This window comes from Roseisolibacter agri, from assembly GCF_030159095.1.
Classification (GTDB): Bacteria; Gemmatimonadota; Gemmatimonadetes; order Gemmatimonadales; family Gemmatimonadaceae; genus Roseisolibacter; species Roseisolibacter agri.
On record NZ_BRXS01000002.1, the window covers coordinates 168,110 to 385,899 of the forward strand.

Below are 217,790 nucleotides of genomic sequence, written 5' to 3' on the forward strand. Positions count from 1 at the left end.
TGCTCGAGACCACCGAGCGCGGGATCCGCCTGTCGGGCACGGACCTGGACATCGCGGTCAGCACGGAGGTCGCGGCCGACGTCGAGACCCCGGGCGCGATCACGATCCCGGCGAAGAAGCTCCAGGAGATCGCGCGCGAGCTCCCGCCCTCGCCCGTGAAGATCGCGGCCGCCGGCGAGCAGCGCGTGACGCTCGAGTGCGGCCGCTCGCGCTTCAAGCTCCTCGGCCTGCCGAAGGACGAGTTCCCGGCCTTCCCCGCGGTCCGCTTCGACGAGAGCTGGCGCATCAAGAGCGGCGACCTGCAGAAGCTCATCCAGCACACGTCGTTCGCCGTCAGCACCGAGGAGAGCCGCCCGATCCTCAACGGCGTGCTGTGGGAGCTGCGCCCCGAGCGCATGCGCATGGTGGCGACCAACGGCCACCGCCTGGCGCGCATGGAGCTCCCCATCGCGTCCACGGGCGCGGCGACGGGCGACCTGATCGTGCCGCCGAAGGCGCTCGACCAGATCCGCCGCCTCTTCCCGGCGGAGGAGGAGCTGGAGATCGCGCGCGGCGACAACCACCTCGGCTTCCGCTCGCCGTTCACGGCGGTGTACACGCGCCTGATCGAGGGGCCGTACCCGAACTACGAGCAGGTCATCCCGAAGGACAACGACAAGTACGCGATCGCCGACAAGGGCTCGCTCACGAGCGCGCTGAAGCGCATGTCGGTCATCGCGTCGGACCAGACGCACCGGATCCGCCTGTCGTTCAACGCGGGGATGCTGAAGTTCTCGGTGCAGACGCCCGACCTGGGCGAGGCGGCCGACGAGCTGCCGATCCGCTTCGAGGGCGACCAGCTCGACATCGGCTTCAACGCCAGCTACCTCCTCGAGATCCTGCGCTACATGCCGACCGAGGAGATCCGCCTCACGTTCAAGGCGCCGGAGCGCGCCGCGACGGTGGAGCCCGAGGGGTGGAGCGATCCGGCGAAGTACCTCTGCCTGGTGATGCCGCTGCGGCTGATGGATTGAGCTGGACCGAGCGCACGACGCTCGCGCGAACGACGAAGGGGGCGCTCCACTCGGAGCGCCCCCTTCGTGCATCCCGCATCGAATCGGTCAGGCCGGCAGCGGCGCCGGCCCCGCCAGCGAGGGCGCGAGCAGCTCGCGCGCGATCGCCTCCAGCAGCCGCTCCCGCGCCCGCAGCACGATCGTCTCCATCGACGGCGAGCTCGCGTACTTCTGCCGCGCCGCCTCGCGCAGCTCGTCCAGCGTCGGCACGTGCGGCAGGTGCAGCTCCGCCAGCCGCGCGGTCAGCTTCGCCACCGCCTCGTCGCGCGCGTGCTGCGCCGCGTGTCGTGCGTCGGCGAGCGCATGCTCCAGCACTTCACGCGACTCCTGCAGCCGCGCCGCGATCGCCGGCGCGTGGAAGCTCTCCGCCAGGTGGCGCGACACCTTCTCGATCACCGCGCGGCCCAGCTGCCGCTCGTTGCGCACGACATCGGCCGGCGGCTCACCGAGCTCCCACACGAGGCCGAGCCACGACATCGCCTTGAGGATGTAGAACGTCGGGTCGTACTCGTACCAGCGGAACCCCTGCCGCGTCGAGCGCTGGTACGCGTGGTGGTTGTTGTGCCACCCCTCGCCCAGCGTGATGACGGCGAGCCACCAGTTGTTGCGCGAGTCGTCGCCGGTCACGTAGCGCTGCTTCCCGTGCACGTGCGCCAGCGAGTTGATGAAGAAGGTGCCGTGGTACAGCAGCACCGTGCTCCAGAAGAACCCGACGAACAGCGCCGGCCACCCGCCGAGCGCGAAGCACGCGATCGCGAGCGTCGCCGCCGGCAGGTACGGATGCCGCTCGAGCCACATCAGCTCCGGATACTTCGTCAGGTCCGGGATGCTGTCGAAGTCCGTCGTGTCGTGCTGCGCGGTGAAGATCCAGCCGACGTGCGAGTACCAGAAGCCCATGTGCCGCGGCGAGTGCACGTCGTGCTCGGTGTCGCTGTGGCGATGGTGGTGCCGGTGCTTCGCCGCCCACCAGAGGATCCCGCGCTGCGCGGTGCTCTGCGCGATGAACGCGAGCACGAACTGCATCACGCGCCCCGTCTTGAACGAGCGGTGCGAGAAGTAGCGATGGTAGCCGGCCGTCACGCCGAACATCCGCACCACGTACAGCGCGAGGCAGAGCAGCAGCGCGCTCGCCGGCACGCCGCTCCAGAACGCGCCGATGCACGCCACGTGCACCAGGATGAACGCCAGCGGCGAGGGGTGGATGATGTCGTCGTGCGGCTCGTCGTGCGTGTGCGAAGGGGCGTGCTCGTGTCGAGCGTCGGGCGATGGCGCGTGCTGCATCACGGTGCGTCGGGAAACGTGGAGACGGGAGTCGAGCCGGGCGTGCGGAGGAGCGTGACCAGCGCCGCCATGGCGCGGTCGGCGTCGAAGCCGGAGGGGTCGTGCACGGCGCGCAGCGCGTTCCCCTCGACGAAGCTGGCCGCGACGCTGGCCAGCCCCGCCGCGCCGTCCGGCCCCCAGCGCCACGGCGCCTCCGCCACCACCGCCTCGGCCAGCGGCAGGAACGACGCGCGGTAGCGCGCGAGGGCCGCGCGGATGGTCTGGCGGATCACCGGGTCGTGGGTGCCCAGGACCCAGTAGGCGAAGAACAGCTCGACGCGGGCGCGGGCGCGCCGGAGCGCCAGCAGGTCGCGGCGGACCACGGCGAGCATCCGCTCGGACGCGGTCGCGTCGGCGGGCATGGAGGCCAGCAGCGCGGCCGTCGGCAGCTCGCCGGCGACCAGCGTGCTCGCCAGCAGCCAGTCGAGCAACGCGGCCAGCAGCGCGTCCTTCTCCCCGAAGTGGAAGAAGACGAGCCCACTGCTCACGCCGGCTTCGGCCGCCACGGCACGCGCGGTGACGCCGGCCAGCCCCTCGCGAGCGGCTACCGCGTATGCCGCGCGCAGGATCTCCGCTCGGCGCTCCTCCTCGGGCAGCTTGCGTCCGCCCATCGGCGCTACCCTCGGGCCGGCACGAGCCGGCGAATGATATTGCTCACGTGGTCAATGTAGAGGGTCGCTCACTGATCGGGCAATCAATGACGCGCCGTCCTACCCCCGGCAACCGCATCCACGGCGCCCTGCCGACGCCCATGTGACGTGCGCGCACGGGTTTCGCACTTCGCGCGGACCATGTCGCCGCCGCCCCGCACCTCCCACGCGCCGCACCCGCGCCCCGCCGCCGCCCCGCCGACGGCCGACGGACACGCGGGTGACGCCGGCGTGCCGGGCGGCGAGTATCCGTCGGTCGATCGGCGTGAGCGCCCCGACCGCCGCCGGCAGCGTCGAGACGGGGCCGCGGAGCGCCGGTCGCCCCTGTGGACGGAGCCCATCACTGGCCACGTGCCCGGCCCCACGGGCGGCGACGTGACCGTGGCCCTCGGACGCCCCGAGATCGCCGATGCCCCCGCCCCGGCCGCCGCGCTGGACCGCGACGCCCTCGGGACCCTCGTCGAGCTGGTGACCGACCCGCTCTGGGTCGTCGACCGCGACTGGCGCCTCCGCTTCGTGAACCGGCGCGCCGCGGAGCTCTGGCGCACGACCCCCGCGGCGGTGGTCGGCCGCTCCCTCTGGTCGGTGCTGCCGCAGGCCGCCGGCGGCGCGCTCCACGAGACGCTCGCCCGCGCGATGCGCGACCAGCGCACGGCGCACGTCGAGAGCTTCTCGTCGCCCCACAGCGGTCGCGTCGAGGTGAGCGCCTACCCGGTCGGCGACGGGCTCCTCGTCCTCCAGCGCGACGTCGCCCTGCTCCGCGCGGGCGACGAGGCCGCCCGCGCCATCGCCGCGGAGCGCCGCGCCCGCCAGGAGGCGGAGCGCCTCGCCGGCGAGCTGCGCGCGGCGCGCGAGGCGGCCGACCAGGCGCGCCGCAGCGCGGAGCAGGCGCGCGCCTCCGCCGAGGTGGCCGCCCGCGCCAAGAGCGACTTCCTGGCGACGATGAGCCACGAGCTCCGCACGCCGATCAACGCGGTCACCGGCTACGCGCAGCTGCTGGAGCTGGGCGTCGCCGGACCGGTCACGGACGCCCAGCGCGGCTACCTCGAGCGCGTCCTCACGAGCAGCCGCCACCTCCTCGGCCTCGTCGACGACGTGCTCGACCTCGCGCGCCTGGAGGCGGGCCGGCTGGTGATCGAGCGCGTCCCCGGCACGGTCGGCCCCCTCACGGGTGGCGCGCTGGCGCTGATCGCCTCCCAGGCGGCGGCCCGCGGCGTCCGCGTCGTCGAGCCGCCCCCGGAGGCCGACGCGCGCTTCGTCGGTGACGAGCATCGCGTCCGCCAGATCCTCGTCAACCTCCTCACGAACGCGGTCAAGTTCACGCCGGCCGGCGGGACGATCACGGTCGAGATCGCGAGCGACGTCCCGACCGGCGAGGACGGCCCGCGCGCCGGCACGGGCCCGTGGGTCACGATCCAGGTCCACGACACGGGCGTCGGAATCCCGCCGGCGCTCCATCAGGCGGTCTTCGAGCCCTTCGTCCAGGGCGACGGCAGCCGCACGCGCACCGTCGGCGGCACGGGGCTGGGCCTCGCGGTCAGCCGCGGCCTCGCGCGCCTGATGGGCGGCGACCTCACCCTCCGCAGCGAGGCGGGCCAGGGCGCGCACTTCACGATCTGGCTCCCGACACGCCTTCCCGATCCCCCGGCCCTCGCCTCCGACGAGACCCCCCGGCGCACCCGCGTCCCCCGCTCCCGCTCGGCCAGCGGCCAGCCGAAGGCCCAGCCGCTGGCCGCACGGGCCGTCGCGCGACCGTGGGAGGACGCGGAAGATGCCACGCATGGGCTCGCCACCGTCGGGACACGCCTGCGCCAGCGGCTGGAGCCGCTCCTCGAAGGCTACACGGCGCGCCTCCGCGCCGACCCGACGCTCCCCCAGGCGTCCGCCCTCGCGCGCGCCCAGCTCGAGGACCACGCCCTCAGCTTCGTCGCCGACCTGGCGCAGACGCTGGTCGCCCTGGAGCACAGCGGTGGCATGGACGCCGACCTGCTCCGCGACGGCAGCGCGATCCAGGAGGAGATCGCCTTCCGCCACGGCGAGCAGCGCTACCGGATGGGATGGGCGGAGCTCCACCTGCGCCGCGACTACGCCGTGATGCGCGACGAGATCGAGACGGTCGTACGCCAGACCGCCGCCATCGGCGGGATCGATGTCGCGCTCGCGCTCTCCGTGCTCCATCGCCTGCTGACCCGCGCCCAGGAAGTGAGCCTGCGCGGCTGGCGGCACGCCGCCTCCCGCTGAACGACCGTCACCGACCGCCGACCGCCTTCCCGCTCCCGAGCCACCCGCCCATGTCCGCGACCCTGCTGGCCCAGGCCATGGCGCTCGCCTCCGCCGCGGGCGTCAGCACCTACGCCACGGTCGCCCTCCTGGGCTTCGCGGCGCGCCAACAGTGGATCGACCAGCTGCCGTCCGCCCTCACGGGCCTGTCGAGCTGGTGGGTCATCGGCCTCGCGGCCGCGCTCTACCTCATCGAGTTCCTGGCCACGCTCGTCCCGGGGGTTGCCTCCGCCTGGGAGGCGGTCCACAGCACGCTGCGCCCGCTCGCCGGGACGGCCCTCGCGGTCGCGACCGCCTGGCACGCCGACCCCGCGATCATCGTCGCCGCCGGACTGCTGGGCGGCACGCTCGCACTCGGCACCCAGGCGACCAAGCTGGGCGCCCGCGTCGCGATCGATGCCAGCCCGGAGCCGGTCACGAACGGCGTCGCCAACGTCGCGGAAGCGGGCTTCGTCGCCACCATCGCCCTGCTCGTCTGGCAGCATCCGTGGATCGCGCTCGCCATCGCCCTGGCGACGACGGTCCTGATCGCGCTCCTCGTGCGCGCGGCGTGGCGCACGATCGGCCGCCTGCTCGGGCGCCGCGCCTGAGCCCCTTCATCAGACGCGCCCGAGCGGGGCGAAGCGCCTGAGTCGCGCGGCGTGCGGCGCGACCAACTCGTCGCGGAATCGCGCCAGCATCCGTTCAGCATCGTACTCGCGGCGGAACTGCGCGGCCCCGATGCCCAGCAGCATGCGCACGTGCCGCCCGAAGCTCTGCGCGCTGGAGTACTCCAGCTGGTCGGCCGCCGCGGCCAGCGTCGCGCTCCGGTTCTCGAGCAGGCGCGCCGCCCGCGCGAGCCGCGCGTACGCGAGGTAGCGCTTCGGGCTGGGCAGCCCCGCGCGCGCGAAGCGGCTCATGAGCGTCGTCGGCCGGACGCCCAGCCGGCGCGCCAGCATCTGCACGGTCACCGGCTCGGGCGGCACCTCGAACAGCGCGCCGAAGAAGCGCTGGCACCCCTCGCACGCCCCCTCCAGGTCGGGGGCGAGCCGCGCCAGCGCCTCCCGCCCCACCTGCCGCGCGGGATCGCTCCCGAGCACGTCGCGCAGCGACTGCCAGCCATCCGCCTGGCGCGCGTCGACCAGACAGCGGACGCCTGCCCGCCCCAGCGCCAGCAGCACCTGCGGCACGCCGGGCCCCGCGTCCGCCACCAGCGCGACGACCGGCACGCGCGGAAAGCCGCGCACGACGTCGCCCACCCGCGCGGCAGTCGCGCGCCCGCTTCGCGCCACCTGCGCCGTCGAGACCACCACGGCGGCGCACGAGCGCCCGCGCAGCTCGTGCACGACGTCCTCCATCGCGTCGCGGTGCACCGCCTCGAACGCACCCAGCCCGACGGCCTGCACGCGCAGCCGCTCGTCCGGCGTCAGCAGCGTCACGACCGGCGCGACGCGCGCGGGCTCGCCGCCGGCGGTGGCCGATCGGACCGACTCGCGCGGCCGGTAGGTCAGCGGCGCGCCGACTGGCGACCGGTAGCCGGCGCGCCGCCGCACCGCGACGGGGGCGCCACCCCCACCGCCATCCGTCTCTCCCTCATGGTACCGCATCGTCCGTCACTCGCCTCCCTGCACGCGGGTCCGACGTCGGCGTCGGCGCCGACGCGTGTCGCCAACGTGGGAGGCCGGCGGTGCGCGGACCTCATCCGGAGGAGGCGTCGCGTGCCGCGGCGACGCGGCCGGTGTATGATTCGGACGTGGCGGCCGGCCGGACGGTCGCGAGTGGCGCGGGCGACCGCGTCCACCCGAGGAAAGTCCGGGCTCCGCAGGGCAGACCGCCAGGTAACGCCTGGGCGCGCGCGGCACTCCACCGCGTGCGACGGACAGTGCAACAGAGAGCACACCGCCGATGGCCCCGGGCGCGCGAGCGTCCGCGGCACAGGCAAGGGTGAAAGGGTGCGCGGCAGGATCCGCGGCCGGCGGGGGGCGAGAGCGCCCCGTCAGGCGGGTAAGAGCCCACCGCGCCCCCGGCAACGGGGGCGGCACGGTAAACCCCGGTCGGAGCAAGGCCAAGTAGGCGGCGAGGGACGGCCCGTCCCGTCAAAGCCGCGGGTAGGCTGCTGGAGCGTCCCGGGTGACCGGGCGCCGAGAGAAATGACCGTCCGGGCGGCGTTCACGCCGTCCGACAGAACCCGGCTTACAGGCCGGTCGCCACGTTCCGCCCCGCGCGCTCCGGCTCGCGGGGCGGGACCGTCTCCGCCCCACCCGTCGCCGGAAAGGCTCGCGTGCCCCGTCCTCCGTTCCGCGTCCTGACCGTGATCGCGCTGGGCGCCTGCGCCGGACGCGCGCCCGCGCCGACCGACGCGCCGGCGCCGTCGCCGCGCCCGCCCGCCGGCGCGACGCCCACCCCCGCCCCGTCGGCGACCACCTCGTGGCGCTTCGCCTGGTCGCCGGACGTGCAGGCGTTCGCGGTGCGCACCGAGGCCGACGTCGAGCGCACCGGTGGCGGAAGCGCTTCCGGAGGCGGCGCGGAGCGCGAGCGCGTCGAGAGCTCGGCCCACGTGTCGCTGGCCGTGCAGCCGGCCGGCAGCGGCGGGACGCGCGCGGTGGTGGGCCGCGTGGACTCGCTGCGCGTGCGCGCGTCGGCGCGCGTGTCGGGCGGTGCGGATCCGGCGCCGGCGCCGCCCGTCGGGCTACGGGGGAGCGTGAGTCCACGCGGCGCCGTGCGTCTGGACGTCGACGGCACCGCCGCCGCCGGCGGGTGCGGGACGCCGACCGGCGCGTCGGCGCTCACCGCGCTGGCGGTGGCGCGCGAGGCGCTGCCGCGCGTGCCCGCGGGAACGACGCCGCTCACCGTCGGCGCGCGCTGGCGCGACACCGTGGCCACCACGACCTGCGCCGGTCCGCTGCCGGTGAGCGTGCAGGCGATCGCCGCCTACGAGGTCGAGCGGCAGGAGGGCGCGCTGCTGCGCGTGCGCCGCCGCGCCAACAGCACGCTGCGCGGCCAGGGCTTCGCCGGCGGGCAGTCCGTCCGCGTCACCGGCACCGGCATCGCCGACGCGACGCTGCTGCTCGATCCCGCGCGCGGCGTGCTGCGCGGCGTCACCGGCGAGGGGCGCACGACGATGACGATGACCATCGGCACCGCGACGCACGCGTTCGAGCAGCGGACGCGCGTGACCGTGCAGGCGCGCTAGGCGGGCGACGGAACGGCAACAACAGCAAGGATGAAAGTCCGAGCAGATCGGATGACGACGGATGGCTCCGCGTGGTGGCGAAGAACGTCGCACCACGCGGAGCCATCCGCTCTTATCAGATCCTGTCCGATCGTATCCTTGCCAAATGCAGTTCGGGTCGGGCGCGCCTACGCCGTCGCCACCACGTGCGTCTGCCCCGCCGTGCACAGCTCCTCGGCCGATGCGCGGATCGCCCAGCCCGCGCCGCGCGACGCGATCGCCGGCTCGACGAGGCGGGCACCGACGTAGTAGCCCGCGCGCTCCGGGATGACGTAGCGGTCGTACGTGCGCGCCTCGTCGCTCATGCCGCCCGACAGCCACCGCAGGCGCAGGCCGAGTCCCGACGTGTCCAGCTCCGGCGCCACCGCGCGCGCGAGCATCGGCTCCAGCTCGCGGATGCGCGCGTACTGGCGGCGGCCGTAGCCGAAGTACTCCCACGCCGCGTGGCCCGGCGCGACGAGGCGCGACACCTCGACCGCGAGGCCCTCGTTCACCAGGTGCTCGCGCAGCGCGCCGCGGCGCCCCGTCTCCCAGTAGGAGTAGTAGCCGCCCGCCTCGTGGACGAGCGTGCGCAGCGCGCTGCGGCTGGTGGGCGACGTGTAGCGCACCGCGTGCGCCGCCTCGTGCGCGACCCACAGCGGCACCAGCCCCGGATCGAGGCCGAGTCCCTGCGTGGCGGGGTTCGCGATGCCGGTGAAGTGCTCGAGGCAGACGAACGCCGTGCCGCGGCCGTCGACCACCAGCTCGCCCGCGTTCGCGGCGCCCACGCCCACCATCACGACGACGTCGATCTCGACGTCCGGCTCCAGCACGTCGGCGGCGCGCCGCGCAGCGTCGGCGGCCAGCGCGACGACGTCGATCTGCTCGAGCATCGCGTGCAGGTCGTCACGCGGCGCGGCGACGGTCGCCCGCACGACTTCCTCGAAGTGCGGCCCGTCCGGATCGACGACGTAGTTGTCCCAGTACGCCGCCAGCAGCGCACGATGCGTCTCGAAGTAGCGCTGGTACGCCGCGACGCGGTCGCCGTGCTGCAGGACGGCCAGGAAGTCGGGCAGGAGATTGATCAGCATCGACGAGGCGGGGCGACACCACCGCGCGAACGGCGTCCGCCGCAGGTGGGAGGCGCGAGAAGATACCCCGCCATCAGGGGCACGAACAAGGCCGCGCGGTGCCGACTGCGACGTCCTGTCATCCGCGTGTCATCGACGTGTGATCCGCGTCGCAGGCCGTCGCGGAACCCGCCGACGAACAGGCCCGCTCTCGCGCGCAACGTGGCATGGAATTGGCTTTTCCAGGGGTCACGAACGCCGTCGCAGAGCGGCCAACCTCCGGTCAGACCCACACTTACGCCGCAGAGCCGCGCGAAGGACAGGTCGGCACCGAGTACGAGCGGGAGAAGGACCATGACCACGCTTCAGCAAATCGAATTGACCTGCCCGGTGTGCGAGACGCACTTCCGGTCGCAGGCCGTGGTGTCGACGAACTCCTTCGGCGGAAAGCGCACGGACTTCCACGAGCGCGCCGCCGGCACGCAGCCGCTGCCCTACCTCGTGCACATGTGCGAGCGCTGCGGCTACACCGGCGCCGAGCGCGACTTCACGGAGGAGGCGGACGTCTCGCCGATGCTCCGCGAGCAGGTGTGGACGGAGCTCGCGCCGCAGGTCGCCGCGTCGAGCGCGCTGCAGGGCGCCCTCCCCGGCGCCGCGCCGAGCAAGCCGGGCGTCCTCGGCTCCGAGAAGTACGAAGCCGCCGCGAAGGTGGCCGAGTGGCAGGGGATGGAGCCGCGCCACGTCGCGGACCTGCTGCTGCGCGCCGCGTGGTGCTGCGTCGACGAGGGCGACATCGAGGCCGAGCGCTTCTTCCGGCGCAAGGCGGCGTGGGCGTTCGAGCGCGCGCTGGACGGCTTCGACGGCGTCGCGCCCGAGGAGCGCGCGGTGCTCACCTACCTCGTGGGCGAGCTGTGGCGCCGCGTCGGCGACGGCGACAAGGCGCGGCAGTGGTTCGACCAGGTGCCGCAGGAGGTCGCGGACGTGACCACGCAGCAGTGGGTCATCGATGCGGCGCGGCAGCAGCGGGATTGTCCGCGGGAGTGGTTCGGATAGGCGCGGTACCGCGGAGGACGGAACGGCGGAGGGCGGTACTGCGGAGAGCGGAACGGCGTGAGACGGAACGGCGGACCCTGCGAGCTTGGAGCATCAAGCCTGGAGGGTCCGCCGTTCCGTCTCACGCCCCATCGTCCTCCGCTCCATCATTCTCCGCCGTTCCGTCCTCCGCCCTTACCGAGTCCCGAACAGTCGATCGCCCGCGTCGCCGAGCCCCGGCAGGATGTACCCCTGCGGGTTCAGCTCGCGGTCGAGCGACGCGCAGTAGATGGTGACGTCGGGGTGCGCCTCGGCCAGGCGCCGCACGCCGACCGGCGCGGCGACGAGGCAGAGGAACTTGATGCGCGTCGCGCCCGCGCGCTTGAGCGACGTCACCGCGCTCGCCGCGCTGCCACCGGTGGCGAGCATCGGGTCGAGCACGAAGAAGTCGCGCTCCGCCGCGTCGCCGGGGACCTTGAAGTAGTAGTCCACCGGCTCGAGCGTGTCGTGGTCGCGGTAGAGGCCGATGTGGCCCACGCGCGCCGCCGGCACGAGGCGCAGGATCCCCTCGACCATGCCGAGCCCGGCGCGGAGGATCGGGACGAGCGTGAGCTTCTTGCCGCTCACCTCGTGGCCGACCGTGCGCTCCAGCGGCGTCTCGACGGACACCTCGGCCAGCGCGAGGTCGGCGGTGGCCTCGTAGGCCATCAGCATCGCGATCTCGTCGACCAGCTCCTTGAAGATCTTGGTCGGCGTGCGGCGGTCGCGCAGCAGCGCGAGCTTGTGCTGCACCAGCGGGTGCCGCACGACCACGAGCGAGGCGGGCGTGTCCGCGTTGGTCGGCGCGCTGCCGTGCGCGTGGCCCTGCGCGACCGCGTCGGGCGTCGAGGTGGTGTCCATGCGGCGCAAGCTAGCGAGGCCCGGGACGGCGCAGAATGCCGCGTGACGGACGCGCGACAGGCGGCGCGCGCCTGCTCGCGCCGCTCTGGCGGGGAGATGCGTGCTGCGTATCTTCGCCGCAGTCGGGCCCATCAGCCGTCAGGACGCGCAGGCGTGACGCGTGGGCCGCCCGTTCCGGCATCCTCATCACGGAGACCGCGTGACCCTCCGCTCCACCATGCGCGCCCTCGTGCGCGATCGCCTCAAGCAGCACCCGCGCGTCTGGAAGGCACTCGTCGAAGCCGACACGCATCTGGAGCGGGCGCGCCACTCGGCGGCGACGGTGATCCCGGCGCTCATTCGCCCGGAGCCGCGGCACCTCGAGATCGCCATCACGGCGCACTGCAACCTGCGCTGCATGGGCTGCCGCTACGGACGCGAGTTCATGCCGGGCAGCCAGCTGCCGTGGCCCGTCGTCCGCGACCTGCTGGACGACGCGAAGGCGGCCGGGTTCTGGGACGTGCGCTTCTACGGAGGCGAGCCGCTCCTGCATCCGGATCTGCCGCGCATGATCGCGCACGCGCGCAGCATCGGCCTGGGCGCGTACGTCACGACGAACGGGATCCGCCTCGGCGACCGGATCGACGAGCTGTACGCCGCGGGGCTGCGCACCATCAACATCGGCTTCTACGGGACGGGCGCCACGTACGACGCCTACGTGCAGCGGAAGGACCGCTTCGAGCAGCTCACCAGGAGCCTCACGACGGTTCGCGAGCGCTACGGCTCGGACATCATGCTGCGCATCAACTGGCTGCTCATGCGTCCCTCGTGCAGCATCGAGGCGCTGCACTCCGCGTGGAGCTTCGCCGAGCGGTTCGATGCGCGCTTCCAGGTCGACCTGGTGCACTACTCGCTTCCGTACTTCACCGAGGGCCCCGACCGGATGCTGCAGTTCCGTCCCGAGGACCGCCCCGCCGTGGAGGAGGTGATCGCCGAGGTGTTGCGGCTGCGGGAGGCACATCCGGCGCGCTTCAACCACAGCGTCGAGGGGCTGCGCTCGGTGCCGGACTGGGTCATGAAGCTCGGCGACATGCGCGTGCCGTGCGACAGCCACCAGATGCTCTGGGTGGGCGCCGACGGCACGGTGCAGCAGTGCTATGTCACGTACCGGCTCGGCAACCTGCACGAGCAGCGCCTGCGCGACATGCTCTTCACGCGGGAGCACAACCGGTGCGCGCGCGACAGCTTCGCGCTCGGGTGCCCGAACTGCCACTGCCATTACGACCGGCGCGTACAGAAGCACGCGCCGAGCCGCGCGAAGTACTCGGCCGCCACCGCGCCGGACGTGCGCGTGCCGGCGCCTGCACCCGGACGCGTGCTGCCGACGCTGCCGAGCGCTCCCCCCGCGTGACCGTCGCCGCACCGACGGAGCTGGACCTCACGTTCACGGCGTCGGGTGCGACCCAGCACGTGTTCGTTTCCACCCACGAGCCGAGCGACGGCTGGGTCTACAAGACGCCGGCGATCCTCGATGCACTGCTGCCGTCACCGGTCACGTGGCGTACGGCGGTCGCCACGAGAGGATGGAAGCGCGCGGTGCTCGCGGCGTGCGTCGACGCCCGTCGACGGCTCGAGACCCACGATGGCGAGCGGCCGGTCCGCCTGCGCACGCTCGCCCGCCATGGCCTGCAACGCACCGCGACTCTCGCCGATCGCTGCGTCGATCACGCGTGGGCGGTGCGGCACCGGTCGGCGCGCCTTCGCCAGTTCCAGCGCATGTGCCTCGCGCTGCGCGAGCTGGCGTGCGGGCCGGCGAGCGACGTGGTGCTCCCGTTCCGGATCCTTCACGCGCGCTGCACGCTGCGCGTGGACGGGAGGGCGCACCAGTACGCCGGTCCGGTGCTGCAGCAGCGCCGGGCCGACCACTTCTTCGACTTCTTCACCGGCTTCGCCCTGTTCCGCTGGGCGGACGTCGCCGAGGGGCAGCACCGCCTCTGGCGCTGTGGGGTGGGGTTGGTGGACACGGACGAGATCCTTGGCCCGCGGAACTGGGCGCTGCTCGACGGCCGTCTGCATCTCGCCGACACCGGCTCCCTGACCACCGACCTGGCGCTGGCGCGCCGCGCGGTGGCCGCCGAGCTGCTGGACGCGCGCGAGGCGCAGATTCCCGTGTGGTGGCCGGCGAGTGCGGGGGAGCCGCTCGCCGAGTACTTCGCGTTCGTCCGCCGCGACGTCGGCGAGGCGCGCCTCGGCGCGCTGTGGGGGCTGGACCGGGCACGTCGCGACTGCAGCGAGCGCTCCACGCCTCGGTTGGTGCGCGGATCGGGCACAGGCTAGCGAGGCCCGGGACGGCGCAGAATGCCACCGCGGGACGCACGGGTCCGGTACGTGCAAGCTGATGCAGAACAGATGCGGTGGACGGCAACGCGACGTCGTCACGACTACATGACGACTCAGACAACGCGTGAGCCGCGTGTCACGAGGAACGGACGGCCTCTTGTGAAACGCTCGGCGCGTGTCTAACCATTGCGACGCCAACGTTCAACGCGCCGAGCCGGTCCGACTCACCCTCGCTCCAACGGCATGAAGGAATACCAGGCGGTCGTGCTCCGGTTGACGCGCCACCTTCGCGACGACGAGGACGCGCTGACGGATCTCCTGAACGAGCGGAGCCGCGGCGGGTGGGCGCCAACGATGATGTCGCAGGACGCGCAGCGACTGACGCTCGTCTTCGAGCGCGACGTCATCCCCGAGGGTTGACCCCCGAAGCCTGAGCAGGAACGCGCGGCATCGGCGAGCAGCGGCGCCGAGCCCGCCGCGGTGGCCCCGTGCTTGAACCTGGCGGGGCATGCCCTCGCAGCCCCGCTCCCTCCGCGCCGCCGCGCTCGCCCTCGGCGTCGCGCTGACGACCGCCGCCAACGGCGGCCAGTGCGCCGGCGCGCAGCCGCCCGCCGCCACGCCCGCCGACAGCGCGGCCACCAGTCCCACCGTCACCGCCACGTCGGCGGGCACGCTGCAGCGCCACGCCGAGGCGGCCGCGCTGGTGCGCACCGCCCGCGCGCTCGAGACGCGCGCGACGACGGCCGTCACGCTCGACGCGCCCCTGGCCGATTCGGCACGCACCGCGTATCGCCGTGCGGCGGAGCTGGCGCCCGCGGTCGCCGACTGGCTGCGCCTGCGCGCGCTCGCGCTGGAGCCCGACGCGACGGTGCGCGCCCGCGAGCGGGGCGCGATCACGACGCCCGCGGCGCGCGAGCGGCTGGACGTCGTCGAGGCGACGGCGCGCGCGCGGGGCGGCGACCTCGCGGGGGCGGCGACCGCCTGGGACGCGCTCGGCGCGGAAGCGACCGCGGCCACGCTGCGGCTGGACGACGCGACGCGCCGCGGCGACGCGAACGCCCGCGCGCAGCTGCGCGGCGTGCTCGCCGGCATCGTGCGCGACGGGCTCGCGCGCGCGAGCGCGCTGCCGGCGTCGCGTGTGGTCGGCCTGGATCGCGCCGACCTGCGCGAGGCGGCGACGGCGCTGGACAGCGCGTTCGCGCCGCTGCCGGCGGCCGAGCGACTGCTGGTGGCGCGCGCGCTGACGTCGGCGGGCGGCGCGGCGCCGACGCTCGCGCGCGCGGCGCAGGCGTGGGCCGCCGCGCTCGACGCGGGCGAGGGCGCACCCGAGGACCGCGCGGCGTACGGCGCGCTGCTGGCGCGCATGGGCCGGTGGCGCGACGCCGCCGCGCAGTACGCCCGCGCGCCGGGTGGCGAGGCGGCGTTCCAGGCGGCGCGCGCGCGGCTGCGCGCGGGCGACGGCGGCGGTGCGCGCAGCGGGCTGCAGGGCGTCCTCGCGCGCTACCCGGACGACGCGGCCGCGGCGAGCGCGCGCTACCTGCTCGCCGACCTGGCGGTGGACGACGGCCGCGAGCGCGACGCGCGCACCGCGTTCCGCGAGGTCGCCGCGCGCCACCCGCAGAGCGCGTGGGCGCCGCTGGCGGCGTTCCGGGGCGCGTTGCTCGCGTTCAGCGGCGCGCCCGCGCAGGCCGCGGCGGAGCTGGACTCGCTGGTGGCGCGCTGGCCCACCGCGGACGAGCGCACGGCGGCGACGTACTGGGCGGGGCGCGCGTGGGCGGCCGCCGGCGACGCCTCGCGCGCGCGCGATCGGTGGCGCGACGTCGTGTCGCGCGAGCCGGCGTCGTACTACGCGGGGCTCGCGGCGCGCCGCCTGTCGCAGGCGCCGTGGGTCCCGCCCGACGGCGCGGTGCCGACGGCCACCAGCGACGAGCAGGCGACCGCCGTCGCCGTCGCGCAGCGCGCGCAGCTCCTCGAGCGGCTCGGCATGGGATCGGAGGCGGGGCTGGAGCGCGACTGGCTGACGCGGTGGGCGGAGGAGAGCGTGCCGCGGCAGCTGGGCGCGGCCGCGGCGCTGCAGACGAGCGGGCGGCCCGGCCCGTCGATCCGGCTCGCCGCGCGCGCGGTGGAGGCGGGGGCGCCGCGCACCGTGCCGACGTACCGGCTGCTCAATCCGCTGCTCTACGGCGACGCGCTGCAGCGCGAGGCGACGGCGCGCGGCATCGAGCCCGCGCTCGCGGCGGCGCTCATCAAGCAGGAGTCGAACTTCACCGCCGACGCGGTGTCGCCGGTGGGCGCGCGCGGGCTGATGCAGCTGATGCCCGACGTGGGCCGCTCGCTGTGGACGTCGCGCGACGCGGCGGCGCGCGGTGCGTGGAACGCCGCGCTGCTGTTCGACCCGGAGGTGAACCTCGCCCTCGGGATGCGGCACCTGCGCGCGGCGCTCACCGGCTGGCCGCACCCCGCCTATGCACTCGCGGCGTACAACGCGGGCGCGTCGCGCGTGCGGCGCTGGCGCACGTCGCCCGGCGCGGACGACCCGGAGCTGTTCGTCGAGCGCATCCCGTACGAGGAGACGCGCGACTACGTGCGCATCGTGCTGCGCGGGCGCGACCTGTACCGGGCGCTGTATCCGCAGGCGCTGACGCCGGCGCGCTGAGCGTCGGCGGACGCCCGTTCGTCCCGCGCAGGTCCCGCTGGTCCCGCGAGCATCGCGCAGGGAGACGGGAGGGCGCAGAGTACCGGCGCGCATCGGCGCGCCGGACCTGTTGCCTGTGGGGAGGATGCGGATGCTCCGGATCGGAGCCGATGCCTCGGATCGTCCCACGCGGCGGCGACGCTCCGTGCGCTTCGCGGAGCGATCCGAATGATCCGTTCCATCCGAGGCATCCGCATCCTCACCAGAGGCCGATGGGCCGCATGCCCGCACGTCCGACACGACTCCTGCTGCTGTCGCTCCCCGCCGCGCTGCACGCCCAGCAGCCCGACGGCGACTGGGGCAGCTACGGCCGCGATCCCGGCGGCGCGCGCTCCTCGCCGCTGACGCAGATCACGCGCGAGAACGTCGGCCGGCTGCAGGTCGCGTGGCGCTTCCACACGGGCGAGACGCGCCCCGAGTTCGCGACGGGCAGCCGCCGCGTGTCGCTCGAGGTCACGCCGCTGGTGGTCGACGGCACGATGTACGTCAGCACGCCGCTGGGCCGCGTCTTCGCGCTCGACGCCGCGACGGGGCGCGAGCGGTGGCGCTACAACCCCGGCGTGCCGCGCGCGGCGACGTTCGGCGACTTCACCAGCCGCGGCGTCTCGTACTGGGTGGACGCGCAGGCGCCCGCGACCGCCCGCTGCCGCGCGCGCGTGATCCTGGCGACGATCGACGCGCGGCTGATCGCGATCGACGCGCGCGACGGCGCCTCGTGCCCCACGTTCGGCGACGGCGGACAGGTCGACCTCCGGCAGGGGCTGCGCATCGCGCCCGCCGAGTTCGAGGACTACGAGCAGACGTCGCCGCCCGCGATCGTCGACGGCGTGATCGTCGTGGGATCGGCGATCGCCGACAACGGGCGCACCGACATGGCGAGCGGCGAGGTGCGCGGCTTCGACGCCCGCACGGGCGCGCTGCGGTGGACGTTCCATCCGGTCCCGGTCGACTCGGCGGAGGCGCAGACGCACGGATGGCGCCGACCCGCGGGCGCGGGCGACGCGCGGCGCACCGGCGGCGCGAACGCGTGGAGCGTCATCGCGGCCGACACGGCGCGCGGCCTCGTGTTCGTCCCTACCGGCAGCCCGAGCCCCGACTACTACGGCGGCGCGCGGCTCGGCGAGAACCGCTACGCGAACGCGCTGGTCGCGATCCGCGCGCGCACGGGCGCCGTCGCGTGGCACTTCCAGACGGTGCACCATGACCTGTGGGACTACGACAACGCGTCGCCGCCGGCGCTCGTGACGGTGCGGCGTGGCGGCCGGTCGATCCACGCGGTGCTGCAGGCGACGAAGACCGGCATGCTGTTCGTGCTCGACCGCGCGACGGGCGCGCCGATCGTGCCGGTGGAGGAGCGGCCGGTGCCCGCGAGCGACGTCCCGGGCGAGGAAGCGTGGCCGACGCAGCCGTTCTCGGCGCTCCCGCCACTGAGCCCGCATCGCATCACGCCCGACGACGCGTTCGGCGCCGACAGCGCGGACCGCGCCGCGTGCCGCGCGATGCTCGCCGGCCTGCGCAACGACGGCATCTTCACGCCGCCCAGCCTGCGCGGCACGCTCGCGGTGCCGTCGAACATCGGCGGCGCGCACTGGGGCGGCGTGGCCTTCGATCCCGCGCGGCAGCTGGCCGTCGTGCCCGTGAACACGATCGCGGCGGTGGTGCAGTTGATCCCGCGCGAGCGCATGGGCGATCCGCGCGAGGCGGGGTGGGAGTACGCCGCGATGCGCGGCACGCCGTACGGGATGCGTCGCAGGCTGCTGCTCTCGCCCGCGGGCGTGCCGTGCACGCCGCCGCCGTTCGGCGCGCTGGTGGCCGTGAACGTCGAGACCGGGACGATCGCCTGGCGCGTCCCGCTCGGCACGCCGATCCCGATCGCGCCGTCGCGCGGCGCCGGCGAGGCGACGGTGGCGCGGGCGGCGGTCGCCACCGGCGCCGCGGCGCATGCGGACACGCTGCGCGCGCGCACGCTCGGCTCCCCCAACCTCGGCGGCCCGATCGTCACCGCGGGTGGGCTGGTGTTCGTGGGCGCCACGCTCGACCAGCAGCTGCGCGCGTTCGACGTCGAGACGGGGCGCGAGCTGTGGCGCGCCGCGCTGCCCGCCGGTGCGAAGGCGACGCCGATGACCTACGCGGTGCGCGGACGGCAGTACGTCGCGGTGGCGGCGGGCGGCGACGGCGACGCGTTCGGGAAGTCGGACGAGATCGTGGTGTTCGCGCTGCCGCGATGATCGCAGAACGGCGCGCCCGACCCTGAACTGCGAACTGCATTAGACAGGATTGGACGGATTGGACGGACAAGAGCCGGATTACGCTCCGCGTGGTGCATGGGCCGTCGCCGCCACACAGGAAGTAATCCGATCTTGTCCGTCGAATCCGTTGTAATCTTGTCCAATGCAGTTCGGGCCCCGCGCGCGGAGCTACCCGAGCTCGAACGCCCCCGCCTGCTCCGCGCGGAAGCGGCGGCTCCAGAGCAGCGCCGAGCCGTCGCGCAGCACGATGCGGTAGTCGCCGTGCGACCAGGGCTGCAGCTCGCGGATCGCATCCAGCCGCACCACGTCCGAGCGGTTGACGCGGAGGAAGCGCGCCGGATCCAGGCGCGCCGCCAGCTCGCCGATCGTGCCGCGCACGCGGAACGTTCCCGTCGCCGTGTGCAGCGCGACGTAGTTGCGCTCGGCGCGCGCCAGCTCGACGTCTTCGACGGACAGCAGTCGCGCCCCCTGCGCGTCCTGCACGAGGAGGTGGCGGAGCACCGGCGCCGGCGGCGCATCGAGTGCCTGCAGCCGCGCCGCGCGCTCCGCCTCCGCCGCCGGCGTGCGCGGACGCGACCGCACCCGGTCGATCGCCTCACGCAGCCGCTCCGCCGTCACGGGCTTGAGCAGGTAGTCGAGCGCGCGCACCTCGAAGGCGCGCAGCGCGTGCTCGTCGTGCGCGGTGACGAAGACGACCGGCGGCATCGCCCCCACGCCGACGGCGGCCACGACGCCGAAGCCGTCGAGCACGGGCATCTGCACGTCGAGCAGCACCAGGTCCGGCGTCAGCGCGCCGATGCGCTCCACCGCCTCGGCGCCCGTCTCCGCCTCGCCGGCCAGCGCGACGTCCGGCATCGCCGAGAGGAGCCGCGCGAGCTTGCGGCGCGCGGGCGCCTCGTCGTCGACGACCAGCACGCGCAGCGGCTCGCTCATGCGACGGCCACCGCCTCCATCGGCGCGACGACCGCTGGCGCCTCGCGCGCCGGGATGCGCACCACGACCTCGAAGCCGCCGTCGCGCGCGTCGCCCGCGCGCAGCGTGTGCGCGGCGCCGTAGAGCAGCTGCAGCCGGCGCGCGGTGGCCGCGAGCCCCGTCCCCGACGCCAGCGCGTCGCGTCCCGGCGCGAGCCCCGGTCCGTCGTCGTGCACGCGCAGCTCCAGCTGGTCGTCGATGCGCGTGACATCGATGCGCACCACGCCGCGCCCCGTCGTCGCCACGCCGCCGTGCCGCACCGCGTTCTCCACCAGTGGCTGCAGGAGCATCGACGGGACGAGGCACGCCGATGCGGCGGGCGACGCGTCCACGTGCACCGTCAGCCGGTCGCCGAAGCGCGCGTGCATCAGCCCCAGGTATTGCTCCAGCAGCGCCAGCTCGTCGCGCAGCGGGACCTCGTGCGCGTGCGTCGTGCGCAGCGAGGTGCGCAGCAGCTCCGACAGGCGGCCGAGGAGGGCGTCGGCGGCCGCCGGGTCGTCGTACATCGTGGACGAGATCGTGTTGAGCGCGTTGAAGAGGAAGTGCGGCTGCAGCTGCAGGCGCAGCGCGCGCAGCTCGGCCTCCAGCAGGCTGCGCTCCAGCGCCGCGGCGCGCCGCTCGCGCGCGCGGCCGGCCAGCAGGTGGTCCGCGAGCGCGAGGAAGGCGAGCAGCACCGCGACCGGCAGCACGTCGTTGGCGCCCTCGTACGCGTAGCGCGCGAAGGTGAAGCGCGGCGCGTAGCCGTCGAAGCCGAACGCCGGCGCCAGCGCGCCGCGCACGAGCATCATCCCCGTCGTGTGCAGCGTGCTGATGACGACGAACGCGGTGCCGTGCACCAGCAGCGGGCGCCACCAGCGGCGCTGCACGATGGGCACGCGCTGCGCGAGCCGCACCGCGAGGACGATGAGCGGGATCGCCACCCCGATCCCCGTCAGCTCCTCGAACACGCGCTCCGGGATCTCGCCGGAGTTCCGCTCGGCCAGGTCCTGGAAGATCTGGTACGCGAGCCGCAGCAGGAGCAGCAGCGCCAGTCCGATCCCCACGCCCGCCCACAGCCACGGGCCGCGCAGCTGGCTGCGCGGCGGCGTCTCGGACGACGGTGTGGGCGGCGCGTGCATGCTCCATTCTACCGCGCCGCGGCCGTCGCGCGCGTGCGCCCGGGACGAGCGGGAGCGGGGCGGGACGAACGGGCGGACTAGACGCGCCCGACGAGGATCGACAGCGGGAACCGAATCGTACGTCGGGCGGCCGAGCCCCACGCGGCGGTGAGCGGCGCCTCGATGTCGGCGACCGGATCGCGCCCGTGGTCCGCGCTCCAGCGCCGCACCGCGGACCAGGTGCGCAGGTAGTCGAGCAGCGCCTCGCGCGTCCAGCGCACGGTCATCGGCGGCGCGTCGAACGCGATGCGCGCGAAGGGGAACGGGAGCGTCGCGTAGCCGCTGTCCACCAACGCGCGCTCGGGCGGCCACCACGGGCCGACGGTCGCGTCGAGCGCGTCGACCACCGCCTCGACCGCCGGCGCGGCGCGCAGGCGCGCGTACGTCCACGCGGCGACGACGGCACGCGGGCGCAGCACGCGACGCGCCTCGTCCCAGAAGCGCGGCACGTCGAACCAGTGCAGCGCCTGCGCGACGGTCACGAGGTCGCACGACGCGTCCGCGAGCCCCGACGACTCGGCCAGCGCGACGGCGTACGTCACGCGCGGGTGGCGCACGGCGCTGGCGATCTGCGGCGCGCTGGGATCCGTCGCGACGACGCGGTCGAAGTGCCGCGCCAGCGCGACCGCCGCCTGCCCGCTGCCGGTGCCCGCGTCCCACGCCAGACGGTGCGCGGGCGCCAGCGCCGCCAGCCCCGCGAAGAGCGCGCGCGGGTAGGTGGGGCGGGCGCGGGCGTAGGCGGGGGCGTGCCCGGAAAAGTGGTCCCGGAACGATGGGGCGGAGGACATTGGAACGGAGAACGATGAGGCGGAAGACGATAGGGCGTGAAACGAGAACGCGGAACCTCGAAGCTTGAAGCGTCGAGCCAGAAGGGGCCGCCCGACCGTCTCACGCTTCATCGTCCTCCGCCGTTCCGTTCTCCGCCGTATCGTCCTCCGCTTCAGCGATCCTGCACGCGGTGATCAGCCCTCTGGAAGGCGAGGAACTCCCGCACCGCCCGTCTCGCTTCGGCGTCGGTCGTCGTGATCCGGATCTCCCCGCCGCCCGGCAGGTCGCGGACCGTGTACGCGATCGCGGCGCGGTGCACGGCCATCGTCGCGGTGCCCGGCACGTCGCGGCCGTGGACGAAGCCCGGCGTGGTGAAGTCGCCGCGCCCGAACGCCGCCGCCACGTCGCGCAGGTGCGCGCGGATCGTGCGCGTGCCGGCGGTGTCGGCCGGGTCTCGCTGCAGGACGATGCGGCCGCCGTCGGCGAGGTCGTCGAAGCGATGCGCGGAGGTGTACTGGTCGACGCCCATCGCCTGCTTGCCGCGCGCCTGCACGGCGGCGAAGCTCGTGTCGTGCGCGGCAGGGTGGTGCGATGGGTCGTGCGTGTGCTGGGCGCCGGCGGGCAGCGCGGTGCCCGCGAGCAGCGTGATGATGACGACGAGCGTGGAGCGCGACATGGCGGATCTCCGGGGTGACGGTGGAAGCTGGGCCGGGCGGCCGGGGACACGCTAGGTGCCCCGCGGTCGCCCGGCAGGGACCGAAGTCCCTCGACCCGTCGTGCCGCCCGGCTGGCTGACGTCGCTGCCGCCGCGCGCGCGCGACGCGCTGCTGGCGGGCGCCGTAGAGCGCCGATTCGCCGCGGACCAGGTGCTCTTCCTCGCCGGCGCGCCGGCGCGCGCGATGTACGTCGTGCTCGAGGGGCGCGTGCGCGTGCTGCGCGCGGGGGCCGGCCGCGCGCACGTCCTGCACGTCGAGGGGCCCGGCGGCACGCTCGGCGAGGTGCCGGTGTTCGAGGGGCTGGACGGTGCGGCGCCGGGCTATCCCGCCACCGCCGTCGCGGCCGAGCCGACGCGCTGCCTGCTGCTGACGCGTGCGGCGGTGCGGGCGGCCGTGCGCGCCGATCCCGACGTCGCGCTGGCGCTGCTCGCGCGGCTCGCGGGCCGCGTGCGGCATCTCGTGGAGCGCGCCGACGCGCGCGTGGGCCGCGGCACGCGCGCCCGCCTGGCCGCGCTGCTGCTGGCGCGGCACGCCGCCGCGCGCGGCCGCGCCTTCGCGCTCGCGCGCACGCAGCAGGAGGCGGCCGAGGAGCTGGGAACCGTGCGCGAGCTCGTGGTGCGCGGCTTACGCGCGCTGCGCGCCGCCGGCGCGATCCGCGCGGCCGGCGGCGGGCGCTACGTCGTGGTCGACGAGGCGGCGCTGCGCGAGATCGCCGTCAACGGGTGAAGCGGAGCCCGACGTCGAGCGCGACGTTGTGGCGCGTGTCGCCCCGGAAGGTCATGAGGTCGCGCACGGCGCCCTGCACGGCGATCCCCGGCACCAGCGCCACGCGCAGCCCGGCGGCCGGCGCCAGCGTCTCGGTGGTGTTGCTGCGCTCCGTGAGCGGGGAGCGCAGGCGCGTGGCGCTGGCGCTCGTGCCCGGGCGCGTGCTCGCGCGCGCATCGGACGAGACGGTCGTGCGCAGCATGCCGCCGCCGAGCGAGAGGAAGGGCGTCAGGCGGCCGGCGATCGGCGTCAGCACCGGCTGCAGGTCGACGACGGCGCCCAGGTGCAGCGTCGAGAAGCCGAGCGACTGCTCCGGCGTGTGGGACGCCACCAGGCCGATCGACGCGTGGTCGGCGAGCCACGACGAGCCGGCGTCGTCCGGGCGCGTCGCGCTCCACATCAGGCGCCCGCCGATGCCGTCGGCGGCGATGTGGCCGCCGTTCGCGTCCAGGCGCAGGCGCGTGTAGAAGCCGTCGACGGCGGGCTGGCGCACCTGCCAGGGCATCCGCGTCGTCTGGGCGGCGAGCAGGTCCGGGGTGGCGCCGAGCATCACGCCCAGCGCCCCGACGAGCAGCATGCGGGAACGGCGCATGGTGTCCTCCGTGGTCGCGAGGTGAGATGAGTGCCGGACCTCCGTGCCCGGCGGCCGACGCGAGCGGCAACGCACGTGCCCTCCCACGCCGGTCACCGTGACAGCCGCGCGACGGCGCGCGTGTCGCCGTGACCGACCGCCGTCGGCCAGATTTGCCACGCTGACCGACGGCGATGCAGCCTCAGCCGCCGCGCTCCTGCATGCGCTCCTGCATGCGCTCTTGCATGCGCTCCTGCGCCAGCAGCCGCGCCTTCCGCTCCGCGCCCCAGCGGTAGCCGCCGGTGGCGCCGTCGCCGCGCACCACGCGGTGGCAGGGGAGCACGAGCGCGACGCGGTTCGCCGCGCACGCCGACGCCACGGCGCGCACCGCGTTCGGCGCGCCGATCTCCTGCGCCAGCGCCGCGTACGTGCGCGTCGCGCCGTAGGGGATCGCGCGCAGCGCGCGCCACACGCGCTGCTGGAACTCCGTGCCCGAGAGGTCCACCGGGAGCGCCTGCAGCGCCGCGTCGCCCGCGGCGTCGCCCTCCACCCACCACGCGATCGCCCGCGCGTAGGGCGCGACCTCGGGTGCGCCCTCGGCGGGTGGATCGTCGGTGTCGCGCGTCAGCGTCGCGGCCGGCAGCTCGTCGCGCAGCCACTCCGTGAGCGCCGCGTCGTCGTCGCCGAGCGCCACCGCGCACACGCCGCGCGACGTGGCCGCGACCAGCAGGAGGCCGAGTCGCGTCGGCTCGATCGCGTAGGCCACCCGCTCGCCGCGGCCGCCGCGGCGCCACGCCGAGGGGCTCATGCCGAGCGCGCGGCCGGCGTGCGCGTAGACGCCGCTGCTGGCGGCGAAGCCCGCCTCGAACGTCGCGCGGCTGACCGTGTCGCCGGCGCGCAGCCGCTCCTTGAGTCGCGCGAGGCGCTGCGCGTCGCGGTACGCGCGCGGCGACAGGCCGACGACGCGCGTGAAGGTGCGCTGCAGATGCGCGGCGCTCATGCCCACCGCCGCCGCCAGCTCGGCCAGCGGCAGCGGCGCGTCGCCGTGCGTGGCGAGGTGCGCGTCGATGTGGGCGCGTGCGCGCGTGATCGCGGCCGGCTCGGTCTCGGGCGGCGCGTCGGGGCGGCAGCGCTTGCACGCGCGGAAGCCTGCAGCCACGGCCGACGCCGTGTCGGCGAAGAAGGCGACGTTCTCGCGGCGCGGGCGGCGCGACGCGCACGACGGCCGGCAGTACACGCCGGTGGTGCGCACGCCGTAGACGAAGCGGCCGTCGGCGGCGCGGTCGCGCGCGACGAGCGCGGCCCACGCGCGCTCGTCGTCGAGCGCGGCGCTGGTCGGAGTCGTGTGCGGAGCGACGTGTGGAGCGGGACGGGTGGCGCGCGGTGCGAACACGGTGGGGCGGGCGAGCGCGAGCATGCGATGGCTCCTGCGATCGGATCGAACATGGGCGGTCACGCGGGACACGGGAAGGATCGTGTGACCCGACGCACCGCGCGTCGCGGTTCATGCGCGCTAATTCGAGGGGCGTCGGTCGTCGCCCGCGAGGATGTGTGTCGCCGAGTGACCGTGGTCACGCGAGCTGGCGCCGACCGCGCGCGACTTGCAGGCGCAGCGCGCCGGCCCATCGAGGGCCGCGCAGGCCCGCGCTCCGTGCGCGGGCTCAGGGCGGGTCCGTGCGTGTGCGGCGTGTGTGCATCTGCCGCGCGTGCTCACGACGGACGTCGCCACGTCTCACGATCGTTCCTTTCGGAGGTCGCATGAAGAAGCTCGCCCTCGCCGCCGCACTGATCGCGGCGCCCGCGTTCGCCGGCGCGCAGTCGCCCGCCACGCCCGCTCCCGCGCCCGTTCAGCCGACGACGACCGCACCCGCGGCGAAGCCCGCGGCCACGCCCGCCGACACGCTGAAGGCCGACACGCTGAAGGCCGAGGCGAAGCCCGCGGTCGTGCGCGACTCCGCGTCCGGCACGGTGGAGGTGAAGCCCGCGACCGACAGCGCGGCCGCCGCGAAGCCGGCCGAGTCGAAGCCCGCCGAGGCGAAGGTCGAGGCGAAGCCGGATGCGACCAAGCCGGCCGCGAAGCCGGAGCCGAAGGCCGAGCCGAAGCCCGCGACGCCGCCGACGCGCTAATTCGCGCCAGCGCCCAGCAGCTGCCGCACCGCGCCCACCAGCGCGAGCGGCAGCTGGTCCGGGCGACGCAAGACCGTGTGCCCCGCCGCACCGAAGATCTGCGGCAGGTACTCCGACTCCTCGCGGTCGACCGTGAGGCAGTACGGAAAGACGCCGAGCGCGCGCGCCTCGTGGATCGCCTGCCGCGCGTCCTCGACGGCGTAGCGGCCCTGGTAGCCGTCCGCGTCGTTCGGGCGGCCGTCGGAGAGCAGCAGCAGCAGGCGATGGCCCGCCGGCTGGCGCGCGAGCAGCGCGCTCGCGTGGCGCACCGCGGCGCCGAGCCGCGTGTTGCCCGACGGGCGCATCGCCGACACGCGGCGTCGCACCGCCGCGTCGTGCCGATCGGCGAACGACTTCACGACGTGCATGCGCACCGCGTGCGCGCCGCGGCTGCTGAACGTCAGCACCGCGAACGGATCGCCGAGCGCGTCGAGCGCCTCGCCGGCGAGCAGCACCGCTTCCTTCTCGACGTCGATGATCTGGCGCGTGTCGTCGCGCGCGTCGCTCACGCGCGCGTCCGTGGACCCGCTGACGTCGACGAGCAGCGCGATCGCGAGCGGTCGCCGCGCGGGCGTCACCGCGACGTAGAGCCGGTCGTCGCCGGGCTGTCCCGCCGCGCGGTCGGCCAGTCCCTCGACGCACGCCGCGATATCGAGCTCGTCGCCGTGCCGCTGTCGCGGCGTGCGCACGCGGCGCGCGCGCAGCGGCTCGAAGCGGTGGCGGATGCGGCGCACGAGCGCGGCGTGGCCATGCAGCGCTGCCTCCGCCCACGCGCCGTCGTCCTCGGGCGCGGGCGTGACGAGCACCGTCGCGCCGTGCGGCTGGTGGCGGCCCGCGCGCGCGTCCCATTCGGGATACGCGATCGTCGCCACGGGCTCGCGCGCATCGCCGCGCGTCGGATCGGACGTCATGACGGCCGGCTGCGGCTCGGAGCCGCCCGCCTGCTGCTCGGTGCCGTCGTGCGCGCGCACGAGGATCGCCACCTGCGCGCGGCGGTCGCCCTGCTCGCCGTCGTCGGCCTCGCGCGCGGTGCGGCCGGGGATCGGCAGCGCGAGGCGCGGGAAGAGCGAGACCTCGTCGCGCGGATCGGCGACGACGCGGAGCTTCGCGGGCGCGTCGTCCAGCGGCGCGACGAACGCCGCGCGCGGCGCGCGGCCCCAGTGCGCGACCGTCGGCAGCGCGGCGAGGTGGCGCGCGATGCGCCCGACCGCGTTCGGCACGCCCGCGACCGACTGGCGCAGGCGCGACGACTCGGCCAGCGCCCACGCGCGCGACGCCGCGGGATCGTCCTCGGCCGCGTCGACCGCGAGGCCCGCGTGCAGCGCGCTCTCGTGCAGCGCGTCGCGCACCATCCGCTCGACGTCCGACACCAGCGGCGGCAGCTCGTCGACGGGCGGCCGAGCGGCGAGGGCTTCGGCGCGCAGCGCATGCAGTGCGGGCAGGACGCCGCGCACGCGGCGCGCGACCGCGCGATCGGTGGCCGCGCCCTCGCGCAGCAGGTAGCACGCGCGCGCGAGCGGATCGTCGGCGTCGGGCAGGCATGCGGCCGCGTCGCGCGCCAGCCGTTCCGCCTGCACGAGCGCCAGCACGCGGTAGCGCGTGGTCGCGTCGACCGCCGCGTCGCCGGTGATCGTGCGCGGCAGCCGCACCGTCGCGTCGTCGCACGTCGGCAGCAGCGCGCGCGCCGCGTGGTCGGGCACCTGGCGCGGCACGACCGCGTGCGCGAGCGCCGTGGCCGCGCGCTCGTACCAGCCGCGCTTGCGCGCCGGCGGCAGCACGTCGACGCGGACGGGATGGCCGTGCAGCCCGGTGAGCAGCAGCTCGAGCCGGCGCCGCACGTCGTCGAGCGCGACGACGTCCGCGCGCGGCGTCGCGGGACGCGCGCGCGCGAGCTTGCCCCGCAGGGCGCGCAGGCGCCGCGCGATCCTCACAGGGTCGCGGCGGCGAGGTCCGCGATCGCGGAGAGCAGGTCGGGATCGTCCGTGAGCGGTCCCGCGAGCGCGACGCGGCACGCCTCCTCCGCGTCGATCCCCTCGGCCATCAGGCGCGCCGTGGCGACCAGCAGGCGCGTGCCCGGCACCTCGGCCAGCCCCTGGTCGCGCAGGTGGCGCACGCGGTGCGCGAGCGCGACGAGCGACGAGGCGCGCGCGCGATCGAGCCCGCTCTCGTGCGCCACGATCTCCGCTTCCAGCGCCGCCGGCGGATAGTCGAAGTCGAGCGTCACGAAGCGCTGCCGCGTGCTCGGCTTCAGGTCCTTGATCGCGTGCTGGTAGCCCGGATTGTACGACACGACGAGCTGGAAGCCGGGCGCCGCGTGGACGATCTCGCCCGTCTTGTCGATGGGGAGGATGCGCCGGTCGTCGGCCAGCGGGTGGACGACCGCGATCGTGTCCTGCCGCGCCTCGACCACCTCGTCGAGGTAGCAGATCGCGCCCTGCCGCGCCGCGGCCGTGAGCGGCCCGTCGACCCACACCGTCTCGCCGCCGCGGATGAGCCAGCGTCCCGTGAGGTCGCTGGCCGCGAGGTCGTCGTGACACGCGACGGTCACCAGGGGACGGCCGAGGGTGTGCGCCATGTACTCGACGAATCGCGTCTTGCCGCAGCCGGTGGGGCCCTTGAGCATCACCGGGAGCCCGCGGGCGTGGCAGCGCGCGAAGACGTCGACCTCGCGGCCGGCCGGCCGGTAGTAGGGCGCCTCGCGTGGGGGTGGACGGTGTCCGTCGCGCGAGGCGGGTGCGGGGTCGAGGGTGGCGGTCGGCATGAGCGCGGGGTGGAGGGCGACGGAACGACTTTCGCACCCTACGTGCGGGTTGCGGGGCGCGGGAGATCGTCGCATGTCAGCATCACGTCCGACGGCGATCGTCCGCTCCCATGCGCTGCGCGCCCACCGTGGCCGTCCTCTCATGCCGATCAGCTACCGCATCGACCGTCCCGCGCGCCTCATCCGCTCGACCGTGGAAGGGACCTTCACGGCGGCGGAGATGCTGTCGTGCGTGAGCACGGCGGTGCACGAGGCGAACGAGCCCGGGTTCAACATCATCTCTGACCACCGCCTGATCGGCGAGCCGGCGACCCGCGACCAGGTCGAGCTGCTGGTCGACCACCTGACGGACCTGCGCCGCTTCGTGCGCGATGCGCGGTGGGCGGTGATCGTGGCGAAGCCCGCGTCGTTCGGGATGATGCGGATGTTCTCCGTGCTGGCCGAGCGGGTGCCGCTGACCGTGCGGGTGTTCATGGACGCGGCGGAGGCGGAGGCGTGGGCGCGCACGGGCGAGGAGTGCGCGGCGCACGTGTAGACGAAGCGTTCCCGGGGGACGGCGTGCGTCGGCGCGATGCCGTGGATCGCCGCAGGGTCGCCACCGTGAGCCATGGTCGCGCCCGATGCCGTTCCCGGGCCCGCGTCGTCCGGCGAGCGGCTGCTGCCCACGCTCGCGCGGACGCTGCGCGTCCGGCACTACAGCCGCCGCATGGAGGTCGCCTACTGCGCCTGGGTGCGGCGGTTCGTGCGGTACCACGGGCTGCGCCACCCGCGTGAGCTCGGCGAGCGCGACGTCGAGGCGTTCCTGACGCACCTGGCGGTCGACCGCCGCGTCGCCGCGCCGACGCAGAACCAGGCGCTGGCGGCGCTGCTCTTCCTGTACCGCGACGTGCTGCGGCGCCCGCTGGCGCTCCCCGAGCACGCGGTGCGCGCGAAGCACCTGCCGCGCCTTCCCGTCGTCCTCACGCGCGGCGAGGCGTGGGCGGCGATCGACGCCCTGCGCGGCGCGCCCGCCGGTCGGACGCCGGCCCTCGTCGCGACGCTCCTCTACGGCAGCGGCCTCCGCCTCTCGGAAGCGCTCCACCTGCGGGTGAAGGACGTCGACTTCGCGCGCGGCGAGATCCTGGTTCGTGGCGGGAAGGGGGCGAAGGACCGCCGGACGATGCTGCCCGGCGTGGTGCGCGACGGCCCCGCGGCGCACCTCGGTCGCGTGCGCGCGCTCCACGAGCAGGACCTGACGCGCGGGCTGGGGCGTGCGCCGCTGCCGCACGCCCTGGCGCGGAAGCTCCCCGAGGCGGCGCGCGAGTGGCGCTGGCAGTGGGTCTTTCCGGCGCGGCGTCACCACCGCGACGCCGTGACGGGCGCGCTCGTTCGCTATCCGCTGCACGCGACCGTGCTGCAGCGCGCCGTCGCGGCCGCGGTGCGCGACACGGGGCTGGCGAAGCGGGCGTCGTGCCACACCTTCCGACACTCGTTCGCGACGCACCTTCTGGAGGACGGCTACGACGTGCGGACGGTGCAGGAGCTGTTGGGGCACCGCGACCTGAAGACGACGATGCTGTACCTGCACGTGTTGCAGGAGCAGGGGCGGGGCGGTGGCGGCGTGCGGAGCCCGGCGGACCGGGTGCGGTGATTACGCTGCGCTCCGGCGCAGCCCACCGCGCCGTCGTGCAGCCATCCGCGCAGGCCGCTCCACGACGCAACGGCTGGTGCGGTGGGGAGTTGCGGGTGTGGTCGTGCGGTCGGCGATCTGGCGGTTACACTGCAGAGGAGTGGGGAGGGGCGGGGGGAGTGCAGTAGAATGGGCGTTAGCCCGCGACGGGCGGCGAAAGACTGCATTGGGGAAGGAATCCCTGCGCAAGGATGCAGCATTTCCGCCGGACCCGTGAACTCCGGACGGAGCTGCCGCGCCGGCCCACGCGCGCCGCGAGCCCACGCGCCGGGCTAGGGAACCCGCATCGCGACCGGCATCAGGTCGTGCGCGACGCGGCGCTCCACGCGAACGGGCTGGGCTCCGCGCTGCGCGGGGCCACGCGAGCGGGACCCTGCGCGCGGTCGCGCGGAGCAGCCCGATGTCGAGCCGACGGGCTAACGTTTGTTGCAGCTGACGGGCGCCTCACGCATCAGGCGAACTCCTGGCCGTCCGCGTCCTCCGGCGCCACCTTCCACGTGCGCGGCGGGCGGTCCGCCCGCAGCTGAACGTGGGCGTTAGGCACACGAACCTCCTCTGATGGTCCGCATGCGCTGGAGCCTCCGCCGCACCCTCGCCGTCGTCGTCGTCGTGGCAGGCGGCGCCCTGCTCGCGAGCCGCGCGTGGCGCCCGGCCACACCCGCACCGGCGGAGCCGTACATCGTCCCCGCTACCCTCTCGCCCGTCGCCCACGCGGTCGCCGCGCGGCACGCCGGCCAGGTCGTGCTGCTCGACGTCTGGGCTACCTGGTGCGACAACTGCCTGCCGGGGCTCGCCGACCTCATGGCGCTGCAGCAGACCTACGGCGCGCGCGGGCTGCGCGTGGTGGCGATCAGCGTGGACGAAGGCCTCGATTCGGCCGCCGTGCAGCGCTGGGCGCTGCGCCACGGGCTCACCCTGGAGCTCGCGTACGATCCGTCGGGCGCGAGCACCGCGATGCTCGGCCGGCCGGGCGTGCCGATTGGGCTGCTGCTCGACCGGCAGGGGCGGGTGCGGGAGACGCGGTTCGGGCACGCGCCGCGGGCGAGCGACATGAGCTGGCACGCCCCGTGGATGCAGGCGAAGTTCGAGACGTTGCTCGCCGAGCCGCCATCGACCGGGACGGGCTCGCGCCCCGGTGCCTAACGAACCGTTGCAGCTGACGTACGGACTAGGGAGTTGCCTCGGCTCCGCCTCGGCTTTGATTGCCTCCGTACGCAGCTGAACGTGGGCGTTAGGTGACCCCTGACATGCGCGACACCATCTGGTTGGTCACGTTCCTCGCTGTGCTTACGGCCGCCACCGCATCGCTCTTCGTCACATGGCGTCGTGTGCCGCGGACAGGGCCGCACGCCTGGCTCGTCGCTCCCGTGGCCTTCGTGCATCTGAACACCGCGGGTCTCGCGCTGTTCGCCGCGTCCGCTCCGCTGGGGATCTGGTCTGGCCTCCACTCGCTCGGCGTGCTGTACCACTTCCTCGTGGCGCTGCCGGCCTCCCTCTGGCTCGCCAGCCGCCTCGCGCCCGACCGCGACGCCTCACCCTCCCACCGACTCGCATGGCGCGGCGCCGCGTACTATCCGCCCGCCGCGCTCGCGACGCTCCTTTTCATGCTGCTCACCTCGTCCTCTTGACGGCTGCTCGGGACGCCCCCCACGTGGTCACCTAACGAAGCGTTGCAGCTGACGTACGGTCTAGGGACTCGCCTCGGCTGCGCCTCGGCATTATCAGATCCGTACGCAGCTGAACGCGGGCGTTAGGTCGCGCCCACGCGCCACGCCGAGACAACGGCCACGAGACGATGGGCTACGCGGCTTCGCTTCCTGGGCGCTGGTGGGTGGCTTGGGACGCCGGACCGCACGCCGCCGCCGCGCCGGTCGTCCCAGATCACGACCGGCATCAGGTTGTGCGGCGAGCGTGCCTTTGCGCGAGCGGGCTGGGGGCGAATGCGCGCTGCGCAGGGAGCGCGGGGGGTAGGCTCCGCAGGCAGCGCGGCCTAACGATCCGTTGCAGCAGACGGGCGCGTGGGGAGCATCAGGTTGTGCGCGGGCGCACCGCGTCGCACAATCGAGTTTCGCTCGCGGGCCGCGGCACAGGCCCGCAGCTGAACGTAGGCGTTAGATCGCCACATGCGCATACGTACCCTGAGCCCCCGCGAGATCAGCGCGCTGATCGACGAGTTGCGCGCCATGGCGGACCTGCCCGCCGGCGCGAACGCGGCGGCGCTCCGGCGCCAAGGAGATCCGCCAGCAGCTCGAGGCGCAGCCGCGGCACCTGCCCACGAGCGCCGAGAAGGTCGACGAGGCATATCGGGGTTTGGAACTCCTGCTGCACCCGCGGCGCTGGCGCGAGGAGCCGTCGCTCGACTTCTTACGGCAGCGCATCAAGAGCGCCTGCGCGCGGCTCCGACACTACGAGGGCCTGGATCCGTGAGCGGGCGATCTAACGTGCGTTGCAGCTGACCGAGCCTCAGAGCATCAGGTTTCTTCCGCGCGATGCTCCGTGCCCGGCTCGGCGCCCTCGCGGACGCTCGGCTAGAATCTCGGCAGCTGAACTTGGGCGTTAGGTTGGCACGAGCGCCCTACCCGGCGGCAGGAGTCCGGGCCAGATTCTCTCCATGCGCCTCTCCGTCGATCTGCCTCCGGCTCTGGAGGCCCAGCTGGCCGCCGTCGCTGCTCGCCTGAACGTGCGGGCCGAGGACCTCGCGGCGGCCGCCCTGCGCGACCTGCTCGCCCAGCGGGAGGCCGACTTCCAGAGCGCGGCCGCCCACGTGCTCGCGAAGAACGAGGAGCTCTACCGCCGGCTCGCCTGAGCGCGGAGCCGCCCGCGGTGTCCCGGCGCTACCTCAGCCTCGCCGAGGTGCTGGAGCTCCACCGGCTCGTCGTCGCGCAGGCCGGTGGCGCCGAGGGGCTCCGTGACCTCGGCGGGCTCGAGTCGGCCGTCGCACAGCCGCGGGCCACGTTCGGCGGCGCCGACCTCTACCCCACGCTGGCCGCGAAGGCGGCGGCCCTCGGCCACGCGCTCGCGCTCAACCACGCCTTCGTCGACGGCAACAAGCGCGTGGCGCACGCGGCGCTGGAGACGTTCCTGGTACTCAACGGCCACGAGCTGGTAGCGAGCGTGGACGAGGCGGAGCACACGATGCTGGCGCTGGCGTCGGGCGACCTCTCGCGCGAGCAGCTGATCGCGTGGGTCGAGCGGCACGTGCGTCCGCTCGCGCGCTGACGGGAGACTTCGCAAGGCGCCAACCTAACGAAGCGTTGCAGCTGCCAAGGCGTGCGCAGCATCAGGTTTCCTCCGGCTCGGCCGCGGTGCCCGCCTCGGCCCCTGTGCGCGCGCTCGGCTCGGATCCTTGCAGCTGAACTTGGGCGTTAGGCCGCACCCATTTCCCGTTCCGATACTCGTGAGCCTTCCCGCACCCGCCCCGCCCCGCGGTCAGTACGCGCAGCTCCGCGCCCGCACCCGGGAGCGGCGTCTGGCGGAGCGCGTGGCACGCACGCCCACGGCCGCTCGCGCGGCCCGCGGCGCCGGGATGGGCTTCCTGCTCGCCGCGGCCGACTGGGGCCTCGTGCTCGACCACGGTGTGAGCCGCACCGGCCCGCCGACGCTCCGGGCGGCGCTCCTCGTGGTCGGCGTCGCGCTCGTCTGGGCGGCCGCCGGGGCGGCGGGGGCTGGCGCGTTGCGCGCGCTCCGGCGCCGCGGCTGGCCGTGGTGACGCGCGCTCGCGCGTGCGGCCTAACGAGCCGTTGCAGCTGACGAAGCCCCGGGAGCATCATGGTTCCTCCGGCTCGGCCGCGTCGCGCGGCTCGGCCGCAGCACGCGCGCTCGGCTTCGGGCTTCGCAGCTGAACGCGGGCGTTAGGCCACACCCCACCTACGCGTGTCATCTACCCGAGCTGCCACCGTTGGTCCACGCGACTCCACGCCCTCCGCACTGCACCGCGCCGTGGCGGGGCTCGCCCTCTTCCTCGGCGGCGCATTCCTCCTCGTGGCCCTCGCGTGCCTGTCGTATCTCGTCTACTCGCTCCTGGTCTCGGCTCCCGCTCCCGAGATGCCCGGAGCGCCGGCGCCGGGGGCGGATTCGGCGGCCCTGGGCGTCGCCCTCAGTGCCGTGGCCGCGCTCCTCAGCCTCGGCGTGGGCTACGGGCTGTGGAGCGTCGGCCGCCGACTGCCGGGTGCTCCGACATTCGTCCGGCCGCCGGTCGAGTGACAGGCGGCATCGCGCCGTGTGGCCTAACGAAGCGTTGCAGCTGACGTAGGATCTGCGGATTTGCCTCGGCTGCGCCTCGGCTCTTATGGTGCTCCTACGCAGCTGAACTTGGGCGTTAGGTGACTCCACGCATCCTCCGTCGGCATCATCTGACATGACACGCGCGGACATCGACTACATCGTGCTGGACGCGCTGGCCAACGACCTCGAGTCCGTGGAGGACATCCTCCGCTTGGCGAACCATCCGGAGATCGGCTGGGCTGATCTCGCGGGCGGCGCCGTCGCCGAGTTCAGCGTCCTGCTGGCCTTGCCGCACCTCATGGAGGATGGGCTTGTGCAGGCGTACGTGCTCGACGCCGACGAGGGACATCTGGAGGAGCTGCCGGTCGGCACTCAGCCCTCCGTCTCCTTAGACGAGTGCTACTTCGGGCTGACGCCGCAGGGACGGCTGGTACACGCCAGCTGGGAGCCGCCGACCGACCTGGCGTAGTGCAGTCTTTAACCGTAGTCACCTAACGTGGCGTTGCAGCTGACGTACGGGCTAGGGAGTGCCTCGGCTGCGCCTCGGCTCTCGTTAGATCCGTACGCAGCTGAACTTGGGCGTTATGCCGCGACAGCCGTTGACACCGTATGCACCCACCTCGACTCCGCCGTGGCCCCTGAAGGTGATCGCCGGACACACGCGGTGAAACGCCGTCCTGCTGCCAGGCCTGCGGCGCTGCTGGCGCTCGCCCTCACGCCCTGCGTCACGGCCTGCCCCACGCCCATCTCCCGGACCGAGGTGCGCGCGGTCGCGGTCGTGGGCCGGTTCGTGCGCGAGGACGGTACGCCGGTGCCTGGCACCGCGGTCGCGGTGTCCACGGAGCGGGGCGACTCGACGTGTGCGCGGGGCGGCGCCCGGGCCGTGACCGATGCGAGCGGCGGCTTCGCGCTCTCGACGCTCGAGCGGCGCCACTACAGGGTCACGTGGATCGTACCCGGGCTCGACCTGGCGAGGCCGGGCTACGTCCTCTGCCTCGCGCCGTCAGGCGACACGTTGCCGCGGCGCGCCTACTCCGGAGATGCGGCGTCGCGGGGGCCCGCGAAGCGCGACACCATCGCGTGCGTGGAATGGACGTGGCACGGCCGCAAGCGCGTGACCTGCGCCGGGGAGGCCGTACCCGCCATCATCACGGGCGGCCGCTGGACGTCGGGCGAGGTGGTCGGCTTCTACCGCGTGCTGCTCGCCCTGGAGCAGATGCGCGTTCCGGGTTATCGGGTCCCGGTGCCCCGGATCCATGCCTACGTGCAGTGGGTGGAGCCCGGAGAGACGGGGCGGCCTGCTGTGGTGCGAGCTACCGTTGCGGTGCCGGTGGACCCACGGGTAGACCTGCAGTGGTGGGGCAACGCGCTCATCGAGCGTGACGGCGCGTGGTACTTACGCCTCGACGGCACGCGGAAGCGGTTCTTGAATAGCTTCTCCCCTACCTCGCTCGCGTTCGCGCTCGGTCCACCCGGAGAGGTAGCGGTGGCGCCGCGCCCGTGACGCATCTGCGAGTGCGGTCGGCTTGGCCGCCGGGGAGGGCCATCGGTCTTACGGACGACCGTTGGGCGCCCCGTGGCATAACGTGGCGTTGCAGCTGACGGGGGCGTCACGCATCAGGTGAACTCCTGGCCGCCAGCAGCGTCCGGCGCCACCTTCCGAGCGCGCGACGAGCTTGCCGCCCGCAGCTGAACTTGGGCGTTAGGCGTCAATACGCACTTCGATGGAGAGCAGTCATCCGGACGTTCAGGCACGCGCCGTCGCGCGCGGCATGCTCACCACCCTGGGCCTGCTGTGCGCCCTGCTGGCTGGTACCTGGGTGGCCGGGCTCTGGGGCATGACCCAGTTCGGCACAGCGCTCGGCCGTGCGTTGAGCGGCCAGGCGCGACTCGGTCAGTGCGCCACGTGCACCGACGCACCCGCAGGTGCCGTCGTGCTCCTGGACGGCGCGACCGTCGCGACCATCATGCAGGTGGGGCGGACCGAGGGCCTGGGCGGCGAGCCCCGCGAGCTCTACCTCGCGCGCTGGCACTCAGAGGTGCGGCCCGACAGCGTACCGGTCATCGCGCTGTATGAGGTTGCGGCGGGCGCGCCGCGCCTGCGGCTCGTCCGTCGCCCGGCGCCGAGCGGAGTCCGCGAGGTCGGTGCGCTCCACTTCACCACCGAACGACCACCGATTCCCGTCTTCGCCCAGGTCGTGGGGCGGGCCGCTGCGCCCTGACGCCTAACGTGGCGTTGCAGCTGACGTACGATCTAGGGAGTGCCTCGGCTGCGCCTCGGCTCTTGGTAGGCTCGTACGCAGCTGAACTTGGGCGTTAGGTGCCGCGCACGGTCCTCCGTCGTCACACGAGCATGACACGACACCGGTGGCTACTACTCGCCGTCCTCAGCGCCGGCGCGTGCCAATCGGCGCCGTCCGCGGCGGTCGGCTTGAGCGCTCGGGCCCGCGTTCAGGCGGAGACCGTCACGGTCCGCCTGACGCACGCCGACTTGGAGCGCGCGATGCGCTGGGGGCCAGCGCAGCGCGACAGCGCGCTCGGCGTCCTCGCCCGGCACCGCGCCGTGTGGGCCGCCGCCCGCCCCCGGCAGTACCGCTACTGGGAGCACCGGTGGTGCTTCTGCCTCTCGACGTGGCACGGCCCCCACGTGGTGACGGTCGCGGACGGGCGCGTCGTGAGCGCGACCGACACGACCGGTCGACGCAGCGACTCAGCCTACGTCCGGCGCGCCGCCCGCCGCCCGCTCGGCGGGGTCGACGCGCTCTTCGACGACATCGCCGCCGGGATCCGGGACACGACGTACGCCGAGGTCCGAGTGGCATTCGACCCGGCGCGCGGCCACCCGACGAGCGTCACCTTCGACCGGCACCCGCTCGCAAGCGACGACGAGCGGCACGTCGATGTCAGCCGCCTGGAGCCGCTGTCGTGACGGCGGCGGTTGCGGGCGCCGCCTAACGGAACGTTGCAGCAGACCGGCCGCGGGGAGCGTCAGGTTGTGCGCCAGCCATCTGCCTCCCACAATCGAGTGCATCACGCCCGCCGGCTGAGCGCCGGCAGCTGAACGTGGGCGTTAGGCCTCAACCGGCGGTCTTGTACCCCCCGCGCTCGCGGCGCAGATTCCGACCATGGCCGCCCCTATCCTCGACTTCAGCCACCTGACGCCGGACGAGCGGATCGAACTCGCCGAGCAGCTCTGGGACAGCCTGGACGCCGCTCAGGTCGAGCCCGACGAGGCCCAGGTCGCCGAATTGCGGCGCCGACGGGCGGAGCTCGCCGCGGACGGGGACCCCGGCGAGCCCTGGGAGCCGGTGATACGCGAGATCGGTGAGCGCGGCGCATGACGCCGCGCTTGTTCGTTCGGCGGGCCGCACGCGCGGACATCGCCGAGGCCTTCCAGTGGTACGAGGCGCGAAGCATGGGGCTCGGGCACGAGTTCCTGCGCGCGGTGCGGATGGCGTTCGTCGCGATCACGCGAGCGCCCGAGCAGGCGCCGCTGGTGGTCGAGGACATCCGCAAGCTGCCGCTGCGCCGGTTTCCGTACGTCGTGTATTTCGTCGTGCTCCCGCGCGGGATCTCGGTGCTCGCCGTCATCCACGGCCGGCGTGACCCGCGCCGCTGGCAGTCGCGTCGCTGAGGCCTAACGAAGCGTTGCAGCTGACGTAGGGGCTATGGACGCCTCGGCTCCGCCTCGGCAATTATGGCCTCCCTACGCAGCTGAACGTGGGCGTTAGGTCTCATCCACACTTTCTGTGCAGCGACTACTCGCGCTCGTGTGGGTCATACCCGTACTCCTCGCCTGCGGCACGGAGTCGGGCCGCGCGGCTGTCGGAGTGGAGGCGAGAGCACGGGGGCCGCTCGTACCGTTCCTCTGGCCGAGCACTACGGCCCGACAGTGCCGCTCGACGCCGCGCACGTATAGCCAACCATTCTGGCGTGCACCGTACCAGACGTGCTACGACTCGCTCTATGACCGACGGCAGACCGTCGAGTACGACGCCGACGCCGTGGTGACGGAGCTCGTCCAGCAGCTGGACGTGCCGCCCGACCGCGTGCAGGTGGCCTGGGATAGCGTCGCCGCGCAGCTGACCGCGCGATTTGGCCCTCCAGAGAATGCGCAAGCCGCGCCCACACCGTTCTACCGCGCCGAGCTGACGCTCGCGCACTGGCGCACGCACTGTGCGGCGTGGCAGGGCCCCGATAGCGTGCAAGCCGCGCTCGGGCTCGGGCCCAACAGCGTGGAGTTGCCGGTACCCGGGCCAGCGTGGAGCCTCACCATGAAGGTGCGCAACGGACCGCTGCCGGACAGTCCGGGGTGCGATCTGCGGGGCACGTCCCCGCCATGAGACCTAACGAAGCGTTGCAGCAGACGGACGGGATGCGGTACGCCTCGGCTCCGCCTCGGCATTTATCAGATCCGTCCGCAGCTGAACGCGGGCGTTAGCCGGACGACACGCACAGTATGAACGCACCCAGGGTTCCAAACGCGAGTCGACCGGCGAGGTGGAGGACGTGGCTCCCCGCGGGAGTCGCCGTTGCGGTGGTGCTCGCTCTGGTGCCGGAGGTGCTGACCCTGATCTGGCGCCAGCAGCACCCGGTTCCACTGGGGCGGAGCGGACCAGAGGTCGCGCGAAGCCTCGCGACGTTGCTACCTGCGGGCATTACGGTCGACAGCGCCGTGGCCGTGGTGACCCGAGCTGGGCTCGACTATCGAGTGGCGACCCCCGGGCAGGGGCTTCAGCCGGGGGCGCCGTACGACGACGCGGGTGGGCCCACGCTGGTCGCGATGGCGCGCGACATCGACGCGGACCTCTTCACGACGCGGTCGGCCGAGATCGTGTTAGCCTTCGACGCGCGTGGCCGTCTCGCTCGGCGTCACGTCACCGAGCTCTCGACCGGACTCTGACGCCCGCCGGCTAACGTGGCGTTGCAGCTGACCGAGCCTCAGAGCATCAGGTTTCTCCCGGGCGGCGCTCCATGCCCGGCTCGGCCTCCGCTCCGGCGCTCGGCTAGAATCTCGGCAGCTGAACTTGGGCGTTAGCCCGCTACACGGAGGAGCGTACCGCAGCCATGGAGCCCCGCTGGCCCGACGTCGCACCGGACTTCGCGCCGGACGGTAGCCTGCGTGACGTGTACGTGTTCGGCACGACCGAGGCGGACTGGGACGCTGTGCTGGCGCACGTGCGCGCCCGCTACGCGCCGCTGCGGTTCACGGTCGACGGCGAACCCGCACCGGTGCCAGCACGATTCGCCGACGGGTATGCCGTCCGTGAGCGAGCGGCGCCGTGTCTCACCTTCCACGTCGGCGGCGTGGCGCTCGCCTGCCATTTCTTCGACCCCGGACAGATCGAGTTCGACCTGCTGCCGCAAGAGGTCGATGGACCGGAGCGCCTCGCGGCCGTCACGGCGTTCCTGCGCGAGTTAGCCCACGTAACCGCGCGGCCTGCGGTCCTCACGGCCGCGAGCCAGCCGGACCCCGTCATCCTTCGGGCGGACCCCGTCACCGGCGCGGTGGTGTTCATGCCGCCGCCGGACGTGCCAGCGGGCTAACGTGGCGTTGCAGCTGACGTAGGAGCTAGGGTGCGCCTCGCCTTCGGCTCGGCATTGGTAAGTTCCTACGCAGCTGAACGTGGGCGTTCGGCAGCAGCCGGGCCTCCGCGGTAGATTGAGGGTCGTCCGCCACCGGAGCCCTCCTATGCAGCTCGAACTGACCGCCGTGTTCCGCCCCAGCCCGCAGGGGTTCATCGCCTACGTCGAGGAGCTGCCCGGCGCGAACACGCAGGGGGCGACGCTCGAGGAGGCGCGCGAGAATCTCCGCGAAGCCGTCGCGCTCGTGATCGAGGCGAATCGCGCCCTGGCGGAGGAGGAACTCGCCGGCGCGGAGGCGATCCGCGAGCCCCTGCGCCTCTCGGCGTGAGCGCGGCGGCGCCATGAAGCGGGTCGATCTGATCCGGCACTTGGAAGCCCATGGCTGCCGCCTCCTGCGTGAGGGCGGCAGCCATTCTGTCTACCTGAACATGGCGGCGCGGCGCACGTCGACGGTGCCGCGGCACCGGGAGGTCGACGAGTACCTCGCGCGAAAGATCTGCCGGGACCTCGACATTCCGCAGCCGTAGCCGGGCGCCTGCGTGGTGCTGCCGAACGTGGCGTTGCAGCTGACGTAGGAGCTATGGTGCGCCTCGCTGCGCTCGGCTCTTATGGGATTCCTACGCAGCTGAACGTGGGCGTTAGCCGGCCACTGGCATAAGTGTTCCACCGCCTCACCTTCTCATTCCGCACGGTGACACTGTGAAGCCGCAGGAGATGGTAACGCTGGGCATTGCGGTCGCGGGCTTCCTGCTGAGCGTCCGTAACGCCTGGCGCGACCATCGGCGAGACAAGGTACGGCTGCGGGTCATTCCGAAGGTGTCGTTTCCTATCGGATCGATGCCCCACACACAGCCATGCTTCGCCTTCGAGATCATCAACGACGGGGTCTTTCCCGTGACGGTCGATGATGTCGGGTTCCTGTTCACTGACTCTAAGCGTCGTGGGGCGCTCTCCACGCCAGTAGTCCTCGACGGCGGAGCGTGGCCACGCCGCCTTGAGCCGCACGCGTCGGTTACAGTTTACTCGGCTGGAGCAGACGCTCTTGGCTTCGACTTCCGCCGCGTGAAGTGCGCCTATGTCGCTGCCGCGAGCGGCAGGGTGTTCACAGGGCACTCGAAGGCTCTAAAAGTCGTAGTGGCGCAAGGGGCGATTCCAGCGCCACGGTTCAAGCCATCGCGGGGCGGCATGCCCGGGATGCTCACAGTATCGGACTTCGATGAGTAGGGCACGAGCCTGCGCATCCTCCGAGGACACTCCGGAAGGAATGCCGGCGACCGGCCAGCTAACGTGGCGTTGCAGCTGACGTAGGGGCTACTGACTCGCCTCGGCTGCGCCTCGGCATTATTGAATCCCTACGCAGCTGAACTTGGGCGTTAGGCCGCCACCAACGTCGTTGCCAAGGACACCGCCAATGAACAAGCGCCTCCGAAAGAAGCATCGCCTGGGCGAGTTCCAAGAGCTCGGCTTCGAGCTCCGCTTCTGCACGCCTGCAGGCTGGTCGGAGGCCGAGCACCTTGGCTTCTGGGACGCGTGCATCACGCAGGTGGAAGCGCTCGGCCTCTCCCTGGGCGGTGGCACCGGGACTTGCTGGGACGTCTTCGTCTCTGGGCTGGCAGAGCGCGCTACGGTCACCGCGCCGCAGCGCCAGGTGCTGCTCGACTGGCTCGCTGCCCAACCGGCCGTCTCCGCGATCCAAGGGGGCCCACTGGTCGATGCGTGGCACGCGGACGTGCCGCCCCGCGAAGCGGCGGCCTAACGAGGCGTTGCAGCTGACAAGGCGTGCGCAGCATCAGGTTTCTCCCGGCTCGGCCGCGGTGCTCGCCTCGGCACCGGCGCGCGCGCTCGAATAGGATCCTTGCAGCTGAACTTGGGCGTTAGCTGGCTCCGACTTTCCTCGTCTCGCATGGCTTCGCGGAAGCTCCTCGCTGCGCTGCTCTCCCCGCTCGCCGCCCTGCTGGTGTTCTGGCTAGGCGCGGGCGGGATCGCCAGCTGGGTCGCGGCGCGGCCGATCACCGCGGGGGAAGCCGCGCATTCGCTGGTCTACGCTGCCGTCGTTGGCGCGCCCATTGTGTACCTCGGCGCGTGGGTGCTCGCGGTCCCCGCGTTCGTGCTGCTCGAGCGGCGCGGCCGCCTCACGCGGGCCGCCGTCGTCGCGTGGGCGGCGGCACTCGGAGCGCTCTGGGCTTCCGCCGCGTGGGCCGCGGCGTTCGGCGGCGGCGCCCGACCCGACACCGGCCTCCTCGGGATCGCGGCCCTCGGTGCCCTGGCCGGCGCCGCCGGTGGCGCGTGCTTCTGCGCCCTGCGCGGGCTGCCGCCACAGACTCCGCGCGTAGCCAGCTAACGTGGCGTTGCAGCTGACGTAGGAGCTAGGGACTCGCCTCGGCTGCGCCTCGGCTCCATGGTGTTCCTACGCAGCTGAACGTGGGCGTTAGGTCGCGCCCACGCGCCACGCCGAGACAACGGCCACGAGACGATGGGCTACGCGGCTTCGCTTCCTGGGCGCTGGTGGGTGGCTTGGGACGCCGGACCGCACGCCGCCGCCGCGCCGGTCGTCCCAGATCACGACCGGCATCCGGTTGCGTCGCCGGCGTGCCTCCACGCGAGCGGGCTGGGGGCGAATGCGCGCTGCGCAGGGAGCGCGGGGGGTGGGCTCCGCAGGCAGCGCGGCCTAACGATCCGTTGCAGCAGTCGGGCGCGTGGGGAGCATCAGGTTGTGCGCGGGCGGGCTTCGTCGCACAATCGAGTCTCGCTCGCGCGCCGCGGCGCAGGCCCGCAGCTGAACGCAGGCGTTAGGCGGCCCCGGCCCCCGCAGTGGGCAGCGCTCCGTGGCTCCACGCCGGCCGCCGGTTCCCGGCGTTGCCGTCCCGGCGCCCTCGGTCGATCTTCCGGGCATGCCTACCGTGCTCCGGGTCGGTCCGTACCGGTTCTTCTTCTATGCCGGCGACCGGCCGGAGCCGCCCCACGTGCACGTCGAACGCGACGCCGATCAGGCCAAATTCTGGCTCGACCCGGTACGCCTCGAGACGAGCGGCGGGTTCCGCGGTCCCGAGCTGGCGCGGATCGCGGCCCTGGTGGCCGAGCACCGAGATCACCTGCGGAGAGCCTGGGATGAGTACTTCCTCGACTGAGCGGCACGCGGCCGGAACTCCCGCGGCGCCTGCAGTCGCCACCAGCGTCGTGGTGCGCGACGAGATGCTCGTGGTCGACTTGGCCGACGGACGCACGCTCGCGGTCCCGCTGGTGTGGTATCCCCGGCTGTGGCACGCGACGCCCGAGGAACGGGCGCAATGGCGCTTCATCGGCGGTGGCGAGGGGATCCATTGGCCCGCCGTCGACGAAGACATCAGTGTGGAGGGCCTGCTCGCCGGTCGCGCCTCGGGCGAGAGCCAGCGCTCGCTCGCGCGATGGCTGGCCGGCCGGACGCAGCGTGGTGCCGCCTAACGAAACGTTGCAGCTGACGCAGGGGCTGCGGAGCGTGCGGCTCCGCCGCACTCTTATAGCCTCCCTACGCAGCTGAACTTAGGCGTTATGCCGCCTCCGGGCCTCCATGGTAGATTGAGACCGTTCCCTCCTCCCCGGAGCAGCGCCCCGTGTACCTGACCCTTGAGCTCGAGCGCGAGGCCGACGGCCGGTACCTCGCCGAGGTGCCCGACCTGCCCGGCGTGCTCGCCTACGGCGCGACGCAGGAGCAGGCCATCGCGCGCGTCCAGGCGCTGGCGCTGCGCGTGCTCGCGGACCGCCTGGAGCATGGCGAGCCGGCGCCGAATCTCCTGCCCCTCGACTTTCGTGCGGCCTGAGCGGCCGTGCCGCGCCGGAGCCGCCCTGCATGAGTGAGTGGCCGGCGGCGAAGGCGCGGCGGGTCCCGGCCGCCCTGCAGCGCATCGGCTGGGCGGTCAAGCGGGAGGCGAGCTCGCACAAGGTCCTCGCCCGCGATGGGTGGCCAGATACGGTCTTCGCGTTCCACGACAGCGAGGAGATCGGCCCCCGGATGCTCGCGCGGATCGCCAAGCAGACGGGCCTGCGGCCGGACGACCTGTAGCTCAGATACCGGCCGCTCGTCGCGCCGCGGCATAACGAAGCGTTGCAGCTGACGTACGAGCTAGGGAGTGCCTCGGCTCCGCCTCGGCTCATGGTAGGTTCGTACGCAGCTGAACGCGGGCGTTAGGTAGCTACCATCCTCATCTTCACGCACGCCGTGCCCGATCCCCGCCTCACTGACGAGTCGTACCTGTGGACGACTCCGAACCTCGACGCCGCGGCTTGCGAGGAGCTTGAGGCGCAGAACCTCGCGTCGCTCCGCCGGAAGATCACCTTCTGCGAGTCGCGCCCCGAGGAGCGGGTGCAGTTCCAACGCGTCGAGGGATGGACCACCGGACACATCATCGGCTACATGCGCGGCAGCGGGCTTCCGTTGGCGCGAATCCGGCGCGACCTCGCCGCGGCCGGGCGCTATGCCGATGACTCCGAGGCAGCTACCTAACGTGGCGTTGCAGCTGACCGAGCCTCCGAGCATCAGGTTTCTTCCGCGCGGCGCTCCGGGCCCGGCTCGGCCTCCGCGTGGGCGCTCGGCTCAGCGCTCGGCAGCTGAACTTGGGCGTTGGGCGGACAACCCTCTCCTCTGCCGTACAACCGTGACGTCGACTGACTCGCGCCTCACGCGCGATGCGCTGCACGGGCTCGCCGCCGACGCCTACTTCTGGGCGCTGATGGCGCCGGCGTGGGACGCCCCCGACGGTGGGACCGCCGGGCAGCGGGCGCTCGCCGTGACGACGTACCTCGTGCGCGACGTCGAGAACGGCGGGCTGCACCAAGCGCTCTGGAACCGCACGGCCGAGCAGCTCGCAGAGGCGCTGTCGGCGCTCGACCGCCTCGGCGCCACGGAGCATGCGGCGGCCGTGCGCGCCGCGGTGGCGTTGCTCCTCGGGGACCGCCCGCCGGACGCGCGCGAGGCCCGCCGGGCCGTGCTCGGCGACCGGGCGTCCGAGCAGGCCCGGGAACGCCTCGCCCCGCTGGACGAGCAGCTCTACGACGAGACCCGGCTCTGGCCATACTACCGCCGGTACATCGCCGCACATCCGGCGGAGTTCTTCCGGGAGTGAGCCTCGCGTGGCGCCGCCCAACATGGCGTTGCAGCTGACGTAGGGGCTACGGAGATGCCTCGCTGCGCTCGGCTCTCTTGGATCCCTACGCAGCTGAACGCGGGCGTTGGGCGGACAACCCGTCCCTCGTTCCGATACCACCACGCGCCGCCCTCCCGCGTCGCCGGCACCGTCTTCTGGATGTCGAACTTCCGTCGTGATCTCCGCCTGCCGCTGCTGGTCGCTGGCACCTTCGCCCTCGGCGCCTGCCACAGTGACGAGGTGATGATCCTGCCGGGCGAGGATGTGCGCGTGGCGCCGGCGTCGCTCCGGCTGACCGTCGGCGACTCTGCCGCCATTCGCGCGTCCCGCTACGACCGGAGCGGTCGGCCTGCTCTCGCGCGGTTCACCTTCACCAACGAGCGGCCGGCCGTGAGCGCGGTGCGGGCCGTCAACGACAGCACCGCCATCATCACGGCGCTCGCGGCGGGGGAAGGGTCGGTGCTGGTCTTCTCGCCCCTGGGCAACGGCACCGTGAACGTACCCGTAACAGTCGTCACACGCTGAGGGGGCGCTTGTGACGGGCTACCGCCGATGCGCATGCCGCCCAACGTGGCGTTGCAGCTGACCGGCGGGCTATGGCAGCTCGCTTCGCTCGCCGTGGTTGTATCCGCCGGCAGCTGAACTTCGGCGTTAGCTAGCGACCACCCTATCGTGATCCGCATCCTCCGCGCGCGAATTGTGCTCCTTACCACCGTCGCGGTCCTCAGCGCCGGCCTCTTCTCGTGTGGGCGCGAGTTCCTCGCCGTAGACGCGTGCCTTGACCGCGGCGGCGTGTACGATGACGCGGCCGGGGCCTGCCGGTACGACGTTGAGCGCCTGCCGCGGCGGTCCCTCGCGTGTCTGTTCCGGGCGCCCGACGCGCGCATGCTGCTCGCGGCCAGCTCGGGGACGTCCATTGCGGTGCTCGTCCTCGTCGCCCGACGGCGCGGCAGCCGGCACCGGCAACCCGCTAGCTAACGTAGCGTTGCAGCTGGCCGAGCCTCAGAGCATCAGGTTTCTTCCGGGCGGCGCTCCGGGCCCGGCTCGGCCTCCGCGCGGGCGCTCGGCTCGAGGCTCGGCAGCTGAACTTGGGCGTTAGGTGACATCCATAGCCTTCTCGCAGGCACACCGATGTGGACTCTGATCCGGCGCTACCTGGCGGTTGCTGTTCCGCTCATCGCCTTTGACGCGCTTCTCGGTCTCCTGCTCGCCACGGGGCTGGTCCCGAGCGGTCTGCTCGCCGTCGTTGCCCTCATCTTCTGGACGATCATCCCGCTCGCGTTGCTTGGCCGGACCCTCCTCCTGGCGTACGATGCCCTGGAGTATGTCCGGGGCGGTCGGCCGCAGGCGTCCGAGCGCCATGTCACCTAACGTGGCGTTGCAGCTGACAAGGCCTCCGCAGCATCAGGTTTCTTCCGGCTCGGCTCCGGTGCCCGCCCGGCGCCAGTGCGCGCGCTCGGCTCGGATCCTTGCAGCTGAACTTGGGCGTTCGGCGGACACCCACGTATTCCTCCACCCTCACACGTGACCGAGCAGACCGCCGCGCTCTGCGTGATCGTCCTCGGCGCGGCCGGCGTCGTCGCGCCGGTCCGGGCGCTCCGCCGCGAGCTTCGGAGCCGGGCCTGGCCTCGAGCACCGGGGCGGGTCCTCGCCGCACGCATGGAGTTGTACGTCGACCGGGCCGGGGGGCGCGCCCCGCGGCTCGGGGACGTCGAGCCGATCATCCGCGCCGAATACACGGTGGACGGCGTGCGGTACTCGACCGCCTCGGTGCGGTGGGCCGGGGTGCCCTCGTGGGCGGCGACGCGCACGCTGGCGCGCTACCCGGAGGGCGCCGCCGTCGTCGTGGCCTACGACCCGGCCGAGCCGACAGTCGGACTGCTGGAGCCCGGGCCGACGCTGGTGAGCGGCACGCAGGTGGCGCTCGGCCTCGGTGCGGTCCTCCTCGGCCTGCTCTGGCTCCACGTGGCAAGCGCCGCGCGCTGATGTGCGGGCCGAGCATCCGCGCGCTTGCCGCCGAACGTGGCGTTGCAGCTGACGTGGGGGCTGCGGAGTTGCCTCGGCTGCGCCTCGGCTCTATGTCATCCCCACGCAGCTGAACTCAGGCGTTAGGGCGCAACGGCTTCCGTACCCATGCACGCCAACCGCTTCCGACTCGTCGCCGCCATCCTCTTCGTAGCCGCCTGCGGGGAGCCACGGCCGATCTGGCACGGCGAGGCGACCTTGAGCGCGGCGCCGCTCGCGATCACGCCCGCGCGCCCCCTCGAGGCACCAGGGCCCACTTCGCTCGTCTGCCTGATACCGGCCGTCCAGGGCCTCAGGGGCGTACTGGACACGCTCTTCCTGCCGGACGGCGGCGTCACCCGCGTGCGCGTGGTGCTCATCACGCCGGAGGGCGTACGCGATTCGCTGTGGGGCACAGGCGTGTGGTCCGAGAGGGCCGACTCGGCACGCGGCGTTCCGTCCCGGATCCAGCCGGTCCCGGTGCCGCCGACGTGGGAGCCGCGGGGCGAGCAGCTGTGCCTCTGGCAGAACCGAGCGCCTACGCCGGAGCGCACCATCATCCGCGTCGAACTCCGGAGTGATCGCGCGCTGCCGATTCGTGGGGTGGGCTGGTGGAGCGGCGAGCCGCCCGGCCTCCTCTGAGCTGCGCCCTAACGAAGCGTTGCAGCTGACGTAGGGGCTGCGGAGCGTGCGGCTCCGCCGCACTCTTATGGGAGCCCTACGCAGCTGAACGTGGGCGTTATGCCGCGACATCGTTCATGGCAGGGACAGTGAAGCCTCGCTTCGGCATCATCGCGATCTCCCTGCTGCTGGCCTGTGAGCAGCCGCGCTCCGTGTGGAGCGGAGATGTCACGCTGACGACTCAGCCCACGACGCTCACGCTCCAGGAGTCGATCCGCGCGCCGGGCCCGACGCACGACCTGTGCTTCGTGCCGGCGGTCGAAGGCGTGCGGGCGGACTGGGACTCGCTCGTGCTCCCGGCGGGGCGCGGCACCCGCGTGGAGGCGGTGTTGATCACGCCGGCAGGGCAGCGCGATACGTTGCGCCACCCCCCGTCTCCGATGATCCACAGGGACAGCACGGGGCGCGTGACCGACACGGTGTGGGCCCGGCCCACGCGACCCAGCGCGTGGATGATCGCCGGACTTCCGTGCGTCTGGGCGCACGCCGATACTGCGCGGGGCCGGCGCTACGTGGCCATCGAACTCCGTGCCGACCGGCCGCTGTCGATCCGCGGTCTCCACTGGTGGAGCGGCCAACGCATCGCGATGCCGTAGCCGCGGCATAACGTGGCGTTGCAGCAGACGGGCGGGCTGGGGAATCGCCTCGCCTGCGGCTCGGCTCTATGATATCCGCCCGCAGCTGAACGTGGGCGTTAGCCGGGGAGGGCATCCGCCCGCTGGCACCCGACCCGCCGCCGTGTTCTCGATGGTAGATCTCGCCGCTCTCGCGCCGCTCGCCCGCCGCTTCGCCGACTATGCCTTCGCCCGCCACCCCGAGTGGCGAGCGCTGGCGACGCTGGCACCCGCCGAGTGGGAAGGCCCGGGCGTCCTTGCGGTGACGCTGCGCTCCCCGCGCGGCGACCGCGCGCTGGAGGTGTTCGGCGAGGCCGACCGGGTGACCGTCGGCTTCGGGACCGCGACGGACCACTGGCACGGGCACTATGAGCCCTGGCCCGACGACCCGACGTCGGAGGCCGCCGTGTTCGCGGAGGCGCTCGAGACGGTCGCCGGCCTGCTCGCCGAGACGCGCGTCATCTTCACGCTCTACGAGGCCGACGGGCGCCCGACGACGTTCGGGATCGCCGAGGCCGGGGAGCGGCCCGATTACCCGGGCACGCACCGGATCGAGTTCCGCTCCTGGCTCGGCACTCGGGACGCCAGCATGTTCCCCGGCTAACGAAACGTTGCAGCTGACGAAGCCCCGGGAGCATCATGGTTCCTCCGGCTCGGCCGCGTCGCGCGGCTCGGCCGCAGCACGCGCGCTCGGCTTCGGGCTTCGCAGCTGAACCCGGGCGTTAGACCTCCACACGCATCCCAGATCGTGCGTCCGCCCGATATCCGATTCGCGTTCGTGCTTAGTGCCGCTGTGCTTGGCTGCACATCCGCGGCGCCCGCGGGCGCGCCGCCCAGCGGCATGACCGCATCCCGCCCGGCACCGGCCCTCTCTGACACACTCGGTGCCGCAGGCCGAGTCTACCGCGCCGCCGAAGTGGCGCGCCGGGCGGCGGCGCTGCCCGGGCAAGCACCACGGCCGTGGGGGCAGGGCGTCGACGGCTGCGCGGAGCTGTCGTACGTCGTCGATGCCGCCGGACGCGTGGAGCCGGGCACACTCACCGTGCGCGACGGGAGCACTGAGGCCCTGGTGGAGGTGCTGCGCCGGGTGCTGCCTGCCGAGCGCTATGGCCCGGCCGAGCAGCCTGCTGGCCGTCCGGTGCGCCAGTTGATCGAGATGGTGGTCCTGCGGCGAGGGCGCGGCGTCACGATCTCTCGCGACGCCGACCTGCTCCCGGGCCACTGCCCGCGACCGGAGGTCTAACGAGGCGTTGCAGCTGACGTACGGGTTAGGGAGTGCCTCGGCTCCGCCTCGGCTCTTGTTAGATCCGTACGCAGCTGAACGTGGGCGTTAGGCCGCACCCATGAGTGAGACATCAGTGACGGTGGCCACCGAGGCCGCGACCGTGAGACCATCCTTGATCGTGGTCACCGGACGGCCTGGGGCAGGCAAGTCCACGCTCGCCCTTGCGCTCGCGCGGGCGGTGCGCTGCCCGCTGCTCTCGCGCGACGAGATCAAGGAAGGGCTGATCCACGCGGCCGGCGAACTGGGCGAACCCGGGGGCGAGGCCCAGCGGCGCGCTACCGACGTGTTCTTCGACGCCTTGACCCTCCTGCTCGGCCGCGGCGTCACGGTGGTGGCGGAGGCGGCGTTCCAGCACCACGTCTGGGCGCCGCGGCTGGAGTCCTTCCACGGGAGCGTTCGCGTGCGCATCGTCCTGTGCGAGGTGCCCCCGGAACTCGCCCGCGCCCGGCACGTCGAGCGCGGTCTTGCCGACCCGGGCCGGGAGCGGTTGCATCACGACTACGTGGTGCGAGTGGCCCGTGCGGGCCGGGACTGGCGGGCGCTGCCGATCGGGGCCTACGAGCCGCTGCGCTCGGACCTGCCCACGCTGGCGGTGGATACTACAGCTGGGTATCGCCCCGAGTTCGAGGAGATCGTCGCGTTTGCGCGTGCGTGAGCGCGGCAGCAGAGTGTGCCCTCGCCGTGCGGCCTAACGAAGCGTTGCAGCTGACGTACGGGCGGCGGACTGCCTCGGCTGCGCCTCGGCTTTGATTGCCTCCGTACGCAGCTGAACGTGGGCGTTAGGCCGCCCCAGCCCGTCTCGTAACGCGCGGTCTCGCCAAGCACTATCTTCCGGGCACCCTTCCGCCGCCCGAGGCCGCCGATGAGTGACGCCACCGCCAAGCAGCTCGCCCTGCGCGCCCTGGAGCAGCTGCCCGAGGATGCGACCCTGGAGGACGCGATGGAGCGCCTCTACTTCCTCGAGAAGATCGAGCGCGGGCGTGCCGAGGCCCGCGCGGGCCGCACGGTCACCCACGAGGACGTCGTCGCCCGCTTCGGGCTCCGGTAAGCGTCGGCGATAGGCGACGCTCCGGATGCCGCCGGTCGCTGTCCTGTGGTCGGCGCAAGCCGCCGACGACCTGCAGGAGATCCACGACTACATCGCCCGGCAGTCGCCGCGCTACGCGGCGGTCGTGGCCGGGCGCCTCGTGGCCGCCGTGGACCGGGTACGCGAGTTCCCGGAGTCGGGGCGCATCGTGCCGGAGCTGAATGACCCGGCCGTGCGCGAGGTGATCCACGGGGCGTACCGGATCGTTTACGAGTTGCAGCCCGATGTCGCGGTGGTGCTCACGGTGTTCCGGGCGTCGCGCGCATTCCCGCTGGACTGAGCACGCCCGGCTCTGCACGTGGCGGCCTAACGAAACGTTGCAGCTGACGTAGGAGCTAACGATTGGCCTCGGCTCCGCCTCGGTTCCATTGGGTTCCTACGCAGCTGAACGCGGGCGTCAGGGAGCGCACCCGCATCGTCCGATGATCGAGATTCGCGCGAACGACTCCGCCTTCACCGCCGACGCCTTCCTGGCGCTGGTCCAGCGCGTCTGGCCGCGTGACTACGACACGGCCGCAGTGGCCGCGGCGCTCACGCGGACCATGAACATCGGTGCCTGGGACGGCGACCGGCTGGTGGGCGCGGTGCGGGTCCTCTCGGACGGCTATCTCTTCGCCTGCGTCAGCGAGATCCTCGTAGAGCCGACGTACCAGGGGCAGGGGCTCGGCCGCCGGCTGATGGACGCCGCGCTGGCGCAGGCGCCGCGCGGCAAGCTGTTCCTCGGGGCGCAGCCCCAGGCGGTCGGGTTCTTCGAGCGGCTCGGGTATGCGCGCGGGCCGGTCGGCTTCGTGGCGGCCCGCCTGGACGCGCATGGCGCTCCCGAGCGCGCTTCCTGACCTGGCGTTGCAGCTGACCACGGGGCTATGGTGTGCCTCGCTGCGCTCGGCATTGTGCGGTCCCGTGGCAGCCGAACGTGGGCGTTAGGTGGCCACGAGCCGAGTCGTTCGTCCACCGCTAGATGCGATTCCCTCGACCGACGTGGCGACGGCGCTCGCGCATGCTCCTGCTCCTCCTGCCGTGGCTCGCCAGCTGCTCGGGGCAGCGGTCGCGGTGGGCCGACTGCTCGCCGTCCGCCAGACAACCCCGGAGCACCAGCATGCAAACGTCCGACCTGCCGGCGACCCTCGCCGGCGGGGTCCATGGCGCGCACGATGCGCGACCGGCGCTCCAGCATGTGGCCGTGCGCCTGATCGGAGCGGAGACGGACACGGCGCGGGTGACGTACACGGACAGCGCGGGCACCTTCCGATTCGACGGGCTTGCGGCAGGGCGCTACACGCTCGAGTTCCGCCGCATCGGCTACGAGACGCGCAGGCTCGCCGCGCTCTCGGTCGACCCCACTCGCGGCACGCGGGTGGTGGTGCCGCTGCAGCGCTACCTGCTGTGCGAGCGCTGGGACCTGCAGGCGCCGCGCTCGCCGAGCGCCGGGCGCACCGAACCGGCGCAGCGCGCACCCGCGCGGCCCACCTGACCAACCGTTGCAGCTGACAACCCCGTGGGACCATCATGGTGCTTCCGGCTCGGCCGCCTCACGCTGCTCGGCTTCAAGGCGCACGCTCGGCTGCGAGCGCCGCAGCTGAACGTGGGCGTTCGGCCGCAACCACTCCCGTAGACCTTCACGAGGTGCGCATGCAGATCCAGGCGTCGGTGCAGAGCTCCGCGGCAGGGCACCAGGTGGTCGTGCGCACGGATGGTCGCGCCTCGATGATCGACGTCCCTGGGCGCCCGGGCGGTGGCTCGGCGCTCAACGGCGGCGAGTTGCTGTGCGCGGCGCTGGCGACGTGCTATTGCAACGACGTCTATCGGGAGGCCGCGCGCCGCGGCGTCATCGTCGCCCAGGTCGAGGTGGCGGTCGAGGCGGAGTTCGGCGGGCGTGGGGAGCCGGCGCGGCGGATCACGTACACCGCCCGGGTCACGAGCGACGCCCCCGCGGAGGTGATCGAGGCGCTGCTGCGGGAGACCGACGCCGTCGCGGAGGTGCAGAACACGCTCCGGGCCGGGCTCGCCGTGGAGCTGCGCCTGGCACCCGACGCGTCGGCCGTCGTGTCCTGAGTCCGTCCCGCCGGCGGCCTAGCGAAGCGTTGCAGCTGACAAGGCGTGCGCAGCATCAGGTTGCTCCCGGATCGGCTGCGGTGCTCGCCCCGGCACCCGTGCGCGCGCTCGGCTAGGATCCTTGCAGCTGGACTTGGGCGTGAGACCGCACACATCCTCCGTCGCGATTCCCGTGAGCGTCCCCGCACCCGCCCCGCCCCGCGGTCAGTACGCGCAGCTCCGCGCCCGCACGCGAGAGCGACGTCTGGCGGAGCGCGTGGCACGCACGCCCACGGCCGCCGGTGCGGCCCGCGGCGCGGCGCTGGGCTTCCTGCTCGCTGCGGCCGACTGGGTCCTGGTGCTCGACCCCGGCACGCTCCGCCCCGGCCCACAGGCGCTGCGGGCCGCGCTCCTGGTGGTCGGCGTCGCTCTCGTCTGGGCCGCCGCTGGGGCAGCGGGTGCCGGCGCGCTGCGCGCGCTTCGCCGTCGCGGCTGGCCGTGGTGACGCCGCATCGCGCATGCGGCCTGACGAGACGTTGCCGCTGACGTCCGGGCTTACGGACTTGCCTGGCTGCCCCTCGGCTCTTGTTGCGTCCGTCCGCAGCTGAACGTGGGCGGTCGGCCGCACCCGGATCCCCGGGACCAGGTCTGCCGCACCGCCGACCCTGACGGCGCGCGACACCACGCGGTCCAACGTCGCGTGGCGGTCGCAGGCCGCCACCGGCCGAGGGCGGCGAGGGAGCGGTGGCGGGACCCGACCGCGAGTCGGGCGGCCGCGGCTGGCACGGCGGCGAGTGTCTAGCTTTCCTACGCCCGGGCCCATTCCGCGCCCCAGACTCTCGCTCCACCAGCCTCTGCGTGACTCTCCTCTCGCTGTCCAACGTCGGCGTCTCCTTCGGCGCGACCGAGCTCTTCAAGAACGTCACCTTCACCGTCGGCGACGGCGAGCGGTGGGGCATCATCGGGCGCAATGGCGCCGGCAAGTCGTCGATCTTCAAGCTCATCACCGGGGAGCTCCAGCCGACGGTGGGAAGCGTCGCGCGCCGGCCGGGCCTGCGGCACGCCCTGCTCGACCAGCACCGCGCGTTCGAGGGGGCGACGACCGTGTGGGAGGCGGGGGCGGCGGCGTGGCGCGACGTGATCGCGCTCGAGAAGCGCATCGCCGAGCAGGCCATGGAGCTCGGTGAGCTCGGCGACCGCGTGACGGACGAGGTCCTCGAGCGCTTCGGGCGCGACCAGGAGCGCTTCGAGGCCCTCGGGGGATACGTCTACCACGCGCGCGTCGACGCGGTGCTCCAGGGGCTGGGCTTCGACGCCGAGGAGTCGAGGACGCGGCCCGTGGCGTCGCTGTCGGGCGGAGAGCGCGGGCGCGTCGGCCTCGCGGCGCAGCTCATCGCGCCGGCCGACCTGCTGCTCCTCGACGAGCCCACCAACCACCTCGACCTCGACACGACGACGTGGCTGCAGGAGTGGCTCCAGGACGCCGACGAGACGGTCATCGTCGTGTCGCACGACCGCGCGTTCCTCGACGCGATCTGCACGCACATCCTCCACGTGGAGGGGCGCACGAGCGAGTGGTATCGCGGCAACTACAGCCAGTTCGTGCCGCAACGCGCCGAGCGCCGGTTGACGCGCGATCGCGAGCGCGAGAAGCAGATCGCGTACGTGAAGAAGGAGGAGGAGTACATCCGGCGGAACCTCGCGGGCGTCAACTCCTTCCAGGCGAAGGGCAAGCGCAAGCGGCTCGAGCGCCTGCCGCGGCTCGCGCCGCCGCCCGGTGACCCGGCGGCGATGTCGCTCCACTTCGAGCTGGCGGAGCGCGGCGGCGATCAGGTGATCGCCATCGACGACCTGTCGGTGGAGGTGCCCGGCCGCGTGCTCGTCGAGAAGTTCACCGCCGTGCTGCGACGGAACGACTTCGTCGCGCTCGTCGGGCCGAACGGCGCCGGCAAGTCGTCGTTCATCTCCACGATCATCGGCGATCGCGCGCCGGCGAGCGGCCAGGCGCGCATCGGCGGATCGATCACGCCCGCGTGGTTCCGACAGGACCTCGGCGACCTGCCGCTGCGGAAGTCGCTGTACGACACGATCCAGGACCTGCGGCCGCTCTGGAGCCGGGGCCAGATCCAGAACTGCCTCGGCGCGTTCGGCTTCAGCGGCGACGAGGTGCAGCGCGAGATCGGCACGCTCAGCGGAGGCGAGCGGGCGCGCGTCGCGCTCGCGCGCATGACGCTCGCGCACGCGAACCTGCTGATCCTCGACGAGCCGACCAACCATCTCGACGTCGAGAACATCGAGGCGCTCGAGGACGCGCTCGAGGACTACGAGGGCACGGTCCTCCTCGTGAGTCACGACCGCGCCTTCCTGCGCGAGGTCGCCACGCGCGTCTGGGCGTTCGACGGCACGCGCCTGAGGGACTTCGACGGCCCGTTCGTGGAGTGGGAGCAGGAGCGCGCGCGTCGCGCCGGAAAGCCGTAGCGCGTTCCGCCGGTGTGCGGCACCCATCTCTCCGTCGACCGAACGTGGCTCCGGCGCCCGACTACCCGATTCTTCTCTTCCCTGACCGCACCGCGTTCCGGGCGTGGCTCGCTGCGCATCATGCCTCCCAGCCGGGTCTCTGGCTGCGGATCGCGAAGGCCGGATCGCCGCTGCGATCCGTGACCTATGCGGAAGCGCTCGATCTCGCCCTCTGCTTCGGCTGGATCGACGGGCAGAAGAAGAGCTTCGACGCGGATTCCTTCCTCCAGAAGTTCACCCCGCGGCAGAAGCGCAGTCCCTGGTCGAAGCGGAACCGCGAGCATGTGGAGCGTCTGGTCGCAGCCGGCGAGATGCACGCCGCGGGGCTGGCCGCCGTCGAAGCCGCCAGGGCCGACGGCCGGTGGGACCGCGCCTACGATTCACCGGGCACGATGACCGTGCCGGACGACCTCCGCGCGGCGCTCGCCGAGCATCCGGAGGCGAGCGCCTTCTTCGAGACGTTGAAGGGCGCGAACCGGTACGCGATCCTCTACCGCATCCAGACGGCGGTCAGGCCGGAGACGCGCGCGCGCCGGATCGCCGATTTCGTCGCGATGCTGCAGCGCGGGGAGACGCTGCATCCATAGCGGCCCCACACGCCTCGACTCCGGTGCTCATGCGGAAGCAGTACCACCTGCGGCAGTCCGCGACTGGCCTGCTCGCGTGGGACGTGGATCGGCTCATCGCGCTGACGGCCGGCCTCCCCGCACGCGAGGTGCCCCTCGCCGCCATCCGCGAGCTGGACGAGCCGTTCTGGTTCGGCGGTGGGAGCGAGGCGGCGACGTGCCGCGCCGTCGCCGAGCACGCGCGGCTGATCGCTGCGGCGGACCTGCGCTACCCGATCATCCTGGGCGCGGACGGCCGGGTGATGGACGGCATGCACCGCGTCGCGAAGGCCTACCTCGAGGGCCGCAGCGTCATCGCGGCGGTGCAGCTCACCGTCGATCCCGCGCCGGACTTCGTCGGGGTGGACGAGGCGGCGCTGCCCTACGAGGCGATCGCCTGACGCGCATCCCGGGTTCGCTCGCAGCTGACCTCGGGCGTTGGCAAGACGATCGCACCGCGCGCCCGCCGCCCTGGTGGTGGCCCGTCGTCCCGCGGCCCGCGCTCCTGGCGATCGCCGCCTGTCGCCGCCCACGTCCGGCAGCGCGTGCGGGCGGCCGGCGGCGCGTCGGCGCTGATAGCTTCCTTCCCGGCTGCACGTGGGCATCGCACCGGTACCGACATCCGAACACGCGAGAGGAGCATCGTGAGCAGGGTCTTCGTCAACATCGGGCTGAGCCTCGACGGCTACATGGCGCCGGAAGGCATGCGCATGGACGACCCCGGGTACCTGAACTGGGGCGCCAAGTGGGGCGCGATGATGAGGTGGATCCTCAAGCAGCAGCACTTCCGCGAGAACCTCGGCTTCGGACCCGGCGGCGAGACCGGCCCGGTGAACGACCACGTGCGCCACACCATGGAGCGCATCGGCGCCAACATCATGGGCAAGCGGATGTTCGATCAGGGCGAGGTCGCGTGGCCGGAGGACGCGCCGTTCCACACGCCGGTCTACGTGCTCACGCACGAGCAGCGCGAGCCCTGGGTGCGGCCCGGCGGGACGACCTTCCACTTCGTCAACGACGGGCCGGAGCGCGCGCTGGAGCTGGCGCGCGAAGCCGCCGGTGATCGCGACGTGCGCATCGCGGGCGGCGCGGACGTGATCCAGCAGTACCTCAACCTCGGCGCCGTCGACGAGCTGGAGATCGCCCTCGCACTGGTGCTGTTCGGCGGCGGGCGGCGCCTCTTCGAGAACCTGCGCGATCCCGGCCCGCAGCTCCGCATCGACCGCGTGCTCGATGGGCCCGACGCCACGCACCTGCGCTACGTGCGTCCGTGACGGCGCCCGTCGTGCTGCACGCCCGCGCCCTGCTCTTCGACCTGGATGGCGTCCTCGCGGACTCCACCGCTTCCGTGGAGATGCACTGGCGCCGCTGGGCCGCGCGCCACGCGCTCGATGCCGATGCGCTCCTGCGCGTCGTCCACGGGCGCCGGGCCGTGGACACCATCCGCGCGGTGGCGCCGCAGCTCGACGCCGAGGCGGAGCTGGCCTGGCTCGTGGCGGCCGAGGCGGGGGACACGGCGGGCGTCGTGGCCGCGCCGGGAGCGGCCGCCCTGCTGGCCAGCCTGCCGAGCGACGCATGGGCGATCGCGACGTCGGGCGTGCGCGCCGTGGCCGTGGCCCGGCTGCGGGCGAGCGACCTGCCGGTGCCGCCCGTGCTAATCGCGGCCGACGAGATCGCGCGCGGCAAGCCGGACCCCGAGGGCTACCTCGCGGCGGCGGCCCGACTCGGCTGGCCGCCCGCGGCGTGCGTGGTCCTCGAGGACGCGCCGGCGGGCATCGCCGCGGCGCGCGCCGCGGGCATGGCCTGCGTCGCGCTCACGACGACGCACTCCGCGTCGGAGGTGGCGGGGGCGGACCTGGTGGTGCCCACGCTGGCCGCGCTCCAGGTGACGCGCGCCGCGCATCCGGACGGTGGCGTGCAGTACACGCTCGCCGCGAAGCCCGGGCACGCGTCGGCCGACGTCTGACGCCGCGTTGCAGCTGACGCGCGCGATCAGTCGCCGCCGCCACGCAGCCGCTGCGTCCCGGATTCGCCGAGCGTGCGCTCGATGGCATCGCCGCGACCGCCAGGCAGCTCGCGCCGACTCGCGCGCCTGGCCAGCGCGAGCGAGCCGGCGGCGCACACCGCGCACGCCACCGCGAACGCGGCGTGGATCGCCAGCACCTCGCTCCCGCCGAGCGACGCCCGCCAGACGAAGAAGGCCGAGAGCAGCAGGCCGCCCACGGCGCCCCACGCCGCGAAGCGCGGCAGCGACATCTGCTCGAACCGGCGGCGGCCCTCGGTCAGCGCGAGGAGCGCGGCGAAGACGATCCCGGCGATGAAGCCGAAGACGCCGAAGATCAGCGGGAACGGTGCGTCGGGCGTGAAGCCGAGCACCCAGCGCGGGACGAGACCCACGGCGGACCAGGCGACCGCCCAGGTGACGCCCATCCCGATCGCTCCGCGAACGCGTCGCCGCCACTTCCGCATGCTCGCCTCCGACGCCAGCGTCGTGCATCCTTCCCGACCGACGCCTTCAATCGGGCGCCGCGCCCCGGACCTCGCAAGTGCGCGTCCGGAGCGCGCGCCATGAGCGCCGCGCGCATGCGCACCCTCCTCATCCTCCTCCTCGCCGGCGCCCTGTGCGCGGCCCCCACGACGCTCGACGCGCAGCGACGCACGGCGCCCGTCGCGGCCACGCCGCCGCGCGCGCGACCGGCGCGCGACGCGCACGCGCTTCAACCGATGGCTCGCGCGCGCGACGGCGCGCGCCGGCGACCGTGGATCCGCAACGCGCTCGTGGGCGCCGCGGTCGGCGGCGCGGTGGGCTACGGCATCGGGCACTCGAGCTGCGACGCCTGCGACGACCCCGCGCCGATCTATGCGGCCGCGGTGCTCGGCGCCGGCCTGGGGGCGGCGGTCGGGCTCGCGATCACGCTCGCGCCGCAGGGCGCGCAGGTGCGCTGGCACCCGCGGGCACCCGCGCGGGCACCCGCACGCTGACGAGGCGCTGACCGCGCACCTCGGCTACCACCTGGGCGAGCTGGCGCGATGGCGCGCCGCGGCCCTATGATCGCCTCTCGCCACGCGCGCCGAGCGCGGACACCCCGAGAAGACACGCGATGCACATCCTGTTGTGGGTCCTGCAGGGCCTCGCCGCGCTCGTGTACGGCGCGTCCGGCGTCATGAAGCTCTTCATGTTCGACAGGATCAGCGCAGAGGTGCCCTCCTTCGGCGCGCTGCCGCGCGAGGTCTGGATGGCCCTCGGCGTCCTGGAGCTCGTCTGCGTGGTGGGGCTCATCGTCCCCGCCGCCCTCCACTGGCGTCCCGCGCTCACCGGAGTCGCCGCCGCGCTGCTGGCGCTCGAGAGCCTCGTGTTCATCGGCGTGCACGTGAAGTACGCCGAGGTCCCGTCCATCGTCATGAGCGCCGTGCTGGGGCTCGTGATGGCGTTCATCGCGTACGGCCGGCTGGTCCTGCGGCCGATCGTTTGAGGCACGCCGCAGCCATGGTCGTCCCGCCGCACCGACTCGCACGCACGCTCGTCGTGGCGCTGGCTGGCGTGGCGCTCGTCGCGTTCGCCGCGATCGTGGTCGCCGCGGACCGACGTGCGCTGCCGACCGCGATCCAGCGGCTCTACGCGTGGCCCGGCGGCGACAAGGTCGGCCACGTCGTGCTGCTGGCCGCGCTCGCGTTCGTGTGCGATCTGGCGCTGCAGGGCCGCATCGTCCGGCTCGGGGCGTGGACGCTGTCGCTGGCGGGCGTCCTCGTCGCGGTGGGGATCACGCTCGAGGAGGCGTCGCAGGCGCTCTTCCCGGGCCGCACGCTCTCCGTCGCGGACCTCGCGTGCTCCTACCTCGGCGTGTACCTCGGCGTGCGGGCCGCACGGCGCCTGGCGGGAGCGCTCGCGATGCGCCGCTCCTCCGTGCAGGCCGTGCTCCTGCTCGCGAGCGCGACGCTCGCGCCCACGCCGGCCGATGCGCAGCGTCCGGCGCCGGCGGGCGTCGTCGGCCGATCCGCGACGCTCGCACCGATGACGGACGCGCCGCTGCTGCACGCGCCCACACCGCGCCGCCCGCCAGCCTGGCCCTACGTGCTCGGTGGCGCGGTGCTCGGCGGCGCGGCGATGGCCGGCGGCCTCGCGCTCGCGCTGCGCGACGGCGAGTCGCTCGCGCACCCGATCGCCTACGTGCCGGCCGTCGCCGGGGCCGCGGCGCTGGGCGCGGGCGGCGGCTACCTCGTGTACCGGCTCCGGTTCTGAGCGATGGCCTCGCGTGCGCGGCCCGTGTGGCGTTGCAGCTGACCGACGTCCATGAGCATCCCCGTCCGCCACGCGGAGATCGCCGACGCGCCCGAGATCGCGGCCTGTCTCGCGGTGCTCGGCTACGACACGCCGCCCGCACTGGTGGCCGAGCGGCTCACGGCGTTCGCGGCGAGCGACGTGGACGTGGTGCTCGTCGCGGGTGGGGCGCCGGGCGCGGCGCTGCACGGCGTCGTGAGCGCGCACGCGCTGCCGCTCTTCCACACGACCGGGCGGCTCGTGCGCCTCACCGCGCTCGCGGTGCGTGGGGAGGCGCAGGGCCGCGGCGTCGGGCGGGCGCTGGTGCAGGCGGCGGAGGCGTGGGCCTGGCGCGTCGGCGCGCGGCGGGTGGAGGTGACGAGCGGCGATCACCGTCCCGGCGCCCACGCCTTCTACCAGGCGCTCGGCTACGCGCTGGACGAGCGCCGCTTCATCAAGCACGCGACAGCACGCTGATGGCGACAGACGCCCGCCGATCGCGTCGATCCCGCCCGCGCGGCGCGCGTGGAAGCGCCGCGACCGTTGCCTCCGGGGGCGAGACGCGCGAACATCCTCCGCGTCCCGCGTCACCGGACGAGGGGGTCACCGACGACGGTACCCGAGGGGAGGAACCGACATGAGCACGCAGCACGCGCGCGCCGGCCGTGCCGGCACGGGGGAGGCGAAGGCCCGCCTGGGAGCCGCGCACGGGATGGCGCGCCTGACCGAGCGGCAGGCGTCGGCGATGCGCCGCGCGGCCTGGGCATGGCTGGAGCGGCACGCGGACGCGGAGCGGCTGCCCGCGGCGTTCTTCGAGCGGCAGGCGACACGCTACGGCATCGCGTCCTCGACCGCGCGCGCGGCGGTCCACGGCGACACGTGGTCGTACCTGACCGAGCCGCCGCCCGTGCCGCGCTGACGCACGGGCCGACCAGGCGTTGCAGCTGACGCAGCGCCGCGGCGCTGCGTCGGCGCACCAACTCACGAGCGGGAGGGCCGGATGGATCGTCCGTACACGACCCGGGCGCAGCGCGCGCTCACGCTGGCCGAGGGCACCGCGGCGGCGCGCGGCGACGAGTTCGTCGGCACGGAGCACCTGCTGCTCGGCCTCCTCGCGGAGCGCACGGGCCCCGCCGCGCAGATCCTCGGGCATCTCGGCGTCACGGCCGACCGCGTGGAGCAGCTGCTCGCGGACGCCCGGCCGCGTCCCTGACCGCGGCGCCATGGCGCGCTTCCGGTTCGGGGTCACGCGCTACCCCGGCGTGCTCGATGCGATCGAGCGGCAGCTGGCGCCCGCGGGCGGGCTGACGTGCAGCCTGGGCGCGGGGCGCGTGCATCTCGTCCTGCGCGGCGTGGGCGCCACGCGCTGGAGCGCGGACGCGCAGATCGCCCACGCGCTGGAGATGGCGCGCGCCGCGCGCGCGGTGCTCGCCGCCGATGCCCGCGCGCCCGTGCGCGTGCACGCGCAGCACGCCATCGTGGTGCGCTACGAGGACGTCGCGGTCACGGGCGGCTGCGACGTGCGCGCCCACTGGGAGTGCGTCGTCCCGACCCCGGCCCGCTGACGCGTGGAGCCGTCCATGAGCGATCCGCTCCCGACCTTCCGCTACCATCCCGACCCGCTCGCGACGGGCAGCGTCGCGCGCTCGGACGCGACGTGCCGCTGCTGCCGCCGCCCGCGCGGCTACGTGTACGCGGGACCGGTGTACGCGGACGAGGCGCTCGACGACGCGCTGTGCCCGTGGTGCATCGCCGACGGATCGGCGGCCGCGCGCTTCGACGCCGAGTTCGTGGATCCGGAAGGCGTGGGCGACTACGGCGCGTGGGATCCGGTGCCAGCGTCGGTCGTCGCGGAGGTCTCGCAGCGCACGCCGGGCTTCAGCGGCTGGCAGCAGGAGCGCTGGTGGACGCACTGCGGCGACGCGGCGCAGTATCTCGGACCGGCCGGCGCGGTGGAGCTGCAGGCCGAATGGGCGGCGGCGCTGCCCGCGATCCGCGCGGACGCGGGCTTCGCCGGCGCGGACTGGGACGACTACCTCGCCGCGCTCGATCGCGACCACGCGCCCACGGCGTACGTCTTCCGCTGCCGCCACTGCGGGCAGCTCGGCGGCTACAGCGACGTCGACTGAGGAGGGTTACATGGCCATCGCGCACACCGTCACGGTCGCACGCGGGACGCGCACGCGCGCGCTGCTCCACGAAGTGCTCCTGGGCACGTGGATCGGCCTGCTCGTCCTCGGCGTCGGCGGACGCGCGGTGATGCGCGCGATCGCGCTCGCGACCGATGCGCCGCGCGCGCTGACGCTGGGCGGCACGGTGACCGTGCTCGCCGCCGGCGCGGCCGCGGGCGCCGCCGGCGCCGTGCTCCACGCCGTGAGTCGCGCCGTCGCGGCGCGCGGCGCCGGTGGTCGGACCGTCGTGCGCCTCGTGCTCTTCGCCGCGCTGCTCGCGCTCGTGACGGCGCGCGGGCTCCACGGCTCGCCGGCCGCGCCCGCGCGGGCGTTCTGGCCGCTGGTGGCGCTCTACGGCGTGCTGTTCGCGCGCGCCGTGCGTGCGCGCCGCGCGGGCGACTCACGCGTGGGCTGACCATGCCGACCCCGGACCCGATCGACGACTACATCGCCGGCTTCCCCGCGCCGATCCAGGAGCGGCTCGTCGCGATGCGCCGCACGATCCGCGCGCACGCGCCGCAGGCGACGGAGCGCATCGCCTACCGCATCCCGACCTTCCACCAGGGCGGGAACCTGGTGCACTTCGCCGCGTTCGCGCACCACATCGGGTTCTATCCGGGGCCGAGCGGGATCACGGCGTTCGCGGACGCGCTCGCGTCGTACCGGCAGGCGAAGGGCTCCGTGCAGTTCCCGCACGACGCGCCGCTGCCGCTCGACCTGGTGGCCGCGATCGTCGCGTTCCGCGTGCGGGAGAACGGCGCGAAGCGCGCGCCGAAGCGCGCGTCGAAGCGCGTGCCGAAGTCGTAGCCGCGTGCAGCAGGAGCGCGGGACCGTCGTGCTGGTGCACGGGCTGGGGCGGACGCGCTGGTCGATGGCGCCGCTCGCGTGGGCCGCGCGCCGTCGCGGCTACGCGGTGGTGAACTGGGGCTACCGCTCGCGGCGCGGGACGGTCGCGATGCACGCCGCCGGCCTCGCGGACCGGCTCGCGCAGCTCGCCGCGCAGGGCGTGGGCCCGGTGCATCTCGTCACGCACTCGCTCGGCGGCATCGTCGTGCGGGCGAGCCTGGAGCTGCCGGCGGCGTCCGCGTGGCGGCATCGCCTGGGGCGCATCGTCATGCTCGCGCCGCCGAACCAGGGCTCCGAGCTCGCGGATCGGCTGCGCGCCTGGCGCGTCACGCGGCGCGTGCTCGGTCCCGCGTTCCTGGCGCTCGGCACCGGGCCGGAGTCGGTCGCGCGCCAGCTCGGCGCGCTGCCGGCGGGCATCGAGGTCGGCGTCGTCGCCGGCACGCGCAACTGGAATCCGCTCTTCGGGCGGTGGATGCCGCGGCCGCACGACGGCAAGGTCTCGGTCGCGAGCACGCGGCTCGCGGGGATGACGGACTTCAGCGCGGTCGCGCGCGGGCACACCTTCCTGATGCTCGCGCCCGACGTGCACGCGCGCATCTTCGCCTTCCTCGCGCACGGACGGTTCATGCCGGACCGCCCGCGTCCCGACCCGTCGCCACCGTGAGCACGATCCGCCGCTGCCGCCCCGACGAACACGCCGCGATCCGCGCCATCGTGAACGCGGCCGCCGAACGCTATCGCGGCGTGATCCCCGCGGACTGCTGGCACGAGCCGTACATGTCGGCCGAGCAGCTCGCGCGCGACGTCGCCGCGGGCGTGGCGTTCTGGGGATGCGAGGACGAGGACGGCGCGCTCGCCGGGGTGATGGGCATCCAGCCGGTGCAGGACGTCCATCTGGTGCGGCACGCCTACGTCCGGCCGGACCGGCAGGGGCACGGCATCGGCGGGCGGCTGCTCGCGCACCTCGAAGCGCTCGGGGGGCGGCGGATCCTGATCGGCACGTGGGCGGACGCGACGTGGGCGATCCGCTTCTACGAGCGGCACGGCTACACGCTGGTGCCGGCGCACGAGACGGCGGCGCTGCTGCGGCGGTACTGGACGGTGTCGCCGCGCCAGATCGAGACGTCGGTCGTGCTCGCGAAGCCGCCGCTCGACGATGCATGATGCTCGCGTGACTCCGTCGTCGCCCCCCACCGCACCGATCGTGCGCCCACTCGCCCGACTCCTTCTCGCGGCGCTGCTCGGCGGCTGCGCCAGCGCCGCGACGCGCCGCACGCCCGCCGACGATGCGGCCGACCGCGCGGCGCTGCTGCGGCTGCACGCGGAGCAGCGTACCGCGCACCTGGAGCGCCGCGCGGCGCTGATCGTCGGCAGCCAGGCGGACACGATGCTGAGCGTGTCGAACGGCCGCGTCTCCACCGCCACGCGCGAGCGCACGCGGGCGTCCTTCCAGTCGTACTTCGACGCGTCGACGTTCCAGGCGTGGGACGACGTCGCGCCGCCGCGGATCCGCATCTCGCCCGACGGCCGCATGGCGTACGTGATCGTCGAGAAGCGCGTGCACGTGACGTCGGCGTCGCCGACCGGTGGCGCGCCGGTCGTGGAGCGCCTGCGGTACGCGTGGCTCTCGGTCTACGAGAAGCAGGGCGGCGAGTGGCGGATGACGGCGATCGCGTCGACCGAGCGGCCCGACTCGACGTGATCCGCGGCCTTCGCGCGCTCGTCGCCTGCACGCTGCTCGGCATCGTCCTCGCGCTCGCGTCGAGCGTGGTGCGCGGCACGCGGCTCGAGGTGCAGGATTGGGACTGCCCGCCGGCGCCCGCGTCGTGCGCGCGGCCCGTGCTGGTGCGCGGCTTCCCGCTGCCCTACATCTCCGACCACCACGGCATCTCGCCCGTCGGCAGCGCGGACCTCGTGGGCGCGCTGCTCGGCATGGACCACCTGCACGAGGGTGCGCTCACGGTGGACGCGGCGCTCTACGCGCTGCTGGCCGCCGCGGTGCACGCGGCGACGACGCGCGCCCGGCGCCGCCGCTGATCGGACGATGCGCGAGCCGGCGTTGCCACGAGCACGCCCGCACGCGCATGATGTCGTGGCGCCGGCCGACGTCGGCCACGGCCGCCTCACGTCCCGCACACGCCCCATGTCCGCGACCCGCTCCGCACGTCCCGACGCCTCCCCACTCGCCCTCATCACCGCGATCGCAGGATCGTTCGTGCTCGCCGCCTGCGCGACGGCGCGCCCGGACGGCGCCGCATCGACGCCGTCGGCGTCCGCGGCGATCGCGAGCGCCGCGGGCTGCGGCACGACGCGGCTCGACTCGCTGGAGGTGATCGACGCGTTCCGGCGCATCGCCGCCTCGACGGAGCCGGGGCCGGCGAAGATGCGCGCGGGCGTCGGGATCACGGCGCCGGTGCTGGCCGCCGGCGACAGCGTGCGCTTCAGCGACGATCCCGAGGTCTGCCGGCGCGCCGCCGCGGCGTACGCGCGGTCGTTCGGGGCCGCGCCGGCCGGCCGCGGCGTGCTCGTGACGCGCTTCGGCCCGTACTGGCTCGTCGCGCGGCCCGACGGTCGTCCACGTCCGTACGGGATGCTCCTGGACGACGCGTTCCAGCAGCGCGGGTTGTGGGGGCTCTGACGCACGGGGGACGCGCATGCGAACGGTCCCGGTGCTCGGCGCGCTGCTCGGCGCGCAGCTCGGCCTCGCCGCGGCGTGCGTGGTTCCCACGGACGGCTGCGGCTGCCCGCCGGCGCTGCCGCCGTTCCGGCTGCGCGTCGCGGCCACCGTCGCGACCGCGGACGCGACGCCGGTGTCGGGCGTGATCGTGCAGGCGCGCGCGTTCCCGACGACCTGCCTGCCCACGGACTCCGGCGCCGTCGACGTGACCGGCAGCTTCGGCCCGACGGACGCGCAGGGACGCTTCGCGTTCGAGGTGGTGACGGCGACGCTCGACTCGCTGCGCGTGGACCTCGTCGCGCGCTGACCATGGAGCTCGTCTGCCCGACGTGCCGCCTGCGCCCGCCGCGGCCCGGCGACGCCGCGGCGCTCGCACGCCACGCGAACGACCGCGAGATCTGGCTCAACCTGCGCGACCGCTTCCCGCATCCATACGCGCTCTCCGATGCGGAGGCGTACATCGCGCGCGTGCGCGAAGCGGCGGAGGATCCGCCGACCGCGTTCGCGATCGAGGTCGACGGCGAGGTCGCCGGCGGCATCACGCTCATGCCCGGCCACGACATCGAGCGCGTCAGCGCCGAGTTGGGCTACTGGCTGGGGCGCGCGCACTGGGGGCGCGGCATCGTCACGGACGCGGTGCGCGCGGTGACCGGCCACGCGTTCGCGACGCTCGGCCTGCGGCGCGTGTTCGCCGTGCCGTTCGCGCACAACGCGGCGTCGCGGCGGGTGCTGGAGAAGGCGGGCTACGTGCGCGAGGGGACGATGCGGCGGAGCGCGATCAAGGACGGCGTGCTGCTGGACCAGCACCTCTACGCCGCCTACGACGATCGGTGGCCGGCGTGAGGTCGCGCCGGGCTGCCGGCTGCGCACGGCGGCCCGCGCCCACATCTTGAGGGCGGAGTCCCACGCGGCCGGCCGGAGGTCGGGCGGCCTCCACACTCCGCCTCGAACCCGATGGGCGCCGGCGTCGAGTCCACGAGCTCCTACACGTGCCCCGGCTGTGGCTACCACGTGGACCGCATGGTGAGCGGCTACGCGGCCGGGCCGGAGACGCAGGTCGTCGGGGTCAGCTGCGACGACTGCCGCGCGCTGCGCATCGCGCGCATCCCGGGCCGGCCCACCGAGGCGAGCGCGCACGCGGCCGCCGCCGCGGTGGCCGCGGGCCACATCCCCGCGGGCGTGCGCTGCCCGCACTCGGCGCGGCACCACCTCACGCTGTGGACCGCACCCGGGCCGTGTCCGCGGTGCGGGACGACGCTGCGCCAGGAGAAGGAGCGGCAGCGCCGCGACTGATCACGCGCGCTGCCTGCCCGATCACCGTCGCTACGACTTGCGGTCGCCGCGGTCGCCCTGCCCCTTCCTGGACGCCGTCTTCGCGTGCTGCTTCTGGTCCTGGGCGGCCGAGCGGCCGACGTCGTCCTGCGAATCCGTGAACCGTCCCTGCTCGTCGCGCCGCACGTAGCGCTGGTCCCCCTCGTGCGGCTCGATCCTCTCGCGGTCGCGGGCCATCCGAACCTCCTGTCAGTGAGACGTGCACCGCAGCGGAGCAGGAGGTGTGCCCCTGCCGATGTCACACTTCGACGTGCCGGCCTGATGCAGCCGCGTGCGCGCGCTCGTGCGCTCGGCCGCGCGGGCGCGGCGGTCCTGCTCGTCAGCGCGGCGCTCGCGTGCCGCTCGACGCCCGCAGGGCCCGTCGCGCCGCTGCCCGAGGGCATCGCCGCCGACGTCGCGTTCCTCGCCAGCCCGACGCTCGCCGGCCGCGCGACGGGCACGCCCGGCAGCGAGCGGGCCGCGGCGTACATCGCGCGCCACCACGAGCGCCTCGGCCTCGCCGGCGCGTTCCCGTCGAAGTGCGTCGCGGAGGCGTCGTGCGCGCCGTCCCTCTACCAGCGCTTCCATGTCCAGGGGAAGATCGGACGGAACGTCGGCGTCGTGGTGCCCGGCGCCGATTCCGCGCTGCGCGGCGAGTACGTGGTGGTCGGCGCGCACTACGATCACATCGGGCGCGCCGAGTGGGCGTCGGACGACCCCGAGCTCGGCTCGGCCGTGCGGCCGGGCGCGGACGACAACGCCTCGGGCACCGCCGCGGTCCTCGAGCTCGCGCGCCGCCTCGCGGCGCGTCCACCGCGGCGCTCGGTGCTGCTCCTGCACTTCGACGCCGAGGAGCTGGGGCTGGTCGGATCGCGGGTGTTCGTGGACAATGCGCCGGTCGCGCGGGAGCGCATGGTCCTGATGGTCAACCTCGACATGGTCGGGCGGCTGCGCGACGCGCGGCTCACGGTGCAGGCACCCGTCGCGCCCGCGCACGTGCGCGCCGCGATCGACCAGGCGGCGGCCGGGGCGGGCCTGCGCGTGGAGTACTCGACGACGCTCGACGGACGCTCGGACCACGCGAGCTTCGTGCACGCGCACGTGCCGAGCGTCGCGCTCTTCACCGGCTTCCACGGCGACTACCACCGGGCGACCGACATCGCGGCGCGGCTCGACCTGCGCGGGCTGGCGCGCGTCGTCGACGTCGCGGAGGCGATCGTGCGGACCGCGGGCGACCGCGCGGCGGACCGCTGACCCGCACCGACCGGCGGCGATTCCCGCGCGCGCGGGCATGGCGCTATGGTACGGCCTGAAGGAAGTCCGACCCTCCGACCGATCGCACCTCGCGTGACCCCGACGCCTCCACCCCCGCCCGAGCGCCCGCCCGAATCCGGCGAGACGCGCGACGCGCTGCTGACGTTCGCGCCCGCCATCCTCGTCGCGTTCGTGCTCAACTGGACGCTCACCGCGCAGCGCGGCTGGCCGTCGCGGCGCGCGCTCGTCGTGAGCGTCGTCGTGGGCATCGTCGTCGCGCTCCTGCTGCAGCGCGCGGTCGCGCGCCGGCCGCGCGCGTGAACGCGCGCGTGAGCGCCTGACGTGTCCGGCCCCGCCGCGCCGATGCTCGTCTTCCTCGTCGGGCCGCCCGCGGTCGGCAAGATGACCGTGGGCCACGCGCTCGCCGCGCGCACGGGGCTGCGCCTCTTCCACAACCACCACACGATCGACCTCGCGCTCCGCTTCTTCGCGTACGGCACGCCGCCGTTCCAGCGCCTGGTGAGCGAGTTCCGCCGCCGCGTGTTCGAGGAGGTGGCGGCGAGCGACCTGCCCGGGCTGATCTTCACGTACGTGTGGGCGTTCGACGATCCGCGCGACGCGGCCGCGGTGGCGGCGTGGGCGGCGATCTTCGAGGCGCGCGGCGGCCGCGTGGCGTACGTGGAGCTGCAGGCGACCCAGGCGGAGCGGCTGCGCCGCAACACGACCGAGCTCCGGCTGGCGGAGAAGCCGTTCAAGCGCGACCTCGACGCGTCGCGGCGCCGCCTGCTGGAGGACGACGCGCGCTTCCAGCTCGACTCGCGCGGCGCGTTCGACGGTCGGCCGGACTGGCTGCGCCTCGAGACCACGGCGCTCTCCGCCGACGAGGCAGCGGAGCGGATCGTCGCGCACTTCGGACTGACGCCGCTGGCGTGACGCGCGTGGCCCGCGCATCGTGCAGAGCCACGCACGAACCCACCGTCTTTCAGGAGCCCCGCATGGCCGGAGGAGGCGCCGTCGTCGCCATCATCGCTGCCGCGCACGCGCAGCGCGTCCAGGCCGTGACGGACGCGTTCCGGCTCGCCGGCGCGACCGCGCCCGAGCGCGCGCGCCCGCTCGCCGCGCTCGGCGTCGGCCACGAGTCGGTGGTCGACGAGCTGGCGCGCGCCGGCGTGCTGCTGCGCGGGCCGGGCGGTGACACGTGGTACCTGAGCGAGGCGGCCGTCGTCGCGCGGCGCGACGCGCGCCGCAACGTCCCGCGCGTGGTGCTCGCCATCATCGCGATCCTCGTCGGCGTGGCGGTGTTCCTGGTGGGGACGCTGATGCGGCGCGCGCAGTGAGGCCGTCGTGAGCGCGCCCTGCCCGGAGTACGGCTTCACCTTCGCGTGCCGGCTCGCGCCGGGGCTCGACGCCGATGCAGTGCGCGCGCTGCGCGACGCGTTCGTCGGCGTGCTGGAATCGCGCGGGCTCGCGGCCGCGGGCGGTGGCGATGCGACGTGGCACCACGTCATCTCGCGCGACGGCGGGCAGGCGATCGACGCCGACCGCGAGGCGCTGGAGGCGTGGGCGGACGCGCGCGCCGAGATCGTCGAGGCGACGGTCGGCCCGCTGCAGGACCTCACCGACGTGGAGAGTCGGAATGCCATCGGTTGACCTGACGCGCACTGCCGCGCTGCTCGCGTCCCTGCTGCTCGCCGCGTCGCCGGGGCGCGCCCAGACGTCGGCGCCGGTGCCCGTGCGCAAGTCCGTGCCCGACACGATCGCGGGCGTCGCGCCGCTGGCGATCGGGGAGACGTTCACGATCGCGTCCACCGTGCTGGGCGAGACGCGGCGCATCAACGTGTACGTGCCGCCGGGCTACGACCGCGGCCCCGACGTGCGGCTGCCCGTGCTCTACATGCCGGACGGCGGGATGGCCGAGGACTTCCTGCACGTCGCGGGGCTGGTGCAGGTGCTGACCGGCAACGGCGGGATGCGGCCCTTCATACTGGTCGGCATCGAGAACACCGAGCGGCGGCGTGACATGACCGGTCCCACCGACGTCGCCAGTGACCGGAAGATCGCGCCGCGCGTGGGTGGGTCGGCGGCGTTCCGCACGTTCATCCGCGCGGAGCTGATGCCGCGCGTGCGCGCGCGCTACCGCACGACCGGCGAGACCGCGATCGTGGGCGAGTCGCTCGCCGGCCTGTTCGTCGTCGAGACCTTCCTCCGCGAGCCCGACCTGTTCGACACGTACGTCGCGCTCGACCCGAGCCTGTGGTGGAACGGCGCGCAGCTGCTCGCGCAGGCCGGCCCGACGCTGCGCAGCCGCGACGTCGGGCCGAAGACGCTGTTCCTCGCCAACAGCGACGAGCCGCAGATCGCGACGCACACGCGGCAGCTGGCGGACGTGCTCCGCGACGGGGCGTTCCGCGACCTGCGCTGGCACTACCTTCCGATGCCTGAGGAGACGCACGCGACCATCTACCATCCGGCCGCGCTGCGCGCGTTCCGCACGCTGTTCCCGCCCGCGGCGCCGAAGTAGCCGCGCGATCGTCCGCCCTGCCGTCATGCCCGCTCCTCGTCCCGCGCTCGCTTCGCTGCTCACCGCGCTGCTCACCGCGCTGCTCGTCGGCCATGCCGCCGCGTGCGGCGACCCGTGCACCAACACCGAGCGCGCGCGCGTGCGCTCGCCCGACGGCCGCCGGGAGGCCGTCGTGTTCGGCCGCGCGTGCGGCGCGAAGACCGGCGTGAGCGCGCAGGTGGCGCTGGTCGCGCCCGGCGAGCGGGCGGTGGGCGTCGGCAACGTCTTCGCGGCCGAGCGGGACGTGCCGGTCGCGGTGCGGTGGGAGGGGGCGACGACGCTGGTCGTGCGCTACCGCGGCGCGGGCGAGGTCGGCACGCGCCCGCAGATCGACGACGTGCGGCTGCGCTACGATTCGCTGGACGTGCCCTGACCCCTCGCCGCCTCGTGATCTCGACCGTCGTCTCCCGCCTCAGCGCCGCGCTGCTTCTCCTTGCCGGCGTCGCGCTCCTCTTCGCCGCCGACGCGGTGCTGCCGATGCTGTCGCCCGGTCTCCCCGCCTCCGCGGCATGGCTCGGCCAGCTGCTCGGCGCCGCGTGGCTCGGCGTCGCGGCGCTCAACTGGCTGCAGCGCAACCAGCTGCTCGGCGGCATCTATGGCCGGCCGGTCGTGTTCGCGAACCTCGTGCTCTACTTCGTGGGCGCGCTGTCGCTGCTCGGCGCGCTGCGCGACCCGGCGGCGCCGCGCGGGCTGTGGTGGATCGCGGGGCCCGCGACGCTGCTCGCGGCGGTCTACGGCGCGCTGCTGCTGCGCGGCCCGTTCGATCCGCTCCAGCCCGCGGCGCGCTGACGGCGCGCTGACGCGATGCCGCACCGCTACGTCGCCAGCGGCCCGACGCTGCCCGCCGCGCCGTCGCCCATCAGCCAGGCGGTGGTCGCGGGCACGCACTGCTACGTCAGCGGCCAGCTCGCCGTCGACGCGGACGGCGTGTTCCGCCCCGGCACCGCGCGCGAGGAGGCCGAGCGGGCGTTCTGCAACGTGTTCGCGGCGGTGGAGGCGGCGGGGTTCGGGCGCCACGAGATCGTCTACGTCGACGTCGCGTTCGTCGACCTCGGGGACGTGCCCGCGGTGAACGCGCTGTGGGCGGAGCTGTTCGCCGAGGACCGCCGGCCCGCGCGCACGATCTACCAGGCCGCGGCGCTGCCGTACGGCGGGCGCGTGAAGGTGCAGGCGATCGCGGTGAGAGAGGCCTGATGGAGATCCTGGTCGCCACGTCGAACGACTTCGCCATGCTGCGCGACGGCCGCCCGGTCGCGAGCGGCGTGTGGGACGACGTCGTGCAGGCGCACGCCGACACGCGGGCCGGCACGGTGTGCCTGACGCTGCGGCTGCGCGACGGCGCGGCGTTCGTCGCCCGCGACGACATGCCCGGCTGGGACGACCTGCTGGACGCGGCCGAGTCGGCGCTCGACCTGCCGCGGCGCCATCGGTGGTGGGCCGACGCGCTGGCGGCGGACGCCGCGCACCCGCTCGCGCTGTTCGCGCGCGGCGGCGCGCGCTAACGTGTAGAGGTCATCGTCGCACACCGGAGGCGTGCCATGAGCTCGCGACCGCATCACGTGCGTCACCTCTCGCTGGGGCTGCGCATGGCCCTGCTGCCCGCGCTGCTCGCCGTCGTCGCGCGCCTGCTGGTCGTGGGCGTCGGCGTGCACGGGCAGGGGCTCGCCTCCGCGCTGGCCCTCGGGCTCGCGGTGCTGCTCGGCATCGCGCTGCCGGTGGACTGGCTCAGGCGGCGGCGCGCGCCGGCGACGCACGCGCGGCCCGGTGCGGCGCGCGGCGGGCGCGCGCGGTCCGCCCGTCATCGATCGCGCTGACGCCACCGCACCGGGCGCCGGCACACGTCCTCTCCATCGCCCGATGCCGGACCACGCGCCCGACCCGACCTCCCACGACGACCTCGCGGCGCTCCACGCGCTGCTGGCCGTGCACGGCGACGCGGAGTTCCCCGAGGCGCTCGCGGGTGGCGCGCCGGTCGCGGACGTGTCGCCCATCATGCTGGAGGCGGACGTGACGGCGCTCGCGACGGCGTTCGCGCGGTCGGGCGGCACGCTGCGCCGCGACCAGTGGTGGACGCTGCGCGAGTGCGCGGCCGATGCACGCACGCTCGTCCCGAAGCTCACCGGCGAGTCCTGGGTGTACTTCGCGCGCGTCTACGCGATCGCGCAGGCGGTGCTCCGCCACGCGCCGGCATCGTCGACGCCGTGACGCGCCGCGCGCTGCGGATCGCGGTGCTCGCGGGGCTGCTCGCGCCTGTGCTCGTCGGCGGGTGCCGGACGTGGAAGTCGCGCGCCGGCGCGCCGCGCGACGCGGTGGCCAGCGCCTACGGCCGTACGCTGCGCGTGACCTTCGTGCGCCGCGACGACCCGGGCGCGCTCGACACCCTCGTGCTGCGCGACGCGCGGGTGGACGGCGACAGCATCGTCGGATCGTCCGGCTGGACCGGGGACGCCGCACAGCGGCGCCGCGCGATCGCGCTCGCGGACGTGCGGGAGGTGGCGTCGCCGCGGGTGCATCCGATGCGCACGGCGGCGCTCGTCGTCGGGCCGCTGGCGCTCGTCGCGAGCGCCGTCGCGGCCTTCGTGGTGTGGACGCCGATCTCGTACTGATGGCGACGCGCACCGCGCGACTGGGCCACGCGGCCGCCGCGGTCGCCACGATCGTGCTCGGCCTCGCGCTGCGCGCCAACCGCCGCGCGCTTCCCGCGGCGCTCGCCGACGTGCTGGGCGACGCGCTGTGGGCCGCGATGATGTTCTGGTGGATCGGCGCGCTCGCGCCGCGCGCGTCGCTGCGGGCGCGCGCCGGCGCGGCGCTGGCCGTCGCGTGGGCGGTGGAGCTGAGCCAGCGCTGGCGCGCGCCGTGGCTGGTCGCGCTGCGCGCCACGCGGCTCGGGCACCTCGTGCTCGGCGCCGACTTCGACGCGCGCGACCTGGCGGCCTACGCGGTCGGGGTGGCAGGCGCCGCCGCGTGTGCCGCGGCATTCGCCGCCGTGCTCGCGTGGCGCCCGTCGCGCGCCCGGCCAGGGTGAGCGGCCGCGCGCGCGCGCGACGGCGCGCCACGTGCGCAGCCTGGTGCACATGCGGCACATCGTCCTGCTCGGCGACTCCATCCTCGACAACGCGGCCTACGTGCGCGGTGGGCCCGACGTGGTCGCCCAGCTGCGCGACCGGCTCCCACCCGGCGACCGCGCCACGCTGCTGGCGGTCGACGGCGCCGTGACCGCCGACGTCGCGCGCCAGCTCGCGCGGCTGCCGGCCGACGCGACGGACCTCGTGCTGAGCGTCGGCGGCAACGACGCGCTCGGCCACGTCGGGCTGCTGCAGCGGCGCGCGCAGCACGGCGCGGAGGTGCTCGAGTGGTTCGACGCGGCGGTCGCGGCGTTCGCGGACGACTACCGCCGCCTCGTGGACGCGCTGGCGCGGCGGGGGCCGTCGGCGACGGTGTGCACGATCTACGAGGGGCAGCTGGAGCCCGCGATGCGCCGGCCCGCGCGCGCGGCGCTGGCGATCTTCAACGACGCGATCCAGCGCGCCGCGCGCGCCGCCGCCCTGCCGGTGATCGAGCTGCGCGACGTCTGCACCGAGCCCGCCGACTACGCGAACCCGATCGAGCCGTCGGTGCAGGGCGGGGCGAAGATCGCCGCAGCGATCGTCCGCCAGGTGCTCGCGTGACCGCGACGATGCCCGCCACCTCGCCCGATCCCGAGCGCACGCTCCGCACGACGGCGGGCGACTTCCCGCTGCGCGAGTACCGCCTGCACGTCGCGGAGCGCGAGTGGGCGGTGCTGCACACCGACGCGGTGCTCAGCGCCGCGGACGAGTCGCACTTCCTGGGTGGGGGGCAGCAGCAGCGCCCATACGGCGTGGTGCTCTGGCCCGCGGCCATCGCGCTCGCGCACGACGTGGGCGCGCGCGCCGACGCCTTCCGCGGCGCGCGCGTGCTGGAGCTGGGCGCGGGCACCGGGCTGCCGGGCATCGTCGCCGCGTCGCTCGGCGCGCGCGTGACGCAGACCGACCGCAACGAGCTGGCGATGTCGGTCTGTCGGCGCAACGTCGCGCGCAACGGGCTCGCGGACGCCATCGAGCACCGGCTCGCCGACTGGACCGCGTGGGACGACGCGACGCGCTACGACTGGATCCTCGGCTCCGACATCCTGTACGCGCCGCGGATGCACGAGCACGTGCGCCGCATCCTCGACACGAACCTCGCGCCGGGCGGGCGCGTCCTGCTCTCGGATCCCTTCCGCAGGGCGAGCCTGCCGCTGCTGGAGGCGATGGAGGCGGACGGCTGGGCGATCTCGCTCGGCAAGTGGCGCGTGGGCGAGGACGCGGCGGCGCGCCCCATCGGCGTGTACGAGCTGACGCGAGGCGGCTGACAGACGCGCCGGACCCGAACGGCAACGGCATTAGCAAGGATGAAGATCGGATAAGGTCTGATAACCGCCGATGCTCCACGATGGGCGACGTTCGTCGCCGCCACACGGAGCATCGGCGGTTATCAGATCTTCTCGGACTTTCATCCTTGCCAATGCCGTTCGTCGTTCGGTTCCGCCACGCCAGCGTGCCTCGCCGCATCTCATCCTTGCGTGCGGCACGAAAGCGGCGGTGGCCCCGGCCATGGACCTCCATCGGCTGATCCCGGCCGCCGCCCGCATGGTGGAGCTGGTCGGCGTGGCCATCCTCCTGCTCGGCGCGCTGCTCGCGCTCGGCGCGTTCGTCGTGCGGCTGGGGCGCGGGGGCCCGTTCGCCGCGGTCTACGACGACCTGCGCGCGAACCTCGGCCGCGCGATCCTGCTCGGCCTCGAGTTCCTCGTCATCGCCGACATCATCGGCACCGTCGCGGTCGAGCCCACGCTCGCCAACCTCGCGGTGCTGGCGGTGATCGTCGCGATCCGTACCTTCCTCTCGTTCGCGCTCGAGCTGGAGGTCACCGGCCGCTGGCCCTGGCAGCCGCGGAGCGAGCGCGCCGACGCGACCGAGCCGCGGGAGGTGTCCCGATGATGATGATGGTCCTCGCGCCCCACGCCTCCCACGCGCCCGCGCAGGCGCCGCGGGCCACGGTCTACACGGTGCTCGCCGACGCCGCGCGCACGCGCTCCACGCGCTGGCTCGCCACCGAGGGCGCCGTCACGGTGGCGGTCGTCGCGGGCGTGCTCCTGCTCGCGCCGCGCTGGTGGCCGCTGGCCGCGCTGCTGGCGAGCGTCGCCGCCTACGCCGCGTGGGGGCTGCTCGACCGCGCGCCGGCGGGGCACGCGCGCGCCTGGCGCGCCGTGCAGCGGCTGCTCGTGGTGGCCGCGACCGCGAGCGTCGTGGCGGCGCTGGCGGGCACCGCGGTGCGGCTGTTCTGGGGCGACGCGCCCGGCCCGTACGGCGCCTGCTACCGCGACGACGGCCGCGCCATCCCGTGCAGGGCGAGGGACGGCCTGCCGCCGGCGCGCGGCCCGGTCATCTGACCGATACCGGGATCGGCCGTCCTGCCGCACATTGCGCAGGGCCGGTGATCCCGCCGGCGCCCGCCACCACCACCCGCCGGCCATGTACGTCCCCGCCTCGAACGCCGAGCATCGCCCCGAGGTCCTGTTCGACTTCATCGAGGCGCACTCGCTGGGTGCGCTCGTCACCGCGTCGGCGGACGGGCTGTTCGCCACGCACCTGCCGTTCGTGCTCGATCGCGCGCGCGGCCCGCACGGCACGCTGGAGGGCCACCTCGCGCGCGCCAACCCGCACCACCGCCACGCGCCGACGACCGACGAGGCGCTGGTGATCTTCACGGGCCCCGATGCCTACGTCACGCCGTCGTGGTACCCGAGCAAGGCGGAGCACGGGAAGGTGGTGCCGACGTGGAACTACGTCGCCGTGCACGCCTACGGCACGCTGCGCTTCCGCGAGGACGCCGACTACCTGCGCCGCCACCTCGACCAGCTCACCGACCGTCACGAGGCGGGACGCGAGCATCCCTGGACGACCGCCGACGCGCCGGCCGAGTACATCGCGCAGCTGCAGCGCGCGATCGTGGGCGTGGAGCTGGAGATCACGCGGCTGGAAGGGAAGTGGAAGATGAGCCAGAACCGCCCCGCCGCCGACATCGACGGCGTGGTGCGCGGGCTGGCCGCGTCGAGCGCCGCGGAGGAGCGCGCGGTGGCGGCGATCGTGGACGCGCGCCGGCCGACGGACCGCTCGTGATGCGGCGCGCACGGACGACGATCGTCGCCGGCGCGCTGGCCGTCGCGTCGTGCAGCCTCTCGCTGGAGCCGAAGGAGCCGCTCGTCCCCGACGCGCAGATGTCGAGCGTCGCGCGCCGCCACGTCGACGAGTTCCTCGGCATCCTGCAGCAGCACTCGATCAACCGCCTCACCATCGACTGGCCGGAGGTGCGCCGGAAGGCCGAGGCGCTGGCACCGCTGGCGCAGACCATCGAGGAGACGGCCCCGATCATCCAGGACGCGATGATCGCGCTGCGCGACGGGCACAGCACGTATCGCGCGGCGAACGGCCGCTTCTTCTACTACCCGCTGCGCACCTGCGTGCGCTCGGGCGCGGTGCCGCCCACGTCGCTGCCATCCGACGTCGGCTACGTGCGCGTGGGGACGTTCAGCGGCGGTGGGCCGGGCGGCGTCGCGTTCGCGGACAGCATCCAGGCGATCATCCGCGCGGGCGACCGCGAGGGGATGAGCGGCTGGATCGTCGACCTGCGCGGCAACGGCGGCGGCAACATGTGGCCGATGCTGGCGGCGCTCTCGCCCGTCCTCGGCGACGGCGTGGTGGGGCACTTCATCGATCCCGTGGGCGTCGTCACCGTGTGGGAGATGCGCGACGGCGCGGCGCGCCTGAACGGCGCGCTGCAGCAGGTGGCGACGGCGCCCTACCGCCTGAAGCGCGAGCGGCCGCGCGTCGCGGTGCTCCTCGACAACGGCGTCGCCAGCTCGGGCGAGGCGGTGGCGATCGCGTTCCGCGAGCGGCCCGACACGCGCTCCTTCGGCCTCGCGACGTGCGGGCAGTCCACCGCCAACGCCGCCTTCGTTCTGCAGGACGGCTCGCTGCTCAACCTCACCGTCGCGACGATGGCCGACCGCACGCGCCGCGCGTACGGCGCGCAGGTCGCGCCCGACGAGACGGTGCAGGACCCCGACGAGATGGTGCGCCGCGCGATCGCGTGGCTGCAGCGGCCCTGAGGAGGTGCACATGCAGCTCGACGTCGTCCTGAAGCGCTTCGAGTCGCCCGACGAGGTGCGCGAGATGGTGAAGGGCCGCTTCGAGCTCGTGCACGTGGGCGGCCTCACGATCGGCCGCGCGACGTACGAGCCGGGGTGGCGCTGGTCCGAGCACGTCGGCCCGACGGTCGGCGCCACGCGCTGCACGGTGGAGCACGTGGGGCTCGTGCTGGCCGGCGCGGCGACGGCGGCGTTCGCGGACGGGCGCGTGGTCCCGCTGCGCGCCGGAGACCTCTTCCACATCCCCGCCGAGCCGCACGACAGCTGGGTGCTGGGCGACGAGCCGTACGTGTCGCTGCACTTCCTGGGCGCCGACCACTACGCCCGCAAGGCGTGACGGAGCTCGTCCCACCGGAGCTCGTCGCCGCGGAGCTGCGCACGGAGCGCCTGCTGCTGCGCCGCTGGCGGCCGGAGGACGCCTCGCCGCTGCACGACGCGCTGGCGCCGAGCGTGGCGCACCTGAAGCCGTGGATCCCGTGGACGGTGGCCGAGCCGGCGCCGGTCCCGCAGCTGGAGGCGCGGCTGGCGCGCTTCGCGGAGGCGATCGCCGAGCGTCGCGCGTGGCAGTGGGGCATCTTCGCCGCCGACACGGGCGCGCTGCTGGGCGGCATCAGCCTGCATCCGCGCGACGCGCACACGCGCGTGCCGTTCGACGCCGCGGACCGCGTGGAGATCGGCTACTGGCTCCGCGTCGACGCGACGGGGCAGGGGTACGCGACGGAGGCCGTGCGCGCGGTGCTCGCGGTGGCGCGCGCGCTGCCGCACGTCTCGCACGTCGAGATCCGCTGCGACGCGCGCAACGCGCCCAGCGCCGCGATCCCGCGCCGGCTCGGCTTCCGCCACGCGCGCACGCTCGACCAGCTGATGGTGTGGGAGCATCCGGCATGAGCGCATCGGGCGAGGACACGGTCGCGCTGCGGCTGATCGTCGAGCGGCCGCCGGCGGGCGCGACGTGGCGCCTGCAGCGCGGGCGCGACGCGCTGGTGGCGCCGGTGCACGCGACGCCCGAGGCGATCGCGTTCGCGCTGTCGCTGCGCGTGGCCGACGGTCCCGACGGCGCGCCGACGCTGCGCGGTCCCGAGGCGCAGGGGGCGCCGGCCTCGCGCTTCGTCTACCTGAACTCCGGCACGTACGCGGGGCAGGCCGACACGCCGTGGTCGCGGCGCGCGAAGGTGCCGCTCACCGGCATCCCGCCCGCGCTGCTGGCGCGTGCGCGGGCGACGCCCGGCGCAGTGCTGGAGGCGCGGATCGCCGGCACCGCCCGCGACGGCGGGCCCGCCTGCGCGACGGTGCAGCTGCTGGGCGAGGGGTGGCGGCTGGTGACGGACGAGGGTGCCTGACGCGGGTGGCCGCGCGCCCGAGCCCGGCGAGTCGGCGCCGCGGCTGCGGCCGCGCACGGCGCGTGCGATGATCCGGATCGACCCGACCGCCTCCCCGACCATCTGCACGAGGACCGCTGTGGCGCACCGCGACGATCCGCCGGACCTGCTCGTCGAACGGGGCGAGTTCGTGATCGCGCCGGACGGCAGCCGCATCCAGGGCTGGCTGGAGCTGAGCGAGTCGTGCGACGGCTGCGGCGCGCCGCGCGTGTACGCGGTCGCGTTCGACGCCTACCTGTGCATGCGCTGCAACGAGTGGGTGGAGCCGGCGTGCGACGATCCGGACTGCGAGTACTGCCGCCGCCGCCCCGAGAAGCCGCTCACCGCCGGCGGCGGCTGCGCGCCCGACGTCGAGTGCTGACGACGTGCTGACGCCGTGCTGAGCGCGCGCGATCCCGGCTTCGAGGCGCGCGTGCGTGCCAGCTTCGCGCGCCAGCAGTTCATGACGCTGCTCGGTGCGCGGCTGGAGCGCGTGGTGGCGGGCGAGGTGTGCATCCGGCTGCCGTTCCAGCCCGCGCTCACGCAGCAGCACGGCTTCCTGCACGCCGGCGTGGTCACCAGCGTCGTCGACAGCGCGTGCGGCTACGCCGCGCTGACGCTGATGGAGCCCGGCGCCGCGGTGCTGAGCGTCGAGTTCAAGGTCAACCTGCTGGCGCCGGCGCGCGGGCGCGAGTTCGTCGCGGTGGGCCGGGTCGTCCGCGCGGGCCGCACGCTGACCGTGTGCACCGGCGAGGTGCGCGCGCTGCCGGAAGGCGAGGGTGGCGACGAGGTGCCGGTCGCGATCATGCAGGCGACGATCATGGCGGTGCGCGAGCGCGGAGGGCTCAGCGACTGACGGCCCCGCATCCATGACGCGAATGTCAGCGATGCGGCGCGCACGCGAGGTCACTACTCGACGCCGAGCCGATTAGGTTGCGGCTCCCCTTTCAATCTGGAGTACGCTGGTGATGCGCAGGATCAGTCGCACGGATCCCGAGTACGAAGCCGCGATGCGTGAGGCGAAGGCGCTCTTCGACGCGGCGATGGCGAAGAGCGCGATCAAGGGCCGCGGCCGTCCGCCGGCCGCCGCCGCGGCCGCGGCGACGGCCGTGGTGGACGATCCCGCCGAGGCCGAGATCGAAGAGGCGATGGAGGAGGTGGGGCCGGAGGTGGAGGCGCCGCAGGAGCGCGCCGCGAAGCCGGCCAAGCCGACCAAGACGGCGGCCAAGTCCGCGACCAAGACCGCGGCGAAGCCGGCCGAGAAGTCGGCCGAGAAGTCGGCCGAGAAGCCGGCGGCGAAGCCCGCCGCGAAGACGGCCGCCAAGACCGCGACCAAGACCGCCGCCAAGTCGGCGACGAAGACGGCCGCCAAGGCGGCGCCCGCGGCCGAGCCGCCGGCCGCGCCGCGCGTGCGCCGGCGTCCGGCCGCGACGACCTAGCCGACCGCGGGGCTCGGATCGCATCATCGGCAGGGCCGGCCCGCGTTCGCGGGCCGGCCCTGTCCCCTTTTGCGTGAGGCCGTCCGATGGTCCCGATGCGACGCTCCATCCCCGTCCGCGCGCTCCTGCCGCTGCTGCTGCCGTCCGTCCTGACGCTGCTCGCCGCCGGCTGCGGTGGCGGCGCGGCGAACACGGGCGACACGGCGGCCGACACGACGGCGGTGGTCGCGCCTGCTGCCGCGTCGAGCGAGGAGGCGGCGTACGCGTTCACCGAGGCGGACCTGGACGCGTGGGAGCGCGGGCTGGCGAAGGAGATCGAGCTGGTGCGCGCGGCGCAGGCCCGCGCGAGCGCGGCCGCCACGCCGCAGGCGCGCGGCGAGGCGACCCAGGCGCAGTGGGCCGAGACGACCGTCCCGCAGGCCGCGCAGTCGCTGGGGGCGGCGGGCGTCAGCTACGCGGCCACGCGCCGCACCGTGCACCGCGTGCTCGAGACGCTCGACTTCCAGGGGAAGATCGACGGCCCGATGTCGCTCGACACGACGAACGTCGCGCCCGAGCTGCGCGCGCGGATGACGATGGATCCGTACGCGGAGCTCGCGCCCGCGTCGGCGGCGGCGCTGAGGGCGCGGCTGGACCGCGTGGTGCCGCGGTGGATCGAGTACGTGAAGCTGACGGCGGTCGCGGGCTGAGCGCGCGATGCGCGCCCCGACCGTGCTCGCGTGTGGAGCGCTGCTGGCCGGTGCCGCGTCGACGGCGCGCGCGCAGGGGTGCTCGTACCCGGCACCGCCGGAGGATGCGCGCGGCGCGGCACGGGCCGGCCTGCCGGCGGACGTCTCCTGGCCGCCCTGGTTCTATGCGCGGGCCGACCGCGTCGCACGCCTCGCGCGCCTGACGCCGCTCGATCGCCGCGTGCTGCCCGACGGCGTGCGCGAGGTGCGCATCTGGCTGGTCGGCCCGGGGATCACCTCGCACATGATCCGCTTCACGGAGCAGGGCGGACGCACGCGCGGCGAGGTCGTGATCCACTGGGAGGTGACGCCCGTCGACAGCGCGTGCGGCGAGCCCGCCGGCGAGTCGATGCACGATCTCATGCTCTACACCCTGCCGGGGCAGTGCGGGCCCATCGCGTCGGGCGTCGACGTGGCGGCGTGCCGGGCGCGCTTCGCGCGCGCACCGGACTGGCGCGCGACGCTGCAGGCGCTCGCCGCCGACGGACTGTGGGAGCTGCCGGACCAGTCCACGCTGCCGCCGCGGAACTTCGTCGTGTTCGACGGCTGGGGCATGGTCGTCGAGCTGCGCGACGGCGCGCGCTACCGCGCCTACGAGTTCAACAATCCCGGCATGGGCCAATCGCTCCCCGAGCAGCGCGCGGCGCGCATGGGCGAGCGCTTTCGCGCGCTGCTCGCCCTCCTCCGCGAGCCGGACGTCGTGCGCGACTACCGTGGCATCTACACCGGTCCGGTCGGGCCGCGCGCCCGCCTGGACCTCGACAGCACGGCGAGCTTCCGCGCCTGCGGCGGCGCCGAGACGTGGGGCGTGAGCGGGTGGGTGCCCTCGCTCACCGCGCTCCACGACGTGCCCGTCACCGATTCCGGCGTGCCCGTTCGACGCCTGTACGTCGAGGGGCGTGGCGAGCTGACGCCAGCCTGGCTCGCCCGGCGATGGGAGTCGCGCTTCGCGCGCGTGCTGCAGCTGCGGGAGATGCGCGTCGCGCGCCCGTGGACCGCTGCTGGGTGCCCACCGCGATGACCGCACCCGGCGATCCCCTCGCGCTCTTCCACGCGGAGGAGCAGGCGCTGACGCGCGACCCGCCGACCCTTCTGTCGCGCGCGTCCCGCGCGCACCTTTGCGCGATGCCCGACATGACGCCCCGCATGCAGATCCGCGCCTACCGCGCCACCGACCACGGCGAGTGGCAGCGCCTCCGCCGCGCGCTCTGGCCCGGCGAGACGCCCGAGGCGGAGCTGGCCGACATGGCCGCGTGGCTCGCGCGCCCCAACACCGAGGTGCTGGTGGCGGAGCGGCCCGACGGCGCGGGCCTCGCCGGCTTCGCGGAGGTCGGCATGCGCGCCTACGCCGACGGCTGCGAGACGAGCCCCGTCGCCTACCTGGAGGGCTGGTACGTCGACGCCGACGTGCGGCGCCAGGGCGTGGGCGCGGCGCTCGTGCGCGGGGCCGAGGCGTGGGCGCGCGGGCAGGGGTTCCGCGAGCTGGCGTCCGACACGCACCTCGACAACACGGTCTCGCAGCAGGCGCACCGCGCGCTCGGCTTCGAGGAGGTGGACCGCGTGGTCGAGTACCGGAAGATGCTGTGAGCCGCCGTTAACGCGATGACGACTGCGACCACGATCCCGACGATGCGCACCGCCGCCGGCGCGCCCACGGCCTTCGGCTACGCGCCGCCGCCGCCCACCGATCCCGAGACCGCGACCCGGAACCTCGAGGCCGCGCGCCGCTACCTGGCGGCGATCGAGGGCGGCGCGACCGGCGCGGCGCTGGCCGCGTTCTACACGCCCGACGTCGAGCAGGTGGAGTATCCCAACCGCCTGCTGCCCATGGGCGCGACGCGCGACCTCGCGGCGCTGCTCGACGGCGCGGTGCGCGGCCAGCAGGTGGTGCGCGCGCAGCGCTACGAGGTGCGCGCCGCGCACGCCTCGGGCGACCACGTCGTCCTCGAGCTGCTGTGGGTCGCGACGCTCGCGCGCTCCATCGGCATGCTGCTGCCGGGGCACGAGATGCGCGCGCACTTCGCGGTGGTGCTGGAGTACCGCGACGGCCGCATCGCCCGCCAGCGCAACTACGACTGCTTCGAGCCGTTCTGAAGGCGCGATGCAGCCCGCCTGCCCGCCGCTGCCGCGCGACACGGCGCCGGTGTACGTCGCCTGTCAGCTGGACGCGTTGCCGGTCCCCGTCGCCGACGGCGCGGGACCGCGCTATCCGGAGATCCTGCGCAGCGTCGGCGTGCCCGGCGTCGTGCAGGCCACGGTCGTCGTCGACCGCGGTGGGCGCGTGCGCGACGTGCGCGTGCGATCGACGACGCACGAGCTCTTCACGCAGGCGACGCGCGCCGGCGCGCGTGCGATGCGCTTCGAGCCGGCGCGTCGCGGCGGTCGTGCGGTCGCCGCCGCGGTGCCGATGGAGGTGCGCTTCCTGCTGGCGCCGCGCGGCGAGCCGGCGCGCGCGGTCGCCCGCACGCACGCCGGCACGCTCGGCGTGCGCATCGCGGTCGGCCACGAGCCCGTCGCGCGCGTGACGCCCGTGCCGCCGCTCGCCGCGGACGAGCGGCGCGCGGTGCAGCGCGCGGTGTTCGAGGCGATGCTCCCCGTGCCGGAGCCCGGCGCGACCGACCCGGGACGCGTGACCTGCCTCGCCGTGGGCCGCGACGAGCCGCGCGATCCCGAGCCCGCGCTGGTCGCCGCGCTCGCCGCGCGCGTGCCGGGCCTCGTGGCGAGGTCCGCGTGTCCGCGCACGTACGCGTCGATGATCTACCGGGTGGACTCGCTGGGCCGCGTGAACGGCCGTCCGCCGGGCGCGCTCGATCCCACGATCGTGGAGCTCGGGCCGCTGGACGTGTGGGCGCCCGGGATCGTCGTCGCGCGCGTGCGCACGCGGCAGGGCACCGGCGGCACGCACTACGTCTGTCAGGCCGCGCGCGCGCCGGACGGTACGTGGGCCGCGGCGTGCGAGATGGGCGCGCGCTGGGTCTCGTAGAGGCCCGCGGGCAGGCGCCAGCCGCGGCCGTGCACGCCAGGGGGGCGCCAGCGGTCGCGGCGCCCGGCGCCCCGGCTATCTTGCGTCAGCCGCCGCGTGCGGCGGGCGTGCCGACCGGGCGCGTCACCCGACCCCAACGGCACGACAGGAGCGGAGACTCCCCCATTGGCGAGAAAGCCCAACTACGATTTCGAGAAGCGCCAGAAGGAGATGCAGCGCAAGGCGAAGAAGGACGCCAAGCGCGAGGAGCGGGAGCGCCGCCGCCGCGAGGGTGGGTCCGACGAGTCGGCGGAGCCCGGCGAGGGCGGTGAGGGCGGCGAGGACGCCGCCGACGCAGAGGACGGCACGACGACCCGGGAGTGACGCCGGCAGCGGGCAGTCGCGCGCGGGCGGAGGAGCCCATGGAAGACCCCATGTCGGAGCCACCGTACGCCGCGCGCCTGCGCGCCGTGATCGACGCCGCCGAGCCGCGGCTCCTCGCCCTGGACGCCGCCGCCACCGCGCGCCGGCCCGCGCCCGGCGCCTGGTCGCCGCGTGAGATCGTCGGCCACCTGATCGACTCGGCCAGCCACAACCACCAGCGCTTCGTGCGCGCGCGCTGGCAGGACGACCTCGTGTTCGACGGCTACGCGCAGGACGCGTGGGTCGACGCGCAGCGCTACGTCGACGCCGACTGGCGCGAGCTGGTCGCGCTGTGGGCGCTCTACAACCGCCACGTCGCGCGCGTCATGTCCGCGACGCCCGACGCGGTGCGCACGCGCGAGCACGCGCGCCACGCGCTCGACCGCATCGCGTGGCGCACGGTGCCCGCGGACCGGCCGGCGACGCTCGACTACTTCATGGCCGATTACGTCGGCCACCTCGAGCATCACCTGCGCCAGGTCCTCGGCGACGACTGGGCGCTCAGGACGCCTTGAGCACCACCTTCTCGCAGCCGTCCAGCTTCTCGTTGAAGATCTTGTAGCCGTGCGCCGCCTGATCGAGCGGCAGCCGGTGCGAGATCACGAACGTGGGGTCGATGTCGCCCCGCTGGATGCGCTCCAGCAGCGGCTGCATGTAGCGGTGCACGTGGCACTGCCCGGTCTTGATCGTGAGCGAGCGGTTCATCACGGCGTTCATCGGGAACTTGTCGATCAGCCCCGTATAGACGCCGATCACCGACACGGTCCCGCCGTTGCGGCACGACATGATCGCCTCGCGCAGCGCGATCGGCCGGTCGGTCTGCATGCGCAGCGCCTGCTTCGCGCGGTCGTGCACGTACTGCAGGCCGTGCGTGTGCCCCTCCACGCCCACCGCGTCGATGCAGTGGTCCGGCCCGCGCCCCGCGGTGAGGTCCTTGAGCACGTCCGGGATGTTGTCGACCTCCGTGTAGTTGATCGTGATCGCGCCCGCCTGCTCGCGCGCGCGCTTCAGCCGGTAGTCGAAGCGGTCGATCGCGATCACCTTCTCGGCGCCCAGCATGTACGCGCTCGCGATCGCGAACAGCCCCACCGGGCCGCAGCCCCACACCGCGATCGTGTCGCCGGGCTGGATGCCGCACATCTCCGCGCCCATGTAGCCGGTGGGCAGGATGTCCGACAGGAAGAGCACCTGCTCGTCGGTGAGCTCCTCGGGCACCTTGAGCGGCCCCACGTCCGCGAACGGCACGCGCGCGTACTCCGCCTGCCCGCCCGCGAAGCCGCCCGTGAGGTGCGAGTAGCCGAAGATCCCCGACGGCGAGTGGCCGAGCATCTTCTCGGCGACGTACGCGTTGGGGTTGGAGTTCTCGCACAGCGAGGTCGCGCCCGCCTCGCACGCGCCGCAGTTGCCGCACGCGATCGGGAACGGCACCACGACGCGGTCGCCGATCTTGAGGTTGCTGACGCGATTGCCCACCTCCACGACCTCGCCCATGAACTCGTGGCCGAGGATGTCGCCGGGCTCCATCATCGGCAGGAAGCCGTTGTAGAGGTGGAGGTCCGACCCGCAGATCGCGGTGCTCGTGATCTTCACGATGCAGTCCCGCTGGTTCAGGATCTTCGGGTCCGGCACCTCGCGCACCTGCATGCGGTTCGGCCCCATCCAGCACGTCGCCTTCATCACGTCACCTCAGAGCTGCACGGGTTTGTCGTCGGGCTGCGCCGGATGCGGGCCCCGCTGCTTGGTCGCGTCGGAGAGCACGATCTCCCCGGTCTCCATCACCTGCTTGAAGTGCCGCAGGTCGTCCTGCACCTGCTGGCCGGGCTCCTCGCGGAAGAGCATCGCGACCTTGGAGCCGAGCTTGCCGAGCGGCGGATCGTACTCCAGCGTCACGCGCACCTCGGTGCCGCGGCCGCCCGGCGCGGGCGCGAACTCGACGACGCCCCGGTTCTGGACGTCGGCGCCCGGCAGCGAGCGCCACGCGATGCACTGGTTCGGCACGTCGTCGGTCGTCTCGGCGTCCCACTCCACGGTGCGGCCCGCGGGCGCGAGCGCCTTCCAGTGCGAGCGGCCATCGCCGGTGACCTGCACCGACTCGAGGTGCCGCATGAAGCGCGGCAGGTTCTCGAAGTCGTGCCAGAACGCGTAGACCTCCTCCACCGGACGGCGCACGGTGATGCTGCGCTTGGTCCGCACGACCCCCTGCTCCATGCGCGCGGCGGTCGCGGTGCGCGGCTGCTTCGAGAGCTGGCGCGCGGTCATGACGTCGAGCGCCGTCACGGCGAGCACGTTCGCGATCGCGAAGGTGGTGCGCCCGCGGTCGTTCTCCGGGTTCGCCATCGTGCGGCCGAGCAGCGCGAGGTCGAGCATGTCGCCCGCGACGCGCGACCAGACCGCCTTCTCCGGGTGCTGGTTGCTGAGGATGGCGAGCCCGTGCCCGATCTCGCGCAGCCCCATCGCGCGCATCGTGGCGATGTTCGTGTCGTCGGGCTCCTTCACGCCGATCACGCGCGTCATGACCTTCGGCGCCAGCGCCTCCGCGAGGCCGAGCCCGATGCTGAAGTAGCCGAGGAAGTCGGCGGAGCTCTCGCCGCCGGTGCCGCGGTCGTCGTTCGCGATGCGCTGGTACGGCATCGTCCGCGCGGCGTCCGGCCGCGCCTCGGCGCCCAGCGCCGTGCCGAGCCGTCCTCCCATTGGTCCGTTCGTGCTCCCTGCGTCGCGCTCCAGCGCGGTGTCCATGACGCGCTCCCGTGTGCTCGTTGGTGGTCGCCTGAGATGTGGGGACGCGGCGTGCGCGCAGGCAGCGTGCCTCGGACGACCGCGACGCGCGGGTGGACGCGCGGGTGGACGCGCGGGTGGGCGCGCGGGTGGACGCCCGCCCTGGCGCACTGCCGTCGGGGGCGTCATGCTGACGACCGCGTCCACGCGTGCACGCCACCCTCCCGTCCGCTGCCCTGTGCCCACGCTCGCCCACGCGCCCACGCGCGCCGCCATGCTCGCGCGCCTCGCGCGCCTCACGCCCGACGCCACGCCCGCGTGGGGCCGCATGACCGCGCCGCAGGTGCTCGCGCACCTCACCGACGCGTTCCGCATGGCGTTCGGCGAGCTGCCGTGCGCGCCGCGGCACGTCGCGGCACGTCGCGGCCGCGCGGCGGTTCCCGGTGAAGCACCTCCTGCTGTACGTGCTGCCGATGCCGAAGGGCGTGCCCACCGCGCCCGAGCTGCTCGGGCGCACGGCCGAGGACTGGGACGCCGAGCAGGCGCGCTGCGCGGCGCTGATCGGGCGCTTCGACGCGCCGCCGACGTCGTGGCCCGAGCATCCGTTCTTCGGGCCGCTCACCGCGGCGCAGTGGGGGCGGCTGGGCTACAAGCACCTGGACCACCACCTGCGGCAGTTCGGCGTCTGACGCGTCACGCCGGCGACCTCGGGCGCAGTGTGGCCCGCGTCACGCTGATCACGGGGGGCTGGCGTCGCCCTCGCTTTGGGGAGGGGCATGACCGACGCCCCGAGCGATCCACCCAGCCATTCGCAGCTCTCCGATCCCCCGGAGATCGCGGCGCTCGTCGCGGAGCTCGTGCGACGCCTGCGCCCGGTGACCGACGGGATGCCGGAGAGCGAGTTCCTGGACCTCGTGCGCGCCATCGCGCGCCGCCGCCATCGGTGGGAGCAGCAGGCGCGCGTGCGCGGGCCCTGACGCGCGACGACCCGCGTGCGACACGTCATCGTGTCGTGCGCGCAGCGCGATCGACTCGGGCGCGCTCACCAACTCCGTCGCCGTCACGGGAGCGATGACGATCACTCGGTGGCTCTGCGTCGCGCTCGGCGCGGTTCTCGTGGTGGGCGGACTGACGCACACCGAGTGGAAGCCTGGCCACGGGTGGGGCCGCGAACCGGGGCGTCCAGCGACCATCTGGAGCCGGCTCTGGTTCGTCGGTGGTGGGCTGTTCTGGATGTGGCTCGCGGTGACCGGTCGGGTGTGAAGCTCGGCGCGTCGGCCGACGCAGTGTTGCAGCTGAGGCGTCTCGCGAGTCGTCACGTCTGATGACCGACCGTCTGCGTCACCCCACCCTTCTCGTGGCCCTGCTGGCGCTGGGTCCGGCGCTGGCCTCCGCCGGCGCGCAGGCAGCGCCGAGCGCCGCGCCGCCGCTGGCACCGCTTCCACCCGGCTGCTCGGTCGCGGAGCTCCGCGGCAGCCGCACCGCGGCCGAGTGGCACGCCCGGGCCGCGAACGTCGAGGGACTCTGCGCCGGTCTCCCGTCGCTGCGCGACGGCGCGCTGGCGCCGGCCGATCTCGAGGCGCGGATCTGGCGCTTCGCGATGGGCTGCGAGGCCGTCGTGCTGCGTCGCACCGCCGGGCAGTGGTCGGCGTTCCGGGTGCGCGATGAGCGCACGCCGACGGGCCGCGGCCACGTCGTGCGCGCGCTGCCCGCCGACTCCGTCGCGTCGACGTGGGCCGCGCTGCAGCGCGCGGGCGTGGAAACGCTCGTCGACGACGCCGGCCGCGTCCCGCCGGACGCCGCCATGTTCGACGGTCTGAGCGTGGTCGTGGAGGTGCGCCGCGGGACGCGCTACCGGGTGGCGGCGTTCCCGTTCGTGGACGGCCATCCGGGCCGGGTGACGGAGCCCGCGCTCGCGCTGTGGGACATCGCGGCGCGGCTCATTCCTGCGACCACGCGGTGACCGCGCGTCGCGATCGCCGATCACCGATCCACACGCCTCGCGCATGGGCCTGGACATCGTCGAGACCTTCATCGCCGTCGAGCAGGCGCTCGACATCGAGGTGCCGAACGCGGAGGCCGCGCGCATGGCGACCGTCGGCTCGCTGTTCGACTACGTGCGCGCGCACGTGCCGCTGAGCGACGCCGACGCCACGCCCTACGCCGGGCCGCTCTGGGAGCGCTACCTCGACGTCCTCCAGCGCGAGATCGGCGTGCGGCGCGACGCGCTCCGGCCCGAGGCCAGCTGGACCCACGACCTCCGGATGGACTAGCGGCTCACGCCGCGCGCTCGGCGCGCCGCCACGCCTCCTCGTCCACGCCCTTCACCAGCAGCCAGGCGATGAGCGGGATGATCGCGAGCGGCGCCGTCGCCAGCAGCAGCACCGACGCGTACCTCGGCGCGAGGATCAGTAGGAACGTGCGCAGCGCGAACGCGACGCCGGTGATCACCATCGCGACGCCGAACGCGCGCGGCACGAGGCGCGAGCGGTAGAGCAGCCCGCCGAAGAGGACGTTCGCGACGCCGTAGAACGTGCTGAAGAGCGCGCCCCCGAAGCCGCCGATGCGCAGCAGCAGGTACGCGAGCGCCTCCGCCTGGCCCGGTGGCAGCGCCGCGAGCGACGGCGCGGTGCGCAGCGTCGTCAGCGCGCCGAAGTGGAACACCTGGGCCGCCGCGAAGCCGCACGTCGAGATGATCCGGAGCACCACCATCAGCATGGCGAGGTTCCGGTGCACCGGGCGCACGAGCACCCAGAACGCCATCGTGAGCGTCGCGTCGCACAGCGACTCCACGAGGAAGCCCGCGAAGCCCCAGCGGAACAGCGACTCCTGGCCGAGGATGCGCTGCGCGGTGGCGGCGGCGTCTCCGGCGACGAGCATCACGGTGGGCACGTAGCCCTCGCCGAAGCCGCCCGCGACGACGCTGATCAGGCCGAGGATGCCGGCGAGCCGCGCGTACGACTGGACGGACCGCGGCTCGTGGTCGCTGCGTGCGGAGATGGCGGCGCCGTGCGTCATGCGGGCCCCGGGGTCGCGAGAGGGCGTGACCTGCTCGTATCCTGTACGGGTCGCTCCGGCGCGGGTTTCGTGCGGCGGACCTTCACGCTTCGACGGCTGACATCGTGGACGATTCCGGGACGGGACCCGTGGACCTCGCGACGTTCCTCACCGCGCACGGCTTCGCGGCCGTGCCGCTGCAGGTGAACGCGGTCGGCCACTTCGAGTGCGAGGCGCACGTGAACGGCCAGCCGGCGCGGCTGCTGCTCGACACGGGCGCGTCGCACACGGTGCTGGCGACGCCGAGCGCGGAGCGACTCGGCCTGCGCACGACGCCGTCGGCGGAGCGGGCGCACGGCGTCGGGGCATCACACCACGCGACGGAGACGGCGGTGCTGGACGAGCTGCGCCTCGGCGCCGTGCGGCTGCGCGACGTGGCGGTGTGGACCTTCGACCTCTCGCACGTCAATCACGCGCTCGCGGCCCGCGGCGGCGCGCCCGTGGATGGCGCCCTGGGTGGCGACGTGCTGCGGCCGGCCGAGGCGGTGATCGACTACGCGCGGGCGACGCTGTACCTGCGGCCGGCGCGCGCATGAGCGTCTCCTACGGCGGGGAGTTCACCGCGAAGCTGCGTCGGTATCCCGGCAAGGGTGGGTGGACGTTCGCGCCCGTGCCCGAGGAGTACGCGCCGCGCGTGACGCACGGCTGGGGGCGGACGCCGGTGCACGCCACCGTCGACGGCGTGACGTGGGAGACGAGCGTCTGGCGCGGCAAGAACGGCGAGACGCTGCTCGCGATCCCGAAGCACGTGCGCCGCGGCAAGGGCGACGGCGACGCGGTCCGCGTGGCGATCCGGTTCACCGCGCTCTGACCATGGCATCGCCACTCGATCCGATTCGTCGCGAGGTCGCCGCCTTCCTCGCGGGCGGCGCCTACGCACCGCTGCGCGCGGTGGTCGTGGACGCGGCCGCGAGCGTCGACGAGGACGCGCGCCTGACCGAGGCGGAGCGCGACTGGTTCGACGAGCTGTACGACGCGGTCTACATGGGCGGCGAGGACCCGGTGAGCCCCTCGGACGCGCGGGCCGGCATCCTCGGCGCGGCGGCGCTGCGCGTGCACCTGCGCGAGCTGGGGCTGGACCGCTTTCGCGCGCCGCCCGCCTGACCCGGTGTTGCGCCCGACGCGGTCGCCCGCGCATCCTCGTGGCATCCCGTCGCGCCCGGACGACCGACTCGAAGTGGGAGGTCATCGCATGCATCCATCGGAGCAGCTGCGTTCGCGTGTCGCTGTCGTCGTCACCCTGACCGCCGTCGTGGCGGCCGGCTGCTCGCGCCCACCGCAGCGCGCGACGCCGGCCGCGGGCGAGGCGCGCGCCACGCGCTTCGACTCCGCCACCGTGGCGCGCCTGTGCGCGACGCCCGACAGCGCGACGCTCGTCGTGGGTGGATGCCAGCTGCGCGACCAGGCGCCGCCGCCCGAGCTGCGTCGCCGGCCGCGCCCCTGACGCGATCCTACACGAGTGACCACGGAAACTCATGAGGCGACGCTCGCGCGCGACGGCTACGCGATCGTGCCCGACGCGCTCGAGGCAGCGTCCGTCGACGCGCTGCTGACGGCGGTCGCTCCGCTCGCCGACCTCGCCGCGGGCACGCGCGGCGGCGTGCGCCACCTGCTGCGCGACGTGCCGGCCGTGCGCGCGCTCGCGCGCCATCCGGCGATGCGCGACGTGGCCGAGTCGGCGCTCGGGCCGGGCGCGTTCGCGGTGCGCGGACTGCTGTTCGACAAGACGCCGGGCGCGAACTGGAAGGTCATCTGGCACCAGGACCTCACCATCGCCGTGCGCGAGCGGCGTGAGGTCGCAGGCTTCGGGCCGTGGACGGAGAAGGACGGCGTGCCGCACGTGCAGCCGCCGGCCGCGCTGCTCGCGCGCATGGTCGCCGTGCGGCTGCATCTCGACGACTGCACCGCGACCAACGGCCCGGTGCGCGTCATTCCCGGCTCGCATCGCGACGGGCGCCTGTCGGCCGCGGACGTGGAGCGCTGGCGCGCCGCGGTGCCCGAGGTGACGTGCACGGTGCCGCGCGGCGGCATCCTCGCGTTCCACTCGCTGCTGCTGCACGCGTCGTCGCCGGCGCAGGACGCGTCGCACCGCCGCGTGGTGCACGTCGAGTACGCGGCGGCGGAATGGAGCGAGCTGCCGGGCGGGCTCGCGTGGCACGAGCGGCACTGCGCGGCACTGCGCGGCACTGAGCGGCACTGAGCGGCAGCAAGCTCGCCCCGGCCCTTGTTCGTGACCGCGCTCCTCTCGCGCGCTTAGCGGATACGTAGCATGCGTGAGTTCGCCCGCACCTATCGGTTCGACTTGGGTGCCGGAACGGAGTTGCGGAAGAGCCATCAGCCAAGGATCGCCAATCCTCGCACCGCATTCCGGAGCTTTTCCCTCGGAATACCTGCCTGGTAGGGTGCTCGCCGCGACGTGCCTTCTGCCGGCTTACGCGCCGGTCTGGAAACAGACGTCTTGCGGCTCGCTCGCGTTGCTCCCAATATCGCTACGGCGGCCGACGCTGGTCCCACCTCTACTTTCCCTCCGTAGACCCTACCATGAGCCTGCGTCGCGTCATTCCGCTTCTCACAACACTTGCTTGCCTCGGCTGTGCCACCGCACCGATGTCGTTCACGTCGCCTACACCGAGACTCGCAGAAGATGCCTATTCGTGCTCACTTCGAAAAGTGAACGAGCTTGGCTATACGCTCACCAATACCAGCAAGGAAGCAGGATTCATCACTGCTACTAAGCAGACGTCCGGTATGGGGACCAAGCTGCTGACGGGGAGCGAGTACCACGATCAGCTGACGATCTCGATCTTCGGTGACTCTGCAAGCGGAAGGAAGATCCGCGCAACGGCTGGACGTACCGACCGGAAGTCGAACCTGTTTGGTACCTCGTCGCAAGCAATGAAGCCCAGTGAAGCCGGAAAGGCGGATGCTAACGCGCTCCTGCAATCGTGTGCTGACGGCTCCATGCCTACTCAGGGTCTCAACTGAACTGTTTGTACTGCCAGGGAACCGAGTCAACGATTCACTCGCAGAGCCAGCTGAAACCAGCATCAGTCTTTCGGCCCCCTTAGGTGCCCTCGCTGGCACTTAGGGGGGCCGTAGACTGCGCGGCAAGCAGGGGATAGGTCGATTGGAATTCGCATCCAACTCTCATGCGTACGTACCTCGACACGTACTGCCTCTCTGCGCTTGAGCAGGCGCTCAAGAAACAACCGCAGGAAGCAGTCCGATTCCTAGATACGTGGCGTGACGCTGGTTGTGTCTTGACGCTTACTCAAGCACACCTGCTTGAGATCGGACAACTTGCAAACGAACAGCTGATCGCCGAGCGCCTCAGCGCCGTTGCACTTCTCGGACCGGCTCTTCTCTCTACCACGGACCCTCGGCCACGGGAAGCGCTCGTGCAGCTTCTGGTCGCCAATGAGGTAGAACATCCGGAACTGACCAACTTCGACGCCTGCTTTCCGTCGTACGAGTACCTGCGCAGCTGGCTCTTTGTGCCGGCATCGCACGACCAAATCCAGACCTTAGTTCTTCGGCTCCGCGATAAGGCTCTTGCTGCGAGACAACTCAGGGTGCGCGCAGCAGCGCAGAACACACGCACGCGAATAGAGCGGCAGCAGATCAAGAAGAGCGATCCTGCTTTCGAACTTCGTTTCCGTAAATGGTACGAAAGTGGACTGGTCCGCGAGTATGCGTTCGTACATCGGACGGAGAAACGACCGGATGTTCACGACTATGAAATGATTGGTCGTGAGTTCTTCTACCCGCTCGGTTTCCCGCCATTCTTTGATCGCATCGCGGTTTGGGCGGAGACGCTGCCAAGCGACCGCATGAGTGCCATCGTTCATGCATTGGACCCCTATCACGCACCAGCGATGAGTTACACTCTCATGGCGAATCGCGTGCACGAACGGAGCACTCGTCGCGCAAAGCCCAGCGATCTGCCAGACTGGGGGCATCTCGCGTATGCACCCTATGTCGATCTCGCGTTCGCCGACAAAGCGACCGTTAACGCGGTGGAAAGCGAGATCCGCGATAGACCCCAGCTAGTGTCGCCTTGGGGCAATCGCCGCATCACCAGGGCTGCGAGCATCGGAGCGATGCGCGAAGCCATCGTGGCCGCGAGGGAAAGTCTTTCTCGAGAATGACCGGTACTGACTTAGGCATAGAAGCAATTGCTCCGCCCACAAGGCGTGATGCCTGCTCTCGCGCGATGCCGACACCAGTCAAGCGTTGAGCCATGTCTGGCAACGCCTCGTAGCGCAGCGCTACGGTACCTCGTGCTGCCCGGCAGGTCGCCGATTCTCTTGGTGAGCCCACTACCCAAGCATGGCTGCCACTAGCGCGGCGCCATCTCACGATACCGGAAGCAGCAGGTGAGGTGGTCGTTCACCACGCCCACGGCCTGCAGGTACGCGTAGCAGATCGTCGAGCCCACGAAGCTGAACCCACGCTTCTTGAGCTCCCTGCTCACCGCGTCCGAGAGCGGCGTGCGCGCCGGGATCTCGGCGTGCTCGCGCCACGCGTTGACCACCGGCACGCCGTCGACGAAGCGCCAGAGAAACGCGTCGAACGACCCGAACTCCCGCTGCACCGCGAGGAACGCGCGCGCGCCCGTCACCGCGCCCGCCACCTTCTGCCGGTGGCGCACGATCCCCGGATCCTGCAGCAGCCGCGCGACGTCCGCGTCGGTGAAGCGCGCGACGATTTCCGGATCGAACTCCGCGAACAGCCGGCGGTAGTGCTCGCGCTTCGCGAGCACGGTGCTCCAGCTTAGCCCCGCCTGCGCCGCCTCGAGGATCAGGAACTCGAACAGCACGCGGTCGTCGTGCACCGGCACGCCCCACTCCGCGTCGTGGTACGCGACGTCCAGCGGGAGGCGCGGCCACGTGCAGCGCACGCGCGCGTCGGAGAGGTCGCTCATGCGGGCTTGTACTCCGTCACCATCCCCATCGCGCGGAAGCCGAGCCGCGCATAGACGCCCGCGCCGTCGGCCGAGGCCTCCAGCACGCCGCGCCGCGCACCGGCCACGTGCGCGTCGCGCAGCGCGTGCGCCGTCACCGCGCCGCCGATCCCGCGCCGCCGGAACGCCGTGCGCGTCGCGACGTTGAACACGCCCGCGCTCCCACCCGCGAGCGTCACCTCCGCCGTCGCCACGGGCACGCCGTCCAGGTAGGCGACGTGGAAGCGCTGCGGGCTGCCGTCGGCCAGCAGCGCGCTGGCCGCGCGCTCGTAGAAGCGCACGACATGCGCGTCCGGCGGCGACCAGTTCTCCGCGTTCACCGTCGCGAAGTCGGCGAGCGTCCGCGCGTCGCGCGCGCGCACGATCGTCAGGCCGCCTGGCACCGCAACCTCCGCCAGCGCCGCGAGGTCGTCGCACGCCATCACCACCTCCGACTCGGCCGCCGCCAGCCCCTCCGCCTCCAGCAGCGCGCCCAGCGCCTGCGGCCGGTCCTCGGGCCGCACCCACCACGAGAACGGCCGGCCCGCGTCGCGGAAGTGCGCGACGGCGGCGCGCACGCGCGTCACCGCGTCCGTCCCGTCCAGCCGCGCGCGGCAGACGTGGTTGAACGTGTCGCACGCGAGCCCCGAGTCCACGAGCACCAGCGCGTCGTCGGCCAGCACGCGCATCCCGGGCGTGCGCGCGGGCGCCCACGCGGAATGCGTCACGTACGGATCGTCGGCGTCGGGAGGGCGCGTGCGGGTGCGTGTCATCGCGCCAATGATGCCCGCACGTGCGCGCCGCGACAAGCGCGAAGGGGGCGAGTCGTGTCTCGCTCAGCGCGGCTCGCGGAACGCGCGCAGGCACTCCTCCACCGCGCGCGCGAGCAGCGTGTCCACGATGCCGAGCGCGCGCGCGACGTCGGGGGCGGCGGGCGTGAGCCGGCGCACGGTGTCGTGCACCGTCTCGCGCAGCACCTCGTAGTCGCGGCGCACCTCGGCCTCGCTCCAGCCCAGGCGCGCACGCTGCGCGCCGTGGCGCGCGGCGATCAGCTGCTGGATGGTCGAGCCGTCGCGCAGCATCTGCGCGGCGTCCGGGCCGTCCTCGCCGATGACCGTCAGCGACTGCGCCAGGTCGGCCAGGAAGGTCGCCGTGTGGTCCAGCAGCTGCGCGTCGCCCAGCCCGTGCGCGCTCGGCGTCGCCGGCTCGGTGCGCAGCGCGGCCGCGTACCGCGTGAGCATGCGCTCCGTCTCGCCCAGCAGCGCGTCCGCGACCGCGTGCAGCCCGGCCGCGTCGCGCGCGGCGCCCGGGACGCGCACGGGCGCCGCCGTCGCGGCGTCGGCCGCGCCGCGCGCCGCGTCGCGGGCGCGCGCCACCGCCTCCTCGTCCGCCGCGGGGAGCCAGAGCATGAACGAGGAGCCGAGGCCGGGCTGGCTGCGCACCGTGATGTCGCCGCCCATCAGGCGGGCGAGGTGGCGGCTGATGGTGAGCCCGAGCCCCGATCCGCCCACGCGCCGGGTGCGGCCCTGGTCCGCCTGCACGAACGCCTCCCAGATGCGCTCGAGCTGCTCCGGCGGGATGCCGACGCCCGTGTCCTCGACGCGCACGAACGACCACGCGCGCGTCGCGCCCGGCGCGCCCGGCGCGCCCGGCGCGCCCGCATGCGCCACCGCGGCCTCGGGCGCCGCGGCGTCGGCCTCGCCGCACGTCACCGTCACGCGGCCGCCCGCCTCGGTGAACCGCACCGCGTTCGACAGCAGGTTCGCGAGCACCTGCCGCACGCGCGCCGCGTCGCCGCAGTAGGCGGTCGTCGTCTGCTCGGTGCAGCCGTTCACGAGCGCGATGCGCCGCGCGCGCGCCTGCGGCTCCACGAGCTGCAGCGCCGCCGACACGGCATCGCGCACCAGCGCGGGCTCGCGCGCCGCGTGCATCTGCCCGGCCTCGATCTTCGCCAGGTCCAGCACGTCGTTCACGAGCGCCAGCAGGTGGCGGCTCGTCGCCTGGATGCGCGCGACGTACGCGCGCTGCGACTCCGTGAGCGTGCCGCCCAGCCCCATGTCGAGCAGCTCCGCGTAGCCGATGATCGCGTTCAGCGGCGTGCGGATCTCGTGGCTGGTGGTGGCGAGGAACTGCGACTTCGCGGTGCTCGCCGTCTCGGCGGCCGCGATCGCGCGCTCCAGCGTGGCCTCGCGCTCGCGCTCCGCGGTGAGGTCCTGCATGATCATCGAGAAGCCCACCAGCCGCCCGCCCTCGCGCAGCGCGGTCAGCACCACGCGCGCGACGAACGCGGTGGCGTCGCGCCGCCGGCGCGCGCCCTCGCCGGTGTACTCGCCGTGCAGCGCGGCGTGGCGCAGGTGGTCCTCCGCGCCGCCGTCCTCGGCGCCGCCGGCGGGATAGAGCCGGTGCACCGGCTGGCCGGTCATCGCCTCCGCGCGCCAGCCCGTCATGCGCTCCGCGCCCGGGCCCCAGTGCGTGACGACGCCGTGGGGATCCATGAGGAAGATCGCGTAGTCGCGCACGCGGTCCACGAGCAGGCGGAACTGCGCCTCGGCGGCCATCGCCTTGTCGTGCGCCGCCGCCAGCGCGCGCGCCTGCCGCGCGCGCTCCTCCTCCAGCCGCTTGCGCGCGGTGACGTCGCGGTAGAACACCGCGAGCCCGCCCTCCTCGGCCGGATACGCCCGGATCTCGTGCCAGACGTCCGCCGCGGGGTAGTGGTGCTCGAACGTCACCGGCACGCCCTCGGCGATCGCGCGCCGGTACTGCCGCTCGACCTCGGTCCCGGCGGTCTCGGGCCAGACGGTCCAGTGGTCGCGCCCCACCAGCGCGGCGGGCGAGGTGCCGTTGAGGCGCGCGGCCTCGCGGTTCGCGTAGGTCACGCGCCAGTCGCGGTCGAGCGAGAGGAAGGCGTCGGACATCCCCTCGACGACGGCCATCACGCTGCGGTCGCGCGCGCGGCGCTCCTCGGCGGCGGCGCGGCGCTCGGCCGCGCCCTCGCCGGAAGCCGACTCGGATCCCGCGGCCCCCTGTTCGAGCGATGACATGCCGGCCGGCCCACCAAGAACCGCGCCGCCGCTGCACGCCCGATCCACGAACTTCCGTGGTGCCGTTCACCCTGCCGGCGGACGGCTCGGCACGCCGGCGGCGCGGCTCGTCGCGGGCGCGTGGCGGCGGACCCGGCCACGGCCCATCATCGCCCCATGCGACCGCCCTCCGAGAGCCCGCGCAGGCTCGCCGCACCGCTGGCGCTCGCCGCCCTGCTGGCGCTCGCGTCGGCGGGCGCGGCGCTCGTCGCGACCGCGCAGCAGGTCGCGCAGCAGGTCGCGCAGCAGGCCGCGCGACAGCCGGACGGGCCGCCGGTCTGGCACCAGACGCTCGACCAGCCCACGAGCAGCGCGATCCTCGCCACGCTCCCGGACGGCGAGGCGAAGCGCCGCTTCGTGCTCGACTGCACGGGCTGCCACCAGCTCAACGTGCGCACCGCGTACCCCACCGGCACCGCGCGCACGGCCGACGACTGGGAGGCGACGGTCACGCGCATGCTGCGCTACGGCAGCGCACGCGGCAGCTTCCCGGTGATCCACGACGGCCGCGAGGCGAAGGCGACCGCGGCCTGGCTCGCGACGCACCTGCCGGCGGCGCCGCCGAAGGCCGTGCGGGAGGCGGACGCGCCGTGGCGCGCGCTGGTCGCGCCGCGCGAGCGGTGGACGCTCACCGAGTACGCCCTCTCGCCCGCCTGGGAGCTGCCGCACGACGTCGCGGTGGACGGCGCGGGGCGCGTGGTCATCACGGGGATGATGACGCACCGCATGTACGTGCTCGATCCGCGCACGGGCGCGCTGGACACGGTCGCGGTGCCGGTGCCGCGCGCCAACCCGCGCGCCGTCGAGGTGGACGCCGCCGGCCGCTGGTGGATCGCCCTCGGCGCGCCGCACCGCGTCGCCGTGCACGATCCCGCGAAGGGCGCGGGCGCCGACGCGTGGCGCACCTTCGCGACGGGGATGTACCCGCACAGCGTCGCGCTGGGTGCCGACGGCACGGGGTGGTTCAACGGGCACTTCACGCGCGCGCCGGAGCTGATCGGGCGCGTGACCCTGGAAGGGGCGGGGCGCGTGGACTCGGTCGCCGTCACGCCGCACCCGACGCTCGCCGACGTGCCGGGCGGGCCGATCCCGTACGAGATCCGCGTGGCCCCGGACGGCGTCGTGTGGACGTCGGAGCTGTCGGGGAACCGCCTGGTGGCGCACGACCCGCGCACGCGGCGCACGTGGGCGGTGCCGATGCCCGGGCCGCACGACGGCCCGCGCCGCTTCGACGTGGACGCGCAGGGCGTGCTCTGGATCCCGGCGTACGCCGCGAACGCGCTGGTGCGCTACGACCCGAGGACGGAGCGCTTCACGCGCGTCGCGCTGCCGATCCCGGACGCGGTCCCGTACGTCGCCCGCGTGGACCGTGCGAGCGGCGACGTCTGGCTCGGCACCTCGGCCGCCGACGCGGTGCTGCGCTACACGCCGCGCACGGGGCGCTTCGCGGTGTACCCGCTCCCCACGCGCGGCGCGCTGGTGCGGCACCTGGCGGTCGATCCGCGGACGCGCGACCTCTGGATCGCGTACGGCGCCGCGCCGGGCCCGGCGGCGAGGGTGGCGCGGCTGTCGGTGAAGTGACGTGAGCGCGCGACGGCGGGTTATGCGGGCAGGACCCGTCCGCCCTCGAGCACCGCATGCGACGCCCACCTCTCCTCGCCCTCCTGCCCGCCGTCGCCGCGCTCGGCTGCGGGAACGGCCGCGACCTCCTCGCGATCACCGATCCGTGCGCGGTGCCGCCGGAGGTGTCGGCCGTGCCGATCGCCGTCGGTGGCGACTGGTGGACCGAGGGCGCGATGCCGCCGACGCTGCACGTCGAGCAGGACGGGAGCGCGCTGCGCGCGGAGCTCGCGTTCTCGGGCGTGATCCGGCAGGGCGGCACGGGCCGCGTGCGCGGCAGCTGCGTGGAGCTGTCGTTCCCGGGCCGCGCGGGCACGTCGGAGCCGGCGATGCCCGTGCACGGGCAGCTGCAGCTGACGACCGGCAAGCTGCGCATCGCGCTCCCCAATGGTACGGCGTTCACGCTCGTGCGCCGTCCGGCGGGGCAGTAGTTGCAGCGATCGTCGCAGCGCTGCGGAACTGCAAAGAGCAGCAAGGATGCAAATCTGACAAGATCTGACAAGTGCGGATGGCTCCGCGTGGCGCGACGTACCTCGCACCCGGACGGAGCCATCCGTCGTTCTCAGACTTTCTCCGATCTTCATCCTCGCAAATGCCGTTCGGGGCCGGCGCGCCAGGGCCCGAAAAGCGTTGGACGGGATTCACAGGATCTACAGGATTCACGGCTCCGCGTGGTGCGACGCGCCGTACCGCCATGCGGAGCGTGATCCTGTCAATCCTGTGAATCCTGTCTGAAGCAGTTCGCCGTTCCGATCCCCGCGCTCGCCTCTCGATGTCCGCCCCACTCTCCCTCCGCGCCCTCAACCGAGCCACGCTCGCGCGCCAGCATCTGCTCGCGCGCACGACCGCCGACGCGGTGACCGTGGTGCACGACGTCGCCGGGCTGCAGGCGCAGCTCGCGCGGCCGCCGTTCGTGGGGCTCTGGACGCGCATCGCGGGCTTCACGCGCGAGGGGCTCACCGCGCCCGTGCACGGGCGGCGGCTCGTGCGCGCGACGGCGATGCGCGGCACGCTGCACGTCATGACCGCCGCCGACTACCTCGCGCTGCGCGCCCCGCTCGCGACGATGCTCGCCGCCGGCGCGGCGGGCGTGCTCGGCGCGCGGAGCGATGGCTTCGACGCCGATCGGCTCCTCGCCGAGGCGCGCGAGATCCTGCACGCGCGCGGCCCGCTCCCGTTCGACGCGCTGCGCGACGCGCTCGCCGCGCGGTGGCCCGACGCCGACGTGCGCGCGATGGGCTACACGGTCCGCATGCACCTCCCGCTCGTGCAGGTCCCCACCGACGGCGCGCCGTGGGCGTGGGACGGCAAGGCGCCGTTCACGCCCGCCGACACGTGGCTCGGTGCCTCGTGCGCGACGGACGCCGGGCCCGCGGCGCTCGTGCGGCGCTACCTCGCGGCGTTCGGGCCCGCCACGCCCGCCGACGCGCAGGCGTGGTCGGGCCTCAAGGGGCTGCGCGCGACGTTCGACGCGATGCGCGACGCGCTGGTGACGCTGCGCGACGACCGCGGGCGCGAGCTGTTCGACCTCCCCGACGCGCCGCGTCCCGGCGAGGACGCCGACGCGCCCGTGCGGCTCCTCCCCGAGTTCGACAACCTCGTGCTCGCGCACCACGACCGCACGCGCATCGTCGCCGACGCGCAGCGCCCGCGCATCGTCTCGAAGAACCTGCAGGTCGCGGCGACGTTCCTCGTGGATGGCATGGTCGCGGGGACGTGGACGGTCGCGACGGCGCGCGGCACCGCGACGCTGACGCTCCACCCCTTCGCGGCGCTGGCCCCGCGGGCGCGCCGCGCGCTGGAGGCCGAGGGGGAGGCGCTCGTGCGGTTCGTCGAGCCGGAGGCCCGCGCGCACGCCGTGGTCGTGGCGACAGGAGACTGACGCCGTCACGGCGTGCCCCTTGCGCGGGGGCGTGACCGGACGGTTCTTCAGGCGCGTCGTGGCCGCACGCCCGCGATCCCCGCCCGGTCCTCACGCTCGCCCACCATGCTCCGCGCCCTCCGCGACGAACACGGCGCCACCCTGACGGAGTACGCGCTCCTCGTCGCCTGCATCGCCGTCGTGGTCATCGGCGCCGTGCAGCTGCTGGGGACCGGCTCGTCGAACGGGCTGACGTCCGCCGGCACGACCATCTCGAGCGGCCGCCACGTCCCCGGCAGCGGCAACGGCGGCGGGAACGGCAACGGGGGCGGGAACAGCGGCTGCGGCACCCAGTGCTGACGGCGTGACGCTCGCGAGCGCCCGCCGCCGTCAGCGGCCGCCGCGCCCCGCGTACTGCTTCGTCCAGGCGTAGACCGCGCCGCACTCCGTGAAGCCCGGATTCAGCTCGTACGGGATGGCCGCGGGGCGCGTGTAGACCTCGAGCGCGGCCAGCTCCTGGGGCGGCGGCAGCTGATCGAGGTTGCCCGGCGTGCCCCCGGACCGCGCCGAGACGCTGCCCAGCGAGCCGCCGTTGCCCGACCCCCGCTCGACGCGCGAGCCGTCGATGTAGACGTCCGGCTGGCACGACGAGAGCCCCTGCCGGAACGCGACGGAGCGGCTGCCGCGGTTGTAGCCCACGCTCACGCGCGGGACCGTGCGGAGCGCCGCGCCGACGTCGGGCAGCGCGTCCAGCTGCTCGCGCGTGAGGACGGTCCCGAAGCCGCGCAGCCGCCGCGTCTCGAGCCCCTGGTGGAAGCGCGCGACCGCGGCCGCCGTCACGCTCACCGTCGCCAGCAGCCGCGCGCGGCGCAGCGTCACCGTCACCTCCGCCGGCCGCGCGGCGGTGAGGTCCACCGGCCGCCGCTCGGGGGAGAAGCCGATGGCCATCACGTCCACCATCTGCGTCCCCTCGGGCAGGCCGGCGAGCGCGAAGCGGCCCGCCGCGTCGGTGCGCGCGGTGGGTGCCGCGTCGTCCTCCGCGTCGCCGCCGCCGAACGCGATGCGCGCGCCCACCACCGGCGCGCCGGCCGAGTCGCGCACGACGCCCTGCAGCACCGCGGGGCCCGTGAGGCCCGTGGCCGCGCCGACCATCAGGTCCTGCCGCAGCAGCCGCGTCGCGGGGAGCAGCACGTCGAGCAGCCCGCTGCGTCCCCGGTCGGTGGCGGCGACGAGGGTGAGCCCCTGGTCGACGACGACGCCGCACATCGCGTACATCCCGCGCCCGTCGGACGTCGCGACGCGCCGCTCGCTGCTCCCGAACCGCGGATCGCGCGGATCGACCAGCCGCGTCCACTCGGCGCTCACCTGCGCGCCCTCGAACAGCGTGCCGCGCGTGTCGGAGACGCTCCCGAAGACGATGCCCGCGTCAGGGGGCACCGCGCCGCCGCACAGCCGCCCCGCGAACGTCGCGAACGAGGGTCCCGCGAGCGTCAGCGTGCGCGTCTCGCCGGCGGCCAGCGTCGCCTCCGCGCGCAGGTCGGTCAGCCCCAGCGAGTCGAGCGCGGGGTGCGCGTACGTGAGCGTGACGCGCCCCGCGGGCACGTTGCCCAGCGTCCAGCGGCCCAGCGAGTCGGTGACCGCGCTGCGGTCGCTCCCCGCGAGCCACACGAGCGCGCCCGGCAGCGGCCGCGCGCCGACGCTGTCGTGGACGATGCCGTCGAGCCGCGCGTGCTGCGCGTGCGCGAGCGTCGGCGTGGCGAGGAGGGAGAGCACGACGACCGCGCGTCCCGCGAGGCGGAGGAGCATGGCGCCGAAATGGCGGCGCAGATGCGGGACTGTCAAGCCGAGCGTCGGTGCGCCAGACCCGAACGGCCCTTGCAAGGATGAAGATCGGACAAGATCTGATGACGACGGATGCTCCGCGTCGGGCGACGATCGTCGCCGCCACACGGAGCATCGGCGGTCATCCGATCTTCTCGGACTTTCATCCTTGCTGCCTTTGCAGTTCGGGGCCGGCGCTCACTTCGGCGTTCCGATGTACTGCGCCGGGATCGGGTTGTCCGGGCGCTCGCCCTCCCAGAACACCGTCACCACCCACCAGCGCGTCCCGTCGTTCCACAGCTGGATGCTGTTGATCCCGCGCGCGAACGGCTGCGGATCCGCGGCGGTGCGGCGGCTGTCGTAGGCGCTGAAGGCGTGCACGATGTTGCCGTACGTCTCCGTGCGCCGCCCGATCTCGCGCTCGAAGAACCCGTTCGTCTCGAGGCCCACGCCGGCGTTCGCGATGTACTCCTCGACGGTCCACGTGCGCTGGCGGAAGCTGCCGTCCGCCGTGCGGCCCGTGGGGATGAGCCGCGCGCCCGGCGCGAACAGCGATCGCATGCGGTCCCAGTCGCGCTTCTGCCCCGCGGGACCAGAGATCACGTCGTAGAGCGCCGCGAGGATCGCGTCCACCGACGCGACGTCGGCGGCGCGCGCGGCGGGCGTGGACGTCGCGGCGGCCGATGCGGCGGCGGCAGCGGCGCCCGGGCAGGGCACGCGGCGCATCGGATAGTCGACGGTGCGCGTCTGCCCGCCGCGCGGCCCCTCGATCTGCGCCAGCAGCGAGTCGCGGCCCACGGCGCGGTAGCGGATGACCTGCGGGAAGTCGTGCGCGCGGTTCTCGAACGCGAGCGCGCTCCACGTCGCGGGCGTCGCGGTCGCGGGGCGCGCCATGCGGAACTCGGTCGGCGTCTGCCCCGACGGGTTGGCGGCGTACACCAGCGCGCCGTCGGGCGCGTCGTAGAGGCGCGTCGTCTCCCACTCGCGCAGCGTGTCGCCGCGCGTCGTGCGCGCGGTGCCGAGCATCGTGCCGCCGCGCGGCGCGCTCCACTGCTCCTCGACGAGCGTGGCGCCATCGCGCCGCTCCCAGCATCCCGCGAGCCAGCCGAGGGCCGCGGTGCCGGACGGTGGCGCGCTCGCCTGGGCGGCGGCGGGCGACGGGAGCAGCGCCAGCGCGACGACTACGGGCGCGGCGCGGCGGAGGCGAGGAAGCGTGCGCATGAGCGGGGCGGGTGAGGGGGCGCCGCCACGTTAGCGCGCCGCCACACGCGCGTCGAGCGCCTCGGGCCCACCCATCTGTGAGATGTCGCTCAACTTCGCGCGTCGACGTGCCGAGACTCCCGGGGGCAACTCAGCAACGAGGGACCCATGATTCGAGGAGTATCGAGCGCGCTCGGTGCGCTCACCGCCAGCTCGGCGCGTTTCGAGCGGGCGGCGACCAGCGTGGCCGCCAGCACCACCGCCGATCCGACGGCGATGGCGGCCGGCGGCGTGGCGACGGGCGAGGCGATGGTGAGCATGGCCGCGGCGCAGTTCGCGCTGATGGCGTCCGTGCGCGCCGCGGAAGCGTCGACGGAGATGGTGGCGCAGGTGGTGGCGACGTACCGGTAGGGCGCCGCGTGCTGCGGGCTGCGGATCCTGAATCCGGGACGCGCCGGCGCGCCGGACCAGAACGGCAAACGGCATTGCAAGGATCGAAGATCTGAACAGATCGGATAACGACGGATGGCTCCGTGTGGTGCGAAGATCGTCGCACTCCACCGGAGCCATCCGTCGTTATCAGATGTTCTCAGACTTTCATCCTTGCTGCCGTTAGCGGTTCAAGGATCCGCAGCCCGCAGTCCGCAGCATCACAGGCTCCTGAGGTACCGGTAGATCGCCCGCAGGTCCTCCTCCGGCATCTTCTGGAACGCCTCCCACTCCATCGGCGAGTGCGGATGCGCGCGGCCGGCGCGGATGCGCGCCACGAACTGCGCCTCCGTCCACGTGGCCATCGGCCCCGTACCCGGCGCGAGGCGCGGCGACACGATCGGCCGGCCCTGCGCGTCCCGCTCGCGGAACACCGTGCCGCCGCCGTACGGCGGGCCGACGTACTTCCCGGTGCGCAGGTCGCGCTTCGTGTGGCAGCCGTCGCAGCCCGCGACCACGTTGGCCAGGTACGCGCCGGCCGCCGCGTCCGAGCCGCGCGGCGCGGTGCGCGGCGGCGGTGCTGCCGGTGACCGCGGCGCGAAGCCGAACGCCAGCATCGCGCGCCCGATCACGTTCACGCGGCGCGGCGGCACCGCGTGCCGCACCGGCGGCTGCGCGCGCAGGAACGACAGCAGCGCGACGATGTCGTCGTCCGCCAGCTCCTGGTACTCCATCGCCGGGAAGAGCACGCGGCCGTCGTGGCGCACGCCGCCGCGCAGCACGCGCGCGATCTGCCCGTCGCTCCAGCGGCCGATCCCCGTCGCGCTGTCGGGCGTGAGGTTGGCCGCGTACCAGCGGCCCACCGGCGGCCTGAACTCCGTGCCGCCCACCAGCGGCGGCTGCCCGCCCGCGCGCAGGCGCGCCCGGTCCGACGGCGCGACGTGGCAGCTCGCGCAGTGCGCGGGGCCGTACGCGAGGTAGCGCCCGCGCGCGATCGTCGCGGAGTCCGTGCGCGCGTGCAGCGCGGGGAGCGGCACGTCGAAGGTGCGCTGCCAGCGCAGCTGCACGACCACGAGCAGCGCGGCCAGCACGAGGGCGAGCGCGGCGGCGGCGCGTGCGATGCCGCGGACGAGCGCGCGGCGGGAGGGGAAGCGGGGCATGGGCGGCGTCGGTGATGGAGTCGCCCACAGTCTGCCCCGCCCCGACGGCCCGCGGATGGGACGTTCGTCCCGGTGCCGCCGATCCCTACATCGGCTCCAGCAGCAGCGGCGCGACGGCCGAGCGGTTCGAGACGCGCAGCTTCGCCATCATCTGCTCGGCGTGGTTGCGCACGGTGAAGAAGCTGAGCCCCAGCCGGCTCGCGATCTCCGCGTTCGTGCACCCCTCGGCCACCAGGCGCGCGACCGTGATCTGCCGCCCCGTGAGGCCGAAGCGTGCGCGCAGCTCGTCGTCGGCCAGCGTGCGCATCGCGCCCTGCGGCACCGCGGCCGTCGCGCGCCGCGTGCGGCGCAGCAGCGCGGAGATGCGCGCCAGCAGCTCCAGCGCGCCGAACGGCTTCGTCACGTAGTCGTCGGCGCCGAGCCGGAAGCCCTCGACCTTGTCGGACTCCAGCGACCGCGCGCTGAGGATCAGCACCGGACACTCCTCGCCGCGGCCGCGCAGCTCGCGCAGCACGTGGTAGCCGTCGCGGTCGGGGAGGCCGAGGTCGAGCACCACGAGGTCGGGCGGCTCGTGCGTCGCGCGTGCGAGCGCCTCCTGCGCGCGCGTCGCCAGCAGCACGTGGTGTCCCTCCAGCGCCAGCGTCCGCTCCAGCGCCTCGGCCAGCGGCGTCGAGTCCTCGACGATGAGGATGCGGTGCATGCGGTGACCCTCCGTGTGTGCGCTCCGTGAGCGCTCAGTCCTCCCGGCGCCGCGCGGGCCGCGCGACGAGGGGGACCGCGAGGTGGAACGTCGTCCCGTGTCCCGGCCGCGACGCGACGCGCAGCGTGCCGTCGTGCGCCTCGGCGACCGCGCGCGCGATCCAGAGCCCCAGCCCCGCGCCCTGCGGATCGCGGCGGTCGCGGCGCCAGAACGCGGTGAACAGGTGCGGCAGGTCGTCGGCGTCGATGCCCGCGCCGGTGTCCGCGACCGATGCCGTCAGCGCGTCGTCCGTGACCGCGTAGCGCACCGTCACCGCGCCGCCCGGCGGCGTGAACTTCACCGCGTTGCCGACGAGGTTCGAGAGCAGCTGCACGACGCGCGGCCCGTCCACCGCCACCACGCGCTCGGCGGCGCCGTCGTCCGCCGCGACGGTGAGCGCGAGCCCGCGCGCCTCCGCCATCGGGCGCAGCATCCGCTCCGCCTCGTCGAACACCGCGCCGGCGCGCACGTCGGCGCGCACGATGCGCAGTGCATCGCCGCGCAGCGTGCTGGCGTCCAGCAGGTCCTCCACCAGCCGCTGCATCCCGACGGTGCTGGAATGAATGGTCGCCAGCGCGCCGCGCACGTACGCGTCGCCGACGTCGGGCTGCAGGCTGCCGAGCATCTCCGCGTACAGCGCGACGGCGCCGAGTGGGTTGCGGAGGTCGTGGGCGACCACGGCGAGGAGGCGCTCGCGCTCGCGCGTCGCCAGCTCCGCGGCCGCCAGCAGCCGCGCATGCTCGGCCGCCAGCCCCGCGCGCGCCGCCAGCTCGTCGACCAGCGCGCCGTCCACCGCGTCGTGCGCGACGATCGTCGCCACCACGCGCTCCGCGTCGGCGACCGGCGCGCTGTGCGCGTCGTCGGGCGGCGGCACGTCGGGCGCGAGAACCTCGCAGGCGCGCGCCCAGCGCGGCACCAGCAGGTGCGGCAGCTGCGCCAGCGCCGTCGCCGGGTCCATCGACGCGGCCAGCAGCCCGCTCCACGCCGCCAGCAGCGACACGCGCTCGCGCCCCGCGCGCTCGGCGGCGTGCAGCGTGCGCGCCTCCAGCAGGTTCTCGACGCGCAGCAGCACCTCCGTGGCCTCGAACGGCTTGGTCACGAAGTCGCGCGCGCCGCACGCCAGCGCGCGCTCGCGCGCCTCCCACGTCGCGTCGGCGGTGAGCACCAGCACCGGACGGTAGTCCCACGGCGGTGTCGCGGCCTGGAGGTCGGCCAGCACGTCCAGCCCGTGCCGGTGCGGCATGTGGAGGTCGAGCAGCACGAGGTCGGGCGCGTGCGCCGCGACGAGCGCGGGCACCGTGCGCGGGTCCTGCGTGCGCACGAGATGCACGTAGCCCTCGTCGTTCAGCAGCGCCTCCAGCAGGTCGAGGTTCGCCTCCTCGTCGTCGACCAGCAGGATCGTGCACGCGCGCAGCCGCGCGCGCCGCGCGTCGTCCGTCGCGCGCATCGCGACCGCGCCGCTCATGGCTCGCCCGCCGGCAGGAAGCGCTCGACGACGCGCAGGAACTCGTCGACGTCGAGCGGCTTCGTGAGGTACGCGTCCGCGCCCGCTGCGCGCAGCCGCTCCAGCGACGCCGACGTCGCGTCCGCGCTGACGACGATCACCGGGATCGGGGCGGTGCGCGGATCGGCGCGCAGCCGGCGCAGCACCTCGTCGCCCGGCAGGTCGGGGAGGTGCAGGTCGAGCAGCACGACGTCGGGCAGGTGCTCGCGCGCCAGCTCCACGCCCAGGCCGCCCTGCAGCGCGGGGAGCGTGCGCCAGCGCGGCCGCGCGAGCAGGATCGTGTCGACGAGGCTGAGGTTCGCGAGGTTGTCCTCGACGTAGAGGATGGTCGCGTCGCGGTGCGCGACGGGCGCTTCCGGCCCCGGCGCCGCCGCCAGCAGCTCGCGCCGCGGATCCTCGGCGCCGCTCAACTCCACGCGGAAGACGCTGCCCGCCTCACCGCTCGTCTCCAGCGTCAGCGCGCCGCCCATCGCCTCGCACAGCCGCTGCGACAGCGCGAGCCCGAGCCCCGTGCCCTCGACCTCCGTCTGCTCCGCGCCCAGCCGCGCGAACGGCGTGAAGAGCTGGTCGATGCGGTCCGCCGGGATGCCGCGCCCCGCGTCCTCCACGCGCACGACCCAGCCGTCGCTGCCGGCACTACCCTCACCACCCTCGCGCGGCGCGCACGCGAGGCGCACCCACCCGCCCGCGCGGTTGTACTTGATCGCGTTCGAGAGGAGGTTGAGCAGCACCTGCACCAGCCGGTGGCGGTCCGCGCGCACGAACGCCTCGCGCGGCCACGCGCCCTCGCGCAGCTCCACGCCGCCCTGCTGCGCGAGCGGCCGCACCAGCCCGATCACCTCCTGCAGCGCCGGCGCGAGCGCCACCGGCTCCAGCGAGAAGTGCTCGCGCCCCGCCTCGATGCGCGAGATCTCGAGCACCTCGTTGATGAGGTGCAGCAGGTGGCGCCCCGCCTTCAGGATGTGCTGCACCGACCGCCCCTGCGCCGCCGGCAGCTCGGCGCGCGCCAGCAGCTGCGCGAAGCCGAGGATGCTGTTCATGGGCGTGCGGAGCTCGTGGCTCATGCGGCTGAGGAACTCGCTCTTCGCGCGGTTGGCGCGCTCGGCGTCCTCCTTGGCGCGCGCCAGCTCGGCGGTGCGCACCTCGACGCGCCGCTCCAGCTCCTCGTTCGCCTGCCGCAGCGCCGCCTCGGCCGCCTTGCGGTCGTTGATGTCGCGCCCGGTGGCGAGGATGCGGTCGACACCGTCGATCGTGACGCGCCGCAGCCGCATCTCCAGCCAGACGTCGCGCCCGTCCCTGTGGGGGCCGAGCCACTCGAAGCGCTGCGGCTCGCCCGCGGCGGCGGCCGTGATGTAGCGGAACGCGTCGTCGAGGCTGAACGGCGGATAGCCCGCGCTCAGCCCGCCCACGCCGATCGCACGCGTCTCGTCGGCCGTGCGGCCGAACACCTCGCACGCCGCGTCGTTCACCTCGATGAAGGCGCCCGTGTCGACGTCGTGCAGCCACATCGCGTCGGACGCGTGGCGGAAGATCGTGCGGTAGCTCTCCTCGCGTGCCTGCAGCGCGCGCTCGGCGCGCTTGCGCTCGCGGATGTCGCGCACCAGCGCCAGCACGCGGTCCGTGCCGCCGATCGCCACGCGCTGCAGGCTCACCTCCACCCACAGCTCCTCGCCCGTGTCGTGGAGCAGCGACATCCACTCGAAGCGCACCGGCTCGCCCGCCGCGGCCTGCTGCATGAGCGCCGCCGCGCGGTCGGGCGTGAACGGTGGCGGGCCGTTGGCGATGATCCGCAGCCCGTCGCGCCGCAGCTCGTCGAGCGTCACCTGGCTGAACTCGCACGCCGCGCGGTTGGCGTCGACGATCGCGCCCGTCTCGACGTCGTGCACGAACACCGCGTCGATGGACGCGTCGAAGATCGCGCGGTAGCTCGCCTCGGAGACGCGCAGCGCCAGCTCGGTCTCGCGCCGGTCGGTGATGTCGAGCGCCGCGCCGACGACGCGCGGGCGCCCGTCCTCGCCCGCGTGCACCAGCTGCCCGCGCGTCTGGATCAGCCGCACGGCGCCGTCGGGGCGCACCACGCGGTACTCGGCGCTCACGGGCGCGTCGTCCTCGCGCAGCCGCGCGAAGCGCGCGAGCACGCCCGGCAGGTCGTCGGGGTGGATGAGCGCGTGCTGCTCGGCCTGCGTGCGCGGGGCGCGCGACGGGTCGATGCCGTGGATGCGGCACTGCTCGTCGGACCAGTGCACGCGGTCGTGCAGCACGTCCACCGACCAGCTGCCCATGCCCATGATGCGCTCGACGTCGCGCACCAGCGCCTCGCGCTCCGCGAGCGTCCGCTCGGCGCCGGCGCGCGACGTCACCAGGACCTCGGGCGCGAGCCGGTCGGCGACGCCGGCGAGGAAGGCGCGCTCCTCGTCGGTGAAGGGCGCCGACGCGCGCGACGTGCGCAGCGCGCCCGCGAGTGCGCCGCGCACGCGGATCGCGACGTCGAGCGCGCCGTCACCGATCGCGACGCTGTCGTGCGCGTCGAGCGTCGCGTGGTCGGGCGGCGGCGCGTCGGCGAAGGCGGCCGCCTGCTCGGGCGTCCTCATGCAGGGCGCCGGGCGCGGCGGGTGGTGCAGCAGCGCATGGGCACCGGCCGCGTCGCCGAACAGCCAGAGCGCGCAGGCGTCCGCGCGCACGGCGTCGGCCGCCAGCTCCAGCAGCGCGCGCGCGGCGGCGACCGGGTCGTCCCACCCCTGCCGGCGCAGCGTGGCCAGCAGCTCGCCCAGGCGCGCGGACGGAGGTGCCGCGGGCGGAGTGGCGAGGGGGCGGTCGGCGGGCGCGGTGTGCGGCATCGGACGACGGGACTGCGGAGGGAGGACGGCGGCCGGACCAAGATACGGGTGGCGGCGCGGTGGGCCAGCGAGTCAGCCGGTAGGGACGATGGCGCCCCGACGGGCGCGGGACATGGGACGAACGTCCCGGGTGCCGCACCGGCAAGGGCGCCGCGGGCGGCGGGCCGCGGGCTGCGTGGGGGCCGTTGAGGTGTCATCCCGAGCGCAGCGAGGGATCCGCTCTCCACGGCGGGGAGCATCCCACGTGTGACGCACGCCAGGTCCCTCTCCTTCGCTGCGCTCAGGATCGGGACGACATGCCGGTGTCACGCAGCCCGCAGTCCGCTGCCCCTACTCGTCGCTCCCCGGCGCCAGCCCCGCGTACCACGCCGCGTACGGCGTGTTGCGCGCCAGGCGGCGGTTGTGGTCCGGCGCGCCGTCGGTCCACCACACCGGGCCACGTTCGCCCAGGGCGTGCTTCGCCGCATCCACCGCGTCGCGCGCGGCGCGCAGGGCGTCAGCGTCGTTGCTCCGGCGCGCGGCCGCGACGGCGCGGCGCGCGTCCATCAACGCGTGCACGTGGCGTGCGCGCTCGGCGTCCGGGAGCGCGGGGTTCGCGCAGCGCCACAGCCGGCCGCGGACGACGAAGTAGCGGCCGTCCGGCGTGACGGGAAAGCGCACGCGGCGCGCGCGCCCCGCTACTCGACCGCGATGCGCGGGTAGGTGCCGTGCTCCAGCCGCTCCGCGTAGTACGCGTCGAACGCGTCGAGCGAGTCGCTGCGCATCAGGTCCCAGTACACCCCCGCGCGGACGCCCTGGTACTGCACGACGACGCCGTGCTTGTACTCCACCTCGAGCAGCGCGCCGACGACGTCGTAGCCGACGGCGGCGAGGGTCTCGGACTCGACGGGGATGCGCTTCATCGGACGACGTCTCGGAGGCCGCGTGGCGGGACGCGGCGCGTCGGATCACGCGCCGCGCGGGAGCGGCGCTCTCGCCTGCACCAGACGATCCACCCGCCGAGACGGAACCGCCAGTGGGTGATCGTGAAGATTCCGGCATGCAGCCGCGCCGGCCGCGGCAGCGCCGGTCTGCTCAGCAGCCGGCGCTGCCGCCGCCGGCATTGCCGCAGCGCGCGCGGACCAGCAGGTCGAGCAGCTCGCGGTACTGCGCATGCGAGACCGACCGGCCCTCGCCGGGGCGCGTCTTGTGGGCGACCACCAGGTCGAGCGCCGGGAGCACCGAGATGTGCTGCCCGACGGCGCCCAGCCCCGTGTAGGCGCCGCGGTAGGCGCCGGTGGCGTGCGGCCCGTCCCACACCCACCAGAGGTAGCCGTAGCCGAACGGGCCCGCGCGGTGCGAGGCGGGGTTCATGCGGGACACGGGCGTGGTGGCGCGCGTGCTCTCGCGCACCCAGTCGCGCGGCACGAGCTGGCGTCCCGCCCAGCTGCCCTCGCGCAGCATCAGGTACCCGAGGCGCGCCATGTCGCGCGTCGAGAGGTTGATGTGGTAGGCGAGGTGCACCGAGCGCGTGGTGTCGCCGGACTTCCGCTGCGCCGCGCGATCCCAGTCCTGCATGCCGATCGGTCGCGCGAGGTCGGTGTCGAGCGCGTCGTAGATGTCGCGCCCGGTCATCTTCTCGAACGCGGTGCCGAGCGCGTTGAAGTCCCAGTTGCTGTAGAGGAAGTACGTGCCGGGCGCCTGCGACCCGCGCGGCGGCGCGCTGGCGAGGTCGTCGCCGGCGTTCGACGCGGCGTGGTACACGCCGGAGCGCGCCGTCAGCAGGTCGCGCACGGTCGCGCGGCGCTCCTGCGGCGTGAGCCCGCCCACGTCGTCGATCCCGAGGTCGGCGAGCGTGCGGTCGAGGCGCACGGTGCCGTCGGCGACGTAGCGGCCGAACAGCATCGAGAGCACGCTCTTGCGCACCGACGCCAGGTAGCTGACGGCCTGCACGTCGCCGTACTCCATCAGCACGCGCCCGCCGACGACGGCGACGAACCCGGTGGACGGCATCGTCGCCAGCCGCGCGCGCACGCTGTCGAGCCCCGCGCGCGACCAGCCGAGCGACTCGGGCGCCGCGATCCGCTCCCACGACGCACCGGGATAGACCGCGCGCGCCGCGACCGATGCAGGCGCCGGCGCGACGACGCTCGCGCGCGACGCGCAGCCGAGGCTCGTGCCGAGCGCGCCCGCGAGGAGGAGGCGCGCGACGACGACGCGGAGGCGCGCGGGGCGGGGACGGCGCAGGCGGATCGGCATGTCCGGGGTGATGGAGGGTGGGGTGGTTCCGTCAGGGCTCCGGACGCGGGGCGGGCTGCAGGTCCACGCTCGTGTGCCGGTCGCGCGAGCGCACGGTCACCAGCACCAGCTGCCGGACCCGCGTCCCGCCGCGCCGCTCGGCCGGGCGGAAGCGCCACTGCGGGAGCACCGCCAGCAGCCGCTCGGCCAGCTCGGCGTCGGAGCCGGGGAGGATCTCGACCAGCCCGGGCTCCACGCGCCCGCGGGCGCTGACCACCACGTGCGCGCGCACCTCGCCGTCGACGCGCGACACGACGGCCCGCGCGCGGTCGGCCAGGATGGCCGTGCGCGCGACCTCGCCGGCGACGTGGACGCGGCGTGTGGCGACGGTATCGCGGAGCGCGGCCCGCAGCGCGGGCACGGGTGCTTCGAAGGCGGCGCGTGGGCGGTGCGCGCAGCCACCAACGAGAACGGCGAGCACGATGAGGCGGAGGACCATGACGCGGAGAACGATAGGGCGTGAGACGATGAAGCGGAGGCTACGAGCTCGCAGCTTCAAGCGCAGTGCCGCCCGTCCGTCTCACGCTGCATCGTCCTCCGCCGTTCCGTTCTCCGCCTCATCGTCCTCCGCGTCAGATGGTGAAGTCGAACTCCGCGCCTTCCCCGACCGACGACTGCACGCTGATCCTTCCACCGTGCGCCTGCACGATCCCCTGCGCGATCGCGAGGCCGAGACCCGCGCCGGCGCGCCGCGTCTCGCGCGCCTGCCAGAAGCGGTCGAACAGGTGCGGCAGGTGCTCGGGCGCGATGCCCGGGCCGCTGTCGCGCACCGCGAAGCGCACGCCGCGCGGCGCCTCGGTGGCCGTCAGCCACACCGTCCCGCCGCGCGGCGTGAACTTGAGCGCGTTCCCCAGCAGGTTGCCCAGCGCCTGCAGCAGCCGCTCGCCGTCGGCGTTCAGAGACGGGAGGTCGGGTGCCGCGTCGGCGACGAGCGTCAGCCCGCGCTCCGCGGCCAGCGGTGCGAACTGCTCGCGCGCGCGCGCGATCACCGCCGCCGGGTCGAGTGGCGCGCGGTCGATCGTCAGCCGCCCCGCCTCGATCGCGGTCACGTCCAGCAGGTCGCGGATGATGCGCTCCATCCAGTCGGCGGCGTTGCGCACGACGCCCGAGAGCTCGGCCGCCTGCGCGGGCTCGGGCGCCGCGCCCAGCGCGGCCGCGCACATCTTGATCGTCGACAGCGGGTTGCGCAGGTCGTGCGCGACGACGCCGAGCACCACGTCGCGCGCGGCGGTGGCGCGCTGCGCGGCGTCGACGAGGCGCTGGCGCTCGACCGCGTGGCGCACCGCGCGGCGCAGCCCCGGTGCGGTCACGGTGCCCTTCACGAGGTAGTCCTGCGCGCCCGCGCGCATCGCGCGCACGGCCAGCGCCTCGTCGTCGAGGCCCGTGAGCACGACGATCGGCAGCGTCGGCGCGGCGGCGCGCATCTGCGCGACCGTGCTCAGGCCGCGCGCATCGGGGAGCGAGAGGTCGAGCAGCACGACGTCCGCCGGCGCATCGGCGAGCGCGGCCCGCGCGTCGCGCAGCCGCTCCACCCAGCGCACCGCGATCTGCAGCGGCGGCGGGGCGTCGCCGTCCTCCTCGTCGTCGTCGCCGGTGGCCGTGGGCTCCTCCGCCTCGTCCAGCAGCACGCGCAGCAGCTCGGCGTCGCCGGGATTGTCCTCGACGATCAGCACCGACAGCGGCGCGCCGTCACGTGAGGTCCCGCGCAGCGGCATCGTCGTCAGCCCTCGCGCGCGCGCAGCGCCACCGTGCCCCAGAACTCGACCACCGCGCGCACGGCCGCGAGATGCTGGTCCAGGTCCACCGGCTTGGCGACGTACGCGTTGGCGTGCAGCGCGTAGGCGCGCCGCACGTCCGACGCCGCCTGCGAGCTGGTGAGCACGACGATGGGGATGTCGCGCAGCTCGGCGTCGCCCTTCGCCTCGGCCAGCACGCCGCGGCCGTCGAGCTTCGGCACGTTGAGGTCGAGCAGCACGAGGTCGGGGCGCGGCGCGTCGGCGTGCGCGCCCGTGCGCCGCAGGAACGCCAGCGCCTCCACGCCGTCGTGCACCACCGACAGGTGATGCGGCACCGTGACGTCGCGCAGCGCCTCGCGCGCCAGCTCCACGTCGCCGGGGTTGTCCTCCACCAGCAGCAGCTCGAGCGCGCGCGGCGCGTCGGCGGGCATGCTCACGGGGCGTCCGGCAGGGTGAAGTGGAACGCCGCGCCCTCGCCCGGCGTCCCCTCCGCGCGGATGGTGCCGCCGTGCCGCTCCACGATCTTGCGGCAGATCGCCAGTCCGACGCCCGTGCCCGGATACTCGGTGCGCGTGTGCAGCCGCTGGAACACGGTGAAGATCTGCTCCGCGAACTGCGGCTCGAAGCCGATGCCGTTGTCGCGCACCGTGAACTCCCACATCGCGCCGCCCGCGGCGCGCGCCGCGCGGATCACCACGCGCGGCGGCACGCCCGCCTTCCGGAACTTGAGCGCGTTCGCGACGAGGTTCTGGAAGAGCTGCTCCAGCTGCCCCGCGTCGCCGAGCACCGTCGGCAGCGCGCCCTCGACCTCCACGGTGCCGCCGCTCTCCTCGAGCGCGCTCCCGAGCCAGCGCAGCACGCCCGTGAGGACCTTCGCGGTGTCCACCGGGCGATGCGGGCGCTCCTGCGTGCCCACGCGCGACAGCGCGAGCAGGTCGTGGATGAGCACCTGCATGCGCTGCGCGCCGTCGACCGCGAAGCGGATGTACGTGTCGGCCTGCGCGTCGAGCTTCCCCTGGTAGCGGCGCGCCAGCAGCTGCGTGTAGCTGGCCACCATGCGCAGCGGCTCCTGCAGGTCGTGGCTGGCGACGTACGCGAACTGCTCCAGCTCCGCGTTGCTGCGCGCCAGCGCCTCGCCGCGCGCGCGCAGCGCGGCCTCGGTGCGGCGGCGCTCGGTGACGTCGCGCACGACGGCGTTGTACATGCGCCGCCCGTCCACGTCCACCTTGGAGATCGACACCTCGGCCGGGAACTCCTCGCCGCTCTTGCGCCGCCCGTACACCTCGCGCCGCTCGCCCATGCGCCGCGACGTCTCGTGCGCGCCGGCGAAGTGCGGCAGGTGCTCGGCGTGGTGCCGGCCGCGGTAGCGCTCGGGGATCAGCAGCTCCAGCGGCCGGCCCAGCACCTCGTCCGCGCGGTAGCCGAAGATCTCCTCGGCGCCGCGGTTGAAGAGGTGGATGCGCTCCTCGGCGTCGACCGACAGGATGCCCTCGCTCGCCAGCTGCACGATGCCCTCGAGCAGGGCGGCGGACCTCGCAAGGGTGGGATCGAAAGGCGCCGTCATGGCTGGAAGCTAAACAGCGGAGGACGGAAAGGCGGAGAACGGAACGGCGGAGAACGGAACGGCGGAGAACGATGGAGCGTGAGACGGTGGGGCGGACCTTTCGAGCGCGAAGCTTCAAGCCGGGAGGTCCGCCCCACCGTATCGCGCCCCTCCGTCCTCCGCACTATCGTCCTCCGCACCATCGTCCTCCGCCGTTCACTTCCCGTGCCCATTCTGCTTCAGCTGCGCTGCACGCTGCCGGCCAGCGCGGACGCGTATCCGTTCACGGTGCCCGCCGTCCGCGCCCTGGCCGACTTGAACGACGGCCTCGCGCTCGACGCGCCGGTGACCTGCTTCGTGGGCGAGAACGGCTCCGGGAAGTCGACGCTGCTGGAGGGGCTGGCCGTAGCCGCGGCGCTGCCCACGGTCGGGAGCGACGAGACGGCGCTCGACCCGACGCTGGCGCCGGCGCGCGCGCTCGCGAAGCGGCTCAAGCTCGCGTGGCGCGTGCGCACGACGCGCGGCTTCTTCCTGCGCGCCGAGGACTTCTTCGGCTTCGCCAAGCGCATCGCGCGCACGCGCGCCGAGCTGCAGGCGCGCATCGCCGAGGTGAAGGAGGAGTACGCCGCGCAGGACCGGTCGGCGTGGGCCACCGGCCTCGCGCTCGGCCCGCTGCAGGGATCGATCGCCGACATGGAGCGCCGCTACGGCGCCGATCCCGACGCGCGCTCGCACGGCGAGAGCTTCCTCGCGCTCTTCCAGTCGCGGCTCGTGCCGAAGGGGCTCTACCTGCTGGACGAGCCCGAGGCCGCGCTGTCGCCGCAGCGGCAGCTGGCGCTGCTGTCGCTGCTGCGCGAGGCGGTGGAGCAGGGCTCGCAGTTCGTGATCGCCACGCACTCGCCGCTGCTGCTGGCGTATCCCGGTGCGCGCCTGTACAGCTTCGACGACGGCCCGCCGGCCGCCGTGGCGTGGGACGCGCTGGAGCACGTGCGGCTGACGCGCGACTTCCTCGCCGCGCCCGAGCGGTTCCTGCGGCATCTGTGAACGTCAACCACTGAAAGGCAGGCAAGGATGAAGATCTGAGAAGATCGGATAACCGCCGATGCTCCGCGTGGCGGCGAGGCACGTCGCCCGACGCGGAGCCATCCGTCGTTATCAGACTCTGTCAGATCTTCATCCTTGCTCGCCGTTTCGCTCTCGAAGGGTCCGATGCCTGACAACTCCCTCCGCCGCGTCCTGCCGTTCGTCGTCCTCGGCGTCGCCGTCGTCGCGGTCGTGTACGTGGTGCGCATGTGGACCGACGTCCGCGCGGGCGCGCACGCCGTCGGCCGCGCGGCCTCGTGCTACTACGACGGCGCGCCGCAGTCCGGCTGCCCGACGCCGCGCACCGGCCCCGCCGCCGACACCGCGTGGCTGTGGGCCGCGGCGATCGACACGCTCTACACGCGCGCGCCGGGCACCGTCGGGCCGGCGACGCTGATCGCGCTCGACGAGCGGCTGGCGACGCTCGCGCCCGCGTCGCGCGCGGCCACCGACTCGCTGGCGGGCGCGCTGGTGACCGTGGCGCCCGCGCTGCCGCGCGCCACCGCCGACACGCTGGCGGCCGGCCTGCGCCGCGCCGCCACCGCCGGCACGCTGGCCACGCCCATCTGGACCGTGGGCGCGAAGCAGCGCCGCTACGACGCGCCCACCGCCGCCCGCGCCGTCGCCGGCAAGGCGAAGGGCCGCGACGAGGCGATCCCGCCGCGCGGCCTGCTCGCCCTCTCGCGCCCGGCCATCGTGGGCCAGTGGGCCGTCCTGTACGCCGAGCGCACCATCGTCCCCGAGCGCGCCGACCAGACCGCGGCCGTCGAGCGCCGCCTGGTGCTTCTGTCGCAGCTGCCGGACGGCCGGTGGCGGGCGGTGCGGATCGTCGACGCCTGAAAGGCATCGCAGGATGCGTCGGCGCGCCGGAATCCTGTGCTCTTGGGGAGGATACGGATGCTTCGGATGAGAACGGATTCCTCGGATCGCTCCATGTAGCACGCGGGGCGTCGCCGCCACACGGGACGATCCGAAGCATCCGTCGTGATCCGGAGCATCCGCATCCTCCCCAAAGGACAAAGGACCCGCCGCGCCGACGCCTCCCGGGCAGCCGGTCACACGGCACCGAGCACGCAGCACGCAGCCGTCGATCCGCGTAGTCCATCCAACCCCTCTCCGGAGTTCCCGCATGCGTCGCCCCCTGGCCGCCGCGCTGCTCGCCGCGGCCGCGCTCGCCCATCCCCGCGCCGCCGCGGCGCAGGCCGCACTCCCCACGCCCGCCGCGTTCCTCGGCTTCGAGCCGGGGGACGACCGCAAGCTGCCGCAGTGGAAGCAGGTCGTCGACTACTTCCAGGCGCTCGACAAGGCCTCGCCGCGCGTCACCGTGCGCACCCTCGGCAAGACGACGCTCGGCCGCCCGTTCCTGGCCGCGTTCTTCGCCGACTCGGCCACGCTCGCGAACCTGCCGCGCTACGAGGAGATCCAGCGCAAGCTCGCCGATCCGCGCCTCCTTTCGGGCGACGCCGAGCGGCGGCAGCTGATCGCCGACGGCAAGGTCGTCGTGCTCGTGACGTCGAGCATCCACTCGACCGAGGTCGGCGGCTTCCTGTCGCCGCTGCGCCTGGCCGAGCGGCTCGCGGGCGGCGAGGACGAGGAGGCGCAGGCGATCCGCAAGAACGCCATCGTCATCATGGTGCCGTCGCTCAACCCCGACGGCATGGACATCGTGACCGACTGGTACAAGTCGTCGCTCGGCACGCCGTGGGAGGGGAGCGGGCCGCCGACGCTGTACCACCACTACACGGGCCACGACAACAACCGCGACTGGTACGCGTTCACGCAGGTCGAGACCCAGATGGTCGTCGACTCGCTGTACGGGAAGTGGCACCCGCAGGTCGCCAACGACATCCACCAGCAGGGCGGCGGCGGGTCGCGCATCTTCATCCCGCCGTACATGGATCCCATCGAGCCGAACATCGACCCGGTGCTGATGGCCGGCGTGGCGCAGATGGGCAAGGCGATGACGTGGCGCATGCTCGCCGACGGCTTCACCGGCATCGCCAACAACACGTCGTACGACGCGTGGACGCCGGCGCGCGCCTACCAGCACTACCACGGCGCGATCCGCATCCTCACCGAGACGGCGAGCGCGCAGCTGGCGACGCCCGTGCGCATCCCGTTCGACTCGCTGCGCGGCGGCTACAACGTCGACGCCAAGGTCGCCAACGTCGACTTCCTCGCGCCGTGGGGCGGGGGCGCGTGGGGGATCGGCGACATCGTGAAGTACCAGACCGCGGCCAGCTGGGCGCTGCTGGCGCAGGCGGCCGACGACCGCGCGCAGTGGCTGCAGAGCTTCGCGCGCGTGCAGGCGAACGCGGTGGCGGGGAAGCGCGCGCCCGGCCGCGCGAGCTGGCCGTCGACGATCGTGATCCCCGCGCAGCCCGCGCGCGACACCGCCGTCAACGCCGTCGTGCGCATCCTGCAGCGCGGCCAGGTGGAGCTGCGCCGCGCGACCGCCGCGTTCACCGCGAACAGGAAGAGCTATCCCGCGGGCTCGCTGCTGATCCACACGGCGCAGCCGTACGGCGCGTTCGCGAAGGCGCTGCTGGAGCCGCAGCAGTACCCGAACCTGCGCGAGTATCCGGGCGGCCCGCCGAAGCGCCCGTACGACGTCACCGCGCACACGCTGCCGCTGCTCTACGGGCTCGACGTCGCGTTCGTGCAGGACTCGGTGACCGCCGCCAGCACCCCGCTCGCGCCGCAGGCGCAGACGCGCTGGGTCGCGCGCGGGCTCTCGGACAGCAAGGCGCGCCGCGTCGGCATCTTCCGCAACGCCTCCGCGTCGATGGACGAGGGGTGGACGCGCTGGCTGCTCGACCAGCACCGCATCCCGTACACGATGGCGACCGCGCGCGACCTGCGCGCCGGCAACCTCGCGTCGCGCTTCGACGTGATCCTCCTCCCCGAGCAGGCGGCGCGGCAGATCGCGCGCGGTCCCGCCGGCGCGTATCCCGACTCGCTCAAGGGCGGCGTCGGCGAGGAAGGGGCCGCGGCGCTGAAGCAGTTCGTCGAGGCGGGCGGCACGCTGGTCGCGCTCAACGACGCCAGCGAGTACGCGATCGAGGCGCTGCAGCTGCCCGTGAAGAACGTGCTCGCCGAGCTGCGGCCGACGCAGTTCTACGCGCCGGGCTCGATCTTCCGGGTGGAGCTGGACCGCGCGCACCCGCTGGCCGCCGGCTACACCGCGCCGCAGCAGATGGTGTGGTTCGAGGCGAGCCCCGCGTTCGAGATCACCGATCCGTCGCGCGCCAGCGTCGTCGCGCGCTACCCGGCGCAGGGCGATCCGCTGCTCTCCGGCTGGCTGCTGGGCGCGGAGAAGATCGCGGGCAGGGCCGCGATGGTGGACGTGGCGATGGGGAAGGGCCACGTCGTGCTGTTCGGCTTCCGCCCGCAGTATCGCGCGCAGAGCATGGCCACCTATCCGCTGCTCTGGAACGCGCTGCGCCCGATCCCGTCGGGCGGGATGCGCGTCACCAAGGCGGTGGAGACGCGCTGACCTCACTCCACTCCATGCATCCGCTCATGCGACTCCGACCCGCCCTCCTCGCCGCGTCGCTGCTCGTCGCCGCGCCGGCGGCCGCGCAGGCGCAGCGCCTGTCGCTCACCAGCACCGACCTGTCGCGCGAGACGAAGATCGGCAACCGGCACGTCTTCAACGGCTTCGGCTGCTCGGGGCAGAACGTCTCGCCGCAGCTGGCGTGGAAGAACGCGCCCGCCGGCACGAAGAGCTTCGCGATCACCGCCTACGACCCCGACGCGCCGACGGGGAGCGGCTGGTGGCACTGGGTCGTCTACGACATCCCGGCGACGACGACCGCGCTCCCGTCCGGTGCCGGCAGCACCACGCCGGCCGCGCTGCCGGCGGGCGCGGTGCAGGGGACCACCGACTTCGGCGCGAAGGGCTACGGCGGCCCGTGTCCGCCGCCGGGCGACAAGCCGCACCGCTACATCTTCACGGTGCACGCGCTCAAGGTGGCGAAGCTCGACGTGCCCGCAACCGCAACCGCGGCGATGATCGGCTTCAACATCAACGCCAACCGGCTCGCCAGCGCGACGCTCACCGCCCGCTACGGCCGCTGACTGGGCGCTGAGTCGCCAGAGTTCGCCGGTCCCGCCGCCGCGTCCCCCTCCGGGACGCGGCGGCGCGGCGTTTCGGGCCCCGACTGCGGCCCGATTCCGGCCCCGGCCGCCACGGCACGGTCCACGCATGGGATGGCGAGGTCCGTACGCCACCGTACCGCGCCCCTCGGAGGAGGCCGTGCACGAGCTCTTCCGCACTTTCTCGCAACGCACCTCCGGCCTGACCGGCAGCCCGCTGGGCTTCGGGATCGCCGTCGCCGTCGTGGTCGTGTGGGCCCTCACCGGCCCGGTCTTCGGCTACTCCGACAGCTGGCAGCTCGTCATCAACACCGGGACGACCATCGTCACCTTCCTGATGGTCTTCCTGATCCAGAACACGCAGAACCGCGACACGCGCGCGGTGCACCTCAAGCTCGACGAGCTCCTGCGCGCCGTGCGCGACGCGCGCAACTCGATGCTCGACCTCGAGAACCTCACCGACGACGAGCTCGATCGCCTGCAGGCGGAGTTCTCCGCGCTCCGCGAGCACGCCCAGGAAGAGGCCAAGCGGCGCGCCCTCGGCGACGACCGCCGCGCGGGCGGCCGCCGCATCGTCGACAAGGTCCAGGAGTGAGCGCCGTGGCGTGAGACGCCGAATCGCGGCATGATGGGGCGCGGTCCCGATCGCCGCCCCGTCTCCCTCACCGCCGCTCCCATGCGCCCCGCCATCTCCCTCGTCTCGCTGCTCGCGGCGTCCGCGACCGGCCTCGCCGCGCAGACACCCGCCGCGCACCCCGCCGGCCACCACGCCGCGCCGCCCGCGGCCGAGCAGATCGCCGCCGCCGTGCTGCCGCTGCCGGCCGAGATGCGCGCGACCGCGACCGTGCTGGGCTACGACGCCGCCGGCAAGCTCGTGACGCTGCGCGAGGGCAGCGGCGCGATGCGCTGCCTCGCCGACGATCCCGCGCAGGAGAACTTCCACGTCGCGTGCTACCACCGCGCGCTGGAGCCGTTCATGGCGCGCGGCCGCTCCCTGCGCGCCGAGGGCGTGAAGGGCACGGAGGTCGACACGGTGCGCTTCCGCGAGATCGCGGCGGGCAAGCTCACGATGCCGCGCGCGGGCGGCGCGCTCTACACGCTCACCGGGCCCGCGGGCAGCTGGAACGCCGCGACGGGCAAGGCGACCGGCGTGCGGCCGCTGTTCGTGTACTACATGCCGGGCGCCACGGGCGCGACGTCGGGCATCACCGAGACGCCGTCGCGCACCGAGCCGTGGCTGATGTTCCCCGGCACGCCGAAGGCGCACGTGATGCTCGTCGGCACGATGACGCCCTGACGACGCGACGTCACGCGTCGGCGCGCACGCGGCGCATGATCAGCGCGACCGCGCGGTCCGCGTCGCGCGCCGACTCGGGCGGCAGCGCCAGCAGCGTGCGCAGCGCGGCGCGCAGCACCGCGTGCGACGGCAGGCACCAGCCGCGAGGCGAGCTGCGGCGCGCGCGCGCGGGACGCCGCAGCGATGGCGGGAGCGCGAGCGTGCGGAGGCGGGGACGGGGGGCCGGCTGGCGCATGATGGAGGGAGCATGACCCGGACGGCGCGACGTTCTGTCGACGCCACGGGCACACTCACGTAACGAGCGAGGCGGGCCGGCCGTTGGCGGCGGGTGATCCAGGTCACCCGTGCCAGCGGCCGGCCCGCCTCACGTACGTCGCGCGCGAGGCTCTCAGCCCACGGTCGACGGCACACGCGCGCCCGGCGGCAGGTTGGCCGGCGCGCCGTCCAGCTGGCTGGTGCAGTGCGGGCAGCGCGACGCCTTCGGATCGAGGTCGCCCATGAAGCAGAACGGGCACGCCTTCACCGTCTTCGGCGGCTCGGCCGGCGTCTCCTTGATGAACGCCTTCGTGAGCCGCCACGCGACGAAGCCGACGATCAGGAAGTTGATGATCGCGTTGATGAGGAGGCCCGGCTTCAGCACGAGGCGCCCGAGCGTCCACGTCATGTTCTGATACGTCGCCGGATCGGGCGTCGCGACCGCGACGATCGGCATGATCAGCCCGTCCACGATGCCCTGCACGACGTTGTTGAGCGCCGCGCCGATCACCACCGCGATCGCCAGGGCGAGCGCGTTCTGCTTGATCAGGAACGCCTTGAACTCCTGCCACATGGAGGCCTCCGCGGTGTGAGGGAAGGAGCCGCGCGCCGGCCGGCGTGCGCATGCCGCCAATCTTCCGCTGTGGCGACCGTCGCCGCCAGGGCATGACGATCCCGCGAGGATGTGACCAGGATCACCGCCCTCCGCGCCCGCCGGGCGGCCCCGACCCTCGCGCGCGGGGGACCGATCCACTACTGATCCACCGTTCCGCGCGTACCGCCCCGGTGGGACGCGTCCATCGCTGCTGCCCATCGTGCCGCCTCGCCGGGGCATCCCGTCCTCGCGCGCGCCCGCGTGCCGACCACCCGACTCCGCCCCCTGCTCGTCGCCGCCGCGCCGGCGCTGCTGATCCTCGCGATCGGCGGGGCCAGCGGGCTCGCGCTGCGGCGTGCCGCGCGCACCGCGGGCGAGGTGCGCCACACGGAGCAGGCGCTGCGCGTCGTCGAGCGCGTGCACGCGCGCGTGGCCGACGCGGTGATCGACGCGCGCGGCTTCGCGCTCACGGGCGACTCGTCGCTGCTCGTGACCACGACGGGCTGGCAGGCGGACGTCATCCGCGACGTCGACGCGATCGACACGCTCGTGCGGGCCGAGCCGGGCATCGCGCCGCGCGTGCGCGCCTTCCGCGCCGCGACGCTGCAGCGCATCGCGCTCACCGACTCGCTGCTGGAGGCGGTGCGCACGCGGCGCGGCCGCTTCCCCAACGCCGCGCTCACCGCACAGGTGCGCCGCGGCTCGCTCGCGATGGACTCGCTGCGCGCCGAGCTGGAGGCGCTGGAGGCGCACGTCGAGCGCACGCTCGCCGAGCGCGAGCGCGACGACGCCAGCGTGCGCGACCTGACGCTGATGCTGCTGGTGGGCGGCGTCCTGCTGGCCGCGGTGGTCGCGGTGGCGGTGCACTTCGCGCTCACGCGCCTGCTCGCCAGCGCGCGCACGCAGGCCGAGGATCTCGCGCGCACCAACGCGCGGCTGCGCGAGCAGGCGGGCGAGCTGGCCAGCCGCCGCGAGCGGCTGGAGGACCAGGCGCTCGCGCTGGAGCTGGCCAACGAGCAGCTGCGCGAGCAGGCCACGGAGCTGGAGCTGCAGACGGCGCAGCTGCAGGACCAGACGGTGGAGCTGGAGGCGGCCAACGACGCGCTGCGCGAGAGCGGGCTGCGCGACCAGCTGCTGTTCGAGCGCGCGCCGCTGCCGATGTGGATGTTCGACGCGGAGACGCTGGCGTTCCTCGCGGTGAACGACGCGGCGGTGGAGCGCTACGGCTGGTCGCGCGAGGAGTTCCTGCGCATGACCATCCGCGACATCCGCCCGCAGCACGACGTGCTGCAGGTCGAGCGGCTCGCGGCCGACCACGCGGACGGCACGACGACGCGGCGCGCGGTGCGGCACATGACGAAGGACGGCCGCCAGCTGGACGTCGTCGTCGTCTCGCACGACGCGATCCTCGGCGGGCGGCAGGTGCGCATCGTGACCGCGGAGGACGAGACCGCGCGCACCGAGGCCGAGCGCGCGCGCGCCGCGCTGGAGCGGCAGCTGCACCAGGCGCAGAAGATGGAGGCCATCGGCCGCGTGGCGAGCGGCGTCGCGCACGACTTCAACAACCTGTTGACGATCGTGCGCGTGAACCTCGACGCGACGCTCGAGGAGCTGCCCGCGGACCATCCGCTGCGCGTCGAGCTCACCGAGGCGGGCGACGCGGTGACGCGCGCGACGTCGCTGACGCGGCAGCTGCTCACCATCGGCCGGCAGCAGCGCGTCGACCGGCGCGCGGTGGACCTCAACCAGGTGGTGCGCGACGCCGAGCGGCTGCTGCGCCGGCTGGCGGGCGACCGCGTGCGCCTGGAGACGCGGCTGAGCGAGACGCCGCTGGTGGTCGACGCCGACGTCGGGCAGCTGGAGCAGGTGATGATGAACCTCGCCGTCAACGCGCGCGACGCGATGCCGACGGGCGGCACGCTCAGCATCGCGACCGAGCGGCGGCGCGCCAGCGCGCCTGGCGTCGAGGAGGCGGAGCCGCGCAGCTGGGCGGTGCTGACGGTGCGCGACACGGGCGTCGGCATGGACACCGCCACGCGCGAGCGCATCTTCGAGCCGTTCTTCACCACCAAGACGCCCGTGCACGGCGCGTCCGCGGCGTCCGGCACGGGGCTCGGCCTCGCGACGGCGTTCAGCATCGTCGACGAGGGCGGCGGCTTCATCGCCGTCGACAGCGCGCCGGGCGCGGGCGCGCGCTTCGAGGTGCACCTGCGCCTCGTCGAGGACGAGGTGGCGCCGTCGCCGGTGACGCGCGCGGACCTGCCGGACGTCGAGCCGGTCGTGGCGCCGGTCGTGGCGCCGGTCGTGGCGCCGGTCGTGGCGCCGGTCGCCACCAACGGCGGGCCGCCCGCGCCGTACGCCGGCCCGCGCGCCGACGCGCCGCGGCGTGCGCCCGCGCGCACCGGTCCCGTCGCGCCCGTGGCACCACCGGCGCCGCGTCCGCCCGCCGTTTCCGGGGATCTGGCCGCGCAATAGAATTGCGGACATGAGCCGCCCGCGCCGCGTCCGTCGCACTCTCCTCGCGGTCGTCGCCGCGCTCGCGCTGCTGCCCGCCGCGCCGGCGCGCGCGTGGGACGACGTCGGCCACATGACCGTGGCGTCGATCGCGTGGCGGCGGCTGTCGCCCGCGGCGCGCGCCCGCGCGGTGGCGCTCCTGCGCGCGGCGCCCAGCGATGCGGGGCTGGCGCAGCTCCGCCCGAACAGCGGCGGGCCCGAGGCGCGCGACCGCGCGCTCTTCGTGCGCGCGGCGACGTGGCCCGACGTCGTGAAGAACCGCCGCGACATGGCGCGCGTGCGCCGCTACAGCCGCTCGCACTGGCACTACGACGACCACTACTGGCGCACCGACGCGGCGGGCCGTCCGGTCGCGGTCCCCGAGCTGCAGGCGCAGCCCGAGAACGCGGCCGAGCGGATCGTGGCGCTCACCGCGGCGCTGCGCGACGCGCGCCGGTCGGATGCCGAGCGCGCGATCGACCTCGCGTGGGTGCTCCATCTCGTGGGCGACATCCACCAGCCGCTGCACGCGAGCTCGCGCGTCACGGACCGCTCGCCCGAGGGCGACCGCGGCGGCAACGACGTGCGCATCGGGAGCACGAACCTGCACGCGCTGTGGGACAACGCGCTCGACCGCTCGCCGGGCCGGCAGCCGGGGCGCCGCGGCGGCCGCCCGCAGGGCGAGGACGCGAAGCTCGCGCGCGCCGACGAGTGGGCCTCGCGCCTGCCCGGCTCGTATCCGGACGCGCGCTGGGCGGCGTGGATCGCCGACACGGTGCCGGAGCGCTGGGCCGTCGAGAGCCTGATCCTCGCGCAGCGCGACGTGTATCCGGGCGTCGTGGACAGCATGCCGCTCACGCCGGACTACCAGGCGCAGGTGCGCCGCGTGTCGGACCCGCAGGTGACGCTCGCAGGCTACCGGCTGGCGGCGCTGCTGGAGCGTGTGCTGGTCTCCAGGTGAGCACCAGGTGAGCATCAGGTGACGCGCCGCGCCGCGCGCGGGTAGCACGGGCATGCGACACACCCTCACCTCCGTCCTGGGCGCGCTCGCGCTGGGCGCGCTCGCCGCCTGCGGCGACGGCGACGCGCTGACGCCCACCGACAGCGCCGGCGCCGACGTGGACCGCGGCGGCGGCATCTGGGCCGGCAACGTCGCCGTGGAGTCCGCCCCCGGTGCGGTCGTCCTCGGCAACAACACGACGCGGCCCGTGGGCTACGCGGTCTATGGCCGCGAGTGGGTCGCGGCCGCGCTCTGGGGACCGTGCGTGCAGCGCACCGGCTGCCCCACGCTCGCGGTGGCGGAGCGGAAGACGGTCCGCGCGTCGGAGATCCCGGGCATCGACGCGACCCGCCGCGAGGTCGTCGTGTACTGGTGGCACCTCGTCGACGACCGCAACGGGGGCCTCAAGCCGGACAGCATCCGGAGCGTCGTCGCGCGCGTCGGGAACTGAGTCGGCGGCGTGCTCGCGCCGGACCCGAACTGCATTGGACAGGATTACAACGGATTCGACGGACAAGAGCCGGATTACGCTCCCCGTGGCGCAAGGGACGTCGCACCACACGGGAGGTAATCCGGCTCTGGTCCGTTCAATCCGTCTAATCCTGTCTAATGCAGTTCGCCGTTTGGGTCCGGCGCAGCGTCAGCCCTTCCGCGCCGCCGCGACGAGCGCCTCCAGCCGCTGGATCGGCACCGCGCCCACCTCGCGCCCCGCCTCGCGCCCGCCCACGAACACGGCGAGCGTCGGGATGCTGCGGATGCCGAAGCGCTGGCTGACGTTCGGCGCGCGGTCCGTGTCGACCTTCGCCACCAGCACGCTCCCCGCGCTGCGCTTCGCGTACGCGTCCAGCTGCGGCGCCATCGCGCGGCAGGGGCCGCACCAGTCGGCGTAGAAGTCCACCAGCACCGGCACCGGGCTGTCCGCCATCACCCGATCGAAGTCCGCGTCGCCCACCGGCACCGGATGGTCGAGCGCCAGCGGCGCCTGGCACTTCGCGCAGCGCGGGCCGTCCGCGATCCGCGACAGGTCCACGCGGTTGAGGGTGCGGCACTGCGCGCAGGGAATGGTGGCCTTGGTGGCGCTCGAGGCGGCGGTCGGGGCGGTCATGACGGGCTCCGGTGGAGACGGGCGACGGTGGAGCGATCACCGTACCACGACGTGCGCCGCGGCGCGACCGGCGTTAGCGTGGGGCCCATGCGCCCCGCCCCCGCCCGCCCGCTCGCGCTCGCCGCGACGTGCGCTCTGCTCGCCGCCTGCGAGCGCCCCGACGCGCGGGCCGACGCGCCGCCGGCCGCCGCGGCTGCTGCCCCGGTCACCGCCACCGCGGCCTTCGACCCCGCGGCCTGGCGGCCCCCCACGGACGCCGAGATCCCCGCGGACTCGCTCGGGGCCAGCATCCGGCGCGGATGGGCGCTCGTGCGCGACACGCCCGACAGCCTCCCGCACTACGCCCCGGGCCGCATCGCCTGCACCAACTGCCACCTCGACGGCGGACGCGCGCCCGGCACCGCGCCCATGGCCGGCGCGTTCGCGCGCTACCCCAAGTACCTCGCACGCAGCGGCACCGTGATCGGCCTCGCCGACCGCGTGAACTACTGCTTCACCCGCTCGCTCGCCGGGCGCCGCCTGCCGCACGAGAGCCGCGAGATGGAGGACATCGTCGCCTACCTCGCCTTCCTCTCGCGCGGCGTCCCCGTGGGCGCCGGCCATCTCCTTCCGGGCGCCGACGGCCAGCCGAAGATCCCCGGCGGCGACGCGCTCGCCCGGTCACTCCCCGGCGACTCGGCCCGCGGCGCGGCCGTGTACGCCGAGCGGTGCGTGGCCTGCCACGGCGCCGACGGCGCGGGGCGCGTCTACGAGAACGGCGGCCGCGTCCCGGCGCTCTGGGGCCCGCGGTCGTACGCGGTCGGCGCGTCGATGGCCCGCCAGGAGCGCGCCGCCGCCTTCATCTGGCACAACATGCCGCTCGGCCAGCCGCGCTCGCTGACCCCCGAGCAGGCGTACGACGTCGCCGCCTACGTCAACGCGCACCCGCGCCCCGACTCGCCCGGCAAGGCCGACGACTGGTCGAACGGCGGCGCGCCCGCCGACGTCCCGTACGCGCTGCGCTCGGGGCACGCGGGCTTCCGCCCGCCGCCGCTCCTCCCGCGCACGGGCGCCGACGCCATCGTGCCCGTGCCACCGCGCGCACCCGCCGCGCGGCGCTGACCGTCCGATGGCGTGGGCGCCTAGTGCGTGTGCGCAAACGTCACGGCATGAGGGAGACCCGTCATCGCTCCGCGGTGCTCCGGGCGCGGCGAGAGGCCGCGCGGCGCCGGCGACGGGTCGCGACGCCAGCGACGGCCGCCAGACCCGTAGCCAGGAGCGCCCAGGTGCCGGGCTCGGGCACGACGGCCGAGGCCACGAGCACGAGTGAGGCGTTGTCCACGACGATCCCGCTCTGGCCGAACCGGTCCGCACCCGCGGGGGTGAAGTCTTCGACGCCGAAACGCACCACCGTGCTCGGACCCGTCGCCGTGAACGCGCGCGTCACGACGCAGGGCGTGAGCACGAGACAGTCGAAGGTGGTGCGCTGCTCGCCGGCCTCGAGGAAGAAGACGAACGGCGCCCCCGGCGCCTTCGTCCCGGTGGTGATCGAGGCGAGGTAGCTCGCGCCGGGCAGGGTTGCGGCCGTCTGCGACAGCGACGCCACACCAGGCCCCGTACCCGGCGTGCCGAACAGGGCACATGTCACACCGAGCGGGCAGCCGGTCGTGGCCGCGACGATATAGCCCGGCGATGCGAAGACCGTGTACCCGGCGAGGCCGCTGTCGAAGCCGCCGTTGACCAGCAGGTTGGGCCCAGTCTGCCCGACGACGGGACGCGGAAGGAGGGCGACGGCGAGGGCGGCGGCTGCTGCGAGGTGGCGGACACGCACGAGTACCTCCGGATGCGGAGTGAGCCTGCCAAAGGCCGAGGCGATGCCCGCCGCAAGAACTACGCGTGCGAAGCGCGGGGAGCGTTGGGGGCGCCGAGCGCTCTCCCGGGAGCGGCGCGGGATCGACCGAGGTCCGAGCGCCGGGCGCAGCACCGAGCACCGAGCAGGCGCCACCTGGCGCACACGCCCTAGCCGCCGGCGGCCAGCGCGCGCGAGGCGGGGAAGCCGACCGACTGGCGCACCCGCCACGCCTGCGCGAGGTGCCGCTGCTGGTGCGCGAGCAGCATCTCGAAGGCCTCGCCCAGCCGCAGCGTCAGCACCCGCGACAGCGGCGACTCGATGCGCAGCGCGCGCAGGTCGGTGCCGTGCGCATCCTCGATCAGCGCGCGCAGCTCGCGTTGCTGCGCCAGCAGCCGCGGGCACGCGTCCAGCCGGCCCGGCGGCGGCACGAACGGCCCGCGCGCCCGCACCGCACGCCCGTGCGGCCCCGCCGCCCGCACGAACAGCCGCCCGAACCAGGTCGGCGCCCAGCGCGCGTCGTCCAGCGCAGCGTCGCGCGTCGCGGTCGCCAGCACGGCGCGGATCCGCGGATGATAGACGACGCCCGTCGCGATCAGGTGCTCCAGGCAGTCGGCCACGCTCCACCGCTCCGGGCTCGGGCGCCATAGCAGCCGCGCCGCGTCGAGGTCGGCCACCACGCGCACCGCCTCGGCCGCGTTGGCGTCGGCCAGCGCGGCCAGTCGGGCCAGGTGCTCGCGGTTGGTGGACGGCGGGGACACGGGCGCACGATCGACGGTCGCACCGCCGCGCGCCAGGGGCCGCCGGCGTCCGCCGGTGCGGCGCGCGTCAGAACGCGACCATCACGAACTCCGGCGCCACGTCCAGGTAGACCTGCCCCACGGTCTCCAGGCGCGCCTCGCCGAGGAAGCCGTGGTGCCGCACCGTCTGCGCGTCGCGCAGGCAGCGCTCCAGCCGGCTCCCCGCGTAGATCCCGGCCGTGCCGCCCATGCGGTGCATGAGGTCCGTCACCCGCGCCGCGGTCTGCACGGCGTGCGTGCCGGCGAGCATCAGGTCGGCCCTGTGGCGGAGCGTGGCGGGCTCGCCGGCGAGCGCGCGCCGCCACGCGGTCGCCAGCGCGTCGTGGAAGAGTAGCCGCGCCGCGCGCCACTGCGCCTCGCCGTCGGCCAGCGCGGCCTGCACGGTGGCGCGATGCCGCAGCGTCCGCGACGCGCCGAGCGGCGTCTTGCGGTGCGCGAGCTCGGCCAGCGCGTCGAGGGCGCCGCGCGCGATCGCGAGCGCGACGGGCACGATGAACACGCTCACCGACGTCGGCGCCGGCAGGCGGTACAGCGGCCCGTCGAACGGCGCGCGGAGGGCGACCTCCGGCGACAGCACGTAGCTGCGCGCCGTGGGCACGAAGACGTCCTCGGCCGACACGTGGGCGCTGTCCGTCCCGCGCATGCCGAGCGAGTGCCAGGTGTCGGGGATCTGGACCTCGCGCGTGCGCATCACGAGCGCGACGACCTGCGGCCCGTCGGCGGTCATGCGCGGCTGCTCGCCGTCGAACACGACGCCGGTCATCATCACCCACGGCGCGTCGTGGATGCCGCTCGCGAGCGGGCCGCGCCCCGTGAGCCGGTAGCCGCCGGGCACCGCGACGGCGCGGTGCGGCGGGCTGAACGACGCCGCCAGCACGAGGTCGGGCCCGTCCGCGAACAGCTCGGTCACGCCGGCGTCGGAGAAGCGCGACGTCCACCACGCGCCGGTGTTGCCGGCCTGCAGCGCCCACGCGGCCGCGCTGTCGTAGCCGGCGAGGATCTCCGCGGCGTGCGCGACGCTCACGGGGTCCGCCTCGAGCCCGCCGAGCGCGCGCGGCGTGAACAGGCGGAAGAGCCCCGCGTCGCGCAGCGCGTCGAGCACGGGGCGCGCGAGGCGCCGGTCGCGCTCCGCGTCGTCGGCGTGCGCGCGCACGATCTCCTCGATGGAGCGCGCGCGCGCGAGCAGCGACTCGTCGACCGCGGGGGGCGCGTCGAGGGCGGCGGTGTAGGCGGACGGCGCGCCCGCCGCCGTCGGCTGCTGGGAGGTCGTCATGGCGGATCCTCCGTGCGGGATGTCGGCATGTCACGCGCGAAGCCCCCACGTTCGGGCGCGCCGTGCGGCGAGACAAGCTGAGCGTCCGCGCACCGGACCCCTCCCGCTGTTGGGGGGATGCGGATGCTCCGGATCGGAACGGATCATTTGGATCGCTCCGCGTGGCGGCGACGTCCGATGCGCCAGTGCGGAGCGATCCGAATGATCCGTCGTGATCCGAAGCATCCGCATTCCTCCAAAGAGAAAAGAGGTCCGGCGCGCCGCCGCTTGACGCGGGCCGCCGGAAGCGGATATGCTCCGACCACAATCGAAACCGTGGTGATTTGCCGCCTATTGCCGCCACGTTAAACAAGGAGCTAAAACGCGAGCGCCCGGCGGCCACTCTGTGATCGCCGGGCTCTGTCGTTGCGGGACCAGCCACGGGACTCTCCCGGGTCCCGTGCGTCTCGCCCGGCGGCGTCTCGCGGGCCGTGCGCCCGCCGCACCGACAGACGCCATGACGACCCCCGCCCGCCGCACCCTCCCGCGCGATCCCGCCGCGCTCCCGCCGCGCGTGCGCGCCACGCACCTCCACGAGACCTTCGCGCTCGAGTGCGGCGCCGTCCTCGAGGACGTGCGGCAGGCCTTCGTGCTCGACGGCACCGTCAACGCCGCGCGCGACAACGTCATCCTCGTCCTCCACGCCCTCACGGGGTCGGCCGAGGCGGCGCACCCGGAGCACGGGTGGTGGCGGGAGGTGATCGGGCCGGGCCGCGCCATCGACACGACGCGGTTCGCCGTCCTCGCCCCGAACCTCCTCGGCTCCTGCTACGGCACGACGGGCCCCGCCACGGACTGGCGCGTCGTGCCGGGCACCTGGGACGGCGACGGCTTCCCGCCCGTGACGACGCGCGACATGGCGCGCCTCGCGGGCCGCCTGCTCGACGCGCTGCACGTCCGCGAGCTGGCCGCCGTCGTCGGCGGGTCGCTGGGCGGGATGGTCGCGCAGGAATGGCTGCTGCTGCACCCCGGCCGCGCGCGCGCCGCGGTCGTGCTGGCCGCCCCCGACGCCCACACGGCCCAGGCCATCGCCTGGAACCACACCCAGCGCGAGGCGCTCCGGCTGGGCGCCACGGCCGGCGATCCGGACGCGGGGATCGCCCTCGCCCGCGCGATCGCCATGCTCAGCTTCCGCACCGAGGCCTCCCTCGGCGACCGCTTCGGCCGCGCCCCGGCGGAGGATGGCGACGGGTCGCCCTTCGCGGTGCAGCGCTGGCTGGAGCACCACGGCGCGGCGCTCGCCGCCCGCTTCGACGCGGCGACCTACCGCACGCTGCTGGACGCGATGGACGCGCACGACGTGGCCCGCGGCCGTGGCGACCGCGACGCCGTCCTCGCGCGGCTGGGGGCCGCCACCGACCGCCTGTTCGCCGTCGGCGTGCCGGGGGACCTGCTCTACTCCGACGCCGTGGTCGAGGCGTGGGGGCGCGCGGCCGGCGCCGCCCTGCGCACCATCCGCTCCCCGCACGGCCACGACGCCTTCCTCCTGGAGCCCGCGCAGGTGGGCGCGGTGCTGCGCGACGCGCTGGACCAGCCGGCGCGGGTTGTGTCGTTCCACCCATGCCCGCCGGCGCCCGCGGCCGTATCCTCCATCCCGATCGCCCGTCGCCGCCCGTCGCTGCGCGCCGTCGTCTAGGAGCGTGTCGCGCGCGCCGGCGGCCCGCCCCGTCGCCCCGCCACCGCTCAGGACCGCTCCGGCCATGAAGCGCATACTCGTCGTCGAGGACAACGCCGATCTCGCCGGCGGCCTGCAACGCAACCTGGAGCACGAGGGGCACCGCGTCTCCGTCGCCGGCACCGCCGACGCCGCGCTCGCGCTCGCGCTGCGCGACGCGCCCGACCTCGTGGTGCTCGATCTGGGCCTCCCCGACCGCGACGGCTACCACGTGCTGGAGCAGCTGCGCGAGCGCGGCTGCCAAAGCCCCGTGCTGATCCTCAGCGCGCGCGGGCTCGAGTCCGACAAGGTGCGCGGCTTCCGCCTGGGCGCCGACGACTACGTCACCAAGCCGTTCGGCGTCGTCGAGCTGATGGCGCGCATCGGCGCGCACCTGCGCCGCGCGTCGGCGGCGGAGAAGCCGGCCGGCGACGGCACGCTGAGCGACGACGCGCTGCGCGACCGCTTCGCGCTCACCGACCGCGAGATCCAGGTCGCGCGCCTGCTCGCCCTCGGCGCCTCCAACGCGGAGATCGGCGAGGCGCTCGGCATCGCGGCGATGACGGCCCGCAACCACACCGAGCGCGTGCTGCTGAAGCTCGGCGCCTCGACGCGCGCGCGCGTGGGCGCGATGCTGCGCGGCCAGGTGCCCTGGTCTGCCGTATGAGGGCCGCGTGACCGCCTGGTGGCGCGCGCTGCGCGCGCGCGGCTGGCGCTCGCTCGTCGTCACGGGCGCGCTGTTCGGCACGATGCTCATCTCCGTGGCCGGCGCGTGGGCCGTGCGCGAGGCGTGGATCGAGCACCAGCACTCCGTCGAGACGGCGCTCGACGAGTACGCGCGCTACGCGGCGCGCGCGTTCGCGGAGCAGGTGACCGAGTCCGGGATCCTGCTGCGCTCGCAGGTCAACGCGGTGACGAGCCTCCCCGCCGACGTCCACCCGCTGACGCTCGCCGAGTACGCGGCGGCGGCGGGCGCGGTGCTCGACGGGCGGCTGGGGAAGGAGCGCGATCCGGGGCGCGGCTACTTCCGCCTCGACCTGCGCACCGGCCGGTACGAGGCCCTGGGCGCGGCCGCGGACATCCCGCGCATGCGCGACACGCTGCCGCACCTCGCGCGCGACCACGCGAAGCGGCACGACACGTACTACGCCGTCGTCTTCTCGAACGTGCGCGCGCCGGGGAACGTCATCACGGTGACGACCGCGTCGCAGCGCAACCGCGACGGGTCGCAGGTGGCGGTGTTCGGCTACCTGACGTCGCGCAGCGTGCTCGTACGCACGCTGCCCGGCACCGTGCCGCGCCGCGCGTCGATGCTGCTGCCGCCGTCGCAGGTCGGCACGCGCTGGGTCTACGGCGCCGACACGATCCCCGACACGCTGGTCGCGCTGCAGCGCATCGACGAGGACGGCACGGAGGTGTTCCACACGCCGCAGCGCTACACGTCGGACGCGCGCGGCGAGTTCGTGTTCCGCGGGCTCACGAGCACCAAGACGGTCGCGACGCTGCACCCCGACCTGGTGCGCGAGCTGCGCGCGGAGTACCTGCACCCCGAGCGCCAGCGGCTGCAGCTGGTGCTGCCCGTGCTCGCGCTGCTGCTCGCCGGCGCGGGCACGCTGCACCTGAGACGCGAGCGCGAGCTGCAGCAGGCGCGGCGCGACTTCGTGGCCAGCGTGTCGCACGAGCTGCGCACGCCGCTGGCGCAGATCCGCATGTTCAGCGAGACGCTGCAGCTGCGCCGCGAGCGCGACGACGAGGAGCGCATGCGCTGGCTCGGCGTCATCGGCCGCGAGGCGCGCCGCCTGGGCGACCTGGTCGAGAACATCCTCCTCTTCTCGCACATCGACGCCGCGCGCGTGCGCCTGGAGCCCGAGCGCACCGACATCGGCGAGCTGGTGGAGGAGGTGGTCGAGGCCTACGTGCCGGTGGCCGAGCAGCGGCAGATGCGCCTCGTGGCGGACGCGCCGTCGCGCATCTACGCGCTCGTGGACCCGCGCGCGCTGCGGCAGGTGGTCGTGAACCTGCTCGACAACGCGCTCAAGTACGGGCCGTCGGGCCAGACGGTGTCGCTCGAGGTCGAGCGGTGCACGCTCCCCGAGGGGCCGTGCGTGCGGCTGTTCGTGAGCGACCAGGGGCCGGGCGTGCCGCGCGCCGACCGCGCGCGGCTCTGGCAGCCGTTCGTGCGGCTGGGCGGCGCGGGCCACAACGCGGGCGGCAGCGGCATCGGGTTGAGCGTGGTGCGCAGCCTGGTCGAGCAGCACGGCGGCACGGTGGCCGTCGAGGACGCGCCCGGCGGCGGCGCGCGCTTCGTCGTCGTGATCCCGCTCGGCGCCGGCATGCCCACGCCCGCGACGACGGCCGAGATGCGCGCGGCCGTGGCGCCGAACCGCGCAGCGGAGCAGACGCACGTCCCGTCGTGACGGCGCGCGTCACGCCGGCGGCGGGTTCATGTCGTACACCAGCTGCTTGTCGAGCACCGTCGACTCGGTGCCGCCCGACAGCAGCACGCCCGGGCGGTCGTGGTGGCCGCGGAAGCCGCTCTGCGCGTCGCGGAGGTAGTGCGCGACCTCGTGCGCGAGCGTGACGGCGAACCGGTCCGCGCCGTCCGTCACCGGGATCTGCGAGTCGTCCACGACGACCGCCGCGCCCTCCTCGTAGAACATCGTACCCGCGACCTCGCTCTTCTGGCTCTTCCAGCCGTTGCCGAGGAAGAAGACCGTGAGGTCCGCCGACGGATGCTTCTTCCCGACGATGTGGCGCAGGAAGGCCTCGTCGTCGATCGGATGACCCAGATGCTGGTCCACGCGCGCCCAGTCGGCGTCGACCACGTCGAAGGTGACGTTGAGCTGCGGGCCGTAGACCCAGTTCAGCATGTTCGACAGCCGCCGGCGGTCGTACGGCGTCCAGCGCGACAGCGTGATCATCGCGCCCGATGCGTCGCGGTGCTGCACGAAGCGGAACGCGACGGTGACCATCTTCTGCGGCACCACTGCCACGTGCAGCTCGGCCGTCACGCCGCGGCGCGTGGCCCGGATGCGCGACTGCGAGCGCACCTTCCCGCGCACGGACAGCAGGTGCGCCAGTCCGCCGTAGGTCGCCGCCGCGTGCATCGCCCCCGCGAAGCCGCGCGCGGACTCCTCGGCCACGAGCCCCCAGGCCATGAACTGGTCCTGCAGCACGTGCGCGTAGCGCGAGTAGTCCGTGCGCGTCACCGCGCGCACGTCCAGCTTCGTGGCGTCGAACTTCAGGTTCTCGACGCGCGCGTCGTGCAGCAGGAGGAAGCTCGACCGCCCCTCCCCGACGACGAGGAAGTTGCGGAGCGGATCGAAGCCGGTGGCGCTCTGCAGGGCGGTGAACCGGGGCATGACGGACCTCCAGGTCGGCGCGGTCCCCACTATGGGAGGTTCCGGCGTCGCCGTCCAGAGTCGCCGCTGCCTACGTCGTGGTGTCGCGCAGCAGCGCCGCGACGTCGTCCATCCCGCGCTCCGTCGCCAGCTCCGCGGCGGTGAGCCCGCGCTCGTCGCGGACGGAGAGGTCGGCGCCGTGCCGCACGAGCAGCGTCGCGATCTCGCGCGCGACCGCCTCGTCGTCGGGGAGGTACATGAGCGGCGTCTCGTGCTCGCCCGCGCTGCGCGCGAGCGACGGGTCCTCCTCCAGCACCGCGCGCAGCCGCGCGACCTGCCCGAGCGCGACGAGGCTCCACACGTCGCGGCTCACGGGCGCGAGGCGCGCCGCGGCGGCCGAGTAGCCGCCCCACACCGCGAACCAGAGCGGCGTCGCGCCCCACTGGCGCTCGCGCGGGTCCACCTCCGCGCCGTGCGCCAGCAGCACGTCGATGGCGCGCACGGCGTCGTTGCCGGCGGCGGCGTGCAGCGCGCGTTCGCCGCTGCGCGGATGCTCGACCTCCGGCGACGTGCCCATCGCCAGCAGCGCCTCGACGACGTCGGCGCGATCGCGGCGCGCCGCCGCGTGCAGCGCGCGTGGATGCAGCGCCCATTCGGGGTTCTGCGCCAGCATCGTCCGCATCGCGCCGCGGTCCAGGCGGAAGCACGCCTCGACCCACGCGTCCTCGCCGGTCGGCGGCGCGGTGGCGGCCGTGTCGCCGGGCGTCGCGCCGTGGCGGCGCAGCAGGTTGGTCATCTCCGACAGCCCGCGTCGCTCGGCCTCCAGCAGCAGCGGGCGCCACTTCAGGCGCGGATGCACGGGCGTGGTCGCGTTCGGGCTCGCGCCGTGCGCCAGCATCCACGTCGCGAGGCCGGGGAGGTTCGCGGTGACGGCGGCGTGCAGCAGGTAGTACGCGCCGTGCCCGTAGCCGCCCATGTCGAGCATGCGCCACTCGGGATTGTCCCAGTCGGCGCCGCGCCCCTGCCGCACGGAGATCTCGTGCATCAGGTCGAGCAGCCACACGTCGTCGTCCGACAGCGGGCGGCGCGAGTCGTGGTTGCCGAAGACGTTGTAGAGCACCTGCACGTCGTACGGCGACGCGCCGCGCTCCATCAGCAGCCGCGCCAGCTCGCGCGCGCGCGGGTGCGGCGCCGCGCGCTCCTCGCCGCGGCCGAGCGTGAGCGTGAGCGCGGTGTAGTGGATGGACGCGTTGCCGCCTTCCGCGTACGCGTTCGGATCGGCGCCGTGGTCGAGCAGCAGGCGCGCGATCTCGATGGCGTGATCGGCGGACGGCGCGTGCGGCAGCCGGGCGGCGCACAGGTAGAGCAGCGGCGGCCAGTGGCGCACGCCCGCGCGCCGGTTGGCGAGCGCGGGATCGGCGTCGAGGCGTCGCGCGACCTCGGCGACCTCGCCGCAGACGACGGCCGTCAGCAGGTCGTGCCGCGCGATCCCCGGATGGCGGCGCAGGAGGCGATCGGCCGCGTGGTACGCCATCGCGCGCCGCGGGCCGCCGACGCGCCAGTCGGGCGTCGCGGCGCGCAGGAAGGCGGCGACGTGCGTCGCGCTGTCCACGGGTGTCCGCGGGTATCCGCCGCTCAGCGCCCCGGCCCGAACACCGCGCCGTGCGGCAGCGCGCGCACGACGCCGAGTCCGGGCACGGAGACGCGCGAGAGGTCGATGACGGGGAGCGACGCGTCGGCGGCGAGCGCGCCGGTGCCGCGGTCGAGCGTCACCAGGTGCAGGCGCGCGTCGGTGGGCGTGGCGCCGCCGTCCATCACCAGCCGCGTGCCCGAGGCGTCGGCGGCCAGCCAGTGCGGGTACGTCGCGCCGTCGAACGCGAGGCGCGCGACCTCGCGCGGGTGCGCCGGGTCCTGCACGTCGAGCGTCACCAGCGCGCGCTGCACGGGGACCGTCTGCACCCACCAGCGGCCGACGCGCGCGGGCACGGCGCAGTCGGCGCCCGGGAACGCGTGCACGAACTCCAGCCGCGGCACACGCGCGTCGAGGCCCGTGAGCCGGTACATGCCGCACGTGAAGGTGCCCAGCATGACGGTGCGTCCGTCGTCGAGCAGGCGCGGCTCGCCGGGGTAGCGGTGGTGCACGCTGTCGTGCGCGATCGACGCGCCCGTGTTCGGCGTCTCGCCGTCGCCGGGCGTGTGGCCCGCGTGCGCGGGCGCCGGCGGCAGCGCGAGCGTGTGCAGCAGCGCGAGGTCCGACAGGCGCCACACCTGCACGTGCACGCCGACGTCGGACGTCATGCTGGTGCTGGTGGTGACGACGCGGTCGAGCGCGGGCACGACCTCGAGGCTGTACGGCAGCAGCGCCGTGGAGTCGACGCCCGGCGCGGCGGCGCTGGCCCAGCGCAGGGGCGTGCCGTTGCGGCGCAGCTCCGCGATCCCGCCGGGCGCGCCGCCGGCGACGCGCGTCTGGAAGGTCGCCAGCACGCGGTCGTCGGCGAGCCGCACGAACGAGTGCGGGTCGGCGAGCGGGCCGGCCGTCGTGAAGCTCCCGAGGAGTCGCGGCATGCCGGGCGTGCGCAGGTCGAAGCGGTGCGTGCGTCCGGTGCCGAAGTCGTTGGCGAAGAGGAGGCCGTCGCTCGCCAGCGCGTGCTCGGTGTGGTGCGCGTGGCGGCCGCCGGTGTCGGCGAGGATCGCGTCGGTCACCTGGCCACGCGTGGGCGAGGCGGGGCGCAGGTCGACCGTGAGGAGGACGACGCCGCGCCGACGTGGCGGCGTGGTGTCGCGCCGGGCCGCGCGCGTCGCGCGCACGGTGCGCGCGGTGTCGGTCGCCGTCGCCCACACGTACAGCCACTCCGTCCGGCGCGCGGCCGGCGCCTGGGCGGCGGCGGATGGCGCGAGCGTCGCGAGCGTCACGAGCGCGAGCAGCGTGCGGACGGTGGGGCGTCGCATCGGCGGGCGGACGGATGGTGGCTCGGCGCCGGCGCGCCGCCCCCGACGATGTGGCCGCCGGCCGTCCTCGGCAAGCGTGCGGGTCGATGCCGGCGGGCCGGACCCGAACAGCGAACGGCCTTGACAGGATTCGACGGATTCAACGGACAACAGCCGGATTACGCTCCGCGTGGTGCATGGGCCGTCGCCGCCACACGAGACGTAATCCGGCTGTTGTCCGTTCAATCCGTTGTAATCCTGTCCAATGCAGTCCGGGCCCGGTGCGCCGACGCGTCCGGACGCACTACCGCGTGCCACCCGCAGTGCGCGCCGCCTCCACGAGGAAGGGCACGAGCCCGCGCGGATACGGCGCGGTGACGTTCACCTGGATCGCCGCGGCGACCTTCAGGTCCGGGAAGTAGAGCAGCTCCGTCGCGTAGCCCGGGAAGAAGCCCGAGTGGCCCCACGCCGGACCGAGCGCGGTGGGCCGCGTCATGACGCCGAGGCCGTACTTCACGTCGCGCCCGAGCTTCGACGGCACGCCGTCGAGCATGCGCGGGAGCAGCGACGCGTCGAACGCCTTCCCCTCGTAGAGCAGCTTCCCCCAGCGCGCGAGATCGGCGGTGGTGCTGGCGATGCCGCCGCCCGTCCACTCGAACTGCGGGTTCACGCGGAGGCGCCCGCTCGCGTCGAGCGACGCGTCGTAGCCACCGAGGTCGTTCTTCGGGCCCGCGTAGCCGTTGGCGAGACCGGGGAGGTCGGGGCGGTCGGACGGGATCGTGTTCGTGAGCCGCAGCGGCTCGAGGATGCGGCGCCGCAGCTCGTCGTAGTACGGGCGCCCGGTGATCCGCTCGAGGATCATCGCCAGCACGATGTAGTTCGTGTCGGAGTAGTCCCACCCCTGGCCGGCCGCGAAGGGCGCGCTGGTGTCGAGCAGGTAGGAGAGCCGCTCCTCGGGCGTCCACGCCTTCATCGGCTGCTCGCGCAGCACGGCGGTGGCGCGCGGATCGAACTCGTAGCGCACGAGGCCACTGGTGTGGTTCATCAGCTGCCGCACCGTGATGGCGCGCGCGTTGGGCAGCCGCGCGAACCACGGCGCGGTGCCGAGCCAGCGCGAGATCGGCGCCTCGAGGTCGAGCGTCCCCTCGTGCACGAGCTGCATCGCCACCGCGGACACGTACGTCTTGCCGACGCTGCCCGAGAGCAGCCTGTCCGTCGTGCGGAGCGGAATCCCGCGCGCCGTGTCGGCGAGCCCGCTCGCGACGGCGACGACGCGGCCGTCCGGAAGCGCGACGGCGAGCGTGGCGCCGGGGAAGTGGAGGACGCCGCGCAGCGAGTCGAGCTTCGTCCGCAGCGCGCGCGCGAGCGCGGTGTCGCGGACGTCGAGCGCGGGCGCTGCGGCGGTGGTGGCCGCGCGCGGGGCGCAGGCGGCGAGCGAGACGCCGACGGCGACGGCAGTGATCGTGGCGAGGGTGGGGAAGCGCATGCGCGAATGCTGGGGCGGGTCACGGGCGCTCGCAATGCGCGGCGGGCGGTGGCCGGATCGCGGCATGGCGGGTATCTCTGCGCATGACCACACCCGTGACCACACCCGTGACCACACCCGTGACCACGACCGCATCCTCCCGCACGCTGCTGGGCGCCGCGGCGCTCATTGGGCTCGGCCTCGCGCTGGCGGGGCTGCTGGCCGGTGCCGGCGTGGCGCGCGTGCGCACCGCCGACCGCACCGTGAGCGTGAAGGGCGTCGCGGAGCGCGAGGCGCGGGCGGACCTGGCGATCTGGCCGCTGCGGCTGGTGGCGGCGGACAACGACCTGGGCGCGGCGAACGCGTCGCTCCAGCGGTCGCTCGCGACGGTGCGCGGCTTCCTGCGCGCGCAGGGGCTCGACTCGACGAGCGGCACCGAGGTCGCGCTGCAGGACTTCGGCGTCAACGACGCGGCGACGAACCAGTACGGCGGCGGCGGGCCGGTGACGACGCGCTACGTGATCCGGCAGACGCTGATCGTGCGCAGCACGTCGCCCGAGCGCGTGCTGGCGGCGAGCCAGCGGGTGGGGGAGCTGGTGAGCGCGGGCGTGGTGCTGTCGTCGGGCGGCGAGTACGGGACCGGCGGGCCGACGTTCGTGTTCACGAAGCTGAACGCGCTGAAGCCGGCGATGATCGCGGAGGCGACGGCGCGGGCGCGCGAGGGGGCGGAGCAGTTCGCACGCGACTCGCGCGCCTCGCTCGGTGGGATCCGCCGTGCGAGTCAGGGCGTGTTCGAGATCCTGCCGCGCGACCAGGCGCAGGGGATCACGCAGGAGGGGCAGCTGGTGAAGACGGTGCGCGTGGTGACGACGGTGGAGTACGGGCTGAAGGACTGACCGCGGGCTGAGCGCAGGGGCAGGGCGGGGCCCGTCCGCTGTGGCCGTACGTGCGTTGCACGTGGCGGCACGGCGGCCGGGTGACGCGGCGGGCTAGCATGGGGCCCGACCCGCCGGATCCTGCCGGTGGGCGAAGGTCCCCACCGCGAAGGAGTGCCCGCGATGTCCCCCGACGATCCGACCGTTCCTCCGGACGCGGAGCAGCCGCCCGACACGACGTCGCCTGATGCGGCGAGCGCGCCGATCCCGCCGACCGCCGACCTGCGGCCGGCCCCTGGCGAGGGTGTGGCCCCGCCGCCCGATTCGAGCGCGCGCGTGGAGCCGCCCACGCGTCCCGCTCATCCGTCACGCGGGACGCGCGCGTGGCGCGTCGTGCGCTGCCCCCGTTGGCACGCACGCGCGGACGCGCATGCGCCGCAGCGTGACGTCTACGTCTGGCTGTCCACCCGTCGCGCGACCTCGGTCGCGTCGCGCCCGTCCCCCTCCGACCCCCACCCCCGATGATGCCGCATGCCCCGCTCCTCTCCGACGTCGACGAACGCGAGGCGGTTCGACGGCTCCAGCTGCTCGATCCGTGCAGCGCGTGGCGCGCCGACCTGGCCGACGCCGGCCTTCCGGAGCCGATGGACGAGGCGCTCGCCGACCAGTGGCTGCTCTGGCTGCAGATCGCGACGGTGTTCGACCGGCTGCGCGCCCTGCCCGTCCGGGCGCGCGCGGCCTACGCGCGCAGCACGGGGGCGCTGTGGGAGACCGCGGAGCGCGTCACCGGCGCGTCGCGCTTCGCGAAGGTCGGCGAGGTGATGGCGACGTGGCGCGGGGCGGCGCCGGAGCTGGCGGGATTTCGGGAGCTGCTGTGGGCGGTGGAGCAGGGAGAGGCGGAGGGGGCGTTGCGGGTCTCGTACAACTGTTTGATGTCACTGACCAGCAACCTCCGCGAGCGAGACATCAGGCGCGGCTACGCGGACGCTCATCAAGGGCGAGTTCTACGTACGGCCGGATTGAATAATCACGCGCAACATGCTTTTGAGCATGCGGAACGTATCGCATCGCATGCCGGAGACGACTGGCTTCGAGTCCGCGTGCGTCTCGGACTGGGTGCGCTACAACATACGCGTGGCAACTATCCGCTCGCTCGCGAGATTTTTGGCGATGCGCTCCGGTTCGCACACCCGCATACAGATCTCGTCTGCGGCGCGCATCTCGGCTTGGTCACCGTCGCGCGCGCCGCGAAGGACTACTCGATGGCGTTAGAGCATGGTTGGCATGCGCTGCAGTGCTCGCGTGGGATACCAGCTGCGGAAGTCGAGGCTCTCACTATCCTCGCGGGACTAAGCTTGGAGGTCGGAGAGTTCGCGGCCACACTCAGCTCCTGCCAGCTCGCAATGTCGAAGTCACCGGGTTCTAGGATGCGTGCAGAACTCGTGCGCTACATCGTGCACGCTTCGCTCGGCATTGGGGACGAGAGCGCAATCCACGCCCATCTCCCTGCGCTGGTCTCCTCGGTGGAGCGTACCCCGAATCCGTGGCAGGAGGCTCAAGGACGTCGAGTCCTCGCAGAGGTTTTTGCTCGCTTGGGTGACCGCGACACAGCGATCCGTTATCTGCAGCAGACACGAGAGATCGCGTCCGTACACGGCTACAACGAGTTGCTCTATATCGCCGATGAGGCACTGAGTCACGATTCACAGACCGTTGCGTCTCGCTTCGCAGCCAATGAGGGCAGGGTTCGAGCGGAGCACGCGGTGGTCCTCAACGAGGAGTCGCAGACGGTCCTCGACCGACTCGCCTGTCTGGCGGCTGGTTGACAGAGTGGGGCTCTCGATGGCTCCGATGAACCAACGTGGTGGGCACTTCTGATTTTGGCACGCGACCGTCTGTCAACACTGGCTCCGGGAATCATGCGAGCGAACGAACAGGCTATCGTGAGTTTGATCGGCGACGCGGTCTCTCGTGCGCGCGTCGCATCGCTGCTCCGTGAGATCACGGGCTCGTCCTGTGTGTGTCTGACGATCTCGGAGGTGCGAGCTCGCCTGCAGGCGGGCAGTGTGCACTCAGTCGTGATCGGGTCGTACGATCGCGATGACTGTCCGACAGCGCCCTTCGTCGCGGAGGTTCGGCGAAGCTTCCCGAACGTGAGCATCATCGCGTACTGGGAGGCCGGTAGGACCCCTTCGTCCTCCATGGTGTCACTCCTGAGAGCCGGAGCTCACCAGGTGATCGTGCACCCGCACGACGATGCCCAGTGCGCATTTCGGACTGCGCTGCAGGACGCTCAACGAGCCAATGTCGCCGAGCACGTGGTGGCCGCCATCGCCGACTCGGTGCCGGCCATCGGTCGCCCGTTGATGGAGCTCTACCTGCGCGGCGCCGACGGTGCGATGCCCGTCACCGAAGCCGCCCGGCAGCTGGGCGTGCACCGCAAGACGCTGCGCAACCGCATGGAAGCCGCCGGCCTCCCTGCGCCCGCCGATCTGCGCGCGTGGTGCCGGCTGTTCATGGCGGGGCGCCTGCTCGAGGAGGCCGGCCGCACCGTGGAGAGCGTCGCCCACCAGCTGGAGTTCAGCACCGGCAGCGCGCTCCGCAACCTGATCAAGCGCCGCACCGGCCTCGCGCCGTACATGCTGCGCGAGGCCGGCGGGCTCCCGTACCTCATCGCGTGCTTCAACGCCGACTGTGACAGGCGCCGGCTGGCGCACGGGAACGGCCACGCGCCCACGCCCGAGCGCCCGGTGCCGCTCGCGCTCGTGCCCACCGCGCGCGTGGCCGAGTCGGCGCCCAAGGGGCGCTCGCGCAGCAGTCGGACCGCCGCGCGCACGAAGGCCGCCGGTCGCCCGAAGACGACCACGCGTCCGAACCGCCCGCGCTGATCACGGGCGCCGACCACTCAGCGCGGATCGCGCAGCGGCGGCAGCCCCGCCTCGATCTCACCCCGCCGCTCCTCCAGCCACGGCGGCAGCACCAGCGACGCGCCCAGCGCGTCCTCCGCCTCGTCGACGCCGAAGCCCGGGCCATCGGTCGCGATCTCGAACAGCGCGCCGCCCGGCTCCATGAAGTAGACCGACTTGAACCAGAAGCGGTCGATCACCGGCGTCGGATGGCGACCCGCGCGCTCCGCGGCCTCGCGCACGGCCACCTCGGTCGCGTCGTCCGGAACGCGCCACGCGACGTGGTGCACCGCGCCCACGCCCCACTTCCCGCGCGGCCCGTCGGGCATGCCGCACAGGTCGAGCGTGCGTCCCGAGCCGCCGTCGCCGAGCGTGAAGCGGTGCCACCCGTCCTCCACGCCGCCGCGAGCGAAGCCGAGGACGTCGACGAGGAAGCGCGCGGTCAGCTCGAGGTCGCGCGCGACGAGGCGCACCGCGTGCAGCCCGCGGATCTGGCGCGCGACCGGCACCGGACCGTCGGCCCACGGCGTGAAGCTCCACGCGTCGCCGCGCGCGGCGTCGCTCGCGAGCTCCGCGAGCACCAGCGCGACGCCGTGCGGATCGGTGAAGGGGAGCACGCGCTCACCGAAGCGCGTGACGACGTCACCGACGGCCACGTCCGCGTCGCGCAGCCGCGCGTGCCACCACTCGAGCGTGCCCGCGGGCACGGCGAGGGTCGTCTCGCTCGTGAGGCCGTGCCCCTGCTGCTGCGCGGGCTGGTCGGGCCACGGGAAGAAGGTGAGGTCGGTGCCCGCGTGGCCGACGGCGTCGGCGTAGAACAGGTGGTACGTGCCGACGCGGTCCTGGTTGACGGTGCGCTTCACGAGGCGCATGCCCAGCACCTGCGTGTAGAACGCGAGGTTCTCGCGCGGGTCGCCGGCGATGACGGTGACGTGGTGCAGTCCGGTGATCACGGAACCTCCTCGCGCGTGGCATGGGTGGTCAGGAACTTCCGATACGGGTGCTGGGTGCGGCGTGTACGGCCGCTCGGGACGCGTTCGGCGTTCCGGACCCCTATCGGCCTTTGAAGGGATGCGGATGCTCCGGATGAAGCGGATCTGACGGATCGCTCCGCGTGGCGGCGACGCCCCATGCGCGACGCGGAGCGATCCGAAGAATCCGTTCCGATCCGGAGCATCCGCATGCCCCCACCAGGCAGAGGGTCCGGCGCACGAGCCCCGGAACGGCATGGGCAGGATGGCAGGATGGCGAAGAGGCTCCGCACCGGCGCTCGGAACCATGCGCCACGCGGAGCCTCCTGGTCATCCGATCATCCTGTCTGCCTTCAGGGCACGATCGCCGGCGCGCCCAGCGGATACTCCTTCGGCGGCTCCGCGCCCTGCAGGTGGCGGAGGAAGTAGTCCCAGCGGCGGCGCATGACGTACGGGCTGTCGGCGCCGTAGCCGTGGCGCGCGTGCGGCAGCATCAGCAGGTCGAAGTCCTTCCCCGCCTTCACCAGCGCGTCGACGACGAGCTGCGTGTTGTACGGCGGCACGTTGTCGTCCATCTCGCCGTGGATCAGGAACAGCTTGCCCTGCAGCTTCGCGGCGTGCGTCTGGTTCGCCTCGTTCGCGTAGTTGTCGGTGTTGCCGTTCTTCGTCAGCAGGCCCTGGTAGCGCTCGCCCCAGTCGTCCTCGTAGTTGCGGTTGTCGTGGTTGCCCGACTCCGAGATGCCGACCTTGAAGAACTCCGGGTGCGTGAACATCGCCGCCGCGGTCGCGAAGCCGCCGCCCGAGTGGCCCCAGATCCCCGCCTTCTCGATGTCGATGAAGCGGTAGCGCTGCGCCAGCTCCTTCATCCCCGCCACCTGGTCGGGCAGCGTGTTGTCGATCATGCGGCCGTAGTACGCGTCGTGGAACGCCTTCGAGCGCCCCGGCGTGCCCATGCCGTCGATCTCGACGACGACGAAGCCGAGCTCCGCGACCGCCTGGTTGTCGCCGCGCGACGCGACGAAGCTCCGCGTGCCCACGCTCCCCGACTGCGGGCCGGGATAGATGTGGTTGATGATCGGGTACTTCTTCGTGCTGTCGAGCGTCGTCGGCGTGTACATCAGGCCGTAGATGTCCGTCTTGCCGTCGCGCGCCTTCATGCGGATCGGCGTCGGCGCCTTCCACCCGGCGGCCGCGAGGCGCGAGACGTCGGCCTTCTCGAGCGTCTGCACGAGCTTCCCCGTCGCGTCGCGCAGCACCGTCACCGGCGGCGTGGTCGGGGTCGAGTACGTGTCCACGAAGTGCGCGCCATCGGGCGACATCGACACGACGTGGTTCGCGTCCTCGGGCGTCAGCAGCCGCTGGTTCCTCCCGTCGAAGCCGATGCGGTAGAGGTGCTGGAAGTACGGATCGCGTCCGGCCTCCTTCCCCTGCCCCATGAAGTAGACGACGCGCGCCTTCTCGTCGACGCGGACGATCGTCGCGACGTTGCCGTCGCCGGTCGTGACGCGGTTCTTCAGCTTCCCGGTCGCGAGGTCGTAGAGGTAGAGGTGCACCCAGTTGTCGCGCTGCGACCACCAGAGCAGCTCGTTCGTGGCGGGGAGCACGCGCCACAGCTCCTCGTCGAGCGACGCGTCGCCGACCTGCGTCTGCGACCGCTCCTCGAACAGCGTGCGCACCGCGCCCGTGCGTGCGTCGGCAACGCGGAAGGTCGCGGTCTTGTGGTCGCGCGCGCTCGACACGAACGCCAGCTGCGATCCGTCGGGGAACCACTGCAGGTCGCAGATCGTCCCGCCGCTGCACGCCACGTGGTCCGACACCGTCGAGCGGTGCGGGTCGGGCGCCATCTGCAGGCGCACCATCTTCGGCTCGCCCTCGACGTTCAGCACGACGCGCGAGATGCGGAAGATCACGCTGTCGCCCGGCAGCGGGTACTTCCACGACTCCAGCCGCGGCGCGCCGACGTTCGTCGAGACGAGGTGCATGTCGCGCACGCCGCGCCCGTCGTGCTGGAAGGTCGCGATCTTCTTGCTGTCCGGCGACCAGGTGAGGATCGCGCGGTCGCTGTGCGTCCAGCCGGCGTTGTCGGTCGCGTACCCGAACTCCTTCGTGCCGTCGGTCGTCAGCTGCGTCTCCGTGCCCGAGGCGACGTCGCGCACCCAGACGTTGTAGTCGCGGATGAACGCGGCCTTCTTCCCGTCGGGCGAGCGCGACTCGGGCGCGCTCCCGCGGCGGCCGCCCTGCGGCATCGGGGTCGGGGTCGGCGTCGGCGCGCCCACGCCCGGCACGCCCGCGCAGCGCGCCGCGTCGGTCGCGCAGTTCACCTTCGCGCCCGTGCGCGGGTCGACCACGATCACGGCCGGCGCGCCGGTCGCGGGACGCACGCGGTAGGAGAGGCGCCCGTCGGGGAGCCAGGACGGGGCGATCGCGACGCCCGACACGAGCGACGCCGTGCGCGCGGCGAGGAAGCGCTCCGCCTTCTGGTAGTCGGCGGCGGTGACGGTGCGGGTCGGCTGCTGCGCAGGCTGCTGCGCCAGGCCGGCGCTGGCCGGCACGGCGAGGAGCAGCGCCGCGAGGCGGAGGGACGGATGGTGGGTCCGGAGCATCGATCGGGTGCGGGAGAGGATGCAGCCGCCGCTACCTCGCCTTCGCGAGCAGCAGCGTGATGGGCAGGGTGTCGGCCGGCGAGATGGCCACCGGCAGCTCACGCGTACGATAGCCGGCGCGCACGAGGCGCACGGTGCCACCGCCGTCGGGGAGCAGGGCGAGCGTGGCGGTGCCGGTCTCGGTGGTGGTGGTGCGGGCGCCGCTCTTCACGTCGACGACGTCCACGCCCGCCACCGGCGCCCCGCTCTCCTCGTCGTACACCCCGATCAGCCGAAGGCGGTACGCGGGGAGCCGCTCGACCGCCGGCGCGGCCGGCGCGGCCGGCGCGGCCGGCGCGGCCGGCGTGATGGGCGTGACGGGCGTGACGGCGACGGACATGGGCGGCCGCGCGCCCGGCGGCGGGGCCACGATCTCGTCGTCGGGCACGGCCTCCTCGGTCCCGGCGAGCGCGATGCGCGCGAGGGCCGAGTCGGCGTCGACGACGAAGGAGCCGATGCCGGCGCGGAAGGCGACGCCGGGCTTCAGCACGACGAAGATCGCGCTCTCGCTGCGCGCGCGCTGCATCGCCAGGTCGGCGCAGTCGTTGGCGGTCATCTGCGCGACGTGCTCGGGCTTGATGCTCCGCAGCATCGTCTGCAGGTCGAGCGGGATCGCGCGGCGCCCGGTCGGGCGGAGGTGCGGCGTGGCGCGCTGCGCGCGGCGTCCCATGCGCGCCTCGACGAGCAGCGCCGGGTCGACGGCGACCATCCGCTGCCGCACGCCGTTGACCCAGAGGTTCTGCGCGGGCGGGCACGAGTTGCCGAGCCCGAAGATCATGTCGGGGCGCAGCGCGGTAACGATGTCGAGCGCGTCGATCACGCCGCGCCGGCTGCTCGTGATCGCGTCGGCGTCAATGGTCATCTTCCGCCGGCGGATGCTCTCGCGCTCCGTGACGGTGACCGCGGACAGCGTCTGCGCCAGCGGGTGCAGCGTGACGGCGACGGTGAGCGTGTCGCGCCCGGTCCAGGCGACGAAGCGGTCGGCGCGCTGGTGCCCGATCTTCCGCACGACGAGCTGCACGGGCCCCGCGGGGAGGCGGGCGGTGAGCGTGCGGCGCCCGGCGGGGTCGGTGGTCCCGGCGACGACGACCTCGTTCACGCCGCGGACGAGCGACACGCTGGCGTCGGGGATGGGCGCCCCTGCGCTGTCGACGACCTGGATGCGCACCACGCCCGCCGTCGGCGGCTGCGCGGGCAGGGCCGTCGCCGCGCAGGCCAGCGCCACGGCGGCGGCGGACGGGAGAGCTCGGAGGGGGAGGCGCATGGCGCCAAGGTACGGCCGTGCGGGGCGTTCCGCCTCAGGAGATCCGTTCTGGCTGCGGGCTGCGTGGGCCAATCCCTTCGCGCCGGACCCGTTTCCTGTTGGAGAGGATGCGGATGCTTCGGATCCGAACGGATCACACGGATCGCTCCGTGTGGCGCATGGGACGTCGCCGCCACGCGGGACGATCCGCAGCATCCGCCATGATCCGGAGCATCCGCATCCCTCCCAAAGGCCAGAGGGCTCGGGCGCGCCGGACCCTGAACGGCGAACGGCATTAGACAGGATTGGACGGATTGAACGGACAAGAGCGGATTACGCTCCGCGTGGCGGTGCGGTGCCGTGCGCCGCGAGGAGCGTAATCCGCTCTTGTCCGTCTAATCCGTCTGAATCCTGTCCATGCTGTTCGGGTCCGGCGTGGTAATGCGTCCCGGGTTCGAGATCCGCCGCCCGCAGTCCGCAGCCGTCAGCTCGCTGCCGCTCGCCCCGCCACGCGCCCCGAGTACAGGCACCCGCCCAGGAAGGTGCCTTCGAGGGCGCGGTAGCCGTGCATGCCGCCGCCGCCGAAGCCGGCCGCCTCGCCCGCCGCGTAGAGGCCGGGAATCGGTTGTCCGTCCGCGCTCAGCGCGCGCCCCGACAGGTCGGTCGCGATGCCGCCGAGCGACTTGCGGGTGAGGATCGAGAGCCGGACGGCGATGAGCGGGCCCGCCTTCGGGTCGAGGAGGCGGTGCGGCTTGGCGGTGCGGATCAGGCGGTCGCCGCGGTAGGTGCGGGCGCGGTGGATCGCGTGGAGCTGGGCGTCCTTGCCGAACGGGTTGTCGTACTCGCGGTCGCGGGCGAGCACCTCGCGCTCCACCCGTGCCGGGTCGAGGAGCGGGGGGCCGCCGACGAGCGCGTTCATCCCGCGGACCAGGTCGGGGAGCGTCCGCTCGACGACGAAGTCGGCGCCCCGCTGCTTGAACGCCTCGACCGGGGGCGGGGCGCCGGGGAGGACGCGCTGCAGGACCTTCCGCACGCTGCGCCCCGTGAGGTCGGGGTTCTGCTCGGAGCCCGAGAGCGCGAACTCCTTCTCGATGATGCGCTGCGTGAGGATGAACCAGCTGTGGTCGTGCCCGGTCGTCCGCAGGTGCGCGAGCGTCCCCAGCGTGTCGAAGCCGGGGAAGAGCGGCGCCGGGAGCCGCCTGCCGAGCGCGTCCAGCCAGAGCGAGGAGGGCCCGGGGAGGATGCGGATCCCGTGGAGCGGCCAGATCGGGGCCCAGTTGTCGAGGCCCTCGGTGTAGTGCCACATCCGGTCGCCGTTGATCAGGTGCGCGCCGGCGCGCTCGCTGATCGCGAGCATGCGGCCGTCGACGTGGGCGGGGACACCCGAGAGCATCCGGGCCGGCGGGGTGCCCAGGCGCGACGGCCAGGCGGCGCGCACGAGGTCGTGGTTCCCGCCGATCCCGCCGGAGGTGACGATCACCGCGGGCGCGCGGAGCGCGAAGTCGCCCACGACCTCGCGGGAGCTGGAGACGCCACGCGCGGCGTCGCTGGGCGCCAGCACCGCGCCAGACACGCCGTCGACCGCGCCATTGGTCGTCGAGAGCGCGTCGACGCGGTGCCGGAAGCGGAAGGTCAGCCGCCCCGCGCGCTCCGCCTCGCGGGCCCGCCGGAGGAACGGCTCGAGCACGCCCGGCCCCGTCCCCCAGACCACGTGGAAGCGCGGCACCGAGTTGCCGGGGCCCGTGGCGAGGTAGCCGCCGCGCTCCGCCCACCCGACGATCGGGAAGAAACGCACACCCATGGTGTGAAGCCAGGCGCGCTTCTCCCCGGCCGCGAAGTCGACGTAGGCCTCCGCCCACCGCCGCGGCCAGGAGTCCTCCGGCCGGTCGAAGCCGGCGGTCCCCATCCAGTCCTGCAGGGCGAGCTCGCGCGAGTCGCGGACGCCCATCCGCCGCTGCTCGGGCGAGTCGACGAGGAAGAGGCCCCCGAACGACCAGAAGGCCTGCCCGCCCAGCGATGCCTCGGGCTCCTGGTCGAGGACGATCACGCGTCGCCCCCGGTCGGCCAGCTCGGTGGCGGCGACGAGGCCCGCGAGCCCCGCGCCGACGACGATCGCGTCCGCGTCGTGCGTCATCGATCCGTGGAAGGGAGAAGGTGCGGCGCCAGCACCGCGTCGACGGCGGCGCGGATGAAGACGTCGGCGGGCTCCCGCTGGTCGAAGGCCCAGGTGAGGAGGGCGCCGTTCAGGGTGATCTCGACCGTGCGGGCGAGCGTCGCGAGGTCGGTCGCGGGGGCGAGCTCCCCGTCCGCGACCGCGTCGGCCAGGAGGTCGGCGATCGCGGCGCGCGTCGCCCCCGCCTGCGCGGTGAGGTGCGTCCGGAAGTCCGGGTCCGCCAGGTCGATCTGGAGGTAGGCGAGGTTCCGGGCGAGGGCGGCGGGCGACCGGGCGAGGTGCGCCATGCATGCCGCGTAGGCGCGCACCGTGGCGAGCGGCGATCCGTGCTCCGCGCGCAGCCCCCGGATGAAGTCGCCGGTACCGTCCGCGGCGCGCCGGGCCAGCGCGAGGAGCAGGTCCCGCTTCGACCCGAACCGCTGCGCCAGCGCCCCCGCGGTGACTCCCGCTTCCTGGGCGATCCGCGCCAGCGTCAGCTCGCCGGGACCGAGCCGAGTCATGGCGCGGTGGGCGGCGGCGAAGACGTCGTCGTCGGTGACCTTGCGGGGGCGGGGGGACACGCGCGAACTCGGAGGTGGGGGGCTTGACGGTTTCTAAATGGCGTCGCAGTTTCGTGGCCCGGTTTCTAAACGCCACGCCAGCTTGGCCAACCTACGTGGCGTGCCCCCGCTCGGCGAGCATCTCCCAGATGGAGGAAGTCCCCGTGCGCACCGTGACGTATGGCGCCGCCTGCAGCCTGGACGGCTACATCACCGCCGCCGATGGCGGGATCGACTGGCTCCACTTCAGCAAGGAAGCGCAGGCCGCGATGGGCGCGTACTGGAAGACCGTCGACACCATCCTGATGGGCCGGCGGACGTGGGAGTTCGCGGCGTCGCAGGGGGCGGGCGGTGGCATGAAGGAGGCGGGCGGGATGACGACCTACGTCTTCTCACGCACGCTCCCGTCGATCGACTGGCCGGGAGTGCGCCTCGTCTCGTCGGATGCTGGCGCCTTCGTGCGCGAGCTCAAGGCGCAGCCCGGCCGCGGGATCTGCGTCATGGGCGGCGGGGAGCTGGGCACCGCGCTGCTCGCGGCCGGCGTCGTCGACGAGGTCGGGCTGAACATCCACCCGGTGCTGCTGGGATCGGGGACGCCGCTCTTCCGCGACCCGGGGCACCGCGTCGCCCTCGAGCTGCGCGAGAACCGGACGATCGACGGGGGGTGCGTGCTGGCGACCTACCGCGTGCGGAACGCAGGAGCCTGAGGGCTGCGTGCTGCGTGTACGGCCGCCCGAGACGCCTCGATGCGCCGGACCTGTCGGCCATTGGGGAGGATACGGATGCTCCGGATCTGAACGGATCATGCGGATCGCTCCGCGTGGCGGCGACGTCCCATGCGCCACACGGAGCGATCCGCAGCATCCGTCTTCATCCGGAGGATCCGTATCCCCCCAAATGGCACCGGAGACCGGCGCGACGGTGCCGGCCACGCATCCCGCAGCACGCAGCGTAGTTTCGAGTGATGTGCGGCCGCTTCGGTCTGACCGCCCCGCGCCACCTCGCGGAGGGGGGCCTCCTCGACGCCCTGCGCCTCGACGAGGTGGGGCCCGCGGTGCCCGCGACGCTCGCGCCCCGCTACAACGTCGCCCCGTCGACCGACGTGCTGGTGGCGCTCGCCCACCGGCGTGACGGGATGGTGCGTCGGCGGCTCGACCTGGCGCGCTGGGGGCTGATCCCCGGTGACGCCCCCGACGCTCGGATCGGCGCTCGGCTGTGCAACGCGCGCGGCGAGCGTGTCGCGCGGACGCCCGCCTTCGCGAGCGCCTGGCGACGCGGACGGCGCTGCCTGATCCTCGCGGACCTGTTCTACGAGTGGCAGCACACCAGCGACGGACGCGCGCCAGCATCGGCGTCGAAGGGTGGACGGAGCGCGCGCGTCCCCTGGGCGTTCGCGATGGCCGACGACGCGCCCTTCGCGCTGGGCGGACTGTGGGAGAGCTGGCGCGATCCCGCCGATCCGACGGCGCCGCCGCTCGTCAGCTGCACGGTGCTCACGACCGCGCCCAATCCGCTGGTCGCGGAGGTGCACGACCGGATGCCCGTGATCATCCCCGCGTCGGCGTACGACGCGTGGCTGTCGCGCGAGACGCCGCTGGCCGACGCGCAGGCGCTGGTGGCGCCTTACCCCGCGATGCTGATGCGGCGCTGGCGCGTCTCGTCGCGCGTGAACGACCCGCGCCACGACGACCCCGGCGTCGTCGCTCCGCTCCTGGAAGACCGTCCCGCCTGATTCCCCGCGCGGCACGAGGGGTGCCCATAGCGGCAGCGTCGAGCGGCGAGCGCCGAGCGTCGAGCCGGCTCCACGGGGCGAGCCGGGCGCGGGGCGCCTCAGAGGCGAGGGACCCATGGGCGATCGAGGAGCGTCGAGCATCGGGAGAGCGTCGAGCGGCGAGCGGCGAGCGTCGAGTCGATCCCTCACGCGGCCCGAGTCCCCCACCCTGAAAGCAGCTGCTCGACCCTCGATGCTCGACGCTCGACGCTCGGGTCGTGCGCTCACCAGCGTACTCGGCCTCCTCGTCGCGCTGGCGGCGCTCGTCGTCCTGGTGGTCGTCGTCGGCACGCGGAGCGGGTGGATCGAGGTAGAGCGCGGCAGCGGGGTGGTCGCCAGTGCCGCCGGCGAGGTGGGCGCCGCGACCCACGCCGACTCGCTGAACGCTGGCGCGCCGGTCACCCCGCCGCTCGGCGCCCCCGCGATGGTGCCCGCGCCCGGGACGTCGGGCGACAGCGTCGGGCTCCCGTCCGTCGATCCGGCGCTCCGCGGGATGGACTCGACCGTGACCACCAGCGGCGGCTCCGCCCCGCTCGACTCCACGTCCGGGCTCGGGCTGCCCCCCGGCGCCAGCGCCGCGAGCGCCCCGCCGCCCGCCGCCACCGCGTCCGACCTCGCGACGCTGCGCGGCCGGATGATCGTCCCCGTCCGCGGCGTCGCGGCCAGCGCGCTGCACGACGACTTTGACCAGGCGCGCGGCGAGGGCACCCGCCGCCATGAGGCGCTCGACATCCTCGCCCCGCGCGGCACGCCGGTGGTCGCGGCCACCGACGGGAAGGTCATCAAGCTGTTCAACAGCGTGGCGGGGGGCCTGACGCTCTACCAGTCCGACGCCGCCAACCGGTTCGTGCTCCTCTACGGGCACCTCGACCGCTACGAGGCCGGGCTGCGCGAGGGCGCGCCGCTGAAGCAGGGGCAGGTCATCGGCTACGTCGGCAGCACGGGGAACGCGTCGGCCGAGACGCCGCACCTGCACTTCGCGGTCGCCCGGAGCGCCGATCCGGGGCGCTGGTGGGGGAGCGGGACGCCGGTGAACCCGTACCCGCTGCTCAAGCCCTGACGGGAGCGGCACACGCGGCGGGCTGCGGACGGCGGGTTTCCTTCCCACTATGGAGGGACCCGCGGCCCGCAGCCCGCCGGCCGTTGGTCCTGGCATCGGAGGAGGTCCCATGCCTGCTCCCGTCACTCGCTCCGTTCCCCGCTCGGCCACTCGCTCGATCGGCGCGCTCCTCCTGATCGCCGCCTGCGCGCCGCCCCCGCCGCCGGTCGTCGCGCCGCCCGCCGCCGCCCACCCGCCGAGCCCCGGGGCCGCGCTCGTCGCCCTCACGGCCGCCGCCGACTCGGCCTCCCCGTGCCCGCCGGAGATGCAGGTGGCCGAGGTGCACAACCCGCTGCCGGAGCGGGCGTTCGTGAGCATCACGACGAACGTCTGGCAGGTGTTCTACCTCGACACCCCGTTCGCGCCCGACGAGGTGCGACGGGTCCGGCTGCCCGGGCGGATGCGCGCCATGCGGGCGGACGCGGCCTCAGAACCCTGGCGTGTCGCGCCGAGCGTGCGGCTGACGGCCGCGCAGCAGGTGCGCCAGGAGGCGACGACGATCCCGCGGAGCCAGCCGTCGCGGAGGATCTACGTGCGGATGGCGTGTGCGATGTGAGGCCGCCTACGCGTTGGGGACACGCAGTGCGGAACGCCGCTCCGCTGGGAGCGGCGCCGCGAGCCGCCACCACACCGTAATCGGGTTGTCTCCGTCCCATCGCTCGAACGTGAGCGGCCCACAGTAGATGAAGGGCTCCGTCTTGCCCCCCTGGCCCTTCGCGCGCGCACGGACGAACAGGTGCACGGTCTCTGGCGGCGTCCCTTGCTGCGCGATCATGCGCCCGATGCGGCTCGCGCGGCTGTTGCGGTTCTGACTCTGCCAGCGGAACTCGGTCGGGCTCAGAAACGCATCCTCGTAGCGATGCGCTTCCGGCTTCCCCGATTTGTCCAGGGTGACGAAGAGCAGAAGCATTCCCGGACGATCGACGACGCCGGACTGCGCCTCGAAGCCCTTCAAGTCCACGCCGAGCGCTTCGGCCGCTTTGGCGCGCGGGTAGGCCGTCCACAGACGCGGTCCGGTGAGGACCGGCTCGTCAGCTTTGACGGGTGACAACCGATAGCCGTCGCGCGCCCGCTCGAACACTGCCATCTGCGACGTTCCCGGCTGCCCGGCATGCTCGCCATACCAGCTGCGCAGCACGTCGGGCAACACGTTGAGCTCTTCGCCCGGCGCGTGGAGGACGTTCACCGCGACCTTCGCGAACTTCGCCTGGTGCGTGACGCCATCGACTTCGACGTCCACCCACCCTTGGGGAATCCCCGGTGTCCGCTCACGCGGCGGCAGGAAAAGGATCGGCCGCCCGCCAGCGTGGGATACCTTGCACGCGATTCGATCCGCCCTCTGGTCCGTGCGCCGCGCCAAGTACTGCGCGAGTCGCCACTCAGCGAGCTCGCTCACCAGATCATTCGCCGCATCTCGGAGACGGTTGGCCACCGGAATGGTGGTAGAGAACTGCCGCCCCTCGTACGCGAAGTACCGCCGGCCGCCAGTTCCCTGTCCTTCCGTCCACGCGGCGATCGGATTCTGTTCTAGGAGATCGATCAGCTGCGCATCATCGTCGGACGCATCGCCAAGCTCTGAACGCAGCGCCGCCGACCGACGTGCGATCGTCCGAACGCGTGCTGCGAGCCGATCCACCGACACGCGGCCGGGGAATCCGCCTTCTGCGATGACCGCCAGCAACACCAGCATCTTGAAGCTCCGCGTCATCGGCGTCACTTCGAGCGCCTGGAGCAGCTCGCGGAGTTCAACCTCAGCTGCGTCATGCGGGGCGTCGAAGTCGCCCATGCGCCGTACGAACTGGAACCACGAGCCGTAGCCAGCACGGGCGCCCTTCGGGTCGAAGCCGTCGTGGAAGGCTTCGCTCGCCGACGGCCGGGTCCCGATTCGCTCGCGAAAATCGCGATAGTACGCGTCCAGACGATCCGCAGCACCCATGTGGCGCTCGGCGAGTTCGCGCAGCAGCGCCTTCGCCTCCAGCTCGTAGGTAACGGAGCACCCGGGCGGCAAAAAGCGGCGCGCGATCTCGTCGTCGGCCATCTGCAGCGCGGCAGCCAGCTCGGCCTCGCCCGCAGCTTCGATCTGGAAGAGCGTGCGCGGCTTGATCAGGAACGAGCGGTGGTTCCCGATATAATCGACGACCTTCAGTCGTTTCCCTTCGCGGCGCCGAAGCCCACGACCGAACTGCTGCAACCAGAGCACGGGTGACTCCGTCGGGCGGAGCATCAGCACGGTGTCCACGTCGGGGAGGTCCACCCCTTCGTTGAACATGTCCACGGCGAACAGCACATCGAGCTCACCCGCCTGAAGCTGCGCGAGCGAGTCGGCACGTGGTGCGCTGGTGGGACCGCTATGCACTGCCGCCACGCGCAGCCCAGCCGCGGCGAAGTGGTGCCGCATGTAGTCCGCGTGTCGCTGCGAGACGCAAAACGCCAGTGTCCGAAGTCCGCCACGTCGACGGAGCTGGTCGAGCGCGTTGTCAGCCCGCGACGCGATGGTCAGCCGATTGGTGAGCTCGTTCTCGTCGAAGCGACCGTTTCGCCACGGGATGTTGGTGTAGTCCACCTCATCCGGCACGCCGTAGTAGTCGAATGGCGAGAGTAAGCCTCGTCGGATTCCTTCGACGAGGTCACACCGATAGACGAGGTTCTCGCCGCACAGGGCCAGCAGATCAGCGCCATCGGTTCGCTCCGGCGTCGCCGTAAGCCCGAGCAGGAAGTTCGGCGTGAAGTGCTCGAGGAGGCGTCGATATGTCGCTGCCGACGCGTGGTGGAACTCGTCGACCACCATGTAGTCGAACGCATCCGGAGCGAAGCGGTCCAGGTGCGCGCGGCGACTGAGCGTCTGCACGGAGGCAAACAGGACGTCAGCATCCGTCGTCCGCTCCTGGCCGGTGTACTTCCCGAGGACGGCGTCTGGCCGGATCGCTCGGAATGTCCGGAGCGCCTGATCGAGGATCTCGTCTCTGTGGGCGACGAACAGTACGCGCCGCGCCCCCGCCTGGACGGAGTCGAACGCGGAGAGCCACGTCTTCCCGAGTCCGGTCGCCAGCACGACGAGCCCCGCCGAGTTCCCGGCGTCGCGGGTGTGCGCGAGCACCCGGAGTGCCTCGTCCTGCACCGGATGCGGCTGTGCAGCCGCCATCGGCTGCTCGAAGGGCACGACCGTATCCACGGCCGTGCGGCCTTCGCCACGCCGGCGCCGATATTGCGCGATCCACTCTGCATCGATTGCCACGCTTCGCGGGTCTGCGAACAGCTGGTCGAACGCGGAGCGGACCGTTTCGAAGCCAGTGGCATCACGTGACGTAACGACACGCCAGTTCCACTCGACCCCCGTACGCAGCGCTGTGCGGCTCAGATTAGAGCTGCCGACGAAGGCGGTCCCATGCCCGCTGGCATCGACACAGACGTACGTCTTGAGGTGGAAGCTCGTACCACCGCTCTCGAACACCCGTAGTTCGAGGCCGTCACCAAGATCGAGCAGTCGGAGCAGCGCATCTGGCTCGGTCACCGCGAGGTAGTCGCCAGTGAGCAGCCGCACGCGCCCGCCGCGCGCGAGCACGTCGCGGAGATGCTCCTCGATCTCGCGCACGCCACTAGCCAGCGTGAACGCGACCGCGACGTCCACCTCGCGCGCGGTTGAGAGATGGGCCAGAAGGTGTGGCAGGAGGGGGTCGTCGTTGCCGCCCTGCACTCGTCCGCTCCCGCGCACCAGCGGCTCAGCGTGCGGAGCACGGTCAGTCAGCGGCCCAGTGAGGTAGTTCCCCCGTCCCGGAATGACATGCCGTACCCCACCGCGCGGGTCCGGCACGTCCCCGTCATAACGCGGAATGACGTGCAAGTGCAGGTGCGGCACCGTCTGCCCACCAGCAGCTCCCACGTTCACGCCGAGATTCCAACCGTCCGGGGTGCACTCGCGCTCGACAACCGCACGCACCTGGTCGACGGCGGCCAACATCGCAGACCGCTCGGCCTCTGTCGCGTCGAACCAGCCCACTACGTGTCGTCGGGGCACGACAAGCGTGTGCCCCGGCGTAACCGGATACCTATCCCGGAAGGCGCGTACGAGTGCGTCGACGTGCAGGCACTCGTGGTCCGGAATCTTGCAGAACGGGCACGCCTCGGAGTCGTTGCAGCCGGACGTCACGCGCCTTGCGCCTCCGCTTGCTCGCCGAGCAGCACACCGACGAACCGTCGATCCGTGGGGGCCAGCGGTAACACCGCCAACTCTTCAGGCGTCCCCCAGAACAGCGCCATGTGCTCATGGCAGACCGGCTCGCCCTCGATCTCGACCGGCACGAACGCGATCAGGAACGGCGACCCCGGATCGTGGAACGCGGCGAGCTCCGCCCCCGTCGACACGACCGAAATCCCCAATTCCTCGCGCAACTCACGATCGGCGGCGTCGGCGTCGCTCTCCCCAGGCTCACACTTCCCGCCCGGAAATTCCCACAGCCCGCCGTGCCGCTTGTGCGGCGGGCGTTGGCAGACGAGGAGACGATCGCCATTGGCGATCACGGCGGCGATGACGCGGATCGTGTCGGTAGGCACGCGCGCAATGTGTGCAGCGGTACCGACACTCGCCACGGCGAACTAGGCCAGCGGCCCGCAGTCCGCAGCTGCCCTCGCGAGGAACCCTCCTAGCGAAGGAGCTCCTGCAACCGGGTCCCATGCGTCCGACTGGACGTGATCCGCGCCCCATCCTCCATCGTGATCACGTACTCGCCGTGCGCCCACGGCTCCAGCCGCTTCACCCGGTCCACGTTGACGATGGCCGAGCGATGCACGCGCACGAAGCGCGCGGGATCGAGCTTCGCCTCGATCCCCTTCATCGTCTCGCGCAGCAGGTGCCGCCGCCCGCGCGCCCACAGCCCGACGTAGTTCCCGTCGGCGTCGACGTGGTCGATCTCGTCCGCGCGCACGAAGTACAGGCCCTTGGAATCGCGCACCACGAAGCGGGCGGGGTACGTGGAGGCGGGCCGCAGCTCCGCCAGCACCGCACGCAGCGCCGCATCGGCGGCCGGCGCATCGCCTGAGCCAACAGCAGCGCGCCGCGCCGCGATCCGCTCGCCCGCCCGCGCCAGCGCCCGATCGAACCGCTCGACGTCGATCGGCTTGAGCACGTAGTCGACCGCGTTCAGGTCGAACGCCCGCACCGCGTGCGCGTCGTACGCCGTCACGAACACCAGCACCGGCACCGCGCCGCCGCGCTCCGCCTCCGCCGCGAGCGCCTCGGCCACCGCCACGCCGTCCAGCTCCGGCATGTGGATGTCGAGGAAGACGAGGTCGGGCCGCAGCGCGAGGATCCGCTCCACCGCCTCCACCCCGTCCTCGCACTCGGCCACCACGTCGTAGTCAGCGTGCCGCGCGAGCAGCGCGCGCAGCCGGCGGCGCGCCAGCGGCTCGTCGTCCGCCAGCAGGACGGTGAGTGCCGTCATGCCGCGACCGGCGCGAGCGGTGCCACCGGCGTCTCCACGCGCGTGCGCGCCGGCGCCTCGCGCCACGGCAGCTCCAGCCGCGCGCACGCGCCGCCCTCGGGCAGCGCCTCCAGCGTCAGCGACGCGCGATCGCCGTAGAGCTGCGCCAGGCGCCGGCGCGTGTTCTCCAGCCCGATCCCCGTGCCGCGCCGCCCGCCCGCGGTCGCGCCCGGCCCGGGGCCGTCGTCGCACACCTGCAGCGTCAGCACGTCCGCGTCTCCCACCTGAGAGCGCGTCGCCAGCACGCGCACCCGCACGCCGCCGCGCCGGCGCGCCGCGCCGTGCTCCAGCGCGTTCTCCACCAGCGGCTGCAGCACGAGCCACGGCACGCGCGCGTTGCGCACGTCGGGCGCGACGGCGATCTCCACACTCAGCCTGGGGCCGAATCTCAACCCCATGATTTCGAGGTAGCGCTCCAGCACCGTCAGCTCGTCGGCGAGCGCGTGCTCGTCGCCCGGCGGCGGCTCCAGCACCGCGCGCAGCAGGTCGGCGAGCCGCGTCAGCATGCGGTCCGCGACGTCCGGCTCGTCGCGCATCAGCGCGGAGATCGCGTTCAGCGTGTTGAAGAGGAAGTGCGGCTGCAGCTGCGCGCGCAGCGCGGCGAGCTGCGTCTCCGCCAGCCGCTGCGCGAGCCGAGCACCTTCGACTTCCTGCGCGCGCAGCCGGCGGTAGTACAGGCGCGCGTGCAGCGCGAGCACCACCGCGAGGTAGATCGTCGCGTTCGCGAAGACGCTCGCCAGCCCGCGCGGCGGCGCCCCGCGCGTGCCGACCACCGGCAGCAGCACCGGCGCGAGCAGCCAGTCGCGCACCAGCGCCGCGAGGAAGACACCGAGGAGGAGCAGCGCGCCGTTGCGCAGCCAGCGCCCTTCCTGCAGCGGCGCGCGCCGCACCATCCACCCGAGCAGCGGCAGCATCGGGAGGCAGACCAGGAACTGGTCGAGCGTGTTGACGAACACGCGCCCCCACGGCACCGCGCGCCCCGCCTCGTGCGTCGCCATCGCGGTCTGCATCGCGAACAGTGGGACGAGGGCGAGCCACACCGCGGCGCCCGCGGTGGCGCCGCGCAGCCACGGCGCGACGCGCGAGCGCAGCAGCTCGAGCCGCGGGTGCGCGGCCGGTCCGGCGTCGGAAGAGACGTTGGCGGCGGCGAGGGGGATCGTCATGCGGCGCGGAGGGACGGTGGTCTCCCCGCAAGGTGGGCACGGGGCGCCCACCCGTCCACTGCTCGACCGGACCTTCGACGTGACGTGCGACCTGACCTTCGGCGTGGCGTGCATGCCGCACGATGCGGCCCGCCGCGTCCCGGGCCAACGCGCGCGGGACGGCCCGGCCGGCTCGTGGGACGGCCGCTCACCGCACGTCCATCCCACCGGGCAGCCCGTTCGTCCCGCCGGCGTTGGCGCGCGCGACGCCGGCACGCACCGTGGGGGCGGCTCCCCTCCTCATCCCATCGATCCCATGCGCCCCCGCCCCCGTCCCCTCGTCGTGCTGGTCGAGCGCACGCTGCTCGCCGCGCTCGTCCTCTCCGCCGGCTCGGCCTCCGCCACCACGCTGCGCCGCGCGGCCACGCCCGTCGTCCGCGCCGTCGCGCAGGCGAACGGCTGCGCCGCCGCCACGCTCCGCGTCGCCGCCACCGAGCGCGCCTTCGCCGCCGCCGCGAAGGCCACGAACGTCCGCGACGCCTTCGTCGCCTTCATCGCCGACTCGGGTGCGGTGCTCGGCGGACCGCGCCCGGCGCGCAAGGCGGACCTCGCCGCGTCGCCCGTGCGCCCCGGCGCGCTCCTCTGGGGCCCCGAGGTCGTCTTCACCTCGGCCGCCGGAGACCTCGGCTTCTCGACGGGGCCGTCCGAGTCGTACCCGAGCGCCGCGCCCGACGCGCGGCCGAACCACGGCCACTTCAGTACAATCTGGGCTCAGCAGGCGGATGGGACCTATCGCTTCCTCGCCGACATCGGGATCTCGCACGCCGCGCCCGCGGACGGGATGATCGGCGTCGCCACGCTCCCCGCGCCGCCCGCGACGCCCGCGGCCGACGCGCGCTGCAGCGACGCGCCCGCGGTCGCGTCCGCATCCGCCATCGCCGCCGCGCAGGCCGCGGACTCCGCCTACGCGGCCACCGCCGCACGCTCGTGGCGCGCGGCCGCGAGCGCACATGCGGCCGACGTGCGCGTGCACCGCGGCGGGCGCCACCCGCTCGTCGGACGCGCCGCGCACGATTCCGTCGCCGCGTGGGACGCGCCGCTCGGCGCACCGGCGGCGCAGATCGGCGTCGCGCGCTCGGGCGACTTCGCGTGGAGCCGCGGCACGTACGTGATCGGCTCCACCGTGACGCCCACCGAGACCGGCAACTTCCTGCGCGTGTGGCGCCACGACGGACGCGCGTGGAAGCTCGCCGTGGAGGTGCTCAGCCCCGCGCGCCCGCCGCGGCCCGCGCCGCGCGACAGCACCCGCGGCTGACGGTCACGGCGAACTGCATTTGCAAGGATGAACGTCTGAGAAGATCCGATAAGGACGGATGGCTCCGGTGTGGCGCGACCGAGATCGCACCCACGCGGAGCCATCCGTCGTTATCAGACTTTATCCGATCTTCATCCTTGCAAATGCAGTTCGTCCGGTCAGCTCGCCGTGCTCTCCTCGACCAGGAAGAACTCGTTCCCGTCGGGATCGGAGAACCACGTCGCCTTCGAGCCCCACGGCATCATCTCCACCGGCCCCTTGAAGCGGACGCCCTTCGCCGTCAGCGCGGCGTACTCCGCGTCGATGTCGGGCGTCACGAGCGAGATGCCCGTCGGCCCGCCGTACGCGCGTCCCGAGAACCACTGCGGCGTCCCGAGCGCGAGCTCGACGTTCGCGCCGGCGGGGCGCACGGTCACCCAGCGCATCTCCGCGCTCATGGGGACGTCGGCCATCTTCACGAAGCCGAGCGTGTTCACGAAGAAGTCGAGCGCGCGGTCCTGGTCGGTGACGATGACCGTCGTGCTGTGGATCCGAGAGATCATGCATTCCCCCACGGTTCGATGAATCCCACCTCGCGCATGCGATCCAGCGCGGGACTGTCGCCGAAGTCCTCCAGCTCGTAGAGCGGGCGCAGCTCCAGCTGCACGTTCCCGCCGCCGTCGAGCGGCGGCCAGCGCCGCACCCACTCCAGCGCCTCGTCCTTCGTCCCGCACTGGATGATCGACACGCCCGCGATCAGCTCCTTCGCCTCCGCGAACGGCCCGTCCGTCACCGTCGGCGTGCCGTTCTTGAAGCTCACGCGCGCGCCCTGCGCGCTCGGCTTGAGCCCCGCGCCCGACAGCAGCACGCCGGCCTGCACCATCTCCTCGTTGTAGCGCTGCATCGCGTCGAGCAGCGCCTCGCTCGGCAGCATCCCGGCCTCGGTGTCGGGATCCGACTTGCGGATGACCATGAACCGCATCGTCGCGTCCCCGCGGCTCAGCTCACGCCGCCCAGACGCTGCGCCTGCTCGGCGCGCATGCGCCGCTCCGCCTCGAACACCTCGGGCACCTGCTCCTGCAGCTCGCCGAAGTCCTCGGCGTCGAACACCTGGCGGATCTCGATCTCCGCCACCGTGCCGGGCATCGGGTTCGGCGCGCGCTTCACCCACTCGATCGCCTCCTCCTTCGACCGCACCTGGAAGAGCCAGAACCCCGCGACCAGCTCCTTCGTCTCGGCGAACGGCCCGTCGATCACGGTCCGCGAGTCGCCGTCGAAGCGCACGCGCGCGCCCTTCGAGCTCGGGTGCAGCCCCTCGCCCGCGAGCAGCACGCCCGCCTTCACCAGCTCCTCGTTGTACTTCCCCATCGCCTGCAGCAGCGCGGGGCTCGGCATCACGCCGGCCTCGGAATCGGCGCTCGCCTTGACCATGACCATGAAGCGCATCGTCGGATCTCCTGTTCGAGTGGGTGCGGAAACCTGCTTCTACAGGGGCGTCGAATGAGGGGCGCGGGAATCGACACCGGCGCGAAAGAATTTTTCGAGAAGCTGCGGCTGCGTCCTGCGTGCTGCGTAACTGCCTCCCCAACTTGCAGTTCAGCGTGCGCGGGAGCAGGGCCATCCGGATGGCGACCGGGACAGCCTGCGCCGAACCCGCCCGGCGCGCCAGGGACGCTCGGCGGGAGCGTGCGCGGGGCCTCTCGCCGCGCTGCGCGCGCACGGAGGCTTGGCGGCGGGGGCGGCGAGGCGGGCGCAGGCGACCTCTGATCGCAGCAAGGAGACCCGATGCGCAGCCATCGGGGGCTCCGCAGCGGCCGCGATCAGTGGGAGCCGAAGCCCGCTTCGCCGTCCCCGACGCGGCGCACGCGAGATCCCTCGCTGCGCTCGGGATGACCGGCCCCGCGCACCACTCACCGAACGGACCTACCCCTCGCGCGACCGGGCCACCGCAGCGAAGGCCGAATCGAGCGCCGTCCGCGTGGCCGCGAGCGTGCGCTCGTCGTGCGCCAAGGACACGAAGCACGCCTCGTACGCCGACGGCGCCACGTACACGCCCGCCGCCAGCAGCGCGTGGAACAGCCGCGCGAACGCCGCCGTGTCGCTCGTGCGCGCGCCGGCGTAGTCCGTCACCGGCGCGTCCGCGAGGAAGAAGCCCCACATCCCGCCGATCGCATTCGTCTGCACCGCGACGCCGTGCCGCGCGGCCATCTCGCGCGTCGCGTCGGCCAGTGCCGTCGACATGCCGCCGAGCCGCAGGTACGCGTCGGGCGCCTGCAGCTGCTTCAGCGTCGCGATGCCCGCGACCATGCCGAGCGGGTTACCGCTGAGCGTGCCGGCCTGGTAGACCGGACCCGCGGGCGCGACGAGGCGCATCAGCTCCGCGCGGCCGCCGTACGCCGCCACGGGCAGCCCGCCGCCCACGATCTTGCCGAGGCAGGTCAGGTCGGGCGTGACGCCGAAGCGCTGCTGCGCGCCGCCGTACGCGACGCGGAAGCCCGTCATCACCTCGTCGAAGATCAGCACCGCGCCGTGCACGCTCGCCAGCCGGCGCAGCCCCTCGAGGTAGCCCGCGACCGGCGGCACGAGGCCCATGTTCCCCGCCACCGGCTCGACGATGATCGCCGCGACCTGATTGCGGTTCGCGTCGAGCACCGCCTCCGCGGCCGCGAGGTCGTTGAACGGCGCGACCAGCGTGTCCGCCGTGGCGCCCGCGGTCACGCCCGGGCTGTCGGGGAGGCCGAGCGTCGCGACGCCGGAACCCGCCTTCACCAGCAGCGCGTCGGCGTGGCCGTGGTAGCAGCCGTCGAACTTGAGGATCTTGTCGCGCCCCGTGGCCGCGCGCGCCACGCGCAGCGCGCTCATCGTCGCCTCGGAGCCGCTGTTGACGAAGCGCACGAGCTCCACGCTCGGCACCGCGTCCACCAGCATCTGCGCCAGCTCCGCCTCCGCCTCGATGGGCGCGCCGAAGCTCGTGCCGCGCGCCGCCTGCGCGGTGATCGCGGCGACGACGTCCGGGTGCGCGTGGCCGAGCGCGAGCGCGCCCCACGAGAGCACGTAGTCGACGTAGGTCGTGCCGTCGGCGTCGGTGACGTGCGCGCCGCGGCCCGAGGCCATGACGCGCGGCGTGCCGCCCACGCCGCGGAACGCGCGCACCGGGCTGCTCACGCCACCGGGGATCACGCGGCGCGCGGCGGCGAGGATCGCGGCGCTGCGCGTCGTGTCGGTGAGGTCGATGGTGGGATCCTGCGTCGGCGCGCTCACTTCGTGGCTCCTGCGGCGGACTCGCGGAGCCAGCGCGCCGCGTCCTTGGCGTAGTAGGTGATGATCAGGTCCGCGCCCGCGCGCCGGATCGCGACCAGCGTCTCGAGCGCGGCGGCGCGGCGGTCCAGCCACCCGCGCTGCGCGGCGGCTTCCAGCATCGCGTACTCGCCGCTCACCTGGTAGGCGGCCAGCGGCAGCTGGCTGCGGCGGTGCACGCGGTGGATGATGTCCAGGTACGCGCCCGCGGGCTTCACCATCAGCATGTCGGCGCCCTCGGCCTCGTCGCGCAGCGCCTCGCGCACGGCCTCGCGGGCGTTCGCGGCGGGAAGCTGGTGGCCCTGCCGGTCCCCGAACGCCGGCGCCGACGCCACCGCCTCGCGGAACGGCCCGTACATCGCCGACGCGTACTTCGTCGAGTACGAGAGGATGGCGACGTCCTGGTGGCCCGCCGCGTCGAGCGCGCTGCGGATCGCGCTCACCATCCCGTCGAGCATCGCGCTCGGCGCCACGACGTCGCAGCCGGCGTCGGCGTAGGCGACCGCGGTGCGCGCGAGCAGCGGCAGCGTCGCGTCGAGGTCCACGCCGCCCCTCGCGTCGAGCGTGCCGCAGTGGCCGTGCGCCGTGTACTCGCACAGGCAGACGTCGGCGATCACGAGCAGCTGCGGCGCGCGCTCCTTGATGCGCGCGATCGCGCGCGGCACCGGTCCGTGCTCGCTCCACGCGCCGCTGCCGCCGTCGTCCTTGTGGTCGGGGATGCCGAACAGGAGGACCGCGGGGATGCCCAGCGCGACCGCCTCGTCGATCTCACTGTCGAGCCGATCGACCGTCCACTGCGCGTGGCCCGGCAGCGACGCGATCGGCTTCACCTCGTCGGCGCCGTCCTTCACGAACAGCGGCAGGATCAGGTGCTCGGGGCGCAGCAGCGTCTCGACGAGCATGCGGCGCGCGGCGGCGTTGCGGCGCAGGCGGCCGACGCGCGCGGCGGGCGGCAGCGACGTCTGCGACGGCGTCGTCTCGGTCGTGAAGGGAGCGGACATCTCAGTGTGGAACGGGATGACGGTCGACGACGCGCGTCTCGACGCACGCGCACAGCGCGCGCACCAGCTCGTCGTCGCTCGGCTGCGCGGCGACGGCGGCCACGCGCAGGCCCAGCCCCTCGCACGCGCGCGCGGTCGCGGGGCCGATGCACACCACCAGCGGCGCGCCGTCGCCGCGCAGCGCGTCGCCGCACGCGCGCGCCACCGCGCTCACGGCCGACGGGCTCGCGAGGAGCACCGCGTCGAGCGTGCCGGCGCGCGCGTGCGCGGCGGGTGCGGCCAGCGCGTCGGGCGGCGCGGGGAGCGTGCGGTACGCGATCACGCGCTCCACCGTCGCGCCGCGCGCGCGCAGCACCGCGGGGAGCGCGTCGCGCGCGCGGTCGGCGGCGGGGAAGAGCACGCGCGTGCCGCGCGGGCGCGGGAGCGCGTCGCCCAGCCCGTCGGCGGTGTGCAGCGCGGGCACGCAGTCCACGCGCCCCAGCCGCGCCTGCGCCGCGCGCGCGGTCGCCGCGCCCACCACCGCGACGTGCGGCAGCGCGGGTGCCTCCGTCAGGAGCGCGAGCCGCTCCGCGACCGCGTCGACGGCCGAGACGCTGGTGAGCGCCAGCCAGTCGAAGTCGAGCAGGCGCGCGAGCGCGTCGTCGAGCGCGTCCCAGCTCGCGGGCGGCGCGACCGTGATCGCGGGCGCCGCGAGCACCTCCGCGCCCATCGCCTCCAGCGCGGCCACCAGCGCGGCCATGCGCTCGCGCGGGCGCGTGACGGCGATGCGCCGCCCGTGCAGCGGCGCGTGCAGCGGCGACGCGGTGGTCACCCCACGGCTCCCACGCGCAGCCCCGACTCGCGCAGCAGCGCGTCGCCGCCGTCGGCGAGCAGCGTCTCCGCGACCGCGGCGCCGAGCGTGGCGGCGTGCTCCACGGGGCCGGTGGCGCCGACGCGCAGCGTGCGCCCGTCCGCGTGGCCGATGAGCCCCTCCACCGTCAGCGTGCCGTCGGCGTGCAGCGTCGCGTGCGCGCCGGTCGGCGCCGCGCACCCCGCGCCCAGCCGCGCCAGGAAGGCGCGCTCGGCGACGACGGCCGCGCGGGTGCGGGCGTGGTCCAGCGCGGCGACGAGGGCGTGGGTGCGCGCGTCGTCGGCGCGCACCTCGACCGCGATCGCGCCCTGGCCCACCTGCGGCAGCATGTCCGCTGGCGCGAGGTGTTCGGTCGCGCGCGCGATGAGGCCGAGTCGGTTGAGCCCCGCCGCCGCGAGCACGATCGCGTCGTACTCGCCCGCGTCCAGCTTGCGGAGCCGCGTGTCGACGTTGCCGCGGATGTCGAGCAGCGTGAGGTCGGGGCGCAGCGCGCGCAGCTGGCAGGCGCGCCGCGGGCTGCTCGTGCCGACGCGCGCGCCGTGCGGCAGCTCGCGCAGCGTGCCGGCGCGCGACACGAGCACGTCGCGCGGATCCTCGCGCTCCAGGAACGCCGCCAGCGCCATGTCCGCCGCCAGCGTCGACGGCAGGTCCTTCGCGCTGTGCACCGCGAGGTCGATCTCGCCGGCGCGGAGCGCGTTCTCCAGCTCCGTCGCGAACAGCCCGCTCCCGCCGATCGCGGCGAGCGGCACGTCGGTGCGCACGTCGCCCTTCGTCGTGATGGTCACGATCTCGATCGCGACGTCGGGATGCGTCTCGCGCAGCGCCGCCGCGACCAGGCGCGCCTGCGTCATGGCGAGCGCGCTGCCGCGCGTGCCGAGCCTCAACGAGTGCGTCACGTGATCAGTGCGCGGCGGACGCGGGGCGTCCACCCTCTGCATGAATGGGCGAGGCGCCCTCCGCCAGCTCGTCGCGGCGGCGCGTCGTCGGCGGCGGCGTGTCCACGCGCGCGACGTTCTCGCCGCGGATCGCGCGCTCGCAGATCGCCGTGAACGCGTCCACGAAGTCGGGGCGCGCGTTCGGCAGGCGCGTGCGGCGGTAGGTGATCCCCAGCTCCTCCGCCTTCTGCTGCGCCTCGACGTCCAGGTCGTACAGGATCTCGAGGTGGTCGCACACGAAGCCGATCGGCATCTGCAGCACGTCGCGCACGCCTTCCGCCTGCAGCTCGGGCAGGAAGTCGAGGATGTCCGGCCCGATCCACGGCTCGCCGGTGTTCCCCGCGCTCTGCCACGCGCGGCGGTAGCCGGTCAGCCCCGCGCGCTCGCTCACCAGGCGCGCGCTCTCCTCCAGCTGCGCCTCGTACGGGTCGCCCCACGTGCGGATGCGCTCCGGCAGCGAGTGCGCGCTGAAGATCACCGTCACGTCGTCGCGACGATCTGCCGGCCAGTGCGCCAGCTCCTCGCGCACGAGCGCCGCGGCGACGTCCACGAAGCCCGGGTCGTCGTGCCACTGCTCCACGAAGTCGACGTCGAAGTGCACGTCGTGCGTGTGCATCCCCTCGAACAGGTAGCGCTGGTAGCCGCCGACGCTGAAGCGCGAGTAGTGCGGCGCCAGCACGACGCAGACGACACGCGTGATGCCGTCGGCCTTCATGCGCGCGACGACGTCCGCGATCCACGGCGTCCAGTGCTTCATGCCGACGTACACCGGCACGTCGTGCCCGCGCGCCCGCAGCCGCTCCGCGACGCCCGCGCGCACCGCCTCGGTGAGCGCCGTCAGCGGCGTGCGCCCGCCCACCGCCTCGTAGCGGTGGCGCAGGTGCGCGACCGACTCGGGCGACGGCGGCCGTCCGCCGCGGATGTGCGTGAAGTACGGCTCGACCTGGTCGGGCGTCTCGGGCGTGCCGTACGCCAGCAGCAGGATGCCGGTGCGGCCGGCGGGAGTCGTGTCGCTCATGACGGGAAACGGTGGATCGGTCAGGCGGCGGGCGCCATGGCGTCCGTCACGACGGTCGACGGCCGGTACGTCTGCACGACCTCGACGACGCGCTCGATGTTCGCCAGCGGCGTGTGCGGCAGCATCCCGTGGCCGAGGTTGAAGACGTGGCCGGGGCGACCCGCGGCGCGGTCGAGCACCTCGCGCGCGGCCGCGGCCACGACGTCCGCCGGCGCCGACAGCGCCGCGGGATCGAGGTTGCCCTGCACGCCCTTGTCGTGGCCGACGCGCGCCCACGCCTCGTCCAGCGGCGTGCGCCAGTCGAGGCCGATGATGTGCGCGCCGTCGTCCTTCATCTGGTCGAGCAGGTGCGAGCACCCGGTCCCGAAATGCACGAGCGGCACGTCGAGATCCCGCAGCCCCGCGAACACCTGCTGCGTCCACGGCCGCACGTGCCGATCGTAGTCGGTCACGCTCAGCGCGCCGACCCAGCTGTCGAACAGCTGCAGCGCGCTGACGCCGGCCTGCGCGTTGGCGCGCATGAAGCGGACGACGATCGCCACCAGCCGCTCCATCAGCGCCGCCCACACGTCCGGGGCGCCCAGCATGAGCGCCTTGGTCTTCGCGAAGTCGCGCGTCGGCCGGCCCTCGACGAGGTACGCCGCCAGCGTGAACGGCGCGCCCGCGAAGCCCAGCACCGCGCGCTCGGGCTCGAGCGCCGCACGCACGAGTCGCACGGCCTCGATCGCCGCCGGCACGTCGGCCTCGGGCTCGAGGTCGCGCAGCGCGGCCACGCCCGCGAGGTCGCGGATGGGGTGCGCGATCACGGGCCCGACGCCCTCGACGATGTCGAGGTCGACCCCGATGCCCACCAGCGGCAGCATGATGTCGCCGAACATCACCGCCGCGTCGAGCGGCATCCGGCGCATGGGCTGCAGCGTCACCTCGGCGCACAGCGCGGGATCCGCGCACATCTGCAGCAGCGTCCACCGCTCGCGCAGCTTCCGGTACTCGGGCAGCGTGCGGCCGGCCTGGCGCATGAACCAGACGGGCGTGCGCTCGACGGGGAGGCGGCGCGTGGCGCGCTCGAAGAGCCCCGTGGGCTCGGGCTTGGGAGGGACGGTCACGATCGGAGATGGGTGGGGCTTCAGACTGCGAACTGCATTTGCAAGGATGAAGATCGGATAAAGTCCGATAACGACGGATGGCTCCGCGTGGTGCGACGTCCCTCGCCGCCGCGCGGAGCATCGGCGGGTATCGGATCTTGTCCGATCTTATCCTTGCTGCCCTTGTCGTTCGGGACCGGCGCACGGACGCCGAGCGGCGCCACCGCAGCGACTCGCGCTAGGCCGATTGCGAAGGCGAGTCGGGCGCGAAGCCGAAGAGCCGGTGCGCCGACGCCGCCAGCTCGTGCGCGTCCGGATCGGCCGCGAGCGCGGCCATCGGCGGGTGGAGGAGCTTGTTGACCAGACGGGTCGCCAACTCGCGCACCACGGCCTGCTCGCGCTCATCGAGGCCATCCAGTCGCGCCAGCGCGCGCGCCAGCTCGCGCTCCCGGACCCGCTCGGCGCCCTCCTTCAGGCGGGCGATCATCGGCACGACGGGGCGGTTCGCCAGCCACCGCTCGTACCGGTCGGCCCAGCGCTGCGCCTCGGCCTCCGCCTCCACGGCGTCGCGGGCGGCGCCGGGGTTCCCGGCCAGCGCGTCCACGTCCCACAGCGCGACGCCGGGGAGCGCGGCGACCTCGGGGTCGACGTTGCGGGGGACGCCCAGGTCCACCACCAGCCGCGGCCCGCGCGGCGCCCCGCCGACGTCCGCGGCCAGGTGCGCCGGCGTCACGACGGGCGACGCGGCCCCGGTGCAGGCGAAGATCACGTCGGCCGACGCCAGTGCCACGGCCCGCGCCTCCCACGCTTCGCTGTCGGCACCATGGCGCCAGGCGAGCGCCTGGCCACGCGCAGCGGTCCGGTTCAGCACCACCATTCGCGCCGCGCCCCCGTGCTCGATCAGCCGCAGCACCTCGGCCGCCGTCTCGCCGGCGCCCAGCACGACGACGGTGCGGCCGGCCAGCGCGGGCGCGCCGCCGATCGCGCGCACCGCGGCCTGCGCCACCGACGTGGGGCCCGACGCCGGGGCGAGCCGCGCCCGCGCCCGGCGGCCGGCGGCCAGCGCGGTGCACACGAGCCGCTGCAGCGTCCCGCCCATCGTCCCCGCCGCCCGCGACTCCTCGGCCGCCCGCTTCAGCTGACCGACGATCTGGGTCTCGCCCAGCATCACCGAGTCGAGCCCCGCCGCCACGCGACAGAGGTGGCGCGCGGTCGCGGGCCCCGCCTGCACGTGCGCGTAGGCGCGCAGCCGCTCGGGGGCGACGTCCGCCCGCGCGGCGAGGAAGGCGAGCAGCCGGTCGGCCGCGCCGTCGAGCGCCGCCCGCGGCCCGGCCGCGTACACCTCGACCCGGTTGCAGGTCGAGAGCACCATCGCCTCGGGCACCCCGACCGCGGCGGCCACGGCCCGCGACGCGTCCTCGCCCGGCACGAACGCCACGCGCTCGCGCAGCGCGAGCGGCGCGAGCCGAGCATGGAGACCGACGACGAGGACGTGCACGGGCGGACGAGCGGACGGGTCGTGGACGACCGGCGGCGCCTCCGTCCGATCGGCCGCATCAAATGAAGAGGCGACGGGACAAGCGTATTGCGCCCCGATGCGGGGTGGCATCCGGAGCACTACCGAGCCGCCCGGCCCGCCTTCGACGACGCGGTCGACGATGGTCATGCGGCCCCCGACACCGGCGCGTCAACGCCGCGCGCGAGCCAGCCCAGCACCCGCGCCGCCGCGCCCTCGCCCGACCGGATGCAGTCGGGGACGCCCACGCCGTGGTAGGCGTTGCCGGCGAGCGCGAGCCACGGGAGACCGGCCGCCCGCGCCTCGATCGCCGCCACCCGCCCGGCATGTCCGAGCTCGTACTGCGGCATCGCGTCCAGCCACCGCGTCACCCGCACGAGCCGCGGCGCCGCGGTCACCCCCAGCACCTCGCGCAGCTCGGTGCGCGCCAGCGCCTGGAGCCCGTCGTCGTCGAGCACCGCCAGCGCGGGGCGCCGCGCCCCGCCGAAGAACAGACGGAAGAGCGCCATCCCCGCGGGCGCGCGGCCGGCCAGCTTGCTCGACGCCCACGTGCACGCGAGCGCGTCCCGCTCCTCGATGCGCGGCACGACGTAGCCGGTCGCGTCGAGCGCCCGCGGGACGTCGGCGGCGGCATAGGCGAGCGTCACGGTGGCCGTCGAGCCATGCGGGATCGCGCGCAGGTCGCGGGCGACGGCAGAGTCGAGCGGCGCCAGCAACGCGGCACTCGCGCGCGCCGGTAGCGCCAGCACCACGGCGTCGCCCGTGATCGACGTCCCGTCGGCCAGCGTCAGCGCGGGGCCGGCGACGCCGGGCGCCCGCAGCGCGCGCGCGGGCACGCCGGTCCGGATCGCGACGCGCCCCGTCCTTTCCAGTGCGCGGGTCAGCCCCTCGACCAGCTCCTGCATCCCCGTCGGGAAGGAGAGGAAAGGGGACGCCGGCGCGGGCGCGCCCGTCGCCGCCCGCGCGCGCAGCCCGCGCAGCAGGCTCCCGTGCTCGCGCTCCAGCGACTGCAGTTGGGGGAAGGTCGCGGACAGCGAGAGGCGCGCGCCGTCGCCGGCGTATATCCCGGTGAGGAGCGGCTCGACCAGCCGGTCGTACGCCTCGCGCCCCATGCGCCGCACGACGAACCCTTCCAGCGACTCGTCCTCGCCGGCGGCCCCCGGCGCGGCGGCGGCGCGCCACGGCTCCGACGCGAACCGCAGCAGCCCGCGCAGCGACAGCAGCCGCGACGTCGCGAGGGGCCCGAGCCGCGTGGGCATCATCCCCGAGAGGCCGGCCGGGAGGCGGCGCAGCGCCCCCGCGCGGTAGACGTAGGCGCCGCGCACCTGCGTCCCCTGCAGCCGGTCGGCGATCCCGAGCCGCTCGCAGAGCAGGCGCGTCGCGGGCTTGGCCGCGACGACGACGTCGGGCCCGCGCTCCATCACGAAGCCGTCGCTCCGGTCGGTCCCGACGATCCCGCCCAGCCGGCTCGTCGCCTCGACCACGGTCACGCGCACGCGCGCGTCGGCCCGGACGAGCGACTCGGCCGCCGCCAGCCCGCTGATCCCCCCACCCACCACGAGGACGTGCGGCGGTCCCGCGTCCGGGCCCGCGCCGTCGCTGCTGCTGCGCATGCTGCAACGTACGCCGGGCCCGCCGCGCGCCCCATTCGGAGTGCTGCGGACTCCGCCCCCGGACCGCTCCGTACGTCTACGGGGACGGACGCGTCAGCGCGTGCTCAACGAGCGCTCAACGAGTGCTCAGCGAGCGCTCAGCGCCGGCGCCGGCGCTGCAGCAGCCCGTCCACGCTCGCCGCACCCGGGCCCGCGGCGGAGATCAGCAGGAAGACGAAGCAGTAGAGCGCGGGCAGCTCGCCGCGGTTCATGATGGGCCAGAAGCCGTTCGGGGCGTGCACCAGGAAGTACGCGAACGCCATCAGCCCCGAGAGCACGAAGGCGACCGGGCGCGTGAACAGCCCGATCGCGAGCAGGAACCCGCCGACCAGCTCCAGCACCCCCGCGACGCCCGAGCGCGACATCAGCTCCGCCGTCGCCCCCGGCGTCCCCCTGTAGCCGCCGAACTCGCCGAGGAGCTTCTGCACGCCGTGCTGCATCAGCATCAGCGCGGACATGACGCGCAGCGCCGCCAGCGCCGCCGGCTGCGTCCAGGACGGCACGGCCATCCCCCGTGGCCGCGCGTCCGCCGCCGCCCATGCCGCGCGCCGCTCCGACAACCGTCGCTCGGGCAGCGCGCCCACGTGCGGGGTGTCCGTGATGTACGAGCCCATCGCCTGCTCTCCGTGAGGGGTCCGCGTCCCCGACTGGCAACCCGCGCGCCGCGGGCGACCGGATCAGCGCGCCGGACCCGAACGACGAACGGCATCAGACAGGATTAGACGGATTCGACGGACAACAGCCGGATTGCTTCCGGTGTGGCGGCGACGTCCCATCCACCACGCGGAGCGTAATCCGGCTCTTGTCCGCTCAATCCGTTGTAATCCTGTCTAGTGCCGTTCGCTCTTCAGGGTCCAACGCGCCATGCACGGGTCGGCGAACTGGGGTTCCGGATTTTCCGGATCGACGACGGATCGTGCGGATCGCTCCGTGTGGCGCACGGGACGTCGCCACCACGAGGGACGATCCGTCGGATCCGTTGCATCCGGAGCATCCGTATCCTCCCCAATGGCACCATCTCCGCTGCGCGCCGGCGCGTCCCGAGCAGCCGGACACGCAGCAGGCAGCCACCGCCGTCAGGGTTCGAGCACCAGGATCCGGTCGTCGTCCGCCGCCGGCGAGCCGCGGCCGTCGCGGTTGCTCGTGCCGACGTACACGCGCCCGTCCGGCGCCGCGAGGATCGCGCGCAGCCGGCCGTACTGCCCGCGATAGAGCGGCGTGCGCGCCGTGATGCGCGCCCCGTCCGTGCTCAGCGTCAGCCGCCAGAGCGTCGCATCCTTCAGCGACGCGAGCAGCAGGCTGCCGCGCCACTGCGGGATGCGCGCGGCGTCGTAGACCGCGAGCCCCGCGGGCGCGATCGTCGGCGTCCACGTCGTCAGCGGCTCGGCGACCGCGTTCGCCTGGCAGAAGGCCGTCTCCGCCGCGCCCGCGTCTCCGTCGCACAGGCCGCGCACCGTCGGCCAGCCGTAGTTCGCGCCCGCGCGCAGCAGGTTGATCTCGTCGTTGTCGGCGGCGCCGTGCTCCGACACGTACGCCGCGCCCGTGCGCGGATGGAACGCGAGCCCCTGCGGGTTGCGATGCCCCAGCGTCCACACCGCGGTGTTGAACGCGTTGCCTGGCGCGGGCGCGCCGTCCAGCGTCAGCCGCAGCACCTTGCCCGCCAGCGACGCACGATTCTGCGCGAGGTCGCCGTCGCCCGCGTCGCCCGTCGTCAGGTACAGCAGACGATCCGGCCCCACCACCACGCGCGCGCCGTCGTGCACCACGCCGCCCGGGATGTCCTGCAGCAGCGGCTCCGGCGCGCCGAGCGTGCCGTTCGTGACGCGCAGCCGCACGAGGCGGTTGCGGATGCCGCCGCCCGCCGCGTACGAGTGCATCGCGTACAGGAACGGCTGCGTCGTCGCGGCGTCGGGATGGAACGCGATCCCCATCAACCCGCTCTCGCCGCTCTCGGTGACGGCGATCGTCCCGGCCGTCGTGCGCGCGCCCGTCGCGGGATCGACGCGCGAGACGCGTCCGCCGCGCTCCGCGACCCACAGCATCCCGTCGGGGCCGAGGACGAGGTCCCACGGCGTGTCGAGCCCGGAGGCGAGCGTGCGCACGCGCACCGCGACCGAGTCGCCGCCGCTCGTGGGCGGTGGCGTCGTCGTGCCGCCGGTCGTGTCGACCACGGGGCCCGAGGCCCCGCCGTCGCACGCGGCCAGCAGGACGAGCGTGCGGACGATGGGCAGGCGCATCAGTCGCGGATCATGGGCGCATCAAGGGCGAGGGGACGTCGCTCCCGCTGGGACCCGCGCCAGCGCGGCGAGTTCCCGCGCCGTCTCGAGCGTCAGCGGATGCGTCAGCCCGAGCGCCGTGCGGCGCACCGCGAGCGCCTGCCGCAGCAGCGCCTCCGCCGCGCGCGCGTCGCCGCGCCGCTGCTGCAGCATGCCCAGCTGGTGCAGCGTCATCGCGACCGACGGATGGTCGTCGCCGAGCACGCGCCGCCGCATCGCGAGCACCACGCGCTGCACCGAGTCCGCCTCCGCGAGCCGGCCCTGGTCGCGCAGCGTCAGCGCGAGGCCGTTCGTCATGTGGCCCACGTCCGGATGGTCGTCGCCGAGCGTGCGCCGCAGGATCGCGAGACCCGCGCGGTAGGTGGACTCCGCGGTCACCAGTCGTCCCTGCCGCCGCTGCAGCGCGCCGATGAGCCCCATCGTCTGCGCGACCTCGGGATGCTCGGGGCCCTGCAGCCGCGTGCGCATCGCGAGCGCCGCCGTCTGCAGCGACTCCGCCTCCGTCAGTCGCCCCTCGCGCGTGCGCAGCAGCCCGAGCGCCGTCATCGCGGACGCGACGTCCGCGTGCGACGCGCCGAACAGCCGCCGCCGCATGGCCAGCGCCTCGACGATCGGCCGCTCGGCCGCCGCCAGCCGTCCCTGCAGCTGCAGCTGCGACGCCAGGTGCTGCAGCGACGTCGCGACGTCGGGGTGCACGGGGCCGTAGTGCGCGCGGCGCGCCGCGAGCGCCTCGCGCGTCAGCCGCTCCGCGCCCGCGTAGTCGCCGCGGTCCTGGAGCAGCATGCCGAGTCCGTCCAGCGTGCGCGCGACGCGCGGGTGGCCGTCGCCGTGCAGCGCGCGCTGCACCTCCAGCGCCTCGCGGTACAGCGACTCCGACGATGCGTAGCGCCCGCGCGCGGCCTGCAGCACCGCGAGGTGGTACATGCTCTCCGCCGTCGCCTCGTGCTGCCGCCCGAACGTGCGCCGCCGCAGCGACAGCGCGCGCTCCAGATACGGCGCCGCCGCCGCGTAGTCGCCGAGTCGCTGATGCACGCGGCCCACGACGTCCAGCATCTGCGACTGTGCCGCCGGCTGCGCGTCCAGCCGCTCGGCGCGCGCGGCGCCGCGCGCGAGCAGCTCGCGCACCGTGAGCCCGCCGCGCGCCGCCGCGTCGCCGTCCACCGCCTCGAACAGCGCCAGGGTGAAGTCCGTCACCTGCTCGGCCTTCTCCGCTTCGAGGAGCGCCTGGCCCAGCGCGCGGCGCACGCGGCTCGCCTGCACGGTGACCGTGGCCGCGTACACCGACAGCAGCACGACGAACGCCGCCGCCGCCGCCACCGACCAGCGGTGCCGCGACACGAACTTCCGCATGCGGTACGCGACCGAGTCGCTCCGCGCGGCGACGGGACGCCCTTCGAGGTGGCGCTCGATGTCCAGCGCCACGCCCTCGGCCGACGGATAGCGGCGGTCCGGCGACTTGTGCAGCGCGCGCGCCACCATGCGATCGAGGTCGCCGCGCAGCGCACGCGCGAGGCGCGACGGCGTGGTGTGGCGCTGCACCGCGAGCGCGGCCGGCGGCGGCGTGCCCGCGTCGCGCGCGTCGCGCAGCACGGCCGCGCTGGGACGCAGCGGATCCGTCTCGCACACCGCGCGCTCGATCTCGCGCAGCGAGCGGTCGCGCGGCCGCTGCGGCCGGTGGCCCGTGAGCAGCTCGTACATGACGAGGCCCAGGCCGTAGACGTCGGTCGCCGTCGTCACCGGATCGCCGCGCACCTGCTCGGGCGCGGCGTACTCCGGCGTCATCACGCGCAGCCCCGTGCGCGTCAGCGGCTCCGGCTCGGCATGCGGATCGAGCAGCTTGGCGATGCCGAAGTCCATCAGCTTCACCTCGCCCGCGGCCGTCACCATGATGTTCGACGGCTTGAGGTCGCGGTGCACCACCAGCGCGCGGTGGGCGGCGTGCACCGCGCGCGCGACGTCGCGGATCAGGCGCAGCCGCTCGCGCACCGGCAGGCGGCGCGCGTCGCACCACCGGTCGATCGGCTCGCCGTCCACGTACTCCATCACGAAGTACGGCCGCCCGTCGTCGGCGACGCCGCCGTCCAGCAGCCGCGCGATGTTCGGATGCTGCAGCGTCGCCAGGATCTGCCGCTCGGCCAGGAAGCGCCGCACCACGTCCTCGGCGTCGAGGCCGCGGCGCAGCACCTTCACCGCGACCGTGCGCGCGAAGTGGCCGTCGTCGCGCTCCGCGAGATAGACGGTGCCCATGCCGCCGCGCCCCAGCTCGCGCACGATGCGGTATGCGCCGACCGTCGTGAGCCGGTCGTCGGGCTCGCGCGTCCAGGCGCCGAGCGGCGCGCCGTCCAGCATGCCGTCGGCGCGCTCGTGCGCCTGCATCAGCGCCGCGACCTCGGCACGCACCGCGGGATCGTCGCAGGCGCTGGTGAGCCAGTCGCGCCAGCCGTCGCCGCGGTCCAGCGCTTCGTCGAACAGCGCGTCCACGCGGTCGCGGTCGAGCGGCGCGGGCGGACGGTACGCCGCGTCGCGCGTGTCAGGTCGGCGCGTCGCCACCGGGAGAGCCGTCGGTCGCGTAGAGCGCGCGGTAGAGCCACGCGCGCGCCCGCGTCCACTCGCGCTGCACGGTGCGCGTGGAGGTGCCCAGCAGGTCGGCGATCTCCTGCTCCGACGCGCCGGCGAAGAAGCGCAGCTCCACGATCTGCCGCTGCCGCGGCGCGAGCTGCTCCAGCACCGCGTCGAGCGCCAGCACGTCCTCCAGCGCGACGTCGGCCGGGAGCTGCTTGCCGGTGAGCGTCGTCGGGTGCCAGTCGCCGCCGCCGCGCTTCGCCGCCTGCTGACGGCGCGCGAGGTCGACGAGGATCTGCCGCATCGCGCGCGCGGCCACGCCGTAGAAGTGCGCGCGGCCCGCCCACTCGCCGCGCAGCTGGTCGCGCAGCTTGAGATAGAGCTCGCTCACCAGCTCCGACGGGTCGATCGCGCGCCGCGCGTCCACGCGGCGCAGCTGGCGCGCGGCGACGCCCTGCAGCTCGTCGTAGGCGAGCGCGAACAGCCGGTCGTAGGCGGCGCGGTCGCCGGCGCTCGCGTGGTGGAGCTGCTGCGTGACGTCGCCCGCGGGCGTCGGCGGGGCCGATGGGGTCGTGCCGTGCGGCGCGGTCATGGCGAGGCGCTCGGGAAGGGGTCGGCTGCCGCCAATGTACAGCCGGCGGCGCGCACGCACAGCAGCGAATGCGCGAGCGGATCGCGGGTGTGATCGCCTGTCGGGTCGCGGCGCGATCGCGCGCATCAGGGGACATGGGGCCTCGCACCACGGCGTGCCCCACGTTCCCTGCTGCGGCGCGCTCCCGAGCGAGCGCGAGGAGGTCTCATGTTGCTGCTCCAGACCGGCGCGCTGATCGCCGCGCTCGCCGGCGCGCCATCCGCCCCCGTCGCGGCCGAGCGTGCGCCCGCGGACGGGCCGCGCTTCGCCGACGTCCGGCTGGCGACCGGCGTCCGGCTGCGGTACGCCGAGTCGGGCGACTCGGCCGCGCCCGCACTGATCCTGCTGCACGGCTACAGCGACTCCTGGTTCTCGTGGAGCCGCGTGATCGCGCCGCTCGCCACGCGCCATCGCGTGTTCGCGCTCGACCAGCGTGGGCACGGCGACTCCGACCGGCCGGCGCGCGGCTACGCGATGCACGACCTCGCCGCCGACGTCGTCGCCTTCATGGACGCGCAGGGCATCCCGCGCGCGGCGGTCGTCGGCCACTCGATGGGCTCGATCGTGGCGCGCGAGGTCGTGCGGCTGGCGCCGGCGCGCGTGTCGCAGCTCGTGCTCGTCGGCGCCGCGTCGGGCGCGCCGAACGACGCGGTGCGGGCGCTGAAGAAGGACATCGACGCGCTCACCGATCCGGTGCCGTCGGCGTTCGCGCGCGAGTTCCAGCTCGGCACGGCGCACCGGCCGGTGCCGCCGGAGTTCATGGACCGCGCGGTCGCGGAGAGCCTCAAGCTGCCCGCCTCGGTGTGGCGGCAGCTGATGACCGGGATCGTCGCCGCGCCGCCCGCGCGCCCCGGCGGGCCGCGCATCCCGACGCTCGTCGTGTGGGGGGACCGCGACCAGGTCTTCCCGCGCGCCGAGCAGGAGCAGCTGGTGCGCGCCTACCAGCCGGCGACGCTCGCGGTGTACGCGGGGACGGGCCACGCGCTGCACTGGGAGGAGCCCGAGCGCTTCGCGCGCGACGTGCTGGCGTTCCTGGCGACGCGCCCGGCGCGCGCGGCGAACGCCGCCGCACGCGCCGACTCGGTGCCGCTGTACGCCGACCTCGGCGACCATCGCTACGTCGTGAGCACGCGCGTGCCGCTGGCGCAGCGCTACTTCGACCAGGGGCTGCGCCTCTACTACGCGTTCAACCATGCCGAGGCGATCCGCGCGTTCAACGAGGCCGCGCGCCTCGATCCGCGGTGCGCCATGTGCCACTGGGGGACGGCGCTCGCGTACGGCCCGAACATCAACCTCCCGATGGACTCCGCGGCGGGCGTGGCCGCGCATGGCGCGCTGCAGCGGGCGCGCGCCGCGGCCGTGCACGCGACGCCGCGCGAGCGGGCGCTGATCGACGCGCTGGCGAAGCGCTACACGCCCGTCCCGCGCGCCGATCGGGCGGCGCTCGACTCCGCGTACGCGGGCGCGATGGGGGAGGTGGTGCAGCGCTTCCCCACGGACCTCGAGGCGCGCACGCTGCACGCGGAGGCGCTGATGGACCTGAGCCCGTGGCGCTACTGGAACGCGGACGGCTCGCCGCGTCCCGACACGCCGGTGCTGCTGGCGCAGCTCGAGCGCGTCGTGCGCGCCGCGCCGCGGCATCCGGGCGCGAACCACTTCTACATCCACGCGGTGGAGGCGGTGGATCCCGCGCGCGCGCTGCCGATGGCGGAGCGGCTCGCCGGGCTGATGCCGGGCGCCGGGCACCTGGTGCACATGCCGGGGCACATCTACGTGCGCGTCGGGCGCTACGCCGACGCGATCCGCGCCAACGAGCACGCGGTGCACGCCGACGAGTCCTACATCCGCGACCAGAAGCCCGCGCTGGGTGCGTACACGGCCGGGTACTACCCGCACAACTACGACTTCCTGGCGTTCGCGGCGAGCATGGTGGGGCGACGCGAGCAGGCGCTGGCCGCCGCGGAGCGGATGCGGTCGCTCGTGCCGGCGGAGGTGCTGCGCGCGCCGGGGATGACGTTCGTGCAGCACCACCAGACGCGCCACCTGCAGCTGAAGGTGCGGTTCGCGGACTGGGCGGCGATCCTGGACGCGCCCGCACCGGCGGAGGACCTGCCGCACGCGCGCGCGATGTGGCACTACGCGCGCGGCCGTGCGCTCGCGGCGCGCGGCGGCCTGCCGGCGGCGGACAGTGCGCTCGCCAGCGTGCGCGCCACTGCCACGGACCCGCGCATCGCGTCGCAGCGGCTGGAGTTCAACACGTCGGGCGAGGTGCTGGGCATCGCGGCCGAGGTGCTCGCGGGACACGTCGCGGCGGCGCGCGGCGATCACGATGCGGCGATCCGCCACCTGCGCGAGGCGGCGCGCCGCGAGGACGCCCTCGCCTACGGCGAGCCGCCCGAGTGGACGGTGCCGGTGCGGCAGGAGCTGGGCGTGATCCTCCTGGGCGCGGGACGCGCGACCGACGCCGAGCAGGCGTTCCGCGAGGACCTGAAGCGCTTCCCGGAGAACGGCTGGTCGCTGCGCGGGCTGCAGCGCGCGCTGGCGATGCAGGGGAAGGACGGCGAGGCGCGGGCGGTCGCGGTGCGGCTGCAGGCGGCGCAGGGATCCAACGGAGGGACGCATCACTGACTGCTGCGTGCTGCGTGCTGCGTGTGGGCTCCGGCCCTCGGCCGCCGACGTCACGCCAGGCATGCCCGAACTACGCGTGTGGATGCGGATGATGGGATGAGAAGGATCAAATGGATCTGCTCCTCCTGGCGGCGACGTTCCGAGCGCCGGTGCGGAGCGGATCCATTTGATCCTGCTCATCCTTCTCATCCCAATTCAAGAACACCCGAGCCGGCCCGGCACGCGGGACGTCGACGCCACGAGGAGCGGTCCGCACGATCCGCCGCATCCGGAGCATCCGCATCCCTCCAAGAGGCCAACAGGTCCGGCGCGCCGAGGCATCCCGAGCGGGCGTACACGCAGCACGCAGCCCGCCGTCGTCTCCCCCTTCCCCCGCGGGTAGCTTCTCCCGCATGACCGACGGCCTCCTCGCCATCCTCGCGCACCCCGACGACGAGAGCTTCATGCTCGCGGCGACGGCCGCGCGCACCGCCGCCAGCGGGCGGCACGTCGCGCTGGTGTGCGCCACGCGCGGGCAGGCCGGCTCCGCGGGCGACCCGCCGCTGGTGTCGCGCGACGAGCTGCCGGCGCTCCGCGAGCGGGAGCTGCGCGACGCCTGCGCCATCCTCGGCGTCGAGCTGCTGGCGCTGCTGGACCACGAGGACAAGCAGCTCGGGAGCGCGGACACGGACGCGATGCGCGAGGTGCTCGTGCGGCACGTGCGCGCGGCGCGGCCGGCGGTCGTGGTGACGTTCGATCCGAAGGGCGTCTCGAACCACGCCGACCACCAGGCGATCCACCGCTTCACGATCGACGCCGTCACCGCCGCCGCGGACGCGCGCTACGCGCCGGCGCTGGGCGCGCCGCACCGCGTGCGCCGCGTCGTGTGGCCGGCGCCGATCCTCACCACGCACGAGTGGCGCCCCGAGGTCCTCGCCGCGCACTGGGGCGTGGACTACCTGATCGACGGCCGCGCGCACCGCGACACGAAGCTCGCCGCGCTGCACGCGCACCGCACGCAGCACCGCGCCGTCGAGCGCGAGTGGCTGTCGGACGTGTACCGCGCGAGCGGCGGCGCGAACCTCGACTGGGAGGTGTTCCGCCACGCGTGGGGCGAGCCGCCGCCCGGCGTGCCCGCGCCCGACCTGTTCGCGGGCCTCGACTGACGCGCCGATGACGCGCACCGACGCGCCGGATCACGCGCCCGAGGACGCGGCAACGTCGTCGTGGGGCGGCACGCTCGCGATCGTGCTCTGCACCACCGCGACGGCCTTCCTCGGCGGCCTCGCGTCAGCTCGGGCGGGCGACTTCTACCTGTCGCTGCACCGGCCCGCGTGGGCGCCGCCCGCGTGGACCTTCGGCGTCGTGTGGACGACGCTGTACGTGCTGATGGCGCTCGCCGCGTGGCTGGTGTGGCGCGTGCGCGCGCGCCGCGGCGCACGCCACGCGCTCATCCTGTACGGGCTGCAGCTGGCGCTCAACGCGCTCTGGCCGTGGCTGTTCTTCGCCTGGCGGCGCGGCGGCCTGGCGTTCGCCGAGGTGGTGCTGCTGCTGGGCGTCGTGGGCGCGACGGTCTTCGCCGTCGGGCGCGTGCGTCGCCGCGCGGCGGTGCTGCTGCTGCCCTACCTGCTGTGGGTGGCGTTCGCGAGCGCGCTCACGCTGGCGGTGTGGAAGCTGAATCCGGATCGGCTGTCGTGATCCGTCCATCCTTCGTTCGGCACGCCGGACCTGTTCGCCCATTGGTGAGGGTGCGGATGCTCCGGATCTGAACGGATCATGCGGATCACTCCGTGTAGCGCATGGGATGTCGCCGCCGCGCGGAACGATCCGAAGCATCCGCACCATCCGGAGCAGCCGTATCCTCACCAAAGGCCACAGGGGTCCGGCGCGCCGATCAGGCCACCGCGAGCGTCGCGCGGCGCAGGCCGGTCCACTCGATCCACGCGAACGCCGCCACGATCAGCCCCTGCGCGACGACGAACGCGGCGCCGAGGGCGGTCGGGTCGATCCAGCCGGTGAGCGGCAGCACCACGCTGTCGATCGCCCACAGGACGTTGAGGAGCACGAGCGTCCACGCGAGGCGGGCGGGAATGCGCGGGCGGCGCGCCACCCACGCGAGCAGCGCCGCGAACGGCAGCAGCGCGAGGCCGGCGCCGCGCAGCAGCGCGACCGGGAGGCCGAGCAGCGTCTCCAGCAATCCCGGCGCGCCGGCGAGGAGCGCGCCCATCCCCGCCGTCGCGGCGGCGTCGACGAGCAGCGCGCGGCGGAGCAGGCCCTGGGGATCGCGGTCGGTGGTCGTGGCGTCACGCATCGTCGTGGTCTCCGTGTGGGTGGGGCGGCGCCGCGGTCGTGCCGCGCGCCGTGCCCACACGTAAATTCCGCGCATGGCCAGGGTCGATTACGTCGCAGGTAATGCCGGCGACGCGCGCCGCGCACCGACCGTCGGCGCGCTGCTGCGCGACTGGCGCGTGCGGCGACGCCACAGCCAGCTCTCCCTCGCGCTGCACGCGGACGTCTCGGCCCGCCACCTCAGCTTCCTCGAGACCGGGCGCGCGATGCCCAGCCGCGAGATGGTGCAGCAGCTGGCGGAGGCGCTGGAGATCCCGCCGCGCGAGCGCGACGCGCTGCTGCTGGCCGCGGGCTACGCGCCGGCGAGCGCGCCGCGGACGCCGGACGACGCGGCGCTGCGGGGCGTGCGCGACGCGGTCGATCTCATCCTCGCCGCGCTGATGCCGAGCCCCGCGCTGGCGGTGGACCGGCACTGGAACGTCGTCGCGTACAATCCCGCGCTCGGGCTCTTCCTGCGCGACGTCGATCCGGCGCTCGCCACGCCGCCGGTGAACGCGCTGCGCGCGAGCCTGCACCCGCGGGGGCTCGCGCCGCGCATCGCCAACCTCGCGCAGTGGCGCGCGCACGTGCTCGCACGCCTGCGCCGCGACGTCGAGCTGACCGCCGATCCCGCGCTCGCGTCGCTGCGCGACGAGCTGCGCGCCTTTCCGCCGCCGCCGGGCGCGGCGCGCGACGACGGGGAGGCCGCGCCGGGCGTCGTCGTGCCGCTGCGCGTGCGCTCGCCGCACGGGATGCTGAGCTTCCTCAGCACGACGACCATCTTCGGCACCGCGATCGACGCCAGCGCGGCCGAGCTGACGATCGAGGCGTTCCTGCCGGCGGACGCGCACACCGCGGCCGTGCTGCGCGCGGCCACCGACGGCTGACCGCACCGGGCGCGCGCTACCCGCCCGTCCTCGGATCGAAGCGCGCGAGCTGGCGGCGGAAGCGGGCGTGGTACTCCGCCGTCGTCTGCCGGGGGTTGCCGGGATTCTCGAAGCTCTCGACCGGACGGCCGAGCCGCGCGAGCAGGAACTTCCAGCTCTCGGCGCGCGTGAAGTGCTCCGGCACCACGCCGTCCGCGGCCATGCGCTCCAGCGCGGGGAGCGCCGCGGCCGCATCGCGGCCGAGCACCAGCAGCGCCTCGCGCGCGGCCTCGGCGGCCGTGCGCGCGACGTCGTGGCGCCGGTCGCGCCGCTCGGCGAGGATCGCGTACGCCTGCGCGACCACGTCCACCAGCAGCGGCACCGCGTCGGCGCCGCGGTCCGACTGCCGCTCGATCAGCCCGCGCGCCCACAGGCGGCGCTCATGGTCGGCGAGCAGCTGCGCTTCCCACGGCGTCGGCGTCGCGAAGGTCCCGGGCGGCAGGTGCCGCAGCGCCTCGCCGAACGCGCCGAGGTGGAACTCGTCGGGAAAGCGGCCGGCGAGCACGCGGCGCACCAGCACGTCGCGCAGCAGCGCGCCGTCGGCGCCGAGCTTCCGGATCGCGCCCGTCAGCCCGTCGTGGTCGCGCGGGCGCGGGTCGGCCACGAGCGTCGCCAGCAGCGCGGCGTCGCCCGCGACGGGACCGTGCTCCTCGACGTCGCGCAGCACCGGGCGCACGAGCGCGAACGCCGGGTCCTCGACGGGGCGCGTGCGATCGGCGAGCAGCCGCGCCAGCTCGACGCGTGCCTCGAGCGCGGCCTGCCGCGGGTCCGCGTCGAGGTGCAGCGTCGTCCACTCGCGCAGCACCGCCACCGCGTGCAGCCCGTCGGTGCGCGCCTGGCCGCGCGGCGTCCGCGCGATCCCCCAGTGGAGGCGGAAGCTCTCGGGCGGCCCACTGCCGTCGATGCGCAGCGTCCGGCTGCGCAGCGGCGCGTTGGCGACGGTGCGGCGGAGCAGCACGGCGCCGGCGCGGTCGCGCACCTCGATGCGCCGCGCGTGGAGCGGGCCGGCCGTGAGCGTCCACTTCCGCCGACGCGGGACGACGTCCTCGCGCCACTCCTGCACCGCGACGGTGAAGTCCCCGGGCCCGCCGTCGCCGTCCTCGCGCACGATCGTCTCGCCGCGCGCGATGCGCAGCCGCCACGCGTCGCCGAGCGCGCTCGCGGCGTGCGTCCATCCGGCGTACCACGCGCCGTGCTTCGTGAGGTCGGCGGGCATCACCGACGGCGCGCCCGCGGGACGCCGCACGACGCGGTACGTCTCCGGCGCGGACACCGGCCCGGTGCGCGGATCGCGGTCGGGCGCGTCGAGGTGCACGCGGACGACGGCGTCGATGCCGGGCGTGAAGAGCGCCGCCACGCACAGCGGATCGCACGCGCGCTCCTGCTGGCCGTTCCGCGTCCGATCGCTGCTCGGCTGCTCGTACGGATGCGTGAGCGCGAACGTCACCGTGCCATGGAGGGCGATGCGCTCCGCGGGCATCACGTCCTCACCGCGCAGCGCGGCGAGGCGCGCCCGCATGGGCCGGTTGGCGCGCGTGGGCAGCGTGCGCAGCACCGCGTACGCGGCGACCACCGCGACCACCGCCGCCGGCCGGTCGCCGATGGCGCCGTGCGCCGGCCACCAGACGACCGCGAACAGCGCGCCCCAGAGGAAGGCGGTCGGCGCGAAGCCCAGCACGAGCCCCGGCAGGATGCCGAAGAAGAGGCCCATGACGACCAGCGAGGGCGCGGCCAGCGCGACGAGCGCCAGCAGGCCGGTGATCGTCAGGTAGCGGACGAGCAGCGCTTCCATGCCCGGGAGTATCGGGCGCGCACCGCCGTTCCGGAACCGCGGGCGCTACGCGGCGCTACTCGGGGACCGCCTGCTCCTTCGTGTCGCCCGCGGCGAAGAAGAGCGAGGTGCGCCGCTCGGACGGCATGCGCACGACGACCGCGAGGTTCTGCTGGTCGCGGAAGTGCTCGAAGAGCAGCGCGTCGCGCAGCGCGAGCCTGCGCACGGGGCGCGCGGCCGTCAGCTCGACGGTGTAGACGCGCATCGGGATGCCGCCGGCGTCGCGCTCGTCGCGGGCCTGCAGCAGCCGCGGCACCAGCCGCACGCCGTCGGCCGTGACGCCGACGCCCTGCGCGAAGTAGCGCGCGAAGGCCGAGTCGCCGGCGGCCGACGAGAGCACGAGCTGCGGCGCCCTCGCATGCGCGCGCACCGCGTCCTGCAGGTCGTCGTGGAAGAGCCGCACCTGCGCGGCGACGGTGCGGCCCTCGACGACGAGGCGCATGTGCGAAACATGAACGTCATGCACTGCGGAGGACGGAACGGCGGAGGACGATGCTGCGGAAGACGATACGGCGTGAGACGGTACGGCGGGGACCAGCAGTCCCAGCACCCACATCCGCTTCAAGCCACGCACCATCGTCTCACGCATCATCGTCCTCCGATTCATCGTTCTCCGCCGTTCCGTCTTCCGCCGTTCAGCTGATCGGCTTCCGCGTCGCCGGCTTCCCCCACGTGTTGTTCGACCGGTCCACGTCCGCGAAGCCCTCGTCCGGGTCGACCACCACGCCCGTCACCTCCTGGTCGGCGAAGAAGCCGTAGACGAAGCGCTTCTCGTTGCGGCGCCAGACGTCGACCGGGAGCTTCACGCGCTTCACCGAGCCGTCCGCGAACGTGACGTCCATCTCGACCGGGAGCACGAGGCCCGCGCGGTTCTCGAGCGTCACGCGCACGTAGCGCTTGCCGCGCGCCGTCGTGCCGACGAGCGAGTCCGCCGCCTGCGACTGCACGTCGGCGACCGCCTGGTCGTTGGCGTGCGTGCTGTAGAACCAGCCGCGCCAGAAGTAGCTCAGGTTCTCGCCGGCGCCGTCGTCGAGCGAGCGGAAGAAGTCGCCCGGCTGCGGGTGCTTGAACATCCAGCGCTGCGCGTACTCCTGGAACGCGGCGTCGAACAGCGAGTCGCCGAGGACCTTCTCGCGCAGCATCACGAGGCCGGCGGCGGGCTTGGAGTAGCCGTTGTTGCCGAAGTTCGCCTGGATGTCGTTCGACTCGGTCATGATGGGCACCTGCGCGGTGTCCTTCATGTAGCCGACGATGTTCTTCGCGGGGCCGCGGCGGCTCGGGTAGCCGCGCTGCCAGTCCTGCTCCGCGTAGTACTGCAGGAACGAGTTGATGCCCTCGTCCATCCAGGTCCACTTGCGCTCGTCGCTGGCGACGACCATCGGGAACCAGTTGTGCCCGACCTCGTGGATCGTGACCGAGATGAGCGCCTTCTCCGTCGCGTCGCTGTAGGTGCCGTCCGGGCTCGGGCGGGCGCCGCAGAACGCGATCATCGGGTACTCCATGCCGAACACCGGGCCGTGCACGTTGACGGCCTTCGGGTACGGGTACTCGAACGCCATCCGGCCGTACGTCTTCATCGTCTGGATGGTCGCGCGCGTGCTCACCTTGTCCCACAGCGGCATCGCGTCGCGCGGGTAGAGCGAGTGGATCTCGACCACGCGCCCGTTCGTGGCGCCGCCCCTGGCGTAGCGGAAGCCCGCCGCGTCCCAGACGTACGTCTTGCTGGAGACCCACGCGAAGTCGCGCACGTTCTCCGCGGTGAAGCGCCACGTCAGCGGGCCCGTGCCCGCGGGGCGCGAGGCGGCCGTCATCACCTCGTTGGGCGCGACGATGAAGGTCGGCACCGTGTCGGTGAGCGCCTTCGCGAGGCGCGCGCGCTGCGTCGCCGTCATCACCGCCTCGGGATTGCGCAGCGTGCCCGTCGCGTTGACGATGTGGTCGCGCGGCACGGTGAGGCTGACGTCGTAGTTCCCGAAGTTCAGGTAGAACTCGCCCTGCCCGAGGAACTGGTCCGTCTGCCACCCGTTGACGTCGTCGTACACCGACGCGCGCGGGAACCACTGCGCGATCTCGTAGAGCCAGCCGTCCTTCACCTTCTCCTTGGCGCCGCGGCCGTTCTGGCCGCCCTCGGGGACGAGGAAGCGCCAGTCCATCTCGACGACGGCGGTCTTCCCCGGCGCGAGCGGTGTCGGCAGGTCGACGCGCAGCACGGTGTTGTTGAGGACGCGCTTCGCGTCGCGCTTCACGCCCGCGGCGCTCACGGTCTGCACGCGCGACAGCGTGTAGCCGCCCTGGAACGGCTCCGCCGCGAGGGCGCGCTGGGCGGCCGGGCTGAGTCGCGTGCCGAACGCGGGCGTCGACAGGTTCGCGCGGCTCTGCGGGTCGTCGATGTTCTGGTCCAGCTGGAACCAGAGGAAGCGCAGCGTGTCGGGCGAGTTGTTGTGGTACGTGACGCGCTCGCTGCCCGTGATGGCCTGCTGCACGGTGTCGAGCGTCGCGCGGATCACGTAGTCCACGCGCTGCTGCCAGTAGCGCGGCCCGGGCGCGCCCGAGGCCGAGCGGGCCTGGTTGGCCGGGGGAAGCTCCTCGAGCGCGCGGAAGACCGAGCGGTTGGTGCGCTCGGCCTTGGCGGTCGAGTCCAGCCACTGCTGCGCGCCGAGGGATGTGGCAGGCGCGACGGCGAGCAGGCCGGCGACGGCGAGCGCCGCGCGGAGACGGAGATCGGACATCGGGGATGGAGAGGGAAAGGAAAGCGCCCGCGAGGCGGGCGACGCACGGCACGCGTGAGCGGGCCGGAGGCTACGCGCGCGGGCCGCGACGCGCCGGTCGGCCGGGACGAGCCGCGCGGGGCGCGGGGCGAGCCGAGCGGGAGGGGGCTGGCAGGGGGTACCCCTGCTCAACCGTTCAGTGCCGCGACGCGCTGGATGAGCAGCAGCGTCGCGAGGCCGCCGGTGATGCCGGCGAGCAGGAGCACCCAGTCGCGGCGGGCGCCGAGGAGGCGCGACGCGGCGGCGCCGATCATCAGGGTGACGGCGACGATGAGGAGCTGGCCGGCCTCGAGCCCGAGGTTGAAGGCCAGCAGCGGCATCGCGATGGAGGATTCGGCCCCGAGCAGCGCGCGCAGGTAGGTCGAGAAGCCCAGTCCATGGATGAGGCCGAAGCCGAGGGCGAGCAGGTAGAGGAGCGGGCCGCCGCGGGGGCCGCCGTCGGCGCCGCGCCAGCCCGAGCGACGCCAGGGGCGGCTCTCGTCGGGGCGCCGGGCGAGGACGATGGAGGCGAGGCTGGTGACGAGGATCGTCGCCGGGATCAGCACCTCGATCAGCGGGGCGTCGACGGTCACGAGGCGCAGCGTCGCCAGCGCCAGCGTGACGGAGTGCCCGACGGTGAACGCCGTCACGAGCACGAGGAGCCGGCGCCACGCGCCCAGCGTGTAGCCGCCGGTGAGCGCGGCCACGAAGAGGATGTGGTCGTAGCCGGCGAGGTCGGCGATGTGGGCGACGCCCAGCCGGAGGTAGGCGAGGAACTCGGATCCCATGCGTCGGGGTGGAGGACGGGCGAAGCCTAGCGGTCCGGCAGAGGGTGCGCGACTTGCCCCCGCGCCGTCGCATGTCCGACACGACCCGACCGCCCCGGTGGCGGCCGCTCGCCATCCTGCTGGGGGTGGTCCTCGCCGTGACCGCGCTGAAGGTGGGGCGGCCGGTGCTGGCGCCGCTGGCGGCGGGGATCTTCCTCGCGATGCTCGCGCACCCGCTGCGCGTGCGGCTGGCGCGCGTGGTGCCCGACTGGCTGGCGCTGACGCTCACCGGGCTGGCGCTGCTGGCGGGAGTGGCGGCGTTCCTGGCGGCGCTCGGGTGGAGCGTGGCCGCGGTCGCGGAGGAGTTGGCGGACCGGCGCGAGGCGCTGTCGGCGGCGGCGGAGCGGGCGCGCGGGTGGGCGTCGGCGCGCGGGATCCCCGTCCCGGCCGGATCCTCCGCGTCGGAGGGCGGTGGGGCGCCGAACGGGCTGGCGGGGGCTGTGACGCGGGCGCTCGGGCTGCTGGGGAGCGCGCTGGGCGAGCTGCTGCTGGCGCTGGCCGTGGCCGTGCTGGGGCTGGCCGAGGAGCGGGAGCTGCGCCGGCGGATCCGGCGGGCGGTGGGGGGCCGCGGGGCGGACGAGACGCTGGCGGTCGTGGACGAGTCGGCGGCGGCGTTCCGGCGCTACGTGTGGGTGAAGACGCTCACGAGCGCGATCACGGGGACGGCGAGCGCGCTGCTGGCGCTCGCGTTCGGGCTGCCGCTGGCGTGGGTGTGGGGCTTCCTCGCCTTCCTGCTGGAGTACGTGCCGAGCGTGGGGTCGCTGCTGGCGGTGGTGCCGCCGACACTGATGGCGCTCGCCGAATCGGCGGCCGGCGACGGCGGCGGGCTCGGGCGCGCGGCCGGGGTGCTGGCGGCGTTCGCGGCCATGCAGATCGTGCTCGGGAACGTCGTCGACCCGAAGCTGGAGGGGCGGCTGATGCGCCTGTCGCCGCTGGGGGTGCTGCTGGCGATCGTGTTCTGGGGGTGGCTGTGGGGGGCGCTGGGCGCGCTGCTGGCGGTGCCGCTGACGGTGGCGCTGGCGATCGCGAGCCGGCACGTGCCGGGGTGGCGGGGGGTCGCGACCGTGCTGGCGGGCGACGGGGTGGACGAGGAGCGGAAGTGACCTGGAAGTGAGACGGGCGGCGAGCCGAGGAGGCCCGCCGCCCGCTTCGTGTCGTGCTGGAGCGCGCGATCAGATGCGGTCGCGGCGGCGGGCGGCGTCGATGTCCTCGACGTCCTGCTGCGCCTTCCCGAGCTTCTGCTGCGCCTTGCCCTCGAGCTTGTCGAGCTTGCCCTCGACGTCGTGGCGGGGGTTGCCCGTGAGGTCGCCGAGCGCGTCCTTGACGCGGCCGCCGAGCTCCTTCGCCTTGCCCTCGAGCTCGATCTGCTCGCCGCTCTTGCGGGTGATATCGCTCATGTGAGGCTCCTGCGTCTGGGGTGGATGCGCGGACGAACTGGCGTCGCGCGGGGCGGATTGCAGGGCATCGGGCGTGCCGTGGGGCGTGAAACGGCGGAGGACGGTGGGGCGTGATACGGAAGAGCGGACGCCTCGAGCTTCAGGCTGGTAGCATCCGCCGTCTCGTTTCACGCCGTATCGTCCTCCGCTTCCTCGTCCTCCGCCGTTCCGTCCTCCGTCGTTCATGCGCGCCAGCGCCATTCAGGTTCACTCCGCCGCCGTCGCCGGCGCGATGCCCGCACCGCTGCTCCAGCGACTGCTGGCGCGCGTGGGTGTGGATGGTCTCGCACCGCGCCCGCTGGCGGCGTACGCGCGGGTGACCGTCGTCGGCGCGGGAAAGGCGGCGTTGGCGATGGCGGCGGCGGTCGAGCCGGTGCTGGCGGCGGCCGGCGTGCGCGCGATGCGCGGCGAGGTCGTGGTGCCGCACGGCTATGCGACGCAGCTGCCGGAAGGGGTGCGCGCGCCCGTGGGCATCGCGGTGCGCGAGGCGGCGCATCCGCTCCCCGACGCGGCGGGCGAGGCGGCGGCGCGTGCGGCGCTGGCGACGGCGCGCGCGTGCGGGGAGGACGAGCTGCTGCTGGTGCTGCTGTCGGGCGGCGCGTCGGCGCTGTGGGCGGCGTGCGTGGACGGCGTGCCGGCGGCGGATGCGCGCGAGATCGTGGCGCGGTTGCAGCGCGCGGGCGCGGACATCGCCGCGCTCAACACCGTGCGACGGCAGCTCTCGCTGCTGGGCGGCGGGCGGCTGGCGGCGGCGACGCGCGCGGACGTCGCGACGCTCGTGCTCTCGGACGTCGTCGGCGACGACCCGACGGTGATCGGCAGCGGGCCGACGGTGCCCGATCGCACGACGGCGGCCGACGCGGTGCGCGTGCTGCGCGCGTTCGGCGCGTGGGAGACGGCCTCCGACGCGGTGCGGGCGCGGCTCGCGACGCCAGCCGACGCGCCCACGCACGCGCGCGCAGCGGACGCGACGCGGCTGCACCTCCTGGGCGGCATCGGCGACGCGCTGGCGGCCGCGCGCGTGGCGGCGACGCGCCTGGGCTACACGACGACCGTGCGCGGGGCCGCGCTGCGCGGCGAGGCGCGCGACGCGGGCCGGGCGGTCGCGCGCGCGGCGATCGCGGCCGCGCTGCAGCGCGGCGCACCGGCGTGCCTGCTGTGGGGCGGCGAGACGACGGTGACGGTGCGCGGCGCGGGCCGTGGGGGGCGCAACCAGGAGCTGGCGCTGGCCGCGGCGGTGGCGCTGGACGACGCGGTGCGCGCGGGCGTGATCGACGACGACGCGCCCATCATGGCATTGAGCGCAGGCACGGACGGCATCGACGGGCCCACCGACGCCGCAGGGGCGTGGGCGACGCCGCGCACGGTGCGCGACGCGGCGGCGCGCGGGATCGACGCGCGGCGCGCGCTGGCCGACAACGACGCGCACGGCTTCTTCGCGGCCGCGGGCGGGGGGGGGCTGCTGCGGACGGGCCCCACGCACACGAACGTGATGGACGTGCAGGTGGCGCTGGTGGGCGTGTCGCCCGACCTGCCCGACCGGGTCACCTGAACATGGCGCGCGTGCGTGACCGGACGTTAACGTGGCGCGTGCGTCGCCGGTCGCGACGCCACTCCCCTCACACCCGCCGATCCCATGCTCTCACGTCTGCGCCCGCTCGCCCTGCTGCTCGCCGTCGCCTGCTCCAACAAGGATGCCGCGCCCGCGGCCGAGGGCGGCACCACGCCGGCGGCGTCCGCGCCCGCGGCCGCCGCGCAGGCGGACGGCGACCTCGCCGACGTGCAGAGCTACAAGCTGACGATGGACAAGATCGACCGCCTCTACGCGGCGCAGCGCGCGATGGCGGTGCGCGCGAAGGCGATGTCGCCGGCCGAGCGGGCGGCGCTGGACTCCGCGGATGGGGGCGACGACGACAACGACGACCAGAGCCTGGACGGCATCGCGGCGAAGATCGAGCGCGTGCCGGCGATGGCGGCGGCGGTGCGCGAGGCGGGGCTGTCGCCGCGCGAGTTCGCGACGATCTCGATGGCGATGCTGCAGTCGGCGATGGCGGGCAGCGTGCTGCAGATGCGCCCGAAGGACAACGCGGACTCGCTGGTGCGCGAGATGAAGGCGAACATGGACAACGTGCGCTTCATGCGCGAGCACGAGGCGGAGATCAAGCAGAAGCAGGAAGCGATGGCGGCGGAGATGAAGAAGCTGGGGGTCGACAGCTGAGACGCTGCGGACTGCGGGCTGCGGGCTGCGGATCCTGATCCTGGATCCTCGCGCCGGACCCGAACGGCGAACGGCATAGCAAGGATGAAGGTCTGAGAAGATTGGATAACCGCCGATGCTCCGTGTGGCGGCGACGCACGTCGCCTCACGCGGAGCATCCGTCGTTATCAGATCTTATCCGATCTTCATCCTTGCAAATGCAGTTGGCAGTTCACGTCCGCACGCCGCAGTCCGCCGCGCTTCACAGATCCAGCGCCCGCACCAGCGCCTCCCGCTCGCGCGCGTCGGGCAGGCGGCCCGTGCCGGCGGCTGCGTCGTCGGTCATGTGCCGCGGGTTGGAGGTGCCGGGGATCACGCACGTCACCGCCGGGTGCGCGAGCACGAACTTCAGCAGCGCCTGCGGCCAGCTGCCGGCCCACTCGCGCACCGCGCCCGGCAGCGGCTCGCCCGCCAGGCGGCGCAGCAGCCCGCCGCCGCCGAAGGGGAGATTCACCAGCACCGCCACGCCCGCGTCGCGCGCCGCCGGGAGCAGCCGCTGCTCCGCGTCGCGCACCGCCACCGAGTAGGGGAGCTGCACGACGTCCACGCGCTCGTGCGCGACGATGCGCTCCAGCTCCGCGAACGCGCTCGTCTGGTAGTGCGTCACGCCCACGTAACGGACGCGGTCCTCGGCCTGCCAGCGCCGCAGCGTGGCCAGGTGCGTGCGCCAGTCCACGAGGTTGTGCACCTGCATCAGGTCGATGCGCCGCCGGCGCAGCAGCCGCGCGGACTGCTCCATCTGCCGGACGCCGTCGGCCTCGCCGCGCGTCCACACCTTCGTGGCCCAGAACAGCGCGTCGCCCAGCCCGGCCCGCTCCGCCAGCTCGCCGGCGATCGACTCCGAGGCGCCGTACATGGGGCTCGAGTCGAGCACGCGACCGCCCGCCGCGTGCAGCGCGCGGAGCGTCGCCTCCAGCGGCGCCAGCGACTCGGCCGTGCGGCGCGGCGGGTCGAACGTCTGCCAGGTGCCGAGTCCGACGACGGGGAGCTCCTCCCCGGTGCGCGGGATCGGGCGCGTCGCCATCGCGACGGCGGGCGGCGGAGTGACGGCGGGGACGGCGGCGTGCGCGGCGAGCGTCGCCGCCGTCCCGGCGACGAAGGTGCGGCGGTCCATGCGCGCCCGGCGAGCACGCGGCGCGCCACGACGTCCGCGTGGACCCAATCCTGCGGCCCTGGAGTGGCGCAGCGGGCTGCTTCCACCCGAGCTCGAGGGGAGGCCCCATGAGCGACTTCACGACTGACCGCGCACGCACCGTGGTCGCCCCGGTGGACGGCACGGCCGAGGGCGAGCGCGCGCTCGAGCTCGCGGCGGTGGCCGCGCGCCGGCTGGACGCGGCGCTGGAGCTGTTCCACGTCGTGCGGCCGATGCCGCCGCTGACGGTCGATCCACCGCTCGTCGCGCCCACCGCGGACGCCGAGTCGCTGATGCAGGCGCGCGCGGACGCGCTGGCGCACGCTCGGGAGTATCTCGCCACGCTCGCGCGGCGCATCGGCGGGCGCATGACGATCCACACGCGGCTGGAGGAGGGCGAGCCCGCGCCGGCGATCGTCGCCCGCGCGCGCGAGCACGACGCGGAGCTGCTGGTGCTGCCGACGCACGCGCGCGGCACGCTCGCGCGCGCGCTGCTGGGGAGCGTGGCGCTGCCGGTGGCGCGCGAGGCGCCGGTGCCGGTGCTGCTGGTGCCGCCCGGCGCGCCCGCGCACGCGACGGAGTCGTGGCCGGCGTACGTCGTGCTCGCGACCGAGGGCGACGCGTCGGCGGAGCGCGCGCTGGCGCAGGTCGCGGCGCTGTGCGCGCCGGGCGCGCAGGCGGCCATCCTCACCATCCTCGATCCGATGGTGGCACTGACGGAGCGGCTGCCGCGCGAGGTGGTGGACGAGCCGGACGGGCTGGCGCCGCGACTGCGCGCGGCGGGCCTCGCGGTGGTGGCCGAGGAGGCGGCGCACGGCCGGCCGGCGCACGCGATCACGGAGGTCGCGACCGAGGAGGGCGCGGAGCTGCTGGCGCTGGCGACGCATCCGCGGCACGGCGCGGGCGACCGGCTGATCGAGGGGAGCGTGGCGGCGGCGGTGGTGCACCGCGCGCCGTGCCCGGTGTGGCTGACGCACGCGGGATGACGCGCAGTAACGCAGCGCGTCGTCATCGTTCCTTCATCCGCGGTTCACGCACGTCTCATCGAGCGCTCATCGACGCGTCACGCGACCGCCATCGGCGGCTCATGCGCGGTGCGCAACGTGGCGACAGCCGGTCGCGGGATCCGCCCGCGCGCCGGCGTTCCTCACGTTGCGGAGCGTCGCACATGCTGCACGAACTGCCGGAGTCCCGCCGTCGCCGCCGTCGCTCGACGCGCGGGCTGGTGACGAGCGTCGTCCTGCACGGTGGGCTGATCGTCCTCGTGGTCGTCGGCACCGCACGCGGCGATACCGCGCCGCCCACGCCGCCCGACGAGACCATCGTCTATCAGGCGCCGCCGCCAGTGCCCGACGCGCCGCGGGCGCCTGAACAGCCGCGCGAGTCCACGACGCCCGCGCGTCCGGATCAGCCGACCGCGCCCGCGCTTCCTCAGCTGCCGGCGCCGATCGAGGTGCCGACGGAGATCCCGGTGCCCGGTCCGCCGACGCTCCCGCCCGACTTCTTCGAGCGGCGCGCGCTCGGCGCGCCTTCCGAGGCGGTATCCGGTGGAGCGCGCGCGGGCGGCGGCGATGCGCCGGCCGATGGCGTGTGGGCGTCGCACCTGGTGGAGCGCGCGGTGGAGCCGCTGCGCGGGGTGGCGCCGCGCTATCCCGAGACGCTGCGTGGCGCGGGCGTCGAGGGGACGGCGGTGGCCGAGTTCGTGGTGGACACCACGGGCCGCGTGGAGGCGGCGTCGGTGCGGTTCGCGGAGCGCGCGCATCCGCTGTTCGAGGAGGCGGTGCGTCAGGCGCTGCGCGGGATGCGGTTCCGGCCCGCGGAGGCGGGAGGGCGGGCGGTGCGGCAGCTGGTGCGGCAGCCGTTCGTGTTCGCGCTGACGCGGTGAGCGTGTTGCTACCGCTGCCCCGCCACCCGCGCGATCCGCCACGCGAACGGGCTCGCCGGCACCACGCCGTCGCCGAGCAGCCCCTGGCCCCAGCACCACAGCACACCGTCGACGCCGAGCCCGCACGCGGCGCCGACGTCCACCGAGAGTGCGCGCAGCGGGAAGTCCGGCGCCGCGCGCTCGGCGCGCTCGCGCAGATCGCCGACCGTCCCATCGCGCCGGAAGAACGACGAGCCCCAGCACCACGTCTCGCCGCTCGCGGTGAGCCCGCACGCCGCGCTGCCGCCGCTCGCGAGCGACACGAACGGCGGCGCGTCGGGAATCGGTGCCGGCAGCGGCGAGTTCTCGCGCCGCCCGTTCGTCAGCGCCTGGCCCCAGCAGCGCGCGACGCCCGCGAGGTCGAGCGCGCACGTCGACGCGAACGCGACCGGCCGCACCAGCCGCGCGGGTGGAACCCCTTCCACCCGCCGCGGGCTCGGCTCGCACGCGGTGAAGCAGCCCGGCGCCTGCGGCGAGTCCGCGACGCCGATCTGGCCCGCGTAGTTCGAGCCCCAGCAGTACACCGCGCCGTCCGCCGTCACGCCGCACAGGTGGCTCGGCCCCACGCCGATCTGGCGGAACGCGACGGGGCTCGGCACGGGTCGCGGCAGGTCGGCCGTGCGCGACTCGTCGCCGAAGATCGGCGCCGACCATCCGCCCCAGCAGTGCACCGCGCCCGCGGTCGTCAGCAGGCAGGTGCCGTCGACGGCGGCGACGCGCAGCCCCGGCGCGATCGGCACGGGAACGGTCGACGTGCGCGCCGCCGTCGGCACGTAGCCCCAGCACTCCACCGTCGCGGCGTCGGTGAGTCCGCACACGCCCGAGCCGTTGCCGCTGCCAGCGACGAAGCGCGACGCGCTCTGCACGCGCACGGGGAGCGCGCTGCAGCGATACGCCGAACGCACCCACCACATGCGCCCCGCGCCGCTGAACGGCTGGAAGCTCTCGCAGCGGTCCACGATCTCGTCGGTGCCGAGCTGGCCGTACGAGCCGCTCCCCCAGCAGTAGATGCCGCCGTCGCGCGCGACCGCGCACGGCGCGCGCGGCACGACGTCCACAAACTCGATCGGCGCGGCGGGCGGCTTCACGACCACCAGCGCGCGCAGCGTGTCGGGACCGACGATCGCGGAGATCGTCGCGCGTCCGGGCGCGATCGCGGTGACCTCGCCGCTCGCGCTCACCGTCGCGACGCCGGGCGCCGACGTGCGCCAGCCGTCCGCGGTGATCACGCGCGCCTGCTGGTCCATCGGCAGCTCCTGCGCGCGCAGCGCGCGCGCGAGCCCCGGCAGCAGCACCGACGTGTCGGGGAAGACGTAGCGCGGCGGCGCCCACACGCGCACCGCCGCGCTCGCGCGCAGCGTGCCGAGCGTCGCGATCACCTCGGTGCGGCCGGGCGCGAGCGCGTGCAGGCGCGGCCCGGCGCTCGAGAAGCGGATCTCCGCGATCGTCGGATCGGCGGTCGTGAGGAGCGGCTGCCGGTCGCTCACCGTGCGTCCCAGGCTGTCGAACACCGTCACGAAGACGAGCGGCGCGCCACCGACGACGAGGCTGTCCCCCGTCGACACGACCACGCGCATCGCGCTCGGCTCCGGGAAGCGCACCGTCAGCTGCAGCGCGCCGCTGGCCGAACCCGAGTGCGCGAACACCTGCAGCGTGGCCGGACGCAGCGCGCGCAGACGCAGCGTCGCACCGTCGGCGACTCCGGCGATCGCCAGCGAGTCGGACCACGTCCACGTGACCGCGGCGCCCGGGACGGGCTGCCCGCTCGCGTCCACCGGGGCGGCGACGACCACCAGCGAGTCGCCCGGCGCGATGGTCGGCGTGGCGCTGCTGAGGCCCACCGTCGCGACGGCGGGCGGACCCACGGGCGCGGGATCGCCCTCGCCGCACCCGGCGAGTCCGAGCGCGAACACGAGCGCGAGCGCGACCGTCCGCGCGATGTGAAGCAGTTGCTGCCGATGCCGCATCCTGCACCCTACGGCGTGAACCTGCGTCGGGACAAGAGTGTGGACGGAGCGTGAACAGCGAGCGTCGAGCGGCGAGCGGCGAGCGGCGAGCGGCGAGCGGCGAGCGGCGAGCGGCGAGCGGCGAGCGGCGAGCGTGACGACGATGCAGGTGGCGGGGACGGCGCGACACGGGCGGAGGCGACCTCGATCGCAGCAAGGAGACTCACGCGCAGCCGTGAGGCTCCGCAGCGGCCGCGATCGTTGGGAGCCGCAGCCCGCGTCGCGCCGTCCCCGCCGGCGCGCTGACATCAGGATGCACGAAGGGCCGGCCCCGAGACGGAGCCGGCCCCACGAAGCTGCAAACGCGCGCGCTCCCTCAGCGCGGATCCTTCGTCACGCGCGGCGCGCCTGACGGCGACTGCTTCAGCATCGCCTCGCGGGCGGCGCGGAACTCCGTGCCGGGCTTCCAGGTCGGCCACGTCCCCCCGTTCGCCACGCCGTACCCCACCTGGAACAGCGCGCGCAGGTCCTCGATCGCGCCGCTGAGGTCCCAGTCGGGCTTGATCTCGTCCGACGGCTTGTGGTAGTCCTCGGCCTCGTACTGCTCGCGCTTCTTCATGCCGTAGTCCGGCGCGCGACCGATGAAGTCCACGCCCGATTCCACGTACAGCGCGGGCACGCCCTTCTTCGCGAACTCGAAGTGGTCCGAGCGGTAGAAGAAGCCCTTCTCCGGCTGCGGGTCGGGACGGACCACGCGGTTGGCCGGCCGCAGCACCGCCGTCAGCGCGTCATCGAGCGTCGAGTTGCCGAGTCCGATGACCGTGAGGTCGCGCGTGCGGCCCCACTGGTTCACGCCGTCCATGTTGATGTCGGCCAGCGTCGTCGCCAGCGGCCAGAGCGGGTTCTCGGCGTAGAACTTCGCGCCCAGGAGGCCGCGCTCCTCGCCCGTCACCGCGAGGAAGAGCAGCGAGCGGCGCGGCCGCTGCGGCAGCTTCGTGAACGCCTCCGCCATCTGCACGAGCGCCGCGGTGCCGCTCGCGTTGTCGAGCGCGCCGTTGAAGATCTGGTCGCCCTGGCGCGTCGTGTCGCGGCCGAAGTGGTCCCAGTGCGCCGTGTAGACGACGTGCTGCGCCTTCAGCTGCGGATCGCTCCCCTCAAGGCGCGCGACGACGTTGCGCGAGCGCACCTCGCGCACCGTGTTCCGCACGCTGAGGTCGGCCGTCGTGTTCGCGAGCGGCACCGCGCGGAAGCCCTTCGTGCGCGCGGCGACCTTCAGCGCGTCGAAGCTCTGCCCGGCGGCCGACAGCAGCTCGCGCGCCTTCTCGTTCGTCATCCACGCCTCGACCGTCACGCGCGCGGGCTCGCCCGTGGGGGAGCGGATGTCGAAGTTCTCCTGGCCCCAGCTGCCGCTCACGACCTCCCACGGATAGCCCGCGGGGCCCGTCTCGTGGACGATGATCGCCGCCGCCGCGCCCTGCCGCGTGGCCTCCTCGTACTTGTAGGTCCAGCGGCCGTAGTACGTCATCGCGCGGCCGCGGAACATGGCGGGATCGAGCGCGCGCTCGCTCGTGTCGTTCGCGGCCGCACCGGTGCGGCGCACCGGCGGGTCGTTGACGAGGATGACGACCGTCTTCCCCTTCACGTCGACGCCCGCGTAGTCGTTCCAGCCGTACTCCGGCGCGACGACGCCGTAGCCGACGAACACGACGTCGCTGCCGCGCACGACGTTCTCGGGCGCGGCGTGGCGCGCGACGGCGACGATGTCCTTCAGCGGCTCGAGCGCGATCGTGCGCCCGCCGGCGGTGAACGACGCCGTGCCGCGCCCCGTGTAGCCGACGAGCGTCACGTCCTGCACGTACGTGCCGTCGGGATTGCCGGGCGCGAGGCCCAGCCGCTGGAACTCGCGCGTCAGGTACGCGACGGTGCTGTCCTCGCCGCGCGTGCCGGGGCCGCGCCCCTCGAACGCGTCGCTCGACAGCACGCGGATGCGCGACAGCAGGCCGTCGGCGGTGATGCTCTCCAGTGCCTGGCGCGGCGCGGCCGGCGCCTGCGTGCGCGCCTGCGCGCGTGCGGTGGCAGGGAGGGCGAGGGTGACGGCCGCGCACGCGAGCGCGGCGCTGCGGACGATCGACGGATGGCGCATCAGGCGACGAGGTTCGGTAGGACGTCGGCCCGGGCGGCGACGACGCATCTCTGAGTCTCGTGCCGGGCACCGCGCCCGGCAACCGCCTCACCCCTTCCAGGCCGTCCCCGACGCGACGAAGCCCTTCGGGTCGATCTTCCGTCGGTCCACGCGCCCGTCGCCGCCGCAGGCGCGGCACGGCTCGAACGCGCACACGTTCGGCGGCGCGGTCGTCGACATCACGGCGCCCGTGCCGCCACAGGGGCCGCAGTCCTGGACGCTCAGCTGCATGCTGGGCCGCGTCGACGCGAGGTTGCTGTGGAACACGTAGCCGACGCGCCCGCCGTGCCGGATCCGGTGCCACCGCCGATCCGCCGGGACGGCGCCGAGCCAGGTGACCAGCGTCGGCGGCTGGATGATGGCGAGGACGTCGGCGGTCGGCGCGATGTCCGCCATCAGGCGCGTGTTCTTCGACTTGATGTAGAGCGAGCCGCCGACCTTCACGGCGTGGCGCGGATCGTACGGGCTGGGCATGGGCGTGGGGAGCGGGTGGCGAATGCCGTCACGCTACCGGCCACCCCGACGCCGCGCGTGGGACAGCTGACCCACCGCGTGACGCGCCGGCGGACGCGCGCGTGACGCACGTCGCGGCGCGCGCGGCGCGCGGCGTGACGCCCGCGGCGAGCCGGCGCGGTTGCGACGGGGGGGGCGGGCGATACCTTCCCGGCATACCCGTGGCCGCGGACGCCCAGGCGCTCCGCGGCCGCGACGCTGCGCAGCAATCACTCGCGATGTCCAGCGGCACCATCGATCCCGACCCGGCGAGCGACGCGCAGCGACGGCTGCTGGCGACGCTGCGCGATCCGGCGCGGCTGGCGGCGATCCGCGCCACCGGGCTGCTCGCGGACGAGCGCGTGGAGGCGCTGGAGCGCGTCGCGCGGCTGGCCGCGGTGGGGCTGCGCGCACCACTCGCGCAGGTGAACCTCGTCACCGACGCGGCGCAGGTGCCGGTGGCCGCGCACGTCGTGCCGCCGCACATCCCCGACGACTGGCGCACGCCCGTCGAGCTCTCGCGCTCGTACTGCCAGCACGTCGTCGGCGACGGCGCGCCGCTGCTGATCGACGATGCGCCGACGCATCCGCGCGTCCGCGACAACGCCGCCACGCGCGACGCGGGCATCGGCGCCTACCTCGGCGTACCCCTCCGCACGCCCGACGCGCAGCTGCTCGGCAGCCTGTGCGTGGTGGACTTCGAGCCGCGCGCGTGGAGCGCCGCCGACCTGCTGGTGCTCGACGACCTGGCCGCCGTCGCGTCGCTGGAGATCGCGCTGCGCGCCGCCGGCCGCGCCGCCAGCGACGAGGCGAGCCACGCCGTCGACCGCACCGAGCGGCTGCAGCGCCTGAGCGACGACCTCGCGCGCCCGCTCACGCGCGCGGAGGCCGCGCGCCTGATCCTCGCGCACGTCGCCGACGCGATGGGCGCCTCGGGCGGCGGCGTGTTCGAGCGGCAGCCGGACGACGGCGCGCTCGTGCTGCTGGAGGCGATCGGCTATCGCGACGTGGTGCGGCGCGAGCACGCGCGCCTCGACGCCGACTCGCGCACGCCGGCGGCCGAGGCGGCGAGGCACGCGCGTCCGGTGCTGGTCGGCTCGCGCGCGGCGTGGGACGCGGCCGGCTACCAGGCGCCGATGGAGGGACCGATCGGCGTCGGCGACGCGCCGGGCGGCGCGGCGGCCGCGTGGGCCGCGCTGCCGCTGATGGTCGACGACCGCGTGCTCGGCGTGCTCGCCCTGACGTTCGTGACGCCGCGCGCGTTCGACGCGGCGGAGCGTGCCTTCATGCTGGCGTACGCGCGCCAGTGCGCGCTGGCGCTGGAGCGCGCGCGCCTGCTGGACGCCGAGCGCGCCGCGCGCGCCGATGCCGAGGCCGCGCGTGCGGAGGCCGAGCGCGCCGTGAGCCGCGCCGAGCGGCTGCAGGCGGTGACCGCGGCGCTGTCGGGCGCGCTGACGCCGCGCGACGTCGTCGTGGCGGTGGTGCGCGAGGGGCTGATGACCGCCGGCGCGCGCGCGGGCGCGGTGCTGGAGCTGGTGGACGGGGGACGCACGTGGCGGCCGGTGCACACGGTCGGCTTTCCGGCGCACACCGCGCAGGCGCACACCGACTTCCCGGTGGACGTGCCGGTGCCGGTGCGCGACGTCGCGCGTACGGGGGAGCCGGTGTTCCTGGGCACGCGCGACGCCTGGGCCGCGGCCGGCTACGACACGCGTCCCCTCCTCCCCGACAGCGGCGCGTGGGCGGCGCTGCCGCTGCGCCGCGACGGCGCGGTGGTGGGCGCGCTGACGGCGAGCTTCGCGGGGCCGCACGCGTTCGCGCCTGACGAGCGCGCGTTCCTGCTCGCGCTCGCGAGCCTGTGCGCGCAGGCGATGGAGCGCGCGCGCCTGTTCGAGGCGGAGCGCGCGGCGCGCGCGCACGCCGAGGAGGCGAGCCGCGCGAAGTCGGACTTCCTGAACGTGCTCTCGCACGAGCTGCGCAGCCCCGCCAACGCGATCATCGGCCACGCGCAGCTGCTGGAGCTGGGCATTCACGGGCCGGTGACGCCGGAGCAGCACGACGCGCTGGCCCGCATCGCGCGCAGCGCGCACCTGATGGCGGCGCTGGTGAACGACCTGCTGAACCTCGCGCGCATCGAGCAGGGGCGGCTGTCCTACGAGCTGCAGGACGTGTCGGTGGCGGAGGCGCTGGACACGGTGGCCGGCGTGATGCGCCCGCAGGTGGAGGCGAAGGCGCTGACGCTCGACGTGCAGCCCGGACCGCCGGGGCTCGTGGTGCGCGCGGACTCGGAGCGGCTGCAGCAGATCCTCATCAACCTGCTGACGAACGCGATCAAGTTCACGGAGCGCGGCGCGCTGTCGCTGAGCGCGCGTGTGGAGGGGGCACGGGTGTGCATCGCGGTGCGCGACACGGGCATCGGCATCCCGGCGGAGAAGCTGCCGACGGTGTTCGACCGCTTCGTGCAGGTGGACCCGTCGCTGACGCGCCGCGCGGGCGGCATGGGATTGGGCCTCGCGATCGCGCGCGACCTCGCGCGCGCGATGGACGGCGACCTGACCGCGAGCAGCGTGGTGGGCGAGGGATCGACGTTCACGCTGCTGCTGCCGCTGGTGCGCTGAGGCGCGTCGCGCCCGAACGGCGAACGGCATTTGCATCCTTGCCGTTGCCTTTGGGGGGATGCGGATGCTCCGGATGATGCGGATGCTCCGGATCGCCTCCGCACCGGTGCATGGGACGTCGCCATCACGCGGAGCGATCCGAACGATCCGCTCAGGTCCGGAGCATCCGCATCCTCTCCAATAGGCAAACGGGTCCGGCGCGCCGGAGCTAGGCCTCGCCGAGCGCGTCGTAGAGCCGCGCGACGCCCGCCGCCACCGCGGCGCCGAGGGCGAAGCCGCCGACGGCGTCGGTGGCCCAGTGGCGCTCGATCCAGACGCGCTGCGCACCGCTGACGAGGGCGACCGCGGCGGCGATCGGCAGCCCGACGGCGAGCGGCACGAGTCCCTCGCGCGAGGCGACGTGCGCGAGGACGCCCGCCGCCGCGGCGCCGCGCGCGGCGTGGCCGCTCGGGAAGCTCGGCGTGTGCTTGCCGGTGAGGTGCGCGACGATCGGCCGCGGCTCGCGCAGCGAGTACTTCACCGCGCCGTGCGCGAGGTTGGTCGCGGGCACGGCGACGGCCACCGGCAGCGCGCGCGCGAGGCCGTGCCGGCGCGCGACCGCGAGCCCCGCCGCGATGCCCGCGATCGTCGTCGCCCAGTCGCTGGAGAGCGTGCCGATCGCGTCGAACGCGAGGCGCGCGCGCGAGCGGCGGCGGCCGCGGAGCCAGGCACGCGGCGCGGCGCCGAAGCGCGTGCGGCCGATGCGCTGTACCCGGCGGTCGATCGCCAGCTCGTCGTCGTGCATCACCCGCACGAGCGCGAGGGCGACGAGCGCTCCGCTCGCGGCGGCGGCAGTGGCGAGCTGCGCGGCACGCGCGGACGCGCGGCGCGACGTGGGGCGGGCGATGGGGGCGGCAGGGGCGGGCATGCGCACCCATCGGGCAGGGAGTGGGCCAGCGCGGCGGCGGGCGGGGCGGTGGATCGCTCGACGGGAATCGCTGGAGGCGCCGGACCCGAAGAGCGAACGGCTCGGACAGGATTTTCAGGATTTGCAGGATTCACAGGATTCACAGGATTCACAGCGCTTCCTGGCGGCGCGGAGCGTCGCACGACGCGGAGCGTTCCTGTGAATCCTGCAAGTCCTGTCATCCTGTCCCATGCCGTTCGGATCCCATGCCCGCGAGATTGCGCCTGGCCGATCGACCGCGCGGCCGCCGAACATCCAATCGTCCGTACATGCTCCCGCTGATCCCGTTCACGCTCCTCGTCGGTGCGCTCCTCGTCGTGCAGGCCGGCGTCAACACGCAGCTCCGCGCGGGGCTCGGCGACGCGGGGCTGGCCGCGCTCGTGTCGTTCGGCGTCGGGACGCTGGCGCTCGCGCTGTTCGTGCTCGTGCAGCGTCCCACGCTGCCCGACGTCGCGACGCTCGCGCGGCTGCCGTGGTGGTACTGGGTCGGCGGCGCGCTCGGCGCCGTCTACGTCGCGACGGTGACGATCATCGCACCGCGACTCGGCGCCACGACGCTGACGATGCTCGTCGTCGCGGGCCAGCTGGCGATGGCGCTGGTCGCCGACCACTTCGGGCTGATCGGCTTCGCGCGGCGGTCGATGGACGTCGGGCGCGTGACCGGCGTCGCGCTGGTGCTCGCGGGCGCGCTGCTGACGCTGCGGCGCTGAAAGAGTGCCTCGGGCGTGACGACGGGGGCCTCCCTCGCGAGAAGCCCCCATCGACCGCACGCTCGACGGGTCGTCGACTACGGGCTCGCCACCCGGTTCGCGAAGGTGATCTCGCTGGTGAGGTTCGCGCCGATCGTCACGGTCGCCGAGCGGCCCGCGAGGCTGACGGTGCAGCTGCCCGCGTCGGCGCTCGGCACGCAGGTGATGCTGGGGAGCGTCGTCCCGACGGGAACGAGCTCTGACACGGTGACGACCGTCCCCGTCACCACCGGCGTGCCGCTCGCCTTGCACACCCTTCAGAAGCCCTGGGCCTGGGTGTTGTTGAACGTGACGGTGTTCGTCCCCGTCACGATGGTCAGGCGGCACTGGCCCGGCGTGCCGGTCGCCGTGCAGCCGGTGAACGTCGGCGCGTTGTAGCCCGCGGGGATCGTCTCGGTGATCGTCACCACGGTGCCGGCGGGGTACGTGCCGTCCAGCACGCAGTTGCCCGCCGGCCCGGTGCCGGCGCTGACGGTGTACGTCGCACCCCCGGGACTCACGCCGAATGAGAAGTTCGTCCCGACGGTCACGCCCGTGCCCGCGACCTTGCACACCTGCAGCTGACCGGTCGGCGCGAGCGTGTTGTTGAACGTGACGGTGTTCGTCCCCGCGACGATCGTCACGCGGCACTGGCCGGACGTGCCGGTCGGCGTGCAGCCGGTGAAGGTCGGGGCGCTGAACCCGCCCGGGATGGTCTCCGTGATCGTCACGACGGTGCCGACCGGGTACACGCTGCTCACGACGCACGCGCCCACCGGCACGGTGAGGCTCTGTGGTGCGCCGCCGTCGCCGACCGCGAAGGCGAAGGCTCCGCTGACTCCGACGCCGCCCGTCTTGCACACCTGCAGCTGGCCGACCGCGCGGTTCGTGAAGGTGATCTCGCTCGTGAGACCCGCGCCGATCGTCACGGTCGCCGCCAGGCCGCTCGACGTGCAGCTCCCCGGGCCCGAGGTCGGCACGCACGTGATGCTGGCGATCTGCGTGTTCGGGCTCAGGATCTCGGTGACGGTGACGACCGTTCCGGCCGTGATCCCCGTGGTGCTCGGCACGAACACGCACTGCCCCACGGGCACCGTGACCGAGGTCGTGCCCGGAATGCCCGAGACGTTGAACGCGAAGCTCCCCGTCACGGGCGCGGCGCCGCTGCTGGCCTTGCAGACCTTCAGAAAGCCGACGTTCACCCGGTTCGCGAACGTCACCTCGCTCGTGATGTTCGCGGCGATCGTCACGGTCGCCGTCTGGCCGCTCGTCGCACAGCTTCCGGACCCCGACGTCGGCACGCAGGTGATGCTGCCCACCTGCGTGCTCGGGTTCGCAACCTCGGTGACGGTGACCACCGTTCCGGCGGCGATCCCCGATACGGGGTTGGTGTTCGGGACGAAGACGCACTGGCCCACCGGCACGCTCACGGACGTCGTGCCCGGCACGCCCGTCAGGTTGAACGTGAAGCTTCCCGTCACGGCCGGGGTGCCGCTGCTGGCCTTGCACACCTTCAGGAAGCCGACGTTGAGGCGGTTCGTGAAGGTGAGCGTGGCGACGTCGGTGCCGGCGACGACGGTCGCGGTGCCCGCCGCGAGGTCCGTCGTGCCGGCGGCGGCGGGCGCGAGCGTGAGCCCCATCAGCACCATGTTCGCCGGCACCGTCTCCGCGACGTTCACGGTCGTGCCCACGCGGAACGGCAGCGACGTGCAGGCGCCGGCCGACACCGTGACGTCCTCGCCGTTCACCACGAAGCTGAACGGCGTCCCGGCGGGGATGCCGGCCGCGCCGACCTTGCAGATGCGGACCTCGCCCGGCTCGTCCGGCGGCGGGCAGGGCGTGCGCTCGGTGACGAGGTAGTCCTGCTCGTGCCCGGCCATCGGCGTGCCCTGCTCGCCGAGGTGCTCGTCGACGGCGTTCGCCGGCAGCCGGAGCTCGACGAACCGCGGGTCCTCCGCGCGGCCCGCGGCGTGGCAGATGGCGGTCAACCCGGCCGCTCCCCGCGCGAGCCGCACGGCCGGCGGGTCGCTGAGGGCGGGGCGGATGGGCCCCGCGGCGTCGCGACAGCTCGCGACGGCGGCGGCGGCGAGAGCCGCGGTGAGGGCAGCGAGCGCGAGACGGCGCATGGCTTACCTCCAGGCGAGCACCCAGGGGATCTACCACCGCAAGGCGCCAGCGGGAGCTCGGATCCGGCGCCTGCCGTGAGGACTGCCCGGTCGATGTCGTCTCGCCACAGTAGGTGCCCCGGGCCGGAACGCAAGCGGGCGCCGCGTTCACGCCGCCGCCGGCACTCCAGGCCGTACGCGCCATCCGGCGGCGCTAGCGGTGCGGCTCTCCGTCCAGCGCCAGCCGGTACGCCTCCACCAGCTCGGCCCCCTCGGGCGTGAAGTCGTGCGCCGGGTCGCGCACGAAGCCGCGGCGCGTGTACATGCCGATCGCCGTGCGCATGCTGCGCGAGCTGTGGAGTCCCAGCACCGTCGCGCCCGCGCGCCGCGCGCGGCGCACGCACTCCTCCAGCAGCGTCGCGCCCACGCCCAGCCCGCGCGCCTCGGGCGCGACGGCCAGCAGCCGCAGCTCGGGCCACGGCGCGCCCGCGGTCAGGCCGCCGTACGCGTCCGTGGACGGCGCGAACAGCATCACGCTGCCCACCACGCGCCCGTCGTGCTCCGCCACCAGCCGCTCGGCCGGCGCGTCGGAGTCGAGCGCCGCGCGCACCGCGGCGTCCAGCCCCGCCCACGCGGTCGGCGTCATCACGCTCGCGTACTCCGCGTAGGCGGCGAGCGTGAGCGCGCGCACCACCTCGCGCTCGTCGTCGCGCGCCTCGCGCACCTGCACGGCGCCGGCGTCGGGTCGCATCATCCTGCCCTCCATGCTCAGGGCGCGACCACCCGCGCCCAGTCCCATCCCTCCAGCCCGCGCGCGTTCACCGCGCGCACCGAGACGACGTGGCCCGCGGGGATGCGCAGCCGCGCCTCGGGGCCCGACACCGTCGTCACCGTGCGCAGCGGATCCTCCGCCGGCCCGTGCGCCACCCGGTAGCTGCGCACGTTGCGCTCGGGGCTCGGCGTCCAGCGCAGCGTCACCACGTCGCCCGCGCGCGCGGCGGTGAGGTTCGTGAGGCGCGAGGGGCTCGACGCCAGCAGCATGACCGTCGCGACGTTGGCGCGCGTCGTCTCGGTCACCAGCTCCTGGTTGATCGTCTCCAGCACGTCGTGCGGCTGGTGGTAGTGCGGGTTGCCGAGCACGGGATACGAGCCGAAGCCGCCGACGACGTCGCCCCAAGCGTCGTAGAGCGCGTGCGCGTCCGTGTTCTTGTAGTAGACGGCGTCGTACGTCACCAGCCGCGAGAAGCCGAGCGCGGCGCCGTGCTGCACGTCGCGGATGCCGGGGTTCGAGTAGCGGATCGTGTTGTCCAGCCGCTGGTCGTTCGACCAGCCCATCATGTCGTTGTTCATCGCGCCGACGACCTTCCAGCTCGCGGCCTTCGCCACGCGCGCGAACTCGCGGCTGCCCAGCAGGCCAGCCTCCTCGCCCGTGAAGGCGACGAAGACGACCGTCGCCGGCAGCGGGTGCTTCGCCAGGACGCGCGCCGTCTCCAGCAGCATCGACGTCCCGCTCGTGTTGTCGTCCGCGCCCGGCCCCTCGGCCCGCGAGTCGAAGTGGCTGCCCACGACGTAGACCAGCTCCGGATGCTCGGTGCCGCGCAGCGTCGCGACGACGTTGGCGGTGGGCGGCGCGTTGCGCGGCGTGAACTCCTGGAACGCCGGCTCGTAGCCCCACGCGCGGAACGCGTCGGCGATCCACTGGCGCGCCGGCGCGTTGCCCGGCCGCGTGACGTGCTTCGACCCGAAGTCGAACAGCGCCTTCTGGTAGCCGTACAGCCGCTCGATCGAGACGCTGTCGGTCGCGCGCCGCACGGCGTCGCGGATGGGCGCGAACTGCCGCGCCGTGCGCTCGCGCAGCGCCTCCTCGGCGGCGAGCTGCCGCTCCACGCGCGCCAGCACGTCGGCCGTCGTCACCTCGCGCCGGCGGTCCAGCAGGTAGACGCTCCGCTCGGGCGACACGGTGTCGCCGTCGCGCTCGGCCACGATCAGCAGGCGCGCGCCGTCGGGCGTCGGCGCCCACTCGTACTCCGGCGCGATGGTGCGCACGGTGTTGTTGTGGAACAGCTTCGTCGCGGTGCCCGTGCGCACGTCGTACGCGTACGAGCGGCGGTGGCGCGGCTCGCCCTTCACGGCCAGCACGGTGGCGCTGTCGAGCCAGCGCGGCACGCGGTCGTGCTGCAGCTCGCGCGTCAGGCGGCGCTCGGTCGTGCTGTCGCCGCTCGCGTCCAGCACGAACAGCTCCCAGTCCTGCGCCGGCATCGCCGCGAACGCGAGGCGCCGCCCGTCGGGCGAGAGCACGGGCGTCTCGAGGCTGTCGGTCGTCCGCTTCACCGTCGCCGGCTCACCCGCGCGGTCCAGCGCGCGATCGAGACGCAGCAGGCGCACGCCGAACTCGCGCCCGTCGCGCACCAGCCAGGTGAGGGCCGAGCCGTTGCCGGCGACGTGCGGCTGCAGGCCGGGGAAGGCGCGCACGTCGCCGCTGCCCGCGTCGACGACCGCGAACGACGGCGTGCGGCCGCCGGCGCCGGTCACCAGCAGGTGCCGTCCGCCCGGCGCCAGCGCGAGCTCGCTGCCCGACACCTTCGCACGCGTGAACGGCGCGAGCGCGCCACCGTCGCGGCTCACGAACACGCTCGTGTCGGCGCCGTTCGCCGCGCGCCCGAGCACGAACAGCGTCGCGCCGTCGGCGCCGAACGCGAGCGCGCGCTTCGCGATCCCCTCGCCGGCCACCACGCGCTCGGCGCCGCCGGCGAGGTCGCGCACGACGAGCGTCGCGAGGCGTCCCTCCAGCTCCTGGGCGCGCAGCTGCGCGCCGCGCGCGCCCTCGCGGTCGCCGGCCGCCAGCAGCCGCGAGGCCTCGGCGCGCGCCTCGCGCAGCTCGGGTGCGTCGGGCACGCGCAGGAACGCCGCGCGCGCGCCGTCGGGCGAGAGCGCCACGCCGCCCGCCGCGATCGTGGCCACCGGCGGCGTGCCCCCTTCCAGCCGCACGATCTGCGTCCGCGTGGCCGCGCCGGTGCCGGTCTCCCACAGCGCCAGCCGGCCGTCGGCGCTCACGCGCGCGGCGCGCCCGTCGGCCGCCAGCGAGTCCACGCGATAGCGCTCGCCAGTGAGCGTGGCGATCGCGGCGCGCTGGCGGTCGGCGCTCGGGCCGCGCAGCACGTCGCGCAGCAGCCGCAGCGCGCGCGGGTACTCGCCGCGCTCCCACGCCACGGTGGCGTCGTCGAGGGCGGGCTGCGCGTGCGCCGCGCTCCCGACCGACGCGAGGGCGGACACGACGACGAGCGCGAGGGCGGCGCGGGACGGACGGGGCATGAGGGCGGCGTGGGCGGGAAGGGAGGCGCGGCCTCCTAACATGCGCCGCGTCGCGCGGCGTTCCAAGCCGCTGCGGCGCGCGCCGCGCGGCGCGTGTATCATGGCGCGTCCCCCACTCGCCGCATGACGACCCTCTACCGACCGGACGGCACCCTGGTGGTGCGCGCGCACGACGTCGCCTGGCTCTGGATCGCGGGTGCGCTGCTCGTCGGCGCCGTGCTGCTGCTGTCGCTGCCGCTCGCGCCGCCGATGAAGGGCTCGCCCATCCTGGGCGCGGGCGCGATGACGCTCGTCGCCGTCGCCGCGCTGGCCGCCTACGAGGACCGGGTGGCGGAGTTCCGGACGGCGGAGCAGCGCGTGCACTGGTCGCGGCGCACGCTCTTCCGTCGGGAGCAGGGCACGCTGCGGTACGAGGGGATCACGGCGGTGGAGCTGGTCGAGCGCCGCGGCCGCACGGCGACCTACGGGCTGGTGCTGCACACCGGCGGGCGGCGGTTCGCGCTCCACGGCAGCACCACGAGCCGGCGTGCGCGCTACGAGGCGGCGGGCGGCGCGGTGGCCGCGGCGCTGAGCGACGACGCGCGGGAGGTGCCGTTCCTCGGCTGAGCGCGTGCCGGACGGCGCGTCAGCGCACCCAGCGCACCAGCGGCCCCGCGTCGCCCGAGAGCACGAGTGTGTCGCCGCTGACGGCATGGCGGCGCGTGGCCTCCAGCGCGCGCAGCACGGCGGACTCCTGCCGCGTCGCCGCGTCGTCGATGCAGGCGCGCCGGGTGGAGACGAGCGGCCCGATGCGCAGCGACGCGCCGTCGCGCACGTACGGGCCGCCGAAGCGGTTGCAGCCGCCGTCGCCGACCGCGCGCCCGCTGTCGGACTGGAAGCGGAGGCGCACCGCGGCCGGCCCCACGAGCGCGGGCCGCCCCGCGACGTCGAGCAGCCGCCAGTCGACGTCCTCGATCGGAGCGGCCGAGCTGCCGGTGGCGGCGGTGACGCAGGCGGCGAGGGCGAGCGGGAGGACGGCCGTCGCGACGCGGGTCGACATGCGAGCGCCGGTGGAGGAGCGAGTCACGCGTGGCCCGCCGCGACGCGGTCCAGCAGCCACGTCGTGCGCGCGCGGCCACGTACGCGGGCCACGGGCAGCGTCTCGCGCGCATCGGCGTCGCCGCGGAGCGCGTGCGCGACCGCGTCGCGCTTCTCGGCCCCGCCGGCGAGCACCAGCACCGTGCGCGCGCGCGAGAGTGCCGGGAGGGTGAGCGTCAGCCGGTCGCGCGGCGCGTACGTCGCGGGCGCGCAGACGTCGAGCACCCAGCGCGTCGTCTCGTCGAGCGCCGCATCGCCGGGGAAGAGCGACGCCGTGTGCCCGTCGGCGCCCATGCCCAGCAGGACGACGTCGAACAGCGCGTCTTCCTCGGCGACGCCGAGCCGCGTCGCGAGCGCGCGGAGCGTGGCCTCGTAGCGCTCGGCGCCGTCGGCGGGCGGGCGCTCGCCCTCCATGCGCAGCACCTGTGCGTCGGGCACCGGCACGTGCGCCAGCAGCGTCTCGCGCGCCATGCCGAAGTTGCTGGCGGAGTCGTCGGGCGGGACGCACCGCTCGTCGCCGAAGACGATGTACGTCTGCGCCCACGGCAGCGCTTCGGCGCCCATCGCCACCAGCCGCGCGTGCAGCCTGCGCGGCGTGCTGCCGCCCGAGAGCGCGAGCACGCACTGTCCGCGCGCCGCGACCGCCTCGCGCATCGCCGCGGCCACGCGCGTCGCCGCCTCGTCGGCTACGGCGTCGGCGTCGGCGAGGACGACGAGTTCCGGTCGAATGCGTTGGTCGTGGGGGGCGGACATTCGCGTCAGGGTGGGTTGGCCGATCGGAGAGCAGCAAGGATGAAATCTGAGAAGATCGGATGACCGCCGATGTTCCGTGCGGCGGCTCGGGACGTCGTCCGATACGGAGCCATCCGTCGTTATCAGATCTTGTCCGATCTCATCCTTGCTGCCGTTGCTCTCTTAAAGGGATCGGTCATCGCGACGAGATGCGCGCCGCCTCGAGCGGGCCCCACGTCCCGGCGGGATAGGGATAGACCGCGCGCCGCCCGTCCAGCAGCGGCGCGTACAGCGCCCAGCTGGTCTCCACCTCGTCGGCGTGCACGAACAGCGTCTGGTCGCCCTGCAGCACGTCCAGCAGGAGCGTCTGGTACGCCTCGGGCAGCACCGTGAACACTTCCTTGTAGTTGAAGTGCAGCGGCAGCCGGTGGATGCGGAACGGCTCGCCCGGCGCCTTCACGTCGATGTAGAGGCTGAACCCCTCGTCCGGCTGGAGCGTCAGCAGCAGCGTGTTGCGGTGCAGCGTCCCCATCCCCGCGCCCTGCTCGGCCGCGTCGGCCTGCCCCGAGCGGAACATCCACACCGGCGCGCGGCGGAACTTGATCTCGATCTCCGTCAGCCGGCGCAGCATCCGCTTGCCCGTGCGCAGGTGGAACGGCACGCCCTGCCAGCGCCAGTTCTCGACGTGCAGCGTCAGCGCCGCGAACGTCTCCGTGCGCGAGCTCGGCGCCACGCCCGGCTCCTCGCGGTAGCCCGGCACGTCCTGCGGCCCGTCCTTCCCGTCGATGCGCCCCGGCTCGTACTGCCCGAACACCGCGTCGTCCGGCACCAGCGACCGCACCGCGCGCAGCACCTTCAGCTTCTCGGCGCGCACCGCGTCGGCGTCCAGCCGCGACGGCACCTCCATCGCCACCAGCGCGAAGAGCTGCGACAGGTGGCTCTGCACCATGTCGCGCAGCTGTCCCGCCCCTTCGTAGTACCCCGCGCGCCCCTCGATGCCGAGCGTCTCCGCGACCGTGATCATCACGCTCTCGATGTGGTCGCGGTTCCACAGCGACTCGAACAGCGCGTTGGCGAAGCGGAAGACGAGCAGGTTCTGCACCGTCTCCTTGCCCAGGTAGTGGTCGATGCGGTAGACCTGCCGCTCGTCGAAGGCGCGGTGGATCAGCGCGTTCAGCGCGCGCGCGCTCGCGAGGTCGTGCCCGAACGGCTTCTCGATCACCAGCCGCGACCAGCCGCCGTCCGGGCCGTCGTCGTGGCCCGACTCCGCGCGCGAGAGCCCCGTGCGCCCCAGCGCCTCGATCATCGCCGGGAACACCGTCGGCGGCAGCGAGAGGTAGAACACGCGGCGCGGCGGGATGCCGGCCGCCGCCTCCACCGCCTCGACGCGCGCCTTGAGCGCGGTGAGATCCTCCGCGGTGCCCGTGACGCCGCCGACGTACTTCTTCACCCACGCCTCGACCGCGGCCGGCTCGCCGCCGGCGGCCAGCGCGGCCTCGCGCGCGATCTCCTGCACCGCCGCGTCGTCGAGCGCCGCGTCGCGGCTCGTGCCGACGATCCAGCAGCCCGCCGGCGTGCGCCCGTCGCGATGGTTGGCCCACAGCGCGGGGAGGATCTTCCGCTTCGACAGGTCGCCCGTGACGCCGAAGATCACGAA

246 protein-coding genes, 1 other RNA gene and 1 riboswitch (2 of these 248 running past the window's edge) are annotated in these 217,790 nt (G+C 74.2%); of the genes, 161 read left to right on the forward strand and 86 right to left on the reverse strand.

Annotated elements, in window-relative coordinates:
• On the forward strand, positions 1 to 1,013 hold the 3' portion of the coding sequence (dnaN, locus tag rosag_RS05375) for a DNA polymerase III subunit beta (protein ID WP_284349022.1). 100 nt of this gene lie to the left of the window's left edge; the window shows 1,013 of its 1,113 coding nt (coding positions 101-1,113); its start codon lies beyond the left edge, outside the window; it ends in the stop codon at positions 1,011 to 1,013.
• 87 nt (positions 1,014 to 1,100) lie between these two features.
• Here dnaN and rosag_RS05380 read toward each other — a convergent pair whose 3' ends face one another.
• Positions 1,101 to 2,333 (reverse strand): acyl-CoA desaturase, encoded by a 1,233-nt coding sequence (locus tag rosag_RS05380; protein WP_284349023.1) that lies wholly within the window; start codon positions 2,331 to 2,333, stop codon positions 1,101 to 1,103.
• Entirely contained in the window at positions 2,333 to 2,983 is a 651-nt protein-coding gene (locus tag rosag_RS05385) for a TetR/AcrR family transcriptional regulator (RefSeq protein WP_284349024.1), read from the reverse strand. Before rosag_RS05385 ends, rosag_RS05380 begins: the two co-directional genes overlap by 1 nt.
• Before the next feature lie 180 nt (positions 2,984 to 3,163).
• On the opposite strand from rosag_RS05385, the gene rosag_RS05390 reads away from it, so the two are divergent.
• Positions 3,164 to 5,263 (forward strand): sensor histidine kinase, encoded by a 2,100-nt coding sequence (locus tag rosag_RS05390; protein WP_284349025.1) that lies wholly within the window; start codon positions 3,164 to 3,166, stop codon positions 5,261 to 5,263.
• 50 nt (positions 5,264 to 5,313) lie between these two features.
• Positions 5,314 to 5,892 carry a DUF4126 domain-containing protein gene (locus rosag_RS05395; RefSeq protein WP_284349026.1) on the forward strand — a complete coding sequence of 193 codons (579 nt, stop codon included), beginning with the start codon at positions 5,314 to 5,316 and terminating at the stop codon, positions 5,890 to 5,892.
• A gap of 9 nt (positions 5,893 to 5,901) precedes the next feature.
• Here rosag_RS05395 and rosag_RS05400 read toward each other — a convergent pair whose 3' ends face one another.
• A complete protein-coding gene (locus tag rosag_RS05400; RefSeq protein WP_284349027.1) occupies positions 5,902 to 6,834 on the reverse strand; it encodes a helix-turn-helix domain-containing protein in 933 nt (310 codons plus the stop codon).
• Positions 6,835 to 7,037: 203 nt separating this feature from the next.
• Between rosag_RS05400 and rnpB the strand changes: the two genes are divergently transcribed.
• An RNA gene (gene rnpB, locus rosag_RS05405) (RNase P RNA component class A) lies at positions 7,038 to 7,493 on the forward strand.
• A 69-nt stretch (positions 7,494 to 7,562) separates the two neighbouring features.
• A complete protein-coding gene (locus rosag_RS05410; RefSeq protein ID WP_284349028.1) occupies positions 7,563 to 8,474 on the forward strand; it encodes a hypothetical protein in 912 nt (303 codons plus the stop codon).
• A gap of 167 nt (positions 8,475 to 8,641) precedes the next feature.
• Here the strand turns inward: rosag_RS05410 and rosag_RS05415 are convergent, their stop codons facing one another.
• Positions 8,642 to 9,583 carry a DUF2268 domain-containing putative Zn-dependent protease gene (locus tag rosag_RS05415; protein ID WP_284349029.1) on the reverse strand — a complete coding sequence of 314 codons (942 nt, stop codon included), beginning with the start codon at positions 9,581 to 9,583 and terminating at the stop codon, positions 8,642 to 8,644.
• A 333-nt stretch (positions 9,584 to 9,916) separates the two neighbouring features.
• Between rosag_RS05415 and rosag_RS05420 the strand changes: the two genes are divergently transcribed.
• On the forward strand, positions 9,917 to 10,615 hold the full coding sequence (locus rosag_RS05420; protein WP_284349030.1) for a DUF2225 domain-containing protein: 699 nt from the start codon (positions 9,917 to 9,919) through the stop codon (positions 10,613 to 10,615).
• A gap of 174 nt (positions 10,616 to 10,789) precedes the next feature.
• Here rosag_RS05420 and upp read toward each other — a convergent pair whose 3' ends face one another.
• Complete coding sequence (gene upp / locus rosag_RS05425) at positions 10,790 to 11,494, reverse strand: uracil phosphoribosyltransferase (RefSeq protein WP_284349031.1); 705 nt, start codon at positions 11,492 to 11,494, stop codon at positions 10,790 to 10,792.
• A 199-nt stretch (positions 11,495 to 11,693) separates the two neighbouring features.
• Here upp and rosag_RS05430 point away from each other — a divergent pair, with 199 nt between their 5' ends.
• The 5 genes from rosag_RS05430 (at position 11,694) to rosag_RS05450 (ending at position 18,736) form a co-directional block, all read left to right on the forward strand.
• Positions 11,694 to 12,884: a radical SAM protein gene (locus rosag_RS05430; RefSeq protein WP_284349032.1), complete on the forward strand. Its 1,191-nt coding sequence runs from the start codon at positions 11,694 to 11,696 to the stop codon at positions 12,882 to 12,884.
• On the forward strand, positions 12,881 to 13,810 hold the full coding sequence (locus tag rosag_RS05435) for a hypothetical protein (protein WP_284349033.1): 930 nt from the start codon (positions 12,881 to 12,883) through the stop codon (positions 13,808 to 13,810). The genes rosag_RS05430 and rosag_RS05435 overlap by 4 nt, the downstream gene beginning before the upstream one ends.
• Before the next feature lie 246 nt (positions 13,811 to 14,056).
• The gene (locus tag rosag_RS05440; RefSeq protein ID WP_284349034.1) at positions 14,057 to 14,233 is read left to right on the forward strand and encodes a hypothetical protein; all 177 of its coding nucleotides are present in this window, start codon (positions 14,057 to 14,059) and stop codon (positions 14,231 to 14,233) included.
• Positions 14,234 to 14,321: 88 nt separating this feature from the next.
• Positions 14,322 to 16,469, forward strand: coding sequence for a transglycosylase SLT domain-containing protein (locus rosag_RS05445; RefSeq protein ID WP_284349035.1), 2,148 nt, complete (start codon positions 14,322 to 14,324; stop codon positions 16,467 to 16,469).
• 260 nt (positions 16,470 to 16,729) lie between these two features.
• The gene (locus rosag_RS05450; RefSeq protein WP_284349036.1) at positions 16,730 to 18,736 is read left to right on the forward strand and encodes a pyrroloquinoline quinone-dependent dehydrogenase; all 2,007 of its coding nucleotides are present in this window, start codon (positions 16,730 to 16,732) and stop codon (positions 18,734 to 18,736) included.
• A gap of 189 nt (positions 18,737 to 18,925) precedes the next feature.
• Here rosag_RS05450 and rosag_RS05455 read toward each other — a convergent pair whose 3' ends face one another.
• The 4 genes from rosag_RS05455 to rosag_RS05470 all read right to left on the reverse strand — a co-directional run bounded on the left by rosag_RS05455 (position 18,926) and on the right by rosag_RS05470 (position 22,330).
• On the reverse strand, positions 18,926 to 19,690 hold the full coding sequence (locus rosag_RS05455) for a LytR/AlgR family response regulator transcription factor (RefSeq protein ID WP_284349037.1): 765 nt from the start codon (positions 19,688 to 19,690) through the stop codon (positions 18,926 to 18,928).
• Positions 19,687 to 20,847: a sensor histidine kinase gene (locus tag rosag_RS05460; RefSeq protein WP_284349038.1), complete on the reverse strand. Its 1,161-nt coding sequence runs from the start codon at positions 20,845 to 20,847 to the stop codon at positions 19,687 to 19,689. The genes rosag_RS05455 and rosag_RS05460 overlap by 4 nt, the downstream gene beginning before the upstream one ends.
• Before the next feature lie 77 nt (positions 20,848 to 20,924).
• Positions 20,925 to 21,674 (reverse strand): class I SAM-dependent methyltransferase, encoded by a 750-nt coding sequence (locus rosag_RS05465; RefSeq protein WP_284349039.1) that lies wholly within the window; start codon positions 21,672 to 21,674, stop codon positions 20,925 to 20,927.
• Positions 21,675 to 21,826: 152 nt separating this feature from the next.
• A complete protein-coding gene (locus rosag_RS05470; protein ID WP_284349040.1) occupies positions 21,827 to 22,330 on the reverse strand; it encodes a hypothetical protein in 504 nt (167 codons plus the stop codon).
• 100 nt (positions 22,331 to 22,430) lie between these two features.
• Between rosag_RS05470 and rosag_RS05475 the strand changes: the two genes are divergently transcribed.
• The gene (locus tag rosag_RS05475) at positions 22,431 to 23,096 is read left to right on the forward strand and encodes a Crp/Fnr family transcriptional regulator (RefSeq protein WP_284349041.1); all 666 of its coding nucleotides are present in this window, start codon (positions 22,431 to 22,433) and stop codon (positions 23,094 to 23,096) included.
• Here rosag_RS05475 and rosag_RS05480 read toward each other — a convergent pair.
• A complete protein-coding gene (locus tag rosag_RS05480; protein ID WP_284349042.1) occupies positions 23,086 to 23,727 on the reverse strand; it encodes a hypothetical protein in 642 nt (213 codons plus the stop codon). The genes rosag_RS05475 and rosag_RS05480 overlap by 11 nt on opposite strands.
• Before the next feature lie 181 nt (positions 23,728 to 23,908).
• On the reverse strand, positions 23,909 to 25,123 hold the full coding sequence (gene ada / locus rosag_RS05485; RefSeq protein ID WP_284349043.1) for a bifunctional DNA-binding transcriptional regulator/O6-methylguanine-DNA methyltransferase Ada: 1,215 nt from the start codon (positions 25,121 to 25,123) through the stop codon (positions 23,909 to 23,911).
• Between the two features lie 341 nt (positions 25,124 to 25,464).
• Between ada and rosag_RS05490 the strand changes: the two genes are divergently transcribed.
• Complete coding sequence (locus rosag_RS05490; RefSeq protein WP_284349044.1) at positions 25,465 to 25,833, forward strand: hypothetical protein; 369 nt, start codon at positions 25,465 to 25,467, stop codon at positions 25,831 to 25,833.
• Here rosag_RS05490 and rosag_RS05495 read toward each other — a convergent pair.
• Together rosag_RS05495 and rosag_RS05500 are read right to left on the reverse strand one after the other, a co-directional pair.
• The gene (locus rosag_RS05495; RefSeq protein ID WP_284349045.1) at positions 25,830 to 27,803 is read right to left on the reverse strand and encodes a nitric oxide reductase activation protein NorD; all 1,974 of its coding nucleotides are present in this window, start codon (positions 27,801 to 27,803) and stop codon (positions 25,830 to 25,832) included. The two genes, rosag_RS05490 and rosag_RS05495, sit on opposite strands and share 4 nt — an antisense overlap.
• Positions 27,800 to 28,633 carry a CbbQ/NirQ/NorQ/GpvN family protein gene (locus tag rosag_RS05500; protein WP_284349046.1) on the reverse strand — a complete coding sequence of 278 codons (834 nt, stop codon included), beginning with the start codon at positions 28,631 to 28,633 and terminating at the stop codon, positions 27,800 to 27,802. Before rosag_RS05500 ends, rosag_RS05495 begins: the two co-directional genes overlap by 4 nt.
• 142 nt (positions 28,634 to 28,775) lie before the next feature.
• Between rosag_RS05500 and rosag_RS05505 the strand changes: the two genes are divergently transcribed.
• The 47 genes from rosag_RS05505 to rosag_RS05735 all read left to right on the forward strand — a co-directional run bounded on the left by rosag_RS05505 (position 28,776) and on the right by rosag_RS05735 (position 58,022).
• Entirely contained in the window at positions 28,776 to 29,168 is a 393-nt protein-coding gene (locus rosag_RS05505; RefSeq protein WP_284349047.1) for a hypothetical protein, read from the forward strand.
• Positions 29,169 to 29,240: 72 nt separating this feature from the next.
• Positions 29,241 to 30,263 (forward strand): integron integrase, encoded by a 1,023-nt coding sequence (locus rosag_RS05510; protein WP_284349048.1) that lies wholly within the window; start codon positions 29,241 to 29,243, stop codon positions 30,261 to 30,263.
• Positions 30,264 to 30,869: 606 nt separating this feature from the next.
• The gene (locus rosag_RS05515) at positions 30,870 to 31,445 is read left to right on the forward strand and encodes a TlpA disulfide reductase family protein (RefSeq protein WP_284349049.1); all 576 of its coding nucleotides are present in this window, start codon (positions 30,870 to 30,872) and stop codon (positions 31,443 to 31,445) included.
• A gap of 104 nt (positions 31,446 to 31,549) precedes the next feature.
• Positions 31,550 to 31,930, forward strand: a complete 381-nt coding sequence (locus tag rosag_RS05520; protein WP_284349050.1) for a hypothetical protein — start codon at positions 31,550 to 31,552, stop codon at positions 31,928 to 31,930.
• Positions 31,931 to 32,913: 983 nt separating this feature from the next.
• Entirely contained in the window at positions 32,914 to 33,108 is a 195-nt protein-coding gene (locus tag rosag_RS05525; RefSeq protein ID WP_284349051.1) for a hypothetical protein, read from the forward strand.
• 17 nt (positions 33,109 to 33,125) lie between these two features.
• A complete protein-coding gene (locus rosag_RS05530; RefSeq protein ID WP_284349052.1) occupies positions 33,126 to 33,521 on the forward strand; it encodes a type II toxin-antitoxin system death-on-curing family toxin in 396 nt (131 codons plus the stop codon).
• 262 nt (positions 33,522 to 33,783) lie between these two features.
• Positions 33,784 to 34,011, forward strand: coding sequence for a hypothetical protein (locus rosag_RS05535; protein ID WP_284349053.1), 228 nt, complete (start codon positions 33,784 to 33,786; stop codon positions 34,009 to 34,011).
• A 230-nt stretch (positions 34,012 to 34,241) separates the two neighbouring features.
• A complete protein-coding gene (locus rosag_RS05540) occupies positions 34,242 to 34,505 on the forward strand; it encodes a hypothetical protein (protein ID WP_284349054.1) in 264 nt (87 codons plus the stop codon).
• A 154-nt stretch (positions 34,506 to 34,659) separates the two neighbouring features.
• Positions 34,660 to 34,995: a hypothetical protein gene (locus tag rosag_RS05545; RefSeq protein WP_284349055.1), complete on the forward strand. Its 336-nt coding sequence runs from the start codon at positions 34,660 to 34,662 to the stop codon at positions 34,993 to 34,995.
• A 162-nt stretch (positions 34,996 to 35,157) separates the two neighbouring features.
• Positions 35,158 to 36,030, forward strand: coding sequence for a peptidase associated/transthyretin-like domain-containing protein (locus tag rosag_RS05550; RefSeq protein WP_284349056.1), 873 nt, complete (start codon positions 35,158 to 35,160; stop codon positions 36,028 to 36,030).
• Between the two features lie 268 nt (positions 36,031 to 36,298).
• The gene (locus rosag_RS05555) at positions 36,299 to 36,748 is read left to right on the forward strand and encodes a hypothetical protein (protein WP_284349057.1); all 450 of its coding nucleotides are present in this window, start codon (positions 36,299 to 36,301) and stop codon (positions 36,746 to 36,748) included.
• A 281-nt stretch (positions 36,749 to 37,029) separates the two neighbouring features.
• A complete protein-coding gene (locus rosag_RS05560; RefSeq protein ID WP_284349058.1) occupies positions 37,030 to 37,455 on the forward strand; it encodes a DUF6174 domain-containing protein in 426 nt (141 codons plus the stop codon).
• Between the two features lie 196 nt (positions 37,456 to 37,651).
• Entirely contained in the window at positions 37,652 to 37,867 is a 216-nt protein-coding gene (locus rosag_RS05565) for an addiction module protein (RefSeq protein ID WP_284349059.1), read from the forward strand.
• Positions 37,864 to 38,160, forward strand: a complete 297-nt coding sequence (locus rosag_RS05570; RefSeq protein WP_284349060.1) for a type II toxin-antitoxin system RelE/ParE family toxin — start codon at positions 37,864 to 37,866, stop codon at positions 38,158 to 38,160. Before rosag_RS05565 ends, rosag_RS05570 begins: the two co-directional genes overlap by 4 nt.
• Positions 38,161 to 38,533: 373 nt before the next feature.
• Complete coding sequence (locus rosag_RS05575; protein WP_284349061.1) at positions 38,534 to 38,869, forward strand: hypothetical protein; 336 nt, start codon at positions 38,534 to 38,536, stop codon at positions 38,867 to 38,869.
• Between the two features lie 197 nt (positions 38,870 to 39,066).
• Complete coding sequence (locus rosag_RS05580) at positions 39,067 to 39,429, forward strand: hypothetical protein (RefSeq protein ID WP_284349062.1); 363 nt, start codon at positions 39,067 to 39,069, stop codon at positions 39,427 to 39,429.
• Positions 39,430 to 39,593: 164 nt separating this feature from the next.
• Positions 39,594 to 40,073, forward strand: coding sequence for a hypothetical protein (locus rosag_RS05585; RefSeq protein ID WP_284349064.1), 480 nt, complete (start codon positions 39,594 to 39,596; stop codon positions 40,071 to 40,073).
• 145 nt (positions 40,074 to 40,218) lie between these two features.
• Positions 40,219 to 40,440 carry a type II toxin-antitoxin system HicB family antitoxin gene (locus rosag_RS05590; RefSeq protein WP_284349066.1) on the forward strand — a complete coding sequence of 74 codons (222 nt, stop codon included), beginning with the start codon at positions 40,219 to 40,221 and terminating at the stop codon, positions 40,438 to 40,440.
• 13 nt (positions 40,441 to 40,453) lie between these two features.
• The gene (locus rosag_RS05595) at positions 40,454 to 40,639 is read left to right on the forward strand and encodes a type II toxin-antitoxin system HicA family toxin (RefSeq protein WP_284349067.1); all 186 of its coding nucleotides are present in this window, start codon (positions 40,454 to 40,456) and stop codon (positions 40,637 to 40,639) included.
• Positions 40,640 to 40,811: 172 nt separating this feature from the next.
• A complete protein-coding gene (locus tag rosag_RS05600; RefSeq protein ID WP_284349068.1) occupies positions 40,812 to 41,336 on the forward strand; it encodes a hypothetical protein in 525 nt (174 codons plus the stop codon).
• Between the two features lie 187 nt (positions 41,337 to 41,523).
• Complete coding sequence (locus rosag_RS05605; protein WP_284349069.1) at positions 41,524 to 41,868, forward strand: 50S ribosome-binding protein YggL; 345 nt, start codon at positions 41,524 to 41,526, stop codon at positions 41,866 to 41,868.
• A gap of 147 nt (positions 41,869 to 42,015) precedes the next feature.
• A complete protein-coding gene (locus tag rosag_RS05610; protein WP_284349070.1) occupies positions 42,016 to 42,453 on the forward strand; it encodes a hypothetical protein in 438 nt (145 codons plus the stop codon).
• 550 nt (positions 42,454 to 43,003) lie between these two features.
• Complete coding sequence (locus rosag_RS05615) at positions 43,004 to 43,240, forward strand: DUF4160 domain-containing protein (protein WP_284349071.1); 237 nt, start codon at positions 43,004 to 43,006, stop codon at positions 43,238 to 43,240.
• Positions 43,221 to 43,553: a DUF2442 domain-containing protein gene (locus tag rosag_RS05620; RefSeq protein ID WP_284349072.1), complete on the forward strand. Its 333-nt coding sequence runs from the start codon at positions 43,221 to 43,223 to the stop codon at positions 43,551 to 43,553. The genes rosag_RS05615 and rosag_RS05620 overlap by 20 nt, the downstream gene beginning before the upstream one ends.
• A 149-nt stretch (positions 43,554 to 43,702) precedes the next feature.
• Positions 43,703 to 43,909, forward strand: a complete 207-nt coding sequence (locus rosag_RS05625; protein ID WP_284349073.1) for a type II toxin-antitoxin system HicB family antitoxin — start codon at positions 43,703 to 43,705, stop codon at positions 43,907 to 43,909.
• A gap of 29 nt (positions 43,910 to 43,938) precedes the next feature.
• Positions 43,939 to 44,151: a type II toxin-antitoxin system HicA family toxin gene (locus tag rosag_RS05630; protein ID WP_284349074.1), complete on the forward strand. Its 213-nt coding sequence runs from the start codon at positions 43,939 to 43,941 to the stop codon at positions 44,149 to 44,151.
• A 156-nt stretch (positions 44,152 to 44,307) separates the two neighbouring features.
• On the forward strand, positions 44,308 to 44,592 hold the full coding sequence (locus rosag_RS05635) for a hypothetical protein (RefSeq protein ID WP_284349075.1): 285 nt from the start codon (positions 44,308 to 44,310) through the stop codon (positions 44,590 to 44,592).
• Between the two features lie 151 nt (positions 44,593 to 44,743).
• Positions 44,744 to 45,211 carry a DMP19 family protein gene (locus tag rosag_RS05640; protein ID WP_284349076.1) on the forward strand — a complete coding sequence of 156 codons (468 nt, stop codon included), beginning with the start codon at positions 44,744 to 44,746 and terminating at the stop codon, positions 45,209 to 45,211.
• 180 nt (positions 45,212 to 45,391) lie between these two features.
• A complete protein-coding gene (locus tag rosag_RS05645) occupies positions 45,392 to 45,757 on the forward strand; it encodes a hypothetical protein (RefSeq protein ID WP_284349077.1) in 366 nt (121 codons plus the stop codon).
• Positions 45,758 to 46,363: 606 nt separating this feature from the next.
• Positions 46,364 to 46,603: a hypothetical protein gene (locus rosag_RS05650; RefSeq protein WP_284349078.1), complete on the forward strand. Its 240-nt coding sequence runs from the start codon at positions 46,364 to 46,366 to the stop codon at positions 46,601 to 46,603.
• Between the two features lie 153 nt (positions 46,604 to 46,756).
• Complete coding sequence (locus rosag_RS05655; protein ID WP_284349079.1) at positions 46,757 to 47,218, forward strand: DUF3592 domain-containing protein; 462 nt, start codon at positions 46,757 to 46,759, stop codon at positions 47,216 to 47,218.
• Between the two features lie 147 nt (positions 47,219 to 47,365).
• A complete protein-coding gene (locus tag rosag_RS05660; protein ID WP_284349080.1) occupies positions 47,366 to 47,878 on the forward strand; it encodes a hypothetical protein in 513 nt (170 codons plus the stop codon).
• A 128-nt stretch (positions 47,879 to 48,006) separates the two neighbouring features.
• Positions 48,007 to 48,513, forward strand: a complete 507-nt coding sequence (locus rosag_RS05665) for a hypothetical protein (RefSeq protein ID WP_284349081.1) — start codon at positions 48,007 to 48,009, stop codon at positions 48,511 to 48,513.
• A gap of 142 nt (positions 48,514 to 48,655) precedes the next feature.
• A complete protein-coding gene (locus rosag_RS05670) occupies positions 48,656 to 49,135 on the forward strand; it encodes a hypothetical protein (protein ID WP_284349082.1) in 480 nt (159 codons plus the stop codon).
• Positions 49,136 to 49,372: 237 nt separating this feature from the next.
• Positions 49,373 to 49,774 (forward strand): hypothetical protein, encoded by a 402-nt coding sequence (locus tag rosag_RS05675; RefSeq protein ID WP_284349083.1) that lies wholly within the window; start codon positions 49,373 to 49,375, stop codon positions 49,772 to 49,774.
• A gap of 115 nt (positions 49,775 to 49,889) precedes the next feature.
• Complete coding sequence (locus rosag_RS05680) at positions 49,890 to 50,471, forward strand: P-loop nucleotide/nucleoside kinase family protein (RefSeq protein ID WP_284349084.1); 582 nt, start codon at positions 49,890 to 49,892, stop codon at positions 50,469 to 50,471.
• Between the two features lie 207 nt (positions 50,472 to 50,678).
• Positions 50,679 to 50,864 carry a hypothetical protein gene (locus rosag_RS05685; RefSeq protein ID WP_284349085.1) on the forward strand — a complete coding sequence of 62 codons (186 nt, stop codon included), beginning with the start codon at positions 50,679 to 50,681 and terminating at the stop codon, positions 50,862 to 50,864.
• Between the two features lie 25 nt (positions 50,865 to 50,889).
• Positions 50,890 to 51,183: a type II toxin-antitoxin system RelE/ParE family toxin gene (locus rosag_RS05690; protein ID WP_284349086.1), complete on the forward strand. Its 294-nt coding sequence runs from the start codon at positions 50,890 to 50,892 to the stop codon at positions 51,181 to 51,183.
• Positions 51,184 to 51,325: 142 nt separating this feature from the next.
• Positions 51,326 to 51,739 (forward strand): GNAT family N-acetyltransferase, encoded by a 414-nt coding sequence (locus tag rosag_RS05695; protein ID WP_284349087.1) that lies wholly within the window; start codon positions 51,326 to 51,328, stop codon positions 51,737 to 51,739.
• A gap of 260 nt (positions 51,740 to 51,999) precedes the next feature.
• Complete coding sequence (locus rosag_RS05700; protein ID WP_284349088.1) at positions 52,000 to 52,374, forward strand: carboxypeptidase-like regulatory domain-containing protein; 375 nt, start codon at positions 52,000 to 52,002, stop codon at positions 52,372 to 52,374.
• 158 nt (positions 52,375 to 52,532) lie between these two features.
• A complete protein-coding gene (locus tag rosag_RS05705; RefSeq protein ID WP_284349089.1) occupies positions 52,533 to 52,955 on the forward strand; it encodes an OsmC family protein in 423 nt (140 codons plus the stop codon).
• Between the two features lie 256 nt (positions 52,956 to 53,211).
• Positions 53,212 to 53,439 (forward strand): hypothetical protein, encoded by a 228-nt coding sequence (locus tag rosag_RS05710; protein ID WP_284349090.1) that lies wholly within the window; start codon positions 53,212 to 53,214, stop codon positions 53,437 to 53,439.
• Positions 53,440 to 53,792: 353 nt separating this feature from the next.
• A complete protein-coding gene (locus tag rosag_RS05715) occupies positions 53,793 to 55,412 on the forward strand; it encodes an ABC-F family ATP-binding cassette domain-containing protein (RefSeq protein WP_284349091.1) in 1,620 nt (539 codons plus the stop codon).
• Positions 55,413 to 55,456: 44 nt separating this feature from the next.
• Positions 55,457 to 56,038, forward strand: a complete 582-nt coding sequence (locus tag rosag_RS05720) for a YdeI/OmpD-associated family protein (protein WP_284349092.1) — start codon at positions 55,457 to 55,459, stop codon at positions 56,036 to 56,038.
• Positions 56,039 to 56,067: 29 nt separating this feature from the next.
• Positions 56,068 to 56,457, forward strand: a complete 390-nt coding sequence (locus tag rosag_RS05725; protein ID WP_345784822.1) for a hypothetical protein — start codon at positions 56,068 to 56,070, stop codon at positions 56,455 to 56,457.
• Between the two features lie 243 nt (positions 56,458 to 56,700).
• Positions 56,701 to 57,330: a dihydrofolate reductase family protein gene (locus rosag_RS05730; protein WP_284349094.1), complete on the forward strand. Its 630-nt coding sequence runs from the start codon at positions 56,701 to 56,703 to the stop codon at positions 57,328 to 57,330.
• Positions 57,327 to 58,022: an HAD-IA family hydrolase gene (locus rosag_RS05735; RefSeq protein ID WP_284349095.1), complete on the forward strand. Its 696-nt coding sequence runs from the start codon at positions 57,327 to 57,329 to the stop codon at positions 58,020 to 58,022. The genes rosag_RS05730 and rosag_RS05735 overlap by 4 nt, the downstream gene beginning before the upstream one ends.
• A gap of 26 nt (positions 58,023 to 58,048) precedes the next feature.
• On the opposite strand, the gene rosag_RS05740 is transcribed toward rosag_RS05735, so the two are convergent.
• The gene (locus tag rosag_RS05740) at positions 58,049 to 58,486 is read right to left on the reverse strand and encodes a hypothetical protein (protein WP_284349096.1); all 438 of its coding nucleotides are present in this window, start codon (positions 58,484 to 58,486) and stop codon (positions 58,049 to 58,051) included.
• 153 nt (positions 58,487 to 58,639) lie between these two features.
• Between rosag_RS05740 and rosag_RS05745 the strand changes: the two genes are divergently transcribed.
• From rosag_RS05745 to rosag_RS05830, 18 genes are all read left to right on the forward strand, one after another.
• The gene (locus tag rosag_RS05745) at positions 58,640 to 59,038 is read left to right on the forward strand and encodes a hypothetical protein (RefSeq protein ID WP_284349097.1); all 399 of its coding nucleotides are present in this window, start codon (positions 58,640 to 58,642) and stop codon (positions 59,036 to 59,038) included.
• A gap of 119 nt (positions 59,039 to 59,157) precedes the next feature.
• Positions 59,158 to 59,529, forward strand: a complete 372-nt coding sequence (locus rosag_RS05750) for a DoxX family protein (protein ID WP_284349098.1) — start codon at positions 59,158 to 59,160, stop codon at positions 59,527 to 59,529.
• Positions 59,530 to 59,543: 14 nt separating this feature from the next.
• Positions 59,544 to 60,296: a VanZ family protein gene (locus tag rosag_RS05755; protein ID WP_284349099.1), complete on the forward strand. Its 753-nt coding sequence runs from the start codon at positions 59,544 to 59,546 to the stop codon at positions 60,294 to 60,296.
• 51 nt (positions 60,297 to 60,347) lie between these two features.
• Complete coding sequence (locus tag rosag_RS05760; RefSeq protein ID WP_284349100.1) at positions 60,348 to 60,791, forward strand: GNAT family N-acetyltransferase; 444 nt, start codon at positions 60,348 to 60,350, stop codon at positions 60,789 to 60,791.
• A gap of 160 nt (positions 60,792 to 60,951) precedes the next feature.
• A complete protein-coding gene (locus rosag_RS05765) occupies positions 60,952 to 61,233 on the forward strand; it encodes a hypothetical protein (protein ID WP_284349101.1) in 282 nt (93 codons plus the stop codon).
• A gap of 81 nt (positions 61,234 to 61,314) precedes the next feature.
• Positions 61,315 to 61,527 carry a Clp protease N-terminal domain-containing protein gene (locus rosag_RS05770; RefSeq protein WP_284349102.1) on the forward strand — a complete coding sequence of 71 codons (213 nt, stop codon included), beginning with the start codon at positions 61,315 to 61,317 and terminating at the stop codon, positions 61,525 to 61,527.
• A gap of 10 nt (positions 61,528 to 61,537) precedes the next feature.
• Positions 61,538 to 61,879 carry a hypothetical protein gene (locus tag rosag_RS05775; protein WP_284349103.1) on the forward strand — a complete coding sequence of 114 codons (342 nt, stop codon included), beginning with the start codon at positions 61,538 to 61,540 and terminating at the stop codon, positions 61,877 to 61,879.
• Between the two features lie 15 nt (positions 61,880 to 61,894).
• Complete coding sequence (locus rosag_RS05780) at positions 61,895 to 62,443, forward strand: CbrC family protein (RefSeq protein ID WP_284349104.1); 549 nt, start codon at positions 61,895 to 61,897, stop codon at positions 62,441 to 62,443.
• A 10-nt stretch (positions 62,444 to 62,453) separates the two neighbouring features.
• Positions 62,454 to 62,900, forward strand: coding sequence for a hypothetical protein (locus tag rosag_RS05785; RefSeq protein ID WP_284349105.1), 447 nt, complete (start codon positions 62,454 to 62,456; stop codon positions 62,898 to 62,900).
• A 2-nt stretch (positions 62,901 to 62,902) separates the two neighbouring features.
• A complete protein-coding gene (locus rosag_RS05790; RefSeq protein ID WP_284349106.1) occupies positions 62,903 to 63,292 on the forward strand; it encodes an iron chaperone in 390 nt (129 codons plus the stop codon).
• Positions 63,293 to 63,296: 4 nt separating this feature from the next.
• Positions 63,297 to 63,995, forward strand: a complete 699-nt coding sequence (locus tag rosag_RS05795) for an esterase/lipase family protein (RefSeq protein WP_284349107.1) — start codon at positions 63,297 to 63,299, stop codon at positions 63,993 to 63,995.
• Positions 63,992 to 64,495 carry a GNAT family N-acetyltransferase gene (locus rosag_RS05800; RefSeq protein ID WP_284349108.1) on the forward strand — a complete coding sequence of 168 codons (504 nt, stop codon included), beginning with the start codon at positions 63,992 to 63,994 and terminating at the stop codon, positions 64,493 to 64,495. The genes rosag_RS05795 and rosag_RS05800 overlap by 4 nt, the downstream gene beginning before the upstream one ends.
• Before the next feature lie 40 nt (positions 64,496 to 64,535).
• Positions 64,536 to 65,033 (forward strand): nuclear transport factor 2 family protein, encoded by a 498-nt coding sequence (locus rosag_RS05805; protein WP_284349109.1) that lies wholly within the window; start codon positions 64,536 to 64,538, stop codon positions 65,031 to 65,033.
• Positions 65,030 to 65,368 (forward strand): hypothetical protein, encoded by a 339-nt coding sequence (locus rosag_RS05810; RefSeq protein ID WP_284349110.1) that lies wholly within the window; start codon positions 65,030 to 65,032, stop codon positions 65,366 to 65,368. Before rosag_RS05805 ends, rosag_RS05810 begins: the two co-directional genes overlap by 4 nt.
• Positions 65,369 to 65,474: 106 nt before the next feature.
• Complete coding sequence (locus tag rosag_RS05815; protein WP_284349111.1) at positions 65,475 to 65,969, forward strand: hypothetical protein; 495 nt, start codon at positions 65,475 to 65,477, stop codon at positions 65,967 to 65,969.
• 16 nt (positions 65,970 to 65,985) lie between these two features.
• The gene (locus tag rosag_RS05820) at positions 65,986 to 66,315 is read left to right on the forward strand and encodes a hypothetical protein (protein WP_284349112.1); all 330 of its coding nucleotides are present in this window, start codon (positions 65,986 to 65,988) and stop codon (positions 66,313 to 66,315) included.
• 2 nt (positions 66,316 to 66,317) lie between these two features.
• Positions 66,318 to 66,851, forward strand: a complete 534-nt coding sequence (locus rosag_RS05825; RefSeq protein ID WP_284349113.1) for a GNAT family N-acetyltransferase — start codon at positions 66,318 to 66,320, stop codon at positions 66,849 to 66,851.
• A gap of 111 nt (positions 66,852 to 66,962) precedes the next feature.
• Positions 66,963 to 67,301 carry a hypothetical protein gene (locus tag rosag_RS05830; RefSeq protein ID WP_284349114.1) on the forward strand — a complete coding sequence of 113 codons (339 nt, stop codon included), beginning with the start codon at positions 66,963 to 66,965 and terminating at the stop codon, positions 67,299 to 67,301.
• 30 nt (positions 67,302 to 67,331) lie between these two features.
• Here rosag_RS05830 and rosag_RS05835 read toward each other — a convergent pair whose 3' ends face one another.
• The gene (locus rosag_RS05835) at positions 67,332 to 67,517 is read right to left on the reverse strand and encodes a hypothetical protein (RefSeq protein WP_284349115.1); all 186 of its coding nucleotides are present in this window, start codon (positions 67,515 to 67,517) and stop codon (positions 67,332 to 67,334) included.
• Between the two features lie 84 nt (positions 67,518 to 67,601).
• On the opposite strand from rosag_RS05835, the gene rosag_RS05840 reads away from it, so the two are divergent.
• The 33 genes from rosag_RS05840 to rosag_RS06000 all read left to right on the forward strand — a co-directional run bounded on the left by rosag_RS05840 (position 67,602) and on the right by rosag_RS06000 (position 85,765).
• Positions 67,602 to 68,573, forward strand: a complete 972-nt coding sequence (locus tag rosag_RS05840) for a M20/M25/M40 family metallo-hydrolase (protein ID WP_284349116.1) — start codon at positions 67,602 to 67,604, stop codon at positions 68,571 to 68,573.
• Between the two features lie 93 nt (positions 68,574 to 68,666).
• Positions 68,667 to 68,894 (forward strand): hypothetical protein, encoded by a 228-nt coding sequence (locus rosag_RS05845; RefSeq protein ID WP_284349117.1) that lies wholly within the window; start codon positions 68,667 to 68,669, stop codon positions 68,892 to 68,894.
• Positions 68,895 to 68,915: 21 nt separating this feature from the next.
• On the forward strand, positions 68,916 to 69,506 hold the full coding sequence (locus rosag_RS05850; protein ID WP_284349118.1) for an ATP-binding protein: 591 nt from the start codon (positions 68,916 to 68,918) through the stop codon (positions 69,504 to 69,506).
• Between the two features lie 62 nt (positions 69,507 to 69,568).
• The gene (locus tag rosag_RS05855) at positions 69,569 to 69,910 is read left to right on the forward strand and encodes a hypothetical protein (protein ID WP_284349119.1); all 342 of its coding nucleotides are present in this window, start codon (positions 69,569 to 69,571) and stop codon (positions 69,908 to 69,910) included.
• Between the two features lie 7 nt (positions 69,911 to 69,917).
• Positions 69,918 to 70,223 (forward strand): 50S ribosome-binding protein YggL, encoded by a 306-nt coding sequence (locus rosag_RS05860; RefSeq protein WP_284349120.1) that lies wholly within the window; start codon positions 69,918 to 69,920, stop codon positions 70,221 to 70,223.
• Positions 70,210 to 71,094, forward strand: coding sequence for an alpha/beta hydrolase (locus rosag_RS05865; RefSeq protein ID WP_284349121.1), 885 nt, complete (start codon positions 70,210 to 70,212; stop codon positions 71,092 to 71,094). Before rosag_RS05860 ends, rosag_RS05865 begins: the two co-directional genes overlap by 14 nt.
• 25 nt (positions 71,095 to 71,119) lie before the next feature.
• The gene (locus rosag_RS05870) at positions 71,120 to 71,506 is read left to right on the forward strand and encodes a hypothetical protein (protein WP_284349122.1); all 387 of its coding nucleotides are present in this window, start codon (positions 71,120 to 71,122) and stop codon (positions 71,504 to 71,506) included.
• Positions 71,507 to 71,520: 14 nt separating this feature from the next.
• Positions 71,521 to 71,922, forward strand: a complete 402-nt coding sequence (locus tag rosag_RS05875) for a hypothetical protein (RefSeq protein ID WP_284349123.1) — start codon at positions 71,521 to 71,523, stop codon at positions 71,920 to 71,922.
• Between the two features lie 15 nt (positions 71,923 to 71,937).
• On the forward strand, positions 71,938 to 72,327 hold the full coding sequence (locus tag rosag_RS05880) for a RidA family protein (protein WP_284349124.1): 390 nt from the start codon (positions 71,938 to 71,940) through the stop codon (positions 72,325 to 72,327).
• Positions 72,327 to 72,635 (forward strand): hypothetical protein, encoded by a 309-nt coding sequence (locus rosag_RS05885; protein ID WP_284349125.1) that lies wholly within the window; start codon positions 72,327 to 72,329, stop codon positions 72,633 to 72,635. The genes rosag_RS05880 and rosag_RS05885 overlap by 1 nt, the downstream gene beginning before the upstream one ends.
• Before the next feature lie 36 nt (positions 72,636 to 72,671).
• Positions 72,672 to 72,947 (forward strand): hypothetical protein, encoded by a 276-nt coding sequence (locus tag rosag_RS05890; RefSeq protein ID WP_284349126.1) that lies wholly within the window; start codon positions 72,672 to 72,674, stop codon positions 72,945 to 72,947.
• A gap of 43 nt (positions 72,948 to 72,990) precedes the next feature.
• Entirely contained in the window at positions 72,991 to 73,338 is a 348-nt protein-coding gene (locus rosag_RS05895; protein ID WP_284349127.1) for a hypothetical protein, read from the forward strand.
• Entirely contained in the window at positions 73,335 to 73,739 is a 405-nt protein-coding gene (locus rosag_RS05900; RefSeq protein ID WP_284349128.1) for a hypothetical protein, read from the forward strand. Before rosag_RS05895 ends, rosag_RS05900 begins: the two co-directional genes overlap by 4 nt.
• The gene (locus rosag_RS05905; RefSeq protein ID WP_284349129.1) at positions 73,739 to 74,158 is read left to right on the forward strand and encodes a ribosomal maturation YjgA family protein; all 420 of its coding nucleotides are present in this window, start codon (positions 73,739 to 73,741) and stop codon (positions 74,156 to 74,158) included. The genes rosag_RS05900 and rosag_RS05905 overlap by 1 nt, the downstream gene beginning before the upstream one ends.
• A gap of 49 nt (positions 74,159 to 74,207) precedes the next feature.
• Positions 74,208 to 74,801, forward strand: coding sequence for an SGNH/GDSL hydrolase family protein (locus rosag_RS05910; RefSeq protein WP_284349130.1), 594 nt, complete (start codon positions 74,208 to 74,210; stop codon positions 74,799 to 74,801).
• Positions 74,798 to 75,505: a class I SAM-dependent methyltransferase gene (locus rosag_RS05915; RefSeq protein ID WP_284349131.1), complete on the forward strand. Its 708-nt coding sequence runs from the start codon at positions 74,798 to 74,800 to the stop codon at positions 75,503 to 75,505. Before rosag_RS05910 ends, rosag_RS05915 begins: the two co-directional genes overlap by 4 nt.
• Positions 75,506 to 75,746: 241 nt before the next feature.
• Positions 75,747 to 76,130, forward strand: a complete 384-nt coding sequence (locus rosag_RS05920; RefSeq protein WP_284349132.1) for a DUF1622 domain-containing protein — start codon at positions 75,747 to 75,749, stop codon at positions 76,128 to 76,130.
• Positions 76,127 to 76,582, forward strand: coding sequence for a hypothetical protein (locus rosag_RS05925; RefSeq protein ID WP_284349133.1), 456 nt, complete (start codon positions 76,127 to 76,129; stop codon positions 76,580 to 76,582). The genes rosag_RS05920 and rosag_RS05925 overlap by 4 nt, the downstream gene beginning before the upstream one ends.
• An 82-nt stretch (positions 76,583 to 76,664) precedes the next feature.
• The gene (locus rosag_RS05930) at positions 76,665 to 77,312 is read left to right on the forward strand and encodes an FMN-binding negative transcriptional regulator (protein ID WP_284349134.1); all 648 of its coding nucleotides are present in this window, start codon (positions 76,665 to 76,667) and stop codon (positions 77,310 to 77,312) included.
• Complete coding sequence (locus rosag_RS05935; protein WP_284349135.1) at positions 77,312 to 78,301, forward strand: S41 family peptidase; 990 nt, start codon at positions 77,312 to 77,314, stop codon at positions 78,299 to 78,301. The genes rosag_RS05930 and rosag_RS05935 overlap by 1 nt, the downstream gene beginning before the upstream one ends.
• A gap of 10 nt (positions 78,302 to 78,311) precedes the next feature.
• Positions 78,312 to 78,677, forward strand: coding sequence for a cupin domain-containing protein (locus rosag_RS05940; RefSeq protein ID WP_284349136.1), 366 nt, complete (start codon positions 78,312 to 78,314; stop codon positions 78,675 to 78,677).
• Positions 78,674 to 79,228 carry a GNAT family N-acetyltransferase gene (locus tag rosag_RS05945; protein WP_284349137.1) on the forward strand — a complete coding sequence of 185 codons (555 nt, stop codon included), beginning with the start codon at positions 78,674 to 78,676 and terminating at the stop codon, positions 79,226 to 79,228. The genes rosag_RS05940 and rosag_RS05945 overlap by 4 nt, the downstream gene beginning before the upstream one ends.
• Entirely contained in the window at positions 79,225 to 79,680 is a 456-nt protein-coding gene (locus rosag_RS05950; RefSeq protein ID WP_284349138.1) for a DUF5990 family protein, read from the forward strand. The genes rosag_RS05945 and rosag_RS05950 overlap by 4 nt, the downstream gene beginning before the upstream one ends.
• Before the next feature lie 118 nt (positions 79,681 to 79,798).
• Positions 79,799 to 80,080, forward strand: coding sequence for a hypothetical protein (locus tag rosag_RS05955; RefSeq protein WP_284349139.1), 282 nt, complete (start codon positions 79,799 to 79,801; stop codon positions 80,078 to 80,080).
• Between the two features lie 15 nt (positions 80,081 to 80,095).
• Positions 80,096 to 80,554, forward strand: coding sequence for a PaaI family thioesterase (locus tag rosag_RS05960; protein ID WP_284349140.1), 459 nt, complete (start codon positions 80,096 to 80,098; stop codon positions 80,552 to 80,554).
• A 154-nt stretch (positions 80,555 to 80,708) separates the two neighbouring features.
• On the forward strand, positions 80,709 to 81,137 hold the full coding sequence (locus tag rosag_RS05965) for a hypothetical protein (protein ID WP_284349141.1): 429 nt from the start codon (positions 80,709 to 80,711) through the stop codon (positions 81,135 to 81,137).
• Between the two features lie 95 nt (positions 81,138 to 81,232).
• Positions 81,233 to 81,826 carry a hypothetical protein gene (locus tag rosag_RS05970; protein WP_284349142.1) on the forward strand — a complete coding sequence of 198 codons (594 nt, stop codon included), beginning with the start codon at positions 81,233 to 81,235 and terminating at the stop codon, positions 81,824 to 81,826.
• A gap of 7 nt (positions 81,827 to 81,833) precedes the next feature.
• Entirely contained in the window at positions 81,834 to 82,886 is a 1,053-nt protein-coding gene (locus rosag_RS05975) for a hypothetical protein (RefSeq protein WP_284349143.1), read from the forward strand.
• 125 nt (positions 82,887 to 83,011) lie between these two features.
• Positions 83,012 to 83,452 (forward strand): aminoglycoside 6'-N-acetyltransferase, encoded by a 441-nt coding sequence (gene aac(6') / locus rosag_RS05980; protein ID WP_345784823.1) that lies wholly within the window; start codon positions 83,012 to 83,014, stop codon positions 83,450 to 83,452.
• 15 nt (positions 83,453 to 83,467) lie between these two features.
• Complete coding sequence (locus rosag_RS05985) at positions 83,468 to 83,959, forward strand: nuclear transport factor 2 family protein (RefSeq protein WP_284349145.1); 492 nt, start codon at positions 83,468 to 83,470, stop codon at positions 83,957 to 83,959.
• 7 nt (positions 83,960 to 83,966) lie between these two features.
• Positions 83,967 to 84,848 carry a TonB family protein gene (locus rosag_RS05990; RefSeq protein WP_284349146.1) on the forward strand — a complete coding sequence of 294 codons (882 nt, stop codon included), beginning with the start codon at positions 83,967 to 83,969 and terminating at the stop codon, positions 84,846 to 84,848.
• Positions 84,849 to 85,013: 165 nt separating this feature from the next.
• The gene (locus rosag_RS05995) at positions 85,014 to 85,211 is read left to right on the forward strand and encodes a hypothetical protein (RefSeq protein WP_284349147.1); all 198 of its coding nucleotides are present in this window, start codon (positions 85,014 to 85,016) and stop codon (positions 85,209 to 85,211) included.
• Between the two features lie 38 nt (positions 85,212 to 85,249).
• Complete coding sequence (locus rosag_RS06000) at positions 85,250 to 85,765, forward strand: DinB family protein (protein WP_284349148.1); 516 nt, start codon at positions 85,250 to 85,252, stop codon at positions 85,763 to 85,765.
• On the opposite strand, the gene rosag_RS06005 is transcribed toward rosag_RS06000, so the two are convergent.
• Both rosag_RS06005 and rosag_RS06010 read right to left on the reverse strand, forming a co-directional pair.
• Positions 85,752 to 86,927: a zinc-dependent alcohol dehydrogenase gene (locus tag rosag_RS06005; RefSeq protein ID WP_284349149.1), complete on the reverse strand. Its 1,176-nt coding sequence runs from the start codon at positions 86,925 to 86,927 to the stop codon at positions 85,752 to 85,754. The genes rosag_RS06000 and rosag_RS06005 overlap by 14 nt on opposite strands.
• 9 nt (positions 86,928 to 86,936) lie before the next feature.
• Positions 86,937 to 87,986: an SRPBCC family protein gene (locus rosag_RS06010; protein ID WP_284349150.1), complete on the reverse strand. Its 1,050-nt coding sequence runs from the start codon at positions 87,984 to 87,986 to the stop codon at positions 86,937 to 86,939.
• A 422-nt stretch (positions 87,987 to 88,408) separates the two neighbouring features.
• On the opposite strand from rosag_RS06010, the gene rosag_RS06015 reads away from it, so the two are divergent.
• From rosag_RS06015 to rosag_RS06035, 5 genes are all read left to right on the forward strand, one after another.
• A complete protein-coding gene (locus rosag_RS06015) occupies positions 88,409 to 88,654 on the forward strand; it encodes a DUF1569 domain-containing protein (RefSeq protein WP_284349151.1) in 246 nt (81 codons plus the stop codon).
• A gap of 87 nt (positions 88,655 to 88,741) precedes the next feature.
• Positions 88,742 to 88,942 (forward strand): hypothetical protein, encoded by a 201-nt coding sequence (locus rosag_RS06020; protein WP_284349152.1) that lies wholly within the window; start codon positions 88,742 to 88,744, stop codon positions 88,940 to 88,942.
• Positions 88,943 to 89,036: 94 nt separating this feature from the next.
• Positions 89,037 to 89,228: a hypothetical protein gene (locus rosag_RS06025; protein WP_284349153.1), complete on the forward strand. Its 192-nt coding sequence runs from the start codon at positions 89,037 to 89,039 to the stop codon at positions 89,226 to 89,228.
• A gap of 61 nt (positions 89,229 to 89,289) precedes the next feature.
• A complete protein-coding gene (locus rosag_RS06030; protein ID WP_284349154.1) occupies positions 89,290 to 89,928 on the forward strand; it encodes a hypothetical protein in 639 nt (212 codons plus the stop codon).
• A gap of 43 nt (positions 89,929 to 89,971) precedes the next feature.
• Complete coding sequence (locus tag rosag_RS06035) at positions 89,972 to 90,238, forward strand: acyl carrier protein (protein WP_284349155.1); 267 nt, start codon at positions 89,972 to 89,974, stop codon at positions 90,236 to 90,238.
• A 4-nt stretch (positions 90,239 to 90,242) separates the two neighbouring features.
• Here the strand turns inward: rosag_RS06035 and rosag_RS06040 are convergent, their stop codons facing one another.
• The gene (locus rosag_RS06040; RefSeq protein WP_284349156.1) at positions 90,243 to 90,983 is read right to left on the reverse strand and encodes a DUF4386 domain-containing protein; all 741 of its coding nucleotides are present in this window, start codon (positions 90,981 to 90,983) and stop codon (positions 90,243 to 90,245) included.
• A gap of 104 nt (positions 90,984 to 91,087) precedes the next feature.
• On the opposite strand from rosag_RS06040, the gene rosag_RS06045 reads away from it, so the two are divergent.
• From rosag_RS06045 to rosag_RS06075, 7 genes are all read left to right on the forward strand, one after another.
• Positions 91,088 to 91,558 carry a retropepsin-like aspartic protease family protein gene (locus rosag_RS06045; protein WP_284349157.1) on the forward strand — a complete coding sequence of 157 codons (471 nt, stop codon included), beginning with the start codon at positions 91,088 to 91,090 and terminating at the stop codon, positions 91,556 to 91,558.
• Positions 91,555 to 91,833, forward strand: a complete 279-nt coding sequence (locus tag rosag_RS06050) for a DUF1905 domain-containing protein (RefSeq protein ID WP_284349158.1) — start codon at positions 91,555 to 91,557, stop codon at positions 91,831 to 91,833. Before rosag_RS06045 ends, rosag_RS06050 begins: the two co-directional genes overlap by 4 nt.
• A 2-nt stretch (positions 91,834 to 91,835) precedes the next feature.
• A complete protein-coding gene (locus rosag_RS06055) occupies positions 91,836 to 92,126 on the forward strand; it encodes a hypothetical protein (RefSeq protein ID WP_284349159.1) in 291 nt (96 codons plus the stop codon).
• A gap of 88 nt (positions 92,127 to 92,214) precedes the next feature.
• A complete protein-coding gene (locus rosag_RS06060; protein WP_284349160.1) occupies positions 92,215 to 92,466 on the forward strand; it encodes a hypothetical protein in 252 nt (83 codons plus the stop codon).
• A gap of 15 nt (positions 92,467 to 92,481) precedes the next feature.
• Positions 92,482 to 93,222 carry a phytanoyl-CoA dioxygenase family protein gene (locus rosag_RS06065; RefSeq protein WP_284349161.1) on the forward strand — a complete coding sequence of 247 codons (741 nt, stop codon included), beginning with the start codon at positions 92,482 to 92,484 and terminating at the stop codon, positions 93,220 to 93,222.
• Between the two features lie 341 nt (positions 93,223 to 93,563).
• Positions 93,564 to 94,007, forward strand: coding sequence for a hypothetical protein (locus rosag_RS06070; protein WP_284349162.1), 444 nt, complete (start codon positions 93,564 to 93,566; stop codon positions 94,005 to 94,007).
• Between the two features lie 164 nt (positions 94,008 to 94,171).
• Positions 94,172 to 95,170 (forward strand): hypothetical protein, encoded by a 999-nt coding sequence (locus rosag_RS06075; RefSeq protein WP_284349163.1) that lies wholly within the window; start codon positions 94,172 to 94,174, stop codon positions 95,168 to 95,170.
• 191 nt (positions 95,171 to 95,361) lie between these two features.
• Here the strand turns inward: rosag_RS06075 and rosag_RS06080 are convergent, their stop codons facing one another.
• The 3 genes from rosag_RS06080 to rosag_RS06090 form a co-directional block, all read right to left on the reverse strand.
• Complete coding sequence (locus rosag_RS06080; RefSeq protein WP_284349164.1) at positions 95,362 to 95,946, reverse strand: DNA-3-methyladenine glycosylase I; 585 nt, start codon at positions 95,944 to 95,946, stop codon at positions 95,362 to 95,364.
• Positions 95,943 to 96,692: a GNAT family N-acetyltransferase gene (locus tag rosag_RS06085; RefSeq protein ID WP_284349165.1), complete on the reverse strand. Its 750-nt coding sequence runs from the start codon at positions 96,690 to 96,692 to the stop codon at positions 95,943 to 95,945. The genes rosag_RS06080 and rosag_RS06085 overlap by 4 nt, the downstream gene beginning before the upstream one ends.
• A 108-nt stretch (positions 96,693 to 96,800) precedes the next feature.
• Entirely contained in the window at positions 96,801 to 99,005 is a 2,205-nt protein-coding gene (locus tag rosag_RS06090; protein WP_284349166.1) for a PAS domain-containing sensor histidine kinase, read from the reverse strand.
• Positions 99,006 to 99,161: 156 nt separating this feature from the next.
• Between rosag_RS06090 and rosag_RS06095 the strand changes: the two genes are divergently transcribed.
• From rosag_RS06095 to rosag_RS06110, 4 genes are all read left to right on the forward strand, one after another.
• A complete protein-coding gene (locus rosag_RS06095; protein WP_284349167.1) occupies positions 99,162 to 100,625 on the forward strand; it encodes a Vgb family protein in 1,464 nt (487 codons plus the stop codon).
• A gap of 56 nt (positions 100,626 to 100,681) precedes the next feature.
• Positions 100,682 to 101,095 (forward strand): hypothetical protein, encoded by a 414-nt coding sequence (locus tag rosag_RS06100; protein ID WP_284349168.1) that lies wholly within the window; start codon positions 100,682 to 100,684, stop codon positions 101,093 to 101,095.
• 341 nt (positions 101,096 to 101,436) lie between these two features.
• The gene (locus rosag_RS06105) at positions 101,437 to 102,546 is read left to right on the forward strand and encodes a winged helix DNA-binding domain-containing protein (protein ID WP_284349169.1); all 1,110 of its coding nucleotides are present in this window, start codon (positions 101,437 to 101,439) and stop codon (positions 102,544 to 102,546) included.
• Between the two features lie 105 nt (positions 102,547 to 102,651).
• On the forward strand, positions 102,652 to 102,885 hold the full coding sequence (locus rosag_RS06110) for a Flp family type IVb pilin (RefSeq protein WP_284349170.1): 234 nt from the start codon (positions 102,652 to 102,654) through the stop codon (positions 102,883 to 102,885).
• Positions 102,886 to 102,915: 30 nt separating this feature from the next.
• Here the strand turns inward: rosag_RS06110 and rosag_RS06115 are convergent, their stop codons facing one another.
• Together rosag_RS06115 and rosag_RS06120 are read right to left on the reverse strand one after the other, a co-directional pair.
• Positions 102,916 to 104,331, reverse strand: coding sequence for a carboxypeptidase regulatory-like domain-containing protein (locus rosag_RS06115; protein ID WP_284349171.1), 1,416 nt, complete (start codon positions 104,329 to 104,331; stop codon positions 102,916 to 102,918).
• A 213-nt stretch (positions 104,332 to 104,544) separates the two neighbouring features.
• On the reverse strand, positions 104,545 to 105,567 hold the full coding sequence (locus rosag_RS06120; protein WP_284349172.1) for a DUF6265 family protein: 1,023 nt from the start codon (positions 105,565 to 105,567) through the stop codon (positions 104,545 to 104,547).
• Between the two features lie 147 nt (positions 105,568 to 105,714).
• On the opposite strand from rosag_RS06120, the gene rosag_RS06125 reads away from it, so the two are divergent.
• On the forward strand, positions 105,715 to 105,957 hold the full coding sequence (locus tag rosag_RS06125; RefSeq protein ID WP_284349173.1) for a hypothetical protein: 243 nt from the start codon (positions 105,715 to 105,717) through the stop codon (positions 105,955 to 105,957).
• A gap of 239 nt (positions 105,958 to 106,196) precedes the next feature.
• On the opposite strand, the gene rosag_RS06130 is transcribed toward rosag_RS06125, so the two are convergent.
• From rosag_RS06130 to rosag_RS06180, 11 genes are all read right to left on the reverse strand, one after another.
• Positions 106,197 to 107,135, reverse strand: coding sequence for a cytochrome c family protein (locus tag rosag_RS06130; RefSeq protein WP_284349174.1), 939 nt, complete (start codon positions 107,133 to 107,135; stop codon positions 106,197 to 106,199).
• Positions 107,136 to 107,220: 85 nt separating this feature from the next.
• A complete protein-coding gene (locus rosag_RS06135) occupies positions 107,221 to 107,835 on the reverse strand; it encodes a response regulator (RefSeq protein WP_284349175.1) in 615 nt (204 codons plus the stop codon).
• Positions 107,836 to 107,869: 34 nt separating this feature from the next.
• A complete protein-coding gene (locus rosag_RS06140; RefSeq protein ID WP_284349176.1) occupies positions 107,870 to 109,339 on the reverse strand; it encodes a sensor histidine kinase in 1,470 nt (489 codons plus the stop codon).
• Positions 109,336 to 112,215, reverse strand: a complete 2,880-nt coding sequence (locus rosag_RS06145; RefSeq protein WP_284349177.1) for a PAS domain S-box protein — start codon at positions 112,213 to 112,215, stop codon at positions 109,336 to 109,338. The genes rosag_RS06140 and rosag_RS06145 overlap by 4 nt, the downstream gene beginning before the upstream one ends.
• 330 nt (positions 112,216 to 112,545) lie before the next feature.
• Entirely contained in the window at positions 112,546 to 112,875 is a 330-nt protein-coding gene (locus rosag_RS06150) for a hypothetical protein (protein WP_284349178.1), read from the reverse strand.
• Between the two features lie 17 nt (positions 112,876 to 112,892).
• Entirely contained in the window at positions 112,893 to 113,117 is a 225-nt protein-coding gene (locus rosag_RS06155) for a KTSC domain-containing protein (protein ID WP_284349179.1), read from the reverse strand.
• Between the two features lie 172 nt (positions 113,118 to 113,289).
• Positions 113,290 to 114,453: a serine hydrolase domain-containing protein gene (locus tag rosag_RS06160; RefSeq protein WP_284349180.1), complete on the reverse strand. Its 1,164-nt coding sequence runs from the start codon at positions 114,451 to 114,453 to the stop codon at positions 113,290 to 113,292.
• 31 nt (positions 114,454 to 114,484) lie between these two features.
• Positions 114,485 to 114,931: an energy transducer TonB gene (locus rosag_RS06165; RefSeq protein ID WP_284349181.1), complete on the reverse strand. Its 447-nt coding sequence runs from the start codon at positions 114,929 to 114,931 to the stop codon at positions 114,485 to 114,487.
• A 133-nt stretch (positions 114,932 to 115,064) separates the two neighbouring features.
• On the reverse strand, positions 115,065 to 116,207 hold the full coding sequence (locus tag rosag_RS06170; RefSeq protein WP_284349182.1) for an ATP-binding response regulator: 1,143 nt from the start codon (positions 116,205 to 116,207) through the stop codon (positions 115,065 to 115,067).
• A gap of 5 nt (positions 116,208 to 116,212) precedes the next feature.
• Positions 116,213 to 116,659: a response regulator gene (locus tag rosag_RS06175; RefSeq protein ID WP_284349696.1), complete on the reverse strand. Its 447-nt coding sequence runs from the start codon at positions 116,657 to 116,659 to the stop codon at positions 116,213 to 116,215.
• 2 nt (positions 116,660 to 116,661) lie between these two features.
• A complete protein-coding gene (locus rosag_RS06180; RefSeq protein ID WP_284349183.1) occupies positions 116,662 to 117,792 on the reverse strand; it encodes a sensor histidine kinase in 1,131 nt (376 codons plus the stop codon).
• Positions 117,793 to 117,996: 204 nt separating this feature from the next.
• On the opposite strand from rosag_RS06180, the gene rosag_RS06185 reads away from it, so the two are divergent.
• From rosag_RS06185 to rosag_RS06210, 6 genes are all read left to right on the forward strand, one after another.
• Complete coding sequence (locus rosag_RS06185) at positions 117,997 to 118,815, forward strand: AAA family ATPase (protein ID WP_284349184.1); 819 nt, start codon at positions 117,997 to 117,999, stop codon at positions 118,813 to 118,815.
• Positions 118,816 to 118,980: 165 nt separating this feature from the next.
• Positions 118,981 to 119,694 carry a hypothetical protein gene (locus rosag_RS06190; RefSeq protein WP_284349185.1) on the forward strand — a complete coding sequence of 238 codons (714 nt, stop codon included), beginning with the start codon at positions 118,981 to 118,983 and terminating at the stop codon, positions 119,692 to 119,694.
• Positions 119,695 to 119,983: 289 nt separating this feature from the next.
• Entirely contained in the window at positions 119,984 to 122,350 is a 2,367-nt protein-coding gene (locus tag rosag_RS06195) for a M14 family metallopeptidase (protein ID WP_284349186.1), read from the forward strand.
• Positions 122,351 to 122,376: 26 nt separating this feature from the next.
• On the forward strand, positions 122,377 to 122,934 hold the full coding sequence (locus rosag_RS06200) for a YbhB/YbcL family Raf kinase inhibitor-like protein (protein WP_284349187.1): 558 nt from the start codon (positions 122,377 to 122,379) through the stop codon (positions 122,932 to 122,934).
• 178 nt (positions 122,935 to 123,112) lie between these two features.
• Entirely contained in the window at positions 123,113 to 123,547 is a 435-nt protein-coding gene (locus rosag_RS06205) for a low affinity iron permease family protein (RefSeq protein WP_284349188.1), read from the forward strand.
• Positions 123,548 to 123,628: 81 nt separating this feature from the next.
• Positions 123,629 to 124,249 carry a hypothetical protein gene (locus rosag_RS06210; protein WP_284349189.1) on the forward strand — a complete coding sequence of 207 codons (621 nt, stop codon included), beginning with the start codon at positions 123,629 to 123,631 and terminating at the stop codon, positions 124,247 to 124,249.
• A 10-nt stretch (positions 124,250 to 124,259) separates the two neighbouring features.
• Here the strand turns inward: rosag_RS06210 and rosag_RS06215 are convergent, their stop codons facing one another.
• The gene (locus rosag_RS06215; protein ID WP_284349190.1) at positions 124,260 to 124,484 is read right to left on the reverse strand and encodes a hypothetical protein; all 225 of its coding nucleotides are present in this window, start codon (positions 124,482 to 124,484) and stop codon (positions 124,260 to 124,262) included.
• A 153-nt stretch (positions 124,485 to 124,637) separates the two neighbouring features.
• Complete coding sequence (locus tag rosag_RS06220) at positions 124,638 to 125,078, reverse strand: MscL family protein (RefSeq protein WP_284349191.1); 441 nt, start codon at positions 125,076 to 125,078, stop codon at positions 124,638 to 124,640.
• Positions 125,079 to 125,360: 282 nt separating this feature from the next.
• On the opposite strand from rosag_RS06220, the gene rosag_RS06225 reads away from it, so the two are divergent.
• From rosag_RS06225 to rosag_RS06235, 3 genes are read left to right on the forward strand one after another with little or no spacing between them, the layout of a single operon-like run.
• Complete coding sequence (locus rosag_RS06225; RefSeq protein ID WP_284349192.1) at positions 125,361 to 127,574, forward strand: ATP-binding protein; 2,214 nt, start codon at positions 125,361 to 125,363, stop codon at positions 127,572 to 127,574.
• A gap of 10 nt (positions 127,575 to 127,584) precedes the next feature.
• A complete protein-coding gene (locus rosag_RS06230) occupies positions 127,585 to 128,553 on the forward strand; it encodes a S1/P1 nuclease (RefSeq protein WP_284349193.1) in 969 nt (322 codons plus the stop codon).
• 52 nt (positions 128,554 to 128,605) lie between these two features.
• Positions 128,606 to 129,043: a hypothetical protein gene (locus rosag_RS06235; RefSeq protein ID WP_284349194.1), complete on the forward strand. Its 438-nt coding sequence runs from the start codon at positions 128,606 to 128,608 to the stop codon at positions 129,041 to 129,043.
• Positions 129,044 to 129,232: 189 nt separating this feature from the next.
• Here the strand turns inward: rosag_RS06235 and trxA are convergent, their stop codons facing one another.
• On the reverse strand, positions 129,233 to 129,697 hold the full coding sequence (gene trxA / locus rosag_RS06240) for a thioredoxin (protein WP_284349195.1): 465 nt from the start codon (positions 129,695 to 129,697) through the stop codon (positions 129,233 to 129,235).
• Positions 129,698 to 129,784: 87 nt separating this feature from the next.
• Here trxA and rosag_RS06245 point away from each other — a divergent pair, with 87 nt between their 5' ends.
• Positions 129,785 to 130,798, forward strand: coding sequence for a c-type cytochrome (locus rosag_RS06245; RefSeq protein ID WP_284349196.1), 1,014 nt, complete (start codon positions 129,785 to 129,787; stop codon positions 130,796 to 130,798).
• A 61-nt stretch (positions 130,799 to 130,859) separates the two neighbouring features.
• On the opposite strand, the gene rosag_RS06250 is transcribed toward rosag_RS06245, so the two are convergent.
• The 3 genes from rosag_RS06250 to rosag_RS06260 form a co-directional block, all read right to left on the reverse strand.
• Complete coding sequence (locus tag rosag_RS06250) at positions 130,860 to 131,507, reverse strand: PEP-CTERM sorting domain-containing protein (RefSeq protein WP_284349197.1); 648 nt, start codon at positions 131,505 to 131,507, stop codon at positions 130,860 to 130,862.
• 188 nt (positions 131,508 to 131,695) lie between these two features.
• The gene (locus tag rosag_RS06255; protein WP_284349198.1) at positions 131,696 to 132,286 is read right to left on the reverse strand and encodes a DinB family protein; all 591 of its coding nucleotides are present in this window, start codon (positions 132,284 to 132,286) and stop codon (positions 131,696 to 131,698) included.
• Between the two features lie 67 nt (positions 132,287 to 132,353).
• Positions 132,354 to 133,598, reverse strand: coding sequence for an acyl-CoA dehydrogenase family protein (locus tag rosag_RS06260; RefSeq protein WP_284349199.1), 1,245 nt, complete (start codon positions 133,596 to 133,598; stop codon positions 132,354 to 132,356).
• A 305-nt stretch (positions 133,599 to 133,903) separates the two neighbouring features.
• Positions 133,904 to 133,979: riboswitch (SAM riboswitch) on the forward strand.
• 115 nt (positions 133,980 to 134,094) lie between these two features.
• Here rosag_RS06260 and rosag_RS06265 point away from each other — a divergent pair.
• The 3 genes from rosag_RS06265 (at position 134,095) to rosag_RS06275 (ending at position 137,708) form a co-directional block, all read left to right on the forward strand.
• Positions 134,095 to 135,273 (forward strand): homoserine O-acetyltransferase family protein, encoded by a 1,179-nt coding sequence (locus tag rosag_RS06265; protein WP_284349200.1) that lies wholly within the window; start codon positions 134,095 to 134,097, stop codon positions 135,271 to 135,273.
• Between the two features lie 64 nt (positions 135,274 to 135,337).
• On the forward strand, positions 135,338 to 135,958 hold the full coding sequence (locus tag rosag_RS06270) for a response regulator (protein WP_284349201.1): 621 nt from the start codon (positions 135,338 to 135,340) through the stop codon (positions 135,956 to 135,958).
• A 7-nt stretch (positions 135,959 to 135,965) separates the two neighbouring features.
• Positions 135,966 to 137,708 (forward strand): sensor histidine kinase, encoded by a 1,743-nt coding sequence (locus rosag_RS06275; protein ID WP_284349202.1) that lies wholly within the window; start codon positions 135,966 to 135,968, stop codon positions 137,706 to 137,708.
• 9 nt (positions 137,709 to 137,717) lie between these two features.
• Here the strand turns inward: rosag_RS06275 and rosag_RS06280 are convergent, their stop codons facing one another.
• The 4 genes from rosag_RS06280 to rosag_RS06295 form a co-directional block, all read right to left on the reverse strand.
• Positions 137,718 to 138,653 carry a hypothetical protein gene (locus rosag_RS06280; RefSeq protein WP_284349203.1) on the reverse strand — a complete coding sequence of 312 codons (936 nt, stop codon included), beginning with the start codon at positions 138,651 to 138,653 and terminating at the stop codon, positions 137,718 to 137,720.
• A 70-nt stretch (positions 138,654 to 138,723) separates the two neighbouring features.
• Entirely contained in the window at positions 138,724 to 140,244 is a 1,521-nt protein-coding gene (locus rosag_RS06285) for an ankyrin repeat domain-containing protein (protein WP_284349204.1), read from the reverse strand.
• A gap of 23 nt (positions 140,245 to 140,267) precedes the next feature.
• Positions 140,268 to 141,581, reverse strand: coding sequence for a hypothetical protein (locus rosag_RS06290; RefSeq protein WP_284349205.1), 1,314 nt, complete (start codon positions 141,579 to 141,581; stop codon positions 140,268 to 140,270).
• A gap of 283 nt (positions 141,582 to 141,864) precedes the next feature.
• Positions 141,865 to 143,046 (reverse strand): serine hydrolase domain-containing protein, encoded by a 1,182-nt coding sequence (locus rosag_RS06295; protein WP_284349206.1) that lies wholly within the window; start codon positions 143,044 to 143,046, stop codon positions 141,865 to 141,867.
• 119 nt (positions 143,047 to 143,165) lie between these two features.
• On the opposite strand from rosag_RS06295, the gene rosag_RS06300 reads away from it, so the two are divergent.
• From rosag_RS06300 to rosag_RS06310, 3 genes are all read left to right on the forward strand, one after another.
• Positions 143,166 to 143,921: an SIMPL domain-containing protein gene (locus tag rosag_RS06300; RefSeq protein ID WP_284349207.1), complete on the forward strand. Its 756-nt coding sequence runs from the start codon at positions 143,166 to 143,168 to the stop codon at positions 143,919 to 143,921.
• A gap of 500 nt (positions 143,922 to 144,421) precedes the next feature.
• Positions 144,422 to 145,726 carry a tetratricopeptide repeat protein gene (locus tag rosag_RS06305; RefSeq protein WP_284349208.1) on the forward strand — a complete coding sequence of 435 codons (1,305 nt, stop codon included), beginning with the start codon at positions 144,422 to 144,424 and terminating at the stop codon, positions 145,724 to 145,726.
• Between the two features lie 495 nt (positions 145,727 to 146,221).
• Positions 146,222 to 146,788, forward strand: a complete 567-nt coding sequence (locus rosag_RS06310; protein WP_284349209.1) for a helix-turn-helix domain-containing protein — start codon at positions 146,222 to 146,224, stop codon at positions 146,786 to 146,788.
• Between the two features lie 17 nt (positions 146,789 to 146,805).
• Here the strand turns inward: rosag_RS06310 and rosag_RS06315 are convergent, their stop codons facing one another.
• The 5 genes from rosag_RS06315 to rosag_RS06335 all read right to left on the reverse strand — a co-directional run bounded on the left by rosag_RS06315 (position 146,806) and on the right by rosag_RS06335 (position 154,395).
• A complete protein-coding gene (locus rosag_RS06315; RefSeq protein ID WP_284349210.1) occupies positions 146,806 to 147,759 on the reverse strand; it encodes a ring-cleaving dioxygenase in 954 nt (317 codons plus the stop codon).
• A 371-nt stretch (positions 147,760 to 148,130) separates the two neighbouring features.
• Entirely contained in the window at positions 148,131 to 150,380 is a 2,250-nt protein-coding gene (locus rosag_RS06320; RefSeq protein WP_284349211.1) for a DPP IV N-terminal domain-containing protein, read from the reverse strand.
• Between the two features lie 31 nt (positions 150,381 to 150,411).
• Entirely contained in the window at positions 150,412 to 151,683 is a 1,272-nt protein-coding gene (locus tag rosag_RS06325; protein ID WP_284349212.1) for a carboxypeptidase-like regulatory domain-containing protein, read from the reverse strand.
• 463 nt (positions 151,684 to 152,146) lie between these two features.
• Positions 152,147 to 153,796, reverse strand: a complete 1,650-nt coding sequence (locus tag rosag_RS06330) for an FAD-binding dehydrogenase (protein WP_284349213.1) — start codon at positions 153,794 to 153,796, stop codon at positions 152,147 to 152,149.
• The gene (locus rosag_RS06335; RefSeq protein ID WP_284349214.1) at positions 153,793 to 154,395 is read right to left on the reverse strand and encodes a TetR/AcrR family transcriptional regulator; all 603 of its coding nucleotides are present in this window, start codon (positions 154,393 to 154,395) and stop codon (positions 153,793 to 153,795) included. The genes rosag_RS06330 and rosag_RS06335 overlap by 4 nt, the downstream gene beginning before the upstream one ends.
• Positions 154,396 to 154,523: 128 nt before the next feature.
• Here rosag_RS06335 and rosag_RS06340 point away from each other — a divergent pair, with 128 nt between their 5' ends.
• The 4 genes from rosag_RS06340 to rosag_RS06355 all read left to right on the forward strand — a co-directional run bounded on the left by rosag_RS06340 (position 154,524) and on the right by rosag_RS06355 (position 157,800).
• Positions 154,524 to 155,081, forward strand: coding sequence for a dihydrofolate reductase family protein (locus tag rosag_RS06340; RefSeq protein ID WP_284349215.1), 558 nt, complete (start codon positions 154,524 to 154,526; stop codon positions 155,079 to 155,081).
• Between the two features lie 257 nt (positions 155,082 to 155,338).
• Complete coding sequence (locus tag rosag_RS06345; RefSeq protein ID WP_284349216.1) at positions 155,339 to 156,106, forward strand: SOS response-associated peptidase; 768 nt, start codon at positions 155,339 to 155,341, stop codon at positions 156,104 to 156,106.
• A gap of 232 nt (positions 156,107 to 156,338) precedes the next feature.
• Positions 156,339 to 157,205, forward strand: a complete 867-nt coding sequence (locus tag rosag_RS06350) for a M23 family metallopeptidase (RefSeq protein WP_284349217.1) — start codon at positions 156,339 to 156,341, stop codon at positions 157,203 to 157,205.
• A gap of 109 nt (positions 157,206 to 157,314) precedes the next feature.
• Positions 157,315 to 157,800: a hypothetical protein gene (locus tag rosag_RS06355; RefSeq protein WP_284349218.1), complete on the forward strand. Its 486-nt coding sequence runs from the start codon at positions 157,315 to 157,317 to the stop codon at positions 157,798 to 157,800.
• A gap of 6 nt (positions 157,801 to 157,806) precedes the next feature.
• On the opposite strand, the gene rosag_RS06360 is transcribed toward rosag_RS06355, so the two are convergent.
• The 4 genes from rosag_RS06360 to rosag_RS06375 form a co-directional block, all read right to left on the reverse strand.
• Complete coding sequence (locus rosag_RS06360; protein ID WP_284349219.1) at positions 157,807 to 161,391, reverse strand: DUF3427 domain-containing protein; 3,585 nt, start codon at positions 161,389 to 161,391, stop codon at positions 157,807 to 157,809.
• The gene (locus rosag_RS06365; protein ID WP_284349220.1) at positions 161,388 to 161,795 is read right to left on the reverse strand and encodes a (deoxy)nucleoside triphosphate pyrophosphohydrolase; all 408 of its coding nucleotides are present in this window, start codon (positions 161,793 to 161,795) and stop codon (positions 161,388 to 161,390) included. Before rosag_RS06365 ends, rosag_RS06360 begins: the two co-directional genes overlap by 4 nt.
• Positions 161,796 to 161,884: 89 nt before the next feature.
• Positions 161,885 to 162,682, reverse strand: coding sequence for a LytR/AlgR family response regulator transcription factor (locus rosag_RS06370; RefSeq protein ID WP_284349221.1), 798 nt, complete (start codon positions 162,680 to 162,682; stop codon positions 161,885 to 161,887).
• Positions 162,679 to 163,884: a sensor histidine kinase gene (locus rosag_RS06375; RefSeq protein ID WP_284349222.1), complete on the reverse strand. Its 1,206-nt coding sequence runs from the start codon at positions 163,882 to 163,884 to the stop codon at positions 162,679 to 162,681. The genes rosag_RS06370 and rosag_RS06375 overlap by 4 nt, the downstream gene beginning before the upstream one ends.
• 295 nt (positions 163,885 to 164,179) lie before the next feature.
• Here rosag_RS06375 and rosag_RS06380 point away from each other — a divergent pair, with 295 nt between their 5' ends.
• On the forward strand, positions 164,180 to 165,178 hold the full coding sequence (locus rosag_RS06380; RefSeq protein WP_284349223.1) for a hypothetical protein: 999 nt from the start codon (positions 164,180 to 164,182) through the stop codon (positions 165,176 to 165,178).
• Positions 165,179 to 165,336: 158 nt separating this feature from the next.
• On the opposite strand, the gene rosag_RS06385 is transcribed toward rosag_RS06380, so the two are convergent.
• The 15 genes from rosag_RS06385 to rosag_RS06455 form a co-directional block, all read right to left on the reverse strand.
• Complete coding sequence (locus tag rosag_RS06385; protein WP_284349224.1) at positions 165,337 to 165,720, reverse strand: VOC family protein; 384 nt, start codon at positions 165,718 to 165,720, stop codon at positions 165,337 to 165,339.
• Positions 165,717 to 166,139: a YciI family protein gene (locus tag rosag_RS06390; protein WP_284349225.1), complete on the reverse strand. Its 423-nt coding sequence runs from the start codon at positions 166,137 to 166,139 to the stop codon at positions 165,717 to 165,719. The genes rosag_RS06385 and rosag_RS06390 overlap by 4 nt, the downstream gene beginning before the upstream one ends.
• Positions 166,140 to 166,156: 17 nt before the next feature.
• Positions 166,157 to 166,603 (reverse strand): YciI family protein, encoded by a 447-nt coding sequence (locus rosag_RS06395; RefSeq protein ID WP_284349226.1) that lies wholly within the window; start codon positions 166,601 to 166,603, stop codon positions 166,157 to 166,159.
• 477 nt (positions 166,604 to 167,080) lie between these two features.
• Positions 167,081 to 168,418, reverse strand: a complete 1,338-nt coding sequence (hemL, locus tag rosag_RS06400) for a glutamate-1-semialdehyde 2,1-aminomutase (RefSeq protein ID WP_284349227.1) — start codon at positions 168,416 to 168,418, stop codon at positions 167,081 to 167,083.
• On the reverse strand, positions 168,415 to 169,455 hold the full coding sequence (hemB, locus tag rosag_RS06405) for a porphobilinogen synthase (protein ID WP_284349228.1): 1,041 nt from the start codon (positions 169,453 to 169,455) through the stop codon (positions 168,415 to 168,417). Before hemB ends, hemL begins: the two co-directional genes overlap by 4 nt.
• A 1-nt stretch (position 169,456) precedes the next feature.
• Positions 169,457 to 170,266, reverse strand: a complete 810-nt coding sequence (locus rosag_RS06410) for a uroporphyrinogen-III synthase (RefSeq protein ID WP_284349229.1) — start codon at positions 170,264 to 170,266, stop codon at positions 169,457 to 169,459.
• Complete coding sequence (gene hemC, locus rosag_RS06415) at positions 170,263 to 171,201, reverse strand: hydroxymethylbilane synthase (RefSeq protein ID WP_284349230.1); 939 nt, start codon at positions 171,199 to 171,201, stop codon at positions 170,263 to 170,265. Before hemC ends, rosag_RS06410 begins: the two co-directional genes overlap by 4 nt.
• Before the next feature lie 4 nt (positions 171,202 to 171,205).
• Positions 171,206 to 172,258: a ferrochelatase gene (gene hemH / locus rosag_RS06420; protein ID WP_284349231.1), complete on the reverse strand. Its 1,053-nt coding sequence runs from the start codon at positions 172,256 to 172,258 to the stop codon at positions 171,206 to 171,208.
• A 20-nt stretch (positions 172,259 to 172,278) separates the two neighbouring features.
• Positions 172,279 to 173,364 (reverse strand): uroporphyrinogen decarboxylase, encoded by a 1,086-nt coding sequence (hemE, locus tag rosag_RS06425; protein WP_284349232.1) that lies wholly within the window; start codon positions 173,362 to 173,364, stop codon positions 172,279 to 172,281.
• 217 nt (positions 173,365 to 173,581) lie between these two features.
• On the reverse strand, positions 173,582 to 174,841 hold the full coding sequence (gene hemA / locus rosag_RS06430; protein WP_284349233.1) for a glutamyl-tRNA reductase: 1,260 nt from the start codon (positions 174,839 to 174,841) through the stop codon (positions 173,582 to 173,584).
• A 164-nt stretch (positions 174,842 to 175,005) separates the two neighbouring features.
• A complete protein-coding gene (hemG, locus tag rosag_RS06435; protein ID WP_284349234.1) occupies positions 175,006 to 176,472 on the reverse strand; it encodes a protoporphyrinogen oxidase in 1,467 nt (488 codons plus the stop codon).
• A gap of 137 nt (positions 176,473 to 176,609) precedes the next feature.
• Complete coding sequence (locus rosag_RS06440; RefSeq protein WP_425607503.1) at positions 176,610 to 177,020, reverse strand: DoxX family protein; 411 nt, start codon at positions 177,018 to 177,020, stop codon at positions 176,610 to 176,612.
• 567 nt (positions 177,021 to 177,587) lie between these two features.
• A complete protein-coding gene (locus rosag_RS06445) occupies positions 177,588 to 178,748 on the reverse strand; it encodes a PQQ-dependent sugar dehydrogenase (protein WP_284349236.1) in 1,161 nt (386 codons plus the stop codon).
• A gap of 21 nt (positions 178,749 to 178,769) precedes the next feature.
• Positions 178,770 to 181,337 carry a serine/threonine-protein kinase gene (locus rosag_RS06450; RefSeq protein WP_284349237.1) on the reverse strand — a complete coding sequence of 856 codons (2,568 nt, stop codon included), beginning with the start codon at positions 181,335 to 181,337 and terminating at the stop codon, positions 178,770 to 178,772.
• Positions 181,318 to 181,941 carry an ECF-type sigma factor gene (locus rosag_RS06455; RefSeq protein WP_284349238.1) on the reverse strand — a complete coding sequence of 208 codons (624 nt, stop codon included), beginning with the start codon at positions 181,939 to 181,941 and terminating at the stop codon, positions 181,318 to 181,320. The genes rosag_RS06450 and rosag_RS06455 overlap by 20 nt, the downstream gene beginning before the upstream one ends.
• 207 nt (positions 181,942 to 182,148) lie before the next feature.
• Here rosag_RS06455 and rosag_RS06460 point away from each other — a divergent pair, with 207 nt between their 5' ends.
• The 3 genes from rosag_RS06460 (at position 182,149) to rosag_RS06470 (ending at position 186,285) form a co-directional block, all read left to right on the forward strand.
• Entirely contained in the window at positions 182,149 to 184,608 is a 2,460-nt protein-coding gene (locus rosag_RS06460) for an alpha/beta fold hydrolase (RefSeq protein ID WP_284349239.1), read from the forward strand.
• Positions 184,609 to 185,000: 392 nt separating this feature from the next.
• On the forward strand, positions 185,001 to 185,753 hold the full coding sequence (locus tag rosag_RS06465; RefSeq protein ID WP_284349240.1) for a PIG-L deacetylase family protein: 753 nt from the start codon (positions 185,001 to 185,003) through the stop codon (positions 185,751 to 185,753).
• Between the two features lie 7 nt (positions 185,754 to 185,760).
• Complete coding sequence (locus rosag_RS06470) at positions 185,761 to 186,285, forward strand: TspO/MBR family protein (protein WP_284349241.1); 525 nt, start codon at positions 185,761 to 185,763, stop codon at positions 186,283 to 186,285.
• Positions 186,286 to 186,481: 196 nt separating this feature from the next.
• Here the strand turns inward: rosag_RS06470 and rosag_RS06475 are convergent, their stop codons facing one another.
• Positions 186,482 to 186,898, reverse strand: a complete 417-nt coding sequence (locus rosag_RS06475) for a hypothetical protein (protein WP_284349242.1) — start codon at positions 186,896 to 186,898, stop codon at positions 186,482 to 186,484.
• 73 nt (positions 186,899 to 186,971) lie between these two features.
• On the opposite strand from rosag_RS06475, the gene rosag_RS06480 reads away from it, so the two are divergent.
• Complete coding sequence (locus tag rosag_RS06480) at positions 186,972 to 187,802, forward strand: helix-turn-helix domain-containing protein (RefSeq protein WP_284349243.1); 831 nt, start codon at positions 186,972 to 186,974, stop codon at positions 187,800 to 187,802.
• A 16-nt stretch (positions 187,803 to 187,818) separates the two neighbouring features.
• Here rosag_RS06480 and rosag_RS06485 read toward each other — a convergent pair whose 3' ends face one another.
• The 4 genes from rosag_RS06485 to rosag_RS06500 all read right to left on the reverse strand — a co-directional run bounded on the left by rosag_RS06485 (position 187,819) and on the right by rosag_RS06500 (position 193,207).
• Entirely contained in the window at positions 187,819 to 189,633 is a 1,815-nt protein-coding gene (locus rosag_RS06485; protein WP_284349244.1) for a hypothetical protein, read from the reverse strand.
• Between the two features lie 55 nt (positions 189,634 to 189,688).
• Positions 189,689 to 190,279, reverse strand: coding sequence for a DUF6702 family protein (locus tag rosag_RS06490; protein ID WP_309298173.1), 591 nt, complete (start codon positions 190,277 to 190,279; stop codon positions 189,689 to 189,691).
• Positions 190,280 to 190,307: 28 nt separating this feature from the next.
• Positions 190,308 to 192,401, reverse strand: coding sequence for a M1 family metallopeptidase (locus rosag_RS06495; protein WP_284349246.1), 2,094 nt, complete (start codon positions 192,399 to 192,401; stop codon positions 190,308 to 190,310).
• Positions 192,402 to 192,568: 167 nt separating this feature from the next.
• On the reverse strand, positions 192,569 to 193,207 hold the full coding sequence (locus rosag_RS06500) for a HupE/UreJ family protein (RefSeq protein ID WP_284349247.1): 639 nt from the start codon (positions 193,205 to 193,207) through the stop codon (positions 192,569 to 192,571).
• Between the two features lie 71 nt (positions 193,208 to 193,278).
• Here rosag_RS06500 and rosag_RS06505 point away from each other — a divergent pair, with 71 nt between their 5' ends.
• Positions 193,279 to 194,349: an AI-2E family transporter gene (locus rosag_RS06505; protein WP_284349248.1), complete on the forward strand. Its 1,071-nt coding sequence runs from the start codon at positions 193,279 to 193,281 to the stop codon at positions 194,347 to 194,349.
• 69 nt (positions 194,350 to 194,418) lie between these two features.
• Here rosag_RS06505 and rosag_RS06510 read toward each other — a convergent pair whose 3' ends face one another.
• A complete protein-coding gene (locus rosag_RS06510) occupies positions 194,419 to 194,643 on the reverse strand; it encodes a CsbD family protein (protein ID WP_284349249.1) in 225 nt (74 codons plus the stop codon).
• Between the two features lie 223 nt (positions 194,644 to 194,866).
• On the opposite strand from rosag_RS06510, the gene rosag_RS06515 reads away from it, so the two are divergent.
• Together rosag_RS06515 and rosag_RS06520 are read left to right on the forward strand one after the other, a co-directional pair.
• The gene (locus rosag_RS06515; protein ID WP_284349250.1) at positions 194,867 to 196,234 is read left to right on the forward strand and encodes a glycerate kinase type-2 family protein; all 1,368 of its coding nucleotides are present in this window, start codon (positions 194,867 to 194,869) and stop codon (positions 196,232 to 196,234) included.
• Between the two features lie 84 nt (positions 196,235 to 196,318).
• Entirely contained in the window at positions 196,319 to 196,900 is a 582-nt protein-coding gene (locus rosag_RS06520; RefSeq protein WP_284349251.1) for a hypothetical protein, read from the forward strand.
• A 241-nt stretch (positions 196,901 to 197,141) separates the two neighbouring features.
• Here the strand turns inward: rosag_RS06520 and rosag_RS06525 are convergent, their stop codons facing one another.
• Positions 197,142 to 198,053 carry an aldo/keto reductase gene (locus tag rosag_RS06525; RefSeq protein ID WP_284349252.1) on the reverse strand — a complete coding sequence of 304 codons (912 nt, stop codon included), beginning with the start codon at positions 198,051 to 198,053 and terminating at the stop codon, positions 197,142 to 197,144.
• A gap of 107 nt (positions 198,054 to 198,160) precedes the next feature.
• On the opposite strand from rosag_RS06525, the gene rosag_RS06530 reads away from it, so the two are divergent.
• On the forward strand, positions 198,161 to 199,057 hold the full coding sequence (locus rosag_RS06530; protein ID WP_284349253.1) for a universal stress protein: 897 nt from the start codon (positions 198,161 to 198,163) through the stop codon (positions 199,055 to 199,057).
• Positions 199,058 to 199,239: 182 nt separating this feature from the next.
• A complete protein-coding gene (locus rosag_RS06535) occupies positions 199,240 to 199,956 on the forward strand; it encodes an energy transducer TonB (RefSeq protein WP_284349254.1) in 717 nt (238 codons plus the stop codon).
• An 8-nt stretch (positions 199,957 to 199,964) separates the two neighbouring features.
• Here the strand turns inward: rosag_RS06535 and rosag_RS06540 are convergent, their stop codons facing one another.
• The 3 genes from rosag_RS06540 to rosag_RS06550 form a co-directional block, all read right to left on the reverse strand.
• Positions 199,965 to 201,962, reverse strand: a complete 1,998-nt coding sequence (locus tag rosag_RS06540; RefSeq protein ID WP_284349255.1) for an Ig-like domain-containing protein — start codon at positions 201,960 to 201,962, stop codon at positions 199,965 to 199,967.
• A gap of 355 nt (positions 201,963 to 202,317) precedes the next feature.
• Positions 202,318 to 204,084, reverse strand: a complete 1,767-nt coding sequence (locus rosag_RS06545) for a M28 family metallopeptidase (RefSeq protein WP_284349256.1) — start codon at positions 204,082 to 204,084, stop codon at positions 202,318 to 202,320.
• A gap of 87 nt (positions 204,085 to 204,171) precedes the next feature.
• Complete coding sequence (locus rosag_RS06550) at positions 204,172 to 204,597, reverse strand: hypothetical protein (RefSeq protein ID WP_284349257.1); 426 nt, start codon at positions 204,595 to 204,597, stop codon at positions 204,172 to 204,174.
• 257 nt (positions 204,598 to 204,854) lie between these two features.
• Between rosag_RS06550 and rosag_RS06555 the strand changes: the two genes are divergently transcribed.
• Positions 204,855 to 207,233 carry a GAF domain-containing protein gene (locus tag rosag_RS06555; protein ID WP_284349258.1) on the forward strand — a complete coding sequence of 793 codons (2,379 nt, stop codon included), beginning with the start codon at positions 204,855 to 204,857 and terminating at the stop codon, positions 207,231 to 207,233.
• Positions 207,234 to 207,441: 208 nt separating this feature from the next.
• Here the strand turns inward: rosag_RS06555 and rosag_RS06560 are convergent, their stop codons facing one another.
• Positions 207,442 to 208,140, reverse strand: a complete 699-nt coding sequence (locus rosag_RS06560; protein ID WP_284349259.1) for a phosphatase PAP2 family protein — start codon at positions 208,138 to 208,140, stop codon at positions 207,442 to 207,444.
• Positions 208,141 to 208,448: 308 nt separating this feature from the next.
• Here rosag_RS06560 and rosag_RS06565 point away from each other — a divergent pair, with 308 nt between their 5' ends.
• Entirely contained in the window at positions 208,449 to 208,889 is a 441-nt protein-coding gene (locus rosag_RS06565; protein WP_284349260.1) for a DMT family transporter, read from the forward strand.
• 77 nt (positions 208,890 to 208,966) lie between these two features.
• Here the strand turns inward: rosag_RS06565 and rosag_RS06570 are convergent, their stop codons facing one another.
• The 4 genes from rosag_RS06570 to rosag_RS06585 all read right to left on the reverse strand — a co-directional run bounded on the left by rosag_RS06570 (position 208,967) and on the right by rosag_RS06585 (position 214,324).
• The gene (locus rosag_RS06570; RefSeq protein ID WP_284349261.1) at positions 208,967 to 209,134 is read right to left on the reverse strand and encodes a hypothetical protein; all 168 of its coding nucleotides are present in this window, start codon (positions 209,132 to 209,134) and stop codon (positions 208,967 to 208,969) included.
• 51 nt (positions 209,135 to 209,185) lie between these two features.
• Entirely contained in the window at positions 209,186 to 211,033 is a 1,848-nt protein-coding gene (locus rosag_RS06575; protein WP_284349262.1) for a DUF5979 domain-containing protein, read from the reverse strand.
• A gap of 193 nt (positions 211,034 to 211,226) precedes the next feature.
• Positions 211,227 to 211,766: a GNAT family N-acetyltransferase gene (locus rosag_RS06580; RefSeq protein ID WP_284349263.1), complete on the reverse strand. Its 540-nt coding sequence runs from the start codon at positions 211,764 to 211,766 to the stop codon at positions 211,227 to 211,229.
• 14 nt (positions 211,767 to 211,780) lie between these two features.
• The gene (locus tag rosag_RS06585) at positions 211,781 to 214,324 is read right to left on the reverse strand and encodes a M28 family peptidase (RefSeq protein WP_284349264.1); all 2,544 of its coding nucleotides are present in this window, start codon (positions 214,322 to 214,324) and stop codon (positions 211,781 to 211,783) included.
• 123 nt (positions 214,325 to 214,447) lie between these two features.
• On the opposite strand from rosag_RS06585, the gene rosag_RS06590 reads away from it, so the two are divergent.
• Positions 214,448 to 214,930, forward strand: coding sequence for a hypothetical protein (locus rosag_RS06590; protein ID WP_284349265.1), 483 nt, complete (start codon positions 214,448 to 214,450; stop codon positions 214,928 to 214,930).
• Between the two features lie 19 nt (positions 214,931 to 214,949).
• Here rosag_RS06590 and rosag_RS06595 read toward each other — a convergent pair whose 3' ends face one another.
• The 3 genes from rosag_RS06595 to zwf all read right to left on the reverse strand — a co-directional run.
• A complete protein-coding gene (locus rosag_RS06595) occupies positions 214,950 to 215,363 on the reverse strand; it encodes an META domain-containing protein (RefSeq protein ID WP_284349266.1) in 414 nt (137 codons plus the stop codon).
• Between the two features lie 23 nt (positions 215,364 to 215,386).
• The gene (gene pgl / locus rosag_RS06600) at positions 215,387 to 216,154 is read right to left on the reverse strand and encodes a 6-phosphogluconolactonase (RefSeq protein WP_284349267.1); all 768 of its coding nucleotides are present in this window, start codon (positions 216,152 to 216,154) and stop codon (positions 215,387 to 215,389) included.
• Between the two features lie 175 nt (positions 216,155 to 216,329).
• On the reverse strand, positions 216,330 to 217,790 hold the 3' portion of the coding sequence (gene zwf, locus rosag_RS06605; RefSeq protein ID WP_284349268.1) for a glucose-6-phosphate dehydrogenase. 69 nt of this gene lie beyond the right edge of the window; the window shows 1,461 of its 1,530 coding nt (coding positions 70-1,530); its start codon lies off the right edge, out of view — the gene reads right to left on this strand; it ends in the stop codon at positions 216,330 to 216,332.

Coding starts and splice junctions, on each gene's coding strand:
- rosag_RS05380 (WP_284349023.1), bottom strand. CDS start 2,333: ATGCAGCACGCGCCATCGCCCGACGCTCGACACGAGCACGCCCCTTCG.
- rosag_RS05385 (WP_284349024.1), bottom strand. CDS start 2,983: ATGGGCGGACGCAAGCTGCCCGAGGAGGAGCGCCGAGCGGAGATCCTG.
- rosag_RS05390 (WP_284349025.1), top strand. CDS start 3,164: ATGTCGCCGCCGCCCCGCACCTCCCACGCGCCGCACCCGCGCCCCGCC.
- rosag_RS05395 (WP_284349026.1), top strand. CDS start 5,314: ATGTCCGCGACCCTGCTGGCCCAGGCCATGGCGCTCGCCTCCGCCGCG.
- rosag_RS05415 (WP_284349029.1), bottom strand. CDS start 9,583: ATGCTGATCAATCTCCTGCCCGACTTCCTGGCCGTCCTGCAGCACGGC.
- rosag_RS05420 (WP_284349030.1), top strand. CDS start 9,917: ATGACCACGCTTCAGCAAATCGAATTGACCTGCCCGGTGTGCGAGACG.
- upp (WP_284349031.1), bottom strand. CDS start 11,494: ATGGACACCACCTCGACGCCCGACGCGGTCGCGCAGGGCCACGCGCAC.
- rosag_RS05440 (WP_284349034.1), top strand. CDS start 14,057: ATGAAGGAATACCAGGCGGTCGTGCTCCGGTTGACGCGCCACCTTCGC.
- rosag_RS05445 (WP_284349035.1), top strand. CDS start 14,322: ATGCCCTCGCAGCCCCGCTCCCTCCGCGCCGCCGCGCTCGCCCTCGGC.
- rosag_RS05450 (WP_284349036.1), top strand. CDS start 16,730: ATGCCCGCACGTCCGACACGACTCCTGCTGCTGTCGCTCCCCGCCGCG.
- rosag_RS05455 (WP_284349037.1), bottom strand. CDS start 19,690: ATGAGCGAGCCGCTGCGCGTGCTGGTCGTCGACGACGAGGCGCCCGCG.
- rosag_RS05460 (WP_284349038.1), bottom strand. CDS start 20,847: ATGCACGCGCCGCCCACACCGTCGTCCGAGACGCCGCCGCGCAGCCAG.
- rosag_RS05465 (WP_284349039.1), bottom strand. CDS start 21,674: ATGTCCTCCGCCCCATCGTTCCGGGACCACTTTTCCGGGCACGCCCCC.
- rosag_RS05470 (WP_284349040.1), bottom strand. CDS start 22,330: ATGTCGCGCTCCACGCTCGTCGTCATCATCACGCTGCTCGCGGGCACC.
- rosag_RS05480 (WP_284349042.1), bottom strand. CDS start 23,727: ATGCGCCGTTCCCGCATGCTGCTCGTCGGGGCGCTGGGCGTGATGCTC.
- ada (WP_284349043.1), bottom strand. CDS start 25,123: ATGCTCGCGCTCGCCCGCCCCACCGTGTTCGCACCGCGCGCCACCCGT.
- rosag_RS05490 (WP_284349044.1), top strand. CDS start 25,465: ATGAAGAAGCTCGCCCTCGCCGCCGCACTGATCGCGGCGCCCGCGTTC.
- rosag_RS05500 (WP_284349046.1), bottom strand. CDS start 28,633: ATGCCGACCGCCACCCTCGACCCCGCACCCGCCTCGCGCGACGGACAC.
- rosag_RS05505 (WP_284349047.1), top strand. CDS start 28,776: ATGCCGATCAGCTACCGCATCGACCGTCCCGCGCGCCTCATCCGCTCG.
- rosag_RS05510 (WP_284349048.1), top strand. CDS start 29,241: ATGGTCGCGCCCGATGCCGTTCCCGGGCCCGCGTCGTCCGGCGAGCGG.
- rosag_RS05515 (WP_284349049.1), top strand. CDS start 30,870: ATGCGCTGGAGCCTCCGCCGCACCCTCGCCGTCGTCGTCGTCGTGGCA.
- rosag_RS05520 (WP_284349050.1), top strand. CDS start 31,550: ATGCGCGACACCATCTGGTTGGTCACGTTCCTCGCTGTGCTTACGGCC.
- rosag_RS05525 (WP_284349051.1), top strand. CDS start 32,914: ATGCGCCTCTCCGTCGATCTGCCTCCGGCTCTGGAGGCCCAGCTGGCC.
- rosag_RS05545 (WP_284349055.1), top strand. CDS start 34,660: ATGACACGCGCGGACATCGACTACATCGTGCTGGACGCGCTGGCCAAC.
- rosag_RS05555 (WP_284349057.1), top strand. CDS start 36,299: ATGCTCACCACCCTGGGCCTGCTGTGCGCCCTGCTGGCTGGTACCTGG.
- rosag_RS05560 (WP_284349058.1), top strand. CDS start 37,030: ATGCGCTGGGGGCCAGCGCAGCGCGACAGCGCGCTCGGCGTCCTCGCC.
- rosag_RS05565 (WP_284349059.1), top strand. CDS start 37,652: ATGGCCGCCCCTATCCTCGACTTCAGCCACCTGACGCCGGACGAGCGG.
- rosag_RS05570 (WP_284349060.1), top strand. CDS start 37,864: ATGACGCCGCGCTTGTTCGTTCGGCGGGCCGCACGCGCGGACATCGCC.
- rosag_RS05585 (WP_284349064.1), top strand. CDS start 39,594: ATGGAGCCCCGCTGGCCCGACGTCGCACCGGACTTCGCGCCGGACGGT.
- rosag_RS05590 (WP_284349066.1), top strand. CDS start 40,219: ATGCAGCTCGAACTGACCGCCGTGTTCCGCCCCAGCCCGCAGGGGTTC.
- rosag_RS05595 (WP_284349067.1), top strand. CDS start 40,454: ATGAAGCGGGTCGATCTGATCCGGCACTTGGAAGCCCATGGCTGCCGC.
- rosag_RS05605 (WP_284349069.1), top strand. CDS start 41,524: ATGAACAAGCGCCTCCGAAAGAAGCATCGCCTGGGCGAGTTCCAAGAG.
- rosag_RS05610 (WP_284349070.1), top strand. CDS start 42,016: ATGGCTTCGCGGAAGCTCCTCGCTGCGCTGCTCTCCCCGCTCGCCGCC.
- rosag_RS05615 (WP_284349071.1), top strand. CDS start 43,004: ATGCCTACCGTGCTCCGGGTCGGTCCGTACCGGTTCTTCTTCTATGCC.
- rosag_RS05620 (WP_284349072.1), top strand. CDS start 43,221: ATGAGTACTTCCTCGACTGAGCGGCACGCGGCCGGAACTCCCGCGGCG.
- rosag_RS05630 (WP_284349074.1), top strand. CDS start 43,939: ATGAGTGAGTGGCCGGCGGCGAAGGCGCGGCGGGTCCCGGCCGCCCTG.
- rosag_RS05645 (WP_284349077.1), top strand. CDS start 45,392: ATGTCGAACTTCCGTCGTGATCTCCGCCTGCCGCTGCTGGTCGCTGGC.
- rosag_RS05650 (WP_284349078.1), top strand. CDS start 46,364: ATGTGGACTCTGATCCGGCGCTACCTGGCGGTTGCTGTTCCGCTCATC.
- rosag_RS05660 (WP_284349080.1), top strand. CDS start 47,366: ATGCACGCCAACCGCTTCCGACTCGTCGCCGCCATCCTCTTCGTAGCC.
- rosag_RS05675 (WP_284349083.1), top strand. CDS start 49,373: ATGACCGCATCCCGCCCGGCACCGGCCCTCTCTGACACACTCGGTGCC.
- rosag_RS05685 (WP_284349085.1), top strand. CDS start 50,679: ATGAGTGACGCCACCGCCAAGCAGCTCGCCCTGCGCGCCCTGGAGCAG.
- rosag_RS05690 (WP_284349086.1), top strand. CDS start 50,890: ATGCCGCCGGTCGCTGTCCTGTGGTCGGCGCAAGCCGCCGACGACCTG.
- rosag_RS05695 (WP_284349087.1), top strand. CDS start 51,326: ATGATCGAGATTCGCGCGAACGACTCCGCCTTCACCGCCGACGCCTTC.
- rosag_RS05700 (WP_284349088.1), top strand. CDS start 52,000: ATGCAAACGTCCGACCTGCCGGCGACCCTCGCCGGCGGGGTCCATGGC.
- rosag_RS05705 (WP_284349089.1), top strand. CDS start 52,533: ATGCAGATCCAGGCGTCGGTGCAGAGCTCCGCGGCAGGGCACCAGGTG.
- rosag_RS05725 (WP_345784822.1), top strand. CDS start 56,068: ATGCGGAAGCAGTACCACCTGCGGCAGTCCGCGACTGGCCTGCTCGCG.
- rosag_RS05740 (WP_284349096.1), bottom strand. CDS start 58,486: ATGGGCGTCACCTGGGCGGTCGCCTGGTCCGCCGTGGGTCTCGTCCCG.
- rosag_RS05745 (WP_284349097.1), top strand. CDS start 58,640: ATGCGCACCCTCCTCATCCTCCTCCTCGCCGGCGCCCTGTGCGCGGCC.
- rosag_RS05750 (WP_284349098.1), top strand. CDS start 59,158: ATGCACATCCTGTTGTGGGTCCTGCAGGGCCTCGCCGCGCTCGTGTAC.
- rosag_RS05755 (WP_284349099.1), top strand. CDS start 59,544: ATGGTCGTCCCGCCGCACCGACTCGCACGCACGCTCGTCGTGGCGCTG.
- rosag_RS05760 (WP_284349100.1), top strand. CDS start 60,348: ATGAGCATCCCCGTCCGCCACGCGGAGATCGCCGACGCGCCCGAGATC.
- rosag_RS05765 (WP_284349101.1), top strand. CDS start 60,952: ATGAGCACGCAGCACGCGCGCGCCGGCCGTGCCGGCACGGGGGAGGCG.
- rosag_RS05770 (WP_284349102.1), top strand. CDS start 61,315: ATGGATCGTCCGTACACGACCCGGGCGCAGCGCGCGCTCACGCTGGCC.
- rosag_RS05775 (WP_284349103.1), top strand. CDS start 61,538: ATGGCGCGCTTCCGGTTCGGGGTCACGCGCTACCCCGGCGTGCTCGAT.
- rosag_RS05780 (WP_284349104.1), top strand. CDS start 61,895: ATGAGCGATCCGCTCCCGACCTTCCGCTACCATCCCGACCCGCTCGCG.
- rosag_RS05785 (WP_284349105.1), top strand. CDS start 62,454: ATGGCCATCGCGCACACCGTCACGGTCGCACGCGGGACGCGCACGCGC.
- rosag_RS05790 (WP_284349106.1), top strand. CDS start 62,903: ATGCCGACCCCGGACCCGATCGACGACTACATCGCCGGCTTCCCCGCG.
- rosag_RS05815 (WP_284349111.1), top strand. CDS start 65,475: ATGTCCGCGACCCGCTCCGCACGTCCCGACGCCTCCCCACTCGCCCTC.
- rosag_RS05820 (WP_284349112.1), top strand. CDS start 65,986: ATGCGAACGGTCCCGGTGCTCGGCGCGCTGCTCGGCGCGCAGCTCGGC.
- rosag_RS05825 (WP_284349113.1), top strand. CDS start 66,318: ATGGAGCTCGTCTGCCCGACGTGCCGCCTGCGCCCGCCGCGGCCCGGC.
- rosag_RS05830 (WP_284349114.1), top strand. CDS start 66,963: ATGGGCGCCGGCGTCGAGTCCACGAGCTCCTACACGTGCCCCGGCTGT.
- rosag_RS05835 (WP_284349115.1), bottom strand. CDS start 67,517: ATGGCCCGCGACCGCGAGAGGATCGAGCCGCACGAGGGGGACCAGCGC.
- rosag_RS05840 (WP_284349116.1), top strand. CDS start 67,602: ATGCAGCCGCGTGCGCGCGCTCGTGCGCTCGGCCGCGCGGGCGCGGCG.
- rosag_RS05855 (WP_284349119.1), top strand. CDS start 69,569: ATGGCCGGAGGAGGCGCCGTCGTCGCCATCATCGCTGCCGCGCACGCG.
- rosag_RS05865 (WP_284349121.1), top strand. CDS start 70,210: ATGCCATCGGTTGACCTGACGCGCACTGCCGCGCTGCTCGCGTCCCTG.
- rosag_RS05870 (WP_284349122.1), top strand. CDS start 71,120: ATGCCCGCTCCTCGTCCCGCGCTCGCTTCGCTGCTCACCGCGCTGCTC.
- rosag_RS05880 (WP_284349124.1), top strand. CDS start 71,938: ATGCCGCACCGCTACGTCGCCAGCGGCCCGACGCTGCCCGCCGCGCCG.
- rosag_RS05885 (WP_284349125.1), top strand. CDS start 72,327: ATGGAGATCCTGGTCGCCACGTCGAACGACTTCGCCATGCTGCGCGAC.
- rosag_RS05890 (WP_284349126.1), top strand. CDS start 72,672: ATGAGCTCGCGACCGCATCACGTGCGTCACCTCTCGCTGGGGCTGCGC.
- rosag_RS05895 (WP_284349127.1), top strand. CDS start 72,991: ATGCCGGACCACGCGCCCGACCCGACCTCCCACGACGACCTCGCGGCG.
- rosag_RS05905 (WP_284349129.1), top strand. CDS start 73,739: ATGGCGACGCGCACCGCGCGACTGGGCCACGCGGCCGCCGCGGTCGCC.
- rosag_RS05910 (WP_284349130.1), top strand. CDS start 74,208: ATGCGGCACATCGTCCTGCTCGGCGACTCCATCCTCGACAACGCGGCC.
- rosag_RS05920 (WP_284349132.1), top strand. CDS start 75,747: ATGGACCTCCATCGGCTGATCCCGGCCGCCGCCCGCATGGTGGAGCTG.
- rosag_RS05925 (WP_284349133.1), top strand. CDS start 76,127: ATGATGATGATGGTCCTCGCGCCCCACGCCTCCCACGCGCCCGCGCAG.
- rosag_RS05930 (WP_284349134.1), top strand. CDS start 76,665: ATGTACGTCCCCGCCTCGAACGCCGAGCATCGCCCCGAGGTCCTGTTC.
- rosag_RS05935 (WP_284349135.1), top strand. CDS start 77,312: ATGCGGCGCGCACGGACGACGATCGTCGCCGGCGCGCTGGCCGTCGCG.
- rosag_RS05940 (WP_284349136.1), top strand. CDS start 78,312: ATGCAGCTCGACGTCGTCCTGAAGCGCTTCGAGTCGCCCGACGAGGTG.
- rosag_RS05950 (WP_284349138.1), top strand. CDS start 79,225: ATGAGCGCATCGGGCGAGGACACGGTCGCGCTGCGGCTGATCGTCGAG.
- rosag_RS05965 (WP_284349141.1), top strand. CDS start 80,709: ATGCGTGAGGCGAAGGCGCTCTTCGACGCGGCGATGGCGAAGAGCGCG.
- rosag_RS05970 (WP_284349142.1), top strand. CDS start 81,233: ATGCGACGCTCCATCCCCGTCCGCGCGCTCCTGCCGCTGCTGCTGCCG.
- rosag_RS05975 (WP_284349143.1), top strand. CDS start 81,834: ATGCGCGCCCCGACCGTGCTCGCGTGTGGAGCGCTGCTGGCCGGTGCC.
- rosag_RS05985 (WP_284349145.1), top strand. CDS start 83,468: ATGACGACTGCGACCACGATCCCGACGATGCGCACCGCCGCCGGCGCG.
- rosag_RS05990 (WP_284349146.1), top strand. CDS start 83,967: ATGCAGCCCGCCTGCCCGCCGCTGCCGCGCGACACGGCGCCGGTGTAC.
- rosag_RS06000 (WP_284349148.1), top strand. CDS start 85,250: ATGGAAGACCCCATGTCGGAGCCACCGTACGCCGCGCGCCTGCGCGCC.
- rosag_RS06005 (WP_284349149.1), bottom strand. CDS start 86,927: ATGAAGGCGACGTGCTGGATGGGGCCGAACCGCATGCAGGTGCGCGAG.
- rosag_RS06010 (WP_284349150.1), bottom strand. CDS start 87,986: ATGGACACCGCGCTGGAGCGCGACGCAGGGAGCACGAACGGACCAATG.
- rosag_RS06020 (WP_284349152.1), top strand. CDS start 88,742: ATGACCGACGCCCCGAGCGATCCACCCAGCCATTCGCAGCTCTCCGAT.
- rosag_RS06025 (WP_284349153.1), top strand. CDS start 89,037: ATGACGATCACTCGGTGGCTCTGCGTCGCGCTCGGCGCGGTTCTCGTG.
- rosag_RS06030 (WP_284349154.1), top strand. CDS start 89,290: ATGACCGACCGTCTGCGTCACCCCACCCTTCTCGTGGCCCTGCTGGCG.
- rosag_RS06035 (WP_284349155.1), top strand. CDS start 89,972: ATGGGCCTGGACATCGTCGAGACCTTCATCGCCGTCGAGCAGGCGCTC.
- rosag_RS06040 (WP_284349156.1), bottom strand. CDS start 90,983: ATGACGCACGGCGCCGCCATCTCCGCACGCAGCGACCACGAGCCGCGG.
- rosag_RS06050 (WP_284349158.1), top strand. CDS start 91,555: ATGAGCGTCTCCTACGGCGGGGAGTTCACCGCGAAGCTGCGTCGGTAT.
- rosag_RS06055 (WP_284349159.1), top strand. CDS start 91,836: ATGGCATCGCCACTCGATCCGATTCGTCGCGAGGTCGCCGCCTTCCTC.
- rosag_RS06060 (WP_284349160.1), top strand. CDS start 92,215: ATGCATCCATCGGAGCAGCTGCGTTCGCGTGTCGCTGTCGTCGTCACC.
- rosag_RS06070 (WP_284349162.1), top strand. CDS start 93,564: ATGAGCCTGCGTCGCGTCATTCCGCTTCTCACAACACTTGCTTGCCTC.
- rosag_RS06075 (WP_284349163.1), top strand. CDS start 94,172: ATGCGTACGTACCTCGACACGTACTGCCTCTCTGCGCTTGAGCAGGCG.
- rosag_RS06080 (WP_284349164.1), bottom strand. CDS start 95,946: ATGAGCGACCTCTCCGACGCGCGCGTGCGCTGCACGTGGCCGCGCCTC.
- rosag_RS06090 (WP_284349166.1), bottom strand. CDS start 99,005: ATGTCATCGCTCGAACAGGGGGCCGCGGGATCCGAGTCGGCTTCCGGC.
- rosag_RS06095 (WP_284349167.1), top strand. CDS start 99,162: ATGCGACCGCCCTCCGAGAGCCCGCGCAGGCTCGCCGCACCGCTGGCG.
- rosag_RS06100 (WP_284349168.1), top strand. CDS start 100,682: ATGCGACGCCCACCTCTCCTCGCCCTCCTGCCCGCCGTCGCCGCGCTC.
- rosag_RS06105 (WP_284349169.1), top strand. CDS start 101,437: ATGTCCGCCCCACTCTCCCTCCGCGCCCTCAACCGAGCCACGCTCGCG.
- rosag_RS06110 (WP_284349170.1), top strand. CDS start 102,652: ATGCTCCGCGCCCTCCGCGACGAACACGGCGCCACCCTGACGGAGTAC.
- rosag_RS06115 (WP_284349171.1), bottom strand. CDS start 104,331: ATGCTCCTCCGCCTCGCGGGACGCGCGGTCGTCGTGCTCTCCCTCCTC.
- rosag_RS06120 (WP_284349172.1), bottom strand. CDS start 105,567: ATGCGCACGCTTCCTCGCCTCCGCCGCGCCGCGCCCGTAGTCGTCGCG.
- rosag_RS06125 (WP_284349173.1), top strand. CDS start 105,715: ATGATTCGAGGAGTATCGAGCGCGCTCGGTGCGCTCACCGCCAGCTCG.
- rosag_RS06130 (WP_284349174.1), bottom strand. CDS start 107,135: ATGCCCCGCTTCCCCTCCCGCCGCGCGCTCGTCCGCGGCATCGCACGC.
- rosag_RS06135 (WP_284349175.1), bottom strand. CDS start 107,835: ATGCACCGCATCCTCATCGTCGAGGACTCGACGCCGCTGGCCGAGGCG.
- rosag_RS06140 (WP_284349176.1), bottom strand. CDS start 109,339: ATGAGCGGCGCGGTCGCGATGCGCGCGACGGACGACGCGCGGCGCGCG.
- rosag_RS06145 (WP_284349177.1), bottom strand. CDS start 112,215: ATGCCGCACACCGCGCCCGCCGACCGCCCCCTCGCCACTCCGCCCGCG.
- rosag_RS06155 (WP_284349179.1), bottom strand. CDS start 113,117: ATGAAGCGCATCCCCGTCGAGTCCGAGACCCTCGCCGCCGTCGGCTAC.
- rosag_RS06160 (WP_284349180.1), bottom strand. CDS start 114,453: ATGCCGATCCGCCTGCGCCGTCCCCGCCCCGCGCGCCTCCGCGTCGTC.
- rosag_RS06165 (WP_284349181.1), bottom strand. CDS start 114,931: ATGGTCCTCCGCCTCATCGTGCTCGCCGTTCTCGTTGGTGGCTGCGCG.
- rosag_RS06170 (WP_284349182.1), bottom strand. CDS start 116,207: ATGCCGCTGCGCGGGACCTCACGTGACGGCGCGCCGCTGTCGGTGCTG.
- rosag_RS06175 (WP_284349696.1), bottom strand. CDS start 116,659: ATGCCCGCCGACGCGCCGCGCGCGCTCGAGCTGCTGCTGGTGGAGGAC.
- rosag_RS06180 (WP_284349183.1), bottom strand. CDS start 117,792: ATGACGGCGCCTTTCGATCCCACCCTTGCGAGGTCCGCCGCCCTGCTC.
- rosag_RS06190 (WP_284349185.1), top strand. CDS start 118,981: ATGCCTGACAACTCCCTCCGCCGCGTCCTGCCGTTCGTCGTCCTCGGC.
- rosag_RS06195 (WP_284349186.1), top strand. CDS start 119,984: ATGCGTCGCCCCCTGGCCGCCGCGCTGCTCGCCGCGGCCGCGCTCGCC.
- rosag_RS06200 (WP_284349187.1), top strand. CDS start 122,377: ATGCGACTCCGACCCGCCCTCCTCGCCGCGTCGCTGCTCGTCGCCGCG.
- rosag_RS06210 (WP_284349189.1), top strand. CDS start 123,629: ATGCGCCCCGCCATCTCCCTCGTCTCGCTGCTCGCGGCGTCCGCGACC.
- rosag_RS06215 (WP_284349190.1), bottom strand. CDS start 124,484: ATGCGCCAGCCGGCCCCCCGTCCCCGCCTCCGCACGCTCGCGCTCCCG.
- rosag_RS06220 (WP_284349191.1), bottom strand. CDS start 125,078: ATGTGGCAGGAGTTCAAGGCGTTCCTGATCAAGCAGAACGCGCTCGCC.
- rosag_RS06230 (WP_284349193.1), top strand. CDS start 127,585: ATGAGCCGCCCGCGCCGCGTCCGTCGCACTCTCCTCGCGGTCGTCGCC.
- rosag_RS06235 (WP_284349194.1), top strand. CDS start 128,606: ATGCGACACACCCTCACCTCCGTCCTGGGCGCGCTCGCGCTGGGCGCG.
- trxA (WP_284349195.1), bottom strand. CDS start 129,697: ATGACCGCCCCGACCGCCGCCTCGAGCGCCACCAAGGCCACCATTCCC.
- rosag_RS06245 (WP_284349196.1), top strand. CDS start 129,785: ATGCGCCCCGCCCCCGCCCGCCCGCTCGCGCTCGCCGCGACGTGCGCT.
- rosag_RS06260 (WP_284349199.1), bottom strand. CDS start 133,598: ATGACGACCTCCCAGCAGCCGACGGCGGCGGGCGCGCCGTCCGCCTAC.
- rosag_RS06265 (WP_284349200.1), top strand. CDS start 134,095: ATGACGACCCCCGCCCGCCGCACCCTCCCGCGCGATCCCGCCGCGCTC.
- rosag_RS06270 (WP_284349201.1), top strand. CDS start 135,338: ATGAAGCGCATACTCGTCGTCGAGGACAACGCCGATCTCGCCGGCGGC.
- rosag_RS06280 (WP_284349203.1), bottom strand. CDS start 138,653: ATGCCCCGGTTCACCGCCCTGCAGAGCGCCACCGGCTTCGATCCGCTC.
- rosag_RS06290 (WP_284349205.1), bottom strand. CDS start 141,581: ATGCGACGCCCCACCGTCCGCACGCTGCTCGCGCTCGTGACGCTCGCG.
- rosag_RS06295 (WP_284349206.1), bottom strand. CDS start 143,046: ATGCGCTTCCCCACCCTCGCCACGATCACTGCCGTCGCCGTCGGCGTC.
- rosag_RS06305 (WP_284349208.1), top strand. CDS start 144,422: ATGATGCCGCATGCCCCGCTCCTCTCCGACGTCGACGAACGCGAGGCG.
- rosag_RS06320 (WP_284349211.1), bottom strand. CDS start 150,380: ATGCTCCGGACCCACCATCCGTCCCTCCGCCTCGCGGCGCTGCTCCTC.
- rosag_RS06325 (WP_284349212.1), bottom strand. CDS start 151,683: ATGCGCCTCCCCCTCCGAGCTCTCCCGTCCGCCGCCGCCGTGGCGCTG.
- rosag_RS06330 (WP_284349213.1), bottom strand. CDS start 153,796: ATGACGCACGACGCGGACGCGATCGTCGTCGGCGCGGGGCTCGCGGGC.
- rosag_RS06340 (WP_284349215.1), top strand. CDS start 154,524: ATGGAGGAAGTCCCCGTGCGCACCGTGACGTATGGCGCCGCCTGCAGC.
- rosag_RS06345 (WP_284349216.1), top strand. CDS start 155,339: ATGTGCGGCCGCTTCGGTCTGACCGCCCCGCGCCACCTCGCGGAGGGG.
- rosag_RS06350 (WP_284349217.1), top strand. CDS start 156,339: ATGCTCGACGCTCGACGCTCGGGTCGTGCGCTCACCAGCGTACTCGGC.
- rosag_RS06355 (WP_284349218.1), top strand. CDS start 157,315: ATGCCTGCTCCCGTCACTCGCTCCGTTCCCCGCTCGGCCACTCGCTCG.
- rosag_RS06370 (WP_284349221.1), bottom strand. CDS start 162,682: ATGACGGCACTCACCGTCCTGCTGGCGGACGACGAGCCGCTGGCGCGC.
- rosag_RS06375 (WP_284349222.1), bottom strand. CDS start 163,884: ATGACGATCCCCCTCGCCGCCGCCAACGTCTCTTCCGACGCCGGACCG.
- rosag_RS06380 (WP_284349223.1), top strand. CDS start 164,180: ATGCGCCCCCGCCCCCGTCCCCTCGTCGTGCTGGTCGAGCGCACGCTG.
- rosag_RS06385 (WP_284349224.1), bottom strand. CDS start 165,720: ATGATCTCTCGGATCCACAGCACGACGGTCATCGTCACCGACCAGGAC.
- rosag_RS06390 (WP_284349225.1), bottom strand. CDS start 166,139: ATGCGGTTCATGGTCATCCGCAAGTCGGATCCCGACACCGAGGCCGGG.
- rosag_RS06395 (WP_284349226.1), bottom strand. CDS start 166,603: ATGCGCTTCATGGTCATGGTCAAGGCGAGCGCCGATTCCGAGGCCGGC.
- hemB (WP_284349228.1), bottom strand. CDS start 169,455: ATGTCCGCTCCCTTCACGACCGAGACGACGCCGTCGCAGACGTCGCTG.
- hemH (WP_284349231.1), bottom strand. CDS start 172,258: ATGAGCGACACGACTCCCGCCGGCCGCACCGGCATCCTGCTGCTGGCG.
- hemG (WP_284349234.1), bottom strand. CDS start 176,472: ATGCGCAGCAGCAGCGACGGCGCGGGCCCGGACGCGGGACCGCCGCAC.
- rosag_RS06440 (WP_425607503.1), bottom strand. CDS start 177,020: ATGGCCGTGCCGTCCTGGACGCAGCCGGCGGCGCTGGCGGCGCTGCGC.
- rosag_RS06445 (WP_284349236.1), bottom strand. CDS start 178,748: ATGCGCCTGCCCATCGTCCGCACGCTCGTCCTGCTGGCCGCGTGCGAC.
- rosag_RS06455 (WP_284349238.1), bottom strand. CDS start 181,941: ATGACCGCGCCGCACGGCACGACCCCATCGGCCCCGCCGACGCCCGCG.
- rosag_RS06460 (WP_284349239.1), top strand. CDS start 182,149: ATGTTGCTGCTCCAGACCGGCGCGCTGATCGCCGCGCTCGCCGGCGCG.
- rosag_RS06465 (WP_284349240.1), top strand. CDS start 185,001: ATGACCGACGGCCTCCTCGCCATCCTCGCGCACCCCGACGACGAGAGC.
- rosag_RS06470 (WP_284349241.1), top strand. CDS start 185,761: ATGACGCGCACCGACGCGCCGGATCACGCGCCCGAGGACGCGGCAACG.
- rosag_RS06475 (WP_284349242.1), bottom strand. CDS start 186,898: ATGCGTGACGCCACGACCACCGACCGCGATCCCCAGGGCCTGCTCCGC.
- rosag_RS06480 (WP_284349243.1), top strand. CDS start 186,972: ATGGCCAGGGTCGATTACGTCGCAGGTAATGCCGGCGACGCGCGCCGC.
- rosag_RS06485 (WP_284349244.1), bottom strand. CDS start 189,633: ATGGAAGCGCTGCTCGTCCGCTACCTGACGATCACCGGCCTGCTGGCG.
- rosag_RS06490 (WP_309298173.1), bottom strand. CDS start 190,279: ATGAATCGGAGGACGATGATGCGTGAGACGATGGTGCGTGGCTTGAAG.
- rosag_RS06495 (WP_284349246.1), bottom strand. CDS start 192,401: ATGTCCGATCTCCGTCTCCGCGCGGCGCTCGCCGTCGCCGGCCTGCTC.
- rosag_RS06500 (WP_284349247.1), bottom strand. CDS start 193,207: ATGGGATCCGAGTTCCTCGCCTACCTCCGGCTGGGCGTCGCCCACATC.
- rosag_RS06505 (WP_284349248.1), top strand. CDS start 193,279: ATGTCCGACACGACCCGACCGCCCCGGTGGCGGCCGCTCGCCATCCTG.
- rosag_RS06510 (WP_284349249.1), bottom strand. CDS start 194,643: ATGAGCGATATCACCCGCAAGAGCGGCGAGCAGATCGAGCTCGAGGGC.
- rosag_RS06515 (WP_284349250.1), top strand. CDS start 194,867: ATGCGCGCCAGCGCCATTCAGGTTCACTCCGCCGCCGTCGCCGGCGCG.
- rosag_RS06520 (WP_284349251.1), top strand. CDS start 196,319: ATGCTCTCACGTCTGCGCCCGCTCGCCCTGCTGCTCGCCGTCGCCTGC.
- rosag_RS06525 (WP_284349252.1), bottom strand. CDS start 198,053: ATGGACCGCCGCACCTTCGTCGCCGGGACGGCGGCGACGCTCGCCGCG.
- rosag_RS06530 (WP_284349253.1), top strand. CDS start 198,161: ATGAGCGACTTCACGACTGACCGCGCACGCACCGTGGTCGCCCCGGTG.
- rosag_RS06535 (WP_284349254.1), top strand. CDS start 199,240: ATGCTGCACGAACTGCCGGAGTCCCGCCGTCGCCGCCGTCGCTCGACG.
- rosag_RS06540 (WP_284349255.1), bottom strand. CDS start 201,962: ATGCGGCATCGGCAGCAACTGCTTCACATCGCGCGGACGGTCGCGCTC.
- rosag_RS06545 (WP_284349256.1), bottom strand. CDS start 204,084: ATGCGCCATCCGTCGATCGTCCGCAGCGCCGCGCTCGCGTGCGCGGCC.
- rosag_RS06550 (WP_284349257.1), bottom strand. CDS start 204,597: ATGCCCAGCCCGTACGATCCGCGCCACGCCGTGAAGGTCGGCGGCTCG.
- rosag_RS06555 (WP_284349258.1), top strand. CDS start 204,855: ATGTCCAGCGGCACCATCGATCCCGACCCGGCGAGCGACGCGCAGCGA.
- rosag_RS06560 (WP_284349259.1), bottom strand. CDS start 208,140: ATGCCCGCCCCTGCCGCCCCCATCGCCCGCCCCACGTCGCGCCGCGCG.
- rosag_RS06565 (WP_284349260.1), top strand. CDS start 208,449: ATGCTCCCGCTGATCCCGTTCACGCTCCTCGTCGGTGCGCTCCTCGTC.
- rosag_RS06575 (WP_284349262.1), bottom strand. CDS start 211,033: ATGCGCCGTCTCGCGCTCGCTGCCCTCACCGCGGCTCTCGCCGCCGCC.
- rosag_RS06580 (WP_284349263.1), bottom strand. CDS start 211,766: ATGATGCGACCCGACGCCGGCGCCGTGCAGGTGCGCGAGGCGCGCGAC.
- rosag_RS06585 (WP_284349264.1), bottom strand. CDS start 214,324: ATGCCCCGTCCGTCCCGCGCCGCCCTCGCGCTCGTCGTCGTGTCCGCC.
- rosag_RS06590 (WP_284349265.1), top strand. CDS start 214,448: ATGACGACCCTCTACCGACCGGACGGCACCCTGGTGGTGCGCGCGCAC.
- rosag_RS06595 (WP_284349266.1), bottom strand. CDS start 215,363: ATGTCGACCCGCGTCGCGACGGCCGTCCTCCCGCTCGCCCTCGCCGCC.
- pgl (WP_284349267.1), bottom strand. CDS start 216,154: ATGTCCGCCCCCCACGACCAACGCATTCGACCGGAACTCGTCGTCCTC.